Origin of the sequence: Sphaerisporangium sp. NPDC005288, assembly GCF_040607475.1 — a bacterium.
GTDB classification, from domain to species: Bacteria; Actinomycetota; Actinomycetes; order Streptosporangiales; family Streptosporangiaceae; genus Sphaerisporangium; species Sphaerisporangium rhizosphaerae.
Window position 1 is genome coordinate 1 of the sequence record NZ_JBEXGT010000005.1, and the last position, 230,686, is coordinate 230,686.

Sequence of the window (230,686 nt, forward strand, 5' to 3'; positions counted from 1 at the left end):
CAGGTCGCACCGCTGTTGGCCTTGCCGGCGAAGGGGTTGCTCTCGCTGGCGGCGTTGGGCGTCCAGGAGCCGCTGAGGCTGTCGGCGGTGAAGGACCGGAAGTAGCGTCCCTGCGAGCCGATCGCCTCGACGATCATGAGGTACTTGTTCTGGTTCTGCAGCTTGTAGACCTCGACCGCCTCGAACAGGTTGTTGGTCGAGTCGCTCATGATCTGGGTGTAGGTGCCGCCGAAGCTGCCGGGGAAGTTCCCGATCGGCATGCTCTGCCGGTAGATCTTGCCGTTGTCACCGGCGAAGAACAGGTACATGTTCTGGCCGTCACCGATCAGCGTCTGGTCGATCGGCCCGGTACCGGAGCCGGAGATGCTCGCGGTGGACAGCGTCTGCGCCCCCGACCAGCCGTTGGGGTTGGTGGGATCGCTGGAGGTGCGGTAGGAGAACGCCGTGCCGCCCCACTGGTAGGCCAGCACCCAGATGTTCTTCGGCGCGAAGTAGAACAATGTCGGCGCCACGGTGCCCGAGTTCATCCCGGTCTGAGTCGCCGAACCCATGTCCGACCAGTTGGTGAACGTGCTGAACGCCATCGAGCCCCAGCTGGAGCCGTTGTCGTGGGTGGTGGCGTAGACCAGGTGCTTGCCGTTGTAGACGACGTTGGTGAAGTCCTTCAACGACACCCAGCCCGACTTCGGCTGCGCCAGCGCCCCGGTCGACGTCCACCGGTACGACGACGGCAGGTTGCACGTGCCGGTCGGCGTCGGCGTGGGGGTGACGGTGGGAGTCGGCGTGGGGTTGGTGCCGCCGCCCAGCTTGACGAGTTGCCACTGCTGGTTGGTGCCGTTCCAGTCGCTGTACTGGACGACGTTGCCGCCGTCGGCGGTGGAGGCGCCCTGGACCTCGACGACCTTGTTGCTGTTGCGGTTGATCAGGCGGATGTAGCCGCTGTCGGAGTCGGCGAGGCGGAACTGCTGGTTGGTGCCGTTGCCGTCGGTCCACTGCACGATGTTGGCGCCGTCGGCCGTGGAGAAGTTGTAGACGTCCAGCACCTTGCCCGACAGGCGGGACTTCAGCCGGTAGTAGCCGCCGCCTGAGTCGACGAACTGCCACTGCTGGTTGTTGCCGTCGTTACGTGTCCACTGGGCGATGCGCGCCCCGTCGGCGGTCGACGCGCCGTACACGTCCAGCGCCTTGCCGCTGTTGCGGTTGACCAGCACGTACCAGGCGGTGGTGTCGACGCTCGCCGCGTTCGCGACGGTGGTCGGTCCGAGGCCCACAAGCAGGCCGACGAAGAGTGTGGCCACCATCGCGAAGGCGGCCGCCACGCTCCTGCGCATCCGTGCCGGACGCGGGGCGGGGTCGGGTTGAAACGGGGGTGGGGTCCCGTTCTTGGTATCCAAGGGTCGCTCCTTTTCACGTGTGCGGACGCGCCCGCTCCGAAGGCGGAACGGGCGGCGCCGCGCGGGGGGTGACGGCGGACGGCCCGCGTACGGGCCGGCCCGGAGGGAGTTCGGACCGGCCCGAGCTCTGCGAGGCGGACCGCCGCCGTGCCGTCCGTCCAAGGGGACGGGTCGTCACTGCCGGCCGGCGCCGCTTCCTTCGTCGTACCGGACGATGCCGGTGGAGCCGGACGGGCCGTCGCCCGTCCGGTGCCTCTCCGTCATGGGGTGGTCAGGTCGAATCGCCGTACGGTCACCGACCCGCCGAGGGCCTGGGTGGCGTAGTTGAACATCGCGAACCGGTAGCCCATGAAGAACTGCCAGGCGTTGTTCAGCGTGAACGCCGGGCCCAGGGTGGTGAAGTTGGTTCCGTCCGTGCTGTAGGAGAAGCGGGCCTGCCGCCCCGAGCCCGGGCGGATGTCGGCGTTGACCCGCAGCCAGATCCTCCCGCCGGAGATCGCCGCGCTCGCGGCGTCGGTGCCGGTGCCGGTGGTGTTCCAGTTGCCGTCCATGCTCAGGCCGTTGGTCATGGACACCCGGGTCTGCCCGTTGTCGCGTCTGACCCCGATCCACGCCGAGGAGTCGCGGAGCATGGCCAGGCCCGCCCGGTCGCCGTTGCTCATCGTGGAGTAGTCCAGCTCGATCGTCGCTGTGGACGAGGGCCCCTGGATGCGGTGGGTCAGGGTGTTACGCGCGTTGTACAGGTCGTTGGTCACGGTCGCGGTCTGCAGCCGCAGCCCGCTGCCGGACGACCACTTGCTGTTGTCGGGGTTGTGGTTCCACTCCCACCGCGGGTCGAGCGCGCTCGTGGTGAAGGTGTCCGGGCCGATCATCGACTTGACGGTCTTGGTCGTGGAGATCGCCGGCTTGGGATAGGTGGCGCCCCAGCCACCGTTCACGGTCTGCACCGACGGCCACCCGTCGGAGCTCCACGAGATCGGCGCCAGCGCCGGTACCCGGCCTCCGGGGTAGGCGTCGACGAACGCCATGTAGTACCAGGCGCCGTTCTGGGTCTGCACCAGACCACCCTGGTGCGGCACCCCGCCGCCGGAGATCGGGCTCGGCATGTTCAGCAGCACCTGGCGCATCTCGTACGGCCCCCACGGGCTGGTCGAGCGCAGCACGTACTGGCCGTTGGCCGGGCGGGTCACCCAGATGTAGTAGTAGCCGCCCCGCTTGTAGAAGCGCGAGCCCTCCAGCGTGCCGACGCTCGACGGCGTGGTGAACACCTGCTGGTGGCGCACCTCGCTGAGGCCGTCGGAGGACAGTTGCGCGACGCTGAGGGTGCTGTTGCCGTAGGCGACGTACATGGTGTCGTTGTCGTCGACCAGCAGACCGGCGTCGTAGTAGCAGTTGTTGATCCGCGACCGCTTGGACCAGGCGCCGTCCACCGCCGAGGCCGTGTAGACGTAGGTGCGGTTGAACTCGGTGCAGCCGATCCAGTAGTAGGTGCTGTTGCTGGGCCGGTAGTTGAACGCCGAGGCCCAGATGCCCTTCACGTACGCCCGTCCGCCGTTCAGGTCGTAGGCGTTCGAGTCGAAGGCGAGGCTCGGCACCGAGTGACCCGCGTACTCCCAGTTCACCAGGTCGTAGGAGCGCAGGATCGGCGCTCCGGGCGAGTAGTGCATGGTCGAGGCCGAGTAGTAGTACGCGTCGCCGACCCGAATGATGTCACCGTCGGCGAAGTCCTGCCAGACCACGGGGTTGTTGTACTGGCCCGTCGGCCCGGTGGGCGTCGGCGTGGGAGTGGGGGTCGCGGTCGGAGTGGGCGTGGGGTTGGTGCCGCCGCCGAGTTTGACGAGTTGCCACTGCTGGTTGGTGCCGTTCCAGTCGCTGTACTGGACGACGTTGCCGCCGTCGGCGGTGGAGGCGCCCTGGACTTCGACGACCTTGTTGCTGTTGCGGTTGATCAGGCGGATGTAGCCGCTGTCGGAGTCGGCGAGGCGGAACTGCTGGTTGGTGCCGTTGCCGTCGGTCCACTGGACGATGTTGGCGCCGTCGGCGGTCGAGAGGTTGTAGACGTCCAGCACCTTGCCCGACAGGCGGGACTTCAGCCGGTAGTAGCCGCTGCCGGAGTCGACGAACTGCCACTGCTGGTTGTTGCCGTCGTTGCGCGTCCACTGGGTGATGCGCGCCCCGTCGGCGGTCGACGCGCCGTACACGTCCAGCGCCTTGCCGCTGTTGCGGTTGACCAGCACGTACCAGGCGGTGGTGTCGACGGTCGCCGCCGACGCCGTCGTCGTGCCGATCGCGAGCATGGAGCCGGCCAGGATGGCCGTGGCGAGAATGGCGAGCAGCGACCGCCAGCCGCGTCTCCATGTGAAGGCTCGTCGGACCTCACCAGTGGTGGCCAATGCTTCCTCCTTCGATGTCGGACCGGGCGGCCGGCTGGGGGTGGGCCGCTCCGTCACGCAAGGCCATCGGTCGCGCACGATGGGTCCTCAAGGTGGTGCTCGTACTTCCGTCTCCGCCTGAAAAAGTCTGTTAGCGCTAACATCGGGTTTGTCATCGTACGTATGCTGTTTACGGAGAGAATTCCCGCCGATGTGGCCGACGAGGGTTTCCATGCGATGTGAGCGCTAACATTCGTATGGCTTCGATCGGGGATGTTTCTGTTGTTCGGTGCTATTCACCGCCCACCCGGTTGCAGCGGTTCTCCGGCCGCGCGCCTGTGCTGAACCTGCGTGGGACGAAAAACCAGTGGCTCGGGAGGTTTCGTTCTCGTGTCCAGTAAGTTACGTGACATAGTGAGCGATCGTTTTGGTGAAGTCAATGGCGCCCGAGATCGGCCGGGCCGTCCCGCGGGCCGGCCCGCCGCGAGGGAAACCCGCCCCCGCCGAAGGGCCTCCACCACCCCGCACGGTCGCCACAGGCGGCGACGTGCCGGCCCCGGGGCCGCCACCCGTCCCGCGGTGAACGCTGACAGACCGGGTGGCTCCGCGACTCGCACGTGAACGTCGATGAAACTTACACGTCGCCGGTGCCACCTCTTCCGCGCTCGCCGGTGAACGCGGAAGAGGTGGCACTCGCACGACGCTCACCCGGCACCGCCGGGTGAGCGCGTTGCCCGGGCTACACCCGGGCGCAGACGGTGCCGTTGAGTGCGAACTGGCTCGGCGCCGTGTTGGTGCCGTTGAAGCTCGCCTGGAAGCCGAAACTGGTGTTCCCGCCGGCGGGGATGGTGGCGTTGTAGCTCGCGTTGCGCGCCGTGACCTGCGTGCCGGACTGCGTGATCGCGGCGTTCCACGCGTTGGTGACCTGCTGGTTGCCGGGCCAGGTCCAGGTCACCGTCCAGCCGTTGACGGCGGAGGCGCCGCTGTTGGTGACGGTGAGGTTGGCGGTGAACCCGTTGTTCCAGCCGTTGGTGGTGTAGGCGACCCGGCACGGAGCGTTGGTCGGGGTGACGCTGGGGGTCGGAGTGGGAGTCGGGGTCGGGGTCGGGGTGACCGTCGGGGTCGGCGTCGGGGTCGGCGTGACGGTCGGGGTCGGCGTGGGGGTGGGGGAGGGCGAGGTGCCGTTGAGGCCGAAGAACTGGATGGCGACGGCCGCCATGCCGCCCGCCGGGAGGCTGTGGCCCGCGCCCTGGATGGTGTACGCCTCGACCCGCACGCTGCCGGAGGAGTCGGCGTAGCGGCGCCGGCTCCAACCGGACTGCGGGGTGTCAGTGCTGGTCGGCGTCTGGCTCACGCCGTTGACGTTGGTCCACTGCTTGATCTCCTCCTCCAGCTCGGAGTAGGCGACGACGTTGTCGGCGGTGCCGTGCCACAGCTGCATGCGCGGCCACGGTCCCCGGTAGCTCGGGTTGGCGTTGCGCGCCAAATCGCCCCACTGCTGGGCGGTCTTGCCGACGCACGGCGCCGAGTTGCCGCCGGGCTGGTAGGCGGCCTCGTTGGGGAAGCAGGTGAACGGCACGCCCATGAACGCCGCGCCCGCCTTGAACACCTCGGGGTACAGGGCCAGCATGGCGTTGGTCATCATGGCGCCCGAGGAGCTGCCGGTGGCGAACACCCGGTTCGGGTCGCCGTGGTACTGCTGCTCCACGTAGGTCACCATGGACATCAGCGACACCGGGTCGGTCTGCCCGCCGCGCACCTTCGAGGCCTCGGACCAGTTGTCGAAGCAGTTGGCCTTCTTCGACGCCGACGGGTAGATCACCACGAAGCCGTACCGGTCGGCGAGCGAGGCGAACTCGCTGGAGGAGTAGAACCCCGGTCCGGAGCCGCCGCACGGGTGCATGGCCAGCACGATGGCGGGGTTCGCCTGCGCGTTGTTCGGCACGTACAGGTGCATGCGCAGGTTGCCGGGGTTGGAGCCGAAGCCGGTCACCTCGGTCAGGGTGGCCGCGGCGGCCTGGTGGGGCAGCACCAGGGCGACGGCGGCGTAGAGCAGCGCCGCGCAGGCCATGCTCAGTATCGCGCTCAATCGTGTCATCCGCTCTCCTAATGTCGGTGTGCGGGCTTGGTCCCTGCTCGACGGCTCGAACCGGCGGCGCCGGTCTCACGGAGACATCGGGCTCGGCGGGTGGAAAATAGACGCGGCCCGGATCGGCGGTCAAGATGACGACGCGAGAACGCACACCACCAGCACCCCGGAGCGATGCCTTGGCCCTGCTTATCAAGTGGCTTGTTATAAAGTGCCTTGATATAGGACACGAAACTTACATCCGATGGACACGCGGTATGGTCGTTCGGTGACCGCCCGCCGTATCCCCGGGGCGTCCCGGTCGGCCGCATCCGTCCCCCGCCTGAGCTATCTGGTGTTCCGTCTGGAACGCCGCATTCGAGCGGGCCTGGACGAGGCGCTGGCGCGGCACGGCGTCACCACGACGGAGTACATGGCGCTCAGCGAACTGCGCATGCGCGAGGGGTTGTCGTCGGCGGAGCTGGCCCGCATCGCCTTCGTCACGCCGCAGGCGATGAACCTCGTCATCCGCGACCTGGAACAGCGCGAGGTGATCCGCCGCGACCCGCACCCGGACGGCGGCCGGGTGCTGTGCGCCCGTCTCACCCGCAAGGGCCTGTCCCTGCTCAGACGCTGCGACCGCTCGCTCGACGCCATCGAGGCGACCATGCTGGCCGACGTCGACGACACGACCCTGAAGACGCTCACGGACGGTCTCATGCGGTGCTCACACGCGTTGCGTCCGGACGCGGGGGTGTGAGCCCGGCGCCCGGACACTCGGCGAGCGGTGAGGGGGGTCGGCCGTCAGTCGTCCTCGGCGGCGGCATCGGGGCGGGCCGCGTCCTGAGCGCCCTTGCGCCTGCCGAGCAACAGCAGCACCGCCAGGATGACCACCAGGGCGATCGGGGCGCCCCACACCCACGCGGACACGCCCTGCTCCGATGCCGCGGGGGCCGAGCCGCCCGTGGCCGGGGCGTTCGCCGTGGACGGTCCCGGGGTCGCGGTGGCCGGGGGCGGCGCGGCGGCGCCGGTCGCGGTGGATCGGACGGTGAAGGGGATCTCCCCCTCCACCGGGTGGCCGTCGGAGGAGACGATGCGCCAGGCGATGACGTAGGCGCCCGAGGGCAGCGGCCCGGCGACCTTCTCCACGACCTTGGGGCCGTCGGCGCGCGGAGCGCCGGACTCGTAGCGTCGTCCGGCCGCGTCGTGCAGGATCACGACGGGGAAGCTGACGTGCGCGCTGAACTCCAGCTCGATCTGGTCCAGGCCGTCGACGACGGCGTTCTTGGCCGGGGAGCTGCTCTTGAGGCTGTCGTGCGCCAGGGCCGGCGCGGCCGGCAGGACCAGCAGCACGACGGAGGCACAGAGCAGCAGCGTTCGGATGATGAGGGATCGCACGGGGACTCCCGGGTGAGGAAACGGGGCGTGGGGTCACGCGCCGGCGGTACGGGAGCGTGCCCCCGTCCCCGCCGGCGCGTGACCCCGCTGCGGCCGGCGGCGCCGTCAGGCGCGTGAACGGCGCCGTGCGGCCACGGCGAGGCCGGCGCCGAGCAGGCCGATGACGATGCCGAGGATGGCGAGCACCCGGGCGGTGCCGTCCGGCCCGGCGGCCGGGGCGGAGGCGGCGGCCCCGGCGGGCGTCACCGAGGGCCCGGCCGGGGCGGCGGCCGACCGCGAGGAGCTCGCGGAGTGGCCGTCGCCGGCCTGCTCGGCGGCGGCCACCAGCTTGAGCGCCGGCACGGGGTGCTCGGCCTCCGAGCCGTCCGCCTTCGGCATGTCCCCCCAGGTGACGACCTCGCCGCCGGAGTAGGTCTGGACGGTCGGGAACAGCAGCTCATCGACGTCCTTGGGCAGCGGGCCGACCGACACCTCGAACTCCTGGAACTGGCCCGGCTCGATCTTCCCGCCGGTCCAAGTGATCTTCAGGACGGACTCGGTGACCTTGTCGCCGTCGTCGGAGACCACCGGCTGGGGCAGCTTGCCCCGGGTCAGCTTGGCATCCCAGCCGGGAACCGGGCGTACCGAGACGAACGGGAGCGGATGGTCGGTGGGGAACCGCACCTCCAGCTTGGTGGTCGACTCCTTGTCCCGCTCGTTGGGCACCCGGAAGGCGAGCTTGGTCCAGCCGCCCTTCTCGGCGGTGCCGGGGTTGATCGTGACGTGCGCCAGCGCGGGCAGCGCCAGGCCCACGGTGAGGGCGAGCGCGCCGGCGGTGACGGCGACCGCCCGCCGGTAGATGGCCGTGGAAGGCATGGGGATTCTCCGTTGTCTCGGTGAACGCGCAAGGGGTCTGGAGATGCGCGAAGGGACGCGCCGCGGCGGATGCCGGCGCGCTGAGGACTCACAAGACGGGGAGAACCGGGGGACCTCGCCGCACGACCACGTGCCGCAGGACGCGCTCGCGCGGGGAACACAGGACGGCCGGGGGCCGGCGCAAGCGCACGGCGGGCGCCCCGGGCGACGCCTCGCGCCGCAGCAGAAGCAGCAGCGCCGCCAGGCGGCGCACCGCGAAGGCGCCGAGGGCGCGCAGCAGCGACCACAGCGCCGTCTCACCACGCGACAGCCACCATCCGGTGACCAGCGCCGCGGTCGTGTGGGCGACGATCATGCCCACGCCGACGCCCAGGCCGGGTTCATGCGGCAGGGCGTCCAGGTGGTGGGGGTGGAGCGGGACGGGCGCGGCGTCGGCCGGGCCGAGCGCCTGGTGCAGGAACGCCTGGGCGGCCAGCAGCAGCCCGGTCACGGCCGCCGGCGAGCGTTCCCGGCCGGCCAGCGCCGCGGTGACCGCCATGACGACCAGCCCGCCCGGCAGCAACGCCCGCGGCTCGGGGGCCGAACCACCCGCGAACCAGTGCGCCACCGAGGCAAGCGTCAGGCACACGACGGCGAAGGCCGCCGCCCGCGCGAGTCTCAACGGCACGTTGGCGTGCATGACGCCATGCATCGTCCCACAGTCGCGGTCACCGCACATGTCGCAGATTGCCGTGACTCGCGTCCTATGACGTCAGGCGGCGAACAGCAGCAGCAGACCGGTCACCGTGTAGGCCACCATCAGGACCAGGAGCGGGACCTGCCCCTTGACGGCGGTGCGGCGCGGGAACAGGGTCAGCGCGCGGTCGTGGGCGAGCACGGTGCCCATGACGTGGCCGAGGACGATCACCGTGACCTGGAGCATGGCGATCGCCGCAGGGCTCGTGCCGGCCGCGCTGACCTTCCACCCGGCCGTGCCGAGCCAGTCGGCCCCGGTGACCAGTGGGTCGGAGAGCAGCGAGATGGTCCGCTGGCCTTCGAGCAGCAGCAGTGTGAAGTAGTGGGCGACCAGGTAACCGACGGCGATCGGCACGATGGAGTGGGCCAGTTCGCCCGCCGTGGTCCCGGGCGCCGCACCGCCCCAGCGCCCGGCCAGCGCGGTGGCCCCGAGGTAGGCCGCCAGCACCAGGCCGATGACGACGATCAGGCCGGCGGTGCCCGGCAACGGCGCGGGCAGCGGGCTCTCCTGCACGAACCGCACCCAGAACGGCGCGTTGGAGAGGCTGTCGTACATGGTGGACCCGAGCAACAGCACCACCAGGGTCGTCAGGCCCGGCGCCGGCTCCAGTCCGGCCATCCCGTGCAGCGGGTTGCGCCAGGTGAGCGTGCCGTCGGCATTCCGGCCGACGGGGGCCAGGCGGCCGATGAGGCCGCTGTAGGCCTCGAAGGCGTCGCCCTTGTCGAACCAGCCGGAACCGAAGACCGCCGCCCCCGCGAGCATGGCGACGCAGTACACGGCCAGCCAGGCGCCGATGACCGGCAAGGTGGCCCGCTCGGGGGCGACCAGCTCCAGCCAGGTGAAGGCGAGCAGACCGGCGGCGGCGGGCCAGTACCCGAGCCGGTCCGGAAGCGGCCGCACGCCGCGGCGCGGGTCGCGCCCGAGCGCGGAGCACGCCAGCAGATGCAGCGTACGCAAGGGATTCAGCGTCCGCCAGATCGGGCCGAACAGCAGAGACAGCGGGATGAGGCCCACCCAGAACAGGACGTAGAACACCCCCGCCGTCGGGTTGGCCGAGCGGTCGGGACCGAACAGCAGGCCCAGGCAGAAGTACGCCGCCGCGAGAAGCCCGGCCACCCGCCAGGACCACCGCCATGCCGGCAGGCTCACCAGACTCCGCACGCCCGCGGACACCGGACGGGCGTACCGGAGCGCGCCGGCGAGCCGCGGCTCGGTCCACAGCGCGCCGAGCGCGGCGAAGGACACCAGCAACGCCAGGACGGCGCCGGCCATCGCGGCCGGGAAGGGGATCGGCAGGTCCTGACGGCCTCCGATGCCATGGGCCAGCGGGAGCACCCGGGGACTCCTAACGCACCAGAAGCTGGAAGAGCTGCAGTTCCTGCCCGTGGGTCTCCACCTCGAACAGGCCGCTCTGGTCGGCCACGAACTCGATCGTCGCCGGGCTGCCCGGCTTGAGGTCGGCCGCCTTGTCGTAGCCGTGCACATGGGCCTGGTCGGCCACGTCGCTGGTGACGGTGATCCGCACCGTCTGGCCCTTGGCCACGTCGATCCGCGACGGAGGGGGCGTCACGGTCCGCTTGCTGATGGCCACCGCGATCTGCTTGACGGTCGTCGGGGCGGGGGCCTGCGCCCCGCCGCACGCCGTCAGGAACAGCAGCGCCGCCACGAGCAGGGCGGCGACGGGAAAGGGGCGGATGCGGGCAGGGAGAGGTCTCACGTCGTACTCCTGGTGCGGAACGGGCGTCATCCGGGTCAGCGGCGCCGGGCACGTGGCGCGGCGGCGGAACGGCCGGGACCGGCACGTTTCCCCGGACCGGCGGGACGGCGCGGACCGGCCCCCTTACCCGGACCGGCGGGTTTGCCCGGCGCCGACCGGCCGTCCGGCCGGGGCCGCGCGGCCCGCGCCACCATGACGGCCACTCCCACGACGAGCAGGGCGGGCAGCAGCCACACCAGCACGTCCACGCCGCTGGACGCGGACGGCTCCGCCGCGGCGCCCGGCGGGGTGCCGGCGCCCGGCGTGGTGGCGGCGACCGGCTCCTGCGACGTGGGGCCGTTGTCACAGCCGGTCTCGGGCATGGTCCTCGGCGTGCAGCCGGCCGCTGACGTGCCCTCCGACGGTGCGGCGGCCGACGGTGTGCCGGCCGGCGTCTGGCCTGGCCTCGGGCCGACGGCCGTGTCCTGCACGCCGGCGGCGGCCAGCAGGGCGGCGCTGGGCGTGTCGACGGGGGGCTCCCAGCCCTTGGGCGGCGTGGTGCGCCTGCCCGCGTAGGTGAACCGGACCTCTCCCCGCACCTGGTCTCCGTCCGAGGCGACGGTCCAGTAGTGCGCGGTGTAGACGCCCTTGCCCGGCCAGTGCGCCACGGGTATGCGCGCCTGGTACCCGTCGTGGTACAGGTGCGGCTCCCAGGAGCCGTTGACCAGGAAGAACTCTCTGATCGGCTCGTCGAGCCGCCGCGGCTCGCCGTGCGACCAGTGCCGGTCGATCCGTGCGCCGTCCGGGGCGGTGACGGTGAAGTACGCGTACGACAGCGGCTTCTCGGTGAAGTACAGCGAGACCGCGTCCAGCGGCTCGGTGACCGTGGCGTCCTTGGCCGGCACCGACAGGGCGAGCTGCCCATGGGCCTCGGCCGGCGTCGCCGGGACGACGAGCGCGAGAGACGCGATGACGGTCAGCAGAAGTATCCGCAGGGAGAGACCCTGGCCATGTCCAAGCGCGGACGAGCGCAACGAGACCCTTTCCGGAACACGGGCGCCGACCACGTCGATGACGATCGAGATGAGTACCCGTCGAGGGCGCGGGTGCCGCCCGATTCCGCCCAACGGATATTGCGCCCACATTGTCGCCATGAACCGAAGGGAGCGTCAACCCTCCCGCCCGCGCCCCGGCGCACCGGCATCGCTGCGCCTTCTCCACGGCGGACACGGCGCGCCGGGGACAGGCCGCCAACGCTAGTGCTCCCGGTTCGCCGTCCAGGGCCGGAGCTTGTCGGGGTTGCGTACCGCCCAGATGTGCTGGATCCGGTCGCCGGCGACGTCGAACGCCGCCACCGTCACGGTGACGCCGTCCCGCTGGGCGACCAGGCCGGGCCGGCCGTTGACCGTACGCTCCAGGATCGTCAGTTCGGGGATCACGGCGGCGATCTCCAAGAACAGGCGCGCGATGCGCTCGCCGCCTTCGACCGGGCGCGGCACGGCGCTGACCACGCCGCCGCCGTCGGCGGTCACCCTGGCGCCGGGGTCGAGGAGCCTGACCAGGGCTTCGATGTCCTTGGCCTCCCAGGCCCGCTTGAAGTCCCTGACGATGCCGGCCTGCCTGGCCGCCGGAGTAGCGGCGGCCTGGGTCCCGCGGATGCGACGCCGGGCCGAGGAGGCCAACTGGCGGCACGCCGCCGGGGTACGGCCGACGATCTCCCCCACTTCGGCGAAGGAGTAGCGGAAGACGTCGTGCAGGATGAACGCGACGCGCTCGGCCGGCGTCATCGACTCCAGCACGACCAGGAACGCCATGTTGACCGACTCGTCGAGGGTGACCCGGTCGGCCGGGTCCGCCGTGGCGCCGCCCGGCCGCCCGGAGATCCACTCCTTGGGGTCGGGCAGCGGCTCGGGGATCCATTCGCCCACATAGCTCTCCCGCCGGGCCCGTGCCGAGCCGAGCACGTCCAGGCAGATGCGACCGGCGACCTTCGTCAGCCAGGCGCCGGGCGACTCGATGGCCTCCTGCCGCTGCCGGGACATGGCGTACCAGCGCGCGTAGGTCTCCTGGACGACGTCCTCGGCCTCGGCCAGGGAGCCGAGGAGCCGATAGGCGAGATTGATCAACTGGCGCCGCTCGCCCATGATCGCGGCCAGGCCCGGATCGGCCCGGTCGTCCTGCGGCCCTGATCGGGTGGTCATGGCGTTGCCCTCCTTTCCCTTCGTCGCATCCGCGTCCGCGCCCACACCGGACCGACGAGGTGACCCCCCGGAATGTGAGGTCGACGTCTCACCCCGAATCACCGGCGGCGGTGTCGCCGGGTCGCCGGGTCGCCGGGCCACTGTGACACCATCCATCCTGAAGCGGCCCGGGAGCGGTGCGAGATGGAGGGGCCGGCATGCCGCAATGGTTGCAAGCAGGGTTGTGGGGGCTCGTCGCGGGAGGCGCGCTGGTCGCCGGGGCGGGGGTCGCCTGGCTGGTGCGGGTGCCGGCCAGGCTGATCGCCGCGATTATGGCTTTCGGCGCCGGGGTGCTGATCTCCGCGCTGTCGTTCGACCTGGTCGACGAGGCGGAGCGTTCCGGCGGTCTGGGCGCGGCCGCGACGGGTTTCCTGGCCGGGGCGGTCATGTACGTCGCGGCCAACGCCTGGCTGGCCCGCCACGGCGCCCGGCACCGCAAACGTTCCGGGCACCAGCAGGTCGACGAGGGTCAGGCGCAGGGAAGCGGGGCGGCAATCGCGATCGGGGCCCTGCTCGACGGCGTCCCCGAATCGGTGGTGCTCGGCCTGTCACTGCTGAACGGTGGCGGCGTCGGGGTCGCCGTCCTGGCGGCGGTGTTCATCTCCAACGTGCCCGAAGGGCTGTCCAGCGCCTCGGGCATGAAGAACGCCGGCCGCGACGCGCGCTATGTCTTCGGAGTCTGGGGCGGCATCGCGCTGGCCAGCGCCGTCGCCGCCTCGGTCGGCAACCTCACCCTGCGGACCGCCTCCCCGGCCGCCATCGCGATCATCACCGCCGTCGCCGCCGGAGCCATCCTCGCGATGATCGCCGACACCATGATCCCCGAGGCGTTCGAACGCGCACACGTCCTCACCGGGCTCATCACGACGATCGGCTTCCTCACCGCCTTCACCATCGAACGCCTCGGCCACTAGCGCAGGCCCCGGCGATCTCGGACGGCGCCGTGCGGGACGGGCCCTTCGGGTGTTTCACAGGTAGAGGGGGGAGATGGAGGCCTGGTCGTCATGGAGGAAGGTGAGGTCGCAGACCAGGGCGATGACGCCGTCGACGGTCTCGGCCGACGCGACGAGGCGGGCGGCCTGGGAGCGCAGGAGCGTCTGGCCGGTCAGCGTGACGACTCCCGCCTCGACGGCCACCTCCAGTCCTTCGCCGGTGATCTCGTGAACCTCGATCAGCCGCCGGACCTCGCGCTCGATGTCGGCCGACGGACGGGTGTAGACCTTGATCAGGTCCTTCTGGTGGACGGTCCCCGCGACGCGGCCGGTCAGCACGTTGATCACCGGCAACTGCTTGATGTGCGCGGCGTGCATCAGCCGGGCCGCCTCGCGGATCGAGGTGTCCTCGGTCACCGTTATGGCCGGGCTCGTCATGAGCTCCTGGGCCGTGGTGCCGGCGGCCTTGCGGTTCTCGCCGCGCCGTCTGCGGCTCTCGAACAGAGCGCCGGGGGCGGAACGAGGCCGGATCTCCTTCAGCAGCACGTCGCGGTCGTGACGACTCCGACGGGGTGCCGGTCGGGGGCGACCACCGTGACGGCGCCGACGTCGAACCGCCGCATCGTGGCGACCAGTTCGGCGAACGACGCGTCCAGCGGCACGGTGATGGCCACCTTTCCCATCACGTCTCTGACTTTCACCGTCATGACGAGCCTCCCTTTCTCCCTCCTCACGATGCCCGAAGGCGATCGCACCGGGCAGCGGTGAAAGTCCCTTGCTTCAGGGACTTTCGCTCGGTCGAGAAGGCCGGTCGTCTCCAGGAGTGGTGCCCTACCGTCACAGGCTCACCGGAGTTACTGTCCAAGACATGATTCGGGTGTTCCTGGTCGACGACCATGAGGTGGTGCGCCGCGGCGTCGCGGCGCTGCTGGATGCCGAGGATGACATAGAGATCGTCGGCGAGGCCGGCACGGCCGAGTCGGCGGTGGCGCGCATCCCGGCGCTCAAGCCCGATGTGGCGGTGCTCGACGTGCGCCTTCCGGACGGCAGCGGGGTCGACGTCTGCAGGGAGGTGCGCTCCAGGGTGCCCGAGCTGGCCTGTCTGATGCTCACCTCCTACGCCGATGAGGAGGCGCTGTTCAACGCGGTCATGGCCGGCGCCGCGGGCTACGTCCTCAAGCAGATCCACGGCTCCGACCTGGTAGGGGCGGTGCGCACGGTGGCGGCGGGCCAGTCTCTGCTCGATCCGAGGACCACCGCCACCATGTTGCAGCGGCTGCGCGAGCAGGCCGGCCGCAAGGATCCGCTGGCCGCCCTCACCGACCAGGAGCGGCACATCCTGGAGCTGATCGGCGAGGGGATGACCAACCGCCAGATCGGCGACCGGATGTACCTTGCGGAGAAGACCGTCAAGAACTACGTGTCCAACCTGCTGAGCAAGCTCAACATGCAGCGCCGTACGCAGGTGGCGGCCCTGGCGGCCCGGCTGAAGGCCGACCAGGGGGAGGGCGGCGACCGGACCGGGGGCTGACGCCCGATCCGGCCGGGGGCGCCGGCCGGGATCCCGCCCGGTGGGTGGCCACGCCCGCCGGGCGTCCGCTGTGACCGCACGCGTCGGCGCCCGCTCCTCTGGCGAGGAGCGGGCGCCGGGGCGGTCATGGAGGACTACTTGAGGACGGGGTGGCGCCGCACGATCGCGGTGCCGCTCCACCACCGGCCGATGCCGAGGGTGTCGCCGGCGCCTGCCAGGGCGAGGCCGGCCAGCACGATGGCGTAGATGATGTGCTCGTCCATGAACGGGTTGGTGGTGAGGGGCAGTTCGGCCGCCCACATGAACACCAGCAGGAGGCCGCCGGTGGCCGCGGCGATCCTCATGCCCGCGCCCAGGATCAGGGCGGCGCCGATGCCGGCCAGTCCGGCCATGAACAGCCAGTCGACCCAGGCCTGGCCGGCGAGGCCGCTGAAGAATCCGCCGAAGGCGTGCTCGGTGGTGCCCTTGAGGAAGCCGGTCGTCGGGCTGCCGCCGTTGATCCACGCCCGGGCGGAGGGGGTGGCGAAGCCCCAGCCGAACAGCTTGTCCAGGAAGGCCCAGAGGAAGACCCAGCCGATCGCGATGCGGGCGAGGGCGAAGACGTAGTCGGCCGGACGGGTCTCGTCGTGCGGCAGGCCGGCGTTCACCGCGGGGGTGCGGGGCGCGGCGTCACCTTCGTGGCGCCCTTGGGTGAGTGACATGGCTGGCCCTTTCATCGCGGGGCTGACGTGGTGTTCGCACTGATCACACCTTTTCCAGGTCTTTGCCAGCAGTGCCATACGGATCGCGTCGACCGGCCGGTAGGCCCGGCGCCTCCGGGACCTTCGGCCCTGCCGTCCATCCGGCGTCCGGCGGGAGCCTCGGAGTCGACGAAGGAGGCACGCCATGCCTGTCCCCGCTGAGACCGACCTCGGTGTCCGCCGGCTGCTCGCCGCGGCCGGTCAGGCGCCCTCGATCCACAACACCCAACCGTGGCGCTTCCGGATCTCACCGAACGCCGTGGAGCTGCTCGCCGATCCGGACCGCCGGCTCAGAACGACCGACCCGCGTGGCCGGTCGCTGCACGTCAGCTGCGGTGCCGCGCTGTTCAACCTGCGCCTGGCCGTCCGCGTGGCCGGATACCGGCCGCTGTCGTGGCCGCTGCCCGACCCGCAGACCGACCCGCGGCTGCTCGCGGTCGTCCACATGCCCTACGCCGGCCCGCCCACCCCGCTGGAGCAGGAGCTGTACGCCAACATCGGCAAGCGGCGCACCAACCGTGAACCGTTCGACGACAGGCGGGCGCATCGCCCACGCGACCCCGGCCGTCATCTCGACCTGTCCGCCGCCTCAGCCCTCCGCGGCGATCCTGGTCGCCGTCTCCACCAGGCGGCTCGCGTAACCCCACTCGTTGTCGTACCAGCCGAACACCTTCACCAGCTCTCCGCCACGGGCAAGAAGTACCCGCTGGCCGACTACTCCCTCACTCCGAGCGTCGCCATCGTCGACCCGGCCCTGGCCGCCGATCTGCCGCCGGCCGTCACCGCCGACAGCGGCTTCGACGCCCTGACCCACGCCATCGAGGCGTACGTTTCGGTCTACGCCAGCGACTTCACCGACGGCCTGGCCCTGCACGCCATCAAGCTGATCATAGGCAACTTGAAAGCGCCGTGCGGCACGGATCCGGCGACCCGGTCGCGCGCGAGCGGATGCACAATGCCGGATCCATCGCCGGCATGGCCTTCGGCAACGCCTTCCTCGGCATCGTCCACGCCATGTCCCACACGCTTGGCGCGAGCTTCCACATCGCCCATGGCCGGACCAACGCGGTGCTGCTGCCGCACGTGATCCGCTACAACGGCACGATCCCGGCCAAGCCGACCGGCTGGCCGAAGTACGAGCACTACCGCGCCCCCGAGCGATTCCAGGAGATCGCGCACCCGCTGGACCTGCCCGCCGCGACCCCGGAGCAGGGCGTCGAGTCCCTGGCCGCCGCCATCGAACGGCTCCGCGACGTCGCCGGCATCGAGCCGTCCTTCCAGGCCCTGGGCATCGACGAGGAGGAGTTCATCGCCGCGCTCCCCCAGCAGGCGCGCAACGCCTACGAGGACCAGTGCGCCCCCGCCAACCCCCGCATGCCGATGCTCGACGACATGCGGTCCCTCATGCGCACGGCCTACTACGGCACGCCCGGACGATGAGCGCGGGGCATACGGGGTGCGTGGCCGGCGGCGTTCAAACCCGATATGGGGGTCTTCGCGGGTCCTGATACGTTGGAGCCAGGTGCGCCGGGAAGTCTGGTCGGCAGGTTCGAACCCGACCCTGCCACGAGTGGAGCTCCATGCCCGGCACCGCCTTCCCCCGCCCGCCACGCCTGCTCGGACGCGGCACGTGGCCAGAAGCGCGGCGCGTCGCCGACATCCTGCGCAAGGAGACCATCGGCGGGGCCCTGCTCCTGGCCGCCGCGCTCGCCGCGCTGGCCTGGGCCAACTCCCCGTGGGCCCAGGCGTACGAGGACCTGCGCGCGATGACCGTGGGACCCGCCGCCCTGCACCTGGACCTGGACCTCGCCACCTGGGCCGGTGACGGCCTGCTGGCGATCTTCTTCTTCGTCGCCGGGCTGGAGCTCAAACGCGAGTTCGTCGCCGGGGACCTGCGCGACCCGCTGCGGGCGGCCGTGCCGGTGGCCGCCGCCTTCGGCGGCGTCGCCGTGCCGGCGGTCCTGTACCTGGTCGTCGCCGGCGCGGACGCGGCACGGGGCTGGGCCGTTCCCACCGCCACCGACATCGCCTTCGCCCTGGCGGTGCTGGCGGTGATCGGCCGGCACCTGCCCGCCGCGTTGCGCACGTTCCTGCTGACCTTGGCGGTGGTGGACGACCTGATCGCCATCGTCATCATCGCCGTCGCCTACACCGCGCACCTGTCGGCGCTCCCGCTCCTGGCGGCCCTGGTGCCACTGGCCGGTTTCGCCGTGCTGGTGCGACTGCGGGGGCGCTCATGGTGGTTGCTGCCGCCGCTCGCCTTCTCGACCTGGGCGCTGGTGCACGCGTCGGGCGTGCACGCCACCGTGGCCGGGGTGCTGCTGGCCCTGACCGTCCCGGTGCCGCGCGGCGCGCGGGCGGGTCTCCCCGGCGACGGGCCCGGGCCAGCCGAGCACCTCGAGCACCGGTTCCGGCCGATCTCCGCCGGCCTCGCCGTCCCGGTCTTCGCCTTCTTCTCCGCCGGGGTGAGCTTCGGCGGGCTCGACGGGCTCGCGGGGACGCTCACCGAGCCGGTCGCGCTCGGGGTCGTCGCCGGACTGCTGGCCGGCAAGCCGATCGGCATCCTGGCCGCGACGTGGGGAGTGGCCCGTTTCACCCGCGCCACCTTGGACGAGGGCCTGGCCTGGGTCGACATGGCCGGCCTGGCCGTCCTGTCCGGGATGGGGTTCACCGTGTCGCTCCTGATCGGGGAGCTCGCCTTCGGCCCCGGCGGCAGCGCTCACGCCACGGTCAAGGTCGCGGTCCTGACCGGCTCGCTGGCCGCCGCGCTGGCGGCCACGGTGATCCTGCGGTCGCGCGCCCGCACCTACCGGCGCATCCACCAGGCCGAGACCGCCGACCCCGACCCCGACCACGACGGCATCCCCGACCTCTACCGGCCAGGGCCGGAGTGCGGGGTGTAGACGGACCGGTGGAGGACGCGGTCGCGGTGCCCTCACCCGGTGCGCCGGCGTCGCGGCAGTCGACGACCCGGCCGCCGGTCCCGATGATGCCGAGGTCGGTGGCGACGGCGCGAGCCGTCCCCGGGTGGTCGCCGGTGATGAGGACGGGTCTGATCCCGGCGCGCTTGCAGGCGTCGATGGCGGCCGCCGCGGCCGGCCGCGGCGGATCGAGGATCGCGATCAGCCCGAGCAGCGTCAACCGCGCTCCTCGACGGTCGCCGGGACGTCGTCCAGGTCCGACGCGGCGACGGCCAGCACCCGGTAGCCGTTCTCGGCGAGCCGGTCGGCGCGCTCGCGGGCACGGGTGAGGACCGCGGGGGCGTCGGTCAGGACGGAGTGAGGGATGGAGCAGTGCCTCGGGCGCGCCCTTGCAGATCGTCCGGGCGTGGCCGCCGGGCGTCCGGTGGACCGTCGTCATGCGCTTGCGCCCGCTGTCGAAGGGCCGCTCGGCGACCCGCGGGAAGCGCTGCTGCGTCTGTGACCGGTCCAGGCCCAGCTTGGCGGCGGCGGCGAGCAGCAGCCGCAGGGACTTCGACCGGATCGCGGGGCCCTACATTCCCTACAGCGATCTTCCGCCGATCTGGAACCCGGAGTTCTTCGGCACCGCCATGATGGTCAACGGCCGCACCTGGCCGTACCTGACGGTCGAGCCACGCCGCTACCGGTTCCGCTTCCTGAACGGCTGCAACGCGCGGGTCCTCGACCTGAAGATCGTCACGCGGCCCGCCGCGAAACGCCCGGTGGCCCCGGCCCTGCCCTTCTGGCAGATCGGCTCGGACGGGGGGTTCCTGCCCGAGCCCGTCGAACTCGGCAGGCTCCTGCTCGCCCCGGCCGAGCGAGCCGACGTGATCGTCGACTTGACCCGCATGCCCCAGGACTCGGAGCTGTACCTCATCAACGAAGGGCCCGACGGGGCCTACCGCGGGGATCCGCGGGCCACCCCGGCCGACCCGGCGACGACCGGGCAGGTGATGAAGTTCCTCGTGCGGGAATCGGTGGAACCGGATCTCAGCGAGCCTCCCGACCGGCTCGCCCTTCCCGCGCCCGGCCCGCTCGCCCCGGAGACGAAGACCCGCAAGGTCGCCCTGCTGGAACAGACCTCGGCCACCATCGCCGGCGCCCCGCCGACGGCGGCGCTGCTCGGCACCGTCGACGGCGGGGTCAGGGCGAGGATGCGGTCAGATCCGATCACCGAGACCCCCGTGGCGGGCTCCACGGAGGTCTGGGAGATCCACAACCGGACGGTGGACGCCCACCCCATCCACATCCACGAGGCGCAGTTCGAGGTGGTCGACCGGCAGCCGTTCACCGGCGCCTCCCGGTCTCCGGAGCGCTGGGAGACGGGGTTCAAGGACACGGTGATCGCCTATCCCCACGAGATCACCCGGATCAGGGCGACGTTCGACCGGGCAGGGCTGTTCGTCTGGCACTGCCATCTCCTCGAGCACGAGGACAACGAGATGATGCGCCCCTACCGCGTGACGGGCTGAAGGCGCCGTGATCCCGCCTCCGCCGCTGGTCGCGGCCGCGGGAAAATGCGTCGTACGCGGCATTTGCTGGCTGTAGCCTGACCCCTGCGGCACGTTCCAGGAACGTGAGGAGCAGGATGGCTCACCCGGATCCCGACGATCATCTCCGGCGCCGGCTGCGCACCTTGCAGCGGGTCGTGGGCGGTCCCACCGACGCGACGCTGGCTCGCCGCAGCGGGGTCGCGGCGGCCACCTTCTCCGAGGCGATGGCCGGCAAACGGCGACTGCGGGACGAATTCGTCGCCAAGGTCATCGCCGGCTGCGTGGCCTGTGCCCGCGCCGCGGGGAGAGCCGGGCTGGACGAGCAGCACGTTCTGCAGGCGCTGCGGCTTCCCGGCCACACCGCCGCGGACAACGGCATCTTCGAACGCGACGACTACCTGGACTCCTGCTCATCTGTGCTCGACGAGGTCCGCGGACGGGCGGGGGCCACGATCGTGGTCGAGGGCCCCGCGGGCATCGGCAAGTCCGAACTGCTCGCGCGGGTGTGCGCGGAGAGCGCCGTGCGCGGGATCACCCCCTTGGTGGTGCGCGGCAACCAACTCGACCAGACGATGGCCTTCAGCGGCGTCCGGACGCTGCTCGGCCGCTGGGCGGCCGGCCACAGTGGCCACGACCGGCAGCGCCTGTTCGCCGGCGCCGCCGCGTTCGCGCGGGTCCCCCTCGGCCTCCCGCACACCCGGCGAGGTTCGGAGATCGGCCTCACCGAAGCCCTGTACTGGCTGCTGGTCAACGCCACCGACCCCGCCGGCGGCGACGAATCGCTGCTGCTGGCCGTCGATGACGCGCACTGGCTGGACGAGGAGTCGCTGAACTGGCTGGAGTTCCTCAGCGACAGGCTGGCCGGACTGCCCGTGGTGTTGCTGCTGGCCTGCCGGCCGGACGAGCCCGCGCAGCCACCGGCGCTCACCCGTGTCACCCTGCGCGCCACCTCCGTCATCCGGCCCCGGCCGCTCAGCCTGGACGCCGTGCGCGCCATCGTGGGCCGCGGCCTCGGACCTCCGGGCTCCCCTCCGGACGAGACGTTCTGCGCGGCCTTCCACCGGCACAGCGGCGGCAACCCGTTCTACCTGCGGTGGATGATCGACCTGGCCCGCGAGCGGCGGCTCGCGCCGACGGCCGGATCCGCCACGCGCGTCGCCCGCCTCACGCCACGCCAGGTCGTGGTGCACCTCAACGAGCGGCTGCGCACGCTCGGGCCGCCGGCGGAGCGGCTGGCCCGCACCATCGCCGTGCTCGGCCCCGGTATCCCCCTCGGCCAGGCCGTCCACCTCGCCGGACTGACCTGTGAGGAGGGCAGGCGCGCGTACGACCTGCTCTGCAGAGCCGGGATCCTGGCCGACCACTCCAGCGTCGACTTCCGGCACCCGATCATCCGGAGCGCGGTCTACGACGACATCGACCCCTCGCAGCGCAGCGACACCCATCTCGCGGCGGCACGGTCGCTGCACCAGGCCGACGCCGGCCTCCAGCCGGTGGCCGCCCACCTGCTGCGGGTCAACGCCGCGGGCGACCCCTGGGTGGTCGACCGGCTGGTCGCCGCGGCCGACGCGGCGATGAGCTCCGGCCTGGCGGCCACGGCGGCTCGCTACCTCGGGCGCGGGGTCGCCGAGCCGCCCCCGCCCGCCCGGCGTTGCCAGGTGCGAACGCGTTACGGGCAGGCGCTTGCGCTGGGAGAGGTGGCCACGGCCATCCCCGAATTGCTCGCCGCCCGCGAGCAGGCAGCCGACGACGCCCAGGGCGTCGAGGCCGCGATCGCGCTCGCCAAGGTGTACGGGTACGCCAACCGGCTCGGCGACGCCGTCCGATCGCTCGACCGGGCCCTGGACGGCTGCCGGGACGACGGTCTCCGCGACCGCCTGCGGGCCGAGCAGTTGCTGTGGGCCACCTGGTGGGCCGACGACCCGCACCGGCCCGACCGCATGCTGCTGCTCGACCGGGCCGCCCCGCCGCTGGGCGGCGCCACCCACGTGGAGCGTCTGATGATCACCCTGCACGCGTGGAGCCTGGTGCTGCGCGGGGAGCCCCGCACCGCCGCCGCGAAGGCCATCGGGCCCGTGATCCGCGACGGCGTGTCGTTCGCCGACCTCGACCAGGGCATGGAGGTCGGCACCGTGACCGCGTTCGTCCACCTGTTCTCCGACGACCTGGCGACGGCCGGTCGCCTGTTCGAGCAGGCGGTGGACGAGTTCGACCGCAACGGCTGGCGCGGCACCCACCTCACCTTCGCCCGCGTCCACCTGGGCAACGTGGCCCTGCGGGAGGGCAGGATCGCCGACGCGGTCGCCGACGCCGAGATCGCGCTGCGCCTGGCCGACCGCACCGGCCCCGGAACGCCCGCGGAGCAGTTCGCCACCGGCACCCTGATCGAGGCACTGCTCGCGCGCGGTGACGTCGACCGCGCGGAGGCGGTGTACGGCGAGCGCCGGTACGGCGCCTCCTCGGCTGACGCCTTGGTGCTCCCCATACCGAACGCGGTCCGCGGCGCCCTCCAGATCGCACGCGGCCAGACCGCCGGCGCCGCCGCCACGCTGCGCCGGCTCGGGCAGTGGCTGGAACACGCGTCGCTGCTCAACCCGTCGGTGTGCATGTGGCGCTTCGACCTCGCCCAGGTGTTGCGGCACACCGCGCCGGACCAGGCCCGCGAGATCGTGGACGTCGGGATGCGGCGGGCGGAACGATTTGGCAGCCCGCTGGTCCGTGCGCGAGCCCTGCGCACGCTGGCCGCGCTGCGACCGGCCTCGGCCGCGGAACCGCTCGAGGAGGCGGTCCGGATCCTGCGCCCCACCCCGCACCGCCTCGAACTGGCCCACGCTCTGGCCGAACTCGGCGCGGCCCTGACCCGGAGGGACCCCACGTCCTCGCCGCGGACCGGCCACGACGCGCGCGTGCCACTGTCGGAGGCGCTGACCCTGGCCGACGAGTGCGGCGCCCTGGGTCTGGCCGACGCCGTCGCCCGGCGCCTCGGGGACGCTCCTCACCTCCAGCGTCGGCGGACCAACGCGCTGGATCCGCGCCGGCGACGCGTCGCCCTGCTCGCCGCGGACGGACGCTCCGAATCCGAGATCGCCTACAGCATGGTCCTCGACCTGGACACGGTCACCACGCTGCTCCGTGAAGCACACGACATCCTCGGCGTCGGCTCCCTCGCCGAACTGCGCCGAGCCCTGACGCGGTGACCGTGACCCCTGCCCTCTGATCCGGCGGATCCTGCGACCCGGCAAGCCTTCTGCGGCGGACCGTGTGACCCGGCATGCCCTCTGAACCGGCATGCCCTCTGAACCGGGGTGCCCTCTGAACCGGGGTGCCCCCTGAACCCGGGGTGCCCGCTGAACCGGCATGCCTCTGAACCGGTGTGCCCTTAGAACCGGCGGAACGTGTGAACCGGCATGCCCTTTGAACCGGTGTGCTCTCTGAACCGGCGGACCGTGTTAACCGGCATGCCGTCTGTGGCGGCATGCCGGCCGAACCGGCACGGGCCGGTCGCCGGATGCCGGAATCGTTCGGTTATTCGGCGGCGATGGCGGAGCCCCGGCGCGCTCGGTGAAATGACTCGACTCCTCCGATGACCGCGCCCCGCGGATCGGATCCCTCCAAAGGCGAAACGGAGCCGCATGACGGCCTCCGTCACCCTGTCCACGATCAAGGGGAAATGATGCCAATCGCAGCACATCGCGGCACGTTAGCCGGCCCGCGCAGGTCGGCGGCACGGTACGTGGGGGTCCTGAGCGCGGTCGTGCTGAGCGTGACCGCGCTCAGCACGACCTCCGCTCTGGCCGATCCCGATCCCGAACCCGCTCCCGGCGCGGGCAAGAACGCCGTCGAGGCCGTCCCGTTCAGCCACATCCCGGCCGACATCCGGCAGAAAATGCTCGACCAGGTTCCGCTGAAGGAAGCGGCGTCGAAGATCTCCTGGGCCGTCGAGAAGGGCGGAGCGGCCGGCGGGTTCGCCGGCATCGTCCTGCAGCCCAAGTCGGTCGAGCTGTGGTGGAAGGGCAAGCTCCCCGCCTCCGTGAACAGCGCCCTGGCCAAGGCGCGCGGCGTCGCGGCCGTCGAGGTCAAGGCCGCGCGTCACTCCCAGGCCGAGCTCAAGAAGGCCGCGGCCGGCCTGCTGGCCGACCTGAGGAAGAACCCGCAGGGGGCGCTCACCCAGGTGGCCGGCTCGGTCACCGGCGCCGGGCTCGTCGTGACCACCAAGGCCGCGGCCAAGACGCTCGCCCCTCGGGCGACGACGGTCGGCGGCGTTCCGGTCACCTACGTCACGGGGGAGGTCCCGCAGGCCGACGGCCGGTACAACGACTACGACCCCTACTACGGCGGTGGCGCGATCATCAACGACGACAACCACGCCCGGTGCACGGCCGGCTGGGCCGTCACCGACGGCGGTGGTCAGAGCTACCTGCTGACCGCCGGTCACTGCGGCCGGACCGGCGGCGGCTGGCACAACGGTTCCTGGACCACCCCCGGCACCGGCCTGTGGGTCGGAACCGGCGCCCAGGAGAACCCCGGTCACGACATCCTCCTCATCACCGCGAGCTCCGCCGGGCGCATCTGGGACGGCGACTCCTCCGGCACCTTCACCAAGGGCGTCGCCGGCTGGGACTGGGTCTACGCCAACGAGTGGGTCTGTCAGTCGGGCTCCACGAGCGGCGCCGTCTGCGGGATCCAGAACACCGCCGACTTCGCCTACGGAGGCTGGTACCTCGACGCCTACGGCAACACCGAGTACTGGTCGGACCTCATCGTCGCCCGCCGCACCGACGGCGGGCTGCCGAGCCAGGCCGGCGACAGCGGCGGCCCGGTCTTCGCCCTGAGCGGCGACTACAACGTCGTGGCGAAGGGAACGGTCACCGCCCACAACGGCTCGACCTTCTACTACCAGGACTTCGCCACGGCCGTCCGCGACTTCGGAATCTCCGTGAAGACCGGCTGAACCACCCCCCGGTTTCGACAACCTCATGAAGCCGGCCGAGCCGGCCCGCGACTCCGAGCCTGAAGCCGTGAACGCGGCAGCCGCTGACGTGAAGGGGCGGACGCGAAGACAGACCCCGCGCCCGCCCCCTGGTTCACGGCCGCGTCGCGCGGTGCCCCGTGACCGCGACCTCGTCGAGGACTCCGCGCCGGAATCAGGCCGGCTCGGCCCTCATTTCCGCCCGGCGGTCACGGTGTCGTCCTGTCGCCACCGCAGTTCGTCGAGCACGTCCACCACGCCGTTGACCCGCCCGATCATGGCCACGATGGTCCGGGCCTCGCTGTGATGGGCGATCTCACCGCCGACGGTCACCACACCCTGCGACACCGAGACCCGGACCCCTGAGGTGTCCATCCACAGGGGGCCGCTGAGGATGTCGTCGCGGATCTCGGCGGCGATGTCGTCGTCGGTGCGCGTGAAGACCTTGAGCACGTCGTGACGGCTGACGATGCCCACCAGCAGACCTTCCTCGTCGACCACCGGCAGCCGTTTCACCCCGTGCACGTCCATGGCCCGGGCGGCGGCCACCACACTGGCGTACGGCCTGCAGGTGATCGCCGGCGCGGTCATCAGCTCGGCGGCCGTCTCGCCGCGCGCCTTCTCCTCCGGGTCGGAACCGCCGCCGATGCGCCGGCGCAGCCTGGCCCGCAGGGGAGGCCGGTAGTCCTCGCCGTAGTAGCGCTGCCTGAACTCCTCCTTGCGCAGCAGATCGGCCTCGGAAAGGACGCCGATCACGTGTCCTTCGCCGTCCACCACCGGCACGGCGCTCACGCCGTGGCGCACGAGCACCTCGGCCACGTCCTTGAAGGGGGTGCTGCCGTTGACGGATGCGACCTGCCAGGTCATCACGTCCCGCACCTTCTTGTGCATGATCGGCTCCCTCCGGGCGCCGGCGTGGCGCCCGTCTCTCGCTGCGAGCGTCCCCGTCCGCGGCAGCGCCCACGCCCCGCCCACGCTCCTCTTCATCGAATCGTGGAACGGGATCAGCAGCGAAGAGACGAAGGTCCCCGTGCCCCGAGACATTCGGCCCCACCGGATCCGGATGGGGACCAGGCCAGGCGGCTCTTCTGAGGGTGGAGCCGTCTCGGCCACGTGGTCCACGAGCCGGTCGTCCCCCTGGGCGTGCGCGACTCGCGGTGCTGCACCGTGAACCTCGGGGGTCCGGAGCAGGTTGCGGTACCGGGCGGGAGTGGTGATCCGGCGGCGGCAAAGATCACATTCGAACCTGTGTACGACTCTGTGGAAACTGTGGATAACCCGCGGCATGCCGGTCCATCGACGGAGCCCTCACGTCCGGCACAACGCTCGCCACTCGATCTCGAGATCGACGCGCTGGTGGCGGTAGGTCAAGGGTGGAGGGCCGCCTGCTGAACACGGTGGATGGCGCGAGCCGGAGATCATGTTCCGTGACGCACGGCATGGAAGTGCCGCGAATCGGCGAGCGCCCACCCCCGTGCTCTTGAGGACGCGGATGGCAGAGCTGCCCTGAATCGCGGGCGCCGCGCCGTGGTGAGTGGGTGATGGGGCGCGATGTGTGCCGTTGTGCACGTAAGCGGCGTTGTGTGGATTCGTACGTATAGACGCGGCGACGGTCGGCCTAACGTCTGGGATGTCCGAAACGAGCGATTCGGCGCCTCCCTCGCACGAAAGAAGCTTTGTGATGAACGTTCAGCAGACCACCGGTACCGCCCCCTCCTGGAAGCGTCTGGCCGGCCGTGTCGCGGCCGGCGCGGTGACCGCGGTCCTGGCCGTTGGGATCGCGGCGATCCCGGCAGGCGCGGCGACCAGCCCGGCCGCGACCTCCGCCGCATCCGTGTCCGCCGTGTCCGCCGTGTCCGCCGTGTCCACGGTTTCGGCTGCTGGGCATGTGACGGTGAAGCCGAGGAGCTACTACTTCGGTGCGGTGTTGCTGGGCCGGAATGAGGTGCGTGAGCCGGGTAAGAAGGTGAACGATCGGGATGGTGTCGCGGTGGCGAAGTTCCGGATTCAGGGGAACCGGATGTTCTACTTGGTGCAGTGGAAGCGGACGGGTAGGCCGACGGCGTTCCACGTTCACCGGGGTAAGGCCGGTGTGAACGGTCCGGTGGTGATCGATCTGCTGCACGATGGGACGATCCGCGGTAATTCCGCGTTCGGTTCGGTGCGGGTGAAGGACCTGAGTGTGCTGGCGGGGATCAAGAAGAACCCGGGGAACTGGTACGCCAACATGCACACCAAGCAGTTCGCCGACGGCGCCGTCCGTGGCCAGCTCCTCAAGACCGGCCGCTGGTAACCGGTCACCCGCGCGGAATCACGCACCGGTTCGGCAGGTCATAGGCCGGGGCCGATCCGGCCGGCTCGCGACCCGGGCGTGAGGTGAAAAACGAAAGCCCACGTCGTGACGAATAGAGATGTGGCCGGAGGCGCGTAACGCCTCCGGCCACATCGCCTTTCACGGATCCCGTACGACCTCGTATCCCGCTTCCACCACAGCGGCGACGGATCAACCTCTCCATGACGGGCACGGACGAGCGGGCGATGGCGTCGGAGGCCTCCATGATTCCGGCCTCGGCCTCGAGGCCTCCTAGATTCCGGCCGCAGCCTCGGGGCTGCCCTTGCCGATGGCCTCCGCGACGCGCTGAATCAGGAGCTCCAGAAGTAGCGACACCTCATCTCTTCTCTCCACAGTACCCTAGGGGGGTACAGTATTCCCATGCATTGCATCGGCGGTGACGGTCGTCGCCGAGGGCAAGCTCGAGGAGAAGCCGATGAGCGTGGTCATCTGCACGGTCAAGGGCATGACCTGCGGCACCCGCGTGAACTTCGTCAAGGAAGAGGCGGCGGCGGTGCCCGGTAGGACGAATGTCGAGATCGGCCTGGCCGGCGGCTCGCTGATCGTGGAAGGCGGCGGCTTCGTCGAGAAGACGCCGGTCATGGCCGCATTCCACGAGGCCGGCTACGCAGTGGCGGGTCGGCCATGAACGCCGGCGTCAGGTTCGGCGGATACGTCCTGGGCCTTGCCGTGGTCTTCGGTGGCGCCCTTGGCCTGGGAAAGGCGGTAGGACCGGTGAAGAGCACGTCCGAGGGACACAACGCGGCGCACGTCCCGGCGAAGAGCGCGACCCGCGAGGCGACGATGGCCGGGCGACCGGCGGAGGATACCCCTGGGGGGCTCCAGGTGGCCCAGAGTGGCTACACCCTCACGCCACTCACCACGGGCGTCAGGCCGGACGCGGCGACCGACTTCCGCTTCACCGTCACCGGCCCCGACGGCCGGCCGGTCACCGATTATCAGGTCGAGCACGAGAAGAAGCTCCACCTGATCGTCGTGTCCCGCGACCTGCGCACATTCCAGCACCTGCACCCCACTCTGACCTCTGACGGCATGTGGTCGGTCAAGCTCACGCTGCCAGCCGCGGGCGCCTACCGCGTTTTCGCCGACTTCGCGCCCGCCGGTGGCAGCGCGATGACGTTGGGCGCCGATCTGCTGGTGGCAGGCGATTATGAGCCGAAGGCCTTGCCGGCGGTCACTGGCGAGGTCGACGTCGACGGCTACTCCGTCGGCCTCGGCGGCGACCTGACTCCCGGACGGTCGAGCAGGCTGACGTTGCGGGTGACCAAGAGGGGGGAGCCGGTGACCGATCTGGAGCCGTACCTCGGCGCCTATGGGCACCTGGTGGCCCTGCGGGCCGGAGACCTTGCGTACCTGCACGTCCATCCCGACGGCGCGCCCGGCGACGGCCGCACCAAGGCCGGACCCGAGATCGTCTTCCATGCCGAGGTGCCCAGCGACGGCGACTACCGGCTGTTCCTGGACTTCAAGCACGAAGGACAGATCCGCACCGCCGGCTTCACCCTGCGCTCCGCGCGGACGGCGGCTCAGACGCCGACGAGTCCCGAACCGGCGACCGCCGACCCCGAGCCCAGCGGGCACGGCGACCATGGCCACTGAGCGAGAGAACGAGAAGGTGACGTGTCGTCAGACAGAGCGTGATGTCCACCATCTAGAGTCCGAGGACGCTCGGCCGGGCCGTCTCCGCCTTCTTCCGATGTGGACAACGCCGCAGACGGAGTCGCACGCGATAACGGGTCGGTCGCCCGCGGCCGGGCGCATCGACATTGATAGGTGCTACCACAACGACACTCCGTCGGGCCCGGCGCATCTCCAACCTTGGTAGCGCTCGTGGCCGGGCATGCTCACGGCGCGGCGTCGAGCGGAACGACGTCGATCAGCTTCTTGTTGACGAACTCCTGGATGCCGAGCCAGGACAGCTCCCGCCCGTAACCGGATTGTTTGATGCCACCGAACGGCAACTCGGGCGCGGTCCAGGTGGGATGGTTGATGAAGACCATGCCGCTCTCGATGCGGTGAGCGATCTTCTTGCCGTGCTCGATGTCGGAGGTGAAGACCGCGCCACCGAGCCCGAAGCCGGTGTCGTTGGCGATGGCGATCGCCTCGTCCTCGTCCCGGACTCTGAAGAACATCGCCACTGGGCCGAAGAGCTCCTGGCCGTAGACCGGGTTGTCGCGGCTCACGTCGGTGAGGATCGTCGGCTGGACGAACGCTCCGGCCTCCGGCACCGGGGGGCCGACCTCGGTCGCCCGGGCACCGTGCTCGACCGCCTCGGCCACCTGCGCCTTCAGCTTGTCGGCGGCCGACTGGGATGACATCGGCGGCAGGGTGGTCCGCTCGTCCATCGGGTCCCCGGCGACCAACCCGCTTATGGCCGCGATGAACTCCTCGAGGAACTTGTCGGCGATCTGCTCGTGGATGAGGAGCCGCTTGGTGGCCACGCAGGACTGCCCGCAGTTGTTGAGGCGGCCCCACGCGGCCCAGTGGACCGTCGGACCCAGATCGGCGTCGGGCATGGCGATCAGCGGGTCGCTGCCGCCCAGTTCGAGGGTGGTCCTCTTGATCGCCTTGCCGGCGCGCGTCGCGATGACACTGCCCGCCTGCTCGCTGCCGGTCAGGGCCACCCCCATCACGCGCGGATCGTCGATCACCTTCCCGACCTGCTCCTTGGTGACGAAAAGGTTGGTGTAGACGCCATCCGGCGCACCGGCCTCGCGGTAGAGATCCTCGAAGGCCAGCGCGGACCGGGGTACGCCCGACGCGTGCTTGACCATGACGACGTTGCCCGCCATCACGTTGGGGACCGCGAATCGCGCCAGCTGGTAGTACGGGAAGTTCCACGGCTGCACGCCGAACAGGACACCTAGCGGGCTGCTGACGACGACCGCCTCGCCCCTACGCGTGTCGATCGGGACCGGCTTGAGGAAGTCCTCGGCGTTGTCGGCGTAGTAGTCGAAGATGTCGGCGCTCAGGAGCACCTCTTCGACGCTCTCGCCGATCCGCTTTCCCATCTCCAGGGTCAGCAGGCGGGCGAACTCGTCCCGCCGCTCACGCAGGATCCGGGCCGCGTGTCTGGTGACGGCCGCTCGCTCGTCGAAGCTTCGCCGACGCCATTCCCCGTACGCCGACCGAGCACGTGACAGGGCGTCCTCGAGTTCCGCGTCGGTGATCTCCGGGAACGTGGCGACGACCTCACCACTGTAAGGATTGACCGATTGATAAGGCATGATTCCCCCCCGAATATGCCTAATCGGGTTTTATGCCCGCCTTGCCGACGGCCGAAACGTTAAGAGGGGAGCCCAAGGAGCGTACGGATCTCCTCCTGGACGATGTCCAGATCGCGGTTCGCGTCGACGACGAAGACCGGAGCCTTGTGCCGGAGCCGGTCCAGCAGGGCGGCGATGCTCTCCCGATGGTCGTTGATCCGGGCAGTGAGCGCTTCCGGGGTGTCGTCCTCCCGCGCCTCGAGGCGGCCGCCGCAGGCGCAGACGCCCTCGCGCCGGGGCCGGCCCCCGATGAGGTTGTAGTCGAGGCCGCAGTCGCCGCACATCCGTCTGGACAGCGCACGGTCGCGAGCCTGCGCATCGGGCACGTCGAGGCAGATGACGGCGTCGACGTCGTACCGCTCGAGGAAGAACTCCGCCTGCCGCCGGTTCCGCGGGAATCCGTCAAGGACGAACCCGTGGTTCCAATCGTGCTGCTCCAGGCGCTCACGCATGATCCCTTCCACGAGGGAGTCATCGACCAGCCGGCCGGCCGCCATGGTCTCTCGTACGCGTGCGCCGATCTTGGTGTGATGGCCGACATGCCACCGGAGGATGTCCCCGGCGCTGATCCGCACGAGATCGAAGTCCCGGGTCAGCATGGCGGTGTGGGTGCTCTTGCCGCTCCCCGGCACCCCTACCAGCAGATATTTACGCACCGTAAGACCATCACACACCTGTGTATCGCGCGCCAGCAGGACGCCCGGGGAGGGGCGGCGAGAGCCGCTCGCTTGCGCGGCGTGAGCCAGGGGACGCCCGAATACGCGAGACGGGACGGGATGCTCGCCGAGGACGAGCTGTTCTACGTCACGCGTAACGCGATGACCGTCCAGTCCGCCGAACGCGACTACCGCTCGATGTCCGAGGGCTGGACCTCCACAGACCGAACGGCAGAGCCACTACTTCCGCGCGCATGGCGGACCAGTTCGACGCCGTCATCCACATCGACGAGACGCGAACCGTCGAACCGTCGAACGCACCGGCCGATGGGAACGCGGCGAGGCCCCCGAGACTTACCCTTTCGCGGTCTGAGGACCGGCCGCAGGTCAGAACCCCTCACGCGCTGAACGAGCCGGCGACCGCCGCGAGCTCGTCTAGCGTCTGGTACGTCTCCTCGGCCGGCAACGTGGGCAGATCGAAGAGCACCCGGTCGACGCCGGCGTCGGCGAGCCGGGCGACGGCCTCACGCTCGCTCGGCACGGCGTAGACGGACACGGGGACCCGGCCCCGGCCGGCCTCCATGGCGCGTCGCTCCAGCTCGGCGATCCTGTGGGCGATCTGCTCGGGTCCCAGTCCGTACGTCGGCATCCAGCCGTCGCCGTACTCCAGCGTGCGGTCGAGCGCCTTCGGCCCGTTGCCACCCACGACGATCGGCGGATGCGGGCGCTGTACGGGCTTGGGCCAGCAAAAGATCGGATCGAAGTTCACGAACGTCCCGTGGTGCTCGGCCTGGTCCTTGGCCCAGATTTCCTTCATCGCCTGGACCCGCTCGCGCAGCAGCGTCATCCGGGTCTTTGGGTCGGTGCCGTGATCTCGCATTTCCTCCAGGTTCCAGCCAGCCCCGATGCCGACGGCGACCCGGCCCGCGGAGACGTGGTCGAGGCTCGCGATCTCCTTGGCGGTGGTGATGGGATCCCGTTCGACGAGCAGGAGGATGCCGGTGCCGAGCCGTAGTCGCTCGGTCACCACGGCCGCCGCCGTGAGGGTCACAAACGGGTCGAAGGTCCGGTAGTACTTCCGCGGCAGCCCGTCGCTCTCAGGCCATCGCGACTCGCGGCTGACCGGGATGTGGGTGTGTTCGGCGACGAACAGCGACGCGAAGCCGCGCTCCTCCAGCGCCTCCCCGAGCCGCGCCGGTGCGATGCCCTCATCCGTCACGAACGTTGCGACCCCGAACTCCATCTGGCCCCCAGTTGTCCCTAGAGCGACTCATTCCTACGCGGGCTCATCGGCAAACGGGGTGGAATGGAGTCCGGGTTCTCGTTGTCCCTGGAGATCCCCGTATGAACGTCGCGGGGTGAACGTGGACCTCAGACGGTTGAAGGTCAGGCTCAGCCGTGTCCTCGGGGTGGCGCCGACGCCGAAGGCGGCGCGTGCGATGGAGCGCCGGCCGTCCCGTCCCGGTCAGCACGGGCGCGGGTGGATCAAGGACACGGACTACAAGACGCGGCTGCTGGAGACGCCCGGGGGCAGCGCCAGGGCGCCGACCGCGCCGGCCGTCGTCACGGCCCGCCGACCGCCGGCAGGTGCGGAACCGATGCACGGCGCTGTTCCGGGCTGGTCGTGACCCGTCGGCGCGGCTGGTCGCTGTCCAAGAGTGCGGGCAGGCTGTCGCGGCGCCCTTCGATGATGGCCCTGACGCCCATGGTGCCGCAGTTGGGACAGATGATCTCGTCGCCGGTGGGGGGCAGAACCGGAACACCGTCGAGCCGGTAGAAGGCGAACGTCGCGCCGACGTCGTCGCTCACGTACTGCACGTCGTAGTCCGCCGTCCAGGTGTGCCCGCAGCGCCCGCAGACGAATCTGTAGCGTTCCACGGCGACTTCGACCAGCATCGTCATCGCCGTCACCCCCCGGCGCTTCGTGAACTTCCCTTCATCGTTCCCGCCACCGGCTCTCGCGCACGCGCCGGACCGTTTCTTGACCGTGCCGGATCCTGGCCCACTACCGGGACGATGAGCAGTGACCCATCGCTGCGTAAAGATCTTGATCTACAGGTATTGACGGTCGCTCCTGGCTGGTGAAGCGAGATCACATCGACGGACTCGGGGAGGGAGGGCGGAAGATCCTCTCCGCGACCACGGGCGGGTCAGGCCCTATGAGCCCGGCCCTCGCCTGCCGCCTGCATTGTTTGATCCGAAAATGGGCATTCGAGGGTTTCGTGGGAGCGATCCGGGCCATTTCACTGGATGTAGAGGTCAGAGGTCGTGGGGCCGCTCTTTGGGCTGTGGCCGACGGCGCGTGACCGAGGCTCCACGGCAGCGGAACAGTCAACCGCAGAGGTTGGTCCATGAGAATGGACCATGCGTCCATCGTAGGGACGGTCTGCGGTGGTGAGAAGAAGGTGCTAGGCCGCTGGACGCTCGGCTGCGCGCTGTTCACGGGCGCGCGAGCTCCGGTGTATGGATCGGGCTGCTGGTCGGCCCGGTGTCCCTCATCGCCAGCCCTGATCGTGGACCCTGGGTTCCGCGATGGTGTTCGGCCTGACTTGGGGCGCGATCGGCTACGCCATGCAGCGCAGGGCGTTCGTGTCACTGCCTGCGGTCGTGGCCGGCAGCTACGAGATCTTGGTGGCCCCGGAGTTCGTGTTCAACTCGCATGGGTGGCCGCAAAGACCTTCGAATAGGCCGAGGCGGACGGTCGCGGGGTCGGGTTCGCGCATACGGACCTCCTGGCCGGGAGCGTCCGACGGCGCATTGCGGGATCAGCGGAACCGGGCAAGGGAGGGGCCGAGAAGAACGCGCGGGAATGGCAGGGGATAGGGCGATGGCGAAGGCGGTAGGCATCGATCTGGGCACGACGAACTCGGTGGAGGAGATCGCGGCGCTGGTGCTGAGGAAGCTCGTGGCCGACGCGGCGAAGTTCCTGGGGGAGAAGATCACCGAGGCCGTCATCACTGTGCCCGCCTACTTCAACGACGCTCAGCGGCAGGCGACCAAGGACGCCGGGAAGATCGCCGGCTTGGAGGTCCTGCGCATCATCAACGAGCCGACCGCGGCCGTCGTCGCCGTCATACGGCCCGGCTACGGCGACGGCCCCGACCAGCTGCGTCCCGCGTCGGTCGTCGTGTCCACCAAGGCGGAGGACTGATGGCCGATCGCGACTTCTACGACATCCTCGGGGTGCCGCGAACGGCAGGCCCCGAGGAGATACAGCGGGCCTACCGCAAGCTAGCGCGCTCCTATCATCCCGACGTCAACAAGGACCCCGAGGCCGAGGACCGTTTCAAGGAGGTGTCGGAGGCATACGACGTGCTGTCCGATCCCGACACTCGGCGGCGCTACGACGCCTTCGGCCGGGACTTCCGGCAGGTGCCCGAGGGAGTGGACCCGGCGGCGTACGCCCGGACCGGGGCCGGGGCGGGCACAGGAGGCCGGGCCGGATGGGCACGCCGTCCGGCCGGGCAGGAGGTCCGGTTCGACACTGGAGAGGGCATCGACTTCGAGGAGCTGTTCGGCGGCATGTTCGGAGGGCGCGGGGGACGTGCGGGCCGCCGTTGGGGTCCGATGCCCGGCGCCGACCAGGAGGCCGAGTTGCCGCTGACGGTCGAGGAGGCCTACCGCGGCGGCCACCGCACGATCACCCTTCCCCACCGCGGCGGTTCCCGTCCGCTGGAGATCACGATCCCCCCGGGCGTCCGTAACGGGCAGCGGATCCGGCTCGCGGGTCAGGGCGGCGAGGGCGCCGGCGGCGCGAAGAGCGGCGACCTCTACTTGATCGCGCGAATCACTGATCATCCCCGCTACCGCGTCGAGGGACGGGACGTCCATGTCCGGCTTCCCCTCACCCCGTCGGAGGCCGCGCTGGGCGCGACCGTGGCGGTCGAGACCCCGGGCGGGGAGGCGAAGGTCAAGGTTCCGCCTGGTTCCTCCTCCGGGCGCCGCCTGCGCCTGCGGGGGCAGGGCATGCCCAACCCCCGCGGCGATCCCGGGGATCTGTTCGCCGAGGTCCAGATCATGGTCCCTCGCACGCTGAGCGCCGAGGAGCGCCGCCTCTATGAGCAACTGGCCGACGTCTCCGGCTTCAACCCGCGCTCCGCATCGGACGGGAGGACCCGGCCATGAGCCATCTCCTCGTACGGCTCCCGCTCCTGGACCTGGAGTCCTTCGCACGGGCGACCGGTCTGCATCCGGAGTTGGTGCGCCGCCTGGTCGCGCTCGGCCTGTTCGATGCCTTTCGCGACGCGACGGGGGACCTCTGCTTCCCGCCCTCCCAGCTCGCGGCCGCCGGGCGCTTCCAGCGGCTGCACACGCAATTGGCCGTCAACTACGCCTCGCTGGGCCTGGTGGCGGACCTGCTCGACCGCATCGCGGAGCTCGAAGCGGCTCTGCGGACCCGCGCGAGAACTCCCGGAGGTGTGCCATGGACGTGAACCGCCTCACTCAGAAGTCACAGGAGGCCCTGCAAAGCGCGCAGACAAAGGCGACCCGCCTCGGGCACACCGAAGTCGACGGCGAGCATCTCCTGCTCGCGTTGCTGGAACAGTCCGAAGGGCTGGTTCCCCGCCTGCTCTCAGCCGTCGGCGCCGGCGTGGACAAGCTGACCCTGGAGTTGGAGGCCGAGTTGGAACGCCGGCCCCGCGTGACCGGTCCCGGCGCCGCACCCGGCCAGGTGTACCTGACCCAGCGGCTGTCCCGCCTGCTGGAGGCGGCCGATCGAGAGGCCAAGAGGCTGAAGGACGAGTACGTCTCGGTCGAGCACCTGCTACTGGCGTTGCTCGACGAGGGGCCGGACACCGCCGCCGGGCGGCTGCTCAAAGCGCACGGGGTGAACCGCGAGCGCTTCCTGGAGGTCCTCACACAGGTGCGCGGCAACCAGCGAGTGACCTCTGCCAACCCGGAAGTCGCCTACGAGGCTCTGGAGAAGTACGGCCGCAACCTGGTGACCGCCGCCAGGGCGGACAAACTGGACCCCGTTATCGGCCGCGACGGCGAGATCCGCAGGGTCGTGCAGATCCTGTCGCGCAAGACCAAGAACAATCCCGTTCTCATCGGCGATCCGGGAGTCGGCAAGACCGCGATCGTCGAGGGCCTCGCCCAGCGCATCGCCCGCGGTGACGTCCCGGAGGGCCTGAAGGACAAGACGATTTTCAGTCTCGACGTGGGCGCCCTCGTCGCGGGGGCGAAATATCGCGGGGAGTTCGAGGAACGCCTCAAGGCCGTGCTGACCGAGGTCACCTCGGCGGAAGGGCGGATCCTGCTGTTCGTCGACGAGGTCCACAACGTCGTCGGCGCGGGTGCGGCCGAGGGCTCCATGGACGCAGGGAACATGCTGAAGCCGATGCTGGCCCGCGGCGAACTCCACATGATCGGCGCCACGACGGTCACCGAATACCGCAAGCACATCGAGAAGGACGCCGCGCTGGAGCGCCGCTTCCAGCCCGTCTTCGTGGACGAGCCGTCGGTGGAGGACTCCGTCTCCATCCTGCGCGGCCTGCGCGAGCGCCTCGAGGTGTTCCACGGGGTGAAGGTCACCGACAGCGCCATCGTCGCGTCGGTCGTCCTGAGCCATCGCTACATCAGCGACCGCTTCCTGCCCGACAAAGCGATCGACCTGGTCGACGAGGCGTGCGCGATGCTCCGTACGGAGATCGACTCCATGCCGGCCGAGCTGGACGAGCTGACGCGCCGGGTGATGCGCCTGGAGATCGAGGAGGCGGCCCTCGCCAATGAGGACGACCCGGCGAGCCGGACCCGCCTGGAGGCGTTGCGCGCCGAGCTCGCCGATCTGCGCGCCCAGGCCGACGCCATGCGTGCCCAGTGGGAGGCCGAGCGGCGCGCATTGCACAAGGTGCAGCAACTGCGCCAGGAGATCGAGGTGGTCCGGCGCGAGGCCGAACAGGCCGAACGCATGTACGACCTGAACCGTGCCGCCGAGCTGACGCACGGCAGGTTGCCCGAGCTGGAACGCAAGCTGGAGGCCGCAGAGACGCAGCTGGAATCCAAGCACGGTGCGGGGCGGTTGCTCCGTGAGGTCGTGACGGAAGAGGAGATCGCCGGCATCGTGTCCCGCTGGACCGGCATCCCGGTCAGCAGGCTCCAGGAAGGCGAGCGGGAGAAGCTGCTGCACCTCGAACAGATCCTGCACGAGCGCGTCATCGGTCAGGACGAGGCCGTGCGGGCCGTCGCCGACGCGATCATCCGGGCGCGCTCCGGGATCAAGGATCCGCGCCGGCCCATCGGCTCGTTCATCTTCCTCGGTCCGACCGGCGTCGGAAAGACCGAACTGGCCAAGACTCTCGCCGAGGCGTTGTTCGACACCCAGGACAACATGGTCCGCGTCGACATGAGCGAGTACCAGGAGCGCCACACCGTCAGCCGGCTGGTCGGCGCCCCGCCCGGGTACATCGGGTACGAGGAGGGCGGCCAGCTCACCGAGGCCGTACGGCGCAAGCCGTACTCGGTCGTGCTGTTCGACGAGATCGAGAAGGCGCACACGGACGTCTTCAACACCCTGCTGCAGGTGCTCGACGACGGGCGGCTCACCGATGCCCAGGGCCGTACGGTCGACTTCCGTAACACCGTGATCATCATGACGTCCAATATCGGCTCGCACTTCCTGAGCGAGAAGGCCGGTCCGGCGGGCGAGATCGACCCCGAGGTCCGCGAGATGGTGATGGCCGAGCTGCGCGCGCGGTTCCGGCCCGAGTTCCTCAACCGGATCGACGACATCGTGCTGTTCAAACCGCTCACCGAACCGGAGATCGAGCAGATCGTGTCACTGATGTTCACCGAGATCAGGATGCGGCTCGCCGAACGCAGGATGACGCTGGAGGTCACACCCGAGGCCGTGCGCTTCATCGCCGAGCAGGGCTACGACCCCGTCTACGGCGCACGGCCGCTGCGCCGCTTCATCGCCCGCGAGGTCGAGACCCGTGTCGCCCGCGCCCTGGTCGCCGGCGACGCTCTCGACGGCGCGGTCATCCGCGTCGGAATGACCGGCGGCGCACTGTCGGTGACGTATGAGAATCCGGAGGTCTGACCATGCGGTCACAGACCAAGGACGCGAGCGTCGTCCGATGCCCGAAATGCGGGCGGAAGAACCGGTTGCCCAATGCTGCGTCGGGATTCCCGCAGTGCGGCTACTGCCACCAGCCGCTTCCCTGGGTCACCGAGGCCGGGGACGGTGACTTCAGCGAGGTCGTCGAGGCGGCCCGGATTCCGGTGGTCGTCGACTTCTGGGCACCCTGGTGCGGGCCGTGCCGCATGGTCAGCCCGGCGCTGGAGCAGGTCGCGGCCGATCTGGCCGGCCGCCTGAAGCTGGTGAAGGTGAACGTGGACGAAGCGCCCAGGCTCTCGGAACGCTTCGACGTACAGGCCATCCCGACGCTTGTCGTGATCCATCAGGGCCGGGTCCTCAGCCGGCGATCGGGCGCGGCGCCGGCTCCCGTCCTGCGCGAATGGGTGGACCATGCGCTGGCCGCCTGAGCTCTGCGAGACGCCGGACCCGCAAGGGGCTTACCCGCGGCTGAGCGACGCGCAGCTCCAGGCGCTGGCCCCGCACGGCGAGCGGCGCCGGGTCCACCAGGATGAGGTCCTGTACGCGGAGGGCCTTCCGTGCGCCGAGTTCTTCGCGGTCCTGGCCGGCAAGGTGGCGACGGTCGAGGGATTCGGAGTCGACGATCAGGTGATCGGCGTCCACGGGGCAGGCCGGTTCCTGGGAGAGCTCAACGTGCTCACCGGCCAGGTGGGCTTCGTCACCGGCGTGGTGGCCGAGGACGGCGAGGTCCTCGCCGTGCCGGCGGACGCGCTGCGCCGCCTGGTCGCCGGGGAACCGGCACTCGGCGACCTCATCCTGCGGGCCTACCTCATCCGCCGCACGATGCTCATCGGACTGGGGGCCGGCTTCCGCATCATCGGCTCCCGCTTCTCGGCCGACTCCCGGCGGCTGCGGGAGTTCGCGGCACGCAACCGGCTGCCGCACCGGTGGATCGACCTGGAGCAGGACCAAGAGGCAGAGCGGTTCCTGCGGAGCATGGGCGTCACCCCGGAGGAGACCCCGGTCGTGATCTGGCGTGGTGAGACGGTGCTCCGCAACCCGAGCAACGCGGAACTCGCCCGGGCGATCGGGCTGTCCGCACCACGGGTACAGGAGGAGACCCACTGCGACCTGCTCGTCATCGGGGCCGGGCCGGCGGGACTGGCGGCGGCGGTCTACGGGGCGTCGGAGGGCCTCGCGACGATGGTCCTGGACAATGTCGCGACGGGCGGCCAGGCGGGCACCTCCTCACGGATCGAGAACTACCTCGGCTTCCCGTCCGGGATCTCCGGCGGTGAGCTGGCGGAGCGGGCGGCGATCCAGGCCGGCAAGTTCGGCGCGCGCTTCTACGTTCCCGCACAGGCATGCGGACTGCACCTGAACGCGGGCGATCACATCGTCACCGTAGGGGAGGGAGGAACGATCCACGCGCGCACTCTGATCATCGCGACCGGCGTCCGCTACCGCAGGCTCGACGTGGGGAACCTGGAAAGGTTCGAGTCCACGAGCGTCTACTACGCGGCGACCATGTTCGAAGCCCAGATGTGCGAGCGGGACTCGATCGTCGTCGTGGGCGGAGGCAACTCGGCCGGTCAGGCCGCCCTGTTCCTGGCCCGGCACGCCGCGTGCGTCCGGCTGCTCGTGCGGGACGAAGCGCTGTCCAGGAACATGTCCCGCTACCTGGCCGTCGAGATCGAACGGCACCCCCGGATCCAGACCATGCTGAACACCGAGGTCCGGGAGCTGATCGGGGAAGACAGGCTCGCCGCGGTCATCGCCGAGAACAACCGCACCGGCGAGCGTTCCACGATCGAGGCCCGCGCGATGTTCATCTTCATCGGCGCGGAGCCGTACACCGCCTGGCTGGCCGACGAGATCGCGCTCGACGCGCGGGGCTACATACTGACGGGCGCGGACGCCGGCCGGTCGGGCAAGGAAGGCGTGCCCGACTCCGTCGGCCGGCCGTTCCCGCTGGAGACGAGCAGCGCGGGCGTGTTCGCGGCCGGGGACGTGCGGAGCGGGTCGGTCAAGCGGGTGGCCGCGGCGGTCGGTGAAGGCGCCATGGCCGTACGGCTGATCCACGACTACCTCCAGGCTGGAGAGTGACTCCGGGCCGGAAGGAAGGAGACCTCCATGGTTGTCATGGCGGTGTCGAAATTCGAGCGCTTCTTCCGCAGCGCCGCAGGTGTCGATGTCGACAAGGACGACCTGCGGCGCTACGGCGACTTCGTGAACGACAAGGTATACGACCTCCTGGTGATCGGTCAGGCCCACGCCAAGGCGAACGGTCGCGACATCATCGAACCCTGGGATCTGCCCATCACCAAGGGCCTCCAAGAGAGCATCCACCGGTTCCGTCTTCTCGATGAGGACATCGAGCTGAAACCCATCCTGGAGCAGCTCGCCGCGTTGCCTCCGCTCGACCTGTCGGTCGCCGAGGAGACCGTCGGCCGCTTGCCCGAGATCGTCGGTGGCCTGTCAGTGGCACTGGCTCAGACTTTCACGATCGTGGATCCGGATGTGAAGAACCCCGCGACCGAGCAGTGGGAGCGCACGACAGGTGTCTTCGACCTGCTGCTCTGAGGCGATCGGGACCGCCTCGGCGATCAGCTCCGAACGCCCGGCGAGTTCGGAGCCGCGTCCTGCCAGGGGCGCGGTCATGGCGAGCAGGGAAGGAGGCACGAACCGTTGACCCACTGTACGGCGAAGAACCTTCAATCCCGTCGCTGACGGGTAAGGCGATCCTTCGCAGTCAAACGCATGGGGAGGAATCATGAGAGCAGTCGTGTACAACGGACCTCGGCAGGTCAACGTGGAGCAGGTCCCAGACGCGCGCATAGAGCGGCCCACCGATGTCCTGGTCCGCATCACCACGACCAACATCTGTGGGTCGGACCTGCACATGTACGAAGGCCGGACCGACTTCGAGACGGGCCGCGTCCTCGGTCACGAGAATCTCGGCGAAGTGGCCGAGGTCGGATCGGCCGTCGACCACGTCCGCGTCGGCGACGTGGTCTGCATGCCGTTCAACATCGCGTGCGGCTTCTGCGCGAACTGTGAAAAGGGCGTGACGGCCTACTGCCTCACCACCAATCCTGAGCCGGGCATGGCCGGGGCGGCGTACGGCTTCGCGGACATGGGGCCCTACAACGGCGGCCAGGCCGAGTTGTTGCGCGTGCCGTACGGCGACTTCAACTGCCTCGTCCTTCCGGACGACGCGAAGGAGAAGCAGAACGACTACGTGATGCTCGCCGACATCTGGCCGACCGGCTGGCACGCGACCCAACTCGCCCAAGTGGAGGCGGGCGACTCGGTCGTGATCTACGGGGCGGGGCCCGTCGGGCTGATGGCCGCCTACTCCGCGACGCTCAAGAGCGCGAGCAAGGTGATGGTCGTCGACCGTCACCCCGACCGGCTCGCCAAAGCCGAGGAGATCGGCGCGATCGCGATCGACGACTCCCGGTCGTCACCGGTCGATCAGGTCATGGAGCTCACCAAGGGCCTGGGCGCCGACCGGGGCTGCGAGTGCGTGGGCTACCAGGCGCACGACCCGCAGGGGCACGAGCACCCCAACATGACGCTCAACAACCTCGTCCGATCGGTCAAGTTCACCGGGAGCATCGGCGTCGTCGGCGTTTTCATCCCCACCGACCCCGGCAGCCCGGACGATCTCTACAAGCAGGGCGGGATCGCGTTCGACTACGGGATGTTCTGGTTCAAGGGCCAGACGATCGGCAATGGCCAGTGCAGTGTGAAGCGCTACAACCGGGCGCTCATGACACTCATCCACGAAGGGAAGGCCCGGCCGTCCTGGGTCGTCTCGCACGAACTGGACCTGGACGAGGCACCGGACGGCTACGAGCACTTCGACCGGCGGGATCTCGGCTGGACCAAGGTCCTCATCCATCCCGGCGAGCTCAGCTGACAAGCGGCGCCCGGACCACCGCCGCGAGTGCACGGCATCGTGCCGACCAGCCCAGGGCGAAGGCCGGCCGCCGTAATGGCGCTTCCGAAGGCCCCCATCAAGGGAGGTGATGATCATGAGCGACGCTCGCACGCTCAAGAGCGAGCTGTTCGAGGCCTTCAACGCCCACGATCTGGATCGTATTCTGCAGTGCCACGGCAAAGATGGGGTCCTGGTGAACCAGAGGGCGTCGCGGAAGGACACGACCAGATCGCCTCGTTCTACGAGGAGATCTTCAAAGGGTTCTCGGATCTGCGCATGACGGTCTGGCACATAGTGCTCTGCGCCGATCCCGCGGTGACCGAATGGATGCTCACCGGCACGCATGACGGGCCTTTGGCGCTGCCCGGCGGGGGGTGCTGGACGGAACCGGCCGTCCCGTCGCCGTTCGCGGCACCAGCAACTGCTCCGTCGGCAACGACAAGATCATTACTCATCGGATCTACTATGACCAACTTGAGCTGTTCAGCCAGCTTGGTGGCGAACTCGTCTGCAATGATCGTTTATCATCCGCCGACGAGGGACGGCCGTCGCCCGGCGACTGAGGATTCGATGTCGCCAGCCGTTCGGCGTGGCTGTCGGGCGGCTCCGGGGGCGCCCGTCCGACTCTGCTGACGGTGGTCCGCCGCCGATTCCGGGCCGCCCGTCGGCACCGCGGAAGGGCGATCAGCTCGTCCGCCGATGGGTACCGAGTGCCGCGCCTTCCTCGGTACGAAGCGCTCACCGAAAGGGTGCGCCATGCCGGTGAACCTACTCGCCGACAGCAACGCGGCCGCTTCAGCGGCGCCTCCGGCGACGCCCGGCTAGACGGGTTCTTCCACCCGGACATCACCGCGCGTCGGCAGTCGATGGCCGCCAACGGAGCCTGTAACGGCGAGGAGCGCCAATGGCCACTAGTGATCAGCGTCGGCCGGAGATCGTCGTCGGACTTGTGGCGACCCCGCCGGACTACCCGGCCCTGGTGGTTGCGCGGCTCACCGCCGAACTGGCCGACCGGCTCGCCGAGCAGGTGGACGCGGACGTGCGGTGGATCGTCCGTGAAGGCTGGGGTGAAGTGGCTCCGCGGCGCGACGGCGGCGTTGAGGGGCTACTCGACGATCTTGCCCGCCGGCGCGCCGACGCCCGGTGGGACGTCGCGATCTGCCTGACCGACCTGCCGCTGCACACCGAGCGGGTGCCGCTGGTCGCGCAGACGTCCGCCCGGCGCCGAGTCGCGATGGTGTCGCTGCCCGCGCTGGGGCTGCGCCAGCTGCGAGCGGTCCGCGCAGCCGTTCCGGGTCTCGTGGGCCGGCTACTCACCGACGCTACCGAGGAGCGGGTGCTGCTGGCCGGTTGGGCGCCGGCCGAGCTGACCGGCCAGGTCGCCGCCATTCACCGGGTGGTCGGCGAGGCTGATGCCGGGGAACTGGGCTACGTCGCCTCGCGGCTGCTCGGCCGGCTGCGGCTGGTGACCGGAATGGTCCGGGCCAACCGCCCGGGGCGCGCCCTGCTGGGCCTGTCCAAATTGCTGGTCGGCGCCTTCGGCACGGCCGCGTTCGCGCTCACCACCGACACCATCTGGCAGATGGGCGATGCGCTCGGCGGACTCCGCCTCGCCGTGATCATGATTCTCGGGCTGACCGCGCTGGTGGCCTGGCTGATCGTCGCGCACGACCTATGGAAGAAACCGGACCAGGAGACACCGGCTGAGCTGGCCCGGCTGTTCAACCTGGGCACGATCCTCACCCTCACCCTGGCCACCGCGGTGTCCTATCTGGTGCTGTTCGCCGGAACAATACTCGCAGCAGCGCTGCTGATCGACACATCCGTGCTGGAACAGACCCTGCAGCGGTCGGTCGATTTCACCGACTACCTGATACTGGCCTGGATCATCAGCTCGCTGGCCACCGTCGGCGGCACGATCGGCTCCGGGCTGGAGGACGAGGAAACGGTGCGGGCCGCCGCTTACGGCTACCATCCCGAACCCGGCGGCTGGCGGGACGAGAAGGAGGCATAGTTCCCGCCCCGGGGCAGGGCTCCTCCGCACTGCCGGACGGGCACCGCAGACCAGCGCCGCCGGATAGACCCGCATCCGGCCAACACGCTCGCCGCGGGTCGGATGCGGGTGGTCGTCAGGGTTTGAGGACGACCTTCTCGCAGTTGTCCTGCTTGTTCTTGAAGAGCTCGAAGCCGCGTTCCGCCTCGTCGAGCGGCAGCCTGTGGGTGATGACCCGGGTGGGATCGAGCTCTCCGCGCTCGATGCGCTGCAGCAGCGGCTTCATGTAGCGCTGCACGTGGCATTGCCCGGTACGCAGGGTCAGCGCCCGGTTCATCCACGCGCCGGCGGGGAACTTGTCCAGCAGGCCTCCGTAGACGCCGATCACCGAGACCACGCCGCCGCTGCGGCACGACAGGATCGCTTGGCGCAGCGCGTGCGGGCGGTCGGTCTCCAACCTCACGGCCTGCTTGATCCGGTCGTACGCGGCGATGTGCGCGCTGCCGTGGGTTGCCTCGAGGCCGACCGCGTCGATGCACTTGTCCGGTCCGCGACCACCGGTCAGTTCCAGCAGCCGGGACCGTACGTCGACCTCCTCGAAGTTCACCGGCGTGTGGCCCGCCCGTTCGGCCATCTGCAGCCGGTACGGCTCCTTGTCGATGGCGATGACCTTCGCGGCGCCGAGCACCCGGGCGCTGTCCATGGCGAACTGGCCGACCGGACCGGCCCCCCACACCGCCACCACGTCGCTGGACTGGATGTCGCACATCTCGGCACCCATGTAGCCGGTGGGCAGGATGTCGGAGAGGAACAGCACCTGCTCGTCGGTTAGATCGGACTCGATCTTCAGCGGACCGACGTCGGCGAACGGCACCCGCGCGTACTGTGCCTGACCGCCCGCGAAGCCGCCGGTCAGATGCGAATAGCCGAAGAACCCGGCGACCGGGTGACCGAACATCTTCTCCGCGATTCCGGCGTTGGGGTTGGAGTTCTCGCAGCAGGAGTAGAGCTCGGCGGCGCAGGCGCCGCACGCGCCGCAGGCGATCGGGAACGGCACGACGACCCGGTCCCCGATGCGCAGCCGATCCGGATCGACGCCCGGGCCGACCTCGATCACCTCACCCATGAACTCGTGACCCATGACGTCGCCGTCCTGCATCGTGGGCACATACCCGTCGACCAGGTGCAGGTCCGAGCCGCAAATCGCGGTGGAGGTGATCCGTACGATGGCATCGCGCTTGTTCAGGATCCTCGGGTCCGGCACATCACGGACCTCGACCTTGTTGCGGCCCGCCCAGGTGTTCGCCCTCACTCATCCGCTCCGTTCACGAGCTCGGAGTCCGACAGCGGTTGCGCCGGACGCTGCGGGAACTCCTTGCGGGCCCGCTTGCCCCACGGGGCGCCGTCGGAGCGGACCACCTCGCCGGTCTCCAGCACCTGCTTGAGTCGGCGCAGGTCGTCGTCGAGCTGCTGATGCGGTTCCTCGCCGAAGTACTTGGCGATCGCCTTGCCGACCGTGCCGCCCGGAATGTCGTACACCAGAACAACCTGCACCTCGGTGCTCACACCGTCCGGGGCCGGCATGAACCGGACCGTGCCGGTGTTCGGCACGTCGGCGTTGCCGATCGACCGCCACACGATCTTCTCGCTGAGCGCCTCGTCGACGATCTCCGCGTCCCACTCGACGTCCTTGCCGAACGGGGCGCCGGCGACCCAATGGCTCGTACGGTCACCGGTGGCGCGGACCTCATCGAGATGCGCCATGAACGTCGGCAGGTTCTCAAAATCGCGCCAGAACGCGTAGACCTCCGGTACGGGTTTGCGAATGGTCGTCGTGGCCGTCAGCTCCATGGATCCTCCTCCGTATGCCCCGCACCGCCGGCACGGAGTCCATCAGCTTCGCCCGCTAGCCGACACGCCGGTCAGCAGGCCCACCACCGTGATCCGACGACGACGCCGGTGACACCGACAAGCCGCCGCCTAATGCGCGACACGGTGGGCGATGGCCATCCGAGCGAGGTCAGGTTCACCACGTCGCCCACGACCCAGGGCACGGATGGATTGATCCTGTGCCTACCCCTCGGGATTCCACCCAACCCGCCAATCGACCGCTGCGCGTGGATCGCACGGTTACCTGGGCCGCCGCATAACGAGCTTTGGGACAAGCCGTGGGACGGTCGGTCAGTGGCGGTGGGACGGCTGTCGCGAGAGCTGCGTGGCCGTGGAGCGGTCGATCTTGAGACGGCTCAAGCGACGGGGACGCCGTCGTCGACCAGGCGGCGCAGGGCGCCCAGCTCGGGGTGCCGTTACCGAACCCCAAACGCCGATGATCACGTGGTCTGAGCTGTGAAACGCCGCTTGAGGCGACCGAAGGAAACCGGTGTTAGTCGGTCGGCCCGGCCGGAGTTATCGCCGTTCACCGTTTCGCTGCAGGTCGCCGCCCTGCGGCGGTTAGTGGGCCCGGCGTCGTGCGGCGGGGGCGGCCTCGGCGGTGATCTGAGCGGAGGTCTGTTCGCCCAGCTGGACGTACCGGCCGAGGCTGCTCAGGTGCAGATGCCGGGGCCTGGCCCCGAAATGCGGGGGCGGTACGTCCATCGGCGGCCAGGTGCTGGAGGGCCGAATGCCGCAGCTGGTGGAGCGTTCAGCCGATTCGGTGCGGGTCGAGGGCCGCGGTGGCCTGCTTGAACAGGTATTCGGCACGCGGGTAGGACAGCCGGCCGCGCCCGGTGGAGGGGCAGATGCCGGCGACTGCGGGGGCGCGTGGCCCGGTGGTAGGAGCGCGCCGGTCGGCGAGGAAGACCGGCCCGGAGGCGCGGGCGCGCAGCAAGGACCCGTTCGCGCAGGCCGTGCCGGTCGTCGGTGAACAGCTTGCCCAGCCGGGCGCGAGGGATGGCGCGGTCGCCGCGGCGGGCGGGCACTGGCCCAAGCCCGACAACGGCGAGCACCCATGACGCAAAGGCACTCCCCGCGCCCCCACAAGCCCAAGCACCAAACCAGACGCAGCCCCAGAACAACAAAGTGGAGGCCCGGATTTCTCCTGACCTCCACATGTGCACAAGGTTGGTGTCCGAGGGGCGACTCGAACCCTTCGCCCATCTCCTCGGCTCCCAACCGGAACCTTGGCTAGATATGGAATGACCGCCGTGGGCACGGCCGAGGCTGCCAACTAACCCCCACGTGGAGGACCAGCGCTGTGGTCTGTGCGAGGCGACGATCAGCGGCTCACCCCCACGTGCGTGGACAGGACCGTTCCGGAACTCGCACGGTCCCTCCCATACCGGCTCACCCCCACGGGCGTGGGGAGGACGGGCAGGCCGACGGCGCCGCCCAGTTCGACCTCGGCTCACTCCCACGGGCGTGGGGAGGACGCATAATCCTCCGCCTCCATGACGTGTCCGCGCGGCTCACCCCCACGGGCGTGGGGAGGACGAGCAGCACGGTTGTCAGGTCCACGCGGCGCCGGCTCACCCCCACGGGCGTGGGGAGGACTCACGCGAGTCGAGCGCGAGCCCGCCGATGTACGGCTCACCCCCACGGCGTGGGGAGGACCACGGCGATGCCTGGGCGGCCGTCTGCATGTACGGCTCACCCCCACGGGCGTGGGGAGGACGCTCCCCGGCTCCGGCCCCGGACGTGATTTGCGGCTCACCCCCACGGGCGTGGGGAAGACAATGGCGGCTCGATCAAGGCGGCCCTTCTGGGCGGCTCACCCCCACGGGCGTGGGGAGGACGTGGCCGTCCAGTGCGCCATCGCCTCGTCCAGCGGCTCACCCCCACGGGCGTGGGGAGGACACGCCGGCCATCACCCCGGACACGGCGCCCAGCGGCTCACCCCCACGGGCGTGGGGAGGACGGCCTGACGACCATGCTCGGCCAGCTCGGCGTCGGCTCACCCCCACGGGCGTGGGGAGGACTGCACGATCAACACGAGAAGGTCGAACGGGACCGGCTCACCCCCACGGGCGTGGGGAGGACCCGACGCTCGGCCAGGTCAACACGCGCCATGACGGCTCACCCGCAACGTGTGTGGGAAGGACCCCTGGGAGTCGTGGGCCATGCGCAACTTGGACGGCTCACCCCCACGTGCGTGGGCAGAACGAGTGCGCCGGTTCGGGAATGGCTGCGGCGGCTCACCCCACGGGCGTGGGAGGACGGCGCGTCACCGGCGACCTTCTTCGCGTACTCCGGCTCACCCCCACGGGCGTGGGGAGGATGCGTACGCGCCCACCAGGGACAAGCCGCGGATCGGCTCGCCCTCACGGGCGTGGGGAGGCCCCGCGCACGGTCATCGACGGCGACCGGATCTACGGCTCACCCCCACGTGCGTGAGGAGGACTTCTCCGGGGAGAACTTCAGACGATGGTGGGCGGCTCGCCCCCCATGTGCGTGGGGAGAACCTGACCAACGACGTCAGCCCGGCGGGCGAGGTCGGCCCACCCCCACGAGCATGGGGAGGACGGGGCGAAGCCCTTCTTGATTTCCCGCCAGCGCGGCTCACCCCCACGGGCGTGGCGAGGACGACCGGGTCATCGTGCAGATGCGTGACAACACTGGCTCACCCCCACGGGCGTGGGGAGGACCCTTCGTTCAGGCCAGTTACCCGCACGACACCGGCTCACCCCCACGTGCATGGGGGAGGACGTCAGCTTCGGGATGCCAGTGACGACGACGGGCGGCCCCCACGGGTGTTGGGAGGACCATGTGCCGGGGTGGAGCAGCGCCCAGAACACCGGCTCACCCCCACCGGCGTGGGGAGGACGCGTTGCTGCGGCTGCACGGCGTCACCGTGGTCGGCTCACCCCCACGAACGTGGGGAGGATGTCACCGCGGTGAGCAACCAGGGCGCGTACATCGGCTCACTCCGCGGGCTGGGGAGGACAACGGGCTCGACAACGGCGTCTTTGTCATGGACGGCTCACTCCCACGGGTGTGGGGAGGACGAGGGTGGCCATCACGCACCTCCGGCGGGGCGCGGCTCACCCCCACGGGTGTGGGGAGGACTCATAGAAGACGAACGTTTCCTTACCACCGTCCGGTTCACCCCCACGGGTGCGGAGAGGACATCAACGTCGTGCGCAGAGCGTTGTGCGTGTCCGGCTCATCCCGACGTGTGTGGGGAGGTCGATCACGGCCTGGTCGTCATCGTCGCCCGCACCGGCTCACCCCTACCGGCGTGGGGAGGACATCAGCACCACGAGTTTCTTGACGGTTATCTGCGGCTCACCCCCACGGGCGTGGGGAGGATTTACGGGTATACAGGATCGGCATACCGTATTCCGGTTCACCTCCACGTGCGTGGGGAGGACATGGCGCGAGCGTCACCATATCCGGTACCGAACGGCTCACCCCCACGGGTGTGGGGAGGACACGCTGGTCTCGTAAAGAGTGGCGAGCGCCTGTGGTACACCCCCATGCGCATGGGGAAGAGACCTGCTTGGTGCCGAGGACCAGGTCCGGCTCACCCCACGTGAGTTGGGGTGCTGCGCGGCGACGTACTTGAGCAGGGCCATGGTCCGCTACCCCCACGTGCGTAGGGAGGACGCGGTTCCTGCGTTGACGTCAAGCTGCCAGTCTGGCTTACCCGCATGGATGCTGGACGACATCATCGTCCTAGCCAACGACAAACGAGACGGGCTTCCCTAGGGCCGGACGGATCCTGTATGCGGCGGTACGTGCTAGCCGTGCGGTGGGTCGTGGAGCATCCATTCACTGTTCAGTTCGCAAGTTGCCTGCTTCTTCAAGTGCTGATCATTTTAGGGCCGGACGCAGCCCCTGGAACGCACGTTGACGCGCTGGCGCACGCCGGAGGTGAATGTCTGAGGAGCCTAGTGGCGCTGGAGGGCTCGACGAAACAGGTGAATGTGAATCGCGTTCGGATATTAGTCGGTCGACTTCAGTTGATTTGTGGCTATTTGTACGGCTTCGACTCCAGTGATCGTTGGTGCTCGGATGTGCAGCGCCTCCTCAGATTTGCGCCGTGCGCCTTCGTCGGTATGATCTCTGCTTTGCTGTGACAAAGGTTCTTTGATGCTGTGAGGCATTCTTGGAGGATTTCCAAGGAATGGGTGTCGATTTGCGGGCACCCTGGGGCAAGGCGGGCACGGGGGATCTCACGCACCCGTTGATCTGCCATGCGATCGATACGATGGTGGTGGCGGAGTTGCTCTTCGCCAAGCTGCTCAGCCCAAGGATGCGTATGAGGCTGACGTTGGCGTTCACGCCGATCGGTGATGCGCGCGCGTGGATGTCATTCTTCTGTGGACTGCATGATCTTGGAAAGCTGTCTCCTGCTTTTCAGGCGTTGCGCCGTGACCTCGCGATACAGCTGATGGGCGAGCCGGCAGCAACCACGCTTCGTGAGATGCCCGATCACAAAGCTCTCGGTCAACGCGTGGACACGCCTCACGGTGTGCTCACGGCGCTGCACATTGATCGGATGTTGCAGGGGTGGGGCGCGTCTCGGCGCACCGCTCAGGATGTCGCGTACGCGATCGGCGGGCATCACGGGTTCTTTCCGCGTGCTGCGACGCTCAGTGAGGCCCGTAAGAAGTGGGGCGATCATGGAGGGGCGAGGTGGGCCGGCTGGTGCGACGGTTTGGTCCATGAGCTGCTGAGGCTAGGGGGGCTCAACCTGCCGCCGGCGACGGCGTGGGGTCGGGTGCGGATCGACCTTGGACTCCTTGTCGTCTTATCCGGGTTGACCTCGGCGAGCGACTGGATCGCCTCGGATGTGACGAACTTCCCTTACAAGGGCGCAGCGGTCGACTTGGACACCTATGTGGCAGAGGCGAGGGCGCGAGCAGAGAAGGCGGTAGAGCGGCTGGGCTGGATGTCCTGGCAGCCGCCCGAGGATGCGAGTTTCACCAGTATTTTCAAGGCCCAGCCGCGTCCGGTGCAGATGGCTGTCCAGGCGTTACAGCACGTCTTTGAGGCGCCGACATTGCTGATCGTGGAGGCGCCCACCGGGGAGGGTAAGACAAAGGCGGCATTACAGGCTGCCGCGCAGATGAGCCGGTCGGCAGGCGAAGCCGGTGAAGGGCTAGGGCTGTATTTCGCCGCCCCGACGAAGGCGACCAGTAATCAGGCGTACCGCGAGATCAAGAAGATGCTGGAATCCCACCAGCCGGAACTTGCGGTGAGACTGTTGCACGGCAGCGCAAGTGAGTTCCTCGCTGCCGAGGTTTTGGCGCACGGTACTGGAGGCGTCGCTCAGCCGGTCTGCGTGGACCAGGACGAAGATGGCTCAACCGAGTCTGATGCTCGTGAGTGGTTCACCGGTAACAAGGGACTGCTCGCGCCAGTAGGGGCTGGCACGTGGGATCAGGTACTGATGGCGGGGGTCAGGTCCAAGCACGTCTTCGTCCGTATGGCTGGGTTATCCGGCAAGGTCGTGGTGATCGATGAAGTGCACGCTCTCGACACCCACATGTCGACGTTGCTCGACCGCGTCTTGGGATGGATGGGCCTGCTCGGCGTCTCGGTGATCTTGTTGTCCGCGACATTGCCGGCGCACCGTCGGGTGCAGCTCGTTGCCAACTGGCGCGCTGGCCAGGGGAGTGACGACGAGAGCACCCCTTACGAGTGGACATCCGCATATCCCCGCATCACCTGTGCGACTACCGATGAGGTCAAGACGTTCCCCGTGGGAGTGAGTGATCTCAACTCTGATCGGCTGGTGAAGCTTGACACGGTGCTTGATGACAATCTCGTGGACTGGTTGATCAGCAAGGTGCGTGAAGGCGGTTGCCTAGCGGTGGTGCACAACTTGGTTCGCCGCGTTGAGGGCACCTGCACCAAGTTGGAAGAGGCAATCGCAAAGCTGCCTGCGGCAGAGCGTCCCGAGTTGTTCGTTATTACCGGACGCATGGCGGATGGGGCGCGTCAGGAGGTTGAGGAGAAGCTGCGTGAGCGGTTCGGTCCTCCTGAGGAGGGTGAGTCCTCTAACCCTCATCGTCCAATTCGGGCCATTGTCGTGGGGACGCAGGTCTTGGAGTCGAGCCTGGATCTCGATTTCGATGGCATGGTGAGCGATCTGGCGCCGATCGACAGCCTGATCCAGCGGATGGGCAGGGTGCAGCGTCACGGCGCTGTTCACCGGCGGTTCGCCCATCTGGCTGAGCTGACCTTGACGATCACGGGCGTAGTCGAGGCCGCCAAAGGGCCGATGCTTCCTGCCTACACGGGGGCGGTGTACCCGCGGACGCTGACCTGGCGCACCTGGGCGGTGCTCAAGGACCGCACCCACATTCACTCACCAACCGAGGTGTCCGATTTGGTCGAGCAGGTGTACGGCGAAAACCCGGTGCCGTATCCGCCCGGCTGGAAGGGTGGGGAGACGGCCGATGAACAGTTGGACAGGAGGATCGACAGTCAGAGTGCTGACGTGCGAGTGATCTATCTTCCGCCGCCAGAACCTGATCGTTCACTCAAGGACATGACCGTGCGGTCCACGTATGCAGGCAGAACTCGCAGCAGGAGTGGTCCTCATGAGCAAAGCTGAGGATCACCTGGCCGAGGTAGTTCCAATCATCGTCGAGGTGGTGGTGTTGCAGGCAACCCCCGAAGGCATAGTCCCAGTGGAGGGCAGCATGCTGGTCGATCTGGACAGTGGCGCCCCGCTTGCCACCGAAGTAGTCGGCCAATTGCTGGACTCCTGCGTGCGGTTGATCGCCCCTTTTGATGTGCCCTACGGGCTAGTCAATGCGGTCCAGCAACAAACGGTACCGAGGGCTTTCGTCGGTGATTCGTGGCTGGGCCGGCATCGGGCGTTGGTGTTTCGCGATGACCGGTGCGTGGTGGAGGGGTACCGGCTGCGCTACTCCCGTCGCTTCGGAGTGTTGATCGACGATCCACCACTACCCGCTGACCGCTCTTGAGCAGCTGCCGGTGCGCCTGAACACAGGAAGGTAATCATGTGATCTTCGATCTGATGGAAGAGCCATGGCTGCCAGTCGAGCGGCTAGACGGCTCGACTACTCAGCTAGGGCTGAGGAGGCTGCTGCTGGAGGCGCGAGAGCTTCGGCGCCTTGCCGCCGAGACACCCACGATGACCGCCGCCCTCTATCGGCTGGTCTTGGCCTTGGCGCATCGGGCGTACGGTCCTGCGGACGCTGATGAGTGGGGCAAGTTGTGGCGGGGCGGCTTCATCGCCGACCCACTGAATGATTACCTGGCTGCCTACCCCGATCGCTTCGACCTGTTTGACAGCCAGCGGCCGTTCCTACAATGCGCGACGCTTGCCGGCTGCCCGACGTCCGATGCCGCCAAGCTGGTGCTCGATCGTTCGACCGGCAACAACGCCACCCTCTTCGACCACACCACCTCAGTCGATCAAATCTCGTTGGATCCAGATCAGGCCGCCCGATGGTTGGTGACCATTCATGCCTATGACCCTGGTGGTACCAAGACCCCATACCGGACCGTGAAGTCGTCCAAGCGTGGGTTGGCGAACTATTTCGGGGTCGTGATTGTGGAGGGCGGAACGCTCCACGAGACCCTGATGCTCAACATGCCGATCTACAACCCGCGTCGCGAGCAGCCTCAGCCCACCTCCGTCCAGGATCGGCCGGCCTGGGAATCGAATGCCTTCCCCAACCCGGAACCGGATCAGCGCTCTTCGCGCGGATGGACCGATCTGCTGACCTGGCCGTCCCGGCGCATCCTTCTGTTCCCACGGGAGAGTGAGAGCGGCCCGGTGGTGGCGAGCGTCGTGATCACCCCTGGTACTGAGTTGCACGGCGCGCTGCCGGACATCGAGTTGATGTCGGCGTTTCGCCGTCCCCCGCGCAAACCACGGCAGAAGAAGTGGGAAGAGTTCCGGGCGCTACGACTAGATGAACGGCGGGGGGTGTGGCGGCACACCGAGACCTTGTTGCTGGCCGGGGATGAGCAGCAACGGCGCCGCCCGCGGGCACTGGACCACATCGCTGAGCTAGTCGAAGACGGAATCATCGGCGACGACACGGTGTACACCCTGAGGGTGTTCGGACAGCGGCTGGGCTCTCAAGCCGCAGTGGTGGCGTCCTGGTCGGAGGAAACGGTCGCAGCCCCCGTCGCTCTGCTGCGCGCCCAGCACGAGCCCGCCGGACCCATCATCGGGCATGCCGTCGACCTGGCCGATCAGGTGGCCGGCGCGCTACGCGACATGGAGGCGGGCCACGCCGCGGCCATGAGCGTTGACCGCGACGGCACCATCGACCTGGCGTACTGGGCGCGGCTGCCCGGCCCGTTCGATGAGTTCTTACGCGCGCTAGCTGAAGCTCGACGCCAGCATCAACCAGAGACCGCGGCCATAGATATCTGGGCCGAAGACGTGCGCAAACTCGCGACCGCCACCGCTGACCGTTGGGTCTACGGCTCACCTCGGACCGGTCGCAACATGTCCGAGGCCGGCCGGGCATTCGGCAAGTTCACCGGCAAGCTCCATCACCTCGTCAAGGTGTTCACTGCCCAGGCGACCCAGTTCATCAACAAGGAGGCCTCCCCGTGAGCATCCAGGTGCCGGAGTACCACGATGAGGTCCGTGCGCGGCGACGCCGATTAGTTGGTCACCTGTACGGTCTGCACGCCAAACTCGAGTCCGGGAACGCATACCAGGCAGCTGAGGCCCGCCGGACGCTGGCGCAACTTCGCCGTTCCCTCACCGGCCCGCAGTATGAGGCCGAAGCCTACGCCGCGGTTTTCCCCTTCGACCCCCCGCAGGCCGAGCAACAGGCGTGGATCCTGGTCGCCGGGCTATACGCAACGCATCCCCGGCCCCGACCGCGAAGCGCTCCTGGAAAAGGTTCCCGCTCCCTGGGAACGTCGATTCGTACCCTGGTCGCCGAACGCCCTTCCGCTGAGCGGCGTTTTCTCCAGCTGCTGGCCGTCGACCGAACGTCTCTGCCGTATTACCTGCGCCAGACAGTCCGGCTGTTGAGTACCGCCGACATTCCACTCGACTACGACCGGCTTTTAGACGATGTAGTGACGCTCATGCATAAGGGCGCCGACCCCGAACGCGTCCACCGGGTGCGCCTGAACTGGGCACGGGACTTTCACCGCCCTGCACCCTCCAACGCGGCTCCCTCTCCGGCTGCTCCCGCAGCCTCTCCAACGAACTGACCCCAGGAGAAACCTATGATTATCGAACTGCACCTCCTGCAGTCGTTCCCGGTCAGCAACCTCAACCGCGATGACACCGGACAGCCCAAGACCGCCACCTTCGGTGGCGTCACCCGAGGCAGGATCTCCAGCCAGAGCCTCAAGCGCGCGGCCCGGCAGATGTTCAATGACTACGGGTTGAGCCAGGAAGAAACCGGTGTACGAACCAAGCGGCTGCTGGACAACGCCGCCAAGATCATGATCGACCAACACGGCCGCGACCAGGAAGCCACCGCCGCTGTAGTTATCTCCGGTCTGGAATCCCTCGGGTTCGGGGTGGACGACAACACCCGACTCACCCAATACCTGCTGTTTGTCGGCCGCCAAGCCTCTGAGCTACTGGCCGACTTCTGCAACCGCGAGTGGACCCGGCTCGAAGCAGCAGCAGCCACCAGAGCCGCAACCAAGGCACGTGCCAAAAAGCCCCAGGACGGCGGGGACGAGAACGGCGAAGAAACGGAAAACGCCGGCAAACGCAAGAAGATCAAGCCGACCAAGCAGGACCTGGCGGAAGCCCGCCGCATCCTGGACGCCAGCAAGGTCGCCGACGTGGCATTGTTCGGCCGGATGATCGCTGACAACAAGGACTTCAGCGTGAACGCCGCCAGCCAGGTCGCCCACGCCCTGTCCACGCATGCGGTGGTCAACGAGTTCGACTACTACACCGCCGTGGACGACCTCAAACCTCAGGACCAATCCGGTGCGGACATGATCGGCACTGTCGACTTCAACAGCGCGTGCTACTACCGGTACGCCAACCTCGACCTGGACCAGCTCACTGAGAACCTCGATGGCGACACCGATCTCATCGCCCGCACCGCCCGAGCCTGGCTGTACGCCTTCATCCACGCCGTCCCCACTGGGAAGCAGAACTCCATGGCCGCCCTCACTCTGCCTGAAACACTCATCTCCGTCGTCAGGCAACGGGGGGCATGGAATCTCGCCAACGCATTCCTACAACCGGTCTCCGGGACGGACCTGATGGACCTTTCCAACCAGCGCCTCATCAAGCACCTGGGACAGCTTCGCCAGTTCTACGGCGGAAACGACATCACGTTGGTCACCGCCGCGTCGGTCACTGGAACCCTCAGCGGCCTGGCCGACACCGAGAAGGCCTCATCGTTGGATGAGTTCACCAGCCGGGTCTTCGCCGCAGCCAAGGTCTGACCGGTATGACGCTTAGCCTGGCCCTCTGCCTGGACGCTCCCATGCAATCGTGGGGCATCCGGTCACGCTTCACAATCCGGGAAACCACCACTGAACCCACCAAGTCCGGGATCGTCGGTCTGCTCGGCGCTGCCCTGGGAATTCCTCGCGACGACTCAAAACGCCTGAGCCGGATCGCCGAGTTCCGCATGGGGGTACGCGTCGATCGCGAAGGAATCCTGGAGCGCGACTTCCACACCGCTCAAAACGTTCCCACCACCGCAGGTACCGGCCACCGCACCGTGGTCAGCGAGCGCTACTACCTCGCCGACGCGTTGTTCCTCGTAGTGCTCCAAGGTGCTGACGCTAGCCTGTTGAGCGAGGCGGCAGACGCGATCCAGCGACCCCACTGGCCCCTGTGTTTCGGACGTGAAGCGTTTCTTCCTGCCCGCCCCCTCATCGGGAACGGTCGAGATAGTCACCTACGATCTGGAGCCGGCCTGCAGGAGAAACCGTTGGAGACGATCCTGGAGGAACACTGGTGGCTGGAAACCCGTGCCTTTGTCCACAGGCGCGAACTCACTGCGATCGACAAAGGAGATGTCGGCACGCTACGCACTATGGTCGAATGCCCGCCGTCCACAGTAGGTTCCGAATCACGGCGCGACCATCCCATCTCCTTCTCCCGCGGTGACCGACGCTTCATCACCCGCACCGTGCTCAGTGGACATGTGCCACTCACCAAGGAATTGATTTCAGCAGGAGAACCGCGTGTTCTTGAGCAAACTGACCGTTGATGTGACCTCGCGGCACTTCCGTCGCGACTACGCCGACATCCACCAGATGCACCGCACTGTTATGTCTGCCTTCCCTCACATTGAAGACGACATCCCGGCCCGGCAAGCCCACGGGGTCCTTTGGCGCTTGGACTCTGGCGACCGAGGCTTCCTGCTGTATGTCCAGAGCCATATTGAACCGGACTGGTCATGCCTGCCAGACCACTACCTCACCCAGTCGTGCCAGGTCCGCAACCTCCAGCCCGTTCTTCAAGCCGTCACCGGGGGCAGCAAATTCGCCTTCCGCTTGGTCGCCAATCCCACTCGCGCAGTGAAACGCGAAGAGGAAGAACAAATGAAACGTGCCCAGGCTGGCAAACGCTCTCAGCCTCGCCACGTCGTCCTTCGCACATCTCAAAACCAAATTGATTGGCTGGTCCGGCAAGGTGAACGACATGGCTTCGTCATCCCAACGGGCCGCAACGGACAACCCGACGTCGCCCCTTACCCCGCTCTCAGAACCCAAGGACAATCCCAGGCCGGCACCCAGCCCCACCGCATCACCATCGACCACGTCCGCTACGACGGCCACCTCATCATCACCGACCCTGCCAAATTCACAACCGCCCTCCGCGACGGAATGGGCCGAGGCAAAGCCTACGGCTGCGGCCTCATCAGCCTCGCCCCACCCAGAAACTGAACCCACATCGAAAATTTAAAACTCAACAGCGAAAACGGCCGTGGGGGGTATGAGCCGTCGATGGGGTATCACTGCCTCCGGGCCAGAACCGTCCTCCCCAGGCCCGTGGGGTGACCCGCAGGTCATGAACCTTGCCGCGGGCCAGCAGACGTCCTCCCCACGCCCTGTGCGGGTGAGCCGCCACGCAGGGCCGATACGTCGGCTCGGCCGAAGTCCTTCCCACTCCCGTGGCGGTGAGTCGGCGTACACATTGGGGGTGATGACGATGTCGTGGTCCTCCCCACGCCCGTGGGGTGAGGCGTGGGCGTCGTCCAGTCCGGCGCCCAGGATCTTGTCCTCTCCACACCCATGGGGGCGAGCCGCTCATCCTTTCCCTGGTTGCGGTCGCGGCCGTGTCCTCCCCACGCCCGTGGGGGTGAGCCGACCGCGGGCGCCTACAACGTCGTGGTCACCACGTCCTCCCCACGCCCGTGGGGGTGAGCCGGATCGTGAGATGGCGCTGCTCCAGGCCTACATGTCCTCCCCACGCCCGTGGGGGTGAGCCGTCGACCGACCCCGCGTACCCGACGGCGACCGCGTCCTCCCCACGCCCGTGGGGGTGAGCCGAACAACGGCACCAACGGCCCGGTGACGTTGCTGTCCGCCCCACGCCGTGGGGGTGAGCCGCACTCCTCCGGCGTCCGGCAGATTCGGCGATTGTCCTCCCCACGCCCGTGGGGTGAGCCGTCCTGGTCCAGGACTCCACGGAGGCGGACGCGTCCTCCCCGCGCCCGTTGGGTGAGCCGTCCGCCTTGGTGGGCTGGCAGCGTGTCCTGTCGTCTTCCTCACGCCCGTGGGGGTGAGCCGGCGTCGTAGAAGCGGGTGGAGCCGCACAGGACGTCCTCCCCACGCCCGTGGGGGTGAGCCGGAATCACGCTCGGCGACCTGGGGCGGCAGGCCGTCCTCCCTACGCCCGTGGGGGTGAGCCGACCCCGGCCGGTACCCCGTCAGCCGCTTATGTGTCCTCCCCACGCGCATGGGGGTGAGCCGGTCAGGTCGTGGGGCGAGGAGTCGCCGTTCATGTCCTCCCCACGCCCGTGGGGGTGAGCCGCCGTGCGTGTGGGGAGGTAATGGCCCGCTCGTGTCCTCCCCACGCCCCGTGGGGGTGAGCCGAGTCCGTTGCTGGGATTTGGCCTTGCAGCCGCGTCCTCCCCACGCCCGTGGGGTGAGCCGTCGCCAGTGATGCGCTCACCGTCGACAGCACCGTCCTTCCCACGCCCGTGGGGGTGAGCCGCGATTCAAGGGCTCCGGCGACGGCGGCGCAAAGTCCTCCCCACGCCCGTGGGGGTGAGCCGTCCTCCCACATGGTGCGCCCGAGATCAACCTGGTCCTCCCCACGCCCGTGGGGGTGAGCCGATGTGGCCGTCCTTGCGCAGCCAGATCTGCGAGTCCTTCCCACGCCCGTGGGGGTGAGCCGGGCCTGAGGCCACCTTCAAAAACGAGTCCGACGTCCTCCCCACGCCCGTGGGGGTGAGCCGTGGTTCTCGACCAGGACGAGCACCGGGTCGCTGTCCTCCCCACGCCCGTAGGGGTGAGTCGCACTCCTGCGATGAGTGCCACATAGGACGTCAGTCCTCCCCACGCCCGTGGGGGTGAGCCGTGGGGCCAGGACGTGCCTGTCATCGACGAGCAGTCCTCCCCACACCCGTGGGGGTGAGCCGTAGTGCGCGACCGTGACCGCCCCGCCCCTCTCGTCCTCCCCACGCCCGTGGGGGGTGAGCCGGCATCCTCGGCCTTGGCCGTGACTTCCTGCGGGTCCTCCCCACGCCCGTGGGGGTGAGCCCCAGCAGGGGGACTGAATTGAGATGACTGGATAGTCCTCCCGCGCCCGTGGGGTGAGCCGGCTGCTCTTCTGGTCGGGAAGATTGAGGATCCGTCCTCCCCACGCCCGTGGGGGTGAGCCGACGCCTTTCCCGTTTCCTCCGGAGCCGACGGCGTCCTCCCCACGCCCGTGGGGGTGAGCCGACGACGGCGTCGACCATGAGCAGCGTCGCCAGGTCCTCCCCATGCCCGTGGGGGGTGAGCCGTACGACGGCGACTGGACCGGCGACCAGATCGAGTCCTCCCCACGCCCGTGGGGGTGAGCCGTCGGGCAGCCAAGTCTGCACCAGGGGGGCGCCGTCCTCCCCACGCCCGTGGGGGTGAGCAGATCTGCCGCAACGCTTTAGTCTGCGTTGGAGAATAGGCGCTGGCCGTCATGGATGCGTACTTTTGGGTCGCCGCCAGCGGTGGCATCGAGGAGGCGGATTGCGAAGGGCTCGGCCATATGGGTGGTTATCTCCGCGAGTGTGAACCATGCGACGCCGGCCGCCTCGTCGGTTTCGTGGGCTTCGCCTCGTATCGGTTTGCAGCGGAATACTAGTGAGACCACTTTGCGGCGCATGTTCTTGTAGACGCCGGTGAGGAGTTCCGGCTCGACCTCCACGCCGGTTTCCTCCAGAACTTCACGCCTGACTGTGTCCCGGGGGTCTTCGTCCAGTTCAACCACGCCACCGGGCAAGACCCACTCGCCGTTGTCGCGCCGCTTGATCACTAGAAGACGGCCGTCTTCACGGACTACAGCAGCCCCAGCGCTCACCGAGTGAAGGGGCATCTCATCTGGATAGATTCGTCCGTCGTTGTGTGCTGCCATATCCTCGCCTTTGACCGGTCTCCTATGACTGCTGCGGATGATGTCGCCTGTAGGTACGGTGACGGGCGGGACGCTACACTGCCTCGTTCATTTGGTGGCGCGAGATCACGGTTTCTCCGCGGCGGCGGCTATTGCAAATTGGGATCAAAAGAGCAGTAGGCAACTGTTGCGTCGTCGTGTTTTTTGAAGCGGGGCCAGCGGTGGCCGTCTGGGTCGCCTTGTTCGGCTGTTCGGACCTGGTCGATCAGTGCTGCAGGGCCGTGGGTCTGCAGCGTATTGAGGATCTCGCGCCAAGTGGCCATGTGGTAGTCGTCGATGTAGTCGGCTACCCCGTCACTCAGTACGGCCGCGGTGCGCAGACGGTCTCGTTTGATGCTGCCGATGATGGCGGCCTCGGAGACGTCTGGGTCCGAGCTGGCGACCCAGTAGCCGTCAGTCATGTTGCGGAAGCGCCGTTGGACGGCGATGTAAGCCTGGCGAGCGGCGGCATGCTCTGGAGACCCGAGGGCGAAGCCATGCATCACCTTCCGTGGTTCGCGGAGGGCGTCGATCTCCAGGATTCGCCTGTCGCTGATCGCCTCGATGCCGTCCAAGGTGTCGAGCACGAGTGTTGAGTCTGAGATGACGAGGTAGTCGACTTTGTCGGCGCGTTCGCGCAGGATGACGGCGGTTGTCGAAGGGGTGCCCTCATCGTGCAGGTCACACGTTGGCCGGTGGAGGTCAGCGGTCCTCTCCAGGCCGGTGGCGAGGACAGTGCGCAGGTCGTCGTCTGGGGACCGGGTCAGGGCACCCAGCAGTTCCGCGCCCAGGTGCCGGACGAACCATGCGACACCGTGGATGCAGCCGCCGCCGTCTTCGCTGGGGCCGCCGGCTCCGTCGAGCAGGATGACGAACTGAGGTGTCGCGACGAGCCAGTCCTCGTTGGGGCGGTTGGGATGGCCGGCATGCGTGGCGAAGGTGACTTTCAATGCGCCCCCCTTGTTGTGCGTTGGAGAAAGAGGCTGCCATATCTGACTGCACGAGTCATGATGCAGGTATGGGCGAGTTGGATCACCCGTGGCTGCCACGATCAGAGGCGGACGCTACAAGAGTTCCGGATCTCGGGAGGCTCCTCAGGGACTACCGAACCGCGGAGTCGCTGACCCAGGGACAGCTCGGCAAGTTGCTCGGGGTGGACCAGACCTACATCTCGAAGATCGAGCGTGGTCATCGCGTCATCCGGGATATGGGCTTCCTGCTCAACGTCTCGCGCATACTCCGGGTTACCCCTGAGCTACTTGGTCTTGCCGGTGACGGCTTCCAAGGAGAGGCCGTGCCGCAGGACGCTGTGGCAGCGAGTCAGGAGCGCTGGCGGGCCGGCCGCCGCTATCTCAACCAGCATCGGGCCGAGCTGGCACGGCAGGCCAGTCTCCTCTACCCATCCGACGTACGCCTGAAGTCCACCGCCTTGATCGCACCACGGGAGTGGTTGCCGGACGAGCCTGTCCGCCTGGAGGAGATCGAGTTGGAGTGGGTCGACGGATCGATGCCTCGCGGAATTGACGGCACAGAGCCGGAGTCTCAGCAGGTACGTCCCCTTCGTGCGTTAGGCCGCCAATTCGAGAGCTATACGTCGGCGGTCCGCTATCTGGATCCGCCCAAGCTGTTCGAGAACCGGCCGAGTTACCGGCTGACGGATGTTCATTGGGCGCAGTCTGGTGGCCGTATGTGCTTCGGCTTGGCGAACTACTTCGACAAGCTCGATGTCTCAGAGGCGGTCGGACATGAGCTCGCCCTCGTCCAGATGGAGAATACCGATAAGAAAGTGACCCGGCTGCCTGAGTTGCCGTTTCGCTCGCTGATCGGTGATCCCTTCGCTTTCGGTAGGCGTGCCATGATCCCGGCGATCACGACGCTCACGCTGCGACGGCGCCGGACTCATGGTGATGCGTCGTTCTTGCTGCACTGGCGGGATCCCAGGCGAGTGGCCACCGCATCCGGTCTCTACGACGTCATCCCGGCCGGAGAGTTCCAGCCTTCGAGTATGGCGCCGTGGGACCGCAGCAATGACTTCGATCTCTGGCGGAACGTCGTCCGCGAATTGAGTGAGGAGCTGCTGGGAACTCCTGAGCACGATGGTTCGCGCAGTACGCCGATCGACTACGACGCATGGCCGCTCTATAGGGACCTACAGCGTGGACGTGTGAATGGGCAGGTATCCATCTACTGCCTGGGAGTGGCTCTGGATTCGCTGACCTTGGCCACAACGATATTGACGGCCCTGGTGATTGATGACGACCTGTTCGATCGGATCTTCGCCGACATAGTCCATGCGAATGCGGAAGGCATCACCGTGTCGGCCGTGGACGGGATGGCCGGCGGGAAGGGGATTCCGTTCAGCGAAGGGAACGTGGGCCGCCTCCTGCGCAAGGAGCCGATGGCATCGCCAGGTGCGGGATGTCTCGCCCTGGCCTGGCGCCATCGGGGTCTTCTGCTGACGTCGTAGGCTGGCAGCAAACCGCGACGCTAGGGAGTGGTGTGGCCCTTACAGACCAGTGGCGCTCTGTGCGGCGCTACCTCAACGAGCATCGCTATGACCTGGCGGCCGTCGCGCAGGATCTCTATCCCGAGGTGGACCACGTCGCCGGCACTCCGTTGCTGTGCCGTCCGGAGTGGTTGCCCTCCCGTCCGATCGATCTGGCCGACCTGCGTCTGACGTGGTCCGCGGATGCCAAGCCGCCTGTCCGGAATGGGGCCGAGGCAGAGGTGCAGTCCATATGCGCCGGTCACTCCACCTACGCGTCAGCCATGGCCGCAATCGACTCTCCGCGGCTGTTCGAGAACCGTTTCAGTTACCGGCTCCTCGACATCGCGCTCGATGAACGGCGGATGCGCTACGGGCCGGCCGCCTACTTCGACGGTGTCAACGTGGGAGAGGCCGTCGCGCACGAGCTGGCGGAGCTCGTCCAGCGGGGGCAGCGGCCTAAGTTGGCCGAGTTGCCTTTCCGGACGTTGGTCGGTGATCCGACACTGCTTTCTCACCGGCCGGTGCTGCCGGCCGTCAGCATGTTGACTTTGCGCCGCGATGCTCAGCAGGGCGACATGACCTTCGTGCTGCACTGGCGCGACCCTGCGCATGTGGCTCATGGCGGTGGCCTCTATCAGGTCATGCCCGTCGGGGTGTTCCAGCCCATTGACGACAGCCAGGCCGCGCGGCAGCGTGATTTCGACCTTTGGCGGTGTGTCGTCCGGGAGTACAGCGAGGAGTTCCTCGGGACCACGGAACACTACGACGACGCGTTCGACTACGAGCAATGGCCGTTCTACCGGACCCTGACGGAGGCACAGGAGCAAGGCCTGCTGCGCTCATACGTGCTCGGAATGGGAGTGGACCCGCTCACCTTCGCCACCGATGTGCTCGCGGTCACCGTGATGGATGCGCAGCTGTACGACGAGGTCTTCGAAGACCTGGTCGACGTCAATCCTGAAGGTAAGATCCTCGCTCATGACGCACGGGGGTTTCCGTTCGAGAGCGACGTGGTGGACCGCCTGACCACCAGGGAGCCGATGCAGGCTGCGGGTGCGGCGGTCCTCTCGCTTGCCTGGCGCCACCGCGAGTTTCTTGGACAGTTCTGACCTGGCCTTATGACAGCCTGGCCTGAATGAGACTCCGGCAGGACAAGCTGTCATACATCGCGATCGCTCAGGCTCTTACCTTCTGAGATGACGGAGGTCATCAGGAGGCACTGTGAGCCCCGACGAAGTGCGACGAGTGGCAACCGAATTATCCGAGCTGGCCAAGGAACTGCAGGCCCTTCGACACCGTACGGAACTGTTGGCCGTCAGGCTGGCGAATCCTCCGCCGGCCCGTCGACCAGGCCCTCCAGCCGAGACAAGCGATCGCCCATGCGGGCGAGATCGTCACGAAGAACACGGATCTCGCTCATGATCGCCGTGTACTCGGGCGAGGCAGTCGCTTCCTGGGCGGGAGCCTGGCGCACGAATGTCCCTCGCTGCCACGCGCTGAGCACGCCGTCCCGGATGAGCTGTTGGATCGCCTGGTTGAGGGTCCCAGTGGCGACGCCGTACTCCTCGGCGAGTTTGGCGCGCGAAGGCAGCTTTTCCCCTGGCTTGAGGCGGCCTGACGTGATTGCGGCCCGCAGATCGTCAGCAATCTGTACGTACTCAGGCCGCGGATCGTCCGGATTGCGACTCACAGGCTCAGCGTAGTGGCCATGGATCCGTAGTTACACGCCTAACCGCTTGACGCGCTGCCCGCGCAGACGCATAGTGAAGTAGTTGATTCAGAGTCAACTAGTTCACTCGACCGAAGGGGGTGAGGCAACGCTTATCCACCGGCTCTGGTCGGCGAGGTGGACGCCGCCTAGTCCGGCTGCAGCCCAGAGCGCGGTCGCTGAACCACAGCCCTTCAACGACGTGCGGCCCCGGTGTGCCTAGCACCAGGGCCGCGAACGGGTCCCACCTCAACGAAAGGACTTGAGACCCGATGTCCAACATCTTCGCACCCTTACTCACGAGCGTTTGCGCTCAGACCACGATGGACCTGCACCGTCGTGTCTTGGCGGGTGGTTTGTGCGTCGGTACGGAAGAACCCGATGCGTGGTTTCCGCGTGAGCCGCCCGAGTTCACCGGGGGCAGCGCCGAAGCGCTGGCCGAGAAGCGCGCTGCGTACGAGGCGATCGCGCTGGACCTCTGTGGGCCGTGTCCGGTCCGGGCGGAGTGTCTGGAACTGGCGCTTCGCGAGGAGATCGTCCTTCCTCGGACCTGGGTTCATGGCATCCGTGGCGGTACGGCGCCGTGGCAGCGGCTGAACCTCATCCGCCAGCGGCAGCGGGCCGCCCAGCGCAAGGCCGCCGGGGCCGGCAGGGCGGTGAGTGCCTGATGTCCGAGCCGACGACACTGTGGCCCTCGGCCCCGCCGACCGCCGAACCGCGGCATCGGCCGAGCAGCAAGGCCGAGAAGCTGGCCCTGGCGGCGAAGGCCGCCGCCGATGTGCGGGCCTACGACACCAACCCTGACGTGATCGCCTACCGCATCGAGCGGATGAGAACGCGCGTCGACCGGCTGATCTGGACTGGGCTCGTCCTCGGCCTGGCCTTCACCGCGGCCAACGTCCAGGCGTTCGCCGCGCGCGGCGCCGAGGTCGGGTCGATCGAGTGGTGCACCGCCTGGTTGCTGGACCCGATGGTGTCCCTGGTCCTGGTGGGCGTGCTGCTCGGAGAGCAGGTCATCGCCCGACACCAGATCAAGGCCGGCCCGTGGGTGCGCCGGACCAAGTGGGTCGCCCTCGGCTGTACCTACGCGATGAACACCTGGTCGGCCTGGGCGTCACTGGACCCCTCGCTGATCCTGCTGCACTCCGTCCCGCCGGCGATCGTGTTCTGTGCCGCCGAGGCCGTGACGGACCTGCGGCACTGGATCACCGAGGCCGTGCGCCGGGCCTACCGGGCGGCGGCCGAGCGGCTGCACGGGCTGTCGTCCGATGCACGGCCGGCCCGCACGGTCGTGGACCGCGCGGATGTGCGGAGGCCCGGGACCGCACGGTCGCAGCAGGACCGTGCGGTGCTGTCCCGCACGGTGGTCTCTTCCCCGGCGACCGTGCGGGCTGAGAGCCTCCGTGCGGATTCGGACCTTGCGGTGGAGGACCGCACGGATGATGGCGTGAGCGTGCTGTCCGAGGAGGACCGTGCGGACAAGCCCAGCGCGCCGGTCGAGCAGGCCGCCTACCGGGCCGCCGTGGTCGCCGAGCTTCGCGAGGAGATGCTGGCGGCGATCGAGCGAGGCGAGAAGTACGAGGTCACCTGGCGGGACGTCGAACAGCGCACCGGTTACCGCAAGCGGTGGTGTGAGGGCGTCCTGGCCGAAGCCCGCCGCGGACTGCTGTCGATGGACGGGACGGCTTTCGACGAGCCGGCTGGTGACTCTGCAGACGCTGACGCGGTGGGTCCGCATGGTGGCCTGGACCGTGCGGAAGCCGACCCGCACGGTGGTGCCTCTGCCTCCGAGGTAGGCCCGCACGGTGGCCCGAGCCGTGTGGGGACCGGACCGCACGGTGGTCCGCACCGTGCGGAGGGTCGTCCGCAGGGGCAGGGCGACCGTGCGGAGCCGCTGCCGGACCGTGCGGACCCAGGGCGCAAGGCCGTGGCCTACGACCGCACGGCCATGGGTGAGCGTGCGGAGGCACCCGTCCAGGCGGACACCGTCCGAGAGGCGCGCGGTCAGGCTGACGCCGGTACGGAAGCGGCGCGGTCCGGGCATGCGATGGCGGAGGCAGGCGCGTACGCCGAGGGGGTCGCGGCATGAGCGCCCGGGTGCGTACGACGCTGACGCTGTGGAGCGCCGACAGGCCCGAGGCTCCCATCGCCGTCACCGCGCTGTACAAGGTCACCGACCCGTACGCCGTCCGCCTGGTCTTTCCGGGGATGCCTGAGCCGTGGCTCCTCGCGCGAGCGCTGCTCGTCGACGGGCTGGAGCAGCCTGCGGGCCAGGGAGACGTCCGAGTGGTGCCGGCCGAGGCGGACGGCTGGATCGAGATCACGCTTCTTCCCGGTCAGGACCGCGAGTGCCGGCTGTTCGTCCTTCGGGTCCAGCTCGACTCGTTCGTGACCCGGTGCTGTCGGCTGGTGCCGGTCGGGCGTGAGGGCGAGTGGATCGACTGGGACCGTCAGATCGCGTTGCTGCGGCAGGTGACGTCATGACCTGCACGAACCATTCCGACCGCGACCGCCTGGTCCTGCTCACCGCCGCCTACGCCGAGCTGCTCGCGCACGCTCGCGCGGCGGTCGCCGCGGCCGAGCAGGGAGAGGCCGACCCGATCGGGTACGTCCGCGACGTCCTCGCCGAGCATGGGCAGCTCCCGCCCGCCGGGGTTCGGCCCGCACGACTGCTGGCCACCCTTCCCAAGGCCACCGAGCCGACGACGCCGGTCTGCCAGTACGAGCGGATGTTCGCCGGCTGCCCGGAGGCGATCGCCGAGGTGCGCCGGTATGTCGGGACCTGCCTGACCGGTGTCCCGCGCCGTGACGAGGCCGTGCTGTGCGCCTCGGAGCTGGCGAGCAACGCCGTACGGCACTCCGCGTCCGGCCTGGACGACGGGAAGTTCACCGTCCGCGTTTCCTACGGCGGTCACGCGTGGGCGCGTATCGAGGTCGCCGACGCAGGTGAGCCGTCCGAGCGGCCGCCGCTGTCCCGTGGCGTCGAAGGCGGGCGAGGCCTGGCCATCGTCGCCGCTCTGGCCCGCTGCGGCGCCGAACCGCTCGACATCGACGGCAAGCAGGGCCGGCTCACCTGGTGCGAGCTGGACTGGCCCGCTGATCACTACTCGAAGGGAGAGGACCGATGATTCTGCTGGCCATCCTCACTGGCGCGATCGTCGCGCTGATGTGGGCCCGTCAGACCCGCTGGTATGAGCTGGTGCTGCTCGGCGGCTGGGGCTTGCTGGCCGCGACCACGCCGCTCGGCCGCATCCCCGCCGGCTGGCTCGCGAACGTCAGCGACATGATCGGCGGGTGGTTCTCGTGACCACGCCCATCACCAAAGGCCAGGTCGCGCGCCGCGCCTGGCAGATCCGCCCCACGCTGCTGGAGACGGCCGGCGCCGTACTGGTCATCCTCGCCGTCCACCTCTGGGTGCACCTGCCGATCCTCGCGGGCGTTGTGAGCTACCTGGTCGTCGTCGCCCTGGTCGCCACCGTAACCGCCGTGGCCGAGCTGCAGCAGGAGGCCGAGGACGCTACCGAGCGGTGGACGCCGCCGGGGAGCGAGGGCCCCGATGCTGCTTGAGCTGTTATTCGTGGCCGCCATCATCACGGGCATCACCGGCGTGGCCAGGCACGCCAACCGCCGCAGCACCCGCCCCGGCCGCAACGTCCATCGACTGCCGCGCCGATCCTGGCTCGTCAAGGCCTGGAACGCCTCGGGAGCGCCACCGGTCAAGGGCACGACGTTGGGCGATGCCGCCGCCGAGTTCACCGGCAAGGCCGCAGGCGCGACCGTGCGCACCGGCACCCGTCTGTCCCGCCGGGCCGCGAAGGCCGCCGCCACGCGAGCAAAGCGACGGTGGGAATCCCGGACACAGGAGGCCGAGGTCATCCCGCTGTTTCGGCGCGTCCGCCCGTCCGATGCCGACGACCCCCGGCCGGAGCCGCGGCCGGATGGAGAGCCGCAGCCGAGGCCGGAGTCCAGGGCCAGCGAACCGAGGACGGAACCGCGTCCGGCGGAGCAGCGCCCTGACCCGCGCCCGGCCGACGCTCGCCCGAAGCTCGACGACGAGGTCAGCCCTGGCGGGCCCTCCGACGAGCGTCCCCGCTCTGACCAGACCACGGCCGCGCCCGAACCGCAGCCGGCCGACCGTCCCATCCCATCCAGCCAAGGAGAAGCGCGCATGGTTCCCAACAGCACCACCTTCAGGCACACGACCGCCGGTCAGACGACGCCCGGCGGGGACGGTGCGGTGGCCCCGCCCGACTGGGCGCAGACGATCGGCCGTATCGCCACCCACGTTCCCGAGGACGACTCGGCGCTGCTGCACCTGATGGCCGGCGAGGTCGCCGGAGTCTGCGGCTACGCTGACGCGCTCGCCGCGCTGCACGAGACGTGCGTCAACGCGGTCGGCCTGGACCCGTCCTCGGTGCAGGGCCTGGCCGAGTACTCCACGCACGCCAGCGAGCTGGCGCAGCGGATGGCCGAGGCGCACAAGCAGTTCCTGACCATCTACCAGGAGGTCATGGAGGCCGTGGCGCGCGGCGTGGTCATGCCGTACCAGGGCCGGTTCTTCTCCGGGCAGGCCGTCTAGCCACCCGTCCGACGCACGGACGCTTCCGGGCCCCGCACGGTGGCCGGGGCCCGGAAGCAGCACTCGCCAGCCGCCCGAGGAGGAGAGAGGAAGGATGGCCCGCCGGCCCGCCCGACCCCCCAAGCAGCCGCTCCGGCACGCCGTCGCCGCACGCATGACCGCCGACCGCTGCCCCAGCCCGCCGCACAGGGCCCACGCCCAGCAGCACCCCCGGCACCGCCGCGGCGCGGTGGCCGAGGCCGGCTCTGGACTCGGCCGTGCCGTCCGGTGGGTGAAGGCCAAGCCGGCCGAGCGCGTCCCCCTCCCGATCGGCGTCGGCCTGTACGGCGCCGGCGGCCTGGCCCACCTGGCCGAGCTGCCCGCCCTCGGCATCATCCCCGTCACCGTCGGCACCGCGCTCGCCACCTACGCCGTCACCGTGCGCAGGGACGAGAGTCGCGCCACCAAGGCCGCCGCCGCGATCGGCGCCGCCGGCACCTGGCTGGCCGTCTCCGCCGAACTCGGTCCCGCCTTCGGCCCGCACGCCGCGCTCACCTGGGCCTACTGCACGCTCTACGCCACAGCGTACGGCATCTACCGGCTGGACCACGGCACCCGTAAGGCCATCTCTTGGCGGCGGCAGAAGTCCGAATGGCATCGGCTGGCCGCCCGGCTCGGCCTGGGTGGCTCGCACCTGCTGTCCAACGAGCCGACCCGGCTGGGGGAGCGGCTGCTGGTCGACGTCACCGGCACTGGCCGCCGCGCCTCCTCGATCGCCTCCTCCGACCTGGCCGAGCGGATGGCGGAGCACTACGGCATCCCGGCCACCCGCGTGAAGGTCAGCGCTGACAAGATCGCCGGACGCGTCCGCATCAGCGTCCGCCACCGCGACCCGTGGGCCGACCCCACTCCGCACCCAATGCTCGACAGCGACCCCGAAATCGTCCTCCCCGAGGTCGCCGACGTCCGCGAGCCGCTCATCATCGGCATCGATCCCGAGACCGGCCGGCCGCTGGAGATCGTCGTCTGGGACGAGGACGGCGCCAAGCACACCCTGATCGTCGCCGTCACCGGCGGCGGCAAGAGCGTGCTGCTCAACAACAAGCTCGAACGCCTCACCGCCGCCGACAACGTCGCCGTCTGGGGCATCGACGTCTCCAAGGCCAAGGAGATGCGCCGCTGGCGCAAGGCCTTCGACCTGGCCGCGTGCGGACCCGGCGACCGGGTCAAGGCGCTGCGCATGCTGGAGCAGGCCTGCAAAATCATCGACTTCCGCGCCGCGAACGCCGGCGACGAGGCCACGTTCATCCCGCGTCCGGGTCACCCGCTGATCGAGATCGTCGTCGACGAGATGTCGGCCCTGCTCGGCCCGAACGACAACATCGGCCTGGCCACCCGCCAGGCGCTGGCCTACATCACCAGCAAGGGCCGCTCCGAAGGCGTCGGCGTCACCCTTGTCGGCCAGCGCGGCACCATCTCCCAGATCGGCGACACCGACATCCGCACCCAGATCAACAACATCGTGCTGCTGAAGATCAACCGGCGGACCGAGATGGCGCACGCTGCCGGAGATCTCGGCCTGGAGCTGCCCGACATGACCCGCTACGGCGAGGGACACCCCGGCGTCGTGCTGATCGCCACCCTGGACGGTACCCACAGCGTCGGCCGCACCTTCTTCCTCAAGCACCTGCCCGACCTGGACAAGCTCGCCGCCGACCGCCGGCCCTCCCCGCTGGAGCCCTCGCTGGTCGCTCACCTCGGCGAGGCCTACCAGCGGCTCAAGGCCGACACCCCGGCCGAAGGCCGCAACGCCCAGACCCGTCCCGCTCCCGCACCCCTCGACCAGCCGGAGGCCGACGCCGTGCCGAACACCGCCGACCCGATCGCCACCCGCATGCACGCCGCCGCGGCGAGCCGCGAGCAGACCCGCCGCTACCTCGAAGCGCTGCCCGACCTTCCGCAGCCCGACGCCGAGACGGCCGCCCGGCTGGCAGAGGCCGCCGAGATCCGCCGGGCGCAGGCCGCCGAGCAGACCGAGATTCCCGACGACGTCCGCGCCTGCCTGCTCCAGCTGCTCGCCGGCGACGGCACCACCGTCCGTCAGGTGGAGACCGCCCTGGAGGAGATGGGCGTGAGCCGGATGGGAGCCTGGCGCTTCCTGGACCGGCTCCGCCTGGAGGGCGTGGCCGTGCTGCACGGCCGGGGCCGCGGCTCCCGCTGGCACCTCACCCCCGAGCCGACCCATCAGCCCGACGAGCGAGAAGGCAACGCAGCGTGACTGCAGAAATGTCCCAGGAAATGTCCCAGCGCCTCCGGATCCGGGCCCGTATAGAGCCCTCACTGGGACATTGGGACATTCTCCAGACGGACGCCCGTCGCTCACTCCCCGTAACAGTCATCAAGACCTCGAAGGAGGGATGACATGAGGTACACCGCCACCGCCCAGGCCCTCGCCGACACCGGCGATCTCGCGCGCGTCGCCGCTTCGATGGCCGGCCGCTGCGTCGCCACCGGCCTGGACGTCACCACCTACCGCGGCATCATCGCCGCCGCCATCGCCCTCGGCCAGCGCCCGATGCGCGGCTGCCCCCGCTGGGACACCGACCAGGAACTGATCACCGCCGTCCATGACTTGGAGATCGAGATCGGCCACCGCGCCCGGCGCGTCGACGACCTCGCTCGGACGATGCGCGCCGCCATCCGCCAGGCCCGCTCATGGCTCATGAGCGAGGACGACGACGTAGCCGCGCGGGCCCGCGCCGTCATCGCCGACTGCCGAACCGCGCTGGAGATCCTCGAACCGATCCCGGACCGGCTGCGCTACGCCACCGCCCGCCTGATTGCGGTTCCCGGCGAGCTGGGCGAGACCTACGCCGCCGCCTATGCCCTCATCGCTCGTGGCCGGACGCTCCCGCACGAAGGCCGCTGGGTCACCGGCGCACGCACTCCCGCGTCGACACGGCAACCCGCCCGGCTCTGACAGCCGCCCGACAGTTCACAACTCAACAAGCCGAGGCCCGGCGCCCAAAGCCGGCAAGCACAGCGCGCCGGGCCTCCCAACCAGCCCTCTCGAAAGGAGAGCGGTCGTGTTCAGCATGCCACGAAAGACCCACGCCATCTCGGCCGAGCAGGCCCGGCAACCGTACGGCCGGCCTCGGCCGGCCGTGACCCGCATCGGCCTGCTCGTGGTCACGGTCATCGCCCTCACGGTGCTCATCACCGACGTCCTCGGCCTGCCCGGACGGCTCGGCGCCGGGCTGGTCCTCGTCGTCCTGGCCGTGCTCGCCGGACTGCAGGCCGACCGGCTCATGCACCCGGCCGGCGCGCGTCCCCGGCCCAACCTGCGGACGCACCGATGAGCCGGCCACGCTGCTGCGGCAAGCGCAACCACCCCGACGAGCAGGCCGCCCAGGTCGCCCGCGCCAAGCTCCAGGCCGGCACCGGCCGCACCGCACGCGTCTACCGGTGCCACCCCGCCGGGGGCTGGCACCTGACCACCCGCCCCGACGTTCCGCCCATCGTCCCCACCCAGACCCCGCCTCCGCGCATCGACCGCGAGACGCGCCGCCGCGTGCTCGTCCGCGACCGTCACCGCTGCGTGGTGTGCGGGCGCGACGTCACCGGCACCAGCACCGGCCCGCGAGCAGCTGGCCTGCCCTACGTCCTGCACCGGCGCAACCGGCGACTCGCACCGACCCCGCCCAACCTCGTCACCGTCTGCGGCACCGGCGGTACCGGCTGCCGGGCCTGGCTCCGTGCCCACCGCGCCGAGGCCTTCGCCGCCGGCCTGCTCATCGGCGCCCGCGACATCGCCGAGCAGATCCCTGTCGTCACTCACGCTGACGGCTGGGTGTTGCTCACCAACAACGGAGGCTTGCGCCGCATCCCCGGAATGGGGATGGCCTCGTGACGAACATCCACCGTGAGTACTTCGATTGGCAGTCCATCGGCGTCCACGCTCCCGGCTGCCGGGAGACGCTCTGGGAAGTCCGTACGCTTCACCGCAAACGCTACAAGGGCGGATACGAGGCCGGGATGCGCGCGCTGTGCCGCAGTTGCAGTGTGGTGCGCGAGCTGCTCGCCTCGATCGGGCCGGAGGCCGACCCGGACAGCGGAGACCGGCTGTCCGGCACCAGCGAGCGGACCACGGCCGCCGCCGTAGTCGGCTACGGCAGCCCCGCAGAACGCGTCGCCGGACTGTGGCTCCACCCAGGGCCACCGCTCTTGCACGGCGAGCCTCCAGGCGCCTACCTGCTCACAGCTGACCGCCGCACGCCCGGCGCTCCGGCCGAGGTACTCGGCATCGTCGCCCGCCAGCGAGGCCGCCGCGGCGGACTGCTCTGGACCGCCGGCTACGGCTACCACCCGCCCACCAACACCACCCACGGCTTTAAGAGCCGCACCGCCGCCGTGCGATGGGTCGCCGAGCAAATCCACCAGAACGCGACGGAGGAGGCACAAGCATGACCCGATCCCCCCATCCTCCACAGGCTGTGCACACGCCAATCGGCGCAGGCACTCACCCGCCACGTGCACGACCGCCAGGCCGTCGCCATCGAGCGCCTGCTCACCCCGCTGAGCGTCCTTGAGTTGCGTGCCCTGGCCGTGGTCCTCGCCTCGCTGCGCCGACCGCAGCGGACCTTGCCCGAGGACGGCATCGTGGACGAGATCGCCGTCGAACTCGCCGCCCGGGGCGAACGGGTGATGCTCACCAAGGCCGAGCGCCAGGCCGCCGCCGCGCAGATCGTCGCCTGGGGACACGGTCCATCCGAGGTCGCCGCCCGGTTGCACGTCAGCGGCCGGACGGCTCGGACCCTGTACGAACACGCGCGACGCGTCCGCCAGCGGGAACGCCGCGCCGACGCGAGCCCCTCGGCTCATGACGCAGCTCTCACCTCGCGAAGGGCGGTCGCATGAACACCGTCACCCATCGGCTCGCGCTCTGGCCGCTCGACGAGGAAGAGCACCTCCGGACATACCTGCGCGCCCTCATCTCCTACCGGTCGGCCGACCCGTACTGCGTGCGGCTGACCTTCCTGTCCGCCCACGACGAGCAGACCGTGGAATGGCAGTTCTCCCGCGAGCTGCTCGCCTGTGGCCTCATCACCCACGTCGGCGTCGGAGACGTCCGTATCGAGCCCGCGCTGCGCGGTGCGGACATGGAGCTCGGCGTAACGTTCACCCTCGTCTCTGACGGCTACGACGACCGCTTCGCGCTGTGGACACCATCCGCGCCGCTGTGGCGTTTCCTTCGCGACACCTACGCGCTCGTCCCCATCGGCGCCGAGCCCCGCCTGCTCGACATCGACGCGGCCATTCACCGCCTGCTCGTCGACCCCGGCGAGGTGACCTCGTGAGCCGGGCCCGCGTCCCGTTCTGGGACCCCGAAGGCAAGCGCTACGGCACCCCCACTTATCCCTGGCGGATGGCCCCGGACGGCTTGGCCACCTACCGGCAGCTCCGCGCCGCCGGCCTGCGACCCGGAGGCCAAGGCGTGCAGGCACAGCTCATGTGGCGCTCCCGCCGCGCCTCAAAGGGCGTCCGCGTCGCCTACCTCTACCGGCTCGACCTGGCCAAGCCACGCCGTACGCCGACGGAGGCGCAGCTGGAGGCGATCGAGAAGGCCTTGCAGGCTCGGCGCACCTGTCCGGACTGCGGCGTAGAGCAGCCCTACTGCCTGCCCACCCGGTACGGCGCCTGCCTGGACTGCCACGGCTGGCAGGTGAGCGCCTGATGCCCATCCGCCCCGACCAGCGCCACCGCTACCCGCCCAACTGGCGGCAGATCAGCGACCGCATCCGCTTCCAACGGGCCGCCGGCTTCTGTGAGTGCGCCGGCGAGTGCGGCCGCCACCCCGACCAGGTCTGCCCGGCCGTTCATGGCGAGGCGCACCCGGTCACCGGCTCGACCGTCGTGCTCACCGTCGCCCACCTGGACCACACCCCCGAGAACTGCGACGAGACCAACCTCAAGGCGATGTGCCAGCGCTGCCACCTGGCCTACGACCTCGCCCACCACATCGTTAACGCCGCCCGCACCCGCTTCGCCCGCCAGGTGGCCGGCATGGACCCCCTCTTCGAGGTGACCCCGTGACCTGCGTTCGTACCAGGTTGCGTGGCCGCTGCCGGGTGTACCGCTGTGAGCTCGTTGCTCTGAACTGGTATCGGCTATCTCTCAGGCTGCAGGACGACGACGGGGATGGTACGGCTCGTCTTCTCCTTGTAGCCGGCGTACGTCGGAAAGACCGACACCATGAGATCCCACAGGCGCGGTCTCTCCTCGTCGGTGGCGTTTCGGGCCTTGGCGGTGAACTTGTCCGTACCGACCTGCACGTACACCTCAGGGTCCTCAAGCAGGTTGAGGTACCAGGCGGGATGGTGGTCGGCACCGCCATTCGACCCGACGAGCACGAAGTTGTCGCCGTCACGCCCATAGATCAGTGCGGTACGGCGCAGCTTCCCCGATTTCCTGCCGCGGGTGGTGAGCAGCAACGAGTCATATCCGTGGTACTTGTGGCCGTCCAGACCGTCGGATTCGACATAGCGCTTGATGTGTTCGGCAACCCAGCCCGTAGGGCTGTCCACAACTTCGTCGGGCGTCGGCATTGTCAACGGTCCTCCCAGTACATGATCACGTCCGCTCCATCCCACGTTAGCCGCGATGTGATCATCATGGTCGGATTCGGAACTTCGAGATCCAGGGACGGAAGCCAAGGGACGGTCAACAGAGGCGCACCTGACGTCCCCACCCTTCATGGCGCTTTCCCTCGCGTGCCGCCATAGAGATCGCCGCTTTCCTCCACGCAATCTGTTCAACATCATTGGAAGGTCGCACTCTCGTGAGTATCGCGGTCATGAACTGGGTGTGGCAGCACTCGCCCACCTCCGGCAATCAGCGCCTGGTGCTGCTCGCTCTCGCCGACGCCTGTTCGCGTGACGACGGGACCGGATGCTGGCCCTCGGTCGCGACCGTGGCCCGCAAGGCCAACATCAGCCCGCGAAGCGTCCGGCGCATCCTCGGCGAGCTGGCGGCCGCCGGGCACCTGCAGGTCCGCCGGGGCGCCGGCCCGCACGGCACCAACGGCTACGCCATCGTCATGCACAGCCCCACGCCAGCCCCACCAGCGCCTGTGGAGATTGTATTCGAACCTGTGTACGAGTCTGTGGAAACTGTGGATAACCGCGCTGCCCCCGGACAACCTGTCACCCCTGACAAGGTGTCCGGGGTGACACCGGTGGCCGCGAGGGGTGACACGGGTGACAGGGGAGGGGTGACACGCCTGTCACCCAATCCACCAAAGAACCACCAGGAACCACCACCGCCCCCGCGCGAGCGACCGACGGCCAAGCGAGGACGAAGCGCCGCCGGCCGGACGCCTGCCCGGTCCGATGGATACAGTTCCCGGCCGCTGTGCTGGCCCGAAGGCGGCGGTGGCGAGGCCGAGACGAGAGATCCACAGCCGGGCAGCCCGCAAGAGACCTGCGCCAACCCGATCGAGGTCTTCATCGCCGAACTCGGCCCCGACTGGCCGCTGTCGGCCCGCCAGGTCGACCGGCTCACCCCCGCCGTCGCCGCCGCCCTGGCCGACGGCTGGAGCTCGGCCGCGCTGGCCGAGCACGTCGGCGCCAACACCGCCGGCGTCCGCAACCCGTACGCCGTGCTAACCGCCCGGCTCAACGAACTGCCCGACCCCGTACGCCTCCCGCCTCCGCGCATCAGCCCGGCCGATCGCAGCGTCGCCGAGGCCGTCACCCCCGCTTGCCCGCACGGCGACCCTCGTCCCGGCGGCTGCGCCCTGTGCCGTCGCGGAATCACTCACCTGGAGAGCGCATGAAGATCCGCATCATCGGCCTGTCCGAGGAGGTCGCCGAAGCCGCCGAGATCCTCGGCACGGCCATCGATGTCATCGAGATCTCCACCCCCTACCCATGCCGTGGCACCAGCCGCAACGTCCGCCTCTACGCCGAGGTCAGACCGCCGCAGCCTCCGGCGAGCACGCCGCCGGAGTCGAGCACGCCACCCCGGCCCACCGCTTAGCACTCCCCGCAGCAGCACTCCACACAGCACGGCCGGCCCCGGCGGCAAAGCCGCCAAGCATCCACCGCCGGGGCCGTACTCCCACCGCCCATCTCGAACGGACAGGAGCACGCCCATCATGGCTTCCCCCACCTCCAGCCACCAGGCCGGCCCGCACGTGGTACTCCCGGTGGGAGCGCCGCAGCTCATTCCGGGCGCAGCCGCCGAGCTGCTTGCGATCCTGCTGGAGGCTCACCAGGAGCTGCTCGCTGCTCGACCGGACGCTGCCTGAGGGAGACATGGACACCATCCGCTTCGCCTTCTACGGCCGAGTCTCGACCGAGGACAACCAGGACCCCGAGTCCTCCCGGGGCTGGCAGCTCACTCGCTCCCGCGCGCTCATCGAGTCGCGCGGGGGCGTGATCGTCACCGAGTTCTTCGACGTCGACAAGTCCCGTTCGATCCCCTGGCAGCGCCGGCCACACGCCTCGGCGCTACTCGCCGAGCTGCGTAACCCCGACCGCGGCTTCGAGGCCGTAGTGATCGGCGAGCCCCATCGCGCCTTCTACGGCAACCAGTACGGGCTCACCTTTCCGATCTTCGAGCACTTCGGCGTCCCGCTGTGGGTCCCGGAGGTCGGCGGGCCGATCGACCCGGGCAACGAGGCGCACGACCTTGTGATGTCGGTCTTCGGCGGGATGAGCAAAGGCGAGCGGAACCGGATCAAGATCCGGGTGCGGACCGCGATGTCGGCGCAGGCGCAGATGGAGGGCCGGTTCCTCGGCGGGCGGCCTCCGTACGGCTACCGCCTGGCCGACGCCGGGCCGCACCCGAATCCGGCCAAGGCCGCCGACGGTCGGCGCCTGCATCGCCTGGAGCTCGATCCGGTCGCGGCACCGGTGGTCGCCCGGATCTTCACCCAGTTCCTGAACGGCTATGGCCTCTTCGCCATCGCCGAAGGGCTGACCCGCGACGGCATCCCGAGCCCTTCCGCCCACGACCGGGCACGGAACCCACACCGGTCTGGCATTGCCTGGTCCAAGAGCGCTGTCCGGGCGATCCTCCTTAACCCCCGCTATACCGGCCACCAGGTGTGGAACCGGCAGCGTAAGGACGAGGTGCTAATCGACGTTGATGACGTCGGGCTCGGGCACACCACCAAGCTTCGTTGGAACTCCAAGCAGGAATGGGTGTGGTCGGAGAGCGTCGTCCATCCGCCGATCGTGACCGACAAGGATTTCGCCGCCGTCCAGCAGACCCTCGCCGGCCGCGGGGACCGGCACACCGACAAGACCCGCAAGCGAACTCCTCGGCCCTACCAACTCCGCGGACTCCTCTTCTGCGGCGTCTGTGACCGCCGGATGCAGAGCCACTGGGTCAACGAGGCCGCCTACTACCGGTGCCGGTTCCCGGAGGAGTACGCGCTGGCGAACCACGTCATGCACCCTCGGAACGTCTACCTCCGCGAGGACGTGATCGTCCCCCGGCTCGATCGCTGGCTCGGCCGGCTGTTCGCCCCGCACAACGTCACCCAGACCTTGGACGCCCTCGTCGCCGCCCAGGAAGCGCCGCCCTCTCAGGCACAAGCAATCTCCGCGGCTCGCCGGCAGATCGCCGAGAGCGACCGCAAGCTCTCCCAGCACCGCGCCGCCCTGGAGGCCGGCGCCGATCCGGCTGTGGTCGCGGGATGGATTCGCGAAGAGCAGGCGCGTAAGGCCGAGGCCGAGAGCCGGCTGCGGCGGATGCCCGCCGCCCGGCATCACCGCCTGGACCGCGACGAGCTGGCGGCGGTGATGCGCCGGCTCGGTGACATGGTGAGCGTGCTGGCTCAGGCGGACCCGCTGCGGAAGGCCAAGGTGTACGCGACCTTGGGTCTGCGCCTCGTCTATCACCCCGGCAAGCAAAAAGTCCTGGTCACGAACTCTCGTGACCAGGACCCTTTAGGCGACCGGTTTGTGTCCGAGGGGGGACTTGAACCCCCATGCCCCGTAAAGGGCACTAGCACCTCAAGCTAGCGCGTCTGCCTATTCCGCCACCCGGACAGTGGTGCCTGCACGTTGGAACGTCTTCCCGCGTCGGCTGAACTAGGTTAGCAAACTCCGGACACTCCTTCATACCGGTAAGCGGGAGGGGAGGGTGCGCTATGCCGGAGATGCTGGTAGGTGCCCCTTGGCGGCAGGATGGGGGTGTCAGCCTGTACTTGACCGAAGGAGCAGGGGATGACCGCGTTCAACGGCGAGGAGGAGGTCGTAGAGCTGTGCCGCGACCTGATCCGCATCGACTCGACCAACGCTGGGGACAACGCGGGCCCGGGAGAGAGGGCCGCCGCGGAGTACGTCGCGGAGAAGCTGGCCGAGGTCGGCCTGGAACCGCGCATCCTCGAGAGTGACGACAAGCGGGCCAACGTGATCGCCCGCATCGAGGGTGAGGACTCCGGGCGGGAGGCGTTGCTGCTCCACGGGCACCTCGACGTGGTCCCGTTCAACGCGGACGACTGGACCCATCACCCGCTGAGCGGTGAGATCGCCGATGGGTGCGTCTGGGGCCGGGGCGCGGTGGACATGAAGGACATGGACGCCATGATCCTGGCGGTCGTCCGGCAGCGGCTCAGCGAGGGGCGCAGGCCGCCGCGCGATGTGGTGCTCGCTTTCACGGCCGACGAGGAGGCCGGCGGCACCTATGGTGCGCAGTGGCTGTCCAACGAACACCGTGACCTGTTCGAGGGGTGCACCGAGGCGATCGGCGAGGTCGGCGGGTTCAGCGTCTCCGTCGGTGAGGCCAGGAGGCTGTACCTGATCGAGGCGGCCGAGAAGGGCATCGCCTGGATGACGCTCAGGGCCGCGGGCCGGGCCGGGCACGGGTCGATGCTCAACAACGAGAACGCGGTGACCGAGCTGGCCGAGGCGGTCGCGCGCATCGGGCGTCACGAATGGCCGGTGCGGCTGACCCCGACCGTGCGCAGCTTCTTCCTGGAGGCCTTCGAGATCGAGCTGGAGGCCGATGACGCCGAGGCGGCGGTGGCCAAGCTCGGGTCGCTGGCCCGCATGATCGGCGCGACGCTGCGCAACACGGCCAACCCGACGATGCTCGACGCCGGCTACAAGGCCAACGTCATCCCCCAGACCGCGACGGCGCATGTGGACGGGCGCTTCCTGCCCGGCTACGAGGAGGAGTTCTTCGCCACCATCGACGACCTGCTGGGGCCCAATGTGACCCGGGAGTTCGTCTATCACGACGTCGCGGTCGAGACGGCGTTCGAGGGGCCGCTCGTGCGGGCGATGGCCGGCGCGTTGCAGGCCGAGGATCCCGGTGCGCGGGCCGTGCCGTACACGCTGTCGGGAGGCACGGACCTCAAGGCCTTCAGCCGGATGGGGATCCGGGGCTTCGGGTTCGCGCCGCTGAAGCTGCCCGCCGACTTGGACTTCTCTGGCATGTTCCATGGCATCGATGAGCGGGTTCCGGTGGATTCGCTCAAGTTCGGGGTGCGAGTTCTTGACCGTTTCTTGGACGGCTGCTGACGTGTTCCGCGAAAAATCGTTGCCATAACTCCAAGTGCTGCTAACGTGACTCTCCGTTGAGGGGCTGGTTCCAGGGTCCGTCCTGCGAAAGCGGGGCGTTCAAGGAGTTCAGGGAGGTCACGTGGCACGCATGCCGGGACATCGGCGGAGGGCTCAGTCGCCCACCGTCACCGGTCGCGTGCCCGTGATCGTTTCTGGTGATCAGATCCAGGCGATCGTGACGCGGGAAGGCCGGATGGCACGGTTCGTGGCCGGCTCCCGGTTCGTTCGCCTGGTGGCCATCGGCGGTCTGATCGCCGCCGGCTGGCTTCTGGGTGTCGTCTTCGGTGCCGTCGGCGCCGGTCCCGTGGCCGCGGAAACCCGCGTCCCCGCGAGACAGGTGCCGTCGGCGAAGGCCGTCGAATATGGTCACGGTCATCAGGCGGTAGCCGCCGGTGCTGTGGAACACGGCCGGCTGGCCGGTGTCGCCGGGGCTGTGGGACATGGTCGGTCGGTTGGGACCTCCGATGTCGCTGGGCGTGGTCGTCCTGTGATGCCGGGGGGCCTGGCGGTGCTCGGTGATCCGGCCACGGCCGGTGGTGCCGGAGCGCGCGTCGGCCGTCTCGCCGAGGGCGATGGTCTGGTCGATGCCGATGATCTTCTTGATGACGCTCCAGCGGGTCATCCCGTCCGCAGGACGGGCCGTGCGGGGTCGCCCATGAGCGGTGATCTCCGTGGGGTCACTTCCGAGCGCGGCGATGGCTCCGCCACCTCTCATGTCGCCACCGGGCCGGCCTCCGCCGGCGGTTTCCCCACGGTGCGCGTCGACGCTCCGGCTGATGCCGGGGCGATGGCAGGCAGGATGGTCGACGGGCTCACCAGCCAGTCGAAGCCCCTGTCTCCCCAACCGTCCACCGCCGACCACTCGGCGGGGGCCAACGGGTTCGTTCCCAGGCCCGGCTCGGGTCCGTTCGGGTCGGGGTTCGGGGACGTCGCGAGGTCGGTCTTCGACCCGCGGCTCGCGGTCGCGCCCGCCGAGATGGCGAGTGTGCTCGCCCCTGTCGTCCGCGCGGTAGCGGACGACCCTTCTTTCTCTCCTGATTGACCCCGCTGCTGTTCCGGCCTCGGAGGCGTCAGCCGTCCGGCCGGTCGCGGAGCGTGCCGTCGGTCCCCGTCGCGGGAGTGACCATGCCGGCTCCGCGCGGGTGAAAGCGTCAATCTCAGCATTGCGATGATCTCGGGCTCACCGCCCACCGTGCGATCTCCACGAGTTCGTCCACACGAGCTCGGCTCCGCGAACTTCCTCGACTGCTGCGTGACCTCGGTGGTCCGGCCCTCTTGGTCCGGTGAGGGCGCTGTGGGCGAGGTGGGTGCGGAGGCCACGATCGGCCCGGTCGTCGCCACCGTCCAGGTGGTCGGCGCAGGATCGGGCCGGTCGGGGCGGAGGCCGGCGCACACCGATGCGCTCGATCCCTGCTCCGCCCGATCTCGGCTTCCTCGGAAGCCGGTCCGGTCTCGGCCGGTTCTGTGCGAGCGCGGCTGGCGGGGTCTGTTCGTAGCGGTCCGGTTCCCACGAGCTTCGCGCGGACGTGCGTAGGGGGCCGGTTCCCGCGCGTTCCGTGTGGACGGTGGTGGCGGGTCGGCTCCGTTCGTAGCCGTCCGGCCATCGCTCGTCCGGGTGGACGGCGGCGGGCGGCCGATCGGGCCGGTCGAGTGGCGCGGCCCGGGCCTTTCGGGGCCTCAGGCGGCATGGTCCCGAGTGCGTCGCGGTCTGTCAGGTACTTCCCCCAAGAAACCTCTGTCAGGTACTTCCCCCCAAAGAACCAAGGAGCGATCTGTTATGCGTACGTGGGCGAAGGGTTCTGCCCCCGCGGCTCTTCTCGCGGTCGGCGTCATGGCTCTGGGCAGCGGCACCGCCGTGGCCGACACCTCCGGCACCGGCTCGGTGGGCGGCGGCAACCAGGTGAACCTTCCCATCACCCTCCCCATCGACATCAGCGGCAACGCCGTCGGCGTGATCGGCGAGTCCTCGGCCTCGTCCCGCGGCGGTGCGTCCGTCCAGGGAGGCTCCGGGTCCGCCGGCATCCAGGGCACCACCTCGGGCCGTGGCAGCGTGCTGGGCGGCAACCAGGTCAACGCGCCGATCACGGCCCCCATCAACGCCTGCGGCAACGCCGTCTCTCTCGTGGGCCGCTCGGACGCGGGCTGCCGGGGCGGTGCGACTGTGAAGAACGCCGGCGGCGGCACGGGCGGTAACAGGACCGACGGCCGGCACAGCGTGCTGGGCGGCAACCAGGTCAACGCGCCGATCACGGCCCCCATCAACGCCTGCGGCAACGCCGTGGCGATCTTCGGCGAGGCGACGGCGGGATGCAAGGGCGGCGCGTCGGTCGTCAGGGGCGGCGCCGGTCGCGGCGCGGGCGGCAACCGCACCTCCGGGTACGGCTCGGTCCTGGGCGGCAACCAGATCGTCGCCCCCATCACCGCGCCGGTCAACATCTGCGGCAACTCGGTCGCCCTGATCGGCGAGGCGTTCTCCGGCTGCCAGGGCGGCGCCCACGTCAAGGGCGGCCACGGCGGCAACGGCTACAACGGGCACGGCCCGCGTCCCGGCTCGGGCGCCGGCCACAACCTCACCGACGGACGGCACAGCGTCCTGGGCGGCAACCAGATCGTGGCTCCGATCACCGCGCCGATCAACGTCTGCGGCAACGCCGTCGGCAACGGCAACGCGGGGTGCCCCGGCGGCGCCACGGCCCGTCCCGCCGGGCAGGGCGGCGCGGGCGGCAACCGCACCTCCGGGTACGGCTCGGTCCTGGGCGGCAACCAGATCGTCGCCCCCATCACCGCGCCGGTGAACGTCTGCGGCAACGCCGTCGCCGTGATCGGCGAGGCCTTCGCGGGCTGCCGCGGCGGCGCCTCGGTGAAGGGCGGCGCCGGTCGCGGCGCGGGCGGCAACCTCACCGACGGGCGGCACAGCGTCCTGGGCGGCAACCAGATCGTGGCTCCGATCACCGCGCCGGTGAACGTCTGCGGCAACGCCGTCGCCGTCCTGGGCGACGCCGCCGCCGGGTGCCTGGGCGGCGCCCGCGTCGGTGGCGGCGAGCCGTGCCAGCGGGTGCCCGTGCCGTGCGGGCCGGCGTACATGGCGCACAGCTCCGGCCAGGTCGCCGCGGCCAAGGCGGCGGGGCTCGGGCTGCTGCCCGAGCTGCCGCTGGCGCCGTCCCTGCCCGGGCAGAGCGGGACGATGATGCGGCGGCCGTCCGGGCCCGCCGGCGTGCTGCCGAAGGCCGACCCCCTGCCGCTGCTGCCGACCCTGCCGGGTGGTGCTCGTGACGGCGGCGGCGTGCCGTTGGACCAGGTCACGGGCGTGGTGGCGAACAGCCCCGTGGGCGAGGCCGTGTCGTCCACGCCGGTCGGCGGCGTCGTCGACGGCAAGGCGGCGCGCGAGCTGCCCATCAACCCGGGCCTGATGAGCGCCGAGCAGCCGATGGGCCTGACGGGCATGAACTCCGGCTCGCTGGTCGCCCTGCTGGCCGGCGCCCTGTTCGCGGCCTCCGCCACACTCTTCGCGGGCACCCGCCGCCTGCGCCTGCGCCGGAGGTGACCGACGGCGGTCCCGCCGTCCGGTGATCACCTCGGGAGAGGACGCCGGACGCGGCCGTGGGGTGATCGATGGCGGTGCCACCGTCCATTGGTCACCCCCAGACCCGGTCGCCTGGGTGATCGGGGGGCGGTCCCGCCGTCCGGTGATCACTGTGGGGCGGTGTCCGGGGTGAGCGGCAACGGTTTCAGCGTCCGCCTGATCACCCCGGGTCCGCGTCAGAGGCGGCCGTCCGCGTGGCGCGTTGTGAGACTGCTCACTCTGTTCGGCTTTGGAAGGTCTTATAGGCCGGGAGTGATTCTCGTGAGCGTGTGTCCGAAATGATCGCTTCGCTGGAGTCGCGTCACCGGACGGGGCCCTTGTGAGATGACGGCCCGTCGTGAGACGGGCCTCGTCGAGGAGGGCTCGTGCCGGAGACGCCGTCCCGGCTCGCTTCCCAGACACTCCGTAACGGACCAGGCGTCCGGCGGAGCCACAGACGCCTCGCCGCCCGCGAGAGCGGCCACGGTGCCCGGTCATCGTGCCGGACTCGCGCGGTGAGGCACAGAAGCTTTGCCCGTTCCGGGGGCGCGGCCCGGGACGGGCAAAGCCATGTCCGGACGCCGGTCGATCCTCGGCAACCGTGTTCGGTGGGCGGTCGGTCACCGGATGTCGGTGGGAGGCGCGATCTTCGGCCGATACCGGGTGTGGGTGGGAGCCGCGATGTTCCATCCAGTACCAGGTGTGGGTGGGAAAGCACGTCGGGCGGGCGGTTGGTCACCCGGGGTGTAGGTGGGAGGCGCGATGTTCGACCGGTATCAGGTGTGGGTGGGAAAGCAATGTTCGGTGGGTGGTCGGTTCACAGGGTGTGGGCGGGGAGCGCCTGGTTGGGGTGTCGGCCTGTACCAGGGGTGATCAGGGGGTGGGGGGAGCCGTGTTCGGAGGGCGATCGTGTCCAGGGGGTGGGTCGGTGTGCTGTGTTCGGGGGTGGCGGTTCTTCCCGGGACGGTGTGACGGGAAGTGGGGCGGTGGCCGGGGGGTTACAGTTGCCTGGGCGGCGGCTACAGGGTGCTGGCCACGCGCAGGATCTTGCGGCGCAGCCGTACATGGCGGCGGCCATCGGGATACAACCGCAGGCGGTCCAGCTCCCAGTGTCCGTATTCGGCGTGTTCGGTCAGCACGCGCCGGGCGGCTTCGCGGCTGGTCCCGCGTGGCAGATACAGGTCCAAATAGGAGTACTCGAGCACAGCGGTTAGTCTCCGAAGGGTGTGCAAGGGGACGCTGGCACTCTCTGGGCTCTATTCTGCGTCCTCGTGGGTATCGGGTCCAGGTAGGTGGAACACCGGCAAGTGACCGGGTAGTCCGACGGGGAGAAGTTTCCGGCGGCGGGTTACCTTCATGCCTGTGACGGATCACATCGGCCCGCCTCCCACGGCGGGCGGTGCGGGATCGGCAGGGGAATGACAGCGAACAGCGAGGTAGGAAGCAGCGTGCCAGCCAAGAACGGCAACGCCGGCGGAACCCGCCTGGTGATCGTGGAGTCGCCTGCGAAGGCGAAGACGATCGCCGGGTACCTCGGGCGCGGCTACATCGTGGAGTCCAGCATCGGCCACATTCGAGATTTGCCCGAAAAGGCCGACGACATCCCCGAAAAGTTCAAGGGCGAGGCATGGGCCAGGCTCGGGGTCAACGTGGACAACGAGTTCGAGCCGCTCTACGTCGTCAACCCGGACAAGAAGTCGCAGGTCTCCAAGCTCAAGCAGCTGCTCAAGGACGCCGACGAGCTCTACCTCGCCACCGACGAGGACCGCGAGGGCGAGGCCATCGCCTGGCACCTCCAGGAGGTGCTCAAGCCGAAGGTGCCCGTGCACCGCATGGTGTTCCACGAGATCACGCCGCAGGCCATCCAGGACGCGGTGTCGAATCCGCGCGCCCTCAACCTGCGCCTGGTGGACGCCCAGGAGACCCGGCGCATCCTCGACCGCCTTTACGGCTACGAAGTCAGCCCCGTCCTGTGGAAGAAGGTCAAGCCGCGCCTGTCGGCCGGCCGCGTGCAGTCGGTCGCCACCAGGCTGGTCGTGGAGCGCGAGCGCGAGCGCATCGCCTTCACCTCGGCCGACTACTGGGACCTGCGCGCGCTGTTCGACATCGGCCGCGACGAGGACCCGCGCAGCTTCGGCGCGACCCTGACCTCCCTGGACGGCCGCAAGGTCGCCCAGGGCCGCGACTTCGCCAGCACCGGCACGCTCAAGAGCGCCGAGGTCCTGCACCTCGACGAGCAGGCCGCCCGCGCCCTGTCGCAGCGCTTGGAGAACTCCTCCTACGCGGTCACGTCGGTCGAGAGCAAGCCGTACACGCGGCGGCCGTACGCGCCGTTCCGCACGACCACGCTGCAGCAGGAGGCCAGCCGCAAGCTCGGCTTCTCGGCCAAGTACACGATGCAGGTGGCCCAGAAGCTCTACGAGAACGGCTACATCACCTACATGCGTACCGACAGCACCACGCTGTCGGAGACCGCGCTGGCCGCCGCCAGGAGCCAGGCGGTGCGGCTGTACGGCGCGCAGTACGTCCCGGACAAGCCCAGGGTGTACGCGAGCAAGGTGAAGAACGCCCAGGAGGCCCACGAGGCGATCAGGCCCTCCGGGGACGAGTTCCGCACGCCGGGGGAGACCGGGCTCAGCGGTGACATGTTCCGCCTGTACGAGCTGATCTGGCAGCGCACGGTGGCCTCCCAGATGAAGGACGCCGTCGGCGAGTCGGTGAGCGTCCGCATCGCCGGCACCTCCAGCACCGGCGAGAAGGCCGAGTTCAGCGCCTCCGGCCGGACGATCACCTTCTACGGCTTCCTCAAGGCGTACGTGGAGGGGGCCGACGACCCCTCGACCGACCGTGACGACTCGGTCAGCCGCCTGCCCAACCTCGCCCAGGGCGACGCGCTGACGGCGCTGGAGCTGGAGGCCGAGGGCCACTCGACCCGCCCGCCGGCCCGCTTCACCGAGGCTTCGCTGGTCAAGGAGCTTGAGGACCGCGAGATCGGACGCCCGTCGACGTACGCGTCGATCATCGGGACGATCCTCGACCGGGGGTATGTGTTCAAGAAGGGGACGGCGCTGGTGCCGTCGTTCCTGGCCTTCGCCGTGGTCAACCTCCTCGAGCGGCACTTCGGCAACCTGGTCGACTACGACTTCACCGCCGAGATGGAGAAGGTCCTCGACGACATCGCCAACGCCCGCGCCGAGCGGGTGCCCGAGCTGCGCCGGTTCTACTACGGCGACCAGGGCGACGACGGGCTGAAGGAGCTGGTCAGCGACCTCGGCGAGATCGACGCGCGTGAGATCAGCTCGTTCTCGATCAGGGGCACCGACATCGTCATCCGGGTCGGCCGGTACGGGCCGTACCTGGACCGGGACGGCGCCCGGGTCAACGTGCCCGAGGACCTCGCGCCCGACGAGCTCACCGCCGACAGGGCCGAGGAGCTGTTCACCCAGCCGAGCGGCGAGCGTCAGCTCGGCACCGACCCGGCCACCGGGCGGGTGATCGTCGCGAAGTCCGGGCGTTTCGGCCCGTACGTGACCGAGATCCTGCCCGAGGAGGAGCCGCCGCCCGCCGAGGGCACCAAGCGCAAGGCGAAGAAGGACGTCGCCAAGCCGCGCACGGGTTCGCTGCTCAAGTCCATGTCGCTGGACACGATCACGCTGGACGACGCGCTGAAGCTGCTGTCGCTGCCGCGTGCGCTGGGCGAGATCGACGGCGAGGAGGTCACGGCGCAGAACGGCAGGTTCGGCCCCTACATCAAGAAGGGGACGGACTCCCGGTCGCTGGCCTCGGAGGACGAGCTGTTCACGGTCACGATCGACCAGGCCAAAGAGCTGTTCGCGCAGCCCAAGACGCGGGGCAGGGGCCGTGCGGCCGCCGCTCCGCCGCTGCGTGAGCTCGGTGTGGACCCGGTCTCCAAGCAGCCGGTCGTGGTCAAGGAGGGCCGTTTCGGCCCGTACGTGACCGACGGCGAGACCAACGCGTCGCTGCGCAAGGACGACTCGGTGGAGCAGATCACGATCGAGCGTGCCGCCGAGTTGCTGGCCGAGCGCCGCGCCCGGGGTCCGGCGCCGAAGCGCCCGCGCGCCAAGGCGGGGGCGAAGGCCGGCGCCAAGTCGTGAGATACCGGGGTGTGTGAGCGGGGCGTCGCCGATACGGCGGCGCCCCGGTCGCGTTCGCGGACCCGGTCTCGTTCGCGGACCCGGTCTCGTTCGCGGCCCCGGTCTCCTTCGTGGCCCCGGTGGACGCCCGCGCCGCGCAAGCCGGGCTCCTTCGCGGGGCCACGGCGGGCGCTGCGGGCTCAGGCGAACGCTGCGGGCTCAGGCGAACAGGGTGCGGCCCCAGTAGTCGCCGGCGTCGCGCAGGCCGGGAGGGCAGGCGAACAGGGCGCTGGAGACGTGCTTGATGTACTCGTTCAGCTTGTCCTTGCGCGCCAGCTCCATCTGGATCGGCACGAACTGCTTGTGCGGGTCGCGCTGGTAGGCGATGAAGAACAGCCCCGCGTCGAGCCGTCCGAGCCCGTCGGAGCCGTCCACGTAGTTGTAGCCCCGGCGCAGCAGGTGGGCGTTCCCGTGCGTGGACGGGTGCGCGAGCCGGACGTGGGAGTCCATCGGGATCATCGGCGTGCCGTCGGGCTTCTTGGCCGCGAAGTCGAGCTGGTCGAACTCCTTCTTCTTGCCCAGTGGCGCGCCCTCGCCCTTGTCGCGGCCGAAGATGTCCTGCTGCTCGGACAGCGAGGTCCGGTCCCAGGTCTCGATGTTCATGCGGATCTTGCGGGTCACCATGTAGCTGCCGCCGGCCATCCACGCGGGGCCGTCCCCGGGGGCCACCCAGAGCTGGTCGCGCAGCAGGGCGGCGTCCTCCAGCTTGAGGTTGGCGGTCCCGTCCTTGAAGCCCATGAGGTTGCGCGGGGTGGCCTGGGCGCGCGAGGTGGAGGACGTGCGGCCGAAGCCGAGCTGGGACCAGCGGACCGACACCTTGCCGAAGCCGATGCGGGCGAGGTTGCGCACCGCGTGCACGGCGACTTGCGGGTCGTGGGCGCACGCCTGGATGCAGATGTCGCCGCCGGAGATCTCCGGCCGCAGGTCCTCGCCGGGGAACTTCGGCAGGTCGGCCAGCGCGGCGGGCTTCTTGGCGGCCAGCCCGAACCGGTCGTCGAACAGGGAGGGCCCGAAGCCGATGGTGATCGTCAGCCCGGACGCGGGCAGACCCAGTGCCTCGCCGGTGTCGTCGGGCGGGGCCTCCACGGCGCCGCCGACCGCGCCGAACGTCCCGGCGTCCTTGCCCTGGGCCATCCGCGCGGCCGCGGCCGTCCATTCCTGCAGGAGGTCGACGAGCTCGGCGCGATTCTTGGTGATGACGTCGAAGCTCACGAAGTGCAGGCGGTCCTGCGCGGGCGTGACAATGCCGGCCTGGTGCTCGCCGTAGAAGGACACCGGGTCGGAGGTGGAGGCGGCGGCCGCGGGGGCGGGCCCTTCCATGACGCTGCGGGTGGCGAACGCGCCCGCGCCGGCGGCCGCGACGCCCGCCGCGCCGATGCCGAGGAGCCTGCGCCGGTTCATCTGCGTCATCGGACCTCTCCTGCCCGGGCGCGGCGGCGGCGGACGCGCGTCACTTGGCCACCACCGCGGCGACCCTGCTGATGGGCTCGGCCAGCGCGTTGATCGCGTCGGAGAGCTCCTTGAGGTCTTCCTTGGACAGGTCGGTGTGCAGCTTCCAGCCGTCGCCGTCGTGGTGCTTCTCCAGCGTCGCCTCGGCGGCGGCGAACTTCTCGTCCAGGGTCTTGGCCAGGGCGGGGTCGCGCTCGTCCAGGACGGGGCGCAGCGCGGCGACCGCGGCCTGCGAGCCTTCGAGGTTGGCGGCGAAGTCCCACAGGTCGGTGTGGGAGTAGCGGTCCTCCTCGCCGGTGATCTTCCCGGTGGCGACCTCGTCGAGGAGCTCCTTGGCGCCGTTGGCGAGCTTGAGCGGCGGCACCTTCTCCGACGATGCCAGCTCGACGATCTTCTTCACGTCCGCCATCAGCTTGTCGGCGACGGGGCCGTCCTTGCTGATGTCCTTGGTGATCCACAGATCCTTCTCGATCTTGTGGAACCCGGTCCACTCCTCGCCCTTGGCCAGGTCGCCCTCGCGGGCGTCGATGGCGGGGTCGAGGTCGCCGAAGCTCTCGGCGACCGGTTCGATGCGCTCCCAGTACGTCCGCGCGACCGGGAACAGCTTCTTGGCCTTGTCCATGTCGCCCGCCTTCACGGCGTCCACGAACTCCTGGGTCTTGGTGAGCAGCGTGCCGGCCTGGCTCTTGACGTACCGCTGGTAGTCGGTGGTGGCCTGGGCGAGCTTGGCGTCGCCGCTGAGCGGCGCGGCGGCGCCGCTCACCTTGAGCGGGTTGCGGATGCCCTTGCCGATCATGCCCGGCTTGCAGGCGGTCTCGTAGGTGCCGGCGGGCAGTTCGATGAGGACCTCACGGGTGAGGCCGGGGACGACGTTCTCCACCTCGCCCATGACGCGGTCGCCCGCCGCGTAGACGTAGAACTCGGTGACCTTGGTGCCGCCGTTGGTCACCGCGAAGGTCGAGGTGCCGGCGGGCAGGTCGGTCGCCGAGACCTTGCAGTCGGTGTCGGAGGCGGCGACGCTGATCTTGCCCGGCTTTCCCCCTGCCTGGGCGGAGGTGTCCGCGCCGCCGCCCGTCGAGGAACACGCGGTGAGCCCCGCCAAGGCCAGCGCGCCGGCGGTGAGGACGAGGGGGGTGCGCATGATTCTCCAGAGATGGTCGAGGTGGTGCGGCCGGGACGTGGCGCGGCGGGGACGTCTGTTCATGAGATGGCGTCTGGTCATGGGGAGCGTCACGAGGAGGTGGACGCGGGTGTCGCGGACGGCGCGCGGGAGGCGTCCTTCTTGCGGGGCGGCACGAGGAACAGCACCAGCACCGGCACGAGGTAGGCGACCCAGGCGATCGTCTCGAGGATGGTGGGCTGCGGGGTGAAGTTGAACATGCCGCTCAGCAGCGTGGTGTACCAGGCGTCCGGGGGAAGGGCGCCGGACAGGTCGAACGCGGGAGCGGTCAGAACCTGCACCACGCCGGACTCGATGAGGTCGTGGACGCCGTACTTGAAGATGCCGGCCGCCACGATGATCAGCAGCAGGCCGGTCCAGGTGAAGAACTTGGTCAGGTTGATGCGCAGCGCGCTCGCGTACAGGGCCCAGCCGAGCACGACGGCGGTGAGCAGGCCCAGGCAGATGCCGATCAGCGGGGACGCGCTGGTGGTGGCGCCCTGTGCGGCGGCGAAGAAGAGCAGCGCGGTCTCGAGGCCCTCGCGCGCCACCGCGAGGAAGGCCATCACGACGACGGCGGTCGCGCCGAGGTTGAGCGCCTCGGTCAGCTTGGCGCGCAGGTCGCCGGACATGCGGCGGGCCGCCGTCCGCATCCAGAAGATCATGAAGGTGACGAAGACGGTGGCGGCCAGCGAGGCGATCGCGTCGAAGAACTCGTGCGAGCGCGAGTCGAGGTTGGCGGCGGTGAAGGTGAGCAGCGCGCCGAAGCCCACCGACAGTGCGACGGCGGCGGCGACCCCGGCCCACACGAGCGGCAGCCGTTCCCGCCGGTCGCTCTTGACGAGGAAGGCGACAAGGATCGACACGACAAGGGTCGCCTCAAGGCCCTCTCGAAGACCGATGAGATAACTGGCGAACACCGCTGCTCCTCGACGCTTGCTTAGCCTTACCTAAATTAGGACAGACTTACCTTAGCCTTGGCAAGAGCGCACCCGTCAGCAGGGGCGCCCCTTTTATCGACGGCAGGGAAGGCCGGCCGGCGCCTCCTCGGCATCCCGTTCCCCGTGGCCGGCGCGGGAACGCGTCCGGGTCGGCAAAGCCTGGAGGCCGCCGACGTCCGCCCGGCGGGCGCATACGTTCGGGAGAACGTCATCTCGAGGCGAGTGTCTGTTCACCGTGGGGAGGCTGCCCGAGATGTGCCGTACGTACCTCCGGAGCGGGCGATTTCTCCCACTCCGGGAGCGGCATGCAGGTCGCGGGAGGCTCTCTGTGGCGCAGAGGTGACACTTGAGTGGCCTGAATGCCATCCGGTGCCTGTGAGATCATCCAGCGATCGACCGCACGCGCCGGGCGGGGCCGGGTCCGCGCTCGTGGAACCAGGAACCTGTCCTACTTTTCGCCACATCTTTCCTGCGAGGGGCAGGGACTGGTAATACCCTCAGGTGAGGACCACGCGGGCGAATCCGTCTTGCGTTCGATCCGCCCCATGCCCAGCGAGCACCTGGATACGCTGACATCATGACCACCTCCGGCCGGTCCGCCTCGCGTCGCAGACCTCCCCACGTGCTGGCGAACGCCCCCTTCCGCCGGCTGTGGACGGCCATGGCGGTGTGCAGCCTGGGTGACTGGCTCAACATCATCGCGATCACCGCGTTCGCGGCGTACCTGACCCAGGGGGCGGGGTACAAGGCGCAGAGCCTCGCCATCGGCGGCGTCTTCGTCGTCAAGATGCTGCCCGCCATCGTGCTGGGGCCGCTCGCGGGCGCGTTCGCCGACCGGTTCGACCGGCGCCTCACCATGTTCCTGGCCGACCTCGCGCGCTTCGCGCTCGTGCTGTCGATCCCGCTGGTCGGCAGCTACCAGTGGATCATCATCGCGACGTTCCTCGTCGAGTGCGTGAACCTGTTCTGGGTGCCCGCCAAGGACGCCACCGTCCCGAACCTCGTGCCCAAGGACCGCCTGGAGGAGGCCAACCAGCTCAATCTGCTGGTCACCTACGGCACCGCGCCGGTGGCCGCGGCGCTGTTCGCCGTGCTGTCGGTCAGCGTCGAGGTGCTCGGCAAGGCGGTCCCGAGCATGGCCCTGGAGCCCGCCCACCCCGCGCTCATCGTCAACGCCCTGGCCTACCTGGTCTCCGCGTTCCTGATCTTCACGCTCCGCAGCATCCCCAAGGGCCACACCGCCGCGGTCGCCACCCCGTCGGTGCTGCGGCAGATCGTCGACGGCTGGCGCTTCGTCGGCGGCAACCGCATGGTCCGCGGGCTGGTCATCGGGATGCTCGGCGCGTTCGCCGCGGGCGGGGCGGTCATCGGCGTCGCCAAGGTGTACGTCGTGGCGCTCGGCGGCGGGGACGCCGCGTACGGCACGGTCTTCGCCGCCGTCTTCCTCGGCATGGCGTCCGGCATCTTCTTCGGCCCCCGGCTGCTGCGCGAGCTGTCGCGGCGGCGCCTGTTCGGGCTGGCGATCGTCACGGCCGGCGTCGTGCTGGCCGGCACCGCGCTCATCCACAACCTGGTCATCGTCGTCATGCTGGTCGTCGTGCTCGGCGCCTGCGCTGGCATCGCCTGGATCATCGGGTACACGCTCATCGGCCTGGAGGTCGAGGACGGCATCCGCGGCCGCACCTTCTCCTTCCTGCAGTCCATGGCCCGGGTGACCCTGCTGCTCGTGGTCGCCGTCGCCCCGGCCCTCGCCGGCGTGTTCGGCACCCACGTCATCACGCTCGGCGCCCACCTGGACTACCACTTCGACGGTCCGAACCTCGTCATGCTCATCGGGGCGTTCGTCGCGATCGTCGTCGGCGCGCTCGCGCTGCGCCACATGGACGACCGGCGCGAGGTGTCCATCACCTCCGACCTGATGGCCGCCTTCCGCGGCGAGCGGTACGTGTCCGAACCCGCCGAGCTGTCGCACGGCCTGTTCATCGCCTTCGAGGGCGGCGAGGGGTCGGGCAAGACCACCCAGTCGCGGCTGATCGCCATCTGGCTGCGCGACCAGGGCTTCGACGTGGTGCAGACCCGCGAGCCGGGCTCCACCAAGGTCGGCATGCGGCTGCGGGCCATCCTGCTCGACTCGGCGCACCAAGGGCTGTCCGCGCGGTCGGAGACCCTGCTGTACGCGGCCGACCGCGCCGAGCACGTCGAGAAGGTCATCCGGCCCGCCCTGCACCGCGGGGCGATGGTCGTCTGCGACCGGTACGTCGACTCCTCGCTCGCCTACCAGGGCGCGGGGCGCGAGCTCGACCAGCAGGACGTCGCCAAGGTGAACTCCTGGGCCACCAGCGGGCTCGTCCCCGACCTGACCGTGCTGATCGACGTGCCGCCGTCGGTGGGGCTGACGCGCATGGCCTCGCCGGCCGACCGCATCGAGGCCGAGCCGCTGGAGTTCCACGAGCGGGTGCGCCGGGAGTTCCGCGCGCTGGCCGCCGCCGAGCCCGACCGCTACCTCGTCGTGGACGGGCAGCGCACGCAGCAGGAGATCTCCCTGCTGATCCAGGACCGCGTCCGGGAGATCCTGCCCGACCCGGTCCCCCAGGAGACCGAGGCCATCACCGGCACGATGCCCGCCATCCGCGACTAGTCTTGCCTGCGTGACGGTCTTCGACGACCTGGTCGGCCAGGACGAGGCTGCGGACGTTCTCGGACGTGCCGCCGCGGCCGCCGCCGAGGCCCTCGCGGGAGGGCGCGGCGCCGGCATGACGCACGCCTGGCTGTTCACCGGTCCCCCCGGGTCGGGCCGTTCGGAGGCCGCCAGGGCGTTCGCCGCGGCGCTGCTCTGTCCCGACCAGGGCTGCGGCCACTGCGACCTGTGTCACCAGGTCGCCATCGGCTCCCACCCCGACGTCGAGACCGTGCGGCCCGAAGGGCTGTCGTACAGCGTCAAGCAGACGCGCGAGCTCGTGCTCCGCGCGGCGGGCGCCCCGACGCTCGGCCGGTGGCGGGTCATCCTGTTCGAGGACGCCGACCGCTCCACCGAGGCGGCCGCCAACGCGCTGCTCAAGGCCATCGAGGAGCCGCCGCCGCGCACGGTGTGGCTGCTGTGCGCGCCGTCCCCGGACGACATGGTGATCACAATCCGGTCCCGGTGCCGGGTGGTCACCCTGCTCACGCCTTCGACGGCGGCCGTCGCGCACGTCCTGGCCACGCGCGACGGTGTCGCGCCCGAGGTGGCGGAGTTCGCCGCGCGGGCCACCCAGGGGCACATCGGCCGGGCGCGGCGGCTGGCCCTGGACGAGGAGGTACGGCGCCGGCGCGAGGCCGTCCTGTCGCTGCCGCGTTCGCTCACCGGCGTCGGCGAGTGCGTCGACGCCGCCGAACGCCTGGTCAAGACCTCCGCCGAGGACGCCGAGGAGGCCACCGCGCACCTCAACGAGGCCGAGACCACCGAGCTGCGCAAGATCTACGGCGAGGGCTCGTCGGGCAAGGGCCTCAACAGGGGGCTGGTGCGCGGCGGCGCCGGGGCGATCAAGGAGCTGGAGGACCGGCAGAAGTCGCGCGCGACGCGCATCAAGCGCGACTCGCTCGACGTCGCCCTGCTGGACCTGGTCGCCTTCTACCGCGACGTCCTGGCCGTCCAGTTCGGGGCCGAGGTGGAACTGTCCACCGAAGACCGCAGGGCCGACCTGGTCGCGCTGGCGCGGTCGAGCCCGCCCGAGGACACCCTGCGGCGCATCGACGCGATCATGCTCTGTCGCGAGCGGCTGGCCGCCAACGTCAACCCCCAGATCGCCGTCGAGGCGATGGCCGTCTCCCTCTGGCGCCCCTGACCTCAGGCCGGCCCGGTCGCCTGGATCGTCGACTCCGACGGTGACGGCGACGGTGTCGGGCCGGGAGGGAGGCTTGCGTCGGCGAGTCGTTCCATGAGCTCGCCGGCGAGGTGCAGGATACGGCGCTCCGCCGGAGACAGATGGTGCTCCATCGCCCGGCCCAGCCACGCGTCCCGGTAGGACATGTCACGCACGAGGGCGGCCATGCCCTCGGGCCTGAGGGTGATCAAGGACTGGCGTCCGTCGCCCGGGTCGCGTTCGCGGGCGACCAGCCCCTCGCGTTGCAGCTCGGCCAGGACGCGGGTCATCGACTGCGCCTGCACGCGTTCCAGCTCGGCGATCGCCTTGGGCGTCATGCCGCCCCGGTGGTACAGATGCGAAAGGACGCTGAGCTTCGCGCTGCTCAAGACCCCTTCCGGCCGTTCGGCCCGCAGCCGCCTGGCCAGCCGCATCGCTCCCCGCCGTACCGCCGAGACCTCGGCCCGCACATCGTCCTCTTCCACGATCAGATAATACGCTTTCCCGTACTATCTAGCCGTCAATCGCGAGAATCTGATACGTACATGCTTATGAGTTGGCGCATACGCTTCGGCCGCCGGTCCCTGCTGCCGGACCGCTTCGCGGTGTTCCACGGGTTCCGCGCGTTCGTCGCCGCCGTGGGGACGTTCGCCACGCTCGCCGTCCTCGCCCGCTGGGTCCACGCGTCGTCCGGTGTGCTCGTCCTCGGTGTGGTGATCGCCTTCTCCCTGGACCGGGTGTCCCGTGGCGGGGCCGGCTGGAAGAGTCCGCTGGTGATCCTCGGGCTCCCGGCGGTGACGGCCTGCGTGGCGGTCGTCGGTGCGCTCATGCTCGTCAGTCCCCTGGCGGGGAGCGCCCTGTTCGTCGTGCTCGTCTTCGTGTCGATCCACCTGCGGCGGTACGGCCACGCCGCGTCGGCGTTCGGGCGGTTGATGGCGCTGCCCCTGCTGGGCCTGTTCATGGCGCCGGTCCCGGTCGGCGGCGACCCGCTCGCCGCGCTGGGCTGGTCGGCGGTGGCGGCGCTCGTCGCGGTCGCGTGGAACGGCGTCGCGGCCGTAGCCATGGCGCGCCTGCGTCCCCGACCGGCGCCTCCCGGCGACGGGACGACCGCCGTCCCACTCCCGTCGCCGTCGCCGTCGCCGTCCCCGCTCTCGTCCTCGGCGGCGGCGTCGGGGTCCGTGCACACCCGGCTGGCCGCGCAGTCGGCGCTGGCCCTGGCGCTCGCCTTCACGGCCGGCCATCTGCTCTTCCCCGCCCACTGGCCCTGGACGGTGGTCACGGCCCTGGTGGTCACCATCGGAGCCCGGTCGCGGGGCCACGTCCTGCACAAGGGTGCCCAGCGCTTCGCCGGCGCCCTGGCCGGGGCGGGCACGGCGACGTTGATCGCCGGTCCGGTCACGGGGCACCCGGTGGCGGCGGTCGTGGGGATCTTCGCGTACCTGCTGGTGGGACTGATCCTCCGCCAGGTGGACTACGCGTACTGGTCGTTCTGTATGACCAGCATGCTCGCCCTGCTGTACGGGCTGCTCGGCCAGGCCGGTCCGGCGTTCCTCGGCGGGCGTCTGCTGCAGATCGTGCTCGGCACCGTCTGCGCGGTCCTCCCGGCGTTCGTCCTGCTGCCGATCAGAACCGAGGCCGTCGTGCGCCGGAATCTGTCGCGCACACTGGAGGCGCTCGGCGATCTTCTGCAAGGCCCGCCGGATCAGGAGAAGCGCGCGCGGTTCGACGAACAGGCCGCGGCGCTGAAGATCGCCGCCGAGCCTCTGGTCGCCCTTCGGCGCGTCCTGCGGCCGTTGGTCCCCGTGCTGCCCGCGCACCGGACCCGTCCGGGGCTGGCGGAATGCGCGGAAGACCTGGCCGCATGCGGCGACCCGGTCGCCACGCTCACCGCCCCGCCACCGCCCCGTTCGTTCTCCACTCCTTCGGTGACCGCGGCACCCGTCATCCCGCCCGCCGCAGCGGAGCCCGGTCCGTCCTCCGGCCCGTCCCACCGCGCGGCCCGGATCGCGTTGCGCAGGAACATCGGAGCCATCCGGCTGACTCTGGGCCGTCGCCCCGCTCCCGCGTGGGTGCCCGTCGAACTCGCGCCGCTCGACCAGGAGCAGCCGGCGGGCCAGGGCGCCGATCCGGTGCTGCGGGCCCTGGTCGAGCTGGAAGGCAGGCTGCGGTCGGTGCACGCCACCCTCACCGCCGGCCACGGCGCCTCCGGCATCCCTGGCGCCGCCGCCGCGGCGGACGCCCCCGCCGCCGCACCGCGATGAGCGGCGCCGCCCCGAAGGGTTGCCTCCTGCGACCGATCTGCGCGTAATGTGGGCCAGAAGCGCGCAGGCGCTGGCCGTACCGGGCGTGACGGCGAGGAGGCGGAGGCGTTCCGTGGGCATGATCATGGCCGTGAGCTTCACCCGCTACGGACGGCTCTACTATCTCGATCCGGGCGACCACAGTCCCAAGGTCGGCGACAAGGTCCTCGTGCCGACCGAGGCCGGGGCGGAAGTGGCCGAGTGCGTGTGGGCGCCGCAATGGGTGAGCGACGACGTCGAGGGCCTGCCCGTCTGCGCGGGCATCGCCGGCGAAGACCACCTTGAGCGGGACGAGGGCAACCGGCGGCGGCGCGCCGAGGCCCGCAGCGTGTCCAAGCGCCTCATCAAACGGCACGAGCTACCGATGAAGATCGTCGGTGTCGACTACCTCGACGCCGAGAACGTCTACACCGTGTACTTCTCGGCTCCGCACCGGGTGGACTTCCGCGCCCTGGTCCGCGATCTCGCCCGCAACCTGCGAGCGCGCGTGGAGCTGCGCCAGATCGGCCCGCGCGACGAGGCCCGCCTCCAGGGCGGCATCGGCCCCTGCGGCCGTGACCTGTGCTGCGCCACCTTCCTCAAGGACTTCGAACCCGTCTCGGTCCGCATGGCCAAAGACCAGGACCTTCCGGTCAATCCGCTCCGCATCGCGGGGGCCTGCGGGCGGCTGATGTGCTGCCTGAAGTACGAGCACCCGCTGTACCAGGAGTTCCGTTCGGCGGCGCCGCGCGTGGGGGCGGCGGTCGACACGCCCGAAGGGGAAGGCACGGTCATCGGCCACAACGTGCCCTCCGACTCGGTCGTCGTGCGCCTGAACGACGGGGGACGCCGGTGCGCCTGCTCCCGGGCGAGCGTGTGCTCGCCGCGCCAGCAGCACGACGCGAGGTACGGCGGACGGGATACCGTCGAGGAGTGAAAGCCCACGTGGGCGGGGTACAACCAAGACGCCGTGCGGTTGATCGACAGCCGGCGTCGCACAACGGGGGAACGGCCCGCGGGGCCTCTGTGACAGAGGCCGGCGGGCATCAGCGGCAAGGGCCCGCCGACGGGCCCGCCGCGACGAAGACGTCTACAACGGGGGATGGGTGGCGGCGCGATGATGCGCTTTTCCGGCGCTAGCCGTACGGCTACCGCATTTGTGGCGGCGATGCTGTTCGCCTCGGCCTGCTCGGCGACGGGCGACGCGGGCAACCGCGCGGACGGGCCGACCTCGACCGGTGGGGACGCCGCCAAGGCCCCCTCGGCCGCGCTCGCGCCCTACTACGGGCAGAAGATCGCGTGGACGGACTGCAAGAACGGCTTCCAGTGCGGCAAGCTCGAAGTGCCCCTGGACTACGCGGCCCCGTCCGGCGACCGCATCCCGATCAGCGTGATCCGCCTCCCCGCGACCGGGAAGCAGCGCATCGGGTCCATCATCCTCAACCCGGGCGGACCGGGCGGCTCCGGCATCGAGTACGCCCGCGCCGCCAAGACCGTGCTGACGCCCGCCATCCTCGCCCGGTTCGACACGGTCGGCTTCGACCCGCGCGGCGTCGGGGAGTCCGCGCCGGTCCACTGCCTGTCCGGCCCCCAACTCGACAAGTTCATCGGGCTGGACGGCACGCCCGACGACTCCGCCGAGGTCAAGGAGCTCGCCAAGGGCGCCAAGGACTTCGCCGAAGGCTGCCAGGCCAAGTCGGCCAAGCTCCTCCCGCACGTCGGCACCGCCGACGCCGCCCGCGACATGGACGTCCTGCGCGCCGTCCTCGGCGACCAGGGCATGACGTACCTGGGCAAGTCGTACGGCACCTACCTGGGCACCGTCTACGCCGACCTGTTCCCGAAGAAGGTGCGCGCCCTGGTGCTGGACGGCGCCATCGACCCCGCCCTCGCCCCGGTCCCGACGGTCAACGCCGCCCAGGCGCGCGGCTTCGAGGTCGCGTTCCGCTCCTTCCTCGCCGACTGCTTCAACCAGACCACCTGCCCGTTCTCCCCGAAGAACACCGACGCCGCGCTCGCGCAGCTGACCACCCTGCTGAAGAGCACCGACGAGCACCCGCTCCGCAACAACACCGGCGACGGCCGCAAGATCGACGAGTCGTGGACGACCCTCGGCATCGTCACAGCCCTGTACGACAAGCGCTCCTGGCCCGTGCTCCGCACCGCCCTCGCCCAGGCCTTCCGCGGGGACGGCACCACCCTGCTGCGGCTGGCCGACATCCTGGTCGACCGCCACCAGGACGGCAGCTACTCCAACCAGACCGAGGCCAACATGGCCGTCAACTGCATCGACCACCCCTACCCGCGAGACACCGCCGCCTACGAGGACGCCGCCCGCGCGGCGCAGAAGGAGTCCCCGCACTTCGGCGCCTACGTCATGTGGGGATCCCTGCCGTGTGAATACTGGCCGGCCAAGCCCACCGGCACCGACAAGCCGCTGAAGGCCGCCGGCTCCCCGCCCATCCTCGTCGTCGGCACCCAGCGCGACCCCGCCACGCCGTACGAGTGGGCCAAGGCACTGGCCTCGCAGCTGTCCTCAGGGGTGCTCCTCAGCTACGACGGCGACGGCCACACCGCCTACCGCACCGGCTCGAGCTGCATCGACGCCGCCGTCGACCGCTACCTGCTGACCTTGACCACGCCCAAGACCGGCACCCTCTGCCCCAAGGTCACCTGACCCCGCCATCCGCCCGCCACCGACGTGAGCGAGAACGCCCGGAAACCTGTAGACTTCCACACGCTGCGGGTACCCCGTGGCACGCCGCCTTAGCTCAGTCGGCCAGAGCGACGCACTCGTAATGCGTAGGTCAAGGGTTCGATTCCCTTAGGCGGCTCCAGCTCAGAGGCCCCTCCCAAGATCAGGAGGGGCCTCGTTGCTTACACTCTTGCTAACGCGGCCTGGTCGTTCGAGATCTCACTTTTAGCATTTTGGGCTAGATCTCACTTTCGCCGTAATCGGTTATTCGAAAAATCTCGCACAGATGTCTTAGTGATGTCATATTGCTAATCCCCTCCTTCTGTTAGATATTTTACTTCTGCGATGATTATTTGCGCACAGTCTAAAAAATTCGAGCTGTCTCCGCAGACCGGATGACGTGGGCATATACCCGAAGGGTGATGGCAGGGTCGGCATGACCTGGCCGGGCCGCTACCACGTGCACAGGGACGCTGGCCAAGAGAAGTGTGGTCGCGTGAATATGGCGAAGATCGTGTAGGCGTGCGTACGGGAGTGATTCCGCCGGCGGGTTGTCCCTTTTTGGCTTGTTGTAGGTATTGATGAGGTCGCGCATCAGGCCAGTCACCGTGTCCGGGTAGATGGGTACTCCCCAGCATCTCGCGGTCTGGTCTGGTCTGGTTCGGGCAGAGGGGTTCGGGGAGCGGGCGGGCGGTGAATGTTTCATCTCGGGATCGATGATCTTCAGGTGGCGTCCCATGTGACTCGGAGGCACCACCCGCGGCCGAGCCCCACGTCAAGGCGCGGTCACCCGCGTGAGGCGCCCCCGTCGCCGGACCTGGCGTGCCGCCCGCCATTGGACGGCTTCGGTGAGCGGGCAATCCGATATGCCACATTCGCCGGAAGTCGTGACAATATTTCTGACAGCATTGTCAGAGAGGTGCTGTTCATTCCTGATGGACTCTGTCGCATTTGCTGATCTGGCAGCGAACGGACCTCGCGGGGTGCGGTCGGCGGCGCCGTACCTCGAGCCCGGGCCGCGCCGTCGCCGCAATGCGCCGGCCGGCTTCTCGGTGGTGACCGCGCACCGCGGTCCCGCCGGCGCCGCGCGAGACCCTCCCCTGGCACCCCCACCCTCGAACGACCCCGGTAAGGACTGATACGAATGTTCGCCTTAACCACCCGCGGACGGCCGTGGCCGCGCGCTCTGGCCGCCTTCGTGGCCGCGCTCGCCTCGGTGGCCGCCATGATCGTGGCGAGCTCGACGCCCGCGTCGGCGGCCACCTCGACCGTGGTCGGCGTGGCGTCCGGCCGCTGCCTGACCGTGGCCGGCAACTCCACGACGCCAGGCGCCCGCGTCACCATCTACGACTGCAACGGGCAGGCGAGCCAGACGTGGACCTCCACCACGGCGGGAGAGCTCCGGGTGTACAGCTCCCCGAGGTGCCTGGACGTGGTCGGCCAGGACACCACGCCCCCGGCCACGCTGCAGATCTCCACCTGCACCGGGGCGGCCAGCCAGAAGTGGCGGATCAACTCCGACGGCAGCATCGTCGGCGTGCAGTCCGGCATGTGCCTGGACGTGAGCGGAGGCCGGACCACCAACAACACCCCGGTGCAGTTGTGGACGTGTAACGGGCAGAGCAACCAGAAGTGGACGACGTCCACCGGAAGCGCCGACACCCAGCCTCCGACGGTGCCGGGCAACCCGCGGGTGAGCGGCCTGGTGTGCGACTCGGTCACGTTCGCGTGGAGCGCCTCCACCGACAACGTCGGAGTGGCGTTCTACGACGTCTACCACGACGGCCAGCTGATGAAGTCGGTGAGCGGGACCACCCTGTCCACTTCCCTCACCGTGGTCCCCGGTTCGACGTGGGGTCTGTACGTCAACGCGCGCGACGCGGCGGGCAACGTCTCCCAGGCGAGCGCGACGGTCACGATCACGCCACCGCAGTGCCAGTCCGACACCCAGGCGCCCACCGCCCCGAGCCAGCTCACCGGCTCCGCGTCCGGCACCACGGTGACGTTGCAGTGGACCGCGGCCACCGACAACGTCGGGGTCCGCGCCTACCTCGTCTACCGCGGCGGTGCGCTGGTGGGCACGGTCACCGGCAACCCGCCGGCCACCACCTTCGTCGACAGCGGGCTGTCGGCGAACACGAGCTACCAGTACTACGTGGTGGCCCGCGACGCGCAGTCCAACGTCTCGTCACGCAGCAACACCGCGACCGTGACCACCGGCGGGGGGTGCGCCGACTCGGTGTGCGGGGTGACGCAGATCGCGACCGAGACCGACCTCCCGTGGGGTCTGCTCACGCTGCCCGACGGCACGATCCTCTACAGCCGCAGGGACGTCCACGACATCATCCACCTCGACCCGGCCACCGGGGCGAAGACCAACATCGGCACGGTGCCGAACGTCGACGACACCGACGGCGAGGGCGGCCTCATGGGGCTGGCCATCGCCCCCACCTTCGCCAGCGACCACTGGCTGTACATGATGCACACGACGTCGACCGACAACCGGATCGTCCGCATCAAGCTGGAGAACGACCAGCTCACCCTCAGTTCTGAGCAGATCCTGCTCACCGGGATCCTGCGCAACAAGTACCACAACGGCGGCCGCCTGCGGTTCGGCCCGGACGGCAAGCTGTACGCCAGCACCGGCGACGCCCAGAACGGCGACAACGCGCAGAACCTGAACGGCCTCAACGGCAAGGTCCTGCGGCTCAACCCGGACGGCACCGTGCCGTCGGACAACCCGTTCGGCACCTACGTGTGGAGCTACGGGCACCGCAACCCGCAGGGGCTGGCGTTCGACTCGCAGGGCCGGCTGTGGGAGCAGGAGTTCGGCAACTCCATCATGGACGAGACCAACCTGATCACCAAGGGCGGCAACTACGGCTGGCCGGCGTGTGAGGGGACGACGGGCACCTGCGGCACCGCCGGGTACATCGCGCCCAAGCGCACCTACCCCGTGGCGGAGGGCTCCTGCTCCGGCATCGCCATCGTGAGCGACGTGATCTACATCGCCTGCGAGCGCGCCACCCGGCTGTACCGCGTGCCGATCAGCGGGAGCAGCCTGCCCAGCGCGCAGGTGTTCTTCAACGGCACCTACGGCCGGCTGCGCACTGTGGAGCCCGCTCCCGACGGCGGCCTGTGGCTGACCACCAGCACCCAGGGCGACAAGGACGGCATCCCGAACAACGGAAACGAGAAGATCTTCCACGTCACGCTCGGCTCCTAGCCGGCACGACGGCGCGGCCGGTGGTCTTCGCGGACACGCGGACCACCGGCCGTCCGGCCGTCCGGGCGCGGCCAGGTCCGCCGCGGCGGCCGGTGCCGGGCACAAGGGGCGCCGCCACGAGCTCAGGAGCCGCCGAGCGGAGAGTCGTAACGAGCCGACTCCTTCGCGAGCTGCTATCGGATCGCTGCCGTCAGGTGAGCCGGGTGACAGCAGTACTGACAGCAACGCCCCCGCACACAGACAGACTCCAGCGACCACCTACTACCTTCGGACCACAGCTTCTGTCATCCGTGCAGGGTGGTTGTTCCGCCTGAAAGCGGGCGGCCGGGATCTCTCACCCCATTGACGGACCGCACTGTGGGTAGATGGAATCCACCCATCGCAAGATGCTCGTAACCACGCCCCGAACCGGTTTCCCAACGACACGGGCGGGGCCGCTGGCCGGTGCAGCGCGCATTGGGTAGCAGGGGCATGCGGCGGAGTCGGTAATCATGACGTGCTACTAGAAGATAGGAATGGCTTGTCCGCACATTAGGAAACGGACCTCGGTACCCGGGGTCGCCGGGATTACGAGGCCCGTTTCTGGCGCAGCAGATGAGATGCATGTTGTTCTTGGGCGACAATATGCCTTGGACTAGTTCGAGAACTTGTCCAACGAGCATAAAGATCCAAGGAAGGATTTGACACTAGTGGGCGTGCGTGGCCTTCGGGCTCGCCACCCAAGGGTCGTCACTCTCGGACTTGTCCGTAGGCCCGCTACTCCCGAACTTGGAACGCCTTGTCATTGAAGGCCCATCTAAGAGTCGTCACTCTCCGGCGTGCCATCCGCTGACTCCATGTTTCTCATCTTCTCCGCCTCCGGGCAATAATTCCGGAGACGCTGTTTCATCGGGCGTGATGCCCTCAGACGGTTGACAGAATTCTGCCTCAAAGCGGAGAAGTCCAATAGTGATCAAGGTCAAGGCGGTGGAGGAGCCGGGCGGGATGTCGCGAAGGGCCATGTCGAGCCGCTTCCGGCTCACCTGTGCCAGGGTTGCGGTTATGACCGATACTCCGTGGGAACCGCCGTTGGCCGGTGATGAGGTCGTGCACCTGGTCGGTGCGCTCGAGCGACTGCGCACCACCTTCCGCTGGAAGGCCGACGGCCTTGACGAGGACGGGCTGCGGACCCGCGTCGGCGCCTCCACGCTCACCCTCGGCCGCCTCCTCAAGCACCTGGCCGTGGTGGAAGACCACATGTTCAACGTCAAGTTCCAGGGCAAGTCGATCGGTTCACCGTGGGAGGAGCACTGGGAAGGCGGCGATGACTGGCAGTTCACCTCCGCCGACACCGACGGCCCCGAGCATCTGTACCGGCTGTGGGACGACGCCGTCGCCCGTTCGCGCGCAACGCTGGAGGCCGCGCTGGCCGGCGGTGGCCTCGACCAGTTCGCTCACATCTCCACTCCGGGTGGGGAGCACGCCAGCCTGCGCCGGCTGGTCTGCGACCTGATCGAGGAGTACGGCAGGCATACCGGCCACGCCGACCTTCTCCGCGAGGCGGTCGACGGCCGGGTCGGCGAGGACCCTCCTCCCGGCTGGCGCCCGGTGAGTTGAGCATCGGTCACGCCGGCTTGTCGGCGGCTCTGGGAGGTGTTCACGCCGGGTCGGGGGAAGAAGGCCCAGGCGGGAGGCGAACCATCGGGTAGGGCGTGGCGTAGGGCTTCGGGGCCGTGCGCCTCGACGGCCCGGGCGCACAGCGCATCCGATCAGCATCGGGATCGGCGGCACGGCGACCATCGGTTCCGTCTTCCGTGACTGCTTCGCCCACACGAGGAGCCGCCCTGCGCCGCCACCTCTTGGGGGCGCTTCCTCGAGCCGCTCCCGGGTTGCCGGTTATGTGGGCGTGTTCTGGGACAGGGCGTTGAAGGCCGTCGTCGCTTGCTGGTCCAGGTGGATCCGGGTGACCGCGACGTTGTCGGCCAGGTGGGCGAGGTTGCGGGTGCCGGGGATCAGCAGCGTGGCCGGGCTGTGGCCGAGCAGCCAGGCCAAGCCGGCCTGAGCAGGGGTGATGCCGAGGCGTCCGGCGTGCGCGATGACGACGGGGTCGTCGGTGACGCTGGGCAGCCGGTCGAAGGCCGATCCGAGCGGGAAGTACGGCACCCAGGCGATCCCTTGCTCGGCGCACTCGGTCAGCATGTCCTCGTGGTCGCGGGTGAGGACGTTGTACAGGTTCTGCACGCAGACGATGCCGGCCGGAAGGGCCTGCCGCAGCTGCGCGAGGTCGACGTGGCTCAGGCCGATGCCGCCGATCTTGCCCTCGTCGCGCAGGGCGATGAGCTCGGCGAGCTGGCTGTCCAGGTCGACCAGTTGGTCGCCGCTGGCGATGATGCCCGGTGGCACGTCGGCCCGGCGCAGGTTGACCACCGCGAGGCGCTCGGTGCCGAGGGTGCGCAGGTTGTCCTCGACCGACGCCCGTAGTTCCGCCGGCTTCTGGGCGGTGACCAGCCGCCCGGTCGGATGCGTCACCGCGCCGACCTTGGTGACGATCTGCAGGTCGTCGGCGTACGGATGCAGAGCGGTCCTGATGAGGTCGTTGGCCGTGCCGTAGAACTGGGCCGTGTCGAGGTGGTCGACGCCGAGTTCGATCGCCCGGCGCAGAACCTTGACGGCTTCCGCGGGGTCGCCGTGTTCGAGCTGCATGGCGCCGAAGCCGGCCCGCAGGACATCGTGATCGCCCAGCTTCCCGTACGCGTACGCATGCGTCATGGTCATGATCGTGGACCTCCGGATACGATGACCGTAAGCGGAACCGATTCCGCTCAGTTCGGTCTGACCCTAGCAGAAGCGGAATCGATTCCGCTTGTGAGGTTGAGGTGATCGCGGTTTCCGAGTCCGAGCGACGCCCCGGCGCCCGCAGGGACGCCCAGCGCAACCGCCAGCGCATCATCGACGCGGCCACCCGCGCCCTCACCGCCGGCCCAGAGCCCGTCAAGATCGAGGCCATCGCCCGCGAGGCGGGGGTCGGCGTCGGCACGCTCTACCGCAACTTCCCCTCCCGCGACGCCCTGGTCGAGGAGGTGTACCGCAGCGAACTCGCCCGCCTGTGCGCCATGGCCGCGCGACTGGTGAGCGACCTCCCGCCGGCCGACGCCATGCGCGAGTGGATGCGCCGCTACCAGGACTTCGTCGCCACCAAACACGGCATGGCCGAAGCCCTGCGCGCGGTGATCGCCAGTGGTGCGATCAGCTCCGGGCAAACCCGCGAGCACCTCGAGGTCGCCATCGCCACCATCCTCGACGCCGGCCGGGCCGACGGCAGCCTGCGTGCCGACGTCCGACCGGCCGACGTCTCCGCCAGCATGGCCGGCATCATGCTGACCGCCGCCGACGTCGCCCAGGCCACCCGGATGCTGCAACTCCTCGTCGACGGCCTGCTCGCCCGGGATGTCGATGGCCTGCTCGCCCGCGATCGTTCCTGAAGGAGTCGCCACGCGGCCCGCCTTCGCCTCTCTGGCCGGCCGTACATCCCCGCCGCCGGTACTACCGTCGCGGGCGCCTGGGTGACAGGGCTGGAGCGACGCCCTGGCCGCCCTTAACGATCCCGCATGGCCGGCTCTGGCGGGGTTTCCGGACTCGCGGGGCAGGGGTGCGACGAAGTGGCGTGTCCGGATCGGGACACGCGGACAACCGGGGCTCTTCGTGCCCCGTCTCTCCTGAGTCACTTCACTCACACAAGGAGCCATCTTGCGCGCCCGCCTCTTACTCGCCGGGGCCCTGGTGTCCGGCGGCCTGGTCGTCCCCTCTCTGCCCGCCGCCGCTGCCGCCGCGCCGCGCGGGGCCCTGGCCGCCAAGGTGAAGGCGGTGGTCGACGGCGACACCGTGGACGTGGTCTACAAGGGCAGGACACTGCGGGTGCGCCTGCTGGACGTCAACGCGCCCAACAAGGGTCAGTGCTGGGCGGCGGCCGCGACCGCGCACACCGCGGCCCTGCTCGCCCCGAGGACGACCGTCCGCCTGCTCAAGGACAAGACGGCGCGCGACTCCGCCGGCCGGTACCTGTTCTACGCGTGGAACACCGCGGGGACGTTCGTGAACCGCAACCTGGTCCGCTACGGGTACGCCAAGGCGGGCCAGATGGGGGCCAACGCCAGGTACATCAAGCCGTTGCGCGAGGACCAGGCCGCGGCCAGGGCCGCCCGCCTGCGCATCTGGTCGGGCCGGTGCGACGGCGGCCCGCAGGCCACCCCCAAGCCCAGCCCCAAACCCACCCCCAAGCCCACCTCCGAGCCGCCGCCCCCGCCGTCCGGGAACGACCCGCGCTTCAAAACTTGCGCCGAGGCCAACCGCAACGGCTACGGCCCGTACTACCGCGACAAGGACCCGGAGTACCACTGGTACCAGGACCGCGACGGCGACGGCATCGTCTGCGAACGCTGACACATGCTCGAGCGCGCCTTCCCGAGACTCGGCACGATGGCCAGGGTGGGAGACGCAGGCTTGTGACCTCAGGGGGCGGCCGCGTGCGGCCGTTCAGGGCCTGAGCTGGACGCGCGCCGCGCGAAGAGGATCGCGCCCGGGACCTCCTGGTCGAGGTCGAGGAGCATCTGCGTCCGCACCGTGAACCCGGCCTCGCCCAGCCACCGCGCGACGAGGTCGGGCCGGCGGCGGTGCACGTGGACGTTCATCGGGTGGCCGCCGTAGCCATGTGTCTTCAGCCGCGTCCCGTCGCCGACGTGGAAGCCGAGCATCAGCGGCCCGCCGGGACGCACCACCCGTCGGAAGTGCCGGAGAACCGGGGGGACCGCGTCGTCGGGGACGTGGATCAGCGACCAGAACGCGAGCAGGCCGGTGACCGCGGCGTCGGGCAGGTCGAGATCGGTCATCGAGCCCACCTCGAACCGCAGGCCGGGGTGGTCGCGCCGGGCCACTTCGATCATCCCGGGTGAGAGGTCGATGCCGAAGGCGTCGACGCCCAGCTCGTTCAGGTGGGCGGTGATGTGACCCGGTCCGCAGCCCACGTCCGCCACCGGCCCGCCTCCGGCGGTGTCGACCAGGTCGGCGAACGCCGCCAGACAGGCGCGCAGGTACGGTTCACCGGCCAGATGGTCGCGGATGTGGTCGGCGTAGCCGACCGCGACCGTGTCGTAGGAAGCGCGGGTGTCCGCCAGCCGGCCGTCCCCGTTCATGGTCCGACACGGTAGTGCAGATCTGGCGAACAGCCGGATGTCCGTCATGTCGACGCGGACGGCGACGGGCTCCTCGCCGATCGCGTGAGGGCCAGGGGCGGGTCGGTCAGGTTCACCGGCCACCCCGGCGATGGTCAGTCGAGCCAGATGACGATGCCGGTCAGGCCGTTGAGGACGGCGGCGACGCCGGCGCGCAGGGCGCGGGCGGCGCGGTCGGGGGTGAAGGTGGCGGGGTCGTACTCCGAGGACATGCCGAGTCCTTCGCCGCGGAAGGACGCGCCGGTCCAGTCGGCGGCGGTGACGTTGGCGGTGGGCTCGGCGAGTTCGGCGCCGATCACGAGGAACCGCTGGTCGAGGTGGTTGGGGGTGACCATGGCCAGCGGGTCGACCAGGTCGTTGCCGGCGCTGACGACCAGGTCGGGCTTCAGGCGGATCGCCTCGCTGATGCGGGCGATGTACTGGTCGGGCCGGGTGGCCGTGACGGTCTTGAGGCTGACGCTCTCCTGCTCGGCCCACTGCGTCACGGCGTTCACCAGCGTCCTGGTCTGGGGGTCGGTCCCCGCGGTGAGCAGCACCACTCGGTAACCCTCCGACGGACGGGTGCCGTCCCACGAGCCGGGGCGCGGGGTGATCGTCGCCTCCGGGGCGGGCGGTGCGGACCGGTCGAAGAATCCGGGGCCGAGGGTGCCCATCGCGCTCGGCCTGGCGTGCGGCCGGGACCAGTCGTCCTCGGAGCCGCATCCGCCGGCCAGCAGGGCGGCGGTCGCGACCGCCACGGCCAGCATTCCGGCGGGCAGACGTCGAGAGCGCATGGGGGTCGTCCTTCGGGCGTGACGGGAGGTGCGTCTACTTCCTACCTCATTGAGAGCCCTCATCCACTATGGGCGATATTTCGGTAAGACGTGGTTCTTGACCCGTTTCCAGGTGCGCCGCCACTCGTTCATGTCGGCCGAGCAGATTGCGTTCGCCAACCGAAAAGGAGTCACATGTTCCGCGCCACCCGGCGTCGTGCCTGTGCCGTCGTCGCCGCGGTGATCGTGGCCGTCCTGCTCAGCGCCGTACCCGCTCTCGCCCATGGATTCAGCTCTACCGTCTACGTCGACCTCACCTCGCCCGGCACCGGGCACGTCCGCGCCCGGCTCGGGCTGGAGTACGACCTGCTCGTCGTCTCCGCCGCCGACGCGCAGAAGGATGATCCGCTCTTCCGGGCGGGGACCGCGGCGTTCGAGGCCGGCGACGCGGCGCGGCAGGGCGCCGCGCTCGACGCCCATGCCGCCTCCGTGCTCGCGTACGTGACCGGGCGCTTCGGCGTCACGGCCGAGGGCGAGGCGTGCGCCCCGTCCCAGGACGGCGGGTACACGATCGAGCAACGCGAGGGCGTCCCGTACGCGGTGCTGGTGCTCGACTACCGATGCCCGGAGGCGGCCGAGTCGCACGAGGTGCGCAGCGGGCTGTTCCCGGACTCCGAGAGCTACGTGCGCGACAGCAAGACGGTGGTCACCTACGGCCTGGACCTGACGTCGGGGAGCGCCGCGCTCGATTCCAGGCATCCGTCGTTCTCCACGCACCAGTCATGGGCCGAGCGCTTCTGGGAGTTCTTCCGGCTCGGAGCCGAGCACCTGCTCACGGGGCTGGACCACATCCTGTTCCTGCTCGCGCTCATCGCGGGGTCGCGCCGCCTGCGCGAGATCGTGCTCGCGGCGACGACCTTCACCCTCGCCCACTCCGTGACCTTCATCCTGGCCGCCCTCGGCCTGGTGCGGCTGCCGGCGTCGTTCGTCGAGCCCGTCATCGCGCTGTCGATCGCGGTCGTCGCGGGCTGGCATCTGTGGCGGATCTGGCGGCGCCGGTCACACGCCACCGACCTCGTGCCCACCGGGCGCGGTCACTTCGGGTTGGACACCGCGGGCTGGACGCGCCTGGCGGTGGTCTTCTGCTTCGGCCTGGTGCACGGGCTGGGCTTCGCCGCGGCGCTGGGTATCGACCAGGCCTTCTCGTGGACGCTCCTGTGGTCGCTGCTGGTGTTCAACGTGGGCATCGAGGTCGTCCAGCTGGCGATCATCATCGCCGTCTTCCCGCTGCTCGCGCTGCTGCGCCGCCGCCGTCCGGTCGCGGGTCTGTGGACGACGGGAGCGGTCGCGGCGGGCGTGTCGGTGATGGGCCTGGTGTGGTTCGCGCAGCGTGTTCTCGGCATCTGAGATCGCATGCGTGTTCTCGGCATCTGAGATCGCATGCGCGATCTCGGCATCTGAGATCGCATCACAACTTCCGGCGCGCGCAACAGTACGCCTGTCTCATGTTCACCTTGAGGACACCGACGTCGGAAACCGTGACAAAGCTCCAAAACACCCTCAAATGGACGGAAACCTGATGAAGCTCGAAAACCGGGCACAGGGCCCCGGGGTCGTCCGGCGCCGGCTCGCCCTCGGCGCCACGGCGGCGGTCATGGGCGTCAGCGCGGTGCTGGGCGGTGGCCTGACGGCCGCGGTCCACGCCACCGCCGGCGCGACGACCACCGGAATCATCCTCGGCGTGGGCGCCGACGAGTCGCAGCGCGTCGTGTCCTGGTACTCCTCGGCCGGCACCGCGCAGGTGGTCCAGGTCGCGCCGACCAAGCAGGTGCGCCACGGCGAGTTCCCCAAGCACACCACCACCTTCCCGGCGACGGTCACCGCGAACGTCGTCAACGGCGGCTACAACGCGCACGCCACGATCGACGGCCTGAAGAAGAACACCGCCTACTCCTACCGCGTGGGCACCGAGGGCAACTGGTCCCCGGCCTACTCGTTCAAGACGCGCGACTTCAAGGGCGACTTCGACTTCCTGTTCTTCGGCGACCCGCAGATCGGCTCGTCCGGCGACACCGCCAAGGACGGCGCCGGCTGGGCGGACACCGTGAACGTCGCCCTCGCCGCCAACCCCAGGTCCGAGCTGCTTGTCTCCGGCGGCGACCAGGTCGAGAGCGCCAACACCGAGACGCAGTGGGACGCCTTCCTCGCGCCCGACAAGCTGCGCCAGTACCCGTGGGCCGCCACCATCGGCAACCACGACGTGGGCGGCAAGGCCTACGAGCAGCACTTCTGGACGCCCAACACCGACCGTTCGGCGCCGTACTACAACGGCGACGCGGCCACCCGGTCCGGCGGTGACTACTGGTACGTCTACAAGGGCGTGCTGTTCATCGACCTCAACAGCAACGCCTACGCCGCGGGCTCCGACGCCGCGCACATCAGCTACGTCTCCAAGGTCGTCAAGGAGCACGGCGGCGAGGCCAAGTACACGGTGCTCGTGTACCACCACTCGATCTACTCCCCGGCCAGCCACGCCAACGACGCCGACAACCAGCTGCGTCGCCAGGACTTCCCGACCGCCTTCTCCAACCTGGGCGTCGACCTGGTCCTGCAGGGCCACGACCACAGCTACTCGCGCAGCTACGTGATCAAGAACGGCCAGAAGGCGAACAAGGCCGAGCAGCCGGGCGCCGCCGAGGTGGCGCAGGGTCCGGGCGGGGTCATCTACGTGACGGCGAACTCCGCTTCGGGTTCCAAGTACTACGACCTCACCGCTCCGAACACCACCAAGGACCCGAACTACGGCCCCGACCCGCTCAACCCCAAGAGCCACTGGGCCAACTCGGTCGAGAACCAGGAGCACGTCCGCACCTACGTCAAGGTGCAGGTCCGCGGCGACCGGCTGGTCGTCGAGAACCTGCGCAGCGGCACCTGCGCCGCCCCCAACGCCGCGGTCGAGCTGGGCCAGGAGTCCTGGTGCGGCCCGAACAGCGGCGCGGGCCCCGCGCAGCCGGTCGGCTCCGCCGTCGACAAGGTGGTCATCCGCCCCTACAGCGACGACCACCACGACAACGGCCACGGTGACGACCACGGCAACGGCCACGGTGGCAAGGGCGAGGACCACAAGCCCGCCGCGACCGAGGCCGCCTGGCTGAAGTAACCGGCCGGGAGCGATGCCGGGGACGCTCACGCTGAACCGGCCCGCCCCCGTTCCCCCTGGTGGGGCGGGCGTCTTCGGGCGCCCGTCCCACCGCACGCGTGCCACCCGCCGTGGGGTGAGCGTCCGGACGCCCGCTCCGCCGCACGCGTTCCACCCGCCGTGGGCTGGGCGGCCTCGGGGGCCCGCCCCGCCGCACGCGTTCCACCCGCCGTTCCCGACCGTTCGAGGATCACCAGATGCGCCCGCCCAGATCGCGTACGACCCCAGCCCTCGCCCAGGCCACCGTCGTGGTGCTGCTCGCCGCGCTCGGCCTGCTCGGCACGGGGGCCGGACCCGCCGCGGCGGCGGACGGCGACGCCTCCTGGACGGTCGGCACGGCCGCCGGCGACTTCGGCTCCGGCCGGGAGAACTACCGTTACACCCTCGACCCGGGCGGCCGGCTCCAGGACGGCCTCGTGATCGTCAACCACGGCGCCACGCCGCTCCACCTCGCCGTGTACGCCGCCGACGCCTTCACCGCCGAAGGCGGCCGGCTCGACCTGGCCGCCAAGGACGCGACCTCGACGAAGGTGGGCGCGTGGGTCCACGCGGACCGGCCCGACGTGACGGTCACGCCTGGTGGGTCGGTCGAGGTGCCCTTCACGGTCGCCCTGCCGGACGACGCCGCCCCCGGCGAGTACATGGGCGGCATCGTCACCGCACCGGCCGGGGCCGGCGAGGGGGACGGGCGTCTCGGCATCCGCATCCGCCTGCGCGTCGGCGGCGCGCTCAAGCCGGGCCTGTCGGCGGAGGATCTGCGGGTGCGCTACTCGGGCACGCCCGATCCGTTCGGGCAGGGCGAGGCCACCGTCACCTACACGGTCCGCAACACCGGCAACGCCATCCTCGCCGCCCGGCAGGCGGTGTCCCTGTCAGGACCCTTCGGACGCTTCGGCGTCCGCGCCGGGCAGATCGGCGACTCGCCCCAGTTGCTCCCGGGCGACACCTGGAAGGTCTCGGTTCCGGTGCGCGGGGTGACCCCCGCGCTGCGCCTGACGGGGACGGTCGCCCTCACCCCGCTGCTCACCGACGCCGCCAACTCGGTCGCCCCGCTCGCCGTCGTCCAGACCACGGCCGACGCCTGGACCATCCCCTGGACGCTGCTCCTGCTCGTCCTCATCGTCGTGTGCGGCCTCACCGTCGCCGCTCTGGCCGTCCGCCGCCGGCGCCGGACGCGGCCCGCGCGGACCGGGTCAGCGACGGCGCTTCGCCCAGTGGACCAGCAGGATCCCGCAGGCTGACGGGAAGGCCTCGGCCAGCTCATAGGAGTCGTGGGCCATCGAGGCGTCGAAGATGCGGGGACCGTCGCCGGCGACGCCGGGGTTGACGGCGAGCAGCAGGTCGTCGACGAGGTCGTGGCGCAACAGCGCGCGGGCGAAGCCGGCGCCGCCGAAGCACACCAGGTCGCCGGCGGCGGCGGCCTTGGCCTGGCGCGTGGACTCGGCGAGCGGCCCGGTGACGACCGTGGTGTTCGGCCAGGCCGAGGCGGTGCCGTGCTCGGTGATGACGAACTTGGGCAGTTCCCCGATGCGGTGCGCGAACCGGTGGTCGGGGTCGCCGGGGTGCTGGTCGGCGGTTCGCTTCCAGTGGTCGAGGTACCCCTCGGAGACCATCGGCCGGCTCAGGACGATGCCGGAGACGGAGTCGAAGAGGTCGTTGAAGCGCTTCCTGAGGTCGGGGCTCCAGGGCCAGTCGGGACCCCAGTCCCACAGGTTCCAGGTGGAGCCGGGGACGTGGCTGTCGACGCATCCGTCGATGGAGGTCTGCATGTGGAGGATGAGGCGGCCCATGTCCGTCCGTTCTCTCTCGGTGTGCCAGGGGTGTCTCAGGCCGGCGGCGAGGCCGGCGCCTGGAGCAGGTCGGTCAGGTTGCGCGCCGCCCGCGGGTCGCCGTCGAGGTGAAGGTCGCCGGAGCGGACGGCGTCCGCCGGTGTGCGCCGGCCGGCGAGGACGGCGCGCAGGGTGTCGAGGTCGGTGGTGAGCGTCGCGTCCGGCCGCCCGGCGTCGCCGCGGCTGATCTCGATGGACCCCTCGTTGACCTCCACGGCGTAGGTCTCGGGGGCGACGCGCAGTTCGTAGGTGCCGCGCAGCTCGTCGGCGCGCGCGGCGTCGAAGCGGGCCTTGACGCCGAGCAGCAGGGAGTCGCGGCCGAGCTCGCGGTCGGGCGGGGAGGGCGCCCTGCTTCCCCAGCGTCCGAGCCCGAGGAGCACGGGTTCCAGCTCGCGGCCCCATTCGGTCAGCTCGTAGAGGTGCACACGGGCCGGCGCCCCGAGGTCGCGGCGCCGGACGACGCCGTGGTCGGTCAGGTCGGCCAGCCGCTGGGTCAGAACGTTCGGGCTCACGCCGGGCAGGCCGGCGAGCAGGTCGTTGAAGCGTTTGGGACCGAGGAGGAGGTCGCGCACCACCAGCAGTGCCCACCGGTCACCGATGACGTCGAGGCCGCGCGCCACGCCGCACGCATCTCCATAGCTCCGCCTGCCGCTCATGCCCGCCAGGCTAGCAGGTAACTCCTAAATTAGGACCTTCGCTTGTCTTTTAGGAGTTGGCTCCCGAGCGTCGGGGTCCATGAGCTGCACGAGAACCAGGCCTCGTCCGGGTTCACCGGGAAGGTGAAGGCGCGCCGGACCCCCGGAGTGCGTTCCATCCGCGGCCCCCTGTCCAAACCGGCGGGGGTGCCGCGTCGGTAGAGCGGAGCCGCCGCACGGCGGCCACGGATCTGCGGTGGAGGAACCAAGATGAGCGACGATCCGCACGCGAAGACGGAGACGGCCACGGCGGACGACGTCCTGGCGTCGCACCCCGATGAGCCCGAACTGCTCGCGGCCTTCGAGGCGACGATGGCGGCGTGGGCGGGCGGCGACGCGAGCGCGTTCGCCGACGGTTACGCCGAGGACGCCACGGTGGTGCTGCCCGGGGTGCACCTGAGCGGCAGGGCCGACATCCGGGCCCGTATGGGGGACGCGTTCGCCGGGCCGCTCAAGCACTCGCAGCGCATCCACCAGGTGCGCGGCATCCGTTCCCTCGGCCCCGCGGGCTCGCCCGGTGACCACGCCGTCATCGTCCTCACGCGAAGTGCCACCGTGTTCGCCGGTGAGGCCGAGCCTCCTGCCGACCGGTGGGAACTGGCGACCTGGACGCTCTCGCGGCGCGACGACCGCTGGCTCGTCGAGGCGTACCACAGCTCTCCCGCGGCCTGATCACCCCTCGGGTCCGCCCGTCACGGACCACTGCGGTGCGAGGAGAACCCCGCGCTCGCCGGCGTGCTCGGACCGGCCGGTCGTTGTCGCCTCGTCCCGCAGGCCGCCCTCATCCGCGAACCATCGAACAGGACCGCTACTCACGATCGAAAGGACGCGATGTGGTGTCACACCAGAGCCGCGTCGTGGCTCTTCATGTCGTCCGCCATGTCATCTGACCAGAGAACGGGGAACGATTCATGCTGACTCGCAGGGATTCGCTGCGTCTGCTCGCGGGGGCCGTCGTGGGAGCCGCCGCACTGCCCGCCCGGCAGGCGGCGGCCGCCGCGCTGCCCGCCCGCCCGGCCGTCGCGGCCGGCACTCCACCCACCTGGACGGTCACCGGCTCGAGTTCGCCGTCGTTACAGCCCTTCGACGACCTGCTGAGAAGCTTCATGGAGGCGCAGAGCATCTCCTACGCTTCGCTCGCGGTGGTGCGGCAGGGCAGGCTGGTGCTCGCGCGGGGATACAACTCCACGTCAGGCCCGGTCCTGGCCCAGCCGACGTCGTTGTTCCGCCTGGCCAGCGTGAGCAAGCCGGTCACGGCCACCGCGATCATGAAGCTCGTCCAGGACGGCAGGCTCAGCCTGTCGGCCAAGGTGGCGCCGATGCTCGGGCTCAGCACGGCCGCCGACTCCCGGCTCGGTGAGGTCACCGTGCTGCACCTGCTGCAGCACCTCGGCGGCTGGGACCGCTCGGTGTCGTTCGACCCGATGTACCGGTGGGACTTCGCCATCAGCGGCCAACTCCACGTGCCGCTGCCGGTGACGCAGGCGAACATCATGGACTACACCTCCAGGTACACGCTCGACTTCAAGCCCGGAGACAGGTACGCCTACTCCAACTACGGGTACATGCTGCTCGGCAAGGTCGTCGAGAAGGTCACCGGCCTGCCGTACGCGACCTACGTCCAGCAGAACGTGCTCGCCCCGGTGAAGATCACCCGCATGGTGCAGGGCCGCACGGCCCAGAACCTGCGACGGTCCTCGGAGCTCCCCTACTACTCGGAGATGGCTTCCGCGACGACCGTGCTGGACAACTCCGGGGCTCAGGTGCCGATGCCCTACGGGGGGTTCAACCTGGAGAACATGGCCGCGCACGGCGCCTGGCTCTCCTCGGCCGTCGACATGGCGAAGTTCACCACGATCTTCGACGCTCCCGGCCTGCTCACCTCGTCGTCGATCACGCAGGTGTTCGCCCCGCCCGCCATCGACTGGGACGGCTCGTACTACGGTATGGGCTGGTCCGTCCGCCCCGTCGGCGGCGCCCTGAACACCTGGCACGACGGGGCGTATCCCGGCACCTCCACCCTCATGGTCCGGCGGTACGACGGGCTGAGCTGGGTCGTGCTGTTCAATCGGTGGAACGACGCTCTGCAGCGGAACTACACCGATGACATCGACTACCCGTTGCACCAGGCGGCCGACGCGGTCACCTCCTGGCCGGCCACGAACCTGTTCCCGACCTACGGTCTGTGACCCTCGCCTGACCAGCCGTGGCGGGCGCCCCGGCGGGGACCGCCCCGTCGGGGGGCCCGCCTCGTTGTAGTGGTGACGGCGGCGAAAGCCGGTGAACGGAGTGAGGAGGCCGCATGCCGGACTACATGGTGTTGCTCTACGCGCCGGAGGACGAGGACCGGCAGGAGGAGAGGTTCGCGGAGATGCCGGTGTGGCTGGAGGTGACCGAGAGCCTCAGGAAGGCCGGGTTGCTCGTCGCGAACGCGCCGCTGCACCCGGTGGCCGCCGCGACGACCGTCCGCGTCCGTGACGGCGAGGTGGAGCTGACCGACGGTCCGTTCGCGGTGACCAAGGAGGTCCTGGCGGGCTACTACGTCCTCAGGTGCGCCGACCTGGACGAGGCGCTGCGCCATGCGGCGCGCATGCCGATCGCGCGCCACGGTTCGGTGGAGGTGCGTCCGATCATGACCACGGCCGAGATCCCGGCCCACGGTCCAGAACCGGCATCGTGAACACGACAGAACCGAGCCACCTGGAACCGGGGACGGGCGACCCGGCCGGGGCGGCGGTCGTGCGGGTGTTCCGCGATGACCGGGCGGCGGTGCTGGCCACCCTGATCAGGTACGCCGGCGACTTCCAGATCGCCGAGGACGCCGTGCAGGACGCGTTCGCCGCCGCGCTCGCCACGTGGCGGCGTGACGGGGTCCCGGCGAACCCGGCGGCGTGGATCACGGTGACGGCGCGGCGGCGGGCGATCGACCGGCTGCGCCGCGACCGGTCGGTGTCCGACCGCGCCGAGCGCCTGGCCGCGCTGCTGCGCCTGGACGAGCAGGAGCACCCCCCGATGGGCGAAGCGAGCCCGATCACCGACGACCGGCTGCGGCTGATCTTCACCTGCTGCCATCCGGCCCTGAACCTGGCGGCCCGTGTCGCGCTGACGCTGCGCACGCTCGGCGGCCTGACCACCGGCGAGATCGCCCGCGCGTTCCTGGTCGCGGAGCCGACCATGGGCAAGCGCATAGTCCGCGCCAAGCGCAAGATCGCCGACGCCGCCATCCCGTACCGGGTGCCCACCGGCGACGAACTACCCGGACGCGTGCGCGGGGTACTCCGGGTCGTGTACCTGATCTTCAACGAGGGCTACTCCGCCGGCGAGGGCGACCGCCTCGTGCGCGGAGAGCTGTGTGACGAGGCGATCCGGCTGGGACGGCTCGTGTGCGAGCTCATGCCCGGCGAGGCCGAGGCGTGGGGGCTGCTGGCGCTGATGCTCCTGCACGACGCGCGTCGCGCCGCGCGGGTCGACCGGCACGGCGGCTACGTGGCGCTGCCCCGGCAGGACCGGTCGTTGTGGAACCGGGACCGGATCGGCGAAGGGCTCCGCGCCCTGGAGCGCGCGGCCGGGTTCGCGCGTCCCGGCGAGTACCAGATCCAGGCGGCGATCAGCGCGCTGCACATCCAGGCCTCCGGCGAGGACACGACGGACTGGGCGCAGATCGCGCGGTTGTACGGCGCCCTCGGCAGGCTCACTCCCTCTCCGGTCATCGAGGTCAACCACGCGACCGCGGTCGGGTTCGCCTTCGGGGCCGCGGCGGGCCTGGCGTTGCTCGGGCCTTTGCTGGACGAACCCGCCCTCGCGCAGTACCAGCCGTTGCACGCCGCGCACGCCGAGCTGCTCAGGCAGGCCGGTGACCGGACGGGCGCCGCGCGCGCGTACGAGCGGGCGATCGAGCTGTCCGGCAACGCCGTGGAACGGGCCGAACTCGAACGGCGCAGGATGACACTGACGTCGGGCTGAGGGACGGGGGTCCGGGGCGGCGGCTCCCGGCTGCCGCCGGCCGGAGGGGCACGGCATCCTTGGGGGATGGACCCGACACTCGCTGAGATCAGCCTCCCCGGACGGGTGGAGGACACCGACGGCATCAGCGCCGAAGAGCTCGCGCTGGCGGCACGCAACCACGGCATACCGCTGGAGGCGCTGCGGTACGACGTCACGCCGCTCGGGTTGCACTACCTGCTGATCCACTACGACATTCCGGTGATCGACCCGGCGGAGTGGCGGCTGGAGGTGGGCGGCCTGGTCTCCCGGCCGGCGACGTTCGGCCTGGCGGACCTGAAGGAGCTGCCCCGGCGCACCGTGCGGGTGACCATGGAATGCGCGGGCAACGGGCGGGCCAGGCTCGCGCCCCGCCCGGTGAGCCAGCCCTGGCTGGTGGAGGCGGTCGGGACGGCGGAGTGGACCGGGGTGCCTCTGCGCGAGGTGCTCGCCGCGGCCGGCGTCGACCCCGGCGCGGTGGAGGTGGTCTTCACCGGCGCCGACCACGGCGTCGAGCGCGGGGTCGAACAGGACTACCAGCGCAGCCTGCCGCTGTCGGAGGCCATGCGCGAGGAGGTGCTGCTGGCCTACGAGATGAACGGCGCACCGCTCGCGCCGCAGCATGGCTTCCCGCTGCGGCTCGTCGTCCCCGGCTGGTACGGCATGGCCCATGTGAAGTGGCTGCGCGACATCGAGGTCCTTCGCGAGCCCTTCACCGGGTACCAGCAGAGCGTCGCCTACCGCTTGCGCCGGCAGCCGGACGAGCCCGGCGACCCGGTCACGCGCATCAGCCCCCGGGCGCTCCTGGTGCCGCCGGGTTTCCCCGACTTCATGTCCCGCACGCGGGTCGTGCGGCCGGGGCCGGTGACGCTCGAAGGCCGCGCCTGGTCCGGCGGCGACGCGGTCGAGCGGGTGGAGGTCAGTGTGGACGGCGGGCGAAGCTGGTCACCCGCGGCGCTCGCCGAGCCGGACGGGCACCGGTGGGCGTGGCGGAGGTTCACCTTCGACTGGCACGCGGAGCCGGGGATGCACGTCCTGTCGGCTCGCGCGACCACCGCCGGCGGCCTGGGCCAGCCCGAGACACAGGCCTGGAATCGGGGCGGGTTCGCCAACAACGCGATACAGCGGGTGGCGGTGGCCTGCCTGGGGGCATAGCGCACAGCGTCCGGCACGTGAAGGCGCGGAGGCGCGGCGCGGTCTCGACGGTCTTGTGCGGCGCGCCGGGTTCGTCCTCAGCCGTTCGTGTGGTCCGTGGCCTGCGCGCTGGCGGGATGGGGGACGGGTAGGCGCAGGGTGGCCACGGCGCCGCCGTTCGGCGCGTTGGCGAAGGTCAGCGTGGCGCCGATGACGCGAGCCTGGCCGAGCGCGATGGTCAGCCCGAGGCCGTGGCCGTGCCCGCGTTCGGCCGCGCCGGTGCGGAACCGTTGCGGCCCGCCGTCGAGTACGGCGTCCGGGAAGCCGGGGCCGTGGTCGCGCACGACGACCGACGTGCCCTCCACGGCGACCTCGACCGGGGCGCGGCCGTGACGGTGGGCGTTGATGACCAGGTTGGCGACGATGCGGTCCAGGCGCCGCGGGTCGGTCTCGGCCATGGCCGCTCCGGCGTCCGCGACGCGCGCGGGGAGCCCCGTACGGGCCACCGACTCCTCGACGACCTCGCCCAGCGGCACCCGGGCCAGGTCGGCACGCTCGACCCCCGCGTCGAGCCGCGAGATCTCCAGCAGGTTCTCGACCAGGGCCCGCAGCGCCCCCACCCGATCTCTGACCAGATCGGTCGCCTCGCTCTCCGGCAGCAGCCCGGCGGCGGTGACCAGGCCCATCAACGGGGTGCGCAGTTCGTGGGCGACGTCGGCGGTGAAGCGCCGCTCGCTGAGCAGGCGGTCGCGCAGGCTGTCGGCCATCAGGTCGACCGTGGCCGCGATCTCGCTGATCTCGTCGCCGCGCCGGCCGCCCGCCACGGACCCGGCCCGGTCGTGCCCGCGCCCGGAGGTGCGGGCGTCGAGGTCGCCCGCGGCGATGCGGCGCGCGGTGCGGGCCACCCGTCTGAGCCGCCGGTTCGGCAACTCGGCCGCGAGCGCCGCCAGCGGTACGACGACGGCGAGCGCGGCCAGCGAGGCCATGACGATGTGCCGGTCGAGGGCGCGCAGGCTGCGCAGGTCGGCGCCCATGTCGACCTGCGCGGCCAGCACCCGGCCGTCGACGCGCTGGGCCGCCCACATCCACGGGACCTCGGGGTTGCCGTCGTCGTACCAGGTGGCCATCTGGTCGCTCCGCCGGACCTGCCGGGTCAGGGCCGCAGGCGGCGCCGCGTCGGCCGCGAAGGTGCCGCCGGTGGAGCCGGTGCGCCGATAGGCGTCCACGATCGGCAGCAGCGCGGCCGTGGCCCGTTCCCTGCCCAGGGCGAGGGAGCGGTCGAACGTGCTGCGATGGACCAGCACCCCGATGCCCAGCGCCACCCCGCACGCCGCGAGGGCCACCAGCGCGGCGATCTTCCAGCGCAGCGAGTTCACGTTCAGCGGGCCGGGCGCCGGCCGCACGGCGGTGTCGTCCATCTCAGCGCCGCAGCTTGTAGCCGAAGCCGCGGACGGTCTCGATGCGCTCGGCCCCGATCTTCTTTCGGAGCCGCTGCACGCACAGGTCCACGACGCGGCTGTCGCCGTCCCAGCCGTAGTCCCAGACGTCGCGCAGGAGCGTCCGCCGATCGAGCACGATGCCCGGATTGGCGGCGAACTCCAGCAGCAGCCGCAGCTCGGTCGGCGCCAGCGCCACCTGCCGTCCGGCACTGAAGACCTCCAGGCCGGCCGGGTCGATGGCCAGGTCGCCGAACACGAGCAGGCCGTGCGGGCCGGCCGGGCCGCCCGCGGGGGAGGGGACGTTCCGGCCGGCTGCGGCGCCAGGACCGGCGGCGGCTTGGGAGGTGGGCGCGGTGGGCGCTTCGAGGGCGGGCGCGGAGGTGGGTCCGACGGTGGGTCCGACGGTGGGTCCGACGGTGGGTCCGGCGGTGGGTTCGGCGGCGGGTTCGGTGGAGGCGAAGGTGGCGCGGCGCAGCAGCGAGCGGATCCTGGCCACCAGCACGGAGATGTCGACCGGCTTGACGACGTAGTCGTCGGCGCCGGCCTCCAGGCCGGAGACGACGTCGAGGGAGTCCCCGCGCGCGGACATCATCAGGATCGGCTCCAGGCTCGACTCGCGGATCCTGCGGCACAGCCCGATGCCGTCCAGCACGGGCAGCATGACGTCGAGCAGCAGCAGATCGTGCCGCCGCTCCCGGAACAGCTCCAGCGCGGTCAGGCCGTCGCCGGCCACGGTGACCCGGTAGCCGTAGCGCTCCAGCGCCATCGCCACCGTCTTGCGGATCACCTCGTCGTCCTCGACGAGCAGGATCGTGACCGGCTCGGACGCGCCGCCGCGAGCGGTTGGAACAGACATCTCCTCCAACCTATAGCCGTCCCGAGGGTGGTGACCGACCGCGCCCGGCGCCAGGTGGGCAGGTCGAACAGCCAGGTCGCCCCCATCTTGCGGAGTACGGCCTCCACCAGCAGGCACACGGCCACCACCAGCGCGGTCATCAGCACCGGGTGAACGACCGCGAGGACGTACCGCGCCTGCGTCCCGGCGTGGGACAGGGGCGCGACGAGCGCCCGGTGCAGCACGGCGAGCACCGGCATGTGGATCAGGTAGACGGCGAGGGTGCGGCGTCCCAGCCAGGCCAGAGCGCCGCCGACCACGGGGACGGCGGCCACCGCCGGGGCCGCGGACACGCCGAACACGGTGGCCAGAACACAGACGGTCGGCCAGACACCGGGCAGATGCCGCGTACCGGTCACCGCCATCACGGCCAGCGCCAGCGAGTACGCGGACCCGGCGAGCAGTGCACGCCGCCCGCCCGTGGTCGAGGCGAATCGCTCCACCTGCGGGCGTAGGTGCAGCCCGGCGAGGAAGAACACCAGGTTCTGCAGCAGGGACCCCCGGTTTCCCGCGGTGGGTAGGACGCCGGCCGACACGACGACCGACAGGACGAGGGCGGCGGCGATCACCACGGGCGCCGGCACCCGACGCAGGGCCTTCGCGAGCGCGAAGTAAAGCGCGAGGGCGTAGAGGTACCACAGGTTGGGCGGGCTGATCGTGAGCTGCTCGGCCAACTCGGCCCAGCCGTGCGCGCCGGCGGTGCCGAACCCGGGGGCGAAGCCGAGCAGCACCGTGTGGATCGACACCCACAGCACGTACAGGTAGAGGTACCGCGTCACCCGGCCGCGCGCCACCGTGCGCCAGGGCCGGTGGAAGGCGCCGGCGGCGAACATGCCGGAGATCGTGAAGAACAGCGGCATCCGCAGTGTCAGGAGCTGGTCGCCGAGCATGCCCCAGATGCCCGGGATGGGCACGCCGAGATTCCAGCCGACCTGCAGGTAGTGCTTGGTGACCACGTGCCAGAGCACCACCAGCAGAATGCACGCGCCCTTGGCCGTGTCGGCCCATCTCACCCGCTCCGCCGCCCGCTGGCGACGGAGCGGCGTGGGCGTGGGGCTGGGCATGGGAATGGGGAACATCGCGGACCACCTCGGGGAGAACCGGTGTGCCGTACCGGCCCACCGGGGCAACCCTGGGCGAGGCGCGTGTCCGCGATGCCGTGACGGCGCATCCGCGACCGCTCAGCCGTGTATCAACTCCGGCTCGGCCCCCGACCGCAGACCCGGCCGCCTGTTTCTCAGGGGCGTCGTCCTGTCCATCCGTCCCCGAGTCCTGATCACGTCGGTTCGATCCCACTACGTCGATCTGGCCGCCTGTTCTCCGGGCCTTGATCGCGCGCGTGCGCCCAGAGTTCTTCGATCGGGTGCATCTCTCGGCCGGCCGGGACGGGCGATCGTCTACGGGCGCCCTGATCGCTCCTGATGGCGGCCGGGGTCGTTCGTGCCCGGGCCGAGGCGCGGGTGAGAGCCTCGGCGAGGCCCGGCTGGTTGGTGATGATGCCGTCGACCCCGTAGGAGATCAGGCGGCGCATGGTCCCGGCGTCGTCCACGGTCCAGGCGAAGACCTCCATGCCCTGGTCGTGGACCCGGCGGACGTACCGCGCGGTCAGGTTCCCGTACGGGGGGTTGACCTGGCGGGCGAACCGGGCCAGTCCCGGGAGCTGTGTGGTCGACGGCGTGCCGAGCAGGCCGATCGGCACCCGCGGCATGATCCGATGGAACCCGCGCATCGACGCCCAGCCGAACGACTGCACCACCAGGCGTCCTGGCTCCAGCCAGGACGCCTCGCGCCGCAGCTCCGCGGCGACGCGGGCCTCGATGCCCGGGTAGAGCTCCGGCGCCTTGATCTCCAGGAGAAGGCCGAGGCCGCCGCCGTCCATCGCGCGCAGGGTCTCGCCGAGGGTGGGCACGGGTTCGTCCTTGTACCGGGCGGCGAACCACGAGCCGGCGTCCAGTTTCCGGATCTGCGCCAACGTGAGGTCGCGTACCCGCCAGGGCGCCCGGCCGGGGAAGACCCGTTCGACGTCGGTGGTCCTGGCGAGCGTCGTGTCGTGCATGAGGACCAGCTTGTGGTCCCTGGTCTCCTGCACGTCGAGCTCGAACATGTCGGCCCCCTGCTCACGCGCCAGCCTGAACGCGCTGATCGTGTTCTCCGGAGCGTCCGCGGACGCGCCGCGGTGGGCGACGGTGACGACGCTCGCGGACGCCGCGGAGGCCGCGGAGGCCGGTTTCAGGACCGCGGCGGCCGGGCCGGAGACCGTGGCGGTGGTACCGGAATCGGAGGGGATGGTCCGGGAGGCGGCGGTGGCCGGGGAGGCCGGGGCGGTCGCGGCCAGCACGGCGAGCGACGTCGCGATGATGAGGCCGGAGCGTCGGTACATGGGTCTCCTCGGGCTTGGGAGGCAACCTTCGGCCCGAACTTGACAGCCTTACTCGACGCCCGGTTGATGCCTGGGCAACGGGGCGATGCCGGACGCATGACAATCCGAATCCCGTTCATGCCGCGTCCGGCCTCCCCGGCGGGCCCCGCCCCCGCCATTCGCGCCGCCACCTGCGCCGCCACCGCCGCTGCCACGGGCACCGTCCGCTGGAGCGCGTCGCGTGTCCGCCGGTCTCTAGGAGCGGGCCGCGTCCGCTGCCATGGCACGGGAGGCGTGGGCCAGGGCGGTGATGCCCGCGCCGGCCAGCAGCCCGGCCGGGATCAGGTAGGCCGGCGCGGAGGCATCAAGGCCGAACGGCGGCAGCCCGGCGACGGTGCGCAGGACCAGCACCGTGAACAGGCCCGCGTACCCGGCGATCGCCATCGCCACCAGCCACACCTGACGGCGCCGGGACAGCCCGCCGAGTCCCAGCAGCCACGCGATGACGCCGAGGACCTGGACGGCGTGCATGGGGACGGCGTGCGCGGACTTCATCGCGCCGGCGGCGCCGTAGGTCGTCATTGAGACGGTGAGCGGCGTGGCGCCCGCGTCGACCAGCGCGTCGCCGTGCATGATCATCCAGGCGCCGGCGGCGAGCGCCGTCACCAGCCCCACCAGCCCCGCCCGGAGCGCCCAGGCCATCGGCGCGGGCGCGGTCGTGCGGACGAAGGAGGCGACCGCCATGACGACGATGACCAGGACCATGCCTCCGATGACCCACCCCGCGGCCTGGAACAGGGCCTTGTCCAGCGGCGTCGTCTCGTTGAAGTGCGAGGCGACGCCGCGGGCGTGCTGCATGGAGATGTAGGCGACCTCTCCGGCGGCCGAGGAGCACAGCAGGACCGACAGCACCCAGCCGATCCACCGGCGCACCGGCAGGTACGCGGCGACCGCGCCGAGCGTCGCCGTGGTCATGCCGAACGACACGCCGAAGGTCACGGGCTTGCGCCAGGACAGCGGGCCGGACGCCGTGCCGCCCATCACGGCCCACAGGACCGCGTGGCCGAGCCCGATGGCGATCAGGATCGCCCCGGTGACGTAGGCCAGGCGCCGGTAGCCGGGAGCCTCGTCCCACGAGGCGCGGGCCGCGGCACGGGCGCGGCCGAACAGCGCCGCGACCCCGCTCCTGGGCAGCGGGTTCACGCTCAGCGGCGCGCCGAATCCGGTGGCGGGGGTTGTGTCGGTCAGGGGGCGGGCGGGGACGCCGGTCGCCGGGAGCGAAGATGCGGTGAGGGCGGAAGGGATGATCGTGCCGGGGCGGGGGGTTGGGCTGGACATCGGGAGCCTCCCTGAGGGCCGCGAGGACGGCGCGGACGCCGAGGACACCAGGACCGTAGGCCGCCGCCCCTTCCACCCGGATCCCCCGCGCCGCCCAGATCGCCCCTCCCCGGCGCAGGGGATCCGGCGGTCGTTGATCCCTCTTGCGAGGGAGGTCTTTTCCGGGCGCGAAACGGATACTTGCCGCATGGCAATCAGCCGATCATCGTTGTCCGCGGCCTGGGCCGGGGCGCGTCCGCCGGTCGCTGACGCGTCGCTCGGCGGGGTGCTCGCGGCGGTGTCGCTGCTCGCCCTGGTGCTGCGGGCACGGGCCGAGCACATGCCGCCGCCCGGCCCGGCGGCGGTCGTGCTGGTGCTGCTGATCACCCTGCCGTTGGCCTGGCGCCGGCGCCACCCGTTCTGGGTCAACCTCGCAGTGGGCGTGGGATCGGCCGTGTACGGGGCCACGCCGCTGCCCGACCTGGTCACGCCGGTGCCGATCGGCGGCGTCGTCGCCCTCTACAGCATGGCCGCGTGGTGTGAGAACCGGCGCTGGTCGGTGGCCATCGGCGTGCTGAGCGGCGGCGCGGTCATGGCGGTCGCCCTCGCCCCCGGGACCGACAGCGACGCGCTCGACCTCGCCTTCGGCGTGCTGTCGCTGGGCAGCGCCTGGGTCCTGGGCGACAGCGCCCGCATCCGCCGCGCGTACACCGCCGAGCTGGAGGCGCGCACCGCATGGCTGGCACGCCAGCGGGACTTCGAGGCACGGCGCGCGGTGACCGCCGAGCGGGCCCGCATCGCGCGGGAACTGCACGACGTGATAGCCCACCACGTCAGCATGATGGTGGTGCAGGCCGAGGCCGGTCCGGTCGCGGCCGAACGCGACGGCCTCGCGGCGGGGCGGGCCTTCGACACCATCTCCGGCATCGGGCGCCAGGCCCTGGTGGAGATGCGCCGTCTGCTCGGCGTGCTGAGGGAGGAGACCGGCGACGGGGGACCGAGCCTCGCCCCCCAACCCGGCGTGGCGGAGCTTCCCGCGCTGGTCGAGCAGGTGCGCAGGACCGGTCTGGACGCGACGCTACGGGTGGAGGGCGATCCGGTGCCGCTGCCGGCGGGGGTGGACCTGTCGGCCTACCGCATCGTGCAGGAGGCGCTGACCAACGTGCTCAAGCATGCCGGCCACACACGAGTGCGGGTGCGGGTTGGGTACGACCAGGACGACCTGCGCGTCGAGGTCCGCGACAGCGGATCCGGCGACGGGCGTCCCGTTCCGGACGACGACACGGCCGGTGGACGCCCGGTCGCGTCGGAGGGGTGTTCCGTCCTGGACGGCGCTGCGGCCGGTGGAACGGTCGCGCCGGGCGGGCCTCCTGTCCTGGACGGTCGTGGTACGGCGCGGGGGCCGGTCGCGCCGGGCGGGCGTCTCCTGCTGGATGGCGGTGTGGCAAGGGGGTCGGTCGCGTCGGACCGAAGGGCGGCACGGGGCGCGGGGGACGGCGCGGAAGGACTCGGCCAGGCCGTGGCGCGGGGGCACGGCCTGGCCGGCATGCGAGAGAGGGCGCAGCTGTTCGGGGGCGAGCTCGCCGCCGGGCCGAACCCGGACGGCGGTTTCACGGTGGCGGCGCGGCTGCCGATCGGAGGGACGCGGTGAGCATCACGGTCGTCGTCGCGGACGATCAGGAGTTGGTGCGGGCCGGGTTCCACATGATCCTGGACGCGCAGCCGGACATCGAGGTGGTGGCCGAGGCGGCCGACGGCGCCGAGGCGGTCTCGGCGGCTCAGCGGCTCAGGCCCGATGTGGTGCTCATGGACATCCGGATGCCCAGAATGGACGGGCTCGAGGCGACCCGCCGCCTCGCAGGACCGGGCGTCGCCTACCCGGTCAAAGTGCTGATGCTCACCACGTTCGACCTGGACGACTACGTCTACGAGGCGCTGCGGGCCGGGGCGAGCGGCTTCCTGCTCAAGGACCTGCGCCGGGACGACCTGGTCAACGCCGTGCGCGTGGTCGCGGCCGGCGAGGCGCTGCTCGCCCCTTCGGTCACCAGGCGGCTCATCGGCGAGTTCTCCCGGCGTCCGCGCCCGCCCGAGAAGGCCCCCGCCGTCCTCGGGACGCTCACCCCCAGAGAGCGCGAGGTGCTGCAGCTCATGGCACGGGGAGGGTCGAACGCCGAGATCGCGGCCGGCCTGGTCATCGGCGAGCAGACGGTGAAGACCCACGTCAGCAACATCCTGGCCAAGCTGTACCTGCGCGACCGGGTACACGCGGTGATCCTCGCCTACGAGATCGGCCTCATCGAACCCGGAACAGCCTGACGCCGCGAACTCCCACGCCCGTACCCGTCGGGCTCGGCTCCGCTGACATCCGTACGCGCCGGGTTGGCTGTCCTGGGGGTCGTACGTGTCGGCTTGGCCCCCCGGACGCGCGCTTGTCGGCTTGGCTGTCCGGTCGCAGGGTCACTTGAGCGGCGCCGGGTCGGCGGGTCGGGGGTACGGCGAAGTCGGCGCCGTCCTACGGCGAGCGGCCCTGCGTACGGCGAACTCGAAGGCTGGCGGGATTCGGCGAGAATGGCGTAGAACTGCCCGATGAGCAGTGAGACACTTACCGGCCGCCTCGCGCGGGCCGTCGAGCAGGGACGGGTTCCCGATCTGCACGCCGTCATCGCCGTCCACCGGGGCCAGGTGATCCTGGAGCACTACGGGGAGGGCGAGGACCATCTCCTGAACGAGCCGCTCGGCCATGTCCGGTTCACGCCGGACACCCTCCACGACGTCCGTTCGGTGACCAAGAGCATCGTCTCCCTGCTCTACGGCATCGCCCTGGCCGACGGCCGGGTTCCCGAGCCGCACGAGCCGCTGCTGCGGCACTTCCCCGAGTACGCCGACCTGGCCGAGGACCCACGGCGGTCCGCGCTGACGGTGGGGCACGCGCTCACCATGACCCTCGGCCTGGAGTGGAACGAGAACGTCCCCTACACCAGCGCCGCCAACAGCGAGATCGCGATGGAGATGGCCCAGGACCGCTACCGGTACATCCTGGAACGGCCGGTCGCCGAGGAGCCCGGCACGCGGTGGACCTACTGCGGGGGCGCCTCCGCGCTGCTGGCGAGGCTGGTCGAGAAGGGAACCGGGGCGAAGATCGAGGACTACGCCCGCGCCAGGCTGCTGGAGCCGCTCGGCGTCACCTCCTTCGAGTGGTCGACCGGCGACGACGGGGTGGCGCTGGCGGCCTCCGGCCTCCGGCTGACCGCCCCGGCGCTGCTGGAGGTCGGGCGGCTGGTCCTCGACGGCGGGCGGGACCTGGTGCCCGCGTCCTGGCTGGAGGTCGCCACACGCCCGCACGTGCGGATCGACGAGGGCTTCCACTACGGCTACCAGTGGTACGCGGGCGACGGCTGGACGGGCGGGTTCGGCAACGGCGGCCAGCGCCTGTACGTGTCATCGCCGCTGGACCTGGTGGTCGCGGTCAACGCCGGGCAGTACAACGTCCCCGACCAGCCGACCGCCCAGGTGGTCCTGGACGAGGTCATCCTCCCCGCCGTCCGCGCCTGACCTCGCCCGCTCCTTCTGGCCGGCCGGTCCCACCGGCGTGCCGCCGGTCCGCGACCGGTGCGCCGTGGGGTGTCAGGAGGGCGGCCTCGTGGCGATGACGACGGTGGCGGAGTACTCGTCGGAGGCGGCCACGCGCGCGCGCAGCCCCGCGCGTTCGACGGTCTCCACCGCCCGGGACGCCTGGCGTTCGCTGGTCTCGAACAGCAGGTGCCCGCCCGGCCTCAGCCAGAGCGGCGCGCCCACGGCCACCCTCCGCAGGACCGCGAGGCCGTCGGCGCCGCCGTCGAACGCCATCCGCGCCTCGTGCAGACGGGCCTCGGCGGGGAGCAGGTCGATCGCGTCGGTGGGCACGTAAGGCGCGTTGGCCAGCAGGACGTCCACGCGTCCGCGCAGGGTGGGGGGAAGGGGCGCGTAGAGGTCGCCTTCGTAGACCCGGGCAGGCCCGGCGAGCCGGGCGGCGACCGCGGCGACATTACGGCGGGCGCAGGCCACGGCGGCGGGGTCGATGTCGGCCGCGTGCAGTTCCGCGCGCCGCGCCGTCACGGCCAGCGCCACGCCCAGCGCGCCCGAGCCGCAGCACAGGTCCAGGATCACCGCGTCCGGCGCGGTGAGGGTCACGGCCTGGTCGACGAGGAACTCGGTGCGGCGGCGTGGGACGAAGACGCCGGGGTCCACGGCCACCCGCAGTCCGCGGAACTCCGCCCAGCCGAGGACGTGTTCGAGCGGCAGCCCGGCGGCACGCCGGTCCACCATGGCGGCGACGCCGGCGGGCGTCGTGGCCGTGGCGAGGATCAGGCTCGCCTCGTCCTCGGCGAACACGCATCCCGCCGCTCGCAGCCGGGCCGCGACGGCCACCGCCGAGACGGGGTCACGGCCCGCGGCCGGCCCGGCGGCCAAAGGTGCGGGAGCGGTCGCTGGACGCGCGGCGGCGCCGGCGGGGCCGGGGATGAGGGGGGCCGTGGAGGGGGCGACGACGGGGGAAGGGGAGCGGTGCGACGGTGAAGCCGACATGTGAGCCTTTCGGGGATGCCTCGCGGGCGCTCCCGGGCTCACCTACACCGTGCGGATCGCACGACCTGGAGCAGGGAGCGCCCAACCGGGTACAGCGGTAATGGGGCTCACCTCCTAGGTCGGTCCACCAATGCGGACGGCACCACTATATGCGTCATTCCATGACCTGGCCTCCTCTTGGGGCCGGTTCCGACCCGGGTTTCGGTCCGCGACTCGGTCCGCGACTCGGTCCGCGACTCGGTCCGCGACTCGGTGCGCCCGCGTCGCTCCTGCTCGCGGTGTGGCGGCTCAGGAGGAGTTCGCCGGGGCGGTCCCCGGTGTGAAGGCGGGCAGCAGGGCGGGCAGGACGGCGGCGCCGCGGGAGGTGACGGTGAGCTCGCGGGTGCCTTCGCGCGGTTCGATGAGACCTCGTGCGACGAAGGCGTCGAGCACGGCCTTGCCCAGGACGCCGCCCAGGTGAGGCAGGCGGTGGACGCGGTCGAGGCATGCCGTGGCGAGCTTGCGGCGGCGGGCGTCCACGGCGTCCAGGTCGACGCCGAGATCGGCGAGGAAGCCGGCGTCGGCGCCGAGGGTGAGCGCGCTGTCGCGCCCGTCCGGGGGCCGCAGGGCGCCGCGTTCGACGAGGGCGCCGAACACCGCGACGCCGAGCAGGCCGGCGGCGTGGTCGTAGCAGGTGTGGGCGATGTCGTCGGCGGTCGCGGGGCGGCCGGGGCGTACGGCGAGATCGGCGTGCGCGTACCGGGCCAGCGCGGTGAGTACGTCGGCGAGCCCCGGTGAGGCGACCTGGTAGACGGCGTGGCGGCCGGTGTGCTCGACGGTGACCAGCCCGGCGGCGCGCAGGCGGGCGAGGTGGTTGCTCATGCGCGGCGCGGAGACGCCGAGGACGTCGGCGAGCTGGCTGAGGGTGTGCGGGCCCTCGGCGGAGAGCAGTTGGAGCGCGGTGAGCCGCACCGGGTCGGCAAGTTCGCGCGCGAGGGAGACGACCGAGCCCAGCACCGGCTCGCGCGCGTCGACCCATCCGCCGCTCATCGTCCCTCCCCGTTGCACGGTACCACCATTCACCAAGTCCTGAATGGTGGTTGTCCGGACGGCCCGTGGGTCGTTACATTCACCCTTAAGCGATTCGTGAAGGGTGGTTGGTGGAATGGTGCTGACGCCGGCGACGCAGGCCGCCGCCGAGACCGCCGGGCTGCGGCGGCTGCTGTGGGGGAGGGGCATCTCGGCCCTGGGCGACGGCCTGTGGTTCACCATCTGGGCGCTGTACTTCACCCGCATCCTGCATCTGTCACCCGCCCTGGTGGGCCTGGCCATGGCCGCGGCCGGCGGCGTGGGCCTGCTGACGGCGATGCCGCTCGGCGCCATGGCCGACCGGTACGACCCGCGCGCCATCCTCGTCGCCGTGACCCTCCTGCGCGGGGCCGCCATGGCCGCCTACACGCAGGTCAGCGCGCCGTGGGCGTTCGTTGTTGTGACGGTGGTCTTCGTCGCGCCCGCCAACGGGGCCTCGGCCGTCCGCACGGCCCTGGTCGCGGAGCTGGTCACCGGCACCGAGCGCCGGGTGGGAGCCCTCGCCCGGCAGCGGGTGGCCCAGCACGCCGGATACGCGCTTGGCGCCGGCGCGGGCGCGGTGGTGCTCGCGGCGGACCGGCCGTCCGCCTACCTGGCCGCCATCTGCGGCAACGTGCTCAGCTTCGCCGTCCTGGCGGCGCTGACCGCCACCATCGCCCCGCCGCCGGGGCCGCGCGCGGCGCGCGAGCCTCGCCGCGGAGTCCAGGTCGTCCTGCGCGACCGCCCCTACCTGGCCGTCATCGGCGCCACATCGGTGCTGTCGTTGTGCTGGGCGATGCTCTCGACCGGCCTGCCGCTGTGGATCGCGAACTTCACGCGCCTGCCCCTGTCACTGAGCGGAGCGGTCGTGGTGATCAGCTCGGTGGGCATCGCCGCGTTGCAGGTCCTGGTCACCCGGTTCACCGGCACCACCGCCCAGGCCGCGCGCACCGTGGTCTGGGCGGGCGGGTCGCTGGCCGTGAGCTGCGTGCTGCTGGCGACCACGGCCGGGCGCGCCGGCGCGGTGGCGATCGGGGTGGTGACGCTCGCCGCGCTGTTCCACGTGGCCGGCGAGCTGGGGTACGTCGGCGGCGGCTGGGGCCTGTCGGTGGAGTTGATGCGCGAGGACGCCCGGGGCGCCTACCAGGGCGCCTCGGAGGCGGCGACCGCGACCGTGCAGATGTTCGCGCCGGCCGTGTTCACGCTCGCGCTCACCGGGCTCGGCGCGACCGGATGGCTGCTGATGGCCGTGGTCTTCCTCGCCTGCTCCGCGCCCGTCCCCGCGCTCACCCGGTGGGCCGTGCGCACCCGGTGACCCGTCGTCCGCGGCCCTTCTTCGACGGGCCGTCCGACCTCGCCGATCCGCCTCCAGGCCGGCTGCCCGTGCGGGCGGAAGGGGCCGGTCCGGTGTCACCGGACCGGCCCCTGAGCCCCCGAGCCGGCGTCCGGTCAGCCGCAGTGCTCGAAGGGGCTGTCGTAGGCGGAGGAACCCGCCTTGCCGCCCCACTTCACGCAGGTGTCGGAGGCGGAGGCACGGACGGGCCCCGCGTAGTAGGCGAAGGCGCCCGAGTCGGTCACCCGGCTCTTGCCCTGGACCTCCAGATAGGCGGAGGTCGTGGTCGCCGAGCCGACCGACGCCGTCTTGATCGTGGTCACGCAGTTGTTGCCGCTGGAGGTGTTGTAGAGCAGGTAGACCCTGCCCGCGCTGCCGAGGGCGGCGGAGTCGATGACGCTGTAGCCGCTGCCGCAGACCTCCTCGGGCGAGTAGGGGTTGTTGCTGCCGGAGCAGTTGTGCGAGGTCAGGGTCTGCGCGGGGTAGCCGAAGGTGACGCCGTTGAAGACGGCCTTCTGGATGTTGGCCGGGTAGGAGGTGTCGGTCGTGCGCACCTCGTAGTGCAGGTGCGGCGAGATGTTGTTGCCCGGCTTGCTGGTGTTGCCCACCTCGCCGATCTTCTGCCCCTGCGAGACCTGCGCGCCGACGCCGACCGAGCGCAGGCTCAGGTGGGCGTAGTAGGTCGACCAGCCGCCCCCGTGGTCGATCTTGACCAGGTTGCCGAAGCCGTTGGTCGATCCCTGGTGGGCGGAGATGACCACCGTGCCGGCGGCGGCGGCGACCACCGTGTCGCCGTAGTCGGCGTCCGCAGTACTGCCGCGGTTCCAGTCGATCTCCCACGACTGGTGGGCGCTGCTGCCGCTGGAGTTGCCGCTCCACGACTGGTTGCAGGGGAAGGGCATCTGGAAGTTCGGGCGGGGACCGGCGGCGCTCGCGCCCGGGGCCAGCGCGACGCCTCCCGCCAGGCTGAGCAGCAGGGCGGCGCCCGCCGTCAACAATCCTCTGAGCTTCATGCGGATCCTTTCTCGCAGTTCCGGCGGGTGGCGCCGACGACGGCTCGGCGGGGCCGGTTTCGGGATACTCGGGAGGAAACTCCGAAGGACCGTCCGAGGTGTCGGAGGCTCGGCCCCTTCGCTTCGCGTACAGCGTCCGGATAAGCCGTATAAGAAACGTCCAAAACGGATACAAAGAGATCCGGAGCTTTGAGTGACCGACCCGGTGAAGCGGGTGCAGAGTCTCAAAGGAGCAGGCGGGCATGACGACTGATCGGCCCACATTCAGCGTTCTCGGACCTTTGGACGTACGGCTCGGCGGACGGCCTGTACGCCTCGGCGGCACCAAACCGCGGATGCTGCTCGCGACTCTGCTGCTCCACGCCAACCGCGTGGTGGGCGCCAGCCACCTGATCGAGGTGCTGTGGCCGGAGCGCCGGCCGCGCTCGGCGGTGGAGAACCTGCGGACCTACGTCAGCTCCCTGCGCGCCGCCCTCGCCGAGGCCGCGCCCGCCGCGGCCGATGGGGGGCCCGCCCGAGAGTCGTCGGCAGGGGAGCCGGTGTCCCGCGGGGGCGGGGCCGTCATCCGGGCCAGGCAGTCCGGTTACGTGATCGACGTGTCCCCCGGGGACCTCGACCTGCTCGCCTTCGAGCGGCTTCTCGCCGAGGGTGGCCGGGCGCGGGCCGAGGGCCGCGCCGCCGAGGCCGCGGACCTGCTGTGCCGGGCGCTGTCTCTGTGGCAGGGCACTCCGCTGGACGACCTGCCGGGCAGCCCGCTGTGGGAGGGCCGCCTGTCGCCGCTGGCCGAGACCCGGCTCACGGCGGCCGAGGAACTGCTGGCCCTGCGGGTGTCCCTCGGGCAGTACACCGCCGCGATCGGCGAGCTGCGCGTCCTGCTGGTCGAGCATCCGTTCCGCGAGAGCCTGTGGCGGCAGCTCATGCTCGCCCTGCACTGGAGCGGACGCCAGGCCGAGGCGCTGCGCGCGTACGCCACGGTCCGCGACCGGCTGGTGGAGGAGCTCGGGGTCGAGCCGGGCGCCGAGCTGCGCCGCACCCACGCCGCCGTCCTGGCGGGCGTCCCGTCTCCCGCCGGGGAGCCGTCCGGCGGGCGGGTCGCCGAGGTGACGGGGAAGCCGTCCCTGTGGCGGCTGCCGCCCGACATTCCCGACTTCACCGGCCGGACGGCGGACGTCGCCACGCTGGTCGACGCGCTCGCGCCGGACCGGGCGGCGGGCCCGCCGGCGATCACCGTGGTCGTCGGACCGCCAGGGGTCGGCAAGTCAGCCCTGGCCGTGCACTGCGCGCACGCGGTACGCGACGGCTACCCCGGCGGGCAGCTGTACCTAGACCTGGGCGGCACCACCCCCGCGCCGGCCGACCCGGACGACCTGCTCGCCGAGGCGCTGCGCGCGCTGGGCGTGGCCGAGGGCGCGCTGCCCGCCGGCGTGCGCGAGCGTTCGGCCCTGTACCGGTCGCTGCTGGCCGGACGCAGCGTCCTGCTCGTGCTGGACGACGCGGCGGGCGCCGCGCAGGTGCGTCCTCTGCTGCCGGGCGGCGGCTGCTCGGTGCTGGTCACCAGCCGGCGCAGGATCACCGAGCTGCCCGGGACGCTGCAGGTCGAGCTGGACGTGCTGACGCCGCCCGAGTCCGAGGAACTGCTCGGCAAGATCGTGGGCGTCCAGCGGCTGGAGCGCGAGCGGGACGCGGCGGCGGCCATCGCCCGGTCGTGCGGCCACCTGCCCCTGGCCCTCCGCATCGCCGGGGCGCGCCTGGTGGCGCGGCCGGGGTGGCCGCTGCGCCTGCTGGAGCGGCGGCTGGAGGACGAGGCCCGCAGGCTGAGCGAGCTGCGGGTCGGTGACCTCGCCGTCCGGGCGAGCGTGGAGCGGAGCTACCGGCTGCTGCCCGAGGACGCCGCGCGGGCGTTCCGGACGCTCGGCCTGCTCGGCCCGCGCTCGCTGCCCGCCTGGGTCATCGACGCCGCGCTCGACCGGCACCACGCGGACGAGGTGGTGGACGACCTGGTGGACGCCAACCTGCTCCAGCTCGTCGGCGGCGACCCGGCCGGCCGGCCGCGGTACCGGCTGCACGACCTGATCCGCTGCGGCGCCCGGGAGAAGGCCTACGCCGACCCGCAGGGGCTCGCGCTCGGCCGGGTCGTGGGGGCGTGGCTGGCGGTGGCCGAGCGGGCCACCGCGCGGCTGCCGACCACGGTGTTCGGCCTGATGTCGCCCACGGCCACCCGCTGGGAGCCGGCCGACGCCACCGTCGGGCAGATCGGCGCCGACCCGCTGTCGTGGTTCGACACCGAGCGGGAGGCGCTGGTGGGGACGGTGCGGCTGGCCGCCGACGCGGGCATGGCCGACTCGGCGTGGGGCCTGGCGGCGTCCCTGGTGCCCTACTTCGACCTGCGCGGGCACTACGACGCCTGGCGCGGGACCCACGAGATCGCGCTGGAGGCGGTGCGCGCCAAGGGTGACGCGCGCGGCGAGGCGGCGCTGCTGCGCGGTCTCGGCCAGGTGTACCTGTACCAGGACGGGTACGCCGAGGCGGCGGAGATGTTCCACCGGTCCTATCAGCTGTTCCGGCGGCTCGGGGACGGCAGGGGCGAGGCGATCGCGATCTGCGGGCTGGGCGCGGTGGACCAGATCCGCGGCGAGCGGCTCAGGGCGCTCAGGCGGTTCCGGCAGGCGCTCGGCATGTTCCTCGGCATGGGCGACCCGGCGGGGGAGGCGTACGCGCGGCAGGCCATCGGCAAGGTGTGCCTGGAGTCGGGCGACCTCGCGGCGGCGGCGCGGTGGCTGGACGAGGCGCTGCGGCTGGCGCGGGCCATCGGCGACCGCCACCGCGAGGGCTGCGTGTTCAACCACTTCGGCCGGCTGCACGACCTGGCCGCCGACTTCGACCGGGCGACCTCCTACCAGGACCGGGCGCTGGACATCTTCGAGAGTCTCGGCGACTGCCACTGCGCGGCGTACGCGATGCAGAGCCTCGGCAACCGCCGCGCGGTCCGCGGTGAGCGGGTGCGCGCCTCGGCGCAGCTCGAACGGTCACGCACGATCTTCCGGCGGCTCGGCGACCGCAGCGGGGAGGCCAGCGCGACGCGGATGCTCGGCGAGCTGCACCGTGCGGCCGGTCGCGCCGACCTGGCCAGGGACTACCTGCACCAGGCGTTCACCCTGCAACGCGCGCTGACCGCGCCGGACGCGGGGCCCGCGGGCGATCCGGCGGGTCAGCGGGCCGCGGTGGACGTGGGGACCGTAGGCGATGCGGCCGGTCAGCGGGCCGCGGTGGACGTGGGGACCGTAGGCGATGCGGCCGGTCAGCGGGCCCCTGTGGACGTGGGAACCGTAGGGGATGCGGCGGGTCAGTGGGCCGCGGCGGTGGAGATGCCGACGCCGCCGCGGGTGTCGCCGCCGTAGCGCCGCTTCTCGCCGGCGATGTCGAGCGGTCTGATGCTCGATCGCCCGGCGATCGTCTCGGGCGTGAGCAGCCCGGCGGGCACCAGCCAGGAGACCTCGAACTCGATGCCGTCGGGGTCCTTGGCGTACAGCGCCTTGGTGGTGGAGTGGTCGGAGGCGCCGACCAGCGCGCCGAGGTCGCGCAGCTTGGCGGCGATCTCCTCCAGGTCGTCGAGGGTCTCGACCTCCCAGGCCAGGTGGTAGAGGCCGACGGTCGCCCGCCCCGCCTCTGAGTCCCCGGCCTGGGGACCGATCTGGAACAGGCCGAGGTCGTGGTCGTTGTTCGACGCGGGGGCCTGCAGGAAGGACGCGCCGGGGAAGCCCATGACCACGCGGAAGCCGAGCGCCTCCTGGTAGAAGGCGACGCTGCGCTCGACGTCGCGGACGTACAGGACGGCGTGGTTGAGACGGTGGACCGGCATGGCGCCTCCAATAGCTTGAACTCTCAAGTAAGCATACCTCGCACATGGTTGAGAATTCAACTATCGACCCGTCAAATAGATGGGACCGTCAGTGATGAGGGGCGAGCAGGTAGGCGCCGGGGTCGGCGATGATGCGCTGGAGCACCTGACCGGCGGCGCCCAGCGGCGCGGCGTCGGCGCCGACCTGCGACACGACCACCGCGGGAACGCGGGCGCGCATCTGCCCGAGCCGCTGGTGCAAGGTCTCCTCCGCCGGCCCCGACACCCACGGGAACAGCGGAGCGAAGATGCCGCCCAGCACGATGGTGTCCGGGTCGAGCAGGTTGACCGCGCTGCTGAGCGCGACGCCGAGGGCCGTCCCCGCCCGCTCGCAGGCGGCCAGGGCGTCGCGGTCGCCGGCCCGCAGCCGGGCGACCAGCGCGGACATCTCCTCGCCCGGGGGCAGCAGGGCGTCCTGCCCGGCGTACCGTTCGAGGCACCCCGAGCCGCCGCACCGGCACTCCGGGCCGTCCGGCGAGACGACGACGTGGCCGAGCTCGCCCGCGTATCCATGCGCGCCCCGGAACAGCGCCCCGTCGACGACCAGGCCCGCGCCGATGCCGATCTCGCCGGAGACGTGCAGGAAGTCGCCGAGCGCGGCGCCCGAGCCGAACCACAGCTCGCCCAGGGCGGCGAGGTTGGCCTCGTTCTCCACCAGCACCGGGAGCGGCAGCCCCAGGGCGCCCGCGACCGCCACGTGCCGCCAGCCGAGGTTGGGCGCGCGGTGGACGTTGCCGGTCGACCGGTCGACCGGGCCGGGCAGGGCGACGATGCCACCGGCGACCGACAGCCCGAGCCCGGCGGCCTCGGCCAGCACGGACGTGGCCAGTGCGCGCAGCCGGACGATCACGTCCTCGGGAGAGGCGGCGCGGTTGTCCACAGCCTGTGCACGGAGCAGCCGCACCGTCCGGCTGAGATCGACGACGCAGGCCGCCAGGTAGTCGACGTTGATCTCCAGGCCGAGGGCGGCCACGCGGTGCCCGCTGAGGCGGACGGCGACGCCCGGCCGCCCCCGCTCGCCGTCCCCGACCGTGCCGGACTCCACGGCCATGCCCGCGTCGATCAGGTCTGCGACCAGCTTGGACACCGTGGTCTTGGACAGGCCGGTGGCCTCGGCGAGCGCGGCGCGCGTCAACGGCCCCCGGCGGTCCAGTGCTCCGAGGACCACGGCGAGGTTCCTCGCCCGCATCGCGTCATGCCGTACGGCCTGGGTCATCGACGGGTCTCTCCGGTACCGATCACAGCCTCCAGTGTGGTCCGGTGAAGTGGCCCGGCGGTCCCTCTTGACCTCGGGCGGATCCGGGCCGAGTATTTAGTCCACAACATAGACTAAATCGGGAGACACTCCGTGGACGCGTACACACCCAAGAAGGAAGACAAGTTCACCTTCGGCCTGTGGACGGTGGGCTGGCAGGCGCGCGACCCGTTCGGCGACGCCAGCCGAGCCCCGCTCGACCCGGTGACCAGCGTGCACCGCCTCGCCGAGCTGGGCGCCTACGGCGTGACGTTCCACGACGACGACCTCCTCGCCACCGAGCCCGACCGCGACAAGGCCATCCAGAACTTTAAGCAGGCCCTCAGCGAAACCGGCCTCAAGGTTCCCATGGCGACCACGAACCTGTTCACCCACCCCGTCTTCAAGGACGGCGGCTTCACCAGCAACGACCGCGACGTCCGCCGGTACGCGATCCGCAAGGTCATCCGCAACATCGACCTCGCCGCCGAGCTGGGCGCGACGACCTACGTCTGCTGGGGCGGGCGCGAGGGTGCCGAGTCCGACGGCGCCAAGGATGTGCGGGCCGCGCTCGACCGCTACAAGGAGAGCCTGGACATCCTGTGCCAGTACGTGCTCGACAAGGGGTACGACATCCGGTTCGCGCTGGAGCCCAAGCCCAACGAGCCGCGCGGCGACATCCTGCTCCCCACGATCGGTCACGCGCTCGCGCTGATCGGCGAACTCGAGCACCCCGAGATGGTCGGCCTCAACCCCGAGGTGGGCCACGAGCAGATGGCCGGGCTCAACTTCGTGCACGGCATCGCGCAGGCGCTCTGGCACGGCAAGCTCTTCCACATCGACCTCAACGGCCAGCACGGCCCGAAGTACGACCAGGACCTCGTCTTCGGCCACGGCGACCTCAAGAGCGCCTTCTTCCTGGTCGACCTGCTGGAGAACGGCGGCTACGAGGGCCCGCGCCACTTCGACTACAAGCCGCTGCGCACCGAGGACGCCGAGGACGTGTGGGTCTCGGCCGCCGCCAACATGCGCACCTACCTCATCCTCAAGGAGAAGGCGGCCGCCTTCCGCGCCGACCCCGAGGTGCAGGCCGCGCTCACCGACTCGCGCGTCACCGAGCTGGCCCAGCCGACCCTCGCTCCGGGTGAGACCTACGAGAACCTGGCCAACGACGACTTCGACATCGACAAGGCGGCCGAGCGCGGCTTCCACTTCACCCGGCTCAACCAGCTCGCGCTCGAGCACCTCCTCGGAGTGCGGGGATGACGCTGGTCGCGGGAGTCGACTCATCGACGCAGAGCTGCAAGGTCGTCATCCGCGACGCCGAGACCGGGGCCCTGGTCCGCGAGGGCAGGGCCCCTCACCCCGCCGGCACCGAGGTGCACCCCGACCACTGGTGGGACGCCCTCCAGCGGGCCCTCGCCGAGGCGGGCGGGCTGTCGGACGTGGCGGCGCTGTCGGTGGGCGCCCAGCAGCACGGCATGGTCTGCCTGGACGAGAACGGCCAGGTGGTCCGGGACGCGCTGCTGTGGAACGACACCCGCTCGGCGCGCGCGGCGCAGGACCTGGTGGCCGAGCTCGGCGGGCCGCAGGCATGGGCGGAGGCGGTCGGCAGCGTCCCGGTCGCTTCCTTCACCGTGACCAAGCTGCGCTGGCTGGCCGAGCACGAGCCGGACAACGCGGCCCGCACCGCCGCGGTGGGCCTGCCGCACGACTGGCTCACCTGGCGGCTGGCCGGCGCGCCGGGCGTCAACGCGCTCACCACCGACCGCGGTGACGCCTCGGGCACCGGCTACTGGTCGCCCGGCACGGGCTCCTATCGTCCCGACCTGCTCAAGCTCGCGATGGGCCACACCCCCGTGGTGCCGCGCGTGCTGGGCCCCACGGCGCAGGCCGGCCGGGCCGGTGAGGTGATGCTCGCGCCGGGCACCGGCGACAACATGGCCGCCGCGCTCGGCGTGGGCCTCGGCCCCGGCGACGTGGTGGTCTCCATCGGCACCTCGGGGACGGTCTTCGCCTGCGCCGGCGAGCCGAGCCACGACCCCTCGGGGGCCGTGGCGGGCTTCGCGGACGCGACCGGCCGGTTCCTGCCCCTGGTGTGCACGCTGAACGCCGCCCGGGTGCTCGACGCGGCGGCGCGGATGCTGGGCGTCGGCCTGGACGAGCTGGGCGATCTCGCCCTGCAGGCGCCCCCCGGCGCGGACGGGCTGGTGCTGGTGCCCTACCTGGAGGGCGAGCGGACCCCGAACAAGCCGGACGCCACCGGCTCGGTGCACGGGCTGCGGCTGGCCAACTCCACGCCGGCGCACTTCGCGCGGGCCGCCGTGGAGGGCATGCTGTGCGGGCTGGCCGACGGGCTGGACGCGCTCGGCGTCGAGCCGCGGCGCATCCTGCTGATCGGCGGGGGCGCCCGGTCGCGGGCCGTGCGCCAGATCGCGCCCGCGGTCTTCGGGCGTCCCGTCGTGGTGCCCGAGCCGGGCGAGTACGTCGCCGACGGCGCGGCCCGCCAGGCCGCGTGGCTGCTCAGCGGCACCGCCGAGCCGCCGGCGTGGCTGGCGGGCGAGCCGGAGGTCTACGAGGCCGACCCGGCGCCCGGCGTCCGCGCCCGGTACGCGGAGGCGGCCGCCACCGTCTGACCCGGTGCCGGGGCCCGCACGCCGGGCCCCGGCACCCACCGCGGGCGAGCGTCCCCGCGACCGGCGGACGTCCCCGGGACCGGCCACGGCAGGCGGGGGAGGACCCTGAGGGACCCCGAGATCGCCTCAGGGGTCGTTCAGGGACGGCACCGGATGTTCGAGACGGCCGTTCCGGGACAGTCTTGGACCATGCTGAGAAGGCTTTACCCCCTGGCCGCCGGAGCGGGCATGCTCGCGGCGTCGATCGCGGCGCTGCTGGCCGCGTCCCTCACGATGGCGGCCGGCCGCGTCGGCACCCCTTCGGGCGTCCTGGACCTCACCATCGGCCGCGCCGCCGCGCTCGAGCCCGGTGGCGTCACCGAGCCGGCGCTGGCTCTGGTCGGCCTTGCCACGCTGGGACTGCTGGCCGGCATGCGCGCCGTCGCGGCGCCGCTCGCCGGGTGGCCGGAGCGGCTGCTGCTGGCGTGGGCGGTGTCGCTGATGGGCGCGGCCGTCGTGCCGGTCGCGGGGGTCGCGGACGCGCTGATGGCGCTGGCACTGATCAGCATGGCCGCCGCCGCGGCGCTGATGGCACGGCGGTTCGGCGAGGACGCGCGGTGGGCGGCGCTGGCCCGTCCGCTGGAATGGCTCGCGCTGGGCGCGGGCGGCGGGCTCGCCGTGCTCACCTATGTGGCCCTTCCCGGGCACCAGGTTCTGATCGGTGTGGCGGAGTGGGCCCTGCTCGCGGTCGAAGTCGCCGTTCTCGCCTTTTCCGCCGTGCAACTGATGCGCGTCGCCCTGCCGGCGCGGACGCGCATCGCCACGATCATGGCGATGGCTGCGACCATGGAAAACGCTACAAGTGGCGCACGAAACACCACTGCGGTGTTAAGCCGACAGTAAACGCAGAAGCGCTTAATTCACGATATATCACAGAAGCATCAAGAAAATCAGCCGCCACAATGCTATCCTCATCGGCGATCTTCACCCTCGGCTGCCGGTCCCTTACGGCATCCCGCCAACCGATGAGGTGCCATGGCATCGAGCAGGTCCATCAGATTCAAGATCTCCGCTTTGCTCGTGATCCCGCTCCTCTCGCTGACCGCACTCTGGATCTTCGGGACGAGCGTCACCACGCGGGACTCCCTGAACCTGCTCGCCGTGTCGTCGTTGTACGAGGAGATCGGCAACCCCGGCGACCAGTTGACGATCGCCCTCCAGCGTGAGCACCTGCTCTCCGCCGAATACCTCGGCGCCCCCTCGGAACGGACCCAGACCGAGCTGCTGCGCCAGCGCCAGCAGGTCGACCTGCTCCGCCAGCGGATGCGCAGGCTCGCCCTCACCGAGACCGCGCAGTCCAGGCTCTCCACGTCCGAGATGCGCGCGCGGTTCGCCGACGTGATGGCCGTGGTCGACAAGCTCGACGCCACCCGCGCGTCCGTGGACAGCGGGGCCATGGACCTGGTGACGCTGACCCGCGACTACGCGCTGGTGCCCGACGCCATGCAGAAGCTGGTCGTCAGCATGTCGCTCACCGGCGGCCTGGAGCTGTTCCACCAGTCGCAGAGCCTGACCGCGATGGCGTACGCCAAGGACCACCTCTCGCGCGAGCGGGCGCTCGCCGCCGGCGCGATGATCGAGAACCGGCCGCTCAACCCCGGCGAGCTGAGGACCTTCTCCGCGCTGGCCACCACCCGCCGGTTCCTGTTCGACCAGGGGATGGCCGAGCTCGAACCCTCCGTGCGCGCGCCGTTCGCCGCGCTGGCGCGCTCGGAGGAGTACCGGCGCTTCTCCACCCTGGAGAACGACATCGTCCTCGGCGAGGGCCGCACCTTCTCCCACAAGACCTGGCGGACGATCACCGACCGGGTGGAGGGCTCCTACCAGGGCACGCTCACCCGCGCGGGCGCCGCGCTCGCCGCCGGCGCCGAGCCGGTGGCCATGGCCTCCTTCGTGCGGGCCGGCCTCGCGGGCGCGCTCGGGCTCATCGCCGTCGTCAGCTCGCTCCTGGTCGCCTTCCGCGTGGGACGCCGGCTGACCCGGGAGCTCGGCGACCTGCGGACCGCCGCGGCCGACCTGGCGACCGTGCGCCTGCCGCGCGTCGTCGAGCGGCTGCGCGCGGGCGAGGAGGTCGACACCGCCGTGGAGGTGCCGCCGCTGGTCAGCACCGCCACCACCACCGAGGTGCGCGAGCTGACCGCGGCGTTCAGCAGCGTCCAGTGCACCGCCGTGCGGGCCGCCGTCGAGCAGACCCGGCTCCGCGACGCCGTCGGCGAGGCGTTCCGCAACCTCGCCCGGCGCAGCCAGTCGCTGCTCCAGCGGCAGCTCCGGCTCCTGGACGGCATGCAGCGGCACGCCGAGGACCCCGAGACGCTGCGCGACCTGTTCCGGGTCGACCACCTCACCACCCGCATGCGGCGGCACGCCGAGGGCCTGGTCATCCTGTCGGGGGCCTCGCCAGGCCGCACCTTCCGCCAGGAGGTGCCGGTGATGGACGCGCTGCGCGCGGCGGTCGGCGAGGTCGAGGACTACACGCGGGTCCGCGTCCACCCGATGCCCGAGGTGATGATCGTCGGCAACGCGGTCGCCGACGTCATCCACCTGTGCGCGGAGATGATCGAGAACGCCACCTCGTTCTCCCCGCCGAACACCGAGGTCACGGTGAACGGCGAGATGGTGGCGCGGGGCTTCGCCGTCGAGATCGAGGACCGCGGGCTCGGCATGACGGCCGGGGAGCGCGACGCGCTGAACGAGAAGCTGGCGCGTCCTGCCGAGTTCGACCCGGCCGACACCAAGCGCCTGGGCATGTTCGTCATCGGCCGGCTCGCCGCCCGCCACGACATCCGGGTCGAGCTGCGCGCGTCGCCCTACGGGGGCACGACCGCGATCATCCTGCTCCCCGACCGGCTCATCACGATGCCCGAACGGCCGGCGGCCACGCCCGTGCGGCCCACCCCGCCGCCGGCGCGGACCGCGATCCTGCCTCCCGCGCGTGCCAGGTCCTTCTTCGACGAGCGGCCCGCGAGCCCGCCCTCCGGCCTGCCCGTCCGCACCAGAACCGCCCCCGCGACGGAGGCGGCCCGGCCCCAGGAGGCCGCCGATCCGTCCGCGCCGCTGACGCACGACGCCCCCGAGCCGCCCGCGCCCCTGACACAGCGCGCTCCCGAGCCGACCGGCCCGCGATCCTTGGACCCCGGACCGCGCCTGCCGCGGGAGGAGACCTCCGGCCCGGTGGCCCGGCCGTGGCAGGACGCACCGGAACGGGCGGGCGCGGCGCGATCGCCCGATGCGCCCGCGCCGCAGCCGCCGCCCGCGTCCCGCCCGGCGGCGCCGGGCAAGGGGGCCCTCCCGCGGCGCACCCGGCAGGCCAGCCTGGCCCCGCAGCTGCGCCCGCGGAAGGGGCACTCGGACCCGGCCGTGCCCTCGGCCCACGGCGGCCTCGCGCGGGAGGAGCAGCGGGGCAACGGCCATCCCCGGGAGGAACAGCGGGGCAACGGCCACGCATGGGACGAGCAGCGGGGCGACGGCCACTCGCGGGAGGCGGAGCGGGGCGACGGCCACGCGCGGGAGGAGCACGGCGGCTCGGCGGCGGTCGCGGGGACGCCCGTGGAGCGATCGCCCGAGGAGTCCAGAGCGTTGTTCGACTCGCTCCAGCTCGGCTGGCGGCGGGGCAGGGCCGGCGACCGGCCAGACGGTGAGGAGGTGTGACGATGTCGGCCGAACTGCACTGGCTTCTCGACGACTTCGTGGCCCGGGTGACCGACGTGCGGCACGCGATCATCCTGTCCAACGACGGCCTGCGCGTGGCCGCGTCGAGCAGTCTCGAACGCGAGGACGCCGAACACCTGTCGGCCGTCGCGGCGGGCTTCCAGAGCCTGGCCAAGGGCGCCAGCCTGCGGTTCCAGGGCGGCGCGGTCCGTCAGACCATCGTGGAGATGGAGTCGGCGCTTTTGTTCGTCACCTCGGCCGGCAACGGCAGCTGCCTGGCGGTCCTGAGCATGATGCAGGCCGACGCGGGCGTCGTCGCCTACGAGATGGCCCGCCTGGTCGCCGGGGTCGGCCGGCACCTCGGCACCCACCCGAGAGGCGCCGTGTGATGGACGAGCCCGAGGTGATCGACGACGGTCCGGTGGTGCGGCCGTACGCACTCGCCAAGGGCCGGACGCCGCCGCCCGCCGAGGCGTTCGACCTGCTGGCCCACCTCGCCGCCACCGGGACGCCCCCCTCCGGCGCCGACCTGGGCCCCGAGCACCACCGGCTGCTCGGGCTCGTCCAGGAGCCCCGTCCTCTGGTGGAGGTCGCCGCCGACATCGACCTGCCCCTCGGCCTCGTCCGCCTGCTGCTCGCGGATCTGGTGTCCTGCGGCGCCGTCCAGGCCCGCCCGCAGGCGCCGAGCACCCGCAACCCCAGGGCGGCCCTCCTCCAGGAGGTCATCAAGGGCATCCAGGCCCTCTGACCGGAACCGTCCGGGACCCTTCGACCGAGAACCGTCCAGGCCCTGTGACCGAGAACCGGTGCCAAGGTCCGCGGCGGCGTGGAAACCGTCCACCGGGGTCGGCGCGCGGCCGTCGCCGCGCGGCGGGCTCCTACCCGGCGGCGGGGGTGAGGGTGCGAAGGGCGTGCTCGACCAGGGTGACCAGCACGACCTTCGCCGAGGCGCGGCGCCGGACGTCGCACAGGATCACCGGGATGCCCGGGTCCAGGTCGAGCGCGATGCGGACGTCCTCCGGCTCGTGCTGCTCGGCCTCGTCGAAGCAGTTCACCGCGACGATGAAGGGCGTGCCGCGCTGCTCGAAGTAGTCGATGGAGGGAAAGCAGTCGGTCAGGCGCCGGGTGTCGGCCAGGACGACCGCGCCGAGCGCGCCGTAGGACAGCTCGTCCCACATGAACCAGAACCGCTCCTGCCCGGGGGTGCCGAACAGGTACACCACCAGGCCCTCGCGGATGGTGATCCGGCCGAAGTCCATGGCGACCGTCGTGGTGGTCTTGCCTTCCACGCCGTCGATGTCGTCGACGCCGATGCCGCGGTCGGACAGGACCTCTTCGGTGCGCAGGGGGCGGATCTCGCTGATCGCCCCGACCAGCGTGGTCTTCCCCACGCCGAAGCCGCCCGCCACCAGTATCTTGAGGGCGACGGGCTCCTCAGAGTGCTCGTAGGCCATTGATCACTTCCTTGAGAATGCGCTCGTTCGGACGCGGTCCCGCGTGGGCGGGCGGCCGAACGCTGATCATGCCGTGATCGTGGAGATCGCCGAGGAGGACCCGGACCACGCCGAGCGGCAGGTCGATCTCGGAGGCGATGTCCGCGACCGACATCGGCCGGTCGGTGAGCTCGAGGATGCGGAGCTCCTCCGGGCCCAGACCGGCCTCGCCAGTGTAGGGAGACCCGGTCGCCGTGACCATAGCGATCAGGTCAAGATCGTCGGCCGATGAACGGGTGCGGCCGCGGATGAGGGCGTAGGGCCGCACGATCGGCCCCGCCTCCTCGTCGATCCACTGCTCTCCGCGCGTCCTCATGACAATGTCCGCCGGGGGTTGGTCGAGATGTGCTGGCCGACGCGCTTGACGAGCATCGCCATCTCGTAGGCGATGTGGCCCACGTCCGCGTCCGAACTGCTGAGCACCGCCAGGCAGGTCCCGGTGCCGGCGGCGGTCACGAAGAGGAAGGCCGACTCCATCTCGACGATGGTCTGGCGCACCTCGCCGCCGCCGAAGTGACGGCCCGCGCCGCGGGCGAGGCTCTGGAAGCCCGACGCCACGGCCGACAGGTGTTCGGCGTCCTCCCGGCTGAACCCCTTGGACGCGCCGACGACCAGTCCGTCGGTCGAGAGGATGACCGCCTGCCGCACGGCCGCGACCCTGCTGATGAGATCGTCGAGGAGCCAGTTCAGTTCGCCGTTCGACGAGACATTGCCGGTCATTCGTCACCCTTCTCGCCACTCGTCTGCTGTACGTAACCCTCACTATGGTTGCGCAGCTCGTGCTTTTGGTCACCTTCGTCAGGCCGGTCGGTGGCGCTCCGACCGGGCCCCGATGTCCGCCGGGGCAGGGGGTTGGCGACGTCACCCCTGTTCGAGGGCGCTTCGGGCCGGGGTTCGCCCGTCGCGGAACTCTCCGGCACTTCTCGCTCGGCTTCCAGCCGCCCGCGCCGGCCGCCGTGCTGGAAGGCGGAGAACATCGCGCGCGCCTCGTCCGGCGAGCGCTCGGCGGCTCCCGGGGCTCCGGTCGGCTGTCCCGCCTCGCCGGTCGGGGCGGGCAGGGGGGTCGGCGCGGCCAGCGGGCCGGTGTTCTCGCGAAGCTGCGGGGCCATGTTCGCCTGACGCACCCGCCGCGGCAGCCCCCGGTGCGTGCCGTTCGGCGCGCTGGTGCGCGAGGACGGCGTGCCGTTCGAGGCGCCCGGACGCGGTGGCCGGGTGGACGCCTCGCCCCCGTCGCGTGGGGAGGCCTCCCCGGCGCCCTGGGACGACGCCTCGCACGCGTCGCGAGGAGAGGCCGATCCGGCGATCCCGGCGGAGGGCGCGCCCGCCTCCGGGACCGGCGGGGCGCCGGCGTTCGCGGCCCTGCCGCCGTTCAGGGCGATCGGGCCGGTGTCGGCGATGCCGGGGATCACGGTCAGCGCGGGCGGGGCCGGGTCACCGGACCGCTCGTGCGAGGGTGTGAAGAACGGAGATCCGCCGGCCGCGGGCTCGGGGACGGCGGGCCCGGTCACGGGCCTGGACGTCCGGCCGTGCCGCGGCTCGCCGGCGTGCCCCGCGCCGGTCTCGGCCGGGGCCGCGGAACCGCCCGCCGACGGGTCGGCCATCAGGTGCTTGGGGACCAGCACGATGGCCGTCGTGCCGCCGTAGGGGGAGCCGCGCAGCACCACGCTGACGCCGTTGCGCGCGGCGAGCTGGCCGACGACGAACAGCCCGAGCCGGTCGCTGTCGGCCAGGTCGAACTCCGGCGGCTCGGCCAGCCGCTCGTTGACCGCCTTGTACTCCTCCGGGGACAGGCCGAGGCCGCGGTCCTCGATCTCGACGACGAAGCCGTTGCCGACCACGTCACCGCGCACCTGCACCGTGGTCTGCGGCGGCGAGAACATCGTCGCGTTCTCGATCAGCTCGGCGATCAGGTGGATGACGTCGGCGACGACGGCCCCGTTGATGTGCGCGTCCGGCAGGGGATACAGGTTGACCCGGGTGTAGTCCTCCACCTCGGCCACGGCGGCGCGCACGATGTCGACCACGGGCACCGGCTTGCGCCAGGCCCGGCCGGGCGCGGCGCCGGACAGGATGATCAGGCTCTCGGCGTGGCGGCGCATGCGGGTGGTGAGGTGGTCGAGCTGGAACAGGCCCTCCAGCGCCTCCGGCTCGTTCGTGCGGCGTTGCATGGTGTCCAGCAGCCTGAGCTGGCGGTGCAGCAGCCCCTGCTTGCGGCGGGCGAGGTTGAGGAACACCTGGCTGACGCCCTGGCGCAGGGCGGCCTGCTGGACGGCGGCCTCCACGGCGGTGCGCTGCACCGAGCTGAACGCCTGCGCCACGTCGCTGACCTCGGAGGAGTCGCCGCCGGTGATGGGCGGCGCCTCGGTCTCGACGTCGACCTCCTCGCCCTGGCGCAGCCGGTCGACGACGCGCGGCAGCCGGACGTCGGCCAGTTCGCGGGCGGAGTTGCGCAGGTCGGCCAGCTCGCGCACCAGGCGGCGGCCGAATCGCACCGAGATGACGATCGAGGCGATGACCGCCACCAGACCGAGGCCGCCGGCCAGGATGATGCGCATCAGGATGCCGGTGGCGATGGTCTTGGCCCGGTCGGCCAGGACGCGGGTCGCCTTGACGGCGACCTGGTCGAGCGTCGTGGAGAGGTTGTCGATGATCGGCTGCCACTTGCCGAGCGTGTCCGGTAGCGGGCCGCCGGTGTGGATCCTGCCGAAGAGGTCCTGCTCCATGGAGGCGAAGCGCTTGTAGGTCGAGGAGGCGACGACCTCCTCGTAGGGCCTGCGCAGCTCGGGGTCGAGGGCGGCCATGCTCTTGGCCTGCTGGAAGCGCCGGTTGGCGGCCCATTCGGCGAAGGCGGAGAACTCGGGGTGGGTCAGCCCCCCGGAGCGCAGGGCCCCGCCGACCAGCGCGTTCTCCCGCGCGATGATCTCGCGTACGATGCCCATGCCCTGCATCGCCGCGGCCTGCTCGAAGACCGCGAGGTCGGGCACCGAGGTCATGCGGGTGAAGACGGTGAACAGCGCGTCCATGACGCGGTTGTAGGCCTGGATGGTCTCCAGGCGGTTGGACTGCGCGGTGTCGACGTTGGCCCGGATGTTCGGCAGGCCCTGCAGCTCGTCGATCAGGGAGTCGATGGAGTTGCTCATCGCGTCGGTGAGCGCGCCGCGGGCGCCGTCCTCCGTCGCGGCGGCGCGGAACTTCTCCAGGGAGACATCGGTGGTGTGGCGCTGGGCGGCCAGCTTGTTCTGGTCATCGAGCCGCACGCTGAGGGCCTCGGCGGACAGGGCGCGTTCACTCTGAATCTGGAGTCCCAGATCTGTTGAAGTGACGCCCACACTCTGATAGATCGTGTTCGCCCGCATGAGGGCGATGCCATCACCGACGGTCAGATTGAGGACGAACCCCCACAGGGCGCTGAGCGATAGCAACGGCAGAAGCAGCAACGCGAAAATCTTGACTCGGATGGACCGCTTTCGGGAACTCATGGTCACTCCTGCATCGCTTGGAGGCTCTGCCGCATTTGGGGGGAAATGCACCTCCGGAAGATCGCACAGCAGGCTAGCACCGATACAGTTTGCGCGTACTGGAGGATCAGATGATATCTGTCGTTACTGGGGCGAGTGCGGGTATTGGGGCAGCTGCTGCGGAGGCGCTGGCCAGAGCCGGTCACGATGTCGTCATCGTCGGCCGCTCGCGCGCCAAGCTCGATTCCGTCGCCGACCGCGTCGCCGCCGTCTCCGGCCGCCGCCCCGATGTCGCCGTGGCCGACTTCACCTCCTTCGAGGACGTCACCCGCCTGGCCGCCGACCTGCTGGACCGCTACGAGCGCATCGACGTGCTGGCCAACAACGCCGGCGTCATGTCCGCCAAGCGGCGGACGACCCGCGACGGGCACGAGGTGATGGCGCAGGTCAACCACCTGTCGCCGTTCCTGCTGACCAACCTGCTGCTCGACCGGATCACCGCGTCCGGCGGCAGGGTGGTCACCACCTCCTCCGCCGCCGCGCGCACCGGCCGGCTCGACCCCCGCGACATCGACCGCGCGCACCGGCGGTGGTCCGCCTGGCTGCAGTACGGCGACACCAAGCAGGCCAACGTGCTGTTCACCGTCGAACTCGCCAGGCGGGGAGTGAACGCCACCTGCTTCCACCCCGGCGTCGTCAAGACGGGGTTCGCGCCCGACAGCCTCTACATGAAGGCGGTGCTGATGGTCCCCGGCGTCGCCCGCTCGCCCGAGCAGGCCGCGAGCACGCTCGTCCACCTGGCCACCACGCCCGACGGCGTCGAGCACTCCGGCCGCTTCTTCGCCAAGAGCGCGCTCGCCTCGGCGAGCAGGTCCATGACCGACCCCACCCTGGCCGCCGCCCTCTGGGACACCAGCCGCGCCGCCACCGGCCTGTCCACCCCCGACCGCACCTGACCGCACCTGACGACGGCCCGCGTCGCGCCACCGGCCCGGCCCGGGCGCCGGCCTCCCCCTACGGGGCGGCCAGCGCCAGATCGAGCACGTCGATGCCGACCGGAGTGCGCCCGGTCGTGATCCGGCTCACCGACCACGGTGCGGGAAAGCGGTCCAGCAGCGCGCGCACCGCGATCACGGCCTGGTGCCGGGCCAGGTGCGCGCCGAGACAGAAGTGCGCGCCGTGGCCGAAGGAAAGGTGCTCGTTGGGCGTCCGGCCGGGCCGGAACTCGTGCGGCTCGGCGAACACCCGGGGGTCCCGGTTGGCCGACAGGACCATGGCGACCACGCGCCGGCCGGTGTCGATGGCGTGCCCGGCGATGCCGGCCGGGCCGGTGGTGAACCGGTCGGTGCCGCCGACCGGGGGCAGGAACCGCAGCACCTCCTCGACGGCGCCGGGTACCAGGGCGGGGTCGGCGCGCAGCCGGGCCAGTGCGCCGGGGTGGGCCGCCAGGCACAGCACGGTGTTGACCAGCAGGGTCCTTGTGCTCTCGTGGCCGTTGACGAGCAGGAGCGTGCAGAAGTCGAGCAGCTCCTCCTCCGACAGCCGGCCGCCGTCCGGCTCGGCGGCCAGCAGAGTGCCGATCACGTCGCCTCGGGGCCGGGCGCGGTGCTCGGCGAACACCTCCCGCAGGTACTCGCCGAGTTTGGCGCGTGCGGTGCGGAAGGCGGCCCGGCGCGCCGGGTCCTCGGTGAACGAGCCGGCGAAGGAGGTGATCGCCTCGCTCCAGCGCACGAAGTCGGCCTGCCGGTCCGCCCGGACCCCGAGCAGCGCGGCGATGGTGCGCACCGGCAACGGGTGGCCGAGCCGGCCGATCACGTCGAGCTCGCAGTCCACATCGGTCAGCAGCGTCCGCGCGGTGCCGGCGATCGAGGGCAGGAGCGCCTGGATCGCGCGGGGCGTGAAGGCCCGGCCGACCAGACGGCGCAGCACGTGGTGCCGGGGCGGGTCCATCGCGGACAGGCCGCCGAGAAGCGGATTGTCCCGGTGCGGCACGGGCCGGGCGCTGTAGCGCAGTTCGTCGGAGGAGAACACCGAGTGGTCGGTGAGAACCCGCCTCACCTCGGCGTGACCGTGGACCACCCAGGCGCCCAGCGGTTCGACGAAACGCACCCCGTCCCCGGCGGTACCGTCCCGTGCGGTCTCCCGGTACCAGTCGAGGAGCTCCCCGACAGCGTCATCAGCCATGCGTCGAGTGTCGTGGCCCCCGGCCGGCCGGGGCTTGGAGAAAACGGACGTCCGGCAGCAACGTGGCCGGCGGCGCCCCCACGGCGTGCCGGAACTCGGCGAGCAGGTGTGACTGGTCGTAGCAGCCGCTGCGCACGGCGATGTCCGCCCAGTCGGGGCGCTCCCCCTTGGCCACCGCGACGCGCGCGGCGGCGAGCGCGTGGTGCAGCCGGACCACCCGCACGTAGGACTTGGGCCGCAGCCCGACCGCCACCCCGAACCGCCGCCGCAGGTGCCGCCCGGACAACCCCGCTCGGGCGGCATGCCGGTCCACCGGCGCGCCCGGCTCCGCGTGCATGGCCGCCAGCACGATGAGCACGCGCTCGTCCACCTGGCATCGCCCGGCCCGCGCCCGCACCAACGCCAACGCCCCGCGCAGCCGTTCGCTCACCGACCCGCCCAGCCGCCCGCTCGCCGACCCGCCGAGCCCTTCGGCCGTCGCCTCGCCGAGCCGTTCGGTCGCCGCCCCGTCAAGCTGCCCGACCTCGAGCGGCACCCCGGTCAGCGGCACCTCGTCGGCCGCCATCCCGAACAGTCCGGTCACCGTCCCCGGTCGCAACCGCACCCCTACCAACGGCCCGCCCTCAGGCAGCGCCCCTTGCCGGACCCGCGTCTCCGGCCCGGCCAGCCGGCACGCCCCGTCGGGCATGACCAGCAGGTCGACGGTGGGATGCGGCAACCCTCTCGGCACCGTGTCGCCGTCGAGCACCCAGGTCGCGGCCACGAGGTGGGTCAGGTCGGCAGGGACGGGCAATGCGGTCACCCGTGTAGTCAACCCGGTGGCCGCCGCCTTCGCCAGCGACCAACCGGACGCGGGCTCGGCCCAAGGACGGCAGTGGGTGAGGCGGGCGGCTCACCATCCGGCGGCCCGCGATGAAAGTTTCACGACATCTCATCGCAACAGCGCCGAACGCGCCACGGGAAGAGCCAGGCGGCGCGCTGACGGCACCCCCGAGGCGTCCGGGAGATTCGATCCGCCTTCTTGACGCCGGGGCCCTCAGTGCATTGACTCCGCACTATCCCGTCAACAGCGAATCGGTTCGATCGGGGATGGATGTTAACGCTAACATTCCTGAACAGGCTGCTGTGGCGGTGCCGTCCCATGATCCCTGATCGAGAGAAGAAGGCATGATGCTGTTCGGAAGCCTGAGAAGGGCGCTCGCGACCGGGGCGAGCGCGTTGCTCGCCACAGTCTGCCTGGTCGGCGGTGGCACGGCCCGGGCCGCCACCACCGGCCCGTGTGACATCTACGCCGCGGGCGGTACGCCGTGTGTGGCGGCGCACAGCACGACCCGTGCGCTGTACGGCGCCTACAACGGCCCGCTGTACCAGGTCAGGCGCGCCTCGGACAACACCACTCGCGACATCGGCGTCCAGAGCGCGGGCGGCGTCGTCGACGCCGCCGCCCAGGACTCGTTCTGCTCCGGCACGACCTGCCTCATCACCATCCTTTACGACCAGTCCGGCCGCAACAACCGCCTCACCCAGGCGCCCCCCGGCTACTGGAAGGGTCCGGCCGCGGGCGGATGGGACAACCTCGCGAACGCGACCGCCGCGCCGATCACCATCGGCGGCCAGAAGGCCTACGGCGTCCGCGTGGAGCCCGGCACCGGCTACCGCAACAACAACACCAACGGTGTGGCGACCGGCGACCAGCCGGAGGGCATCTACGCGGTCGTCGACGGCACGCACTACAACCAGTGGTGCTGCTTCGACTACGGCAACGCGCAGACCGACGGCCAGGCCGACGCCCCTGCCATCATGGAGACCGTCTACTTCGGCGCCGACAAGCAGTGGGGCTACGGGGACGGAGCCGGCCCCTGGATCATGGCCGACCTGGAGTGGGGGCTGTTCTCCGGGGTGAACGCGGGCCACAACACCCTCGCGTCGATCAACCACCGTTTCGTCACGGCCATGGTCAAGGGCGAGCCGAACCATTGGGCGATCCGGGGCGGCGACGCGCAGTCGGGCGGCCTGACGAACTACTTCGACGGACGGCGCCCCAACGGCTACAACCCGATGAAGAAGGAAGGCGCCATCCTGCTCGGCATCGGCGGCGACAACAGCGTCTCCGGCCGCGGCACCTTCTTCGAGGGCGTGCTGACCTCCGGCTATCCGACCGCCGCCACCGAGAACGCCGTCCAGGCCAACATCACCGCCGCGGGCTACGCGCCGGCGGGCGGCGGCAACCCGCAGCAGGGCTCCCAGATCGTGGGCGGCCAGTCGGGCCGGTGCGTCGACGTGCCGAACTCCAGCACCACCAACGGCACCCAGGTGCAGATCTGGGACTGCGGGAGCGGCACCAACCAGCGGTTCACCTCCACCTCGGGCAAGCAGTTGCAGGTGTACGGCAACAAGTGCCTGGACGCCAACGGGGGCGGTACCGCCAACGGCACCCAGGTGATCATCTGGGACTGCAACGGCCAGGCCAACCAGCAGTGGAACGTCAACTCCAACGGCACCATCACCGGCGTGCAGTCCGGCCTGTGCCTGGACGCCAACGCGGCCGGCACCGCCAACGGCACGAAACTCATCCTGTGGGCCTGCAACGGACAGGCCAACCAGCGGTGGACGCTGCGCAGCTGAGCTTCGGCCGCGCGGTGTCCGCCCTCCCGTGATCGCCGCGGCGAGAGATCGGACCACAACAAAGATCATTCTGTCGGGAGCTCCGAGCCCGTTCGGTCGTTTCGGCGTACCGATGCCCGACGCGGGCCCGGCTTCCCTGTCGTCCCCTACCCGCTACCCCGGGTAGGGGACGATCTCCTGCCGCGACGTCCGTCACGGACCGAGCGCCACAGGTGGGCGGTCACACCTGCACCGCCCACCTGCCGGCCGGGCGGGACCGTCCACTCCTGTGACGACGACCGGGCCTGTACGGCCGGGGGGTGTCGCACTGTTCGCCCAAGGGTCATCCGCCGTTCAACGGGTTCCCAGGCCGTCTCGTTAGGGTGCGTGGGCTGTGACCGCCGCCACCCCCGCCGTTCCGGCCCTGCCCGACGCCCCGGCCACCGCCGTCCGCGCGGCCAGGGCCGCCCGGGACCCGTTCCTGGACAACGCCAAGTACCTGGCGATCCTCCTCGTCGTGATGGGGCACCTCATCGAGGACCTGCGGGACGTCCCGGCCGCGCACGCCATCTACTTCTTCGGCTACACCTTCCACATGCCGCTGTTCATCACGCTGAGCGGCTACCTGTCGCGGAACTTCACCTTCTCGCCGGGCAAGGCGCGCAAGCTGATCACCCAGCTCGCGCTGCCGTACGTGATCTTCGAGCTCGCATACTCGCTGCCGCGCCTGGTCATGTACGGCAAGCTCGACATCAGCCTGCTCGACCCGTACTACCTCACCTGGTTTCTGATGTCGCTGTTCATGTGGCGGCTGTCGACCCCGGTGTGGCAGCAGCTCCGCCGGCCGCTCGCCGTGGCGGTGGGGTTGTCCCTGCTCGGCGGCATGAGCGAGTTGCCCGACGAGCTGTCGATGAACCGCACGCTCGGCCTGCTGCCCTTCTACGTGCTGGGGCTGATGATCCGTCCCGAGCACCTGGAGCTCCTCAAGCGCCCGTGGGTGCGGGTGGCCGGCGCCGTGCTCCTGGTGGCGGGGCTGGTGGTCGCGTTCGCCGTGCACGCCGACATCGCGACCGAGTGGATCCGCTGGCGGCACAGCAACGCCAAGATCGGCGTGAACGACCTCACGGGCAGTGTGATCCGGCTGGCGATGCTGTCGGCGGGCGCGGTGCTGGTGGCCGCGTTCCTGGCCGTCACGCCCGCGCGCCGCACCTGGTTCTCCGGGCTCGGCGCGGCCACGATGTACGCGTACCTGCTGCACGGCTTCGCGGTGAAGGTGCTGGAGAGGTACGACGCGGGGCTGCGCACCCCGTGGGGCGTCGCCCTGGTGGCCGCGTTCGGCGTGGTCCTGGCCACCGTGCTGTGCACGCCGCCGGTGCGCCGCCTGTTCCGCTGGGCCGTGGAGCCGGACCTGTCGTGGGCCTTCACCGCCATCCGCCGCCCCCGGCCCTCACGCTGACCTCGTCCGGTTCGTGCCGGGGTCACCTCCGGGTTCATGCCAGGGCCGCGTCCGACAGGTCGCGTACCGCGCGGTGGGCCGCGCTGACGGCCGCGCCGGCGTCCCCGCCGGGCACCGTGTCCGCGCCGGCCATCGCGATGCGCCCGAAGCGCCGCCGCGCCGTGTCCGCCGGGAGCGGCGCGCCGGGAGCGGAGGCGTCCCACGGCCGGGCGTGCTCGCGGGCGTACCCGTGCCCCCACCGGTTCACCGTGAGCCCCTCCACGTCCCGGGCGGCGTCGAAGCCGAACGGGCCGAGCAGGCGGGCGAGCTGTTCCCTGACGGTGAACTCCAGCGCCGCGTACGGCGTGAGCGCCAGTGCGCGGCGCCCGGCCTCCGCCGCCTGCGCCGGAGCCATGCCGGGCGGGGCCGGGGCGTGCACGAGGTGGACGGTGATCGGCTCGTCCGGGCGGCGCGGGAACCGGTAGGAACCGGCGCCGACCGGCGGGGCGAGTTCGGCGGCGGCCCAGAACGCCCCGGTGAACCGGACGCGGTGGACGCCGGCCTCGCGGAAGGCGTGCCATGCCCGCAGTTGCGCCGTGGCGCACACCACCGGCATCCGCACCGCCTGCCGCATCGCGTCCCTCTGGGCGGCGGGCAGGTCGCGCACCAGGTGCGGGATCGCCGCCGCCCAGCAGGCCATGACCACGGCGCCGGCCCGGACCGTGCAGACCTGGTGGCCGTCGAAGTACCCCACGGTGACCGAGGCGGCGCTGTGGGGATCCCCGTCGTTGCGCACCAGCACCACCGGGCTGGACAGCCGCACCCGCACGCGGTTGGACGGCCGGTCCAGCGCGCCGTAGTCGAACCACGTGGTGGTGATGTCCTCCAGCGCCGTGGTCCCCGCGAATCCCGGCACCATGCGGCCGACCATCGCGCGCACCAGGGACTGCGGGCCCTCGGGCAGGCAGGGCACCTCGGCGTCGTCGCCCGCCCGTCGTCCGGCCGCCCGCGCCGGGTCGCGGGGCGGGGGCACCGAGCCGGCCGGCCCGAGTCCGGCGAAACCCGGATAGGCGTGGCGGTCCGCGGCGGCCCAGGCGTCGATGGCGCCCAGCGCGTCCGCGCCGTGAGCCCGGGTCGCGGTGGGCATCGTCCGGCAGAACGCGACGGCGTCGGGGTGGACGCAGCAGACCTCCCGCAGGAAGCCCGTGTAGCTCAGCCTGGCGAGCCGCCGCTTCTTGTCCTCGCCGGACAGGCCGGGGAACCAGTCGGGAGGGTCGTCGTAGAGCATGACCAGGTCGTTCCTGGCCTGCGCGGCGATCGGCAACTCGGCGACCCACTCGGCGGTCGTCCTGTCCGGGCCCAGGGCCACCAGCCGGTCGGCGCCGGCGCCGTAGGTCTCCCGGTCGCAGAAGACCCCTTCGTGCATGCCGAGGCCTGGATACAGGCCCGGTTCGGCGTGCGCGCGTAACCTGCCGGGTTCGGCGCCGAGGTCGGCCAGGAGCTCCCGCGCCTGCGGCGGCCAGGCGGAGGGGGCGTAGAGCGCGCGGGCGCCGCCGTGCGCGACCAGCGGTCCGGCCCGCCGGGCGGGGTGGAACTCGGTGCGGCGTGCGTGCCCGCCGATGTCGTCGTGGCCGTCGAGGATGAGCACCCGCGCCCCGGGGTGGCGCCGCACCCAGGTGTAGGCGGCGGTGACACCGCTGATGCCGGCGCCGACGACGACCAGGTCGTAGCTCTCCCCGGGCGGCCGTGGCGCGTCCACGCGCTCCCAGAACCTGCCGTCGCGCAGGGCGCGGGCCACGCCGGTGGCGTCCGGGGTGTCCCCTCGCAGCCCTTGCAGCGCGGCCGGGTGCGGCCGTGCGCGCCCGTGTCCCGGGTGCGTCCCATCCCCCGGGGACGGTGAAGGTCCGCCCGGGTCGCCGGCCGGGCCGAAGGGCGTACCGGCGGACGCCGGGCCGGCGGGGGAGGCGAAGGCGGCGCACGCGGCGGCCGTCGTGACGCCGTCTAGGAACGCCCTGCGGCTGATCGCGCGTCCCGTCCACGGTCCGGCGCTCCGGTCGCCTCCGGACGCGCGGGCCGAGGTCGCGGGGGATCGCCCGCCGGGAGGGAAATGAGCCGTCATTCCGCCGATCCTCACCCCGCGCGCAATGGAACAAGGCGCATGTCGCGGGCGGCGAGCCGAGTCTTTTCGGGTTCATTGCGTGGGCCCTACGGGCGCGGCATCCCGCTTTGATGGTGATCGTGCCTCATGTGGGGAACGCCGCGAACACCTGGTTCGTTGGGCCGGACGAAGACGATCCGCGCGGACGAATCGGAGTCGCCGCGAAATGCCAGGGGGCTTTTCGCCGGCCGATGAAGATACGGGGCAAACGGGGTAACGTTCGCGTTCGCGGGTCGATTTATGACGACGGGGTGTGCTGCACGTGGTGGGCAGACAGGGCAGGGTCACCGGCAAGATCGGGCCGGGCCTTGTGGGCGAGGTGCTGGTGCCGATACGCGGGGGCGTTGAGGCCTTCTACGCCCATCCCAGCGTGCCCGAAGAGGAGATCCCGGTGGGAACGATCATCATCGTCGTCGAGTACTCGCCACCACGCACCGTCTACGTGGCGCGCGCGATCGTCTGACTCTCCCACCCCCCTCATCTCGGAGGTCAACACACATGACCGGTACGGAGCTGGCCTTCTGGGCCGGCGGCATCGTCGTCCTGTTCGTCGTCCTGGTCCTGCTGTTCAAGGCCGTGTGGCGGGTCGCCGAGCCGAACGAGGCGCTCATCATCTCCGGCCTCGGCGCCCACACGAGGAACGAACTGGCCGACAGCCTGGGCTTCAAGATCATCACGGGGAAGGGCGCGGCGGTCATCCCGGGCTTCCAGACCGCCCGCCGCCTGCGGCTCGACAGCCGCGCCACCAACCTCCAGGTCAACTGCGTGACCCAGCAGGGCATCCCGGTCCAGGTACGCGGCGTGATCATCTACAAGGTCGGCGACGACTTCGTCTCCATCGCCAACGCCGCCCGCCGCTTCCTGGACCAGCAGGACAGCATGAGCGGGGCGATCCACGAGCTGTTCACCGGCCACCTGCGCTCGATCATCGGCAACCTCACCGTCGAGGACCTCATCCTCAACCGCGAACGGCTCACCGGCGAGACCCGCAGCAGCGCCGCCGACGAGATGAGCAAGCTCGGCCTGGTCGTCGACTCCCTGCAGATCCAGGAGATCGACGACGAGACCGGCTACATCCTCAACCTCGGCAAGCCGCACGCCGCCAAGGTCGCCGCCTCCGCCCGTATCGCCGAGGCCCAGCGCGACCAGGAGGCCACCGAGGCCGAGCAGGTCGCCGCCGCCAAGAAGGCCGCGGCCATCCGCGAGTCCCAGATCCAGCAGGCCGGCTACCAGGCCGAGGTCGACCAGGCGTCCGCCAAGGCCCGGCAGGCCGGCCCGCTGTCGGAGGCCACGGCCCGCCAGGAGGTCGTCGTCCAGGAGACCCGCGCCGCCGAGCTGGAGGCCAACCTGGCCGAGCAGCGGCTCCAGTCGCAGGTCCGCAAGCCCGCCGACGCCAAGGCCTACGAGACGGTCACCCTCTCCCAGGCCGAGCGCGACGCCCGCATCGCCCAGGCCGAGGCCGAGGCCAGGGAGACCGAGCTGCGCGCCGTCGCGCAGGCGTCCCAGGTGAAGCAGGCCGCCGCCGCCGAGGCCGAGTCGGTGCGGCTGCGCGCCGAGGCGGCCGGCGCGGCCTCCCGCGCCACCGGTGAGGGCGAGGCGGCCGCCGCGCAGGCGCGCGGCCTGGCGGAGGCGGAGGCGGCCAAGGCGCGCGGCCTGGCCGAGGCCGAGGCGGCCAAGGCCAAGGGCCTGGCGGAGGCCGAGGCGATCAGGGCCCGCTCGCAGGCTCTCTCGGAGAACCAGGAGGCCGTCATCGCCCAGCAGCTCGCCGAGAACTGGCCGGCGATCGTCGAGGCCGGCTCCAAGGCGTTCGGCAACGTCGACCACATGGTCGTCCTGAACGGCGCCCAGGGCGTCGAGGAGCTGCTGGCCAAGGCGCTGACCCTCGGCGGCACCGGCCTCGGCCTGGCCCGCTCCCTGCTGTCCGGCGCCACCCCGCCCAACCTGAACGGCGCCCCCGCCGCCCCCGAGACGGCCGTCAACGGCGCCGTCCCCCTGGAGAAGTAGCCCAAGGACTCCCGGTCACCCGGACGGGGCCGGGCGCGCACGACGGCGCGCCCGGCCCCGCCGCATGCGTGGGGACGGGCGTGGCGGGCCCTGCGGAGAGTGTTCTAGGCTCGGTGCGGTGACGATCCTCCATCTGGCGCTGGCCGCCGACTGGGAGGCCGCCGTGCGTGCCGGTGAGTACCGCGTGTCCACGCTCGGCCGCACCCTCGAGCAGGAGGGGTTCATCCACGCCAGCGCCGACCGGGCGCAGCTGGACGGGGTGGCCCGGAACTTCTACGCGGCGGTGGCCGCCCCCCTCGTCGTGCTGACCATCGACGAGGCGCTGCTGGACGGCGAGGTCCGCCTGGAGGTGCCTCCCGGCGCGCAGGAGGCCTTCCCGCACATCTACGGCCCCGTCCCCGTCCACGCCGTCACCTCCGTGGAGCCCTTCTCCCTCTGACCGGCCTCGGCCCGAGGACCTCGGCCAGGGCGTCCAGGGCCGCGGCGTAGGAATGCTCCGGCGGTGTCCCGTACCCGACGATGACGCCCTGCGGATGGCCGGGGCTCTCCCGGTGCCAGTAGTCGGCCAGGCCGCCCAGGGCCAGGCCGCGCTCATCCGCCGCCGCGAGGACGGCCCTTTCGTCCGGGCCGCCGGGCGGCAGGTGGATCAGCGCGTTCAGGCCGGCAGCGATGCCGCCTCCGTCGGTGAACGAGGCGCGCGCGGGGCCGAGGCGCGCCAGCAGCAGGTCGCGGCGGCGGCGGTAGTGCAGCCGGCAGGCGCGCACGTGCCGGTCGTAGGCGTGCGAGGTGATCAGGTCGGCCAGGACGAGCTGGCCGAGGGTCTCGGTGTGGTGGTCGGCGTGCAGCTTGGCGTCGGTGACCGGACCGACCAGGCGCGGGGGCAGGACCATCCAGGCCAGGCGCAGCGCCGGACCGAGGGTCTTGGAGGCGGTGCCGAGGTAGGCGACGTGATCGGCGGCCATGCCCTGCAGGGCGCCGACGGGCTGGCGGTCGTAGCGGAACTCGCCGTCGTAGTCGTCCTCGATGATCAGGCCGCCGGTGCTGCGCGCCCAGTCCGCGAGGGCGTGGCGGCGTTCGGGGTGCAGGGTGGTGCCGGTCGGGAACTGATGGGCGGGGGTCACCACGACCGCGCCCACCCCCTCGTAGGCCGCCGTGCTCAGCAGGCCGGTGCGCGCCCCGCGCCCGTCGACCGGCAGGGGCAGGACGCCGGCGCCCGCCCGGCGCACGATGTCCCGGTGGAAGGCCAGCGCCGGATCCTCCATCGCGATGGTGGGCCGCCGGCCGGCGGCGACCACCCCGGCCAGCAGCGCGAGGGCCTGCACGTACCCGGTCGTGATGATGATCCGGTCGGGATCGGCGAGCACGCCGCGCGTGCGCCCGAGATAGCCGGCCAGCGCGGTGCGCAGCGCGGCGGTGCCGCCCGGCGCCCCGTAGCCGTGCACGGTGGCCGGCACGGTCGCCAGCACCCGCCGGGTGGCGCGCAGCCACGCCGCCGAGGGGAACGTGGTCACGTCGGGGCTGCCGGGCCGCAGGTCGAACCTGGGCGCCGGGGAATCCCCGCCGGCGAGCGGCGCGCCCGCGCGCTGCGGGGCGACGTCGGCGACCGAGGTGCCCGAGCCGTGGCGGGCCGTCAGGTAGCCCTCGGCGATGAGCTGGTCGTAGGCGGCGCTCACCGTGCCGCGCGAGAGCCCGGTCTCGGCGGCCAGCGCCCGGCTGGACGGCAGGCGGGTGCCCGGCGCGAGCCGGCCGTCGCGGATCGCGTCGCGCAGCGCGTGCTCGAGGCCGGTGCGCCGACCGGCGACGGCGTCCATCTCGACGAGCAGGTCGACTCCGAAAGTGGCCCAATCTCCTGACACAACACTGGATCTTACCGCCGGTCCACTGGGCTTCTACCATGGATTTCATGACGACGACGAACACCACGGGCGCCCCCGCCGGCACGCGGCCGCAGCCCCGTGTCAACTTGAAGAAGCACACCGCCGAGATGTACAGGGCCCTCGGCGAGCTGGACGGCGTGGTCGCCGGCAGCGGCCTGGAGGCCCCGCTGCTCGAACTGGTGCGCATTCGCGCCTCCCAGATCAACGGCTGCGCTTTCTGCGTCGACATGCACACCATCGACGCGCGGGCCGCGGGTGAGCGGGAGCAGCGCATCTACGCCCTAACGGTCTGGCACGAGACGCCGTTCTTCACCGACCGCGAGCGCGCCGCGCTGGAGCTGACCGAGGCGATCACCCTGCTGCCGCAGAGCGGAGTGGGCGACGAGGTCTACGCCCGGGCCGCGGAGCAGTTCGGCGAGGAGGAGCTGTCCAAGCTCATCTGGGCGATCATCATGATCAACGCCTGGAACCGCATCGGCGTCACCTCGCGGCTGGTCCCCGGGAACTACCACCCCTCCGCGCACTGATGACCTCTCCCAAGGCGGCGGAGCTGCGGGCGCTGCACGTGCCCGGACGGCCGCTGGTGCTGCCGAACGTCTGGGACGCCGCCTCGGCGCGCGCCGTGGTGGAGGCGGGCTTCCCCGCCGTGGCCACCGGCAGCGCGGCGGTGGCGCCCGTCCTCGGCTACGCGGACGGTGAGGAGGCGCCGGCCGGCGCGATGCTGGACGCGGTCGCCCGCATCGCTCGCGCGGTGCCGGTGCCGGTCACCGCCGACCTGGAACGGGGGTACGGGCTCGCGCCCGCCGAACTGGTCGAGCGGCTGGTCGCGACGGGGGCGGCCGGTCTCAACCTGGAGGACTCCGACCCGGGCACCGGCACGCTGGTCGATCCCGATGAGCACGCCGGCTTCCTGGCGGAGGTGCGGGCCGCCGCCGCGGGGGCGGGAGCCGACCTGGTGATCAACGCGCGGGTGGACACGTACCTGCGCGGCGCGGGGACCTCCCACGGTGCGGGGGCCGCGGACCCGCGCGACGAGGGGACCACCGACCGGCGGCTCGCCGACGCCGTGGAGCGCGGGCGCCGCTACCTGCGGGCGGGAGCCGACTGCGTGTACCCGATCGGCGTCGCCGGCCCCGAGGTGATCAAGACGCTGGTCGCCGAGGTGGGCGGGCCGGTCAACGTGCTGTTCCGCCCGGGCGTCCCCTCCCTCGCGGAGCTGGCCGCCCTGGGCGTCGCCCGGGTGAGCTTCGGGCACGGCCTGCACGCCGCCACCCAGCGGTACCTGGCCGCGATGCTGTCCGCGATCGCCTCCGGGGAGAGCCCGTACGAGATCGGCGGCCCGTAGGCGTCCTGACCAGCCCGAACGCCGGCGTCCTGCCGGGGCAGGAGTGGGATGCGGTGCCACCACGCCCACCGCGACGCCGGCGGGACGTGGCGCGTCCGCGACGACCCGCGACGCCTGCGGCCGGCCGGTGAGCCCGTACGGGACCCGTGCGATTGGAGCTCTCCGCACAGGGGCAGGTACCGGCAGGAAGCGCACGCGCCCCCCGGCGGTGACATCGAGCGGGGGGCTGTATGGGCATGAGCGGGTTCCTGGGCAGGTGGCCGGTGCTGCGGCAGCTCACCGGCCCCGACCGCGGCGGCCTCGGAGCGGCGGCCCGCTCGCCCCGCACCGACGCGCTGCGCGCCCGCGTCGCCACCGCCGACCGCGTGGTGAAGTCGGTCTGCCCCTACTGCGCGGTGGGCTGCGCCCAGAACGTGTACGTCTCCGGGGGCAAGGTCGTGCAGATCGAGGGAGACCCCGACTCTCCGGTCAGTCGCGGCAGGCTGTGCCCGAAGGGGTCGGCCTCCCTCCAGCTCACGACCGGCCCGGGGCGCGAGCACGCGGTGCTGTACCGCAGGCCCCACGGCACCGAGTGGGAGCAACTCGACCTGGACACGGCCATGACCATGGTGGCCGACCGGGTGGTGCGCACCCGGCGCGAGACCTGGCAGGAGGAGTGCGACGGCAGACGCGTCGCCAGGACCCTCGGCATCGCCACCCTGGGCGGCGCGACGCTGGACAACGAGGAGAACTACCTCATCAAGAAGCTGATGACCGGGCTCGGCGTGATCCAGGTGGAGAACCAGGCGCGGGTCTGTCACAGCTCCACGGTCACCGGGCTCGGCACCTCCTTCGGCCGGGGCGGTTCCACGACCTTCCTGCAGGACCTCCAGTTCTCCGACTGCATCATCATCGAGGGCTCCAACTTCGCCGAGGCGCACCCGGTGGGCTTCCAGTGGGTGATGGAGGCCAAGCTGCGCGGCGCCACGATCATCCACGTGGACCCGCGCTTCAGCCGGACCAGCGCGATGGCCGACCTGTACGTGCCGATCCGCCCCGGTTCCGACATCGCCTTCCTCGGCGGGATCATCAACCACGTGCTCCAGGAGGGCAAGGACTTCCGCGAGTACGTCCTCAACTACACCAACGCGTCGAGCATCGTCACCGACGACTACGCCGACACCGAGGACCTGGACGGGGTGTTCTCCGGCTGGGACCCCGGTACCCGCACCTACGACGTCGCGACCTGGCAGTACAAGGGGCCAGCGGTGAAGGCCGCGTCGGGGCGGCGGCTGCGCCTTGAGGAGTACCACGTTCCCGGCCGCAGCGAGGCGCACGGCTCGGGCGGCGCCCCGGTCAGCGCGCACCCGCAGTGCGACGAGACGCTCACCGACCCGCGCTGCGTGTACCAGATCCTCAAGCGCCACTTCGCCCGCTACACCCCGGAGTTCGTCCACCGGACGTGCGGCATCCCGCCGAAGCTGTTCCACCGGGTCTGCGACGCGCTGACCGCCAACTCCGGGCGCGAGCGCACCAGCGCGTTCGCCTACGCGGTCGGCTGGACCCAGCACACCGTGGGCACGCAGTACATCCGGGCGGCGAGCATCCTGCAGTTGCTGCTCGGCAACATCGGGCGGCCGGGCGGCGGCATCATGGCGCTGCGCGGCCACGCCAGCATCCAGGGGTCCAGCGACATCCCGACCCTGTACAACCTGCTGCCCGGCTACATCCCGATGCCGTACGCGCACAGCGACGAGGACCTGGACACCTTCGTCGAGGTGATCAGCACGCAGAAAGGGTTCTGGGCCGACGCGCGCAACTACGTCGTCAGCCTGCTCAAGGCCTACTACGGGGATGCGGCGAGGCCCGACAACGACTTCTGCTTCGGCCATCTGCCCCGGCTGACCGGCTCGCACAGCACCTACGACACGACGATGGCCCAGCTCGACGGCGTCTGCAAGGGCTACTTCCTGTTCGGGCAGAACCCGGCGGTGGGGTCGGCCAACGCCCGCCTGCAGCGCCTCGGGATGGCGAACCTGGAGTGGCTGGTCGTGCGCGACTTCTCGCTCATCGAGTCGGCGACCTGGTGGAAGGACGGCCGCGAGGTGCAGAGCGGCGAGCTGCGCACCGAGGAGATCGCCACCGAGGTGTTCTTCTTCCCCGCCGCCGCGCACACCGAGAAGAGCGGCACCTTCACCAACACCAACCGCCTGCTCCAGTGGCACGACACGGCCGTCGAACCCGCGGGCGACCGCCGCAGCGACCTGTGGTTCACCTACCACCTGGGCCGGATGGTCAAGGAGCGGCTGGCCGGCTCGGACGAGCCGGGCGACCGCGCGTTCCTCGACCTGGCCTGGGACTACCCGGTCGAGGGCCCGCTCGCCGAGCCGAGCGCCGCCGCCGTGCTCCAGGAGATCAACGGGTACGGCCCCGACGGGCGGCTCCTGTCGGGCTACACCGAGCTGCGCGACGACGGCTCGACGCGGTGCGGCTGCTGGATCTACTGCGGGGTGTACGCCGACGGCGTCAACCAGGCGGCGCGCCGCAGGCCGCACACCGAGCAGAGCTGGACCTCCCGCGAATGGGGCTGGGCCTGGCCGCTCAACCGGCGCATCCTGTACAACCGCGCGTCGGCCGACCCGGAGGGCGCCCCGTGGAGCCCGCGCAAGGCGTACGTGTGGTGGGACGCCTCACTCGGCAGGTGGACCGGGCACGACGTGCCGGACTTCGTCGAGGACCGGCCCCCTGACCACCGGCCGCCCGAGGACGCCGAGGGCGTGGACGCGCTGTCGGGCATCGACCCGTTCATCATGCAGGGCGACGGGAAGGGCTGGCTGTTCGCGCCCGCCGGGCTGATGGACGGCCCGCTGCCGACCCACTACGAGCCGCAGGACACCCCGTCGGAGAACCTGCTGCACCCCGCGCAGCGCGGCAACCCGGCCCGGCTGACCTACGACCGGCCCGGCAACCGCTACCACCCGCCCGGCAGCGAGGTCTACCCGTACGTGGTCACCACCTACCGGCTGACCGAGCACTTCACCGCCGGGGGCATGAGCCGCTGGGTGCCGTACCTGTCGGAGCTCCAGCCGCAGATGTTCTGCGAGGTGTCGCCGGAGCTGGCCGAGGAGCGCCTGCTGGAGCACGGCGGCTGGGCCACCGTCATCAGCGCGCGCGGCGCCATCGAGGCCAGGGTCATGGTCACCGACCGGATGCCGTCGTTGCACCTGGACGGCCGGGTCGTCCACCAGATCGGCCTGCCCTACCACTGGGGACCGAACGGCCTGGCCGTCGGCGACCCCGCGAACGAGCTGACCTCCATCGTGCTGGACCCGAACGCCGACATCCAGGAGACCAAGGTGCTCACCGCCGACATCCAGCCGGGACGGCGGCCGCGCGGACCCGGCCTCCCGCGCCTGGTGGAGACCTTCCGCCGCCGCGCCGGCATCGACCAGCCCGCACACCAGGGTGGCGTGCGATGACGGCGCCTCCGGCCGCCGGGCTGCCCGCGGTCCAGGAGGAGACCGGCTACCCGGAGCACCCGCCGCGGATGGGCTTCTTCACCGACACCTCGTTGTGCATCGGGTGCAAGGCGTGCGAGGTGGCCTGCAAGGAGTGGAACCGGCTTCCCGCGGACGCGCCTTTCGAGCTCACCGCCATGTCCTTCGACAACACCGGGCAGCTGTCGGGGTCCACCTGGCGGCACGTCGCCTTCATCGAACAGCGCAAGCCGGTGCGCGCGCCGCAGGCCCCCGGCGGACGGCCTTCCGGCGACCAGGGGGCCGGTGACCTACGCTGGCTGATGGCCTCCGACGTGTGCAAACACTGCACCGACGCGGCCTGCCTGAACGTCTGCCCCACCGGCTCGCTGTTCCGCACCGAGTTCGGCACGGTCGTCGTCCAGGAGGACGTGTGCAACGGCTGCGGCTACTGCGTCTCGGCCTGCCCGTACGGGGTGATCGACAAGCGCGAGGACGACGGCCGGGTGTTCAAGTGCACGCTGTGCTACGACCGCCTCGGCGACGGGCTCGTCCCGGCCTGCGCCAAGGCGTGCCCGACCGAGTCCATCCAGTTCGGGCCGGTGGACGAGCTGCTCGAACGGGCCGAGGCGCGTCTGCGCTCGCTGCACCGCGACGGCGTCCAGGACGCCCGCCTCTACGGCGAGGACCCCGAGGACGGGGTGCGCGGCAACGGCGCGTTCTTCCTCCTGCTGGACGAGCCGGAGGTGTACGGCCTGCCGCCCGCCCCCATGGACCCCACCCGCGACCTGCCGTCGATGTGGCGGCACGCGGCCGCCGCCGCGGCGGCCCTGGTCTGCGGGGTCGCCGCCGCCTTCCTCACGGCACGCCGATGAGGCTCGGCGGCGCCGCGGACATCAGCGCGACGAGAGCGAGGAGCGAGATGACGACGCGTGGACGCGCCGGCGGTGGGGCGACCCTGACGGCCGATTCGATCGCGGAGGAGTTCACCTCCTACTACGACCGGCCCATCCTCAAGCCGCCGGTCTGGCGGGAACTGCACATCGGCGGGTACCTGTACCTGGGCGGGCTGGCCGGCGCCTCCTCGGCGCTCGCGGCCGGCGGCGAGCTGACCGGCCGCCCGTCTCTGGCCCGCGCGACGAAGCTCGCCGCGCTCGCCGGCATCACGCTGTCGCTGGCCGCGCTGGTGGCCGATCTCGGGCGTCCGGCCCGCTTCGTCAACATGCTGCGCGTCGTCAAGCCGTCCTCGCCGATGAACATGGGCTCCTGGCTGCTGGCCGCGTACGCGCCGCTGGCCGGGGTCAGCGCGCTCACCGACCTCACCGGCAGGTTCCCCCTCGTGGGACGGGCCGCCGGGTACGGCGCGGCGGTCCTCGGACCAGCGGTCAGCACCTACACCGCGGTGCTGATCGGCGACACCGCCGTGCCCGCCTGGCACCAGGGGCACCGCGAGATGCCGTTCCTGTTCGCCGGCTCGGCCATGGCCACGGCGGCCGGGGCGGCCCTCATCGCCACGCCGGCGGCCGAGAACGCCCCGGCGCGCCGCGCGGCCGTGCTCGGCGCCGCGCTGGAACTGGCCGCCGGGCGGCTGATGCGCCGCCGCCTCGGCATGGTCGCCGAAGCGTACGAGCGGGGACGGCCCGGCACGCTGACCCGTGCCGGCGAGCTCCTGAGCCTGGCCGGCGCCCTGACCGCCCTGGCCGCCGGCCGCGTCTCCGTCGGCCGTGTCTCAGGAGGCTCGCCCACCGGCCGGGGCCGGGTCCGGGCCGGCTCCCTGGCTTCACTCGCGTCACCGACCTCCAGGCCGCGCGCCTCCCACGCCATCCCCGGCCATCCAGGGCGGGGACGAGCCCTCGCGGTCGTCTCGGGCGCCGCGCTGATGGCCGCCTCGGTCTGTGTCCGCTTCGGGGTGTTCTCGGCGGGTGTCGCCTCCAGCCAGGACCCCCGCTACACCGTCGTCCCGCAGCGCGCCCGCCTGTCCACCCCGCCGTCCTAGGAGGGTCGCGCACCCGCTTCACCTCCCGCCGTCCTGGAAGCGCCGCGCACCCGCCTTGACCCGCCGTCCTAGGAGCGCTGCGCCGCGCCTGCGGGTGCCGGCGCCGGACGCGTGGCGGGGCGCCAGGCGGCGCGGGCGGCGGCGGCGGAACAGGCTCCGGCGAGGAGCAGGACGGCGATGGCCGCCGCGGTCCAGCCGAGTCCGGCGCTCAGGTACAGCCCGCCGAGCACGGCGATGGCGCCGACGGAGGAGAGCACGGGGCCGGTCGAGTTCAGCGCCGACAGCGCGGACGCCCGGCCGGGGCCGGCCACCGCCGACACCTGGGCGATCAGAGGGCTGTACCCGGCGGCATGGCCCGCCCCGGCCGCGAACAGCAGCGGCGTCACCAGCGCCACCGGCCACCCGCCGCCCCACAGCCCGGTCACCGCCGCCACCGCCCCCGCGACCCCGGCGAAGACGACCGGGCCGGCGACCGGGAGGGCCGTCTGCGTCCGTTCCGGCAGCCGGGTCCAGGTCAGGCTCAGCGCGGCGAACCCCGCCGCGTACGGGGCGAAGGCCAGTCCCGCGCCGAACGGGCCGAACCCCAGCCGCCCCTGCAGGTGGAGGGTCAGCGCGAACAGGAAGGCCGCGTAGCAGGCCATCACCGTGAAGCACGCGACCAGCGCGGGCCGCACACCCCTGGGACGCAGCACCGTCAGGTCGAGCAGCGGCTGCCCGCCGCGCAGGGCCATGCGGCGCTCGAACCGCGCGAATCCCGCGAGCAGCAGGGCCCCGGCGGCCAGCGACGCCCACGTCCAGGGCCGCCAGCCGTGCTCCCTGCCGAAGATCAGCGGCGTGATCAAGGCCGTCATCGCCACGGTCAGCAGGCCGACGCCGGCCAGGTCCAGCCGCGCGGCCGTCGCGCCCGCGCGCGGCAGCGCCCGCACGCCGGCGACCAGCAGGACCGCGCCGGCCGGCACGTTGATGAGGAACGCCGGACGCCAGCCGAGGCCGAACAGGTCGGCCCCGACGACGAGCCCGCCGGCCAGCTGGCCGAGCGCCACCCCGAGGGCCAGCACCATCGAGTACAGCCCGATCGCCCGCTTGCGCGCCGCCCCGTCGAAACGCAGCTGGATGAGGGAGAACACCTGCGGCGTCATCAGCGCCGCGGCGGCGGCCTGCACGATCCGCGCCGCCACCAGCGCGGGGGCCGCCCAGGCCAGCCCGCAGAGCAGGGAAGCCAGCGTGAAGCCGGCCAGCCCGCCGAGGAAGGCCCGCCGGTGGCCGAGCACGTCGCCGAGCCGCGCGCCGGTGACGATCAGCAGGCCGAGGGCCAGCATGTACGCGGAGGCGACGAGCTGCACCATCGCCCCGTCGCCGCCGAGGTCGCGCTGGATGGACGGCAGCGCCACCGTGACGATCGAGCCGTCCATCGATGCCATCGTCTGGCCGGTGAGCAGGACCGCGAGGACGGTGCCGCCCCGCCGCCGGGTGAGCGTGGAAACCATTCCGACAGGCTCGCCCGCCGCCCCGTCCGGCGTCTTGCACGTATTTGCGCCTCTTCTCTCGGACGTCCGAAATGTGGCCGCATCGGGCAGAGAAGTGGGGTGGCCGTGCCTAAGGTGGGCGGGTGCGTACGTCCCGACGGGTGGTGGACGGGTCAGACTTCTCCGTCCATGTGGTGTCATGCGGTGAACGGCACGACGGATGGTCGGCGCCGGAGGAGGGCCACGGCAACGGCCTCGTGCTCGTGCGGCGCGGCAGGTTCCGCGTGCGCAGCGACGGCGACGAGGTGAGCGCCGACCCGACGATGGGTTATCTGACGGTCCCCGGCCGCGAGTACGCCTTCGCGCACCCGGCGGGCGGCGATGTGTGCACCTTCATCCACGTGCGGGAGCCGCTGTGGCACGCCGTGGCCGGCGACGAGCCGCCGCGGGCGCCGGTCGCGGTCGACGGCAGGGTCGAGCTCGCCCACCGGCTGCTCCTGCGCGCCACGGCCGACGCCGCCGACCCGGTGGAGCGGCTCGTGGACGCGATCGCCGCCGCGGTGCGGGTCCCCCGGACCCGGCCGGGGCGTGGCCGGGGCGAGCTGGCGGCGCGGGCGCGGGAGGCCATCGTCGCGGGCGACCCGGAGTCGGCCGACCTGGTGCGGCTGGCGCGGGCCCTCGGCGTGTCGCCCTCGCACCTGAGCCGCACGTTCCGCGCGCACGTCGGCATGACCGTCAGCGGCTACCGCAACCGGGTGCGGGTCAGCCGGGCCCTGGCCCGCATCGAGGAGGGCGAGACCGACCTGGCCGGGCTGGCGCTCGCCCTGGGGTTCGCCGACCAGGCCCACCTGACCCGGACGGTCCGCGTCGTCCTCGGCCACCCGCCCGGCCACGTCCGCGGCCTGTTCTCCGGCTGATCTCCGTACGATGATCCGCGCCCGCGCCCGGCCGGGTGGAATCGTCCGCGAATGGTGGCGCGAATGGCCGAGAAATGTCATCGGATTGGAATGACAAATGGCCTGAATAAGTTTTTTCGCCGTGATATGATGATGAAAGTCATATATATGCTCTCCGGTCGTGAACGAAAACGGAGAACCGAGCCGCACCGCCCTCATGGCGGCCGCCGCCCGCGCCGCGCATCTGATCGTCGACGACCCGCCGCTGATCTTCGCCGACACCCTGGCCCACGCGCTGCTCGCCGACCGCGCCGAGGAACTCCTCGCCTACCACCGGCTGCACGGCGCCCATCTCATCCTCTCCGGCGTCCGCGCCGCGGCCGTCACCCGCGCCCGCCACACCGAGGACCGGCTCGCCGACGCCGTGCGCCGCGGCGTCGCCCAGTATGTGATCCTCGGCGCGGGCCTCGACTCCTACGCCTACCGGGCCGGCGCCGGCGCGCCGGTCCAGGTCTACGAGGTCGACCATCCGGCGACCCAGGCGTGGAAGAGGACGGCCCTGGCGGGCGCGGGCATCGCCGTCGCGGACACCGTGACCTTCGTCCCCGTCGACTTCGAGAACGACGCGCTGCTGGACGGCCTGACCCACGCGGGCTTCGACCCCTCCCGTCCCGCCTTCGTGAGCTGGCTCGGCGTGACGATGTACCTGACCAGGGAGGGCATCGGCCGCACCCTGGAGGTGATCGGCGGGTTCGCGCCCGGGTCGCAGGTCGTCGTCGACCACATGCTGCCGGAGGAACTGCGCGACGAGGCCGGGCAGGCGTACGTCGAGGGCGTCATGCCCATGGCCGCCGAGCAGGGCGAACCGTGGCTGTCGATCCTCGGCCCCGAGGAGATGGCCGCCCTGCTCGCCGAGCACGGACTGACGGCCGTCGAGCACGCCGGCCAGCGCGAGTCCGTGGACGCCGCCCTGTGGACCCGCACCGACAGCCTGCGCCCGTCGGCCCTGTCCATGCTCACCCGCGCGGTCGTCCGGAGCTGACCTCGGGACGTCCCGGGACGTCCAGGGTTGATCCACGGGGCGTCCGAGGCCGACCCGGGCGTCCAGGCTGATCCCGGGAGGCGTCCCGCGCCGGTCTCTGGGGCCGGACTTCCCAGGCGTGCCGGACCGGCTTCTGGGGCTGGGAGGTTCAGGCGTGCCGGGTGCGGAGCCGGACGCCGTTCCAGAGCCAGCGGCGGGCGACGGCGAGGGCGAGGGGCGGCGGCACCGTGCCCGCGCCGAGGCCCACGTCTACGAGCAGGTCGAAGACCTCCTTGCGGCGGGCGGCGGTGGCGATCGCGGCGTCGATGAACCCCGGCGACCGGGCGGCGCGCGAGAGCAGGTCCGTGGTGCGCAGGTGCCGTCCGAGCGCCCCGGCCAGCTTGCGGCGGTAGGCGGGCAGCGGGTCCGCCGCCTCGACGGCGGCCTCCCCGGCCAACCGGCCGGACAGCAACGCGTAGTAGATGCCCTCGCCGGTCAGCGGGTTGATCAGGCTCGCCGCGTCACCGGCCAGCAGCACCCGCCCGGCGCCGGGCCTCGGCCGGCCGGGGGACAGCGGCAGGTGGTGGGCGCGCAGGTCGCGAGCGGGCAGGTGGGGCAGCAGCTCGGCGAGCCGGCCGTGCAGGACCTCCCGGCCCGGACGGCCGGTGGCGCGCAGCCGCGGCAGCATCATCCCGAACCCGACGTTCGCCGTGCCGTCCCCGATCGGGAAGGACCACGCGTAGGCGGGCCACCCGTCGCGTTGCATGGCGATGAACTGGACGTCGTCGTCGGCGGGAACCTCGGCGTAGCCGCGCACCGCGATCGCGGTGTGCCGGTCGGGCGACGGCGGCACCCCGATCAGCCGCCGCACGGCCGAGTTGGCCCCGTCGGCGGCGACGACCACGCGCGCGGCCAGCACGTCGTCCAGGACGACCCGGTTGGCGCGCGCGGCGAGCCCGCGGACGCGGTGCCGGCGCACCTCGACGCCCCTCGCGCGGGCGGCCTCCACCAGGCGGGCGTCGAAGACCGCCCGCGGGACCACGTGATTGGGGCGGGCGACGGCGGCGGTCACCCGCGCGCCGCCCGGGGACACCACCGACAGCCCCCGCGCGGGCCGGTAGTCGTCGATCAGATCGGGGACGCCGAGCAGGGCGAGCTCTTCGCGGCCGTGCGCGGCGATGCCGTCCCCGCACGCCTTGTCACGCGGGAAGTCGGCCTTGTCGACCAGGAGCACCCGGGCGTCCGGCCGTAGTTGCCTGGCGCGGATGGCCGCCGCCGCACCCGCCGGCCCGCCCCCCACCACGACGACATCCCAGATCTTGTCCACTCGCCCAGCCTGCCACAGCGCGGAGGCGGGGGCGTCCAGGAAGAATGTCGATTTTACAGGACGCGGTCAGCTTGTAAAGAGCGATTGTCCGCGAATATCGGCACCGGTATTGATCAGATTATGTTCCGGCGTTCCGGGTTATTTCGCCTCATTGTTGTGCCGTGGCCGATCGCCGCCCCGCGAGCCATCCCCCCGACAAAGCCGGAGCCCCCCATGATGAGACGTGCCCTCGCGACCGTCGCCCTCTCCCTCGTCACGATACTCGGTTTAACAATACCCGCATACGCGGTGACGCTCGAGCAAAAGCTCGCCGCACTTTCCAGTTTCAGCCAGCCCACGGCGGCCAGCTCCTCCGCCTGGCAGGCCGCCTGGCAGAACCAGGGCAACTGGGCGGACTACGCCTTCGACTGGTCGACCGACCTGTGCTCCAGCAGCCCTGACCAGCCGCTCGGCTTCGACTTCAGAATGCCGTGCAGGCGGCACGACTTCGGGTACCGCAACTACAAGGCCGTGAACCAGTTCCCGGCGAACAAGTCGCGCATCGACGACTCCTTCTACTTCGACATGAAGGCGGTCTGCGCCGGATATTCGACCATCCCGCGGGCCACCTGCAACAGCGTCGCCTGGACCTACTACCAGGCGGTCAAGGAATTCGGTTCCCTGAACGTCACCGACGCCCAGCTCGAGCGCATCCGCCAGACCGCCGAGAAGGCCGCCCAGAACACCACCACCTGACCGGCCCGCTGGTCCCTGAGAGGTGCCGGGCGGCCGTACCGTGCCGCCCGGCACCTCTGCCGCGTCCTCAACGGCCCGCGCGAAGCCGTTCAGGCAGGCGGAAGCCCGCCCCGCGCGCCGCCGACGCGAAAAAGCGGATCGGTGACGCCGCCGGGGCAGGCCAGGCGGGCGATGTCCCAGCCGGCGAGCCGGGCCCCCGCCCGGTAGGCGCTCTCGTAGAAGGCGAGCACGGCGGCGTGCGGGTCGGTGTCGGTGTGGGCGTCCGCGTGGCGCAGCACCGCGAGATGGCTCCCGCCCCGCTCGGTCCACCGGGCCGCCGGCGGCAGCAGCGGCTCGTTCGCCAGCCCCGCCGGCTCGGGGGCGGTGTAGGAGTAGAAGGCGGGCTCGGGAAAGGCGTCGTCGCCGAACCAGAACCCCGAGCTGATCACTTCCCGTGAGTACGCCTCGCGCGTCACCGGGTCGGCGTCGGGTGACGGCTCGACCTGGCGGTCGGAGAAGCGGGTGCAGGCGATGTCGAAGGTGTGCCAGAAGTGGTGCACCGGGCTGATCTTGCCGGAGAACCCCGCCGCGAACTCCTCCAGCAGCAGGTTCACCTGGCTCAGGACCCGCCAATATCGGGTGACCGCCGCCGGCTCGTAGGCCGCGTGCTCGGTGTCCTCGGCGAACGGCCGGCCTGCGTCGGGCAGGTCGAACGGCCTCGGGATGTCGATGTGCACGTCGATCCCGAGGTCGTCCAGCGCCCTCATGGTCTCCCGGTAGAAGGACGCCACCGAGTGCCCGTACAGGGGGAACGAGATCATCCTGCCGTCGCCCCTGGCCACCTCCAGCCGGTGGCCGACGAAGTCGAAGTCGATGGTGAAGATCGGGTTGCCGTCGGCCTGTCCCATCGGACGCGTGGTGAGCCCGCGCCCGGTCAGGTGGAAGGGCGCGTTCCACCAGTGGTTGCGCCGCACTCCGGCGGCGAGCCGGATCTTGCCCACCACCTGGGCGAAGCGGTGCAACGTCTCCTTGGTGTCCTGCCAGTCGGCCACCGGCACCTGCGGGAACAGCTCCATGACACCAGCCTGCCCCATGCGGCCCGCGCGCCGCGGCGCGACTCCCCGTCCGACCGGTGCGGGAAAGCGGCGGCGGACCAGGGACGGGCGCGCGGGCGCGTCATAAGATCGCTACCAGACGAAAGGCGAGGAAATGACGTTCGAGGACCCCTTAGTAGCGGGAATCGACCCGTCCATCCCCTGCTCGGTCACTTCGACCTGTCCCGGCCGGTGGCCGTCCTGATGGTCGCCATCCTGACTCACCCACGCCCGCGCGTTGCTCGCCGACAGCACCGGGACGATCGTGGTGTCGCCCGCTACTTCGAGGGCATGGACCTGCTCGAACCCGGCCTGGTGCCGGTGTCCGCCTGGCGGCCCGCCTCCGAGCCCGACGTCGAGATCGACCTGAGCCGGCCCACCCTCATCGGCGGCGTCGCCCGCCTACCGGCCTGACCCGGTCTGCCGCCGGACCGGCACTTCGCGGGAAGAGGCGGGCAGCGGGGGACGGACCGCCCGCCGCCCATTACCGCCATGTCTTTTCGGTGATACACCGGCTACACAGAACGATTTCCGCTGTTTCCGCGGAGCAACGCTCGGTGGTCATCCTCATCTTGACTGCGGTACAACGTCGAGGAGGACACCATGGCGTCGATCTACGATCAGGTCGGGGGCGCGAGCGCGGTCGCGGCGGTCGTCGAGGAGTTCTACACCCGCGTCATCACCGACCCCACATTGGCCGGCTACTTCAACGACATCGACATGGGCAAGCTGAAGGCCCACCAGCGCAGCTTCGTCGCCGCGGCGCTCGGCGGGCCGCAGGAGTACCGGGGCAGGTCCATGGACCAGGCCCACGCGGGCCTCGGCATTACGGCGGGCGCTTTCGACACGGTGGTCGGCCACCTGGCCGGAGCACTGGACGCCTGCGGAGTCCCGGCGGACACCATCGCCACCATCGCCTCCGCCCTCACCCCGCTGAAGGACCAGATCGTCCAGGACCAGGCCGCCGCCTGACCGCCCGGTATCCGACGCGGGAGCGGTTCAGCAGCGGAATTTGTCGCCCCTGAGACCCTGAAGAAAAGCCGACCACTCCCGAGGGGCGCAGACCACCACCGCCCCCTCGGGAGTCTTACTGTCCCGAACTGCCCACCCCTCGCCCGAAAGCTCCGCCACCTCAACCCGAGGACCTGCTTACGTAGCGCGGCCTCATCGATCAGCGCCAGAAGCGAAGGCGGATTCTCCCGCATAAGGATCTGTTGCCGCGTGAGACGGGCCGTCACGTGACGCTCAATGAGTTCCTGATCGAGCACCTGTCCTGCCTGCCATACGGCAAGACGAATGTCATGAACGCTGGGAAGCACCCGCATCCGGGGGACCCGCAGCGCGGCCGACTGGGAGGCTGGACTCTATTCGTGAGTGTCAGCGCCGAGCCGTGAACGATCTGTCGGCCGCCTCGACAGGAAATCCTGCCGCCACTGCTCGGCAGCGTGGATCAAGCTCTGGCTGACGTGCTCGAAGAACTGGCTCATGTCCTGCAGTCGGGCGCCGGCGGGAGTGGTGGAGTCGAGGATTTCGGTTCCCCCGCGGGCGAGATCGGCTATGAGGGCGTTCTGCCGGGCGCTGACCAGCCAGGCTCGGTACCAGACGTCGGGGTCGATGACGTACCGGTCGCGCCGCCGGCGTGGGTCACGTTCACGCCGGATCAGTTCGTGCCGTTCGAGTTCGCCAATGGCCTTGGAGATGGACGCCGGGCTGACCTGGAGATGCTGGACGAGTTCGGCGGCGGTGAGGCTTCCGCTGTCGACGGTGCACAGGCAGGCGAGTACCCGGGCGGTCATGCGCGGCAGCCCCGTCATGGTCATCATCGTGGCGAGCCGTTCCTCCAGGGCGTGGACCGCCTGGGGGTCTCGCCCGGGCGCGTCGCCGGCAGCCGGTCGCGCGGGGGCCTGGACGGGGGCCTGCTTGCGCCGGCGAGCCCGGCCCTCGGTCGCCTGATGTGCCCGGTCGGCCTGATAACCATCGGCTCCGCCGTTGCGGGCGACCTCCCGGGTGATGGTGGAGATCGGCCGTCGCAGGTGCTGGGCGATCTCGGTGTAGGTGAGTCCTTCGGTCAGCCCCGCGGCGATGTGCTGACGGTCCTGGTAGGTCAGTCTGCCTCCCGGCATGGGGCGTGCCTCCTTGTCGCTGTGCCCAGCCCGGCTCGCTCGTCGCGCCCGCGGACGGGTGAACAGTATTGCGTTCGTCGGCATCTCATTGCAAGTCCGATCATTTGACTTGCGTTCATTCTCATCCCCATTGCAAAACTAGGTGATTGCCCCCCCTGTATGTAGGATGTTTATGTTGAGTATTTCGTGAATGCAAGATAGCTTTTGGTCTGCGCCGAATGAGTACTATCGCGAGTGAGGCGATCGGTGTCGCGTTGACGCCCATCGCCTGGAAGGAATCGACATGACCAGATCTCTCACCTCAACGGCAGGGCTGCTCATCACCGCCGTCGCGTTGACACAGGCCGCCACGTCGCCCCCCGCGGCGGCTGCCTCCGCGCCGAGCGCCCGCGCCCACGCCCAGGTCCAGAAGGCGCTCGACCGGGCCGTGGCCGACGGCGGTGTGCCCGGCATGGTCGCCGAGGTCCGCGACGGTCGCGGGCGGTGGTTCGGCTCGGCAGGGGTGGCCGACACCCGGACCGGCCGCAAGCGTCAGCCGCAGGAACGCTTCCGGATCGGCAGTGCCGCCAAGCCGTTCACGGCCACCGTGGTCCTGCAACTGGCGGCCGAAGGGAAGCTGAGCCTCGACGACACCGTGGACAAGTGGCTGCCCGGCCTGGTCCACGGCAATGGCAACGACGGCGGCACGATCACCATCAGGCACCTGCTCAACCACACCAGCGGGATCTTCAACTACGGCAATGACACGGAGGAGTTCGCCAAGCTCTCCGGCCCCGCCTGGCTGGAGCACCGCTACGACGCCTACACGCCCGAGCAGCTGGTGAAGATCGGCCTGCGCAATCCGCGCTCCTTCGGGGCGCCGGGTGACGGCTTCGTGTACTCCAACACCGGTTACATCCTCGCTGGGATGATCGTCGAGAAGGTCACCGGCAAGACGCTCGCCGGCGAGATCGAGCGGCGCATCGTCCGCCCCCTCGGCCTGACCGGGACGTACCTGCCGGGCAAGGAGACGAAGATCCGCGGCCCGCACCCCCGGCACTACTCGACGCTGTTCGCCACCGAGACCGACGCCAAGGTCCATGACGTGACCAACCAGAGCGCCACCACAGGGTGGGCGGCGGGCGGCGTGGTCTCCACGGTCGGCGACCTCCAGCGGTTCACCAGCGCGCTGCTACGCGGCAAGCTCATGCCGCCCGCCCAGCAGCGGGAGATGTTCGCCATGGTCAAGACCGGGATCAAGATGCCGGACGGCACCTGGACGGACACCTGGATCCCCGGCACCACGTACGGCACCGGCGTCTTCTCCTGGACGCTGGCGTGCGGCGTGCAGGTCTGGGGCATCGGCGGCGCCATCACCGGCGGGTTCTCCTTCGCGATGGGCGCCCGGAACGCCGAGCGCATGATCGCCGTCAACATGAACATCGACCGGTACGGCCGATCCAACTCGCTCGACATGTCCAAGGCGGTGATCGAGGCCGAGTTCTGCCCACCCGGCTCTCGGACACGGAGCAAGTGACGATCAAGCACGGGCGGGCGCGCCGGGTGGATGCCGCGTGCCGGCCGCTCCCAAGGCCGTCCGACCAGGACACCAAGCCCCGGTTCGCGGGTCGGACGGGGTGCCGGTGAACGGGACCCGGCGTTCGGATCGTCAAGATCACCTCTGTGACGCCGAAATCCGGTCCGATCCTCCCCGGAGGGGGTTGACCATCAACACGGTGGGGCTCGACCGCTCCTTCGGCGACTTGCCGGCCGAAGTGGGGAAGCACTACCCACCGGCCGTGCCGGACTGAGGCGCGGACCGGTCAGGAGGAGGTGGCGGTCAGGACCTCCATGATGTGGCCGTCGGGGTCGTCGAAATAGACCGCGCGGCCGCCGCGCCAGGTGTTGATCTCCCCGTGGCGCTTGGGCTCGTGGGGCTCGGCGTAGAAGTCGAGGCCCGCGTCCATGATCCTGCCGAAGATCTCGTCGAACTCCGTCTCGCCGACCGCGAAGGCGTAGTGGTGCGGGGAGATCTCGCTGACGCCCCTGGTCGCGAAGTCGACGTCGGCGAAGTCCAGCGTGGTCAGCTCTCCGACTCGCACGGGGATGAAGGGCCCCACCTGCTCGCCGACGGCCAACCCGAGAATGCCCGCCAGAAAACCGGCCGAGGCCCGCTTGTCGCGCGCGGGAACGATCGTGTGATTGAGAGAGATCGCCATGTCCGTTCCCCTCTCCATCAGGGGGGTGCCGTCCCTCTCATCGTATTCGGCGGCCCTGCCCACGGCGAGAGGCACGACAACGGCACACCGCCGAGGCCGCTTCTCAGGGGAGCCAGTCGACCTGGCCCGATGGAGGCAGACGGTCGCACGAAAGCCTTTCCTCCAGCGCGTCGACCAGTCGGCCCATCGCCGACTTGGTACGGGGGAAACGGCGAGCAGCGCTGTAGAGCAGGCCCGCACACGGCCGTCCCTGTGTGAGCCTTTGGACTCGCAGCATCTCGAAGTCACGGACGTTCTCGGTGAGGACGCAGCGATCCTGACCGATGGCCAATTCGATCACGCCGTCATCTGGAGTGCCCGGCCCCCCGTCACACTCTGCCACGGCGATCACGTCGTACCCCCTGGCTCTGAGTTCCGCTGCCAGATATGGCGCGAACATCTCGTCCAGAAGAAGCCGTGCGCTCACGAGGCCAGCAGGCCCTGCTCGCGACGCCACCGCTCCTCTGCGGCCGTGGCGGCATGCTCCGCGGCCTCTATCTGCTCGTCTATCTCCTCGGGGTAGGCCGACCAGTAGCGAATCGCGGTTGTGATCTGCTGCGGCGTTGTGCCCGAATGCTCGCTCACCATCTCGATGATCTCTTGGGCCGACGCATCCGTGTCGGCTGCGCGAGTCGTTTTGACCGCTTGGATGATCTCCCAGACGTCAGGGCCGTTCACTGTCACCGCACGTCTGCCGGAAGGACCGGACCGGAAGAGGACGCCAGGATGCTCTTCCATCCGCAGTGCCTCCGCGACGAGCAGGTTCACCGCAGCCGACACCGACAGACCTGGGTGCTCCATCACGAACCGCGCGAGCTTGTCGAGGACGGCTTCCTCGAACCTGATCGATCTGGGAGACGGTGCCATGACTACATTGTAGTCAGAGATGAAGCCGAAGGTGGGCGCGTGAGACGCCTCCGATGGTCAGTCGAAGGTCAGTTCTTCGGTTTTGCGGGGCATGAGGAGGAAGGCGCCGACGCTGAGGACGGCGACGACCAGGACCGTGAGGAAGACGTGGTGGCTGGCGTCGTACAGGGCCTTGCGGATGTAGGCGGCCGTGGGCGACTGGGCGGCGGCTCCCTGGGCGCCGAGCACCAGGCTGGTGGCGTCGAGGCTGTTGGGCAGCTTGCCGGCCAGGGCCGCCGGCGGGTGCGTGAAGCGGTCGGACAGGGTGGCGTTGGAGATGGCGCCGAGGACGGCGGCGCCGACCGCGCTGCCGATGGAACGGCTGAACATGTTGGTCGCCGTGACTACTCCGCGGCGTTCCCAGCCGACGACCGACTGGATGGCGACCATGGTGGGGCTGGAGGACAGGCCGAGTCCGGCGCCGACGACGAAGCACGCCGCGGCGACCTGCCAGACCTGCGCGTGCTCGCCGAGGAAGGCGCACATCACCGAGCCGACCAGCACCACGGCCGCGCCGATGAGCGCGGTGTCGCGGAAGCCGATGCGCATGTACAGGCGGCCGGAGAACGTCGCGGCGAGCGGCCAGCCGATGGTCAGGGCCGCCAGGGCGAAGCCCGCGACCAGGGCCCCGGTGCCGAGGACGCCTTCGGCGAAGGTCGGCACGTACGAGGTGAGGCCGATCATGAGCGCGCCGACGCTCAGCCCGACGAGGTTGCCGCCGATGAGGACGCGGCGGCGGAAGACCCACAGCGGCAGGATCGGCTCGACGGCCCGGCGCTCCACCAGCACGAAGGCGACGATCATCACGATGCCGGCCGCGAAGATGGCCAGGCTCGGCACCGAGTCCCAGGCCCACGCCACTCCGCCTTCGAGTAGCCCCAGGATGATCAGCGAGGAGCCCGCGGTGAGCAGCGCCGCGCCCAGATAGTCGATCTTGTGGGTGCTCCGGGTGACGTTCTCCTTGAAGCGGCGCGCGAGCATCCAGGCGGCGATCGCGCCCAGCGGGAGGTTGATGAAGAAGATCCAGCGCCAGGAGACGTACTCGGAGAACAGGCCGCCGAGCGTGGGGCCGATCACGGCGGACACGCCCCACACGCTGGCCACGTACCCCTGCACGCGCGCCCGTTCCTCGACGGAGTACAGGTCGCCGACCATGGTGATGCTCATGGGCTGGACGGCCCCGGCGCCGATGCCCTGGAGGGCGCGGAAGATGATGAGCGCCGGCATGCTCCAGGCCACGCCGCACAGCACCGAGCCGAGGAGGAAGACCGCGATGCCGAAGAACATCACCGGCTTGCGGCCGAAGATGTCGGCGAACTTCCCGTACAGCGGGACGGTGACGGCCTGGGTGAGCAGGTAGATCGAGAACAGCCACGGGAACTGGGAGAAGCCTCCCAGGTCGCTGACGACCGAGGGCACCGCCGTCGCGATGATCGTGCTGTCGAGTGCGACCAGGCTGGTGCAGAGCATGATGGCGGCGAGTACCGGACCGCGCTCCGACCTGAGACCGATGCTTTTGGACGTCGTTGCCGTCGTCACGTCGGGGAACTCTCCTTGCGGGTTGGTCCTGAACGTCGAAGCGGACGCCCTGCGCCGGCAGCACGGACGTCCTAAAAGTACGCAACTCTGTCATCACCGTTCAGATTCCCCATAACCGCATAAGTACGGCGAATGCCGCACACGCACAGGAGAAAGACACCGTCAAGCTTCCCCGCACCCTCGACCGTGCGACGTGGCGCTCCGCCTACGCTCGGCGCTCCCCGGTCGTCGACCCGCGACCTGACGACGCGCCGTCCGTCCAAGGTGGCGCGCGCCGCTGGACGGCCCCGCGGAGAATCTCCTCTGAGCGGCGGGCGGCATCCGGCTCGTCATCGACGATGCCCGTGAATGACGGTCGCCGACGGCGACCGGCAGCGGGCGGTTCTCGTCGCCCATGTTCGGCGGACACGTGTCCAGGGTGATCTTGGCGGCCCTGGTGCCGGGCGTCGGTCAGCTACGGCGTAGGAGCTCGGTCAGCTACGGCGTAGGAGCAGGGGGCTGAGCCGGGCGCGGGTCCTGGCCTGGAAGTCGGCGGTGTCGTTGACCCGGGGGAAGGGCTCGTCGGGCACCGGCACCCCGAGGAAGCCGCACAGCGGCTCCCACCCCTGACGGACCTCGAAGACCAGCAGCCGCTCGGGCGGGATCGCCGCCTTGACCTCCGCCACGTGCTGCTCGAACCGCTCGACCAGGTACTCGGAGTCGTCCGCCCGGCCGCCGAACTCGCGTTCGGTGACGATGCGCCGGGTCATCTCCATGAAGGCGGCCAGGTCGGTGCCCAGCACCTTCGAGAACCACATCGTCATCCGGAAAGGCAGCGTGGTGCCGCGCTCGCGCTGCTTCAGGATGGTGGCCCGCATGCTGTCGAGCCATCGGGCAGGGTCCCGCACGGTCAGGACGATCTTGGCCTCGGGATAGTGCGCGGCCAGTTCGCGCCAGTACGCGGCGGCCGGCCAGTCGACACACGACTGGTAACCCGCGAACACGGAGTCCCAGTCGGGGGTCTCGCCCCGCGACACGGCGAGCCAGCGCCGCACCTGCCGCGAATCGCCGATCACCTCGGTCATGTGGTGACACGGCCCGAACCCCAGCCGCTCCAACGCCGTCTTGAGCGTCAACGTCCCCGTACGCCCGAACCCTGCCCCGATGACCCGCATAATCCGCACCATTCCGATCGGAAACTGCCGATTGCGTATAGAAACAATCTTCCACCGTCGACCGAATCGGGCAAGTGCTCCGGATACGCGAAACCCGGCCGACTCACCGTCCGGAGAGCTGCCGGGTTCACTTTCGCGAGCTGATGCTCACGACACCTTCATGGTGCCCCAGGGACACGGTCTGCGCAGGTCATTGCAGGGTCTGATGGGCACTCTGGAGCGCGGAGGTCAGATCATGACGTGGGCTTCGGGGTGGCCGACGAAGCAGAATTGGGCGTTGCGGGTGAGTTTGTAGTCCTGGGCCTTCCAGGTGTGGGCGGAGGCGTCGGCGCCGCGCATGTAGACGAAGTTGAAGCGGTCGCCCGAGTAGATGCGCACGCCCTCCTCCTTGCAGCGGCGCACCAGACGGGTGTCCTCGCCCGCGTTGACCGCCTCGAAGGCGAACGTGCGCAGCAGGTCCGCCTTGGCGAGGATCGTCGCGCCCTGCACGAGGTGGGCGTAACGGTGCTCCAGGCCGGGCAGGCGCATCACCGTGGTGTTGGTGGCGGGGAAGTAGGTGTAGTGCGCGCCCTTGCCGACCATCTCGGCGTCGGCGTAGTCGAAGGCGCGCAGCAGGTCCGACAGGTAGTGGTGGCCGTAGAGGTTGTCGTCGTCCATCTTGGCGATGTACTCGCCGTCCGCCTGGGCGATGCCGAGGTTGAGCACCTCGCCGAGCGTCAGCGCGGGGTCGGCGGTGAGCACCTTGACGGCGGGGACGCCGGCGGCCACCGCCTTGTCGCGCACCACCTCGGGGTCGATCGACAGGCCGTGCAGGACGAGGATCAGCTCCAGGTCGCGGTGACGCTGCCGGGCGACCTGCGCGATGGCGTGCTCGAGCTGGCCCGCGCGGTTGGTGGGCAGGACGATCGAGACGCTCTTCGTGCGGGGGACGACCGGGCGGCCGAGCGCGGTGAGGATCTGGTCGACGCGGTGGGTGAACAGGTGCTTGTCGAAGACCTCGCGCATGGCCAGGTGGGCCTGCCGGGCGCGCAGCTCGGGGCTGTTGATCAGGTAGAGGGCCTGGTTGTAGGCCTCCTCCTGGGTGTGGGCGATCGGGATCAGCGGCCCGAAGGTGCCTTCGATGGCCCGCGACCAGCCCGACAGCACCGTGGTGGAGCACGCCGACAGCTCGAACACGCGCCGGGCGCACATGGTCGGCGAGTCGATCACCGAGTTCACGTTGAGGAAGACCTTGTACATCTTGTACGCGGCCAGCATCTGCTCGTAGGGCAGTTCGCCGACGATGTGCGGCCGGTACTCCTCCGGCCAGGCGTACTTGTCGCCGGCCTTGTCGTTGCGGGCGAAGATGTGCAGGCCGAGCTCCCGGGTGGGGGCGATCACGGTCTCCATCTGCTCGCGCCGCTCGGGGTGCTTGTCGCGGAAGTACATGCCGGCGAACACGACGTCGTAGGGCCGGCCCTGCTTGGTCTGGATGGGGTTGTGCACCCGGGGCTGCGCGGCGAACTGCAGCACGTCCACCCGGTCGTGACCCAATATCTCGCGATATTTCGGCACCATGTCGCCGTCGCACGTGTACACGAAGTCGAACAGCTTGGCGGTGTCGATGAAGAAGTCGAAGTTGGGCGGGTCCTCCTTGTTCCAGAAGACCGTGGGGATGCCCTGCTCGCGGCACCAGGCCACCAGCTCGCGCAGCTCCTGCTTGGGCGCGTTGGTGCCGGTCATCTGGTAGCGCCAGCGTCCCTGGTTGCCGTGCCAGGCCGACTCGCAGAACAGCACGTCAGGACGCTTCTCGGCGAAGACCTCCTGCCAGTCCTTGAGCCCGAACTCGATCTGGTCCCACTCGTACTTGAACGCCATCCGGGAGAAGTCGTCCAAGATGACCGCGACCTTCAGGTCGGGGCGGTTGACCGGCCCGTCCGGCCAGGCGAGGTTGGGGATCTTGACCTCGGGCGCGTGCGCGAGCACCGCGTCGATGGCGGCGGCGCTCGCGGTGACGGTCGCGGGCGGCTTGGGCGCCTTCTTCGGCTTCATGGCCTGCGACAGGTCGCGGGGGAGCCGGACGAGCCTGGCGGGGCGCTTGGCGCCGGCGAGCGCCGTGCTCACGCGGTACGGACGCTGCGCCTTGGTCGCCGACAGCTGCCACTGGGCGTACTCGGCCTTGGCCTCGGCCGTGGCCAGACGCCGCTCGAGATCGCGGATGCGGTCTTCGTAGCGCTCGACGACCTTGCGCTCCTCGGGCAGCCAGTTGGCCGCGCCGAGACGCTGGAAACGCGGCTCGTCCGGATTCTTGTCGTCATCGGCCATGGTCGGACTCGCTCCCTCGTTGTCCGGGACTTCTCACGCGCGCGTCACCCCCGCATGGCCCGGGAATGTCCGATCGTACGGCGTCCGGTCCGCGAAGTCGGGCAATTCGCCCAAACGCGCAGGTCAGCTGTTCGGCACCGTACCCTGCGCGGCCGGCGAGAGGTTGTCGCCGCGCAGCCACGCCTCGATGACGCGGGCGATGCGCGGCCCCGCCTTGCCGTCCCACAGCGGCGGCAGGTCGCCGCTCGGGGTGGCCGCGCCGTCCGCGAGCGCCTTGGACGCCGCCGCGGGCAGCGTCGCGGGGGTGACCAGCCGGTTGGTGCCGTGGGTGATCGTGACCGGCCGCTCGGTGTTCGGCCGCACGGTCAGGCACGGCACGCCCAGCATGGTGGTCTCCTCCTGCACGCCGCCGGAGTCGGTCACGACCAGCGCCGCGCCGCGCACCAGCGACAGGAACTCGACGTACCCCAGCGGGTCGATGATGGTGAGCCCCTCGCCGGTGACCAGCCCCGCCTGTGCCAGCCGCTCGCGCCCGCGCGGGTGCAGCGGCACCACGACCGGCACCTGCTCGCCCACCGCCAGCACGGCCTCGACCAGCTCGCGGGCCGACTCGGGGTCGTCGACGTTGGCCGGGCGGTGCAGGGTGGCCACGGCGTACCGGTCGGGCAGGCCGAGCCGGGCCTTCAGCGGCGCGGGGTCGAGCTTGGGCAGCGCCGAGAACAGGCTGTCGATCATCGGGTTGCCGACCAGGTGCGCCTTGGCGGGGGAGACGCCCTCGTTCGCCAGGTGGGACAGCCCGTCGGGGCTGGTGACCAGCAGGATGTCGGCGAGCGCGTCGGTGACGACCCGGTTGACCTCCTCGGGCATCTCGCGGTCGAAGGACCGCAGGCCCGCCTCGACGTGCGCGGTCGGGACGTGCAGTTTGGCGCACACCAGGATCGCGGCGAGCGTGGAGTTGACGTCGCCGTACACCACCACCAGGTCGGGCCGGTGGGCGAGGACGACCTCCTCCAGGCCGGTGAGCAGCGCGGCCGTCTGGCGCGCGTGGCTGCCGGAGCCCACGCCGAGGTTGGCGACCGGGTCGGGCAGGCCGAGGTCGGCGAAGAAGACGTCGGACATGAGCGCGTCGTAGTGCTGCCCGGTGTGGACGATGCCCTGCCGCACCCCCAGCTCGTCCAGGCCGCGCACGACCGGAGCCGCCTTGACGAAGTTCGGGCGAGCGCCGAGCACGTGCAGGACGAGGGGATTGTCCCTCATTGACCTCGCCTTTCAGCCGGGAGTGGGTCACATGTTGCCCCGATGGACCAAGCGTTGCCTATGGTACGGTCACGGCGTGGTTTCCGAGGCCAGCCGGCCCGAGAAGGTCTCCCCCAAGTCGGCTCGCGCCGGCCTGCGCGGCTTCCTCAAGGGCTTCGTCCAGCATCCGGTCATCGTCTCCAGGGTCTTCGTCACCAGGGTCAAGTCCGACCCGATGCGGGTGGCGCAGGCAGCGGCGGAGGCCATGCCGCCAGGTCTGCGTCCGGCCGTGGGCAAGGTCGCCTGGCCGGTGGCCCGCGTGGTCAAGGTCACGGCGCGCAAGATCGCGCGCCGGATGGCCGACGGCCCGCTCGAGGCGGCCAAGGTCGAGTTCGAGCGCGGGCGCATGACCAAGGCCGTCGAGGTGCTCCAGCCGCACGCGCGCTGGCCGTTCATCCGCCGGCGCATCGCCTACTACGAGGGCGAGAAGGCCGCCATCGGCGCCTCCCCGATCCCGCCGAAGTCCAAGGTGATCGTCGGCGAGCGGGTCGCGGGCCGGGTGCTGCACTGCGTGACCAACGCGCTGCCCTACACCCAGGCCGGCTACACCGTCCGCACCCACCGCATCGTGACCGCGCAGCGCGCCGCCGGGCTCGACCCGCACGTGGTGACGAGCTGGGGCTGGCCGATGCTCCAGGGGCACGCCGACGCCGAGCCGTACGAGGAGATCGACGGCGTCCCCTACCACCGCCTGCTGCCGAGCGGCGAGGTGCCGTTCGAGAGCCGCGGCCGCATGATCCGCGGCGCCGGCGAGGTGACCGAGCTGGTCAGGACGCTGCGGCCGCAGGTCCTGCACGCCGCTACCGACCACCGCAACGGCTCGGTGGGGCTGGCCGTGCGCGAGCGCACCGGCACGCCGCTGGTGTACGAGGTGCGGGGCTTCCTGGAGGAGACCTGGGCCTCGCGCGACGCCGCCCGGGTCGGCAGCGAGCGCCACCTGCTCCAGCGCGAACGCGAGGCGCACATCATGCGCTCGGCGAACGCCGTGGTCACGCTGGCCGAGACGATGGCGGCCGAGATCGTCGAGCGCGGCGTCCCCCGGGAGAAGATCTTCCTGGCGCCGAACGCCGTGGACGACTCGCTGCTGACCGCCGACTACGACGGCGCGGCCTTCCGCGCGGCGTACGGCATCGCGCCGGGCGAGATCGTGGTCGGCTCGGTGTCGAGCATCGTCGGCTACGAGGGCTTCGCCACGCTGCTGTCGGCCGCCGCGCAGTTGCGCGATGCCAGGACGCCGGTGCGGGTGCTCATCGTCGGCGACGGCGCCGAACGGCCCGCGCTGCTCGCCCAGGCCGAGAAGCTCGGGCTCGGCGACCTCGCCATCCTGCCCGGACGGGTGGGGCCCGAGGAGGCGCTGCAGGCCCAGTCGGCCATCGACATCTTCGTGTGCCCGCGTGAGGACCTGCGCGTGTGCCGCCTGGTCACCCCGCTGAAGCCGGTGGAGGCCATGGCGCTGGGCAAGCCCGTCGTGCTGAGCGACCTGCCCGCGCTGTCGGAGCTGGTCGGGTCGGACGGCGCGGGGCTGCTGGTTCCGGCGGGCGACCCGGCGGCGCTGGCGAAGGCGCTGGCCGGGCTCCGCGAGGACCCCGCGCGCCGCGCCGAGATGGGCGAGGCGGGCCGCGCCGAGGTGGCCGCGAAGCGCACGTGGAGCCGCATCGCCGAGAACTACAAGACGATCTACCAGTCCGTCGCCGGATGACAACCCCGAGATGACCCTTGTGAAACCTTCGCTTGGTTACCCGTTCAATCGCATTAGACGTGATCTGTGCGGACTTGAGATAGCCTTTCCCACCATGCAGTGTTGTTTCGGACTCCCTCAGGTCGTCACGTGAGCGCATACGATCTCGCGGTCATCGGCCTCGGGTACGTGGGCATGCCCCTCGCCAAGGAGGCCTCAGGCGTCGGCCTCCGGGTGGTGGGGCTGGACATCGACCCGCGCAAGGTCGACGCCCTGACCTCAGGCCGCTCCTACATCGACGACCTGAGCGACGCCGACCTGGACACGATGCTGACGAACGGTTTCACCGCCACGCTGGACCAGACGGTCCTGACGGGCAGCGACACCATCGTCATCTGCGTGCCGACCCCGCTCGACGAGGACCACCGCCCGGACCTGTCCGCCGTGCGCGGCGCGGTCGAGACGGTGGGGCGCCACCTTCAGCGGGGCACGCTCGTCGTCCTGGAGTCGACCACCTACCCCGGCACCACCGACGACGTGGTCCGCCCCATCCTGGAGGACGCCTCCGGGCTCACCGCGGGCGTCGACTTCCACCTCGCCTTCTCGCCCGAGCGCATCGACCCGGGCAACCCCAAGTTCGGCCTGCGCAACACGCCCAAGGTCGTCGGCGGCTACACCCAGGCCTGCCGCGACCGCGCGGCGGCGTTCTACGGCCGGCTGGTCGAGCAGGTGGTGACGGTCAGCGGCACCCGTGAGGCCGAGATGGCCAAGCTGCTGGAGAACACCTACAGGCACGTCAACATCGCGCTGGTCAACGAGATGGCCATCTTCTGCGACGAGCTCGGCGTGAACCTGTGGGAGTCGATCGAGGCGGCCGCCACCAAGCCGTTCGGGTTCCAGAAGTTCCTCCCCGGCCCCGGCGTCGGCGGGCACTGCATCCCGGTCGACCCCTCCTACCTCTCCCACGCCGTGCGCAAGCTCGGCTACCCGTTCCGCTTCGTGGAGCTGGCGCAGGAGATCAACGAGCGGATGCCGGCGTACGTCGTCGCCCGCGTGCAGCGCCTGCTGAACCGCGCCAAGAAGCCGGTGAACGGCTCGCGGGTCCTGCTGATGGGCGTCACCTACAAGCCCGACATCGCCGACGAGCGCGAGACTCCCGCGGTGCCGGTCGCCCGCGCGTTCCGCGACCTCGGCGCCGAGCTGCTGTTCGCCGACCCGCACGTCAAGCAGTGGTCGGTCGACGGGGTCGAGGTGCCGCGCGAGGACGACCTGGCGGAGGCGGTGCGCAAGGCGGACGTCACCGTGCTCCTGCAGCAGCACTCCGAGTTCGATCTGGACATGGTGCAGCAACGAGCCCATCTCATTCTCGACACCCGGGGCGTCCTCTCCGAGGGCGATCGCGTCGAGCGGCTCTGACGGGCGGAGGGTCGGCGCGTGCACGTGCTTGTCATGACGGTGGTCCACCACCCTGAGGACGCCCGGATCCTGCACCGGCAGATCCGCGCGCTCGTGGACGCCGGTCATGTGGTCACGTATGCCGCGCCCTACACCGCACGCGGTGTCGTGCCGCGGTCGTGGGTGACCGGAGTGGACCTGCCCAGAGCCGCCGAGCGCAAGCGACTGGCGGCCGTGCGGGCGGCGCGCCGGCTCTTCAAGAGCCTGCGCGGCCAGGTCGACCTGGCGCTCATCCACGACCCCGAGCTGCTGCTCGCGGTCGCGGCGGTGCGCAAGCGGCCGCCGGTGGTCTGGGACGTCCACGAGGACACCCCGGCCACCCTGTCGCTGAAGCCCTGGCTGCCGTCCTTCCTGCGGCCCCCGACGCGCTTCCTCGCCCGGCTGCTGGAGGGCACCGCCGAGCGGCACCTGCACCTGCTGCTGGCCGAGACCGCCTACGCGGGCCGCTTCCGGCAGGCGCACCTGGTCGTGCCGAACGAGACCTGGGTGCCCGACCACGTCAGCGAGCCGTCCGACGACCGCGTGGTGTACCTGGGATGGCTGTCGGAGGCCCGCGGCGTGCGGGAGGCGGTGGAGGTGGGCCGGCTGCTGCAGCCGCACCGCGTCGCGGTGGAGCTCATCGGCTACGCCGACCCGCAGAGCAGGCCGATGCTCAACCAGGCCGTCGCCGAGGGGGTGCTGGAGTGGCGCGACTTCATGCCCAACGACGAGGCGCTCAAGCGGCTCGACGGGGCGCTGGCCGGGCTCTCCCTGCTGCACGACGAGCCCAACTACCGCCACTCCATGCCTACCAAGATCGTCGAGTACATGGCGCACGGCATCCCCGTGATCACCACTCCGTCGCCCAGGGCGGTGGAGCTGGTGGAGCGTTACCAGAGCGGCATGGTCGTGCCCTGGCGCGATCCACAGGCCGTGGCGCGGGCCGTCCTGCGGTTGCGGAACGATCCGGAGGCGCGCAAGGGCGCCGGGGCGCGCGGGTACGCCGCCGCCCGGGCGAACCACCACTGGCCGAACTCGGCGCGCAGGTTCGTGACACAGCTCGAGGCCTGGGCCGGTGTGAAGAAATAGGCCACCGGACGCCGCCCGCCGGGCGGTGCACGCCCGTGCGCGGGCGCGCCGGAACGCCGATGCGGCCCTGATCGACTTTTATGAGGGCCACAACTTAAGGACGGTAATCTCCTGAAGGTGCGCGGCCTCACACTGCTGCTGGGTGCGGCCCTTCTGGCCGCTGTCGCGGCGATCGTCATGGTTCTTCCGCATTCTCCCGGCGACTCGAAGAGCGCGGCGACGACCCCGGCGCAGAAGACGAAGACGGCGAGCCCCACGCCCTCGACCAGCGTGTTCAGCGATCCCTGCGGAACCTTCGACACCACCAGCCCGACCCCGTACGCGATCACCGGCTACTGGCTGGTGCCGACCTCCGACCACTGCACCTGGCGCAGACAGCTCCAGGCCATCCACAGCGTCGGCGGGGACACCGTCGTGCGCCTCGGCTTCGGCCTGCAGCCGCGCGCCGTGGACGGCGACGGGCACGTCCTGGACGCCCAGGGCAAGGAGCCCGACCCGCGCTTCGACAGGTGCCAGGAGAACGGCCTGACGTGCGTGCAGGCCGCGGAGTCGGCCCTGAAGGCCGCCAACCCCGGCAACCGCATCACCTGGACCTACATCTACCGCACCGACGAGGCCTTCGGCCCCGACCTGTTCCGGTGCCCGCAGATGGAGCACACCGTCACCGTCGGGGACGACGTCTTCTACCGCGTGATCACCCCCGACGACGGCTCGGACAACCCGACCTGCGACTTCACCACCAAGGGGCTCGGCTACCACCTGATCCTCGTGGACGGGGCGCCCAAGGACAGCCTGACCGAGATCCTCGACCTGGCCGACCGCTTCGCCATGAAGGTCTTCCCGGCGCTGCCCGTGGCGCCGCGCGACCGCGTCGAGCCCACCAGGGCCGACCCCCGGCACATCGGCACCCTGACCACGCTGACCAGGCGCGTCCTGCAGGACTACGGAGACCGCTTCAAGGACCGCGCCTCGCTCGGCGGCGTCTACCAGCCGTTCGAGCTGCAGATCAGAGACTGGCCCGACCCGTCGGTGGTCCCGACGTTGCAGGTGTACGCCGAACAGCATGACATCGTGCAACAGGAACTGCCCGGCAAGCCCATCATGGTCAGCCCCTACCTGGACGGGCGCAGGGAGAAGAAGTTCACCTCCACTCCGGCGCAGGTCAAGGCCGGGTTCAAGGCGCTCGCGCGCACCGGCGTCGGCATCGTCGCCCCGCAGGACAGCCGCGGCACCGGCAAGGTCGGGCTGTTCTGGCCCAACCTCAAGGGACAGCAGGTCGACTCCCGGCTCAAGCCCATCGTGGGCGACACCACCTACGGCAAGGCGTACTACGGCGCCACGCGCGACTACTACCGCGCCATGGCCGAGGCCCTCGCGGAGCTGCGCGCCGAAGGGGACGACGTCCAGCTGTGGGCCAACGTCGAGGCGTTCGAGCCCGAGGGCGACGGCGCCTGCGAGGCGGGCGGCAAGCGCGGCGTGACCGACAAGAAGCGCCTGGACTCGGCGGTCACCTTCGTCGGGCCGTACGTCTCGAAGATCATCTCCTACAAGTGGAGCAGCTTCTTCACCTGCGGAACCCCCACGCTCGCCGACCAGGTCGCCGAGGACTGGAGCCGCCCCATCCCCATCCAGGCCATCGTCGCCAAACGCGGCATCCAGGACGGACTGGAGGTGCGCGGCTACAACGTCGCCGGCGCCAAGGTCACGCTGAGCTGGTACGGCGGGTCGGAGCCGCGCGAGGTGGACGCGGCCGACGCCGGATGGTCCGACCCTTCGCCGATCCCCGGCCTGCCCGGGGCCGTGCGGAAGATCTGGGTGCCGGTCGACTGGTCGTCCATCCCCGCCGACGCCTGGGTCCGCGTGGACGTGACCTCGCCCGACGGACGGCAGAGCAACGCCCCGGTCTACCTCAATCGGGGCACATGACGGTCTTCGGCCCTCCGTCACCGGTGTAACGTGCCTGCCATGGTCCCGCGCATTCCCGTCAGCGTGGATCTCGTCGTGCTCACCGTGCGCTGCCAGCAGCTCAGCGCCCTCGTCTGGCGGCGCGACCGCCCGCCGTACCAAGGGTGCTGGGCGCTCTCCGGCGGCTTCATCCAGCTCGAGGAAGATCTGCCCGCCGCCGCGTCCCGCGTCCTCGCCGAGCGCGCGGGGCTGCCGGGCGCCCCGGTGCACCTCGAGCAGCTCCGCACCTACGGCTACCCCGACCGCGACCCGCGCCAGCGCGTGGTCAGCGTGGCCTACCTCGGGCTCGCGCCCGACCTTCCGGCCTCCACCGAGGCCCACATGAGCTGGCAGCCGGTGTCCTCCCTGCAGACCATGGCCTTCGACCACCGGCGCATCATGCTCGACGGCATCGAACGCGCCGGCGCCAAGCTCGAGTACACCTCCCTCGGCGCGGCGTTCTGCCCGGAGGAGTTCACGGTGGCCGATCTGCGGCGGGTGTACGAGATCGTGTGGGGACGCCCGCTCGACCCGCGCAACTTCCACCGCAAGGTCACCAAGGCCGACGGCTTCCTGGTGCCCACGGGCCGCACCACCACCCGCGACGGCGGCCGTCCCGCCATGCTCTACCGCCGCGGCCCCGCCGAACTCCTCCACCCCCCCATGCTCCGCCTAGGTTGAGGCTGTGTTCGCTTGGCCTCCCTCCGCTCGGCGGGCTCGGGGCGCCTTTGAGGCGGCGTCCTTCGTCGTCGTTCACGAGCGCTCGTTCCTCGCACTCGCTCTCTCCTCCTCAGAACACCGCCGCGCCCCGAGCGGGTTCTTCGGCCGATCCGCTGGGATCGGTCGGGGGGTTTGGTTCACATGGGGAGGTCGGGGGCCGGTACTTTTCCACAGGGGCGCGGCCGGAGGTTCTCGTGGGGTCGGCGCGTCATAAGGTAAGGCCATGCCGCGTTTCCGTCCCATCCTCGACGAGATGGCCGCTTATCGGCCGGGCAAGGCCGTGGTCTCCGCCGACGGCCGGTCCTTCAAGCTGTCGTCCAACGAGTCCCCGTACGAGCCGCTGCCGTCGGTGCTGGAGGCCATCGCCTCCGCCGCCGCGGAGGTCCACCGCTATCCCGACCCCGCCTGCGTGCGGCTCACCGAGGCTCTGGCCGAGCGTTTCGGCGTGCCTCCCGAGCACATCGCGCTGGGCGCGGGCTCGGTGACGGTCGCTCAGCAGCTCTTCGCCACCGTGAGCGACCCCGGCGCCGAGGTGATCTACGCCTGGCGGTCCTTCGAGGCCTACCCGCTGCTCGCCGACCTCGCCGGCGCGGTCTCAGTGCGCGTCCCCCTGGCCGATGAGACCCACGACCTCGCGGCGATGGCGGCGGCGATCACCCCCGAGACGCGCATGATCTTCGTGTGCAACCCCAACAACCCGACCGGCACGGTCAACCGCGCCGCCGAGCTGACGGCCTTCCTCGACCAGGTCCCCGGCGACGTGCTGGTCATCCTGGACGAGGCCTACCGCGAGTACGTCCGCGACGCCGACGTGCCCGACGGGGTGGGCCTGTACGCCGACCGGCCGAACGTCGCCGTCCTGCGCACCTTCTCCAAGGCGTACGGGCTGGCCGGCCTGCGCGTCGGCTATCTCATCGCCCACGAGCCCGTGGCCGCCGCCGTGCGCAAGACCATGGTCCCGTTCGCCGTCAACAGCATCGGCCAGGCCGCGGCGATCGCCTCGCTGGCCGCCGAGGACGAGTTGCTCGAGCGCGTCGAGACGGTCGTCAAAGAGCGCACACGCGTCCGTGAGGCCCTTCTCGGGCAGGGCTGGCAGGTGCCGCCCACCGAGGCGAACTTCGTCTGGCTGCGCCTCGGTGACCGCACGCTGGAGTTCGCCGAACGCTGCGCCGTCGACGGTGTGGCCGTCCGCCCGTTCGCCGGCGAGGGCGCCCGCGTCTCCATCGGCTCCCCCGAGGCCAACGACACCTTCCTCGCCGCCGCGGAGTCCTTCGGCGCCTCCGGCTGACCCTCCCCAGCCGCCGACTCCCAGCGCCCCTCCACCCGGCAGAGCAGCGTGTTCATCGTTCTGGCCGGGTGGCGCGGTGCCCGGTTCGGCCAGTGCGCTGTCCACGAACATTCACCGGCTCGGGCGCCGTAGCAGGCGCCGGCATCGCCGTACCACGACCCGCCGACCCGGCGCCGATCACTGTGGCACGTGGCCGGGGGTGCAGAGCCGCGCCCGGTGAACGTCTGTGGTCACCGCACTCGTCAGGTGGTGCTGCGGTATGTCCACATTTCGGCCATCTGTTCATCCTCAACCCGAATTAGCCAGATCATGCCGGTCCCCGGCGTGCTGAGGTCCTGTCCTCGGCGAACGCTGCCGATGGCCGCGATCCGATCAGCGTCGGCAAGGATGCGTTCAATGTGGAAGCGAAGGTCCGGCTGTGCCGCTCTGATCTGCTCGATCGCACGTTGAACACCTCCTGGGCCGGCCACCTCGGGGTGGGCGTGATCGATCCAGTCTTGCCGGAGGATGTCCGGGGCGGCGGAGACATCGCCGGTGTTCCACATATCGAAATAGCGTGCCACTACCTGCTTGGATGCCGTGGCGACGGCTTCGCTCATCACTGTTGTGCTCCCATCCGGGGTCCGCTGTGATGTCGAGTCCACCTTATGGCGGACATGTCGTCAGTGATCACCTGGTCACCGACCAGACCGACCGTCAGAGTGCGGGGCCGCGCGTATTGCTGATCATGCCCAGCCGGTTGGTGGTCTGCGTTTCCTCAACCGTGCCTGTCTTGGACGGAGAATCTCCGGCCGGTCGGGGGGGATCCGCCCCTGTGGGGTTGTCGGTCAGGAGCGGGTGAGCTGGGTCTCGCCTGCCTGGTCGGAGGGGCGGGGGCGGCGGGCGTGGCGTTCGGTGGAGACCACCAGGGCGACGCCCAGCACGATCACCAGGCCGCCGGCGATCATCTGGCCGGTCGCCCGCTCGTTGAGCACGACCACGCCGAGGAGCACCGCCACGACCGGGTTGACGTACGCGTAGGTCGACACCAGCGAGATCGGCGCGTTGCCGAGCAGCCAGATGTAGGAGGTGAAGCCGACCAGCGAGCCGGCCAGCACCAGATAGGCCAGCGCCAGCCACGACCCGGCGCTCACCTGGTCCAGGTGCAGGCGTTCCCCGACGGCCGGGCCGACGATGAGCAGCCCGGCGCCTCCGACGATCATCTCGACGGTGCTGGCCACGAACGGGTCCTCCGGCATGGGGATGCGTCCGGACAGGAACGAGCCGAGCGCCCACGACAGCGAGCCGGCGAGCACGACCACGATGCCGGTCGAGTCGGAGGACCCGCCGCCGGTGAGCGACAGGCCGGCCACGCCGCAGAAGCCGATGAGCACCCCGGCCAGCGAGAGCAGGTGCGGCCGGTCGCGCGCGACGGTGCGGAAGATGACCAGCCAGAGCGGCACCGAGGCGACCAGGAGGGCGGCCAGGCCGGAGGAGATGTGCTGTTCGGCGACCGCCACCATGCCGTTGCCGCCGAGGAGTAGCAGCAGCCCGACCAGCCCGCCACCGCACAACTGCCGGCCGTTCATGCGCAGGACCGAAGGACCCTTGCGCAGCACCAGCACGGTGCCGAGGATGACCGCCGCCGCGACGAAGCGCATCCCGGCGCTCACCAGTGGCGGCATGGTCTCGATCGTGAGCCTGATGCCGAGGTAGGTCGACCCCCACACGACGTACACCGCCGCGAGCGCCGCCCACACCTTGATGTCACGAGTGTTCTCGACCATAGCTCATGACAATATCGATCGGCCCGACGGCGGCACACGCGGGTATCGGACCGTGAGACGTACCCCCGCGATCCGCCGCCGGTGCTCACCTGCGCCATCACCCGCGCCGCCCGTCGGAGGCCGCTTTGTCCACAGGCTGTGGAAAACCGGCGACCCGGGACTCGGCTCTTTTCTCCGGCCCCAGATGCGGAAATGTAACAATTCGTGGCTCAAGCGGGGCCAGTTGTCCACAGGCTGTGGACGACGCGTCGCCGCCGCCGCACCCCTCGGAGGCGCGGGTCGCCCGCCCCACACGGGCGACCCGCCCCCGGAGGTCAGCGTGGGCCGAGCTTCTCCACGATGAGGCGGTAGAGCTGGCGCGGGCGCCCCGGCTGGGGGGTGCGGTTCGGCGGGAGCGGCCACGCGAGTCCCTCGTCAACCAGCGTGCGCAACAGCCGCCGAGCCGTGCGGGGAGTGACCCCGAGCATCCGCCCGGCGCTCTCCGCGTCCACGATCGTGTCCCCGCCCTCCAGCTTGGCGGCCAGCCTCGCCAGCACCTCGACGCCCTTCGGCCGGCCCTGCCCCGGCGCCTGAGGAGGCATCCGCGGCGCAGGGACGAGTGTCCGGCCCTCGCGGTCCACCGCGAACCCCTGCGGCTGCTTGCCGGCCTGCGAGCGGGCGAGCGCCGCCCTGGCGTGCGTCTCGGCGTCATGAGTCGTGCGTCCCATGCCGACGCCGACCTCCACGGCCAGCCCGAGCTCGTCGCGGATGCGCGCGGCGAAGGGCAGGACCCGGAATCCGTCGGTGGCCGCCGCCATGGAGCCGCGGGTGGCCGTCACCAGGTAGCTGTGGTCGTCGATCGCCCATACGGCGGCGTTCATCCGATTGGCCTCCTGCACCAGCAACCGGTGCAGTGACAGCCGCAGCTCGTCACGCCAGTACCTCGGAGCCGCCCGCCGTACGGGCTCGCGTAACGTCGGCACCTCGATGAGCACCACCGTCAGCTGCGACTCCTCCAGCCTGTGGTGCGCGCCGAGCAGCGCCGCGGTGTGCAGCGCCGTGCGCACCGCCGCGGAGGTCGGCCGCACCCGCACGGTCGGCACCCCGGCCGCCGCGAGCCGGTCGGCCACCGCGGGCAGGCAGGTCAGCGCGCCCGTCGTGGCGCCCTGCCTGATCAGCCGTTCGTGGTAGGCGGCGACCGTGCCGGTCGCCCCCGGCTCCTCACGCGTCTGCACCCCGCCCGTCGGCATGCCGAGGTCGGCATAAGCCTCCTCGACGTCCGAGCGGCTCAGCAGGTCGACGCTGACCCTGCGCGGGTCGATGCGCTCGTCCAGCGCGGCCCTGGCCAGGGCCGCGGTGAGGGCGGGGCCCCCGAGCTGGACGTACGTCGCGGGGATCGTGAGCACGCCCGAGCGCCTGGCCAGTTCGTACGGCACGGGGCTGGCGAACAGGCAGGCGTCCACCCCCGGGCCGAGCCGTACCACCTTGTCGGCCGCCTCCTGTTCGTCACGGTAAGCCGCGGCGACCAGCCGGCACGGAACCGGGGCCGCCGCGTGGCCCATGAGCATCACGCGTTCGACCAGGTCGTGAGGCCCCACCACCCCGATGGTGAGGTCCGGGCCCGATGCGCCCACACGTGATCCTCGCGGAGTTTCTTCGGCCCTTTCGACCAATGTTCGTCCCATCCCGCCATACCTTCGATGGAGGCGCCGCGCCGCGCGGCACCCCGCGGCCGGCGTGTCCGGCCCGGTGGGCGCCCGGCGTGGCTTCCTCGCGAAATCCACTGGTCGAGTCCGCCTCGCGGGGGGCGCCGGTCAGGCCGCCGGAAGGCGGCATGCGGCGTCTCCGGCTCGGGTTCGTCTCCCATCCGGTCTAGTCCTCTTTGGAACGATCGCTCGCCAAGGCACTAATGTCACGCCCGGATTTGCCGGAAAGCGGCTCTCCCATGCCCTGAAGGCATGGCAAGGATGGCTATATGAACAGGTCAGAGGCGGTTTACGGGCTCAGTCAGGTCGTAGGGGAAATCTCTCTTACCACATCTCCACCCAGGGCCTTCATGCGTGCCGCGAGGTCGTGGTGGCCCCGGTCGATGAGGTAGCCGGGCGAGACGACGGTCTCGCCGTCCGCGGCCAGGCCCGCGAGCACGAGCGCGATGCCCGAACGCAGATCGTGCGCCGTGACGTCGGTTCCGGTCAGCGGGGTGGCGCCGTGGACGACCGCGCGGCTGCCCTCGACCTCGATGTTGGCGCCCATCTTGTTCAACTCGCCGGCCAGCGCGAACCGCCCGTCGAAGATGCGCTCGTGGATGTAGCTCGCCCCGTCGGCCAGGCAGGCCACCGTCATGATCGGCGACTGCAGGTCGGTGGCGAACCCGGGGTAGGTGTCGGTGATCACGTTGATCGGGCGCAGCGGCCGGTCGCGGCGGACGTTCAGCACCGCGCCGTCGGTGGCGAACTCGACGCCCATCTGCTCCAGCTTCCAGCGCACGACGCCGAGGTGCGCCAGGGAGGCGCCGACCAGGTTGACCTCGCCGCCCGTGATGGCGGCGGCCATCGCGAACACGCCGGCGTCGAGGCGGTCGGGCATGACCCGGTGCTCCACGGCGGTGAGCTCGTCGACGCCCTCGACGGTGATGAAACCGGTTCCGCCGCCGCTGATGCGGGCGCCCATCTTGGTGAGCATGTCGATGACGTCGAGGACCTCCGGCTCCAGGGCCGCGTTCTCGATGATGGTGGTGCCCTTGGCGAGCGCCGCCGCCATGATGAGGTTCTCGGTGCCCGTGTGCGAGGGGGTGTCCAGGTACAGCGGGGCGCCGGTGAGGCCGGCGGCCTTGACGTGGATGACGCTCTCGCCCTCGTCGACCACCGCGCCGAGCCGCTTGTACCCGAGGTAGTGGAAGTCGAGGTTGCGGCTGCCGAGGTTGCACCCGCCGACGCCCTCGATGACGGCCTCGCCGAGGCGGTGGAGCAGCGCCGGGACGAAGAGCACCGACCCGCGGAAGCGCCGCGCGATCTCGGCGGGCAGCACCGGACTGGTCAGGCGGGATGCGTCGATGACCAGAGTGCGCTCGGCCTCGTGCAGCTCGACCTTCGCCCCCACGGACTCGGCCAGCTCCACCGCCCGGCGGACGTCCTCGATGATCGGTACGTTGCGCAGAACCGTGCGGCCCTCTGCGGCGAGCAGGGCCGCGCCGATCATCGGGAGCACGGCGTTCTTGGCTCCCTGGATGAACGCGGTTCCACGCAGGGCGTTGCCGCCGCGCACGCGGTATCGAACCATATGTAGAGGCTCCTCGAATTCTGGTAAATGACGCGCCAGTTAAGCGGACGGCGGCAGAGTTATCCGCCCACAGTAGCCCTTTCGGGATGGCGGCCCGGCCACTTTGGCGCCACTCCGCTACCCGGTGAAGCGCAGATCATTCAGCGTACGGAGGTGTTGGTCCCGGCACTGGGCGACGCGGCGGTCAGCAGCGTGTTCGCCCGCTGGTCCACGAACCGCGTCACGAGCTGCTGGGCGTACCCGAACACCATCGCCCACACCAGGATCGAGGTCTGCGAGCTGAGCCCGCCGAACCCCGGCACGAAGCCCGAGTTGAGGATCAGCAGGCCGACGATCGCCGTCGCCACGCCCGCCGGGACCTTGAGCAGGTTCTGCGCGACGGCGAGGGAGTAGCGGGTGGACAGCTCAGAGCGGGTCGACAGGCTCGTGGCCGTGGCGAGCGCCGCGCCCAGCATCCCGACGAGCGCGACCAGCGGCACGTCCCCGTGGGTCGGGGCGCCGGCGCCGGCCGGGCACCCCCCGCTGCTCATGTTCTGCCCGAGGCTCGCCAGCAGCGTGCCGTTGCCGCACATGGGGATGGCGGCGGGCCAGATCGCTCCGACGGCGACCAGGCCGGCGACGATGAGCGTGAGGGTGGCGACGCCGCCGAGCAGCAGGTTGCGGAAGCTGCGCACCCGGCCGCTCTCGATGGAGGCCATGCCGTAGGCCGCCCGGAGCACCGCCTGCAGCAGCGACCGGTCGCTCTCGCCGATGTCACCCGCGGCGACGCGCGCGGTGAGCCCGACCAGCCGCGCGTCGTCGGCGGGCAGGTAGGCCCGCCCGGTGGCGAGGACCTCGGGGGCGCGGGCGTTGAGCTCGCCGGCCGGCAGCAGCCCGTACAGCAGGATGGTGGCGCCGTAGATGTTGGACCACGCCGCCTCGATGGCCTGCCCGGTCAGCCAGCGCCGCCAGCCCTGCCGCTCGTGCGCGTACCGCGCGGCGGCGGCCAGGTGGCGTTCGATGGCGGTGTGCAGCGGCCGAAGGCCCCGCTCGTCCGGCCGGGCGGCCAGGCAGCGCCCGGCGTCGGCCGCGATCTCCTGGGCGCGGGAGGCGATGTGCACCCGCCACACGCCGGGCCAGCGCAGCACGTCCTGCTCGCTGAGCCCGGCGATGTCGTCCAGCGCGCCAGGCCCGTCGTTCCCGCCGGACTTCGCCGGGCGGGCGGCCTCACCCGGCCCGCGGGCGTCGGCGCCGTCCGTAGTTGGGGCGCCGTCCGTCCTGGGGACGGCGTCCGCCCCGTCTTCGGCGGCCTCGTCCGATCGCACGGCCGGATCGGGTGCCATACGTTCCTCCAGGGTTCGCCCGTCCCCCTGGGCTTATCGCGACCGGCCGCCTCGGCGCTACCGGTTTGCGATCATTCGTTCCGTCAGGCGCGGGCGGCGATGTCGGAGCGGTGGTGGGAGCCGCGCAGCCTGACCTGCTCCACCTGCGCGTACGCGGCGGCGCGCGCGGCGGCGATGTCGGAGCCGGTGCCGACGACGTTCAGCACCCGGCCGCCCGCCGACACCACCCGTCCCTCGGCGTCCAGCGCGGTGCCGGCGTGCAGGACGTAGGCGTCCTTCGCGACGGGGTCGAGCCCTTCGACGCGGTCGCCCCTCACCGGGTCGGCGGGGTAACCCTCGGCGGCGACGACCACGGTGACGGCCGCGCCGTCGCGGAAGCGCGGCGCGGGCTGCCGGTCGAGGGCGCCGGTCGCGCAGGCCAGCAGCAGCCCGGCCAGCGGCGTCTCCAGCCGGTCGAGCACCACCTGCGTCTCGGGGTCGCCGAAGCGGGCGTTGAACTCGATGACCTTCGGCCCGGACGCGGTGAGCGCCAGCCCGGCGTACAGGACTCCGGTGTAGGGGGTGCCGCGCCGGGCGAGCTCGCCGATGGACGGCAGGACGACCTCGTCCATGACCCGCTCGGTGAGACCCTCGGGCGCCCACGGCAGCGGCGTGTAGGCGCCCATGCCGCCGGTGTTCGGGCCCTGGTCGCCGTCGTAGGCGCGCTTGAAGTCCTGGGCGGGCTGGAGCGCGACGGCCGTGGCGCCGTCGCACAGCGCGAACAGCGAGACCTCCGGGCCGTCGAGGTACTCCTCCACGACCACGCGTCCGCAGGCCGCCGCGTGGGCGAGCGCCTCGGCGCGGTCGGAGGTCACCACGACGCCCTTGCCCGCGGCGAGCCCGTCGTCCTTCACGACGTACGGAGCGCCGAACGCCTCCAGGGCGGCCTCGGTCTCCTCGGGGGTGACGCACACGCGGGCGCCCGCCGTCGGCACGCCGGCGGCCACCATGACGTCCTTGGCGAAGGCCTTGGAGCCCTCGATGAGCGCGGCCTCCTTCGACGGCCCGAAGCAGGGGACGCCCGCGGCGCGGACGGCGTCGGCGACGCCGGCCACCAGCGGCGCCTCGGGCCCGATGACGACGAGCTCGGCGCCGAGGCGCGTGGCCAGCGCCACGACCTGGCCGGGATCGGTGGGCACGACCGGGTGGAGCGTCGCCACCGCGGCGATGCCGGCGTTGCCGGGGGCACAGTGGAGGTCGGACACCGCGGGGTCCAGGGCGAGGGCGCGGCACAGGGCATGCTCGCGGCCGCCGCTTCCAATCACAAGAACGCGCACGTGGGGAGTCTACGGGGCGGGTCTGGGGTCGCCGGACGCCGCGGGCGTCGCCGCAGGTCGGGGCATGTAGGGGGGCGCCTGCCGGGAAAGAACGGCCGGTCTTCACAGGCCGGGCGGCGGCCTTTTGTGAACTTCCACATGATCGAGTGATCCCGTGGGGATGTAAGCTGGGGGCTGAAGCCTGCCTGTGGTAAGTTAGGGCGGCTTTGGGCCGTCTCTCGGGAGATTGGAGGTGGAATCGGGATGACATCTGGTGATCCCAGCAGTACGTGCTCGCGCACGTACGTCGTGCGCAAACCCGACCACTCCAATTCGGTGTCCGACTGAGAGCCACACGCCTGTTCTTTTCTGCGACGTTCGTCGTGCTTTGATGCTTTCCGCGTGTGGGTTCCCGAGGTCGGGCGGGAAGGGACCGCCATGCGCTCGTCCACCCTTTTCCAGCGGATCAACCTGCACCAGCGCACCACTCACGTGCGCCTCGGCGCCTCGGCGCCGGTCACCTCTCTGCGCCGTGGGCCGCTCAACGGCCGCTGCGTTCCGCCGAGTGACTCCCTTGTGCAGTACGGCGCGTACATCGCCGGCAAGCGTGTCCACGTGTCCGGCATCCCGGAGGCCGTGAGTCTGGTCCGCGAGCACAATGCCGCGTCGGAGACCGGGGGCGCCTACGTCTGGGTGGGGCTCCACGAGCCGGAGGCCCCCGAGGTCGAGTGGCTGGCCGAGGTGTTCGGGTTGCACCCCCTGGCCGTGGAGGACGCCATCAAGGCGCACCAGCGGCCGAAGGTCGAGCGTTACGGCGACTCGCTGTTCGTCGTGCTGAAGACCATCGCCTACCTCGACCACGACCAGTTGACCGCCTCCAGTGAGATCATCGCCAGCGGCGAGATCATGGTGTTCGTCGGCCCCGACTTCGTGGTCACCGTGCGCCACGGCGAGCACTGTCCGCTCGCGGACGTGCGCGGCCGCCTGGAGGACAAGCCCAAGCTGCTCTCCCGCGGCCCCTCCGGCGTCCTGCACGCCATCGCCGACCACGTCGTCGACCGCTACCTGTCGGTCGCCGACCAGATGCAGGCCGAGCTGGAGGAGGTCGAGGCGGCCGTCTTCGCCGACGTCAGCTCCCGCGACATCGGCCGCATCTACCAGCTCAAGCGCGAGATGATCGAGATGAAGCGCGCGGTCACGCCGCTCCAGACGCCGCTCGGGGCCCTGCCGCAGCGCCGCATGATCCCCTCCGAGATGCGCGAGTACTTCCGCGACGTCGTCGACCACCTCTCACGGGTCTGCGAGCAGGTCGAGTCGTCCAACGAGCTGTGCAACTCCATCCTGCAGGCGGCCCTGGCCAGGTCCAACGCCCTGGCGAACGAGGACATGCGCAAGATCTCCGCCTGGGTGGCCATCGTCTCCGTGCCCACGATGATCGCCGGCATCTACGGCATGAACTTCAAGCACATGCCCGAACTGAACGCCGTCTGGGGCTATCCCCTCGTCATCGGCGTCATGCTCGTCATCTGCTCCCTCCTCTACCGCGGCTTCCGCCGCAACAGCTGGCTCTGACCTCCGGGCAGCCCGCCGCGTGCCGGCACGGCAGCCGTGACGGCGGCCGGCGATCCGCCGGCCGCAACCCCTGGATGACGATCCCGGCGACCGGGGCCGCCGGCGACAACTCCGGCGGCGGCGAGCCCGATGCCCGCGCGCCCGGTGGTGTCGATCCCGTCGACCGGGGCCCACCGGCGACCAACCTGGCGACCTCTGCTCGTCGGTGACAATCCCGGCGACCCCGCCCGGTGCCCCGTATGGCCGTACGATCCCCAGATGAGCAGGCGCGCGCCGGCGGCGGTGCTTCTGGCGATGACCATCGCTCTGTCCCTGGCCGCGTGCGCCTCCACCGCCCGCCCCGGTGCCCCGGCGCCCTCTGCGACCCCCGTGCTGTCCGGGTCCTCGGCCGGCACGCCCGGCCCGAGCGCTGTTGGGGTGCCCGACCCCGCCCCGTCCGTGGCGGCGGGCCCCACCACCCCGCTGTCCGTCGTCCAGGGTGAGGCCGAGTGGGTCGCCACCGGCGTGCACGAGTGGGGCGGCTCCATGAACACCGCCCTGGTGCTCGCCGAGGACGACGCCTGGGCCGCGGGCCACCACGACGAGGGCGCCGCGCTGATCAGGCACTGGGACGGCCGGTCCTGGCGGGAGGTGGCCGCCCCGGTCAGGGACGTCGCGATCCGCACCGTTTCGGCCGCACCCGGCAGTCGCGTCCCGTGGATCTTCACCGGGGACGCCCGCGCGTGGCGCCGGCAGGGCGGGGGCTGGGTGAGCATGGGCGGCCCGGCCGGTCCGCGCGGGCGCCTCCTGCGGGCGGCGGCGGTGACCGGGGCCCGCGAGGCGTGGACGGCCGGGGTGCTCACCGAGGACGGTGAGACGCCCTTCCTGGCGCACTGGTCGGGCGGGGTGTGGCGAGAGCTCGCATCCCCGGGCGGCATGGAGGTGGAGGCCTTCGGCGCGTCGTCGCCGCGCGAGGTGTGGGCGGTCGGCGTGGCGGGCGGGCATCCCGCGATCACGCGCTGGGACGGTGAGCGCTGGGCCGCCGCCCCGCTGCCCGCCGCCCCGGCCGCGGGGGAGGGCCACTTGACCGGCGTGGCGGTGAGTCCCTCAGGCGAGGCGTGGGCCGTGGGCCGAGTGAACCGGCCGGGTGAGCCCCCGGAGAACGTCCTGTTCACGTGGGACGGGTCGCGGTGGACCGCGCCCGTCGTCCCGGCCTCCCGCCTCCCCGCTTTCACGGCCGTCGCGGCCGACGGGCGCGGCGGCGTCTGGATCGGCGGTGGACGCGGCGGCGACGTGATCGTGCACTACGCCGCCGGACACTGGACCGTCGAGCGGACCCCGCACCGGTCGAGCCCGGCCGTGTACGGCCTGGCGGCCGGGCCTGGCGGCGTCCCGGCGATCGCCGTCGGCGGCGAGCCGGACTACGACGAGGACGGCCACGCCTGGATCTGGACCCGCCGCTGACCCCGCCCTCGCCCGTCCGGACCGCGCCCCCGTCTCGTTCGGCACAGACCTCCGTGTGGTCGCGGGGGCACGAATGCCCGGTGGCCACAGCATGGGCCTGCCGCCGAAGATCATGTTCCGGGTGGAGGCCCCGTCCGGTCACGCGGCGACGACGTCGGCGCACCCGTCATGCGCCGGCAGGACCATGACGACGGCTCCCACCCGATCGCGAACGCGCCGCGCCCGGTCAGACGGGCCAGGTCTCCGCGCGCCAGGCGGCGTCCCAGAACATCCACTCGTAGCGCGAGGTGGTGACGAAGTGCTCCAGCGCCCGGGTGCGCTGGCCGCCGGTCGCCTCGGCGCCCGCGTGGTCGGCGAGGGACACCACCCGGCGCACCACGCTCTGGAAGGTCTCGTCCCCGTAGGTGGCGATCCACCGGCGGTACAGCGGGTCGGGTGAGGACTCTTTCATCAGCGCCTCGCCCACCCGGGCGTAGATCCAATAACAGGGCAGCACCGCCGCGAGCCCGTCCAGGAACGACCCGCCGTACACCGTCGCCAGCAGGTAGCTGGTGTAGGCGCGTGTGGTGGGCCCCACCGGCTGCCCGGCGGCCTGCTCGGCCGACCCGCCGAGGTCGGCCATGAACGCGGCGTGCATCTCCTGCTCGGCGGCGATTGCCCCCACCGCGTCGCTCGCGAAGGCCCGCACGTCCTCCTCACGGGGCGCCTTGGCCGCGCACAGGGCCAGCGCGCGGGCGTAGTCCCGCAGGTAGTGCGAGTCCTGCACGACGAAGTGCCGGAACGCCGCGCGCGGCAGCGTCCCGTCCACCAGTCCCCTGATGAACGGGTGGTCGAGGATGGCCTTGTACGTCGGCGCGATGGCCTCCCACAGCTCCTCGCTGTACGGCCGCGCCTGCGACGGAACGACGGATTCGGACGTCGTCATGTGCACAACTCCCTACGCCGGCATGACCCGGACAGGTTCCAGCGGTCTGCGGCCACCCAGCCGCACTCTCAGCCCGGTCCACCGGACTCCCGCGTCCACTCTCGGCTCGAGCCTAGACCGTCGAGGCCCCCCACCGGGAGTGCTCCTGCCTCCACTCCCTCGCGAGCTCGGCCAGCATCGTGTGGTCGTCGTCCAGATCGCCGCCGCTGATTGCCCCGGAGATCGCGGTGAACCTGCCGGACGCCTGCGGATGCCCGGCATCGGCGGCGCGGCTGAACCAGGTGGCGGCCAGCCATTGATGGCCACGGCCCGCATGGATCGCCGCGAGCTGGAAAGCGGCCTCCGCGTGGCCGTGGCGCCCGGCGAGTTGGTAGAAGAAGATGGCGAGGCTGATCTTGTTGCCCTCGGTCTCGTAGGCGGTCGCGTAGACGTACGCCAGTTCGGTCGCCGCCTTGCGCGGTGCCGGGTGAGTGCGCAGCCGCACCGCTTCGTCGTCTCCCGCCGCGGCGGCCTGGTGGAGCCAGTCGCGGGCCTCGGCGAGCCGGTCGTGGAGCAGGGTGATGACCCACAGGCGCAGGCATGCCTGGGCGTCGCCGGCCTCGGCGTGCCGGACCAGACGGGCGCCGGTGCGGCCGAACCACCGTAGATAGCGCCGCATCGGCACCGAGATCGGCGGATCGGCCTTACGGGGCGCCGGTGGAGGGCCCTCCACAGGGGCAACGAGGTCAGGCGGCCATCCGGCCGCTGGGGAGGGATCGGTGTGGACGGGTGCCGGTGGGCGGCTCTCCACATGGGCAACAGGGTCTGGCGGCCATCCGGGTACCGGGAAGGGCTCCGCGTGGAGGGGGGCCGGCAGAGGGCTCTCCACATGCGCGACGGGGTATGGCCACTCGAACGCTGAGGCAGGGGCATGGGCAGCGAGGTCAGGAGGCCACCCGGGTACCGCGAAGGGCTCATTCTGGACGGGTGGGAAACGGGGCGGCGCGAGCGGAGGCTCGGTGGCCGGTGCGGCGGAAAACCCTGCTGGGGCGAAGGCGCCCGGAAACTCGGTGAGGGAGGTCGCGGCAGGTGGGCCTGCCGGAGCGGGGGACGGAGACGGCTCGGCGCCGGTGGAGAGGGAAGGGCGTGCGGCGCACCAGCGGGAGTGCCAGTCGGCGAGGCCGCCGAAGGCCGTGACGTCCAGCCCTGTGTCGGCCGCGGCCCGGTGGCAGGCGCTCACGAACGACGCCACCCATGGCCATGGGGGCAGCCCGTTGCGCTTGCCGGTGAGGATGTCGTGCGTGGTGCTCTCGGCCAGCTCTCTCGACCGCCGGCCATCTTCGGCGGGCGCGTGAGACAGCCGGCGTAGTTCGGCGAGGGACGGTATGCCGGCCAGTTCCCGCAGGTCGTTCAGCCGGCCGATGAAGGCCGCCACGCCGGGGTGATGTCCAGTCATGCCCTCCGCCGAATGAGTGATCGACGATCTACGTCAGGTAATGGAGTCATGGTTGCACCAACCGGGGCAATCTGACGGCCGAACCTGAATTCCACCTTGTCCGGACGTGGCGCCGGACGTTCCGCTGGGAGAATCCGCAGGCCACCGAACAAATCCGGATGGATCCGGATAGGTCGGGATGGTCCCGGTGGAAGACATCCCGGCGACGGTGGGCGAGGAGCCGGGAAACGTCGGTCCCGGGCCATAGGCTCCGGAGTCGTCCGGAGATGTTTGGGTCGGTCGTGGCCCCGCGCGGCGTCCTCCATCGTTGGTTCGGCACCCCTTCACCCCGAGAGAGAGAAGTCGATGCTGTCCTACGCCACCGTCACCCGCGCCACTCGTACGGCCCGCGCGGGTGCCGAGTCCCCGCGCCGCGCGACGCCGCAGTCTCGCCAGGCACGGCTGGACGCCGAGCTCCTCGGGCTGTTGGTCACCACCTGGGCCGTCCGCACGGGCCGCACCCCTCCCGCGCGTCCGCCGCACCAGCTCACCGCCGAGGAACTGATCGAGTTCTGGTCCGACGACCACACCGCCGGCGGGAAGGCCCGATGAGCCAGGCCCCGCCGCCCCGACGTCCACGGAGCCCGCACCGATGCCCCCCGACCAGCCCCTGACCCCCGCGCCGGCGCCCGCCGCCGCGCCGGCGATCGCCTCGGCACCGGTGGCCGACTCCGCGCCGGTGACCGACTCCGCGCCGGAGGATCCGCCCGCCGCCCTGGCGCGGCTGGTCATCACCGCCCGGCCGTTCCGAGGCGAACTGCAGGGCGAGTTGCACGCCCGCGTGCCCGCCCCGGCGACCCGCGGCGCGATCACCATGCTCGGATGCGTCGCCGTCGCGGCACTGCTGCTGCTCCTCGCCCCAGCGGTGCTGATGTACCTCGCCCCTCGCGCGGGTCTGTCTCCGGGCTGGGTCACGGCGCTGCTGGCGGGCGATCTCATCTGCGCCGCGATGTGGCTGCTGTTGAGAGGACGCGGCGCGACGCGAGCCGGCGGCCATGGATGCCGGACGCCCCGCCCACGGAGAACACCCCAGGCGGCCCACTCAGACAGGGCCACGGTGCAAACCGCTCACAGCCGCCGCCTGCCTGCCCGCCCAGATCACCGCAAAGACCGAACGTAGCGAGCCGACTCTGACCTGGTGAGGCTCCCGCCCGAGCACGCACAGCCGGCGTCCCCGCCTCACCACACCCACCGGAGCCGCAGAGCCCGTACAACCCAGCTCTGACCAAGACCTCGCCCTCAACCGGGTCAGACGGCGCTGACCGCCTCAGGTGTGAGGTCACCGTGCACCCGCTGGAGGTACTCAACGGCGTGTTCGGTGGCCGGGTCGTGGTTCAGCCGCTCGCGGTAGAAGTGGAGGCGTTCCTCGCAATCATCAATGATCTCGCTCCAGGTGCGAGCCCATATGCGAATGCCGCCTTCCCACTCGGCGATGCAGCCGGGCGGACGGTTGGGCGCCGCGGCGTCCCGTCGCACGACGTCGTCCATCTCGGTGGAGACCACCCAGAAGTCCCAGCAAACACGAGCGTCACGAAACTGCGCGTCACCGGCCACGGCTTGGGCATAGCTCTTGATCTGCGCCACCTCGAGCTGCCCGATCTTGACCCTAGGAGCCTTGAGCTCGACGACAAGGTGCTCTCGCCCCGAACTCCCCCGATGGGCCCTCCCCAGCATGAGGTCCACGATCCTGCCGTCCTCCGGCTCACGACCCATCTCCTTGAGATGGCGTGCCAGCACCATGTCCAAGTCCCGATCGCTGACCGTCAACGCGTAGGCGTCACCGAACACCCACATCCCCCGTTCGAGGATCCTGTGCAGTTCTCCTCGGCCCTGGCCTGTCCTACCGGCGCAGAAGGCGGAAAGGAATTGCTTCAGGGCGGCGAGGAAGGCCAGACGGGCGGTGACCTGACGGGTCACCGCCATATGAACGGTGTGCACGTGGTCATGATCTCAGCGACTTGCGAGAACAGGACGGGGATCAGCAAGGAGGTGCCGAGAGCGAATCCGACGGCCTTTCCGAGGGCGCCAGTGGACGATGACCTCGCCGGGTACACCGCGCAGTCGCCTCCGGACAGCCGGAGAGCCAGGAGAAGTCCACGCCCGTTCTCCGCAAGCGACGGCATATCGGCGTCCACACTCGTCCGCAGACGGTCGAGGCGCGTGGCGAGTTCTCCGAAGTCGGGGGTCCCGTCCACGACCTCGCACCAGGCGGGCACTCCTGCCTCGTCAAGGATGCGCAGCTCGTACGACCCGGCGGCGTGCCGGTCGGCGTTGGCGGCCAGTTCGGAGACGACTATCTCCGCATCGGCGAGGGTCTCCGCTTCTGCTCCTGCCTTCATGAGCACCTCACGCAGTACGGCTCTGGCATGGCGCCCCACCGCGCCCGACGGGAGGACTTCGACGAGGCGAATATGCGCCGCACCGTGCTCGCGGCTCGCCGTGTACATCGTGTACTGCGCGGCGAGGTGAAGGTCGGGAACGACATCGTCGCCTGGTCGCATGGAGCCCTCCGTTCGTACGGGTCCGGGAGCAGCAGATAACCCCGTCGCGAGGGGTGAGGTGAAGGACCTGCTGGCGGCGCTGCCGTTCGTCCCCGCCGCGATCGGCGAGTGGCTCACCGCCTGGAACTACGATCCGGTCGTCGATTCGACGACGCACCCGGGGCTGGGACCTCGGGTCGGGGCGGCGGACGTGGCGCGTATCGGTCAGGCGAAGCAGGCGTTCGCCCGCATCGACCGCGAGTTCGGCGCGGGGCTCGTGCGCCCGGCACTGGTGAAGTACCTGAACGGTTCGGTCGCGCCGCTGCTGCGCGGGCGTTACGACGACCGCACGGTGCCGCCCTCATGACGGCCGCCGCCGACATGACGTGCCTGGCCGGATGGATGGCGTTCGACGTCGGTCGCAACGGGCTGGCGCAGCGTCACTTCGCCCAGGCACTGCGGATGGCCAAGGCGGCGGACGACTCGGTCATGGCCGGCTGGATACTCGGTGTGATGTCCCATCAGGCCATCTACCTCGATCGGCCTACGGAAGCCCTTCGCCTCGCGAACGCCGCCGCCGACGCCGCTCGTCAGGCCAACGCTCCAGCGCGCCTCACCGGGCGCCTGGCCCTTGGTAGCCAGGCACTCGCGACGGCGCTCGTCGTCAGGCACGCCGACACGAACGACTTGCACACTGTCAGGCAGGTCGAGCGGCTGCTGGGCGAGGCGGAGCGGGCATACGCGCAGGAGCCGACCGATCGCGAGCCGGCGTGGCTCCCGCCGTACGACTCTACGAAGATCGTCTCTGAGGCGGCGCGGTCCTGGCACATGCTTGGCCGCCATCAGCGGGCCATCGAACGGGCCGAGGCGGCCCTGGGTGCCCAGAAAGGCACGACCCGCTCGGCGCAGCTCGCCCGCATCAACGCCGCCGAGGCGTATCTCGGCGCGGCAGAGCTGGAACAGGCACTCGATCACGCGGGAGCCGTCATTCCGACGATCCCCTCGCTGTCCTCGCCGCGACTGACCGGACGGGTACGTAGGTTCGCGGCAACCCTGGAGCCTTACGGCGACCATGTTGGCGTGCGTGCATTCCGCGAACAAGTACGCGCGCAAGCGGCGGCGTGAACGTTCCTGGCGGGAGCTCGAGGGCGGAGCCCTCGATCGGGGGCGGAGCCCCCCAAAAGATGCCGCCTGAGCCGGAGCGCCCTCTAGGGCGCGGAGGCGAGGACCTTCGCCTGGGAGGGCTTCAGGGGACGAGGCGGAGGCGGGGGCGGTGGTCGTGGATGCCGAGGAGCTGGCGGACGCGGGGGAGGTGCCAGGCGAGCTGGGCGGCCAGTGCGGGCATGGTGAGACCGGTCTCGGCGGAGGCCAGGTCGAACGCCTGGCGCAGCAGCACGGGGTGCTCCCCGGGGAAGCCGGTGATGGCCTCGTTGGCGAAGCCGGGCTGGTCGCGCAGGACGGCCAGGCGCTGGTAGGCGCGGCCGGTCGAGGAGTCCGACAGCAGGCCGACCTCGCGGCAGCGGTACAGCAATGAGTCGACCGAGACCCCCCAGGTGTTCTTCAGCTCGGCCAGTTTGCGCAGGTCGAGGCGTCGGGGGAGTTCGGGGAGGATGCTGTCGCGGGGGGTGAGGAACTCGGCGGCGAAGGCGTCGGCCTCGCGTTCCTGCTGCAGGTCGCCTGCGGCCGTGTCGCCGTGCAGCACGAGGTGGCCGAGCTCGTGGGCGGCGGTGAAGCGGTAGCGGTGGATGTCGTCGAACCGGTTGGCGGTCAGCACGACGATCGGGCGCGGCAGGTGGGAGGTGGAGAAGGCGTCCACCGTGGTGGCGTCCTCGTCGGGCGGTGGCAGCACCACGACGATGCCGTGGGCCTCCATGTGGCGGACGAGGTGGGCGATCGGCCCGGTGCCGAGCGCCCAGTGGCCGCGTAGGGCCCGGGCGGCGGCGGCCGGGTCGCGGGGCGGCTCGGCGCCCGCGTGCACCTCGCCGCCGGAGAAGCCGGGCAGGTCGACGGGGGGGAGCTGGACGCGCTTCTCCAGCGCGTGGGTGAGCTCCCACACCTGCTCGACGAACGCGACCGCCTTGGCCCGCTGGTGCACGCGAGTGGAGCGCAGGCTGCGGAAGTGCGCCATGGAGCCGTCGAGCTTGCCGTGCGGCCGTCCCGACAGGAAGAACGCCGGCGGGACGTCGAGGGCGTCGGCGAGGCGGGGGATGAGGTCGGGCCGCGGGTGGGTCGTGCCGGTCTCGTACTGGCCGATCGCCGCGGGGGTCACGCCGACGCGCTCGGCGAGGTCCTTCTTGGTCATCGCGGCGAGCCGGCGCGCCTGGGTGAGCCGGGCCTGGTCGAAGGCGTCGGCCACGGCCTGCGGGCTCGGTTCGCCGCCGGGGGCGCCGAGCCGTCTGGCGGGGCGCCTGCCCCGGCCGCCTTCACGGTCGTTGATCGTCGTTCTCACGGTCGTCGGTTCGCCGGTTCGTCGTCGTGGTCGGGCGTGCGGTGTGGTCGCGGGTCGGTCCGCGTCGTGGTCGTGGCCCAGCGTGCGGTGTGGTCGCCGGGCAGGCCGCTTTGTGGTCGCGGGTCGGGTTCGCGTGGTCAGGGTCGCCCTGTGGTGCCCGTGGATGGGGGCTCGACGCCGAGCTCGCCGTCCGCCGGGATCGGGCCGCCGTTGGCGCGGTCGGCCGCGGGGCGGCTGCTGAGGGGGAGGCCGGGCTCGGCGCCCTGGTCGAAGCGTGGCGCCGCGCCGGGCTCGGCGGCCGGGACGCCCTGGACGACCCACGGCAGCGCGGTGAGCAGCGGGATCTGCTCGCAGTGGACCCAGTGGACGCGGCCCATGTCGTCGATCAGCTCGGCCTCGCCCCAGTAGAGCTTCAGCAGGCTGGCCTGCGCGTTCGCCGCGTACGCGACCGGGATCAGCCGGGTGTCGGCGGGGAGCTGGGCGAGCAGGGGACGCGCGGCGGCCAGTTCGCGCAGCCCGGCCGCCTCGCCGTCGTCGTCCATGCCGAGGTCGAGGACCTCCTGCTCGAAGCGGGTCTTCGGGCCGAACCGGGTGAACAGCTCGCGCACCAGCGCGGACACCCGGCCGTCGCCGACCCGTGCCTCGCTGATCGGCGTGGTGTCGTCGTCGGCGTAGCGGAACGGCAGCAGCAGGTTGCCGTCGAGCACGACCAGGTGGTGCGGCGAGCCGTGCGGCCGGACGACCTGGAACCCCGGCTCGTGCCGGAAGGCGTCGACGAGCGCCTCGTAGCGGCGGGCCATCAGCGTGGACCCATAGGCGTACCGTTTGTCGCTTCTGGAGGACTTCTGGGCGTCCTGGGCGTTGGAGGCCGCCTCGAGAAGGGACGCGGCCAGCCGTCCGCGCACCGAGGCGGCGCGCTCGCCGAACCGCTCGACGGCCCACGCCGACATCTCCGCCTGCATCGCTGACCTCCCGTGGGCCCGGCCGTGCGGCCGCCGGGGCGTGCCCTCGGCCTCCGGCGCCCTGTCGCTTCAGTTTCTCGCACCCTACTCCCGCGAGCACTGCAGTTGATGTTGGGACGCGCGGAAAAGCCGCCCGGATCTCCGGCGAACCCGGCCGAACGGCGCCGGCGCGGTCAGGCGGGGGTGGGACGCAGGGCGGCGGCGGGGGCGGGGAGAGGCAGACCGCGCGAGCTCCACAGCTCGCGCATCCGGTCGGGGTAGTCGGTGACGATCCCCGCCACGCCGAGGTCGATCATGCGCCCGGCCTCCTCGGGGTCGTTGACCGTCCAGACGGCGACGGGCAGCCCGGCCGCCGCGGCCCGGGCCATCAGCCGTTCGTCGACCAGCACGCGGTCGGGGGACAGGGTGGTGGCGCCGATGGAGCGGGCCGCCGCCGCGATGTCCCCGCCGAAGTCGGCGACGTGGTCGAGCCCGAGCCACGCGGGCGTGAGCGTGGCCTTCTCGACCAGAGCGTAGCGTTCGGCGATCAGGCTCTCGGCCGCGCGCAGCACGCGCCAGTCGAAGCTGAGGATCGCCGCGCCGCCCAGCCGGCCGTGCCGGTCGAGCTCGGCGACGACCAGCTCGGTCAGCTCGGCCGGGTCGCCGGACAGGTCGGGCCGGGTGGGGTCGGACTTCAGCTCGATGTTCAGCCGCACGCCGTCGCCGCCGTAGGCGTCCACCAGGGCGAGGACGGCCCCGAGGGTGGGCATGCGGGTGCCCGGGACCGGGATCTGCGTGCGCGCGAACCGGTCGGAGGGGGACTTCGGGCGCCGCACCCCCACGTCCAGCGTGCGCAGCTGCTGCTGGGACAGCGAGCGGATCGGCTTGCCGACGTAGGGGAAGGCGGGGTCCCCGGGGATGGCCGGGCCGGTGTCCGTGCTGGTCACCGGCGACACGGTCAGATCATGGGTGAGGACGAGCCGGCGGTCGGCGCTCAGCGCGACGTCGAACTCGATGGCGTGGACGCCCACCCCCAGCGTGAAGGCCATGCCGGGGAGGGTGTTCTCCGGGCGCAGGCCCCGTGCCCCCCGGTGGCCGTGTATTTCAACCTGCACAATGGCGCACCCTATCGTCCACCCTCCCCGGCCTTCCTCAGGCGGGGCCGTGCGCGGCCCCGGCGTGCCTCAGACCAGGGGACGGATCGAGAGGGTCTGCGTGCGGCCGGGGCCGACGCCGATGGCGGAGATGGGCGCGCCGCTCAGCTCCTCCAGGGTCCTGACGTAGTTCTGCGCGTTCTTCGGCAGGTCCTCGAAGGTCTTGGCCTCGGTGATGTCCTCCTGCCAGCCGGGCAGCTCCTCGTAGATCGGCGTGGCGTGGTGGAAGTCGGTCTGGGTCATCGGGATCTCGTCGTGGCGCACGCCGTCCACCTCGTAGGCGACGCACACCGGGATGCGCTCGAGGCCGGACAGCACATCCAGCTTGGTGAGGAAGAAGTCGGTGACGCCGTTGATGCGGGTGGCGTACCGGGCGATGATCGCGTCGAACCAGCCGCAGCGGCGGTCGCGGCCGGTGGTGACGCCGTACTCGCCGCCGGTCGTGCGCAGCCAGTCGCCCATGTCGTCGGTCAGCTCGGTCGGGAACGGGCCGGAGCCGACGCGCGTGGTGTAGGCCTTGAGGATGCCGATCACGCGGGTCAGCCGGGTCGGCGGGATGCCCGAGCCGATGCACGCGCCGCCGGAGGTCGGCGAGGAGGAGGTGACGAACGGGTAGGTGCCGTGGTCGATGTCGAGCAGGTTGCCCTGGCCGCCTTCGAGCAGGACGACCTTGTCCTCGTCGAGCGCCTTGTTGAGGATCAGCGAGGTGTCGGCGATGTGCGGCTTGAGCCGTTCGGCGTAGCCGAGGTACTCCTCCAGCACCCGCGCCGGCTCGATGCCCCTGCGGTTGTAGACCTTGGTCAGCACCTGGTTCTTCTCGTTCAGGGCGACCTCGATCTTCTTGCCGAGGATGCCCGGGTCGAGCAGGTCCTGCACGCGCACGCCCATCCGCGCGATCTTGTCGCCGTAGGCCGGGCCGATGCCGCGGCCGGTGGTGCCGATGCGGGCCTTGCCGAGGTAGCGCTCGGTGACCTTGTCCAGAGCCTTGTGGTGGGGCATGATCAGGTGCGCGCTGGCCGAGATGAGCAGCCGGTCGCAGGAGATGCCGCGTTCCTTCAGCCCGTCGATCTCCGCCAGCAGCACGCCGGGGTCGATCACGACGCCGTTGCCGATCACCGGGACGACCTCCGGAGACAGCACTCCGGTGGGCAGCAGGTGCAGCGCGTACTTCTGGTCGCCGATGACCACGGTGTGGCCGGCGTTGTTCCCGCCCTGGTAGCGGACGACGTAGTCCACCTCCCCGCCCAGCAGGTCGGTGGCCTTACCTTTGCCCTCATCGCCCCACTGGGCGCCCACGAGAACGACAGCCGGCATGGTTAACTCCCGCGCACAAAAACGAAACCCCTGGCGCAAGCGCGACAGGGGCTCTTGCGTTGAGAGACTACCCGAGCATGCTGATGCCGCCCAAGCGCGACTTACGGGTGGTTCAACGCTTCTACCGCCGCCGGACTGCTGTCGCGGAGGAACTGGGCGCACCGCTCGGCTTCGTCCTTCTCGCCGATCGCCTGGGCGGCGCGGGCGAGGGCGTGCAGGCAGCGCAGGAACCCCTGGTTGGGTTCGTGGTCCCAGGGGATGGGGCCGTGCCCCTTCCATCCCGCCCTGCGCAGTTGGTCCAGGCCGCGGTGGTAGCCGGTGCGGGCGAAGGCGTAGGAGGTCACCGCGTGCCCGGCGGCGAAGGACTCGTCGGCCAGCGCCGCCCATGCCGCCGAGTAGGCGGGGAAGCGCGCGGCGATGTCACTGGCCTTGGCGCCGGCTTCCAGCGCCTGCCTGGCTTCCGGGGTGTCCGGTAGGTGGGTCGGCGGCGGCCCGGCGATGAGGTTCTCGTGCGTTTCCATGAGCACAGTCTTATACCTGCACCGGGCCTGTGCGGTCATGCTCGGTCCGCCCGCACGTCGGGTCAGTGGTGCGCCCGCACGTCAGGTCACGTGGTGCGCCGCACATCTGGGGGCGTCATCGGCGGGCCGCCGCCCTTCGCGGCCAGACCGTCAACCGCCTGCCCTCGCGGGGGACGGCGTCGCCGGCGTCGGCGTCGGCCGGGGCGCCGTCCCCGGTGGCGGCCGCGAGCCGGTCGGCGAGGCGGGCGTTCTCGGCGCGCAGCCGCGCGATCTCCCGGGTCAGTGCCGGGTCCTCGGCCTTGCCGCGCTTGGGCGGCTCGGCCTCGGCCGCCGGAAGGAAGCCCAACGTCCTGCCGTCCACCCACCGTGTGCCGTACACCTCGTGCACCGCGGCGTCCAGCGGCTCGCCCTCGCCGCGCACCAGGGCGGCCCTGGCGAACGCGCCGGTGTGCTCCAGCCGGGCGGTGATCACCTCGTCCTCCTCGTCGAGGGCCACGCTGACCAGCCCGTCCCCGCGCTCGGCGGCCTGCGCCACGAGCCGCCGGAGCGTCTCGGGGCCGGGGACCCACCCGGCGGGGCAGAACATGCGGTACGGCACGGGAGCGGCCGTGGCCGGCACCTGCCCGGCGAACCGCACGCGCGGCTCGCCGCGGTACAGCCCGCGCACCATCACCAGGTCCAGGGCCGGGCTGTCCAGCGGGTTGCGGCGGTCCTCCCGCACCGAATCCCACGGCCCGATCAGGGTGATCCGGATGTCGTTCAGCGTGCTCGCGAGGAAGCCGTCCACGGTGGCCCGCAGCTCGTCGTAGGTCGCGCCCTCGGTCTGGACGACGACGTCGACGTAGGGCACCAGCCACTGGCGGCGGGGGTGGGTGCGCAGCCATCGCATGACGGGGATGTGGTCGGGCACGAAGACCTGGTTGTACCGCCTGACCTGCTCCCCGTCGCGCATCATCATCGACTTGCCGAGGTGGCGGCTGCGGGCCTCGGGCGCCAGGACGAACGCGGCGCCGGCCTGGGCGAGCCGGTAGCCGAGCTCGGTGTCCTCGCCGAGGACCAGCCCGGTGTCCAGCGGACCGGCCTCGCGCAGCAGCCGGGCGTTGACCGAGGCCGCGTTGGTCACGTGGACGCGGTAGGCGGTGTCGCCCGCGGTGCGCAGCCCGTCGGTCCGCTCGGCCAGGTCCACGATCCAGGAGTGCGCCTCGCTCGCGGCCTCGTCGAAGAGCAGCTCGGTGGCCCCGGCCTCCACCGCCGCGCGCACCTCGGCGGGGGCCGGGCCGCCCGGCCGGTGGTCGACGTACCGCACGTATCCCATGACCACGAGGTAGTCGGCGAGGTGGTGCCAGCGCATGTGCGCCTCCACCTCGTCGTGGAAGGTAACCATGTCGGCGTCCAGCCAGTGGACGACGTCACCGCCGGCGACGGCCAGCCCGGCGTTGCGGGCGTCGGAGCGCCCGCGGGCCCCCGGCCGCGTGGTGATCAGCCGGGTGTTCTCGGGCGTGATCTCGGGCAGGCGCAGCGCGGGCGTCGTCCCGTCGTCGACGACCACGACCTCCAGCAGGTGCCGGGGGTAGCTCTGCGCCGCGAGGGCGGCGAGGGTGAGGTCAAGCTTGTCCTGGTGGCCGTAGGCGGCGATCACCACGCTGACCGACAGCCGGGGCGTCCAGGCTCCGGGCTCGGGCGGCGTGAGCACCCCGTAGTCGTTGTGCCGGATCCGCGGCTGGGCCGTTCGCTCGGGCCCGGTCGGCTGCTGCGTCACTGCTCCCACTCCATCAGTCGGCTCGGCCTGAATCCCCGCCACTGGTCCTTGGCCCTGGCCAGGAAGTAGCCGATCGGCTCCTGCCAGGTGTGCCTGCCGCGCGCCGCCCTGCGGGCGACGAACCCCAGGCCGTGCGTCCGGTAGATGGCCCCGCCGGCGCGCAGCAGGTCCTGGAAGAACTGGACGTCCACCGAGCGCGGCACCGGGCGGAAGCCGCCGAGCGCCTCGAAGGCCGAGCGGGCGATGACGAAGGTGCCGCCCGCGACGTGGTTGGACATCGTCTCGCTGGTCCAGTCACGCCGGATGGTGACGTCGATCTGCTGCAGGTAGAAGAACTCCGAGGCGGCCCCCACCAGCTCGGCGCCCGAGTAGGACTGGGCGAGCATCATGTCGGCCAGGTGGTCCGGCCCGTACCAGTCGTCGTCGTCCCACTTGCTCAGGAACGAGCCGCTCGCGTGGCCGGCGGCCTGGTTGAGCACGGCGCCGAACGGGACGGCGGCGTCCGCCTCGACGACCGTGATCGGCCGGTCGAACGCCGCGACGGCCCGCGCGACCTCCGGGGTGGCGGCGGGCACGCCGTGCAGGGTGAGGATGACCTCCAGGTCCACGCCGCGCTGCCGCCTGACCTGGTCGAGGGCGAACGGCACCAGCCCGGCCCGCCGGGTGCACATGACGACCGAGATGGTCGCGGGGGCGGGCACGGCGATGCCCGCGCGGGCGGCGAGTTCGCGCCACCGCGCCATGGTCCCGTGCCGGGTGAGGGCCGTGCGGCGCAGCCGGACGCTGTGCTCCTCGCGGCGCAGGTCGTCGTCCAGGTCCCGCTCGGTCGCGGCGGTCAGGTCGGCGGCCAGGTCGCGGCCGAGGGCCAGTGCGGCCCACTCCGGAGGCGGGCCGGACAGCAGGGGGACGCCGGCGGCGGCGAGCCCGGCCACGGCGCGGGCCGCGGCGATCGGGCCGGTGTGGGCGGGCCGCCAGGCGACGCGGACGCCGCGCAGGCGGCGCAGCCGGCCGACGTCGGCGTCGGTCACGCCGCCGGAGGCGGGCAGGCGGGCGAGCGTCCGGTCCGCGAGCCGGACCTCCCAGGCCCCGTCGTGCTGGAGGAGGTCGGCGACGCCGAGCGCGGGCCGCTTGAGGAAGCCCTGCGGGTTGACCGAGCGCTCGTCCACGGGCGGCACGGCCTCGGGGGCGAACCGCTCGCCGGACAGGACCTGGTACCCGCCGGGCGAGCCGAGGCGTTCCCAGGTGAGGGCGGGCGGTCGGTCGACGGCGGGCACCCGCTCGTCGATCCACTCCGGTGCGGGCGGGACGGCCCGGATGGCCAGGTCGGCGGTGGACACGCCCGATCGCTCGGGGGCCGGCCCCCGCTCGTCGGCGACGGTCACGTTCGGGTCGCCCGGCCGCCAGTCGGCCAGGCCCGGACCGGCCAGCCCGGCCATGGGCAGCGGGTACCCGCTCAGGTGGTGGCCGCCGAAGCTCCTGGCCACGGCGGCGGCGACCTCTCCGGCCGGTCGCGGCTCGGAGAAGCGCGCCTTCACCCGCCAGCCGGTGCTGCCGTACCGGGAGACGCCGACGTCCCGCAGGAAGCGGCGCCCGAGCCCGGGCGACAGCGGCACGCCGGGGGCGTCGCACCAGGGCGGCGACTCCACGACGATCACGCCGATCATGGGCGCCGCGGGCAGTTCCCCGCTCAGGGTCACCGCCCGGCGCAGGTCGGTGGGGGTGCGCGCGACGACCAGCACGGCGGAGGGCTCGGCGGTGGCCCACGGCTCCGGTCCCATGCTGTCCACGTCCGCCGCCTCGAAGGCCACGCCCGGGAGCAGGCCGTCCAGGTCGGAGGTCTCCACCCCGGCGACGGCCACGGCGACCTTGCCGCCTCCCCGGGTCAGGTCGGCGGACATCCCGGACGGTGTGAGCTCGGTGGTCATGCCGGGCCTCCAGGGCGACCGGGACGGCGCGGGAGGTTCATAAGGCGGTCCGCCTGAGGGTCAGGGCGGCCACGGCGGCGTGGGAGGTTCATGGGACGGTCCGCGTGAGGATCACGGCGGCCGCGACGGTGCGGGGGGTTCATCGGGGGGTCCGCCTGAGGATCATGGCGCCCTTCTCGGCCGGGTAGGCGGAGCCGGTCAGCTCCGGGTGCTCTCTGAGCCAGCGGTCGGCGACCTCGCGCTCGTCGGGGCGGACGGTGTCGTCCACCACGAACCAGGCGTCCGCCGCGCAGCGCGGCAGCAGCACCGGCAGCGCCGGGTAGCGCGCCAGCGGGGCGGTGGCCCCCGGGGGGCCGTCCACGAACACCAGGCCGACGCCGTGCAGATCCTCCACGGCGCCGGTGTCGTACCAGGGCCAGCTCTCGCCGCCGGAGGCGCCGGCCTCGCCTGAGTCGGTCCGCGGGGCGGTCCAGGTGGTGAGCGGGGCGTGGCGCACCTCGACGACGTCCTGCAGGCCGTGGGCGGCGACCAGATCCCTGGACGCCTCGGCGAAGCGCTCGTCGTGCTCCAGGGCGACGACGCGTCCCGCGCCGAACCGCTGGACGGCGTACCCGAGCCAGACGCTGGAGGCCCCGCTGCCGCACTCCACGATGAGCTTGGTGTGGTCCGCCGCGACGCGCTCCACGAGCAGGCGCAGGACGTCGGGCGAGGCCGCCCAGCCGCGCAGCCGGGGGAGCGGCGCGCGCGGCTCCAGCAGCGCCCGCACGTCGATGAGCGCTTCGAGCTGTGCGTAGTCGTGGCGGGCCGACCGGGCCAGGTCCGCGTGCCCCTCCCGCACCGCTCCGGCGAGCGCCTCCAGCCGGTCGCCGAGGTCTCGGACGGCGGTGCTGGTGAGCGCGGTGAGCTGTTCGTGGTCGTGCCGGAGCTTGCGCAGGTCCTCAAGGTCGCCGGCGCCCTGGCGCAGCGTGGTCTCGATGCGGGACGCCGTGCCGGCGAGCCGGTCGAGCCGTCCGGTCTGCGCGGTGAGTTCCACGCGGTCCTCGCCGAGCGCCGCCAGCACGGTGCGGGACTGCTCCCGGGCGGCGTCCTCCAGGCGGCCGGCGAGCCCGTCGAGCGCGGTCGTCAGGCGCGTGACGCTCTGCTCGGTCCGGGCGAGGGCGGCCTCCTGGCGCTTGGTCCGCGCGTCGATGCGCAGCGCCTTGCCGTCGGTCCTGCGCGCGCCGAGGACGATCACGGCGGCCGCGGCCAGGGTCAGGACGGACAGGGCCAGTTCCACCGCGGTGATCGGGGGGACGACCCCCGTAGCGGACAGCAGCACCAGCGTGATCACGACGGCGGCCGCGAGGGCGCCGCTGATGATCAGCAGGAGGCGTGGGGATAATGTCCGCATATGTTCCCTTTCTGGATGTTTCAGGCAGGGGATCCCAGAGTATGCAGTGTCAGGTAAAGGGCTCCCAGGAGACGCGGGAGCCGTACTCACCGCGCCAGCGAGCGAGCATGCTCGCCCACTGAAGGACGTAGAGCGGTCCCGACCAGCGCGCCTGTCGCGCGCGTGCCTCGGGGTCGTGCAGGGTCGCGAGTAATCGCGGGCCGAGGAGCGTGCGCGCCTCCTCGCTCGCCGCGATGTCCTCGGTGAGCGCGGCGAGCGCGGCGGGGGTGGTCGCGCGCCGGGGTCCGGGCGCGGGCCGGTCGCCGGGGTCGTTGGTGGAGGGGAGCGCGGCCACATCCGGTGCCCCGTACCCGAGCATCGCCCGGTAATACGCGTGGTCCTCGCGCGCGGACATCGGGACGCCGAGGGCCGCGGTGACCACGTCCGGCCCGGCGAACGGCAGCCACACCTCCGCCTCCGGCCCGAGCAGCCGGGTCGGCGAGGAGTAGATCCCCCGGTAGCGGGTCAGCAGCCGGGCCAGCACCGGCATGGCGTGGTGCCCCTCCACCGGGCGCGTCACCCGGTGGAACGCCGTCAGGCTCAGGTCGGCCAGGGCGTCGCCCACCCCAGACGCCCAGAGCTCCGGGTGCCGGGGGAAGTGCCCGGACAGGGACCGCCAGATCGCGGCGCGCGCCCGCTCGCCCGCGCTGGCACCGGCGGCGCCCGCGCCGTCCTCGCCGGGCGCGGGGCCGCCCCTTCTCAGCAGGCCGTCGCCGAGGCAGCCGTCGATCAGCGGCGCCCGCAGCCCGTGCACGGCCCGCGCGTACGGCATCGCCCAGCCGTGGTGCATGGTCTGGTACTCCGTGCGCCGCCACACCACCCGGTGCTCCTCCAGCCACGCCTCCGGCCCCGGGACCACCACGTGGTGCGGCAGGCCGAGCGCCGCGGCCACGGCGCGGGCGTGGGAGATGTCCAGGTCCAGGCCGTCGTCGGTGCTGGTCGTCCACGCCTCGAGCCGCGCGCCGGGCCGGCGGGCGGCGAGCGAGGCCAGCAGCCGCGAGTCCCAGCCGCCGCTCAGCCCGATCGCCACCGGGCCCGCGCGGTGCGGGATGCGCGCCGCGATCAGGTCCACCATGTCCTCGGGCGCCGGCGGCTTGCCGGGGCCGGCCGACAGCCACGCCGGCTCGAAGCTCTCGGCGCGCGGCCCGCCCGCTCCGAGGCCGGCTCGCCAGGCGGTCGCCGGGGCCAGGCGCCTGATCTCGCGGAACGGCGTCTCCTCCGCGAGCGGCGTCAACATCACCAGCAGGTTCGCCCAGGCCGACCAGTCCATGTGGAGCGGGGCGTCGTCCAGCCGGACGAGCGGGTCGAGGCGGGCGGAGAAGTAGAGGGCGTCCCCGAGGGGACGGACGAGCAGCTCGTTGAGGCCGAGGGCGTCGGTGTGCAGGACGGCGTCCCGCCGGTCGACGACCAGCCCGGCGGCCATGCGGCGCTCGGCGGCGTCCTGCCAGGAGTGCGGCTGCGGCAGCCCGCCGGCCTGGGACCACCACAGGAATCCCGAACGGGGACCGGACGACCAGTTCTCGGGCTCGCCGGTCGACCACAGGACGGCGAGCGGGGAACGGTGCACTTCGTCGAGCCCTCGCGGTGAGGCCGACAGCAGCCGGTCCACCACGCGTGCATCCCACTTTCCGATGGCACCGCACACATATGGGTGCGCTCGGGAAGAGATGAACATTTAGCTCATGCTAACCACTTAATCGTTACATCAGCCGCGTAGTCATCTCTTTTTACGCTTTCTCTCAGGAAATTCCCATGGAACGGGCAGGTCATGCGACCTGCCCGTTCCCTGCGTGTCAGGGCGGTCTTCTACTGGAAGATCGCCACCGGGTCAGGACAGGCGCGTGCCGGCGGAGAGCAGGTGCTCGCACGCCTCCCTCACGCGCGCCGCCATGCCGCCCTCGGCCGACTTGCCCCAGGAACGGGGGTCGTAGTCCTTCTTACTGCCCACGTCGCCGTCGACCTTCAGCACGCCGTCGTACTTCCGGAACATGTGGTCGGCGACCGGGCGGGTGAAGGCGTACTGGGTGTCGGTGTCGATGTTCATCTTCACCACGCCGTAGGAGATCGCCTCGCGGATCTCCTCCAGCGAGGAGCCGGAGCCGCCGTGGAAGACCAGGTGGAACGGCTTCTCGACGCCGTACTTGGCGCCGACGGCGTCCTGGATGTCCTTCAGCACGCTCGGGCGCAGCTTGACGTGGCCCGGCTTGTAGACGCCGTGCACGTTGCCGAACGTGGCGGCCAGCATGTAGCGGCCGCGGTCGCCCAGGCCGAGCGCCTCGGCGGTGGCCAGGGCGTCCTCGGGCGTGCTGTAGAGCTTCTCGTTCATCTCGCCGACGACGCCGTCCTCCTCGCCGCCGACGACGCCGATCTCGGCCTCCAGGACGATGTTCGCCGCGCTGGCCTTCTCGAGCAGTTCACGGGCGATCTGGAGGTTCTCGTCCAGCGGGCAGGCCGAGCCGTCCCACATGTGCGACTGGAACAGCGGGTCCTTGCCCTGGGCGATGCGCTCGAGCGAGATCTCGATGAGCGGCCGGACGAAGTTGTCGAGCTTCTCCTTCTGGCAGTGGTCGGTGTGCAGGGCCACGGTCACCGGGTACTTCTCGGCCACCACGCGGGCGTACTCGGCCAGCGCGACCGACCCGGTCACCATGTCCTTCACCGTCGAGCCCGAAAGGTACTCGGCGCCGCCGGTCGACACCTGGATGATGCCGTCGCTCTCGGCCTCGGCGAAACCGCGCAGCGCGGCGTTCAACGTCTGCGAAGAGGTCACGTTGATCGCCGGATATGCGAAACCATTGGCCTTGGCCCGGTCGAGCATCTCGGCGTAGACCTCTGGGGTCGCGATAGGCATCGGAAGTCATCTCCCTAGGAGGAACGAACAGGCTGGTGGAGGGCTCAACGCACCCTTGGGCAAGTATTCCGAAGCGGCGGCGTTCCAGGAAGGAGGAGCCCGGCTCCTGTTTGGGCCCGGCGTTCCCTTCCGTTCACCTGCCGGTCTGGTGTACCGGCCCGGTGCGGGCCGCCCCGACATCGTGGTCTTCGCCCTCAGGTACTACCCTCTCGCACCCCGGAGCCGCCTGCCAGCGGTACCCTCGTCGGTGATGGACCTCACAAATCTTCTCGACGCCCAGTGGTGGATCGTCACCTTCGGGCTCATCGGCATCCTGGCGATCATCTTCGCCGAGACGGGCCTGCTCATCGGGTTCTTCCTGCCCGGTGACTCGCTGCTCGTGGTCGCCGGCATGGGGGCGTCCGCGGCGGTCGCCTCCTCGGTCGGCCTCGCCGCGCCGTTCCCGCTGCCGGTCCTGCTGGTCTGCGCGCCGCTGTGCGCGGTCGCGGGGGCGCAGCTCGGCCACTACATCGGCGCCAAGACCGGCCCGCGGCTGTTCTCCCGGCCCGACTCACGCCTGTTCAAACGTGAGTACGTCGAGAAGGCCGAGCACTACTTCCAGAAGTTCGGCCCGTCGAAGGCCGTGGTGCTGGCCAGGTTCATCCCGATCGTCCGCACGTTCCTCAACCCGGTGGCCGGCATGCTCGGCATGCCCGCTCCCCGGTTCTTCTTGTGGAACATCGTGGGCGGCGTCCTGTGGACCGAGTCGATGCTGCTCATCGGCTACTTCGCGGGCAACGCCATCCCGAACGTCGACCGCTACATCCTGCCCGGCGCCGCGGTGATCATCCTCCTGTCGGTGATCCCGATCATCCGCGAGATCATCAAGAGCCGCAAAGAGCCCAAGACGGTCACCGACCCGATCGCCGGCCCGATCGCCGGCCCGGTCACCGAGCCCCGCGGACGCCACCACCGCGACGCTGCTCCGCCGTTCTAGAGGCACTTGGTCACCGGGCCGGTGACCAAGGACGTCCGGCCGCGGTGCCGCCGGCCCCGCCGCGCGCGGTCACCGGCGGCCATGCCGGTGCGCGAGGAACTCCTGGTTAGCGGCCATCGGGGGCCGCACAAGCGCTAACCTGCGATATGTGGGACGCCACAGGTCCGACCCTTTGGGCTTCGCCCGCCTGCTGCTCGTGGGCCTGGCGATCCTGGTGCTGCTCGGGCTCATCGTGCTGGGCGTCCTGTCCCTCGTCGGCTCGCTGAGCTCCGACGCCGAACCGGCGCCGACGGGCGCCGCCGCCACGACCGCGCCCCCCGCCGCCGACCTGCTTCCGTCCACGGCGACGTCCCCGTCCGCGTCCACTTCCGCGTCCACTTCCGCGTCCACTTCCGGGTCCATATCCGTGTCCCCCGTCGCGACCGCCGCGCGGACCGCCTCGGGCGCCGAGGTGCCCACCGTGTTCGTCGAGTGCCACGCCGACAGCTGCCCGCTGTTCGTCCGGGTCACCGGGGGTGACGTGGTCGAAGACCGCGACCTGTCCAGCGGCCAGCGGGCGGCGTACTTCCAGCCGGCCCTGGACGTGGTGCTCGGCGACGCCTCCACCGTGTACGTCGAGGTCAACGGCGAGCCGCGCTCCCCAGGCAAGGCCGGGGAGCGCCAGACCCTCACCGTCAAGCGCCGCCCGGCGCCCTGACCTGTTAGTCCAGACCGAGATCGGTCAGCGTGTAGGCCGTGCGGTAGGCCAGCCCGGCCGCCTCGATCGCCGCCGCCGCGCCGCGGTCGACGATGGTCGCCACCCCGGCGATCTCGGCCCCGGCCTCGCGCAGCGCCTCCACCGCGGTGAGCACCGAGGAGCCGGTGGTCGAGGTGTCCTCCACGGCCAGGACGCGCCGGCCGGCCACGTCGGGGCCTTCGACGCGGCGCTGCAAGCCGTGCGCCTTGCCCGCCTTGCGGACGACGAAGGCGTCCAGAGCGCGCCCGCGCGCGGCCGCCGCGTGCAGCATGGCCGCCGCCACCGGGTCGGCGCCGAGCGTCAGCCCGCCGACGGCGTCGTACTCCAGATCGTCGGTGAGGTCGAGCATCACCCGGCCGACGAGCGGGGCGGCGACCCCGTCCAGCGTGATACGCCGAAGATCCACATACCAGTCGGCCTCGCGCCCGGAGGAGAGCACGACCCGGCCGTGCACCACGCCCTTTTTCTTGATCTCGTCCAGCAGATTCTCACGGTCGCTCATGGGGCAAGCCTAGAGAGTCCCGAATGGACTCGACCGGCGGGCCACTCGTTTATCACCCCAGGTCGGTAATAGGAGGCAAACTGATACGGTCTGGCGTGAACGTTCCTCGATATGGTCAGGCGCGGGCCGAATCGCCGGGATTCACCCTCGCACGATCAGTGGCTTCATTACCCTGAGATAGGGCCGGGCTTCGGCTGCCACCGGACCTGGGCCATGTAGAAAGGGCGGTGTCGCGTGGATCGCTGCGCGCTGTTCGTGGACGCTGGCTATCTGCTGGCGGACGGCGCGATGGCCGTGCATGGGACCCGCCATCGCGAAGCCGTCGCCTGGGACTATCCCGGCCTGCTGGATCTGCTGTCAACGCTCGCGCGCGAGCGCACCGACCTGCCGCTGCTGCGCTGCTACTGGTACGAGGCGACGGTCGAGGGCCGGCGCACCCCCGAGCACGACGCGCTCGCCGACCTCCCCGGGCTCAAGCTGCGCCTCGCCCGCATCAGGCCCGGTCGCAGGGAGGGCGTGGACGCCCAGGTCCACCGCGACCTGATGACCCTCGCCCGCAACAACGCCATCTGCGACGCCGTCGTGGTCAGCGGCGACGAGGACCTGGCCCAGGTGGTCAGCGACGCCCAGGACCTCGGCATCCGTGTCACGGTGATCCACATCGCGGCCGAGGGCGGCTGGGCGGTGTCGCGCACGCTCCAGCAAGAGTGCGACGACCTCATCGAGATCGGCGGCGGCCACCTGCGGCCCTACGTCAACCTGGTCACCGGCAACGTCGCCGGGCCCGCCGACGGCGGCGCCACCTCCGGCAACGGCCACCGCCTGCCGCAGCCGGTGAGCAACGGCCGCTCGCGCGCCCACCACCAGAGCCGGCCGCCGTCCGAGGCCCGGGCACCCCACGCGCTCGGCGCGGGCTCGCACGCCCCTCCCGCCGGTTCGCACGCCCCTCCGGCGGCCGATCCGTCCCCGGCCCCGCCCCCTCCGTACGATCAGTCCTCCTCGGGCCGCGCCTCGCTGGCCTCGCTGGTGGGGCCGGACACGCGCGGCTCCGGCGGCGGGCATGGCTCCGGCGACTACCCTCCCTCGCCCGGGCAGGCCGCCCGCGAGGCCGACTACCCGCCCTCGTCGTCCGTGCCGGGTTCCGGCGCCGAGGCGCCGGCGTCCCGTGGCGACTACCAGGGCTCCTCGCCGGTGCCGGGGGCCCGCGAGGACTACCGCCTGGCTTCGGACGGGCAGGGTTCCGGCGACGACCACCACGGCTCGCCGGCCGGGCAGGGTTCCGGCGGCGACTACCGGGCCCTGTCGCCCGGGCAGGGGTCCGGCGGTGACTACCAGGGTCTGTCGTCCGGGCAGGGTTCCAGCGGTGACTACCGGGCCCTGTCGTCCGGGCAGGGTTCCAGCGGTGACTAC

At 71.0% G+C, this 230,686-nt stretch carries 198 protein-coding genes, 2 tRNA genes, 6 pseudogenes, 2 CRISPR repeat arrays and 1 riboswitch (1 of these 209 cut by a window edge); of the genes and pseudogenes, 116 read left to right on the forward strand and 90 right to left on the reverse strand.

From position 1 onward, the window contains the following. The 3 genes from ABZU32_RS06530 to ABZU32_RS06540 form a co-directional block, all read right to left on the reverse strand. Positions 1–1,301, reverse strand: a 1,301-nt coding sequence (locus tag ABZU32_RS06530) for a non-reducing end alpha-L-arabinofuranosidase family hydrolase (RefSeq protein WP_354918708.1), incomplete at its 3' end; no start/stop codon positions are given. A 353-nt stretch (positions 1,302–1,654) separates the two neighbouring features. Then, entirely contained in the window at positions 1,655–3,787 is a 2,133-nt protein-coding gene (locus ABZU32_RS06535; protein WP_354918035.1) for a family 43 glycosylhydrolase, read from the reverse strand. A gap of 718 nt (positions 3,788–4,505) precedes the next feature. After that, entirely contained in the window at positions 4,506–5,864 is a 1,359-nt protein-coding gene (locus ABZU32_RS06540) for a PHB depolymerase family esterase (RefSeq protein ID WP_354918038.1), read from the reverse strand. Positions 5,865–6,123: 259 nt separating this feature from the next. On the opposite strand from ABZU32_RS06540, the gene ABZU32_RS06545 reads away from it, so the two are divergent. Further along, complete coding sequence (locus ABZU32_RS06545; RefSeq protein ID WP_354842932.1) at positions 6,124–6,594, forward strand: MarR family transcriptional regulator; 471 nt, start codon at positions 6,124–6,126, stop codon at positions 6,592–6,594. A 44-nt stretch (positions 6,595–6,638) separates the two neighbouring features. On the opposite strand, the gene ABZU32_RS06550 is transcribed toward ABZU32_RS06545, so the two are convergent. From ABZU32_RS06550 to sigJ, 7 genes are all read right to left on the reverse strand, one after another. Continuing rightward, on the reverse strand, positions 6,639–7,232 hold the full coding sequence (locus ABZU32_RS06550; RefSeq protein ID WP_354918041.1) for a copper resistance protein CopC: 594 nt from the start codon (positions 7,230–7,232) through the stop codon (positions 6,639–6,641). Between the two features lie 105 nt (positions 7,233–7,337). Continuing rightward, positions 7,338–8,087, reverse strand: coding sequence for a YcnI family protein (locus ABZU32_RS06555; protein ID WP_354918044.1), 750 nt, complete (start codon positions 8,085–8,087; stop codon positions 7,338–7,340). Between the two features lie 88 nt (positions 8,088–8,175). Continuing rightward, positions 8,176–8,778: an MFS transporter gene (locus tag ABZU32_RS06560; RefSeq protein ID WP_354918047.1), complete on the reverse strand. Its 603-nt coding sequence runs from the start codon at positions 8,776–8,778 to the stop codon at positions 8,176–8,178. A gap of 60 nt (positions 8,779–8,838) precedes the next feature. After that, the gene (locus ABZU32_RS06565; protein WP_354918050.1) at positions 8,839–10,158 is read right to left on the reverse strand and encodes a hypothetical protein; all 1,320 of its coding nucleotides are present in this window, start codon (positions 10,156–10,158) and stop codon (positions 8,839–8,841) included. Between the two features lie 10 nt (positions 10,159–10,168). Then, the gene (locus tag ABZU32_RS06570) at positions 10,169–10,540 is read right to left on the reverse strand and encodes a hypothetical protein (protein ID WP_354918053.1); all 372 of its coding nucleotides are present in this window, start codon (positions 10,538–10,540) and stop codon (positions 10,169–10,171) included. A gap of 35 nt (positions 10,541–10,575) precedes the next feature. Continuing rightward, positions 10,576–11,553 carry a copper resistance protein CopC gene (locus ABZU32_RS06575; protein ID WP_354918056.1) on the reverse strand — a complete coding sequence of 326 codons (978 nt, stop codon included), beginning with the start codon at positions 11,551–11,553 and terminating at the stop codon, positions 10,576–10,578. Between the two features lie 222 nt (positions 11,554–11,775). Continuing rightward, positions 11,776–12,720 carry an RNA polymerase sigma factor SigJ gene (sigJ, locus tag ABZU32_RS06580; protein WP_354918059.1) on the reverse strand — a complete coding sequence of 315 codons (945 nt, stop codon included), beginning with the start codon at positions 12,718–12,720 and terminating at the stop codon, positions 11,776–11,778. 197 nt (positions 12,721–12,917) lie between these two features. Between sigJ and ABZU32_RS06585 the strand changes: the two genes are divergently transcribed. Continuing rightward, positions 12,918–13,673: a ZIP family zinc transporter gene (locus tag ABZU32_RS06585; RefSeq protein WP_354918062.1), complete on the forward strand. Its 756-nt coding sequence runs from the start codon at positions 12,918–12,920 to the stop codon at positions 13,671–13,673. Between the two features lie 54 nt (positions 13,674–13,727). Here the strand turns inward: ABZU32_RS06585 and ABZU32_RS06590 are convergent, their stop codons facing one another. Then, positions 13,728–14,237, reverse strand: coding sequence for a CBS domain-containing protein (locus ABZU32_RS06590; RefSeq protein WP_354918065.1), 510 nt, complete (start codon positions 14,235–14,237; stop codon positions 13,728–13,730). Beyond that, positions 14,228–14,398, reverse strand: coding sequence for a CBS domain-containing protein (locus ABZU32_RS06595; protein WP_354918068.1), 171 nt, complete (start codon positions 14,396–14,398; stop codon positions 14,228–14,230). Before ABZU32_RS06595 ends, ABZU32_RS06590 begins: the two co-directional genes overlap by 10 nt. A 161-nt stretch (positions 14,399–14,559) precedes the next feature. Between ABZU32_RS06595 and ABZU32_RS06600 the strand changes: the two genes are divergently transcribed. Further along, positions 14,560–15,222, forward strand: a complete 663-nt coding sequence (locus ABZU32_RS06600; RefSeq protein WP_354918071.1) for a response regulator transcription factor — start codon at positions 14,560–14,562, stop codon at positions 15,220–15,222. Positions 15,223–15,356: 134 nt separating this feature from the next. Here ABZU32_RS06600 and ABZU32_RS06605 read toward each other — a convergent pair whose 3' ends face one another. Next, entirely contained in the window at positions 15,357–15,923 is a 567-nt protein-coding gene (locus ABZU32_RS06605; RefSeq protein WP_354918074.1) for a hypothetical protein, read from the reverse strand. Positions 15,924–16,407: 484 nt separating this feature from the next. Here ABZU32_RS06605 and ABZU32_RS06610 point away from each other — a divergent pair. Then, positions 16,408–17,402 (forward strand): annotated as a pseudogene (locus ABZU32_RS06610) (iron-containing alcohol dehydrogenase). A gap of 140 nt (positions 17,403–17,542) precedes the next feature. Next, positions 17,543–18,865 (forward strand): Na+/H+ antiporter NhaA, encoded by a 1,323-nt coding sequence (nhaA, locus tag ABZU32_RS06615; protein ID WP_354918077.1) that lies wholly within the window; start codon positions 17,543–17,545, stop codon positions 18,863–18,865. A gap of 85 nt (positions 18,866–18,950) precedes the next feature. Here the strand turns inward: nhaA and ABZU32_RS06620 are convergent. After that, positions 18,951–19,430, reverse strand: a pseudogene (locus ABZU32_RS06620) (HAD family hydrolase); the annotation flags it as partial. Here ABZU32_RS06620 and ABZU32_RS06625 point away from each other — a divergent pair. The 3 genes from ABZU32_RS06625 to ABZU32_RS06635 all read left to right on the forward strand — a co-directional run bounded on the left by ABZU32_RS06625 (position 19,321) and on the right by ABZU32_RS06635 (position 25,366). Continuing rightward, the gene (locus ABZU32_RS06625) at positions 19,321–20,394 is read left to right on the forward strand and encodes a multicopper oxidase domain-containing protein (protein ID WP_354918080.1); all 1,074 of its coding nucleotides are present in this window, start codon (positions 19,321–19,323) and stop codon (positions 20,392–20,394) included. The pseudogene ABZU32_RS06620 and the gene ABZU32_RS06625 sit on opposite strands and share 110 nt — an antisense overlap. Before the next feature lie 116 nt (positions 20,395–20,510). Next, positions 20,511–23,612 carry an AAA family ATPase gene (locus ABZU32_RS06630; RefSeq protein WP_354918083.1) on the forward strand — a complete coding sequence of 1,034 codons (3,102 nt, stop codon included), beginning with the start codon at positions 20,511–20,513 and terminating at the stop codon, positions 23,610–23,612. A gap of 536 nt (positions 23,613–24,148) precedes the next feature. Continuing rightward, positions 24,149–25,366 (forward strand): S1 family peptidase, encoded by a 1,218-nt coding sequence (locus tag ABZU32_RS06635; RefSeq protein WP_354918085.1) that lies wholly within the window; start codon positions 24,149–24,151, stop codon positions 25,364–25,366. Between the two features lie 210 nt (positions 25,367–25,576). Here the strand turns inward: ABZU32_RS06635 and ABZU32_RS06640 are convergent, their stop codons facing one another. Next, positions 25,577–26,275 carry a CBS domain-containing protein gene (locus ABZU32_RS06640; protein ID WP_354842854.1) on the reverse strand — a complete coding sequence of 233 codons (699 nt, stop codon included), beginning with the start codon at positions 26,273–26,275 and terminating at the stop codon, positions 25,577–25,579. A gap of 790 nt (positions 26,276–27,065) precedes the next feature. On the opposite strand from ABZU32_RS06640, the gene ABZU32_RS06645 reads away from it, so the two are divergent. From ABZU32_RS06645 to ABZU32_RS06655, 3 genes are all read left to right on the forward strand, one after another. Next, positions 27,066–27,677 (forward strand): CHRD domain-containing protein, encoded by a 612-nt coding sequence (locus ABZU32_RS06645; RefSeq protein ID WP_354918088.1) that lies wholly within the window; start codon positions 27,066–27,068, stop codon positions 27,675–27,677. A 436-nt stretch (positions 27,678–28,113) separates the two neighbouring features. Further along, positions 28,114–28,365 carry a cation-transporting ATPase gene (locus ABZU32_RS06650; protein WP_354918090.1) on the forward strand — a complete coding sequence of 84 codons (252 nt, stop codon included), beginning with the start codon at positions 28,114–28,116 and terminating at the stop codon, positions 28,363–28,365. A gap of 86 nt (positions 28,366–28,451) precedes the next feature. Next, positions 28,452–29,336 carry a hypothetical protein gene (locus ABZU32_RS06655; protein WP_354918093.1) on the forward strand — a complete coding sequence of 295 codons (885 nt, stop codon included), beginning with the start codon at positions 28,452–28,454 and terminating at the stop codon, positions 29,334–29,336. 245 nt (positions 29,337–29,581) lie between these two features. Here ABZU32_RS06655 and ABZU32_RS06660 read toward each other — a convergent pair whose 3' ends face one another. From ABZU32_RS06660 to ABZU32_RS06675, 4 genes are all read right to left on the reverse strand, one after another. Then, positions 29,582–30,964 carry an NAD-dependent succinate-semialdehyde dehydrogenase gene (locus tag ABZU32_RS06660; RefSeq protein ID WP_354918096.1) on the reverse strand — a complete coding sequence of 461 codons (1,383 nt, stop codon included), beginning with the start codon at positions 30,962–30,964 and terminating at the stop codon, positions 29,582–29,584. A gap of 59 nt (positions 30,965–31,023) precedes the next feature. Then, on the reverse strand, positions 31,024–31,659 hold the full coding sequence (locus ABZU32_RS06665; protein WP_354918099.1) for a nucleoside monophosphate kinase: 636 nt from the start codon (positions 31,657–31,659) through the stop codon (positions 31,024–31,026). 397 nt (positions 31,660–32,056) lie between these two features. Beyond that, positions 32,057–32,902 (reverse strand): LLM class F420-dependent oxidoreductase, encoded by an 846-nt coding sequence (locus ABZU32_RS06670; RefSeq protein ID WP_354918103.1) that lies wholly within the window; start codon positions 32,900–32,902, stop codon positions 32,057–32,059. Positions 32,903–33,222: 320 nt separating this feature from the next. Next, positions 33,223–33,561 (reverse strand): hypothetical protein, encoded by a 339-nt coding sequence (locus ABZU32_RS06675; protein WP_354918106.1) that lies wholly within the window; start codon positions 33,559–33,561, stop codon positions 33,223–33,225. 964 nt (positions 33,562–34,525) lie between these two features. On the opposite strand from ABZU32_RS06675, the pseudogene ABZU32_RS06680 reads away from it, so the two are divergent. From ABZU32_RS06680 to ABZU32_RS06730, 11 genes and pseudogenes are all read left to right on the forward strand, one after another. Further along, positions 34,526–34,729 (forward strand): annotated as a pseudogene (locus ABZU32_RS06680) (Hsp70 family protein); the annotation flags it as partial. Between the two features lie 80 nt (positions 34,730–34,809). Continuing rightward, complete coding sequence (locus ABZU32_RS06685) at positions 34,810–35,784, forward strand: J domain-containing protein (RefSeq protein ID WP_354918109.1); 975 nt, start codon at positions 34,810–34,812, stop codon at positions 35,782–35,784. After that, positions 35,781–36,092: a chaperone modulator CbpM gene (locus tag ABZU32_RS06690; RefSeq protein ID WP_354835993.1), complete on the forward strand. Its 312-nt coding sequence runs from the start codon at positions 35,781–35,783 to the stop codon at positions 36,090–36,092. Before ABZU32_RS06685 ends, ABZU32_RS06690 begins: the two co-directional genes overlap by 4 nt. Further along, a complete protein-coding gene (gene clpB / locus ABZU32_RS06695) occupies positions 36,083–38,701 on the forward strand; it encodes an ATP-dependent chaperone ClpB (RefSeq protein ID WP_354918112.1) in 2,619 nt (872 codons plus the stop codon). Before ABZU32_RS06690 ends, clpB begins: the two co-directional genes overlap by 10 nt. Before the next feature lie 2 nt (positions 38,702–38,703). Then, entirely contained in the window at positions 38,704–39,147 is a 444-nt protein-coding gene (gene trxA / locus ABZU32_RS06700; RefSeq protein ID WP_354918115.1) for a thioredoxin, read from the forward strand. Then, positions 39,131–40,804, forward strand: coding sequence for an FAD-dependent oxidoreductase (locus ABZU32_RS06705; RefSeq protein WP_354918118.1), 1,674 nt, complete (start codon positions 39,131–39,133; stop codon positions 40,802–40,804). Before trxA ends, ABZU32_RS06705 begins: the two co-directional genes overlap by 17 nt. Positions 40,805–40,831: 27 nt before the next feature. After that, positions 40,832–41,281: a DUF1931 family protein gene (locus tag ABZU32_RS06710; RefSeq protein WP_354835985.1), complete on the forward strand. Its 450-nt coding sequence runs from the start codon at positions 40,832–40,834 to the stop codon at positions 41,279–41,281. Positions 41,282–41,471: 190 nt separating this feature from the next. Then, the gene (locus ABZU32_RS06715; protein WP_354918122.1) at positions 41,472–42,623 is read left to right on the forward strand and encodes a glutathione-independent formaldehyde dehydrogenase; all 1,152 of its coding nucleotides are present in this window, start codon (positions 41,472–41,474) and stop codon (positions 42,621–42,623) included. A gap of 75 nt (positions 42,624–42,698) precedes the next feature. Next, positions 42,699–42,944: pseudogene (locus ABZU32_RS06720) on the forward strand (hypothetical protein); the annotation flags it as partial. A gap of 74 nt (positions 42,945–43,018) precedes the next feature. Next, complete coding sequence (locus ABZU32_RS06725; protein ID WP_354918717.1) at positions 43,019–43,207, forward strand: hypothetical protein; 189 nt, start codon at positions 43,019–43,021, stop codon at positions 43,205–43,207. 416 nt (positions 43,208–43,623) lie between these two features. Continuing rightward, on the forward strand, positions 43,624–44,658 hold the full coding sequence (locus ABZU32_RS06730; protein WP_354918125.1) for a hypothetical protein: 1,035 nt from the start codon (positions 43,624–43,626) through the stop codon (positions 44,656–44,658). Between the two features lie 115 nt (positions 44,659–44,773). On the opposite strand, the gene ABZU32_RS06735 is transcribed toward ABZU32_RS06730, so the two are convergent. The 3 genes from ABZU32_RS06735 to ABZU32_RS06745 form a co-directional block, all read right to left on the reverse strand. After that, the gene (locus tag ABZU32_RS06735; RefSeq protein WP_354918128.1) at positions 44,774–45,949 is read right to left on the reverse strand and encodes a zinc-dependent alcohol dehydrogenase; all 1,176 of its coding nucleotides are present in this window, start codon (positions 45,947–45,949) and stop codon (positions 44,774–44,776) included. After that, positions 45,946–46,488: an SRPBCC family protein gene (locus ABZU32_RS06740; RefSeq protein ID WP_354918131.1), complete on the reverse strand. Its 543-nt coding sequence runs from the start codon at positions 46,486–46,488 to the stop codon at positions 45,946–45,948. Before ABZU32_RS06740 ends, ABZU32_RS06735 begins: the two co-directional genes overlap by 4 nt. A gap of 600 nt (positions 46,489–47,088) precedes the next feature. Then, on the reverse strand, positions 47,089–47,232 hold the full coding sequence (locus ABZU32_RS06745; RefSeq protein WP_354918134.1) for a hypothetical protein: 144 nt from the start codon (positions 47,230–47,232) through the stop codon (positions 47,089–47,091). 143 nt (positions 47,233–47,375) lie between these two features. Between ABZU32_RS06745 and ABZU32_RS06750 the strand changes: the two genes are divergently transcribed. From ABZU32_RS06750 to cas6e, 8 genes are all read left to right on the forward strand, one after another. Next, entirely contained in the window at positions 47,376–47,588 is a 213-nt protein-coding gene (locus ABZU32_RS06750; RefSeq protein ID WP_354918136.1) for a hypothetical protein, read from the forward strand. Between the two features lie 212 nt (positions 47,589–47,800). Beyond that, positions 47,801–49,274: direct repeats of the CRISPR family, unit length 29 nt; unit sequence CGGCTCACCCCCACGGGCGTGGGGAGGAC. A 1,424-nt stretch (positions 49,275–50,698) separates the two neighbouring features. Continuing rightward, positions 50,699–53,137, forward strand: a complete 2,439-nt coding sequence (gene cas3 / locus ABZU32_RS06755) for a CRISPR-associated helicase Cas3' (RefSeq protein ID WP_354918139.1) — start codon at positions 50,699–50,701, stop codon at positions 53,135–53,137. Then, on the forward strand, positions 53,124–53,513 hold the full coding sequence (locus ABZU32_RS06760) for a hypothetical protein (protein WP_354918142.1): 390 nt from the start codon (positions 53,124–53,126) through the stop codon (positions 53,511–53,513). Before cas3 ends, ABZU32_RS06760 begins: the two co-directional genes overlap by 14 nt. 38 nt (positions 53,514–53,551) lie before the next feature. Next, positions 53,552–55,126 (forward strand): type I-E CRISPR-associated protein Cse1/CasA, encoded by a 1,575-nt coding sequence (casA, locus tag ABZU32_RS06765; RefSeq protein ID WP_354918145.1) that lies wholly within the window; start codon positions 53,552–53,554, stop codon positions 55,124–55,126. Next, a complete protein-coding gene (gene casB / locus ABZU32_RS06770) occupies positions 55,123–55,740 on the forward strand; it encodes a type I-E CRISPR-associated protein Cse2/CasB (RefSeq protein WP_354918148.1) in 618 nt (205 codons plus the stop codon). The genes casA and casB overlap by 4 nt, the downstream gene beginning before the upstream one ends. Positions 55,741–55,755: 15 nt before the next feature. Continuing rightward, positions 55,756–56,946, forward strand: a complete 1,191-nt coding sequence (gene cas7e / locus ABZU32_RS06775) for a type I-E CRISPR-associated protein Cas7/Cse4/CasC (protein ID WP_354918151.1) — start codon at positions 55,756–55,758, stop codon at positions 56,944–56,946. A gap of 5 nt (positions 56,947–56,951) precedes the next feature. Beyond that, the gene (cas5e, locus tag ABZU32_RS06780) at positions 56,952–57,722 is read left to right on the forward strand and encodes a type I-E CRISPR-associated protein Cas5/CasD (protein WP_354918154.1); all 771 of its coding nucleotides are present in this window, start codon (positions 56,952–56,954) and stop codon (positions 57,720–57,722) included. After that, entirely contained in the window at positions 57,697–58,401 is a 705-nt protein-coding gene (gene cas6e / locus ABZU32_RS06785; protein ID WP_354918157.1) for a type I-E CRISPR-associated protein Cas6/Cse3/CasE, read from the forward strand. Before cas5e ends, cas6e begins: the two co-directional genes overlap by 26 nt. A gap of 93 nt (positions 58,402–58,494) precedes the next feature. Next, positions 58,495–60,587: direct repeats of the CRISPR family, unit length 29 nt; unit sequence GTCCTCCCCACGCCCGTGGGGGTGAGCCG. Between the two features lie 17 nt (positions 60,588–60,604). Here cas6e and ABZU32_RS06790 read toward each other — a convergent pair. Continuing rightward, positions 60,605–61,072 carry an NUDIX domain-containing protein gene (locus tag ABZU32_RS06790; RefSeq protein WP_354918160.1) on the reverse strand — a complete coding sequence of 156 codons (468 nt, stop codon included), beginning with the start codon at positions 61,070–61,072 and terminating at the stop codon, positions 60,605–60,607. 128 nt (positions 61,073–61,200) lie between these two features. Further along, a complete protein-coding gene (locus ABZU32_RS06795; RefSeq protein ID WP_354918163.1) occupies positions 61,201–62,040 on the reverse strand; it encodes an integrase in 840 nt (279 codons plus the stop codon). 68 nt (positions 62,041–62,108) lie between these two features. On the opposite strand from ABZU32_RS06795, the gene ABZU32_RS06800 reads away from it, so the two are divergent. Further along, positions 62,109–63,557: a helix-turn-helix transcriptional regulator gene (locus ABZU32_RS06800; protein ID WP_354918165.1), complete on the forward strand. Its 1,449-nt coding sequence runs from the start codon at positions 62,109–62,111 to the stop codon at positions 63,555–63,557. 59 nt (positions 63,558–63,616) lie between these two features. Beyond that, positions 63,617–64,687: a hypothetical protein gene (locus tag ABZU32_RS06805; RefSeq protein WP_354918168.1), complete on the forward strand. Its 1,071-nt coding sequence runs from the start codon at positions 63,617–63,619 to the stop codon at positions 64,685–64,687. 206 nt (positions 64,688–64,893) lie between these two features. Here the strand turns inward: ABZU32_RS06805 and ABZU32_RS06810 are convergent, their stop codons facing one another. After that, on the reverse strand, positions 64,894–65,268 hold the full coding sequence (locus ABZU32_RS06810; protein ID WP_354918171.1) for a GntR family transcriptional regulator: 375 nt from the start codon (positions 65,266–65,268) through the stop codon (positions 64,894–64,896). Between the two features lie 290 nt (positions 65,269–65,558). Here ABZU32_RS06810 and ABZU32_RS06815 point away from each other — a divergent pair, with 290 nt between their 5' ends. The 16 genes from ABZU32_RS06815 to ABZU32_RS06890 all read left to right on the forward strand — a co-directional run bounded on the left by ABZU32_RS06815 (position 65,559) and on the right by ABZU32_RS06890 (position 75,937). Next, positions 65,559–65,954: a WhiB family transcriptional regulator gene (locus tag ABZU32_RS06815; protein WP_354918174.1), complete on the forward strand. Its 396-nt coding sequence runs from the start codon at positions 65,559–65,561 to the stop codon at positions 65,952–65,954. Further along, positions 65,954–67,375, forward strand: a complete 1,422-nt coding sequence (locus ABZU32_RS06820) for a hypothetical protein (RefSeq protein ID WP_354918177.1) — start codon at positions 65,954–65,956, stop codon at positions 67,373–67,375. The genes ABZU32_RS06815 and ABZU32_RS06820 overlap by 1 nt, the downstream gene beginning before the upstream one ends. Further along, the gene (locus ABZU32_RS06825) at positions 67,372–67,770 is read left to right on the forward strand and encodes an SsgA family sporulation/cell division regulator (RefSeq protein ID WP_354918179.1); all 399 of its coding nucleotides are present in this window, start codon (positions 67,372–67,374) and stop codon (positions 67,768–67,770) included. Before ABZU32_RS06820 ends, ABZU32_RS06825 begins: the two co-directional genes overlap by 4 nt. Next, positions 67,767–68,414: an ATP-binding protein gene (locus ABZU32_RS06830; protein WP_354918182.1), complete on the forward strand. Its 648-nt coding sequence runs from the start codon at positions 67,767–67,769 to the stop codon at positions 68,412–68,414. The genes ABZU32_RS06825 and ABZU32_RS06830 overlap by 4 nt, the downstream gene beginning before the upstream one ends. Then, the gene (locus ABZU32_RS06835; RefSeq protein ID WP_354918184.1) at positions 68,411–68,593 is read left to right on the forward strand and encodes a hypothetical protein; all 183 of its coding nucleotides are present in this window, start codon (positions 68,411–68,413) and stop codon (positions 68,591–68,593) included. The genes ABZU32_RS06830 and ABZU32_RS06835 overlap by 4 nt, the downstream gene beginning before the upstream one ends. Further along, a complete protein-coding gene (locus ABZU32_RS06840; protein WP_354918187.1) occupies positions 68,581–68,853 on the forward strand; it encodes a hypothetical protein in 273 nt (90 codons plus the stop codon). The genes ABZU32_RS06835 and ABZU32_RS06840 overlap by 13 nt, the downstream gene beginning before the upstream one ends. Next, positions 68,843–69,865 carry a hypothetical protein gene (locus tag ABZU32_RS06845; RefSeq protein WP_354918189.1) on the forward strand — a complete coding sequence of 341 codons (1,023 nt, stop codon included), beginning with the start codon at positions 68,843–68,845 and terminating at the stop codon, positions 69,863–69,865. Before ABZU32_RS06840 ends, ABZU32_RS06845 begins: the two co-directional genes overlap by 11 nt. A gap of 94 nt (positions 69,866–69,959) precedes the next feature. After that, on the forward strand, positions 69,960–72,122 hold the full coding sequence (locus ABZU32_RS06850; RefSeq protein ID WP_354918191.1) for a hypothetical protein: 2,163 nt from the start codon (positions 69,960–69,962) through the stop codon (positions 72,120–72,122). A gap of 144 nt (positions 72,123–72,266) precedes the next feature. After that, the gene (locus ABZU32_RS06855) at positions 72,267–72,824 is read left to right on the forward strand and encodes a hypothetical protein (RefSeq protein WP_354918194.1); all 558 of its coding nucleotides are present in this window, start codon (positions 72,267–72,269) and stop codon (positions 72,822–72,824) included. A 106-nt stretch (positions 72,825–72,930) separates the two neighbouring features. Beyond that, positions 72,931–73,203, forward strand: coding sequence for a hypothetical protein (locus ABZU32_RS06860; RefSeq protein WP_354918196.1), 273 nt, complete (start codon positions 72,931–72,933; stop codon positions 73,201–73,203). Further along, complete coding sequence (locus tag ABZU32_RS06865) at positions 73,200–73,754, forward strand: hypothetical protein (RefSeq protein WP_354918199.1); 555 nt, start codon at positions 73,200–73,202, stop codon at positions 73,752–73,754. The genes ABZU32_RS06860 and ABZU32_RS06865 overlap by 4 nt, the downstream gene beginning before the upstream one ends. Beyond that, positions 73,751–74,311 carry a hypothetical protein gene (locus ABZU32_RS06870; protein WP_354918202.1) on the forward strand — a complete coding sequence of 187 codons (561 nt, stop codon included), beginning with the start codon at positions 73,751–73,753 and terminating at the stop codon, positions 74,309–74,311. Before ABZU32_RS06865 ends, ABZU32_RS06870 begins: the two co-directional genes overlap by 4 nt. Positions 74,312–74,374: 63 nt before the next feature. Continuing rightward, entirely contained in the window at positions 74,375–74,761 is a 387-nt protein-coding gene (locus ABZU32_RS06875) for a hypothetical protein (protein WP_354918205.1), read from the forward strand. Beyond that, positions 74,758–75,201 carry an SsgA family sporulation/cell division regulator gene (locus ABZU32_RS06880; protein WP_354918208.1) on the forward strand — a complete coding sequence of 148 codons (444 nt, stop codon included), beginning with the start codon at positions 74,758–74,760 and terminating at the stop codon, positions 75,199–75,201. Before ABZU32_RS06875 ends, ABZU32_RS06880 begins: the two co-directional genes overlap by 4 nt. Further along, positions 75,198–75,578 carry an RRQRL motif-containing zinc-binding protein gene (locus ABZU32_RS06885; protein ID WP_354918210.1) on the forward strand — a complete coding sequence of 127 codons (381 nt, stop codon included), beginning with the start codon at positions 75,198–75,200 and terminating at the stop codon, positions 75,576–75,578. The genes ABZU32_RS06880 and ABZU32_RS06885 overlap by 4 nt, the downstream gene beginning before the upstream one ends. Then, positions 75,578–75,937, forward strand: coding sequence for a hypothetical protein (locus tag ABZU32_RS06890; protein ID WP_354918213.1), 360 nt, complete (start codon positions 75,578–75,580; stop codon positions 75,935–75,937). Before ABZU32_RS06885 ends, ABZU32_RS06890 begins: the two co-directional genes overlap by 1 nt. 74 nt (positions 75,938–76,011) lie before the next feature. Here ABZU32_RS06890 and ABZU32_RS06895 read toward each other — a convergent pair whose 3' ends face one another. Continuing rightward, on the reverse strand, positions 76,012–76,449 hold the full coding sequence (locus ABZU32_RS06895) for a nitroreductase family deazaflavin-dependent oxidoreductase (protein WP_354918216.1): 438 nt from the start codon (positions 76,447–76,449) through the stop codon (positions 76,012–76,014). A gap of 233 nt (positions 76,450–76,682) precedes the next feature. Here ABZU32_RS06895 and ABZU32_RS06900 point away from each other — a divergent pair, with 233 nt between their 5' ends. The 3 genes and pseudogenes from ABZU32_RS06900 to ABZU32_RS06910 all read left to right on the forward strand — a co-directional run. Then, positions 76,683–77,678: a helix-turn-helix domain-containing protein gene (locus tag ABZU32_RS06900; protein WP_354918219.1), complete on the forward strand. Its 996-nt coding sequence runs from the start codon at positions 76,683–76,685 to the stop codon at positions 77,676–77,678. Next, positions 77,675–77,881: a hypothetical protein gene (locus ABZU32_RS06905; protein ID WP_354918222.1), complete on the forward strand. Its 207-nt coding sequence runs from the start codon at positions 77,675–77,677 to the stop codon at positions 77,879–77,881. The genes ABZU32_RS06900 and ABZU32_RS06905 overlap by 4 nt, the downstream gene beginning before the upstream one ends. Before the next feature lie 278 nt (positions 77,882–78,159). Beyond that, positions 78,160–79,245: pseudogene (locus ABZU32_RS06910) on the forward strand (recombinase family protein); the annotation flags it as partial. A gap of 571 nt (positions 79,246–79,816) precedes the next feature. Here ABZU32_RS06910 and ABZU32_RS06915 read toward each other — a convergent pair. Continuing rightward, a tRNA-Leu gene (locus ABZU32_RS06915) sits at positions 79,817–79,902 on the reverse strand. A 177-nt stretch (positions 79,903–80,079) separates the two neighbouring features. On the opposite strand from ABZU32_RS06915, the gene ABZU32_RS06920 reads away from it, so the two are divergent. The 3 genes from ABZU32_RS06920 to ABZU32_RS06930 all read left to right on the forward strand — a co-directional run bounded on the left by ABZU32_RS06920 (position 80,080) and on the right by ABZU32_RS06930 (position 84,964). Then, positions 80,080–81,378 carry a M20/M25/M40 family metallo-hydrolase gene (locus ABZU32_RS06920; protein ID WP_354918224.1) on the forward strand — a complete coding sequence of 433 codons (1,299 nt, stop codon included), beginning with the start codon at positions 80,080–80,082 and terminating at the stop codon, positions 81,376–81,378. A 121-nt stretch (positions 81,379–81,499) separates the two neighbouring features. After that, positions 81,500–82,462, forward strand: coding sequence for a hypothetical protein (locus ABZU32_RS06925; RefSeq protein ID WP_354918227.1), 963 nt, complete (start codon positions 81,500–81,502; stop codon positions 82,460–82,462). Between the two features lie 735 nt (positions 82,463–83,197). Then, positions 83,198–84,964, forward strand: a complete 1,767-nt coding sequence (locus tag ABZU32_RS06930; RefSeq protein ID WP_354918230.1) for a chaplin family protein — start codon at positions 83,198–83,200, stop codon at positions 84,962–84,964. 1,037 nt (positions 84,965–86,001) lie between these two features. Here ABZU32_RS06930 and ABZU32_RS06935 read toward each other — a convergent pair. Next, the gene (locus ABZU32_RS06935; RefSeq protein WP_354842792.1) at positions 86,002–86,187 is read right to left on the reverse strand and encodes a DUF5703 family protein; all 186 of its coding nucleotides are present in this window, start codon (positions 86,185–86,187) and stop codon (positions 86,002–86,004) included. 213 nt (positions 86,188–86,400) lie between these two features. On the opposite strand from ABZU32_RS06935, the gene topA reads away from it, so the two are divergent. Beyond that, positions 86,401–89,097, forward strand: coding sequence for a type I DNA topoisomerase (gene topA / locus ABZU32_RS06940; RefSeq protein WP_354918233.1), 2,697 nt, complete (start codon positions 86,401–86,403; stop codon positions 89,095–89,097). 198 nt (positions 89,098–89,295) lie between these two features. Here topA and efeB read toward each other — a convergent pair whose 3' ends face one another. The 3 genes from efeB to efeU all read right to left on the reverse strand — a co-directional run bounded on the left by efeB (position 89,296) and on the right by efeU (position 92,664). Then, positions 89,296–90,546 (reverse strand): iron uptake transporter deferrochelatase/peroxidase subunit, encoded by a 1,251-nt coding sequence (efeB, locus tag ABZU32_RS06945; RefSeq protein WP_354918236.1) that lies wholly within the window; start codon positions 90,544–90,546, stop codon positions 89,296–89,298. Positions 90,547–90,586: 40 nt separating this feature from the next. Beyond that, positions 90,587–91,726 (reverse strand): iron uptake system protein EfeO, encoded by a 1,140-nt coding sequence (gene efeO, locus ABZU32_RS06950; RefSeq protein WP_354842783.1) that lies wholly within the window; start codon positions 91,724–91,726, stop codon positions 90,587–90,589. A gap of 89 nt (positions 91,727–91,815) precedes the next feature. Then, positions 91,816–92,664: an iron uptake transporter permease EfeU gene (gene efeU, locus ABZU32_RS06955; RefSeq protein WP_354918239.1), complete on the reverse strand. Its 849-nt coding sequence runs from the start codon at positions 92,662–92,664 to the stop codon at positions 91,816–91,818. Between the two features lie 598 nt (positions 92,665–93,262). Between efeU and tmk the strand changes: the two genes are divergently transcribed. Next, positions 93,263–95,323, forward strand: coding sequence for a dTMP kinase (tmk, locus tag ABZU32_RS06960; protein ID WP_354918242.1), 2,061 nt, complete (start codon positions 93,263–93,265; stop codon positions 95,321–95,323). A gap of 10 nt (positions 95,324–95,333) precedes the next feature. Then, positions 95,334–96,509 carry a DNA polymerase III subunit delta' gene (locus tag ABZU32_RS06965; protein ID WP_354918245.1) on the forward strand — a complete coding sequence of 392 codons (1,176 nt, stop codon included), beginning with the start codon at positions 95,334–95,336 and terminating at the stop codon, positions 96,507–96,509. Positions 96,510–96,511: 2 nt separating this feature from the next. Here ABZU32_RS06965 and ABZU32_RS06970 read toward each other — a convergent pair whose 3' ends face one another. After that, positions 96,512–97,012, reverse strand: a complete 501-nt coding sequence (locus ABZU32_RS06970) for a MarR family transcriptional regulator (RefSeq protein ID WP_354918248.1) — start codon at positions 97,010–97,012, stop codon at positions 96,512–96,514. Between the two features lie 66 nt (positions 97,013–97,078). On the opposite strand from ABZU32_RS06970, the gene ABZU32_RS06975 reads away from it, so the two are divergent. The 4 genes from ABZU32_RS06975 to ABZU32_RS06990 all read left to right on the forward strand — a co-directional run bounded on the left by ABZU32_RS06975 (position 97,079) and on the right by ABZU32_RS06990 (position 101,643). Continuing rightward, positions 97,079–98,788 (forward strand): FUSC family protein, encoded by a 1,710-nt coding sequence (locus ABZU32_RS06975; RefSeq protein WP_354918250.1) that lies wholly within the window; start codon positions 97,079–97,081, stop codon positions 98,786–98,788. Between the two features lie 118 nt (positions 98,789–98,906). Then, complete coding sequence (ricT, locus tag ABZU32_RS06980; RefSeq protein ID WP_354843173.1) at positions 98,907–99,743, forward strand: regulatory iron-sulfur-containing complex subunit RicT; 837 nt, start codon at positions 98,907–98,909, stop codon at positions 99,741–99,743. Between the two features lie 231 nt (positions 99,744–99,974). Then, entirely contained in the window at positions 99,975–101,483 is a 1,509-nt protein-coding gene (locus tag ABZU32_RS06985) for an alpha/beta hydrolase (protein WP_354918253.1), read from the forward strand. A gap of 83 nt (positions 101,484–101,566) precedes the next feature. Next, a tRNA-Thr gene (locus ABZU32_RS06990) sits at positions 101,567–101,643 on the forward strand. A 222-nt stretch (positions 101,644–101,865) separates the two neighbouring features. Here ABZU32_RS06990 and ABZU32_RS06995 read toward each other — a convergent pair. After that, complete coding sequence (locus ABZU32_RS06995; protein ID WP_354918256.1) at positions 101,866–102,240, reverse strand: tyrosine-type recombinase/integrase; 375 nt, start codon at positions 102,238–102,240, stop codon at positions 101,866–101,868. A 405-nt stretch (positions 102,241–102,645) separates the two neighbouring features. Here ABZU32_RS06995 and ABZU32_RS07000 point away from each other — a divergent pair, with 405 nt between their 5' ends. Beyond that, positions 102,646–104,727: a PQQ-dependent sugar dehydrogenase gene (locus ABZU32_RS07000; RefSeq protein WP_354918259.1), complete on the forward strand. Its 2,082-nt coding sequence runs from the start codon at positions 102,646–102,648 to the stop codon at positions 104,725–104,727. A gap of 1,041 nt (positions 104,728–105,768) precedes the next feature. Further along, positions 105,769–106,323: a DUF664 domain-containing protein gene (locus tag ABZU32_RS07005; RefSeq protein WP_354918262.1), complete on the forward strand. Its 555-nt coding sequence runs from the start codon at positions 105,769–105,771 to the stop codon at positions 106,321–106,323. 279 nt (positions 106,324–106,602) lie between these two features. Here the strand turns inward: ABZU32_RS07005 and ABZU32_RS07010 are convergent, their stop codons facing one another. Continuing rightward, positions 106,603–107,481, reverse strand: coding sequence for an aldo/keto reductase (locus tag ABZU32_RS07010; protein ID WP_354918265.1), 879 nt, complete (start codon positions 107,479–107,481; stop codon positions 106,603–106,605). Positions 107,482–107,582: 101 nt separating this feature from the next. On the opposite strand from ABZU32_RS07010, the gene ABZU32_RS07015 reads away from it, so the two are divergent. Together ABZU32_RS07015 and ABZU32_RS07020 are read left to right on the forward strand one after the other, a co-directional pair. Next, positions 107,583–108,188, forward strand: coding sequence for a helix-turn-helix domain-containing protein (locus ABZU32_RS07015; protein ID WP_354918267.1), 606 nt, complete (start codon positions 107,583–107,585; stop codon positions 108,186–108,188). Between the two features lie 265 nt (positions 108,189–108,453). Further along, positions 108,454–109,146: an excalibur calcium-binding domain-containing protein gene (locus ABZU32_RS07020; protein ID WP_354918270.1), complete on the forward strand. Its 693-nt coding sequence runs from the start codon at positions 108,454–108,456 to the stop codon at positions 109,144–109,146. A 68-nt stretch (positions 109,147–109,214) separates the two neighbouring features. On the opposite strand, the gene ABZU32_RS07025 is transcribed toward ABZU32_RS07020, so the two are convergent. After that, positions 109,215–109,895: a class I SAM-dependent methyltransferase gene (locus ABZU32_RS07025; protein ID WP_354918273.1), complete on the reverse strand. Its 681-nt coding sequence runs from the start codon at positions 109,893–109,895 to the stop codon at positions 109,215–109,217. 134 nt (positions 109,896–110,029) lie between these two features. After that, the gene (locus ABZU32_RS07030) at positions 110,030–110,707 is read right to left on the reverse strand and encodes a hypothetical protein (RefSeq protein WP_354918276.1); all 678 of its coding nucleotides are present in this window, start codon (positions 110,705–110,707) and stop codon (positions 110,030–110,032) included. 174 nt (positions 110,708–110,881) lie between these two features. Here ABZU32_RS07030 and ABZU32_RS07035 point away from each other — a divergent pair, with 174 nt between their 5' ends. The 3 genes from ABZU32_RS07035 to ABZU32_RS07045 all read left to right on the forward strand — a co-directional run bounded on the left by ABZU32_RS07035 (position 110,882) and on the right by ABZU32_RS07045 (position 115,126). Further along, on the forward strand, positions 110,882–112,093 hold the full coding sequence (locus tag ABZU32_RS07035; RefSeq protein ID WP_354918278.1) for a HupE/UreJ family protein: 1,212 nt from the start codon (positions 110,882–110,884) through the stop codon (positions 112,091–112,093). Positions 112,094–112,265: 172 nt separating this feature from the next. Continuing rightward, the gene (locus tag ABZU32_RS07040; RefSeq protein ID WP_354918281.1) at positions 112,266–113,846 is read left to right on the forward strand and encodes a metallophosphoesterase family protein; all 1,581 of its coding nucleotides are present in this window, start codon (positions 112,266–112,268) and stop codon (positions 113,844–113,846) included. A 236-nt stretch (positions 113,847–114,082) separates the two neighbouring features. Beyond that, on the forward strand, positions 114,083–115,126 hold the full coding sequence (locus tag ABZU32_RS07045; RefSeq protein WP_354918284.1) for a DUF916 domain-containing protein: 1,044 nt from the start codon (positions 114,083–114,085) through the stop codon (positions 115,124–115,126). Here the strand turns inward: ABZU32_RS07045 and ABZU32_RS07050 are convergent. After that, the gene (locus ABZU32_RS07050) at positions 115,079–115,675 is read right to left on the reverse strand and encodes a dihydrofolate reductase family protein (RefSeq protein ID WP_354918287.1); all 597 of its coding nucleotides are present in this window, start codon (positions 115,673–115,675) and stop codon (positions 115,079–115,081) included. The genes ABZU32_RS07045 and ABZU32_RS07050 overlap by 48 nt on opposite strands. Positions 115,676–115,710: 35 nt before the next feature. Beyond that, positions 115,711–116,370: a winged helix-turn-helix transcriptional regulator gene (locus tag ABZU32_RS07055; protein WP_354918290.1), complete on the reverse strand. Its 660-nt coding sequence runs from the start codon at positions 116,368–116,370 to the stop codon at positions 115,711–115,713. Between the two features lie 249 nt (positions 116,371–116,619). Between ABZU32_RS07055 and ABZU32_RS07060 the strand changes: the two genes are divergently transcribed. The 5 genes from ABZU32_RS07060 to ABZU32_RS07080 all read left to right on the forward strand — a co-directional run bounded on the left by ABZU32_RS07060 (position 116,620) and on the right by ABZU32_RS07080 (position 121,545). Next, on the forward strand, positions 116,620–117,081 hold the full coding sequence (locus ABZU32_RS07060; protein WP_354918293.1) for an SgcJ/EcaC family oxidoreductase: 462 nt from the start codon (positions 116,620–116,622) through the stop codon (positions 117,079–117,081). Between the two features lie 239 nt (positions 117,082–117,320). Next, positions 117,321–118,598 (forward strand): serine hydrolase domain-containing protein, encoded by a 1,278-nt coding sequence (locus ABZU32_RS07065; RefSeq protein ID WP_354842726.1) that lies wholly within the window; start codon positions 117,321–117,323, stop codon positions 118,596–118,598. A gap of 113 nt (positions 118,599–118,711) precedes the next feature. Next, positions 118,712–119,089 (forward strand): YciI family protein, encoded by a 378-nt coding sequence (locus tag ABZU32_RS07070; protein ID WP_354842723.1) that lies wholly within the window; start codon positions 118,712–118,714, stop codon positions 119,087–119,089. Then, positions 119,086–120,372 (forward strand): DUF6596 domain-containing protein, encoded by a 1,287-nt coding sequence (locus ABZU32_RS07075; protein WP_354918296.1) that lies wholly within the window; start codon positions 119,086–119,088, stop codon positions 120,370–120,372. Before ABZU32_RS07070 ends, ABZU32_RS07075 begins: the two co-directional genes overlap by 4 nt. Positions 120,373–120,438: 66 nt before the next feature. After that, complete coding sequence (locus ABZU32_RS07080) at positions 120,439–121,545, forward strand: sulfite oxidase (RefSeq protein ID WP_354918299.1); 1,107 nt, start codon at positions 120,439–120,441, stop codon at positions 121,543–121,545. 77 nt (positions 121,546–121,622) lie between these two features. On the opposite strand, the gene ABZU32_RS07085 is transcribed toward ABZU32_RS07080, so the two are convergent. The 5 genes from ABZU32_RS07085 to ABZU32_RS07105 form a co-directional block, all read right to left on the reverse strand. Continuing rightward, entirely contained in the window at positions 121,623–122,942 is a 1,320-nt protein-coding gene (locus tag ABZU32_RS07085) for a HAMP domain-containing sensor histidine kinase (RefSeq protein ID WP_354918302.1), read from the reverse strand. Between the two features lies 1 nt (position 122,943). Next, complete coding sequence (locus ABZU32_RS07090) at positions 122,944–123,819, reverse strand: response regulator (protein WP_354918305.1); 876 nt, start codon at positions 123,817–123,819, stop codon at positions 122,944–122,946. Next, positions 123,747–124,937 (reverse strand): acyltransferase family protein, encoded by a 1,191-nt coding sequence (locus ABZU32_RS07095; RefSeq protein ID WP_354918308.1) that lies wholly within the window; start codon positions 124,935–124,937, stop codon positions 123,747–123,749. Before ABZU32_RS07095 ends, ABZU32_RS07090 begins: the two co-directional genes overlap by 73 nt. Before the next feature lie 197 nt (positions 124,938–125,134). Continuing rightward, positions 125,135–126,238, reverse strand: coding sequence for a glycerophosphodiester phosphodiesterase family protein (locus ABZU32_RS07100; protein ID WP_354918310.1), 1,104 nt, complete (start codon positions 126,236–126,238; stop codon positions 125,135–125,137). A 234-nt stretch (positions 126,239–126,472) separates the two neighbouring features. After that, positions 126,473–127,555, reverse strand: coding sequence for a hypothetical protein (locus ABZU32_RS07105; RefSeq protein ID WP_354918313.1), 1,083 nt, complete (start codon positions 127,553–127,555; stop codon positions 126,473–126,475). A gap of 187 nt (positions 127,556–127,742) precedes the next feature. Between ABZU32_RS07105 and ABZU32_RS07110 the strand changes: the two genes are divergently transcribed. The 3 genes from ABZU32_RS07110 to ABZU32_RS07120 all read left to right on the forward strand — a co-directional run bounded on the left by ABZU32_RS07110 (position 127,743) and on the right by ABZU32_RS07120 (position 131,086). Continuing rightward, positions 127,743–129,185, forward strand: a complete 1,443-nt coding sequence (locus ABZU32_RS07110) for a histidine kinase (protein ID WP_354918315.1) — start codon at positions 127,743–127,745, stop codon at positions 129,183–129,185. Beyond that, complete coding sequence (locus tag ABZU32_RS07115; protein WP_354842700.1) at positions 129,182–129,850, forward strand: response regulator transcription factor; 669 nt, start codon at positions 129,182–129,184, stop codon at positions 129,848–129,850. The genes ABZU32_RS07110 and ABZU32_RS07115 overlap by 4 nt, the downstream gene beginning before the upstream one ends. 270 nt (positions 129,851–130,120) lie before the next feature. Further along, positions 130,121–131,086, forward strand: coding sequence for a serine hydrolase (locus tag ABZU32_RS07120; RefSeq protein WP_354918318.1), 966 nt, complete (start codon positions 130,121–130,123; stop codon positions 131,084–131,086). A gap of 72 nt (positions 131,087–131,158) precedes the next feature. Here ABZU32_RS07120 and ABZU32_RS07125 read toward each other — a convergent pair whose 3' ends face one another. Both ABZU32_RS07125 and ABZU32_RS07130 read right to left on the reverse strand, forming a co-directional pair. Beyond that, the gene (locus ABZU32_RS07125) at positions 131,159–132,097 is read right to left on the reverse strand and encodes a putative protein N(5)-glutamine methyltransferase (protein WP_354918320.1); all 939 of its coding nucleotides are present in this window, start codon (positions 132,095–132,097) and stop codon (positions 131,159–131,161) included. Between the two features lie 288 nt (positions 132,098–132,385). Beyond that, complete coding sequence (locus ABZU32_RS07130; protein WP_354918323.1) at positions 132,386–133,126, reverse strand: metalloregulator ArsR/SmtB family transcription factor; 741 nt, start codon at positions 133,124–133,126, stop codon at positions 132,386–132,388. 115 nt (positions 133,127–133,241) lie between these two features. Between ABZU32_RS07130 and ABZU32_RS07135 the strand changes: the two genes are divergently transcribed. After that, positions 133,242–134,459, forward strand: coding sequence for an MFS transporter (locus tag ABZU32_RS07135; protein ID WP_354918326.1), 1,218 nt, complete (start codon positions 133,242–133,244; stop codon positions 134,457–134,459). Positions 134,460–134,593: 134 nt separating this feature from the next. Here ABZU32_RS07135 and ABZU32_RS07140 read toward each other — a convergent pair whose 3' ends face one another. Next, positions 134,594–135,490, reverse strand: coding sequence for a M23 family metallopeptidase (locus ABZU32_RS07140; RefSeq protein ID WP_354918329.1), 897 nt, complete (start codon positions 135,488–135,490; stop codon positions 134,594–134,596). A gap of 242 nt (positions 135,491–135,732) precedes the next feature. Between ABZU32_RS07140 and ABZU32_RS07145 the strand changes: the two genes are divergently transcribed. Beyond that, positions 135,733–138,888 carry a BTAD domain-containing putative transcriptional regulator gene (locus ABZU32_RS07145; protein WP_354918332.1) on the forward strand — a complete coding sequence of 1,052 codons (3,156 nt, stop codon included), beginning with the start codon at positions 135,733–135,735 and terminating at the stop codon, positions 138,886–138,888. On the opposite strand, the gene ABZU32_RS07150 is transcribed toward ABZU32_RS07145, so the two are convergent. Both ABZU32_RS07150 and ABZU32_RS07155 read right to left on the reverse strand, forming a co-directional pair. After that, positions 138,834–139,349 carry a VOC family protein gene (locus ABZU32_RS07150; protein WP_354918335.1) on the reverse strand — a complete coding sequence of 172 codons (516 nt, stop codon included), beginning with the start codon at positions 139,347–139,349 and terminating at the stop codon, positions 138,834–138,836. The two genes, ABZU32_RS07145 and ABZU32_RS07150, sit on opposite strands and share 55 nt — an antisense overlap. A gap of 88 nt (positions 139,350–139,437) precedes the next feature. Then, complete coding sequence (locus tag ABZU32_RS07155) at positions 139,438–140,604, reverse strand: ROK family transcriptional regulator (protein WP_354918338.1); 1,167 nt, start codon at positions 140,602–140,604, stop codon at positions 139,438–139,440. Between the two features lie 132 nt (positions 140,605–140,736). Here ABZU32_RS07155 and xylA point away from each other — a divergent pair, with 132 nt between their 5' ends. From xylA to ABZU32_RS07185, 6 genes are all read left to right on the forward strand, one after another. Beyond that, entirely contained in the window at positions 140,737–141,888 is a 1,152-nt protein-coding gene (gene xylA / locus ABZU32_RS07160; protein ID WP_354918341.1) for a xylose isomerase, read from the forward strand. Further along, positions 141,885–143,258 (forward strand): xylulokinase, encoded by a 1,374-nt coding sequence (gene xylB, locus ABZU32_RS07165; RefSeq protein WP_354918344.1) that lies wholly within the window; start codon positions 141,885–141,887, stop codon positions 143,256–143,258. The genes xylA and xylB overlap by 4 nt, the downstream gene beginning before the upstream one ends. A 153-nt stretch (positions 143,259–143,411) precedes the next feature. After that, on the forward strand, positions 143,412–144,140 hold the full coding sequence (locus ABZU32_RS07170) for a DUF998 domain-containing protein (protein WP_354918346.1): 729 nt from the start codon (positions 143,412–143,414) through the stop codon (positions 144,138–144,140). A 132-nt stretch (positions 144,141–144,272) separates the two neighbouring features. Beyond that, positions 144,273–146,945 carry a nitrate- and nitrite sensing domain-containing protein gene (locus tag ABZU32_RS07175; protein ID WP_354918349.1) on the forward strand — a complete coding sequence of 891 codons (2,673 nt, stop codon included), beginning with the start codon at positions 144,273–144,275 and terminating at the stop codon, positions 146,943–146,945. A gap of 2 nt (positions 146,946–146,947) precedes the next feature. Further along, positions 146,948–147,334 (forward strand): roadblock/LC7 domain-containing protein, encoded by a 387-nt coding sequence (locus ABZU32_RS07180; protein WP_354842667.1) that lies wholly within the window; start codon positions 146,948–146,950, stop codon positions 147,332–147,334. Next, entirely contained in the window at positions 147,334–147,693 is a 360-nt protein-coding gene (locus ABZU32_RS07185) for a DUF742 domain-containing protein (RefSeq protein WP_354842664.1), read from the forward strand. The genes ABZU32_RS07180 and ABZU32_RS07185 overlap by 1 nt, the downstream gene beginning before the upstream one ends. Positions 147,694–147,823: 130 nt before the next feature. Here ABZU32_RS07185 and ABZU32_RS07190 read toward each other — a convergent pair whose 3' ends face one another. Genes ABZU32_RS07190 through ABZU32_RS07205 form a run of 4 tightly spaced genes read right to left on the reverse strand, consistent with a single transcriptional unit; the run spans position 147,824 to position 151,917 of the window. Further along, on the reverse strand, positions 147,824–148,399 hold the full coding sequence (locus ABZU32_RS07190) for an ATP/GTP-binding protein (protein WP_354842661.1): 576 nt from the start codon (positions 148,397–148,399) through the stop codon (positions 147,824–147,826). After that, entirely contained in the window at positions 148,380–148,706 is a 327-nt protein-coding gene (locus ABZU32_RS07195) for a DUF742 domain-containing protein (RefSeq protein WP_354842658.1), read from the reverse strand. The genes ABZU32_RS07190 and ABZU32_RS07195 overlap by 20 nt, the downstream gene beginning before the upstream one ends. 44 nt (positions 148,707–148,750) lie before the next feature. Continuing rightward, complete coding sequence (locus ABZU32_RS07200) at positions 148,751–149,158, reverse strand: roadblock/LC7 domain-containing protein (RefSeq protein WP_248963046.1); 408 nt, start codon at positions 149,156–149,158, stop codon at positions 148,751–148,753. Further along, the gene (locus ABZU32_RS07205; RefSeq protein ID WP_354918352.1) at positions 149,155–151,917 is read right to left on the reverse strand and encodes a nitrate- and nitrite sensing domain-containing protein; all 2,763 of its coding nucleotides are present in this window, start codon (positions 151,915–151,917) and stop codon (positions 149,155–149,157) included. Before ABZU32_RS07205 ends, ABZU32_RS07200 begins: the two co-directional genes overlap by 4 nt. A 110-nt stretch (positions 151,918–152,027) precedes the next feature. Between ABZU32_RS07205 and ABZU32_RS07210 the strand changes: the two genes are divergently transcribed. Then, a complete protein-coding gene (locus ABZU32_RS07210; RefSeq protein WP_354918355.1) occupies positions 152,028–152,852 on the forward strand; it encodes an SDR family NAD(P)-dependent oxidoreductase in 825 nt (274 codons plus the stop codon). A gap of 58 nt (positions 152,853–152,910) precedes the next feature. Here ABZU32_RS07210 and ABZU32_RS07215 read toward each other — a convergent pair whose 3' ends face one another. After that, positions 152,911–154,080, reverse strand: coding sequence for a cytochrome P450 (locus ABZU32_RS07215; RefSeq protein WP_354918358.1), 1,170 nt, complete (start codon positions 154,078–154,080; stop codon positions 152,911–152,913). Continuing rightward, entirely contained in the window at positions 154,073–154,882 is an 810-nt protein-coding gene (locus ABZU32_RS07220) for a helix-turn-helix domain-containing protein (RefSeq protein ID WP_354918361.1), read from the reverse strand. Before ABZU32_RS07220 ends, ABZU32_RS07215 begins: the two co-directional genes overlap by 8 nt. 365 nt (positions 154,883–155,247) lie before the next feature. On the opposite strand from ABZU32_RS07220, the gene ABZU32_RS07225 reads away from it, so the two are divergent. Both ABZU32_RS07225 and ABZU32_RS07230 read left to right on the forward strand, forming a co-directional pair. Then, positions 155,248–156,705: an arabinofuranosidase catalytic domain-containing protein gene (locus ABZU32_RS07225; RefSeq protein ID WP_354918364.1), complete on the forward strand. Its 1,458-nt coding sequence runs from the start codon at positions 155,248–155,250 to the stop codon at positions 156,703–156,705. A 373-nt stretch (positions 156,706–157,078) separates the two neighbouring features. Further along, positions 157,079–158,140, forward strand: a complete 1,062-nt coding sequence (locus tag ABZU32_RS07230) for an acyltransferase family protein (protein WP_354918367.1) — start codon at positions 157,079–157,081, stop codon at positions 158,138–158,140. A gap of 34 nt (positions 158,141–158,174) precedes the next feature. Here ABZU32_RS07230 and ABZU32_RS07235 read toward each other — a convergent pair whose 3' ends face one another. After that, positions 158,175–160,238 carry an NAD(P)-binding protein gene (locus tag ABZU32_RS07235; protein WP_354918370.1) on the reverse strand — a complete coding sequence of 688 codons (2,064 nt, stop codon included), beginning with the start codon at positions 160,236–160,238 and terminating at the stop codon, positions 158,175–158,177. Between the two features lie 292 nt (positions 160,239–160,530). On the opposite strand from ABZU32_RS07235, the gene ABZU32_RS07240 reads away from it, so the two are divergent. The 3 genes from ABZU32_RS07240 (at position 160,531) to ABZU32_RS07250 (ending at position 162,720) form a co-directional block, all read left to right on the forward strand. After that, positions 160,531–160,740, forward strand: coding sequence for a hypothetical protein (locus ABZU32_RS07240; RefSeq protein ID WP_354842634.1), 210 nt, complete (start codon positions 160,531–160,533; stop codon positions 160,738–160,740). Between the two features lie 35 nt (positions 160,741–160,775). Beyond that, entirely contained in the window at positions 160,776–162,281 is a 1,506-nt protein-coding gene (locus ABZU32_RS07245) for an SPFH domain-containing protein (protein WP_354918373.1), read from the forward strand. Positions 162,282–162,399: 118 nt separating this feature from the next. After that, a complete protein-coding gene (locus ABZU32_RS07250; protein ID WP_354918376.1) occupies positions 162,400–162,720 on the forward strand; it encodes a DUF952 domain-containing protein in 321 nt (106 codons plus the stop codon). Here the strand turns inward: ABZU32_RS07250 and ABZU32_RS07255 are convergent. Beyond that, positions 162,692–164,137: a PLP-dependent aminotransferase family protein gene (locus tag ABZU32_RS07255; protein ID WP_354918379.1), complete on the reverse strand. Its 1,446-nt coding sequence runs from the start codon at positions 164,135–164,137 to the stop codon at positions 162,692–162,694. The genes ABZU32_RS07250 and ABZU32_RS07255 overlap by 29 nt on opposite strands. Before the next feature lie 47 nt (positions 164,138–164,184). Here ABZU32_RS07255 and ABZU32_RS07260 point away from each other — a divergent pair, with 47 nt between their 5' ends. The 5 genes from ABZU32_RS07260 to nrfD all read left to right on the forward strand — a co-directional run bounded on the left by ABZU32_RS07260 (position 164,185) and on the right by nrfD (position 170,954). Beyond that, complete coding sequence (locus ABZU32_RS07260; RefSeq protein ID WP_354918381.1) at positions 164,185–164,685, forward strand: carboxymuconolactone decarboxylase family protein; 501 nt, start codon at positions 164,185–164,187, stop codon at positions 164,683–164,685. Then, positions 164,685–165,503, forward strand: coding sequence for an isocitrate lyase/phosphoenolpyruvate mutase family protein (locus ABZU32_RS07265; protein WP_354918384.1), 819 nt, complete (start codon positions 164,685–164,687; stop codon positions 165,501–165,503). Before ABZU32_RS07260 ends, ABZU32_RS07265 begins: the two co-directional genes overlap by 1 nt. 230 nt (positions 165,504–165,733) lie before the next feature. Further along, positions 165,734–168,961, forward strand: a complete 3,228-nt coding sequence (gene fdh, locus ABZU32_RS07270) for a formate dehydrogenase (RefSeq protein ID WP_354918387.1) — start codon at positions 165,734–165,736, stop codon at positions 168,959–168,961. 68 nt (positions 168,962–169,029) lie between these two features. Then, complete coding sequence (locus tag ABZU32_RS07275; protein ID WP_354918711.1) at positions 169,030–169,833, forward strand: 4Fe-4S dicluster domain-containing protein; 804 nt, start codon at positions 169,030–169,032, stop codon at positions 169,831–169,833. Between the two features lie 47 nt (positions 169,834–169,880). Further along, a complete protein-coding gene (nrfD, locus tag ABZU32_RS07280; RefSeq protein WP_354918389.1) occupies positions 169,881–170,954 on the forward strand; it encodes an NrfD/PsrC family molybdoenzyme membrane anchor subunit in 1,074 nt (357 codons plus the stop codon). Between the two features lie 68 nt (positions 170,955–171,022). On the opposite strand, the gene ABZU32_RS07285 is transcribed toward nrfD, so the two are convergent. Then, positions 171,023–172,441 (reverse strand): MFS transporter, encoded by a 1,419-nt coding sequence (locus tag ABZU32_RS07285; protein ID WP_354918392.1) that lies wholly within the window; start codon positions 172,439–172,441, stop codon positions 171,023–171,025. Between the two features lie 122 nt (positions 172,442–172,563). Between ABZU32_RS07285 and ABZU32_RS07290 the strand changes: the two genes are divergently transcribed. Together ABZU32_RS07290 and ABZU32_RS07295 are read left to right on the forward strand one after the other, a co-directional pair. Further along, complete coding sequence (locus ABZU32_RS07290; protein ID WP_354918395.1) at positions 172,564–173,337, forward strand: AraC family transcriptional regulator; 774 nt, start codon at positions 172,564–172,566, stop codon at positions 173,335–173,337. 160 nt (positions 173,338–173,497) lie between these two features. Further along, positions 173,498–174,358, forward strand: a complete 861-nt coding sequence (locus ABZU32_RS07295) for an SAM-dependent methyltransferase (RefSeq protein WP_354918398.1) — start codon at positions 173,498–173,500, stop codon at positions 174,356–174,358. 148 nt (positions 174,359–174,506) lie between these two features. Here ABZU32_RS07295 and ABZU32_RS07300 read toward each other — a convergent pair whose 3' ends face one another. Next, positions 174,507–175,664: an NAD(P)/FAD-dependent oxidoreductase gene (locus tag ABZU32_RS07300; RefSeq protein WP_354918401.1), complete on the reverse strand. Its 1,158-nt coding sequence runs from the start codon at positions 175,662–175,664 to the stop codon at positions 174,507–174,509. Positions 175,665–175,952: 288 nt separating this feature from the next. Here ABZU32_RS07300 and ABZU32_RS07305 point away from each other — a divergent pair, with 288 nt between their 5' ends. Beyond that, positions 175,953–176,399 (forward strand): phospholipase, encoded by a 447-nt coding sequence (locus ABZU32_RS07305; protein WP_354842597.1) that lies wholly within the window; start codon positions 175,953–175,955, stop codon positions 176,397–176,399. 89 nt (positions 176,400–176,488) lie between these two features. Here the strand turns inward: ABZU32_RS07305 and ABZU32_RS07310 are convergent, their stop codons facing one another. Beyond that, entirely contained in the window at positions 176,489–177,454 is a 966-nt protein-coding gene (locus tag ABZU32_RS07310) for a DUF5996 family protein (protein ID WP_354918404.1), read from the reverse strand. Positions 177,455–177,676: 222 nt separating this feature from the next. Between ABZU32_RS07310 and ABZU32_RS07315 the strand changes: the two genes are divergently transcribed. Next, positions 177,677–177,886 carry an SAM-dependent methyltransferase gene (locus ABZU32_RS07315; protein ID WP_354918407.1) on the forward strand — a complete coding sequence of 70 codons (210 nt, stop codon included), beginning with the start codon at positions 177,677–177,679 and terminating at the stop codon, positions 177,884–177,886. A 189-nt stretch (positions 177,887–178,075) separates the two neighbouring features. Beyond that, on the forward strand, positions 178,076–178,444 hold the full coding sequence (locus tag ABZU32_RS07320; RefSeq protein WP_354918410.1) for a group 1 truncated hemoglobin: 369 nt from the start codon (positions 178,076–178,078) through the stop codon (positions 178,442–178,444). Positions 178,445–178,471: 27 nt separating this feature from the next. Here ABZU32_RS07320 and ABZU32_RS07325 read toward each other — a convergent pair whose 3' ends face one another. The 3 genes and pseudogenes from ABZU32_RS07325 to ABZU32_RS07335 all read right to left on the reverse strand — a co-directional run bounded on the left by ABZU32_RS07325 (position 178,472) and on the right by ABZU32_RS07335 (position 179,595). Further along, the gene (locus tag ABZU32_RS07325) at positions 178,472–178,603 is read right to left on the reverse strand and encodes a DUF397 domain-containing protein (RefSeq protein WP_354918413.1); all 132 of its coding nucleotides are present in this window, start codon (positions 178,601–178,603) and stop codon (positions 178,472–178,474) included. 20 nt (positions 178,604–178,623) lie between these two features. Further along, positions 178,624–178,797: pseudogene (locus ABZU32_RS07330) on the reverse strand (Scr1 family TA system antitoxin-like transcriptional regulator); the annotation flags it as partial. A 39-nt stretch (positions 178,798–178,836) separates the two neighbouring features. Beyond that, a complete protein-coding gene (locus ABZU32_RS07335) occupies positions 178,837–179,595 on the reverse strand; it encodes a MarR family transcriptional regulator (RefSeq protein ID WP_354918416.1) in 759 nt (252 codons plus the stop codon). Between the two features lie 283 nt (positions 179,596–179,878). On the opposite strand from ABZU32_RS07335, the gene ABZU32_RS07340 reads away from it, so the two are divergent. Next, entirely contained in the window at positions 179,879–181,111 is a 1,233-nt protein-coding gene (locus ABZU32_RS07340) for a serine hydrolase domain-containing protein (protein WP_354918419.1), read from the forward strand. Between the two features lie 286 nt (positions 181,112–181,397). Here the strand turns inward: ABZU32_RS07340 and ABZU32_RS07345 are convergent, their stop codons facing one another. From ABZU32_RS07345 to wecB, 7 genes are all read right to left on the reverse strand, one after another. Then, on the reverse strand, positions 181,398–181,793 hold the full coding sequence (locus ABZU32_RS07345; RefSeq protein ID WP_354918422.1) for a VOC family protein: 396 nt from the start codon (positions 181,791–181,793) through the stop codon (positions 181,398–181,400). A 103-nt stretch (positions 181,794–181,896) separates the two neighbouring features. After that, complete coding sequence (locus tag ABZU32_RS07350; RefSeq protein WP_354918424.1) at positions 181,897–182,259, reverse strand: DUF5615 family PIN-like protein; 363 nt, start codon at positions 182,257–182,259, stop codon at positions 181,897–181,899. Next, a complete protein-coding gene (locus tag ABZU32_RS07355; RefSeq protein WP_354842577.1) occupies positions 182,256–182,699 on the reverse strand; it encodes a hypothetical protein in 444 nt (147 codons plus the stop codon). The genes ABZU32_RS07350 and ABZU32_RS07355 overlap by 4 nt, the downstream gene beginning before the upstream one ends. A 57-nt stretch (positions 182,700–182,756) precedes the next feature. Continuing rightward, positions 182,757–184,277 carry an MDR family MFS transporter gene (locus ABZU32_RS07360; protein WP_354918427.1) on the reverse strand — a complete coding sequence of 507 codons (1,521 nt, stop codon included), beginning with the start codon at positions 184,275–184,277 and terminating at the stop codon, positions 182,757–182,759. 473 nt (positions 184,278–184,750) lie between these two features. Further along, complete coding sequence (locus tag ABZU32_RS07365; protein WP_354918430.1) at positions 184,751–185,431, reverse strand: sulfotransferase family protein; 681 nt, start codon at positions 185,429–185,431, stop codon at positions 184,751–184,753. A 228-nt stretch (positions 185,432–185,659) separates the two neighbouring features. Further along, positions 185,660–187,735, reverse strand: coding sequence for a glycosyltransferase (locus ABZU32_RS07370; RefSeq protein WP_354918433.1), 2,076 nt, complete (start codon positions 187,733–187,735; stop codon positions 185,660–185,662). A gap of 123 nt (positions 187,736–187,858) precedes the next feature. Continuing rightward, positions 187,859–188,992 (reverse strand): UDP-N-acetylglucosamine 2-epimerase (non-hydrolyzing), encoded by a 1,134-nt coding sequence (gene wecB / locus ABZU32_RS07375; protein WP_354918436.1) that lies wholly within the window; start codon positions 188,990–188,992, stop codon positions 187,859–187,861. 76 nt (positions 188,993–189,068) lie between these two features. Between wecB and ABZU32_RS07380 the strand changes: the two genes are divergently transcribed. The 6 genes from ABZU32_RS07380 (at position 189,069) to hisC (ending at position 197,184) form a co-directional block, all read left to right on the forward strand. After that, entirely contained in the window at positions 189,069–190,730 is a 1,662-nt protein-coding gene (locus ABZU32_RS07380) for a glycosyltransferase family 4 protein (RefSeq protein WP_354918439.1), read from the forward strand. A gap of 129 nt (positions 190,731–190,859) precedes the next feature. Beyond that, positions 190,860–192,125 carry a nucleotide sugar dehydrogenase gene (locus tag ABZU32_RS07385; protein WP_354918442.1) on the forward strand — a complete coding sequence of 422 codons (1,266 nt, stop codon included), beginning with the start codon at positions 190,860–190,862 and terminating at the stop codon, positions 192,123–192,125. An 18-nt stretch (positions 192,126–192,143) separates the two neighbouring features. Beyond that, positions 192,144–193,232 carry a glycosyltransferase gene (locus tag ABZU32_RS07390; protein WP_354918444.1) on the forward strand — a complete coding sequence of 363 codons (1,089 nt, stop codon included), beginning with the start codon at positions 192,144–192,146 and terminating at the stop codon, positions 193,230–193,232. 117 nt (positions 193,233–193,349) lie between these two features. After that, positions 193,350–195,158 carry a DUF4434 domain-containing protein gene (locus ABZU32_RS07395; protein WP_354918447.1) on the forward strand — a complete coding sequence of 603 codons (1,809 nt, stop codon included), beginning with the start codon at positions 193,350–193,352 and terminating at the stop codon, positions 195,156–195,158. A 39-nt stretch (positions 195,159–195,197) separates the two neighbouring features. Further along, on the forward strand, positions 195,198–195,857 hold the full coding sequence (locus ABZU32_RS07400) for an NUDIX domain-containing protein (protein ID WP_354842552.1): 660 nt from the start codon (positions 195,198–195,200) through the stop codon (positions 195,855–195,857). A 262-nt stretch (positions 195,858–196,119) separates the two neighbouring features. After that, positions 196,120–197,184, forward strand: coding sequence for a histidinol-phosphate transaminase (gene hisC, locus ABZU32_RS07405; RefSeq protein ID WP_354918450.1), 1,065 nt, complete (start codon positions 196,120–196,122; stop codon positions 197,182–197,184). Positions 197,185–197,426: 242 nt separating this feature from the next. Here the strand turns inward: hisC and ABZU32_RS07410 are convergent, their stop codons facing one another. The 6 genes from ABZU32_RS07410 to purD form a co-directional block, all read right to left on the reverse strand. Beyond that, entirely contained in the window at positions 197,427–197,783 is a 357-nt protein-coding gene (locus tag ABZU32_RS07410) for a nuclear transport factor 2 family protein (protein WP_354918453.1), read from the reverse strand. A 228-nt stretch (positions 197,784–198,011) separates the two neighbouring features. After that, positions 198,012–198,950: an EamA family transporter gene (locus ABZU32_RS07415; RefSeq protein WP_354842544.1), complete on the reverse strand. Its 939-nt coding sequence runs from the start codon at positions 198,948–198,950 to the stop codon at positions 198,012–198,014. Positions 198,951–199,264: 314 nt separating this feature from the next. Further along, complete coding sequence (locus tag ABZU32_RS07420; RefSeq protein ID WP_354843166.1) at positions 199,265–200,497, reverse strand: transcriptional regulator; 1,233 nt, start codon at positions 200,495–200,497, stop codon at positions 199,265–199,267. 439 nt (positions 200,498–200,936) lie between these two features. Further along, complete coding sequence (gene murA, locus ABZU32_RS07425) at positions 200,937–202,208, reverse strand: UDP-N-acetylglucosamine 1-carboxyvinyltransferase (RefSeq protein ID WP_354842541.1); 1,272 nt, start codon at positions 202,206–202,208, stop codon at positions 200,937–200,939. 140 nt (positions 202,209–202,348) lie between these two features. Continuing rightward, positions 202,349–203,530 carry a hypothetical protein gene (locus ABZU32_RS07430; RefSeq protein ID WP_354918456.1) on the reverse strand — a complete coding sequence of 394 codons (1,182 nt, stop codon included), beginning with the start codon at positions 203,528–203,530 and terminating at the stop codon, positions 202,349–202,351. Positions 203,531–203,613: 83 nt separating this feature from the next. Then, the gene (purD, locus tag ABZU32_RS07435) at positions 203,614–204,846 is read right to left on the reverse strand and encodes a phosphoribosylamine--glycine ligase (protein WP_354918459.1); all 1,233 of its coding nucleotides are present in this window, start codon (positions 204,844–204,846) and stop codon (positions 203,614–203,616) included. A gap of 417 nt (positions 204,847–205,263) precedes the next feature. On the opposite strand from purD, the gene corA reads away from it, so the two are divergent. Then, entirely contained in the window at positions 205,264–206,397 is a 1,134-nt protein-coding gene (corA, locus tag ABZU32_RS07440) for a magnesium/cobalt transporter CorA (protein WP_354918462.1), read from the forward strand. A 258-nt stretch (positions 206,398–206,655) separates the two neighbouring features. Further along, on the forward strand, positions 206,656–207,840 hold the full coding sequence (locus ABZU32_RS07445) for a hypothetical protein (protein WP_354918465.1): 1,185 nt from the start codon (positions 206,656–206,658) through the stop codon (positions 207,838–207,840). Between the two features lie 226 nt (positions 207,841–208,066). Here ABZU32_RS07445 and tenA read toward each other — a convergent pair whose 3' ends face one another. After that, complete coding sequence (gene tenA / locus ABZU32_RS07450) at positions 208,067–208,765, reverse strand: thiaminase II (RefSeq protein WP_354918468.1); 699 nt, start codon at positions 208,763–208,765, stop codon at positions 208,067–208,069. After that, positions 208,758–208,868: riboswitch (TPP riboswitch) on the reverse strand. Its footprint overlaps the gene before it by 8 nt. A 9-nt stretch (positions 208,869–208,877) precedes the next feature. After that, the gene (locus ABZU32_RS07455; RefSeq protein ID WP_354918471.1) at positions 208,878–209,477 is read right to left on the reverse strand and encodes a hypothetical protein; all 600 of its coding nucleotides are present in this window, start codon (positions 209,475–209,477) and stop codon (positions 208,878–208,880) included. Between the two features lie 1,068 nt (positions 209,478–210,545). Between ABZU32_RS07455 and ABZU32_RS07460 the strand changes: the two genes are divergently transcribed. Beyond that, positions 210,546–210,791, forward strand: a complete 246-nt coding sequence (locus ABZU32_RS07460) for a hypothetical protein (protein WP_354918473.1) — start codon at positions 210,546–210,548, stop codon at positions 210,789–210,791. A 40-nt stretch (positions 210,792–210,831) separates the two neighbouring features. Next, positions 210,832–211,359: a hypothetical protein gene (locus ABZU32_RS07465; RefSeq protein ID WP_354918476.1), complete on the forward strand. Its 528-nt coding sequence runs from the start codon at positions 210,832–210,834 to the stop codon at positions 211,357–211,359. 128 nt (positions 211,360–211,487) lie between these two features. Here ABZU32_RS07465 and ABZU32_RS07470 read toward each other — a convergent pair whose 3' ends face one another. Both ABZU32_RS07470 and ABZU32_RS07475 read right to left on the reverse strand, forming a co-directional pair. After that, positions 211,488–212,177, reverse strand: a complete 690-nt coding sequence (locus ABZU32_RS07470; RefSeq protein ID WP_354918479.1) for a hypothetical protein — start codon at positions 212,175–212,177, stop codon at positions 211,488–211,490. Continuing rightward, a complete protein-coding gene (locus tag ABZU32_RS07475; RefSeq protein ID WP_354918482.1) occupies positions 212,153–212,740 on the reverse strand; it encodes an ATP-binding protein in 588 nt (195 codons plus the stop codon). Before ABZU32_RS07475 ends, ABZU32_RS07470 begins: the two co-directional genes overlap by 25 nt. Positions 212,741–212,798: 58 nt before the next feature. Here ABZU32_RS07475 and ABZU32_RS07480 point away from each other — a divergent pair, with 58 nt between their 5' ends. Next, the gene (locus ABZU32_RS07480; protein ID WP_354918485.1) at positions 212,799–213,086 is read left to right on the forward strand and encodes a hypothetical protein; all 288 of its coding nucleotides are present in this window, start codon (positions 212,799–212,801) and stop codon (positions 213,084–213,086) included. Next, positions 213,083–213,844: a hypothetical protein gene (locus ABZU32_RS07485; protein ID WP_354918488.1), complete on the forward strand. Its 762-nt coding sequence runs from the start codon at positions 213,083–213,085 to the stop codon at positions 213,842–213,844. The genes ABZU32_RS07480 and ABZU32_RS07485 overlap by 4 nt, the downstream gene beginning before the upstream one ends. A gap of 121 nt (positions 213,845–213,965) precedes the next feature. On the opposite strand, the gene ABZU32_RS07490 is transcribed toward ABZU32_RS07485, so the two are convergent. From ABZU32_RS07490 to fbaA, 10 genes are all read right to left on the reverse strand, one after another. Further along, entirely contained in the window at positions 213,966–215,168 is a 1,203-nt protein-coding gene (locus ABZU32_RS07490; protein WP_354918491.1) for an XRE family transcriptional regulator, read from the reverse strand. Between the two features lie 137 nt (positions 215,169–215,305). Then, positions 215,306–216,130: a hypothetical protein gene (locus tag ABZU32_RS07495; RefSeq protein ID WP_354918493.1), complete on the reverse strand. Its 825-nt coding sequence runs from the start codon at positions 216,128–216,130 to the stop codon at positions 215,306–215,308. A gap of 173 nt (positions 216,131–216,303) precedes the next feature. Then, complete coding sequence (locus tag ABZU32_RS07500; protein WP_354918496.1) at positions 216,304–217,224, reverse strand: glycerophosphodiester phosphodiesterase family protein; 921 nt, start codon at positions 217,222–217,224, stop codon at positions 216,304–216,306. A gap of 69 nt (positions 217,225–217,293) precedes the next feature. Continuing rightward, positions 217,294–218,577 carry an adenylosuccinate synthase gene (locus ABZU32_RS07505; protein WP_354918499.1) on the reverse strand — a complete coding sequence of 428 codons (1,284 nt, stop codon included), beginning with the start codon at positions 218,575–218,577 and terminating at the stop codon, positions 217,294–217,296. 101 nt (positions 218,578–218,678) lie between these two features. Continuing rightward, positions 218,679–219,098, reverse strand: a complete 420-nt coding sequence (locus tag ABZU32_RS07510) for a DUF3151 domain-containing protein (RefSeq protein ID WP_354918502.1) — start codon at positions 219,096–219,098, stop codon at positions 218,679–218,681. Positions 219,099–219,213: 115 nt separating this feature from the next. Continuing rightward, on the reverse strand, positions 219,214–220,857 hold the full coding sequence (locus tag ABZU32_RS07515; RefSeq protein WP_354918505.1) for a glycosyltransferase: 1,644 nt from the start codon (positions 220,855–220,857) through the stop codon (positions 219,214–219,216). Beyond that, a complete protein-coding gene (locus ABZU32_RS07520) occupies positions 220,854–222,782 on the reverse strand; it encodes a glycosyltransferase (protein ID WP_354918508.1) in 1,929 nt (642 codons plus the stop codon). Before ABZU32_RS07520 ends, ABZU32_RS07515 begins: the two co-directional genes overlap by 4 nt. A gap of 139 nt (positions 222,783–222,921) precedes the next feature. Continuing rightward, positions 222,922–224,172 carry a class I SAM-dependent methyltransferase gene (locus ABZU32_RS07525; protein ID WP_354918511.1) on the reverse strand — a complete coding sequence of 417 codons (1,251 nt, stop codon included), beginning with the start codon at positions 224,170–224,172 and terminating at the stop codon, positions 222,922–222,924. A gap of 49 nt (positions 224,173–224,221) precedes the next feature. Further along, positions 224,222–225,823, reverse strand: coding sequence for an asparagine synthase-related protein (locus ABZU32_RS07530; RefSeq protein WP_354918514.1), 1,602 nt, complete (start codon positions 225,821–225,823; stop codon positions 224,222–224,224). A gap of 216 nt (positions 225,824–226,039) precedes the next feature. After that, positions 226,040–227,062 carry a class II fructose-bisphosphate aldolase gene (gene fbaA / locus ABZU32_RS07535; RefSeq protein WP_354842494.1) on the reverse strand — a complete coding sequence of 341 codons (1,023 nt, stop codon included), beginning with the start codon at positions 227,060–227,062 and terminating at the stop codon, positions 226,040–226,042. 250 nt (positions 227,063–227,312) lie between these two features. On the opposite strand from fbaA, the gene ABZU32_RS07540 reads away from it, so the two are divergent. Then, entirely contained in the window at positions 227,313–228,038 is a 726-nt protein-coding gene (locus ABZU32_RS07540; RefSeq protein ID WP_354918517.1) for a DedA family protein, read from the forward strand. Positions 228,039–228,186: 148 nt separating this feature from the next. Continuing rightward, on the forward strand, positions 228,187–228,735 hold the full coding sequence (locus tag ABZU32_RS07545) for a hypothetical protein (RefSeq protein WP_354918520.1): 549 nt from the start codon (positions 228,187–228,189) through the stop codon (positions 228,733–228,735). Positions 228,736–228,739: 4 nt separating this feature from the next. Here the strand turns inward: ABZU32_RS07545 and pyrE are convergent, their stop codons facing one another. Then, positions 228,740–229,276, reverse strand: coding sequence for an orotate phosphoribosyltransferase (gene pyrE, locus ABZU32_RS07550; RefSeq protein WP_354842483.1), 537 nt, complete (start codon positions 229,274–229,276; stop codon positions 228,740–228,742). Positions 229,277–229,510: 234 nt separating this feature from the next. On the opposite strand from pyrE, the gene ABZU32_RS07555 reads away from it, so the two are divergent. Beyond that, positions 229,511–230,686, forward strand: the 5' end (the start) of a protein-coding gene (locus tag ABZU32_RS07555; RefSeq protein WP_354918523.1) for an NYN domain-containing protein. It continues 1,452 nt past the right edge of the window; only the first 1,176 of its 2,628 coding nucleotides appear in the window; it begins with the start codon at positions 229,511–229,513; its stop codon lies beyond the right edge, outside the window.

Bases quoted from the DNA above. Each gene is read 5' to 3' on its own strand.
- ABZU32_RS06540 (WP_354918038.1), bottom strand. From the start codon at position 5,864: ATGACACGATTGAGCGCGATACTGAGCATGGCCTGCGCGGCGCTGCTC.
- ABZU32_RS06555 (WP_354918044.1), bottom strand. From the start codon at position 8,087: ATGCCTTCCACGGCCATCTACCGGCGGGCGGTCGCCGTCACCGCCGGC.
- ABZU32_RS06560 (WP_354918047.1), bottom strand. From the start codon at position 8,778: ATGCATGGCGTCATGCACGCCAACGTGCCGTTGAGACTCGCGCGGGCG.
- sigJ (WP_354918059.1), bottom strand. From the start codon at position 12,720: ATGACCACCCGATCAGGGCCGCAGGACGACCGGGCCGATCCGGGCCTG.
- ABZU32_RS06585 (WP_354918062.1), top strand. From the start codon at position 12,918: ATGCCGCAATGGTTGCAAGCAGGGTTGTGGGGGCTCGTCGCGGGAGGC.
- ABZU32_RS06595 (WP_354918068.1), bottom strand. From the start codon at position 14,398: ATGACGGTGAAAGTCAGAGACGTGATGGGAAAGGTGGCCATCACCGTG.
- ABZU32_RS06600 (WP_354918071.1), top strand. From the start codon at position 14,560: ATGATTCGGGTGTTCCTGGTCGACGACCATGAGGTGGTGCGCCGCGGC.
- ABZU32_RS06605 (WP_354918074.1), bottom strand. From the start codon at position 15,923: ATGTCACTCACCCAAGGGCGCCACGAAGGTGACGCCGCGCCCCGCACC.
- nhaA (WP_354918077.1), top strand. From the start codon at position 17,543: ATGCCCGGCACCGCCTTCCCCCGCCCGCCACGCCTGCTCGGACGCGGC.
- ABZU32_RS06625 (WP_354918080.1), top strand. From the start codon at position 19,321: ATGCGCTTGCGCCCGCTGTCGAAGGGCCGCTCGGCGACCCGCGGGAAG.
- ABZU32_RS06630 (WP_354918083.1), top strand. From the start codon at position 20,511: ATGGCTCACCCGGATCCCGACGATCATCTCCGGCGCCGGCTGCGCACC.
- ABZU32_RS06640 (WP_354842854.1), bottom strand. From the start codon at position 26,275: ATGCACAAGAAGGTGCGGGACGTGATGACCTGGCAGGTCGCATCCGTC.
- ABZU32_RS06645 (WP_354918088.1), top strand. From the start codon at position 27,066: ATGAACGTTCAGCAGACCACCGGTACCGCCCCCTCCTGGAAGCGTCTG.
- ABZU32_RS06660 (WP_354918096.1), bottom strand. From the start codon at position 30,964: ATGCCTTATCAATCGGTCAATCCTTACAGTGGTGAGGTCGTCGCCACG.
- ABZU32_RS06670 (WP_354918103.1), bottom strand. From the start codon at position 32,902: ATGGAGTTCGGGGTCGCAACGTTCGTGACGGATGAGGGCATCGCACCG.
- ABZU32_RS06675 (WP_354918106.1), bottom strand. From the start codon at position 33,561: ATGACGATGCTGGTCGAAGTCGCCGTGGAACGCTACAGATTCGTCTGC.
- ABZU32_RS06685 (WP_354918109.1), top strand. From the start codon at position 34,810: ATGGCCGATCGCGACTTCTACGACATCCTCGGGGTGCCGCGAACGGCA.
- ABZU32_RS06690 (WP_354835993.1), top strand. From the start codon at position 35,781: ATGAGCCATCTCCTCGTACGGCTCCCGCTCCTGGACCTGGAGTCCTTC.
- clpB (WP_354918112.1), top strand. From the start codon at position 36,083: ATGGACGTGAACCGCCTCACTCAGAAGTCACAGGAGGCCCTGCAAAGC.
- trxA (WP_354918115.1), top strand. From the start codon at position 38,704: ATGCGGTCACAGACCAAGGACGCGAGCGTCGTCCGATGCCCGAAATGC.
- ABZU32_RS06705 (WP_354918118.1), top strand. From the start codon at position 39,131: ATGCGCTGGCCGCCTGAGCTCTGCGAGACGCCGGACCCGCAAGGGGCT.
- ABZU32_RS06710 (WP_354835985.1), top strand. From the start codon at position 40,832: ATGGTTGTCATGGCGGTGTCGAAATTCGAGCGCTTCTTCCGCAGCGCC.
- ABZU32_RS06715 (WP_354918122.1), top strand. From the start codon at position 41,472: ATGAGAGCAGTCGTGTACAACGGACCTCGGCAGGTCAACGTGGAGCAG.
- ABZU32_RS06740 (WP_354918131.1), bottom strand. From the start codon at position 46,488: ATGGAGCTGACGGCCACGACGACCATTCGCAAACCCGTACCGGAGGTC.
- ABZU32_RS06745 (WP_354918134.1), bottom strand. From the start codon at position 47,232: ATGGACGTACCGCCCCCGCATTTCGGGGCCAGGCCCCGGCATCTGCAC.
- ABZU32_RS06750 (WP_354918136.1), top strand. From the start codon at position 47,376: ATGCCGGCGACTGCGGGGGCGCGTGGCCCGGTGGTAGGAGCGCGCCGG.
- cas3 (WP_354918139.1), top strand. From the start codon at position 50,699: ATGGGTGTCGATTTGCGGGCACCCTGGGGCAAGGCGGGCACGGGGGAT.
- ABZU32_RS06760 (WP_354918142.1), top strand. From the start codon at position 53,124: ATGAGCAAAGCTGAGGATCACCTGGCCGAGGTAGTTCCAATCATCGTC.
- cas7e (WP_354918151.1), top strand. From the start codon at position 55,756: ATGATTATCGAACTGCACCTCCTGCAGTCGTTCCCGGTCAGCAACCTC.
- cas5e (WP_354918154.1), top strand. From the start codon at position 56,952: ATGACGCTTAGCCTGGCCCTCTGCCTGGACGCTCCCATGCAATCGTGG.
- ABZU32_RS06790 (WP_354918160.1), bottom strand. From the start codon at position 61,072: ATGGCAGCACACAACGACGGACGAATCTATCCAGATGAGATGCCCCTT.
- ABZU32_RS06800 (WP_354918165.1), top strand. From the start codon at position 62,109: ATGGGCGAGTTGGATCACCCGTGGCTGCCACGATCAGAGGCGGACGCT.
- ABZU32_RS06815 (WP_354918174.1), top strand. From the start codon at position 65,559: ATGTCCAACATCTTCGCACCCTTACTCACGAGCGTTTGCGCTCAGACC.
- ABZU32_RS06820 (WP_354918177.1), top strand. From the start codon at position 65,954: ATGTCCGAGCCGACGACACTGTGGCCCTCGGCCCCGCCGACCGCCGAA.
- ABZU32_RS06825 (WP_354918179.1), top strand. From the start codon at position 67,372: ATGAGCGCCCGGGTGCGTACGACGCTGACGCTGTGGAGCGCCGACAGG.
- ABZU32_RS06830 (WP_354918182.1), top strand. From the start codon at position 67,767: ATGACCTGCACGAACCATTCCGACCGCGACCGCCTGGTCCTGCTCACC.
- ABZU32_RS06835 (WP_354918184.1), top strand. From the start codon at position 68,411: ATGATTCTGCTGGCCATCCTCACTGGCGCGATCGTCGCGCTGATGTGG.
- ABZU32_RS06845 (WP_354918189.1), top strand. From the start codon at position 68,843: ATGCTGCTTGAGCTGTTATTCGTGGCCGCCATCATCACGGGCATCACC.
- ABZU32_RS06850 (WP_354918191.1), top strand. From the start codon at position 69,960: ATGGCCCGCCGGCCCGCCCGACCCCCCAAGCAGCCGCTCCGGCACGCC.
- ABZU32_RS06855 (WP_354918194.1), top strand. From the start codon at position 72,267: ATGAGGTACACCGCCACCGCCCAGGCCCTCGCCGACACCGGCGATCTC.
- ABZU32_RS06865 (WP_354918199.1), top strand. From the start codon at position 73,200: ATGAGCCGGCCACGCTGCTGCGGCAAGCGCAACCACCCCGACGAGCAG.
- ABZU32_RS06880 (WP_354918208.1), top strand. From the start codon at position 74,758: ATGAACACCGTCACCCATCGGCTCGCGCTCTGGCCGCTCGACGAGGAA.
- ABZU32_RS06890 (WP_354918213.1), top strand. From the start codon at position 75,578: ATGCCCATCCGCCCCGACCAGCGCCACCGCTACCCGCCCAACTGGCGG.
- ABZU32_RS06895 (WP_354918216.1), bottom strand. From the start codon at position 76,449: ATGCCGACGCCCGACGAAGTTGTGGACAGCCCTACGGGCTGGGTTGCC.
- ABZU32_RS06905 (WP_354918222.1), top strand. From the start codon at position 77,675: ATGAAGATCCGCATCATCGGCCTGTCCGAGGAGGTCGCCGAAGCCGCC.
- ABZU32_RS06920 (WP_354918224.1), top strand. From the start codon at position 80,080: ATGACCGCGTTCAACGGCGAGGAGGAGGTCGTAGAGCTGTGCCGCGAC.
- ABZU32_RS06930 (WP_354918230.1), top strand. From the start codon at position 83,198: ATGCGTACGTGGGCGAAGGGTTCTGCCCCCGCGGCTCTTCTCGCGGTC.
- topA (WP_354918233.1), top strand. From the start codon at position 86,401: ATGACAGCGAACAGCGAGGTAGGAAGCAGCGTGCCAGCCAAGAACGGC.
- efeB (WP_354918236.1), bottom strand. From the start codon at position 90,546: ATGACGCAGATGAACCGGCGCAGGCTCCTCGGCATCGGCGCGGCGGGC.
- efeO (WP_354842783.1), bottom strand. From the start codon at position 91,726: ATGCGCACCCCCCTCGTCCTCACCGCCGGCGCGCTGGCCTTGGCGGGG.
- tmk (WP_354918242.1), top strand. From the start codon at position 93,263: ATGACCACCTCCGGCCGGTCCGCCTCGCGTCGCAGACCTCCCCACGTG.
- ABZU32_RS06975 (WP_354918250.1), top strand. From the start codon at position 97,079: ATGAGTTGGCGCATACGCTTCGGCCGCCGGTCCCTGCTGCCGGACCGC.
- ricT (WP_354843173.1), top strand. From the start codon at position 98,907: ATGATCATGGCCGTGAGCTTCACCCGCTACGGACGGCTCTACTATCTC.
- ABZU32_RS06985 (WP_354918253.1), top strand. From the start codon at position 99,975: ATGCTGTTCGCCTCGGCCTGCTCGGCGACGGGCGACGCGGGCAACCGC.
- ABZU32_RS06995 (WP_354918256.1), bottom strand. From the start codon at position 102,240: ATGGGACGCCACCTGAAGATCATCGATCCCGAGATGAAACATTCACCG.
- ABZU32_RS07000 (WP_354918259.1), top strand. From the start codon at position 102,646: ATGTTCGCCTTAACCACCCGCGGACGGCCGTGGCCGCGCGCTCTGGCC.
- ABZU32_RS07005 (WP_354918262.1), top strand. From the start codon at position 105,769: ATGACCGATACTCCGTGGGAACCGCCGTTGGCCGGTGATGAGGTCGTG.
- ABZU32_RS07010 (WP_354918265.1), bottom strand. From the start codon at position 107,481: ATGACCATGACGCATGCGTACGCGTACGGGAAGCTGGGCGATCACGAT.
- ABZU32_RS07025 (WP_354918273.1), bottom strand. From the start codon at position 109,895: ATGAACGGGGACGGCCGGCTGGCGGACACCCGCGCTTCCTACGACACG.
- ABZU32_RS07030 (WP_354918276.1), bottom strand. From the start codon at position 110,707: ATGCGCTCTCGACGTCTGCCCGCCGGAATGCTGGCCGTGGCGGTCGCG.
- ABZU32_RS07035 (WP_354918278.1), top strand. From the start codon at position 110,882: ATGTTCCGCGCCACCCGGCGTCGTGCCTGTGCCGTCGTCGCCGCGGTG.
- ABZU32_RS07040 (WP_354918281.1), top strand. From the start codon at position 112,266: ATGAAGCTCGAAAACCGGGCACAGGGCCCCGGGGTCGTCCGGCGCCGG.
- ABZU32_RS07045 (WP_354918284.1), top strand. From the start codon at position 114,083: ATGCGCCCGCCCAGATCGCGTACGACCCCAGCCCTCGCCCAGGCCACC.
- ABZU32_RS07050 (WP_354918287.1), bottom strand. From the start codon at position 115,675: ATGGGCCGCCTCATCCTCCACATGCAGACCTCCATCGACGGATGCGTC.
- ABZU32_RS07055 (WP_354918290.1), bottom strand. From the start codon at position 116,370: ATGAGCGGCAGGCGGAGCTATGGAGATGCGTGCGGCGTGGCGCGCGGC.
- ABZU32_RS07060 (WP_354918293.1), top strand. From the start codon at position 116,620: ATGAGCGACGATCCGCACGCGAAGACGGAGACGGCCACGGCGGACGAC.
- ABZU32_RS07065 (WP_354842726.1), top strand. From the start codon at position 117,321: ATGCTGACTCGCAGGGATTCGCTGCGTCTGCTCGCGGGGGCCGTCGTG.
- ABZU32_RS07070 (WP_354842723.1), top strand. From the start codon at position 118,712: ATGCCGGACTACATGGTGTTGCTCTACGCGCCGGAGGACGAGGACCGG.
- ABZU32_RS07080 (WP_354918299.1), top strand. From the start codon at position 120,439: ATGGACCCGACACTCGCTGAGATCAGCCTCCCCGGACGGGTGGAGGAC.
- ABZU32_RS07085 (WP_354918302.1), bottom strand. From the start codon at position 122,942: ATGGACGACACCGCCGTGCGGCCGGCGCCCGGCCCGCTGAACGTGAAC.
- ABZU32_RS07090 (WP_354918305.1), bottom strand. From the start codon at position 123,819: ATGTCTGTTCCAACCGCTCGCGGCGGCGCGTCCGAGCCGGTCACGATC.
- ABZU32_RS07095 (WP_354918308.1), bottom strand. From the start codon at position 124,937: ATGTTCCCCATTCCCATGCCCAGCCCCACGCCCACGCCGCTCCGTCGC.
- ABZU32_RS07100 (WP_354918310.1), bottom strand. From the start codon at position 126,238: ATGTACCGACGCTCCGGCCTCATCATCGCGACGTCGCTCGCCGTGCTG.
- ABZU32_RS07105 (WP_354918313.1), bottom strand. From the start codon at position 127,555: ATGTCCAGCCCAACCCCCCGCCCCGGCACGATCATCCCTTCCGCCCTC.
- ABZU32_RS07110 (WP_354918315.1), top strand. From the start codon at position 127,743: ATGGCAATCAGCCGATCATCGTTGTCCGCGGCCTGGGCCGGGGCGCGT.
- ABZU32_RS07120 (WP_354918318.1), top strand. From the start codon at position 130,121: ATGAGCAGTGAGACACTTACCGGCCGCCTCGCGCGGGCCGTCGAGCAG.
- ABZU32_RS07125 (WP_354918320.1), bottom strand. From the start codon at position 132,097: ATGTCGGCTTCACCGTCGCACCGCTCCCCTTCCCCCGTCGTCGCCCCC.
- ABZU32_RS07130 (WP_354918323.1), bottom strand. From the start codon at position 133,126: ATGAGCGGCGGATGGGTCGACGCGCGCGAGCCGGTGCTGGGCTCGGTC.
- ABZU32_RS07135 (WP_354918326.1), top strand. From the start codon at position 133,242: ATGGTGCTGACGCCGGCGACGCAGGCCGCCGCCGAGACCGCCGGGCTG.
- ABZU32_RS07140 (WP_354918329.1), bottom strand. From the start codon at position 135,490: ATGAAGCTCAGAGGATTGTTGACGGCGGGCGCCGCCCTGCTGCTCAGC.
- ABZU32_RS07145 (WP_354918332.1), top strand. From the start codon at position 135,733: ATGACGACTGATCGGCCCACATTCAGCGTTCTCGGACCTTTGGACGTA.
- ABZU32_RS07150 (WP_354918335.1), bottom strand. From the start codon at position 139,349: ATGCCGGTCCACCGTCTCAACCACGCCGTCCTGTACGTCCGCGACGTC.
- ABZU32_RS07155 (WP_354918338.1), bottom strand. From the start codon at position 140,604: ATGACCCAGGCCGTACGGCATGACGCGATGCGGGCGAGGAACCTCGCC.
- xylB (WP_354918344.1), top strand. From the start codon at position 141,885: ATGACGCTGGTCGCGGGAGTCGACTCATCGACGCAGAGCTGCAAGGTC.
- ABZU32_RS07170 (WP_354918346.1), top strand. From the start codon at position 143,412: ATGTTCGAGACGGCCGTTCCGGGACAGTCTTGGACCATGCTGAGAAGG.
- ABZU32_RS07175 (WP_354918349.1), top strand. From the start codon at position 144,273: ATGGCATCGAGCAGGTCCATCAGATTCAAGATCTCCGCTTTGCTCGTG.
- ABZU32_RS07180 (WP_354842667.1), top strand. From the start codon at position 146,948: ATGTCGGCCGAACTGCACTGGCTTCTCGACGACTTCGTGGCCCGGGTG.
- ABZU32_RS07185 (WP_354842664.1), top strand. From the start codon at position 147,334: ATGGACGAGCCCGAGGTGATCGACGACGGTCCGGTGGTGCGGCCGTAC.
- ABZU32_RS07190 (WP_354842661.1), bottom strand. From the start codon at position 148,399: ATGGCCTACGAGCACTCTGAGGAGCCCGTCGCCCTCAAGATACTGGTG.
- ABZU32_RS07200 (WP_248963046.1), bottom strand. From the start codon at position 149,158: ATGACCGGCAATGTCTCGTCGAACGGCGAACTGAACTGGCTCCTCGAC.
- ABZU32_RS07205 (WP_354918352.1), bottom strand. From the start codon at position 151,917: ATGAGTTCCCGAAAGCGGTCCATCCGAGTCAAGATTTTCGCGTTGCTG.
- ABZU32_RS07210 (WP_354918355.1), top strand. From the start codon at position 152,028: ATGATATCTGTCGTTACTGGGGCGAGTGCGGGTATTGGGGCAGCTGCT.
- ABZU32_RS07215 (WP_354918358.1), bottom strand. From the start codon at position 154,080: ATGGCTGATGACGCTGTCGGGGAGCTCCTCGACTGGTACCGGGAGACC.
- ABZU32_RS07225 (WP_354918364.1), top strand. From the start codon at position 155,248: ATGATGCTGTTCGGAAGCCTGAGAAGGGCGCTCGCGACCGGGGCGAGC.
- ABZU32_RS07235 (WP_354918370.1), bottom strand. From the start codon at position 160,238: ATGACGGCTCATTTCCCTCCCGGCGGGCGATCCCCCGCGACCTCGGCC.
- ABZU32_RS07245 (WP_354918373.1), top strand. From the start codon at position 160,776: ATGACCGGTACGGAGCTGGCCTTCTGGGCCGGCGGCATCGTCGTCCTG.
- ABZU32_RS07260 (WP_354918381.1), top strand. From the start codon at position 164,185: ATGACGACGACGAACACCACGGGCGCCCCCGCCGGCACGCGGCCGCAG.
- ABZU32_RS07265 (WP_354918384.1), top strand. From the start codon at position 164,685: ATGACCTCTCCCAAGGCGGCGGAGCTGCGGGCGCTGCACGTGCCCGGA.
- fdh (WP_354918387.1), top strand. From the start codon at position 165,734: ATGGGCATGAGCGGGTTCCTGGGCAGGTGGCCGGTGCTGCGGCAGCTC.
- ABZU32_RS07275 (WP_354918711.1), top strand. From the start codon at position 169,030: ATGGGCTTCTTCACCGACACCTCGTTGTGCATCGGGTGCAAGGCGTGC.
- nrfD (WP_354918389.1), top strand. From the start codon at position 169,881: ATGACGACGCGTGGACGCGCCGGCGGTGGGGCGACCCTGACGGCCGAT.
- ABZU32_RS07285 (WP_354918392.1), bottom strand. From the start codon at position 172,441: ATGGTTTCCACGCTCACCCGGCGGCGGGGCGGCACCGTCCTCGCGGTC.
- ABZU32_RS07310 (WP_354918404.1), bottom strand. From the start codon at position 177,454: ATGGAGCTGTTCCCGCAGGTGCCGGTGGCCGACTGGCAGGACACCAAG.
- ABZU32_RS07315 (WP_354918407.1), top strand. From the start codon at position 177,677: ATGGTCGCCATCCTGACTCACCCACGCCCGCGCGTTGCTCGCCGACAG.
- ABZU32_RS07320 (WP_354918410.1), top strand. From the start codon at position 178,076: ATGGCGTCGATCTACGATCAGGTCGGGGGCGCGAGCGCGGTCGCGGCG.
- ABZU32_RS07335 (WP_354918416.1), bottom strand. From the start codon at position 179,595: ATGCCGGGAGGCAGACTGACCTACCAGGACCGTCAGCACATCGCCGCG.
- ABZU32_RS07340 (WP_354918419.1), top strand. From the start codon at position 179,879: ATGACCAGATCTCTCACCTCAACGGCAGGGCTGCTCATCACCGCCGTC.
- ABZU32_RS07345 (WP_354918422.1), bottom strand. From the start codon at position 181,793: ATGGCGATCTCTCTCAATCACACGATCGTTCCCGCGCGCGACAAGCGG.
- ABZU32_RS07355 (WP_354842577.1), bottom strand. From the start codon at position 182,699: ATGGCACCGTCTCCCAGATCGATCAGGTTCGAGGAAGCCGTCCTCGAC.
- ABZU32_RS07365 (WP_354918430.1), bottom strand. From the start codon at position 185,431: ATGCGGGTCATCGGGGCAGGGTTCGGGCGTACGGGGACGTTGACGCTC.
- ABZU32_RS07370 (WP_354918433.1), bottom strand. From the start codon at position 187,735: ATGGCCGATGACGACAAGAATCCGGACGAGCCGCGTTTCCAGCGTCTC.
- wecB (WP_354918436.1), bottom strand. From the start codon at position 188,992: ATGAGGGACAATCCCCTCGTCCTGCACGTGCTCGGCGCTCGCCCGAAC.
- ABZU32_RS07400 (WP_354842552.1), top strand. From the start codon at position 195,198: ATGGTCCCGCGCATTCCCGTCAGCGTGGATCTCGTCGTGCTCACCGTG.
- hisC (WP_354918450.1), top strand. From the start codon at position 196,120: ATGCCGCGTTTCCGTCCCATCCTCGACGAGATGGCCGCTTATCGGCCG.
- ABZU32_RS07410 (WP_354918453.1), bottom strand. From the start codon at position 197,783: ATGAGCGAAGCCGTCGCCACGGCATCCAAGCAGGTAGTGGCACGCTAT.
- ABZU32_RS07415 (WP_354842544.1), bottom strand. From the start codon at position 198,950: ATGGTCGAGAACACTCGTGACATCAAGGTGTGGGCGGCGCTCGCGGCG.
- ABZU32_RS07420 (WP_354843166.1), bottom strand. From the start codon at position 200,497: ATGCTCATGGGCCACGCGGCGGCCCCGGTTCCGTGCCGGCTGGTCGCC.
- murA (WP_354842541.1), bottom strand. From the start codon at position 202,208: ATGGTTCGATACCGCGTGCGCGGCGGCAACGCCCTGCGTGGAACCGCG.
- ABZU32_RS07430 (WP_354918456.1), bottom strand. From the start codon at position 203,530: ATGGCACCCGATCCGGCCGTGCGATCGGACGAGGCCGCCGAAGACGGG.
- corA (WP_354918462.1), top strand. From the start codon at position 205,264: ATGCGCTCGTCCACCCTTTTCCAGCGGATCAACCTGCACCAGCGCACC.
- ABZU32_RS07445 (WP_354918465.1), top strand. From the start codon at position 206,656: ATGAGCAGGCGCGCGCCGGCGGCGGTGCTTCTGGCGATGACCATCGCT.
- tenA (WP_354918468.1), bottom strand. From the start codon at position 208,765: ATGACGACGTCCGAATCCGTCGTTCCGTCGCAGGCGCGGCCGTACAGC.
- ABZU32_RS07460 (WP_354918473.1), top strand. From the start codon at position 210,546: ATGCTGTCCTACGCCACCGTCACCCGCGCCACTCGTACGGCCCGCGCG.
- ABZU32_RS07465 (WP_354918476.1), top strand. From the start codon at position 210,832: ATGCCCCCCGACCAGCCCCTGACCCCCGCGCCGGCGCCCGCCGCCGCG.
- ABZU32_RS07475 (WP_354918482.1), bottom strand. From the start codon at position 212,740: ATGCGACCAGGCGACGATGTCGTTCCCGACCTTCACCTCGCCGCGCAG.
- ABZU32_RS07485 (WP_354918488.1), top strand. From the start codon at position 213,083: ATGACGGCCGCCGCCGACATGACGTGCCTGGCCGGATGGATGGCGTTC.
- ABZU32_RS07495 (WP_354918493.1), bottom strand. From the start codon at position 216,130: ATGCAGGCGGAGATGTCGGCGTGGGCCGTCGAGCGGTTCGGCGAGCGC.
- ABZU32_RS07505 (WP_354918499.1), bottom strand. From the start codon at position 218,577: ATGCCGGCTGTCGTTCTCGTGGGCGCCCAGTGGGGCGATGAGGGCAAA.
- ABZU32_RS07510 (WP_354918502.1), bottom strand. From the start codon at position 219,098: ATGGAAACGCACGAGAACCTCATCGCCGGGCCGCCGCCGACCCACCTA.
- ABZU32_RS07520 (WP_354918508.1), bottom strand. From the start codon at position 222,782: ATGACCACCGAGCTCACACCGTCCGGGATGTCCGCCGACCTGACCCGG.
- ABZU32_RS07525 (WP_354918511.1), bottom strand. From the start codon at position 224,172: ATGCGGACATTATCCCCACGCCTCCTGCTGATCATCAGCGGCGCCCTC.
- fbaA (WP_354842494.1), bottom strand. From the start codon at position 227,062: ATGCCTATCGCGACCCCAGAGGTCTACGCCGAGATGCTCGACCGGGCC.
- ABZU32_RS07540 (WP_354918517.1), top strand. From the start codon at position 227,313: ATGGACCTCACAAATCTTCTCGACGCCCAGTGGTGGATCGTCACCTTC.
- pyrE (WP_354842483.1), bottom strand. From the start codon at position 229,276: ATGAGCGACCGTGAGAATCTGCTGGACGAGATCAAGAAAAAGGGCGTG.